This window comes from Bacillus sp. TH50 (assembly GCF_016650565.1).
GTDB classification, from domain to species: Bacteria; Bacillota; Bacilli; order Bacillales; family Bacillaceae_G; genus Bacillus_A; species Bacillus_A mycoides.
Genome location: NZ_JAEKFM010000007.1, coordinates 1,211,102 through 1,441,787, shown reverse-complemented (window position 1 = coordinate 1,441,787; position 230,686 = coordinate 1,211,102). Strand labels below are relative to the sequence as shown.

The 230,686-nt window shown below is 35.4% G+C and carries 235 protein-coding genes, 3 other RNA genes, 5 pseudogenes and 3 riboswitches (1 of these 246 only partly in view); of the genes and pseudogenes, 50 read left to right on the top strand and 193 right to left on the bottom strand.

What is annotated here, in order from left to right:
- Positions 1–53: 53 nt before the first annotated feature.
- The 6 genes from JFU23_RS24565 to JFU23_RS24540 form a co-directional block, all read right to left on the bottom strand.
- Entirely contained in the window at positions 54–524 is a 471-nt protein-coding gene (locus JFU23_RS24565; protein ID WP_137057905.1) for a MarR family transcriptional regulator, read from the bottom strand.
- A 161-nt stretch (positions 525–685) separates the two neighbouring features.
- Positions 686–1,618, bottom strand: a complete 933-nt coding sequence (locus JFU23_RS24560) for a response regulator (RefSeq protein ID WP_002135525.1) — start codon at positions 1,616–1,618, stop codon at positions 686–688.
- A 2-nt stretch (positions 1,619–1,620) separates the two neighbouring features.
- Positions 1,621–2,919: a sensor histidine kinase gene (locus JFU23_RS24555; RefSeq protein WP_087946990.1), complete on the bottom strand. Its 1,299-nt coding sequence runs from the start codon at positions 2,917–2,919 to the stop codon at positions 1,621–1,623.
- A gap of 64 nt (positions 2,920–2,983) precedes the next feature.
- Complete coding sequence (gene malS / locus JFU23_RS24550) at positions 2,984–4,696, bottom strand: oxaloacetate-decarboxylating malate dehydrogenase (protein WP_002012227.1); 1,713 nt, start codon at positions 4,694–4,696, stop codon at positions 2,984–2,986.
- Between the two features lie 74 nt (positions 4,697–4,770).
- Positions 4,771–6,210, bottom strand: coding sequence for an aspartate ammonia-lyase (gene aspA, locus JFU23_RS24545; RefSeq protein WP_137057018.1), 1,440 nt, complete (start codon positions 6,208–6,210; stop codon positions 4,771–4,773).
- Positions 6,211–6,234: 24 nt separating this feature from the next.
- Positions 6,235–7,506: a cation:dicarboxylate symporter family transporter gene (locus tag JFU23_RS24540; protein ID WP_002012230.1), complete on the bottom strand. Its 1,272-nt coding sequence runs from the start codon at positions 7,504–7,506 to the stop codon at positions 6,235–6,237.
- Positions 7,507–7,885: 379 nt separating this feature from the next.
- Here JFU23_RS24540 and pyrH point away from each other — a divergent pair, with 379 nt between their 5' ends.
- Complete coding sequence (gene pyrH, locus JFU23_RS24535; RefSeq protein ID WP_002168682.1) at positions 7,886–8,626, top strand: UMP kinase; 741 nt, start codon at positions 7,886–7,888, stop codon at positions 8,624–8,626.
- Positions 8,627–8,682: 56 nt separating this feature from the next.
- Here the strand turns inward: pyrH and cls are convergent, their stop codons facing one another.
- The 6 genes and pseudogenes from cls to JFU23_RS24505 form a co-directional block, all read right to left on the bottom strand.
- Positions 8,683–9,894, bottom strand: coding sequence for a cardiolipin synthase (gene cls / locus JFU23_RS24530; protein ID WP_201032919.1), 1,212 nt, complete (start codon positions 9,892–9,894; stop codon positions 8,683–8,685).
- Between the two features lie 131 nt (positions 9,895–10,025).
- On the bottom strand, positions 10,026–11,171 hold the full coding sequence (locus JFU23_RS24525) for an ABC transporter permease (protein ID WP_085310320.1): 1,146 nt from the start codon (positions 11,169–11,171) through the stop codon (positions 10,026–10,028).
- A 1-nt stretch (position 11,172) separates the two neighbouring features.
- A complete protein-coding gene (locus JFU23_RS24520; RefSeq protein ID WP_201032917.1) occupies positions 11,173–12,282 on the bottom strand; it encodes an ABC transporter permease in 1,110 nt (369 codons plus the stop codon).
- A 36-nt stretch (positions 12,283–12,318) separates the two neighbouring features.
- Entirely contained in the window at positions 12,319–13,257 is a 939-nt protein-coding gene (locus tag JFU23_RS24515; RefSeq protein WP_002086377.1) for an ABC transporter ATP-binding protein, read from the bottom strand.
- Positions 13,258–13,393: 136 nt separating this feature from the next.
- A pseudogene (locus JFU23_RS24510) lies at positions 13,394–14,493 on the bottom strand (sensor histidine kinase).
- Between the two features lie 4 nt (positions 14,494–14,497).
- Positions 14,498–15,136 (bottom strand): response regulator transcription factor, encoded by a 639-nt coding sequence (locus tag JFU23_RS24505; protein ID WP_002012250.1) that lies wholly within the window; start codon positions 15,134–15,136, stop codon positions 14,498–14,500.
- 219 nt (positions 15,137–15,355) lie between these two features.
- Here JFU23_RS24505 and JFU23_RS24500 point away from each other — a divergent pair, with 219 nt between their 5' ends.
- From JFU23_RS24500 to exsE, 4 genes are read left to right on the top strand one after another with little or no spacing between them, the layout of a single operon-like run.
- Positions 15,356–15,901: an RNA polymerase sigma factor gene (locus JFU23_RS24500; RefSeq protein ID WP_307838321.1), complete on the top strand. Its 546-nt coding sequence runs from the start codon at positions 15,356–15,358 to the stop codon at positions 15,899–15,901.
- Entirely contained in the window at positions 15,898–16,341 is a 444-nt protein-coding gene (locus JFU23_RS24495; RefSeq protein ID WP_002126705.1) for a hypothetical protein, read from the top strand. Before JFU23_RS24500 ends, JFU23_RS24495 begins: the two co-directional genes overlap by 4 nt.
- Positions 16,334–17,404: a hypothetical protein gene (locus JFU23_RS24490; RefSeq protein WP_085310316.1), complete on the top strand. Its 1,071-nt coding sequence runs from the start codon at positions 16,334–16,336 to the stop codon at positions 17,402–17,404. The genes JFU23_RS24495 and JFU23_RS24490 overlap by 8 nt, the downstream gene beginning before the upstream one ends.
- Positions 17,401–18,357 carry an exosporium protein ExsE gene (exsE, locus tag JFU23_RS24485; protein WP_085310314.1) on the top strand — a complete coding sequence of 319 codons (957 nt, stop codon included), beginning with the start codon at positions 17,401–17,403 and terminating at the stop codon, positions 18,355–18,357. Before JFU23_RS24490 ends, exsE begins: the two co-directional genes overlap by 4 nt.
- Before the next feature lie 30 nt (positions 18,358–18,387).
- On the opposite strand, the gene JFU23_RS24480 is transcribed toward exsE, so the two are convergent.
- Both JFU23_RS24480 and JFU23_RS24475 read right to left on the bottom strand, forming a co-directional pair.
- Positions 18,388–19,635: a DUF445 domain-containing protein gene (locus tag JFU23_RS24480; RefSeq protein ID WP_201032915.1), complete on the bottom strand. Its 1,248-nt coding sequence runs from the start codon at positions 19,633–19,635 to the stop codon at positions 18,388–18,390.
- A 154-nt stretch (positions 19,636–19,789) separates the two neighbouring features.
- Positions 19,790–21,127 (bottom strand): D-serine ammonia-lyase, encoded by a 1,338-nt coding sequence (locus JFU23_RS24475; protein ID WP_201032913.1) that lies wholly within the window; start codon positions 21,125–21,127, stop codon positions 19,790–19,792.
- A gap of 149 nt (positions 21,128–21,276) precedes the next feature.
- Here JFU23_RS24475 and JFU23_RS24470 point away from each other — a divergent pair, with 149 nt between their 5' ends.
- Positions 21,277–21,822, top strand: a complete 546-nt coding sequence (locus JFU23_RS24470; RefSeq protein WP_002012259.1) for a helix-turn-helix domain-containing protein — start codon at positions 21,277–21,279, stop codon at positions 21,820–21,822.
- Between the two features lie 48 nt (positions 21,823–21,870).
- Here JFU23_RS24470 and JFU23_RS24465 read toward each other — a convergent pair whose 3' ends face one another.
- From JFU23_RS24465 to JFU23_RS24440, 6 genes are all read right to left on the bottom strand, one after another.
- Entirely contained in the window at positions 21,871–22,554 is a 684-nt protein-coding gene (locus JFU23_RS24465) for a prolipoprotein diacylglyceryl transferase family protein (protein ID WP_201032911.1), read from the bottom strand.
- Positions 22,555–22,568: 14 nt separating this feature from the next.
- On the bottom strand, positions 22,569–23,123 hold the full coding sequence (locus JFU23_RS24460; RefSeq protein ID WP_002031090.1) for a TlpA family protein disulfide reductase: 555 nt from the start codon (positions 23,121–23,123) through the stop codon (positions 22,569–22,571).
- Between the two features lie 18 nt (positions 23,124–23,141).
- Positions 23,142–23,855 carry a cytochrome c-type biogenesis protein CcdA gene (ccdA, locus tag JFU23_RS24455; RefSeq protein ID WP_002031088.1) on the bottom strand — a complete coding sequence of 238 codons (714 nt, stop codon included), beginning with the start codon at positions 23,853–23,855 and terminating at the stop codon, positions 23,142–23,144.
- 54 nt (positions 23,856–23,909) lie between these two features.
- Positions 23,910–24,722, bottom strand: coding sequence for a M56 family metallopeptidase (locus JFU23_RS24450; protein WP_201032909.1), 813 nt, complete (start codon positions 24,720–24,722; stop codon positions 23,910–23,912).
- Between the two features lies 1 nt (position 24,723).
- Positions 24,724–25,140: a BlaI/MecI/CopY family transcriptional regulator gene (locus JFU23_RS24445; protein ID WP_201032908.1), complete on the bottom strand. Its 417-nt coding sequence runs from the start codon at positions 25,138–25,140 to the stop codon at positions 24,724–24,726.
- Between the two features lie 125 nt (positions 25,141–25,265).
- Complete coding sequence (locus JFU23_RS24440; protein WP_002031084.1) at positions 25,266–25,664, bottom strand: DUF3942 family protein; 399 nt, start codon at positions 25,662–25,664, stop codon at positions 25,266–25,268.
- 543 nt (positions 25,665–26,207) lie between these two features.
- Here JFU23_RS24440 and JFU23_RS24435 point away from each other — a divergent pair.
- Positions 26,208–26,906: a peptidase E gene (locus tag JFU23_RS24435; protein WP_002031081.1), complete on the top strand. Its 699-nt coding sequence runs from the start codon at positions 26,208–26,210 to the stop codon at positions 26,904–26,906.
- A gap of 53 nt (positions 26,907–26,959) precedes the next feature.
- Here the strand turns inward: JFU23_RS24435 and JFU23_RS24430 are convergent, their stop codons facing one another.
- The 3 genes from JFU23_RS24430 to JFU23_RS24420 form a co-directional block, all read right to left on the bottom strand.
- Positions 26,960–28,369, bottom strand: coding sequence for an MATE family efflux transporter (locus JFU23_RS24430; protein WP_201032906.1), 1,410 nt, complete (start codon positions 28,367–28,369; stop codon positions 26,960–26,962).
- A gap of 228 nt (positions 28,370–28,597) precedes the next feature.
- Complete coding sequence (locus JFU23_RS24425) at positions 28,598–29,362, bottom strand: DUF2087 domain-containing protein (RefSeq protein ID WP_002189118.1); 765 nt, start codon at positions 29,360–29,362, stop codon at positions 28,598–28,600.
- 343 nt (positions 29,363–29,705) lie between these two features.
- Entirely contained in the window at positions 29,706–29,897 is a 192-nt protein-coding gene (locus JFU23_RS24420) for a hypothetical protein (RefSeq protein ID WP_137058674.1), read from the bottom strand.
- 132 nt (positions 29,898–30,029) lie between these two features.
- Between JFU23_RS24420 and JFU23_RS24415 the strand changes: the two are divergent.
- Positions 30,030–30,451 (top strand): annotated as a pseudogene (locus tag JFU23_RS24415) (PH domain-containing protein).
- A 97-nt stretch (positions 30,452–30,548) separates the two neighbouring features.
- On the opposite strand, the gene fumC reads toward JFU23_RS24415, so the two are convergent.
- The 3 genes from fumC to JFU23_RS24400 form a co-directional block, all read right to left on the bottom strand.
- Positions 30,549–31,937: a class II fumarate hydratase gene (fumC, locus tag JFU23_RS24410; RefSeq protein WP_201032904.1), complete on the bottom strand. Its 1,389-nt coding sequence runs from the start codon at positions 31,935–31,937 to the stop codon at positions 30,549–30,551.
- Positions 31,938–32,063: 126 nt separating this feature from the next.
- The gene (nhaC, locus tag JFU23_RS24405; protein WP_085310304.1) at positions 32,064–33,467 is read right to left on the bottom strand and encodes a Na+/H+ antiporter NhaC; all 1,404 of its coding nucleotides are present in this window, start codon (positions 33,465–33,467) and stop codon (positions 32,064–32,066) included.
- 395 nt (positions 33,468–33,862) lie between these two features.
- Positions 33,863–34,522, bottom strand: a complete 660-nt coding sequence (locus tag JFU23_RS24400; RefSeq protein WP_002030981.1) for a class I SAM-dependent methyltransferase — start codon at positions 34,520–34,522, stop codon at positions 33,863–33,865.
- A 369-nt stretch (positions 34,523–34,891) separates the two neighbouring features.
- On the opposite strand from JFU23_RS24400, the gene JFU23_RS24395 reads away from it, so the two are divergent.
- Positions 34,892–35,857, top strand: a complete 966-nt coding sequence (locus tag JFU23_RS24395) for a DMT family transporter (protein WP_002189112.1) — start codon at positions 34,892–34,894, stop codon at positions 35,855–35,857.
- Positions 35,858–35,873: 16 nt separating this feature from the next.
- Positions 35,874–36,545, top strand: coding sequence for a GntR family transcriptional regulator (locus JFU23_RS24390; protein WP_201032903.1), 672 nt, complete (start codon positions 35,874–35,876; stop codon positions 36,543–36,545).
- A 49-nt stretch (positions 36,546–36,594) separates the two neighbouring features.
- Here the strand turns inward: JFU23_RS24390 and fbpA are convergent, their stop codons facing one another.
- Both fbpA and JFU23_RS24380 read right to left on the bottom strand, forming a co-directional pair.
- The gene (gene fbpA / locus JFU23_RS24385) at positions 36,595–36,765 is read right to left on the bottom strand and encodes a Fur-regulated basic protein FbpA (RefSeq protein WP_002012091.1); all 171 of its coding nucleotides are present in this window, start codon (positions 36,763–36,765) and stop codon (positions 36,595–36,597) included.
- 193 nt (positions 36,766–36,958) lie between these two features.
- Complete coding sequence (locus JFU23_RS24380) at positions 36,959–37,858, bottom strand: cation diffusion facilitator family transporter (protein WP_201032902.1); 900 nt, start codon at positions 37,856–37,858, stop codon at positions 36,959–36,961.
- A gap of 268 nt (positions 37,859–38,126) precedes the next feature.
- Here JFU23_RS24380 and JFU23_RS24375 point away from each other — a divergent pair, with 268 nt between their 5' ends.
- Positions 38,127–39,200 carry a beta propeller repeat protein gene (locus JFU23_RS24375; protein ID WP_201032900.1) on the top strand — a complete coding sequence of 358 codons (1,074 nt, stop codon included), beginning with the start codon at positions 38,127–38,129 and terminating at the stop codon, positions 39,198–39,200.
- A gap of 39 nt (positions 39,201–39,239) precedes the next feature.
- Here the strand turns inward: JFU23_RS24375 and JFU23_RS24370 are convergent, their stop codons facing one another.
- Together JFU23_RS24370 and JFU23_RS24365 are read right to left on the bottom strand one after the other, a co-directional pair.
- On the bottom strand, positions 39,240–40,385 hold the full coding sequence (locus tag JFU23_RS24370) for a DUF4179 domain-containing protein (RefSeq protein WP_201032899.1): 1,146 nt from the start codon (positions 40,383–40,385) through the stop codon (positions 39,240–39,242).
- A complete protein-coding gene (locus tag JFU23_RS24365) occupies positions 40,382–40,948 on the bottom strand; it encodes a sigma-70 family RNA polymerase sigma factor (protein ID WP_201032897.1) in 567 nt (188 codons plus the stop codon). The genes JFU23_RS24370 and JFU23_RS24365 overlap by 4 nt, the downstream gene beginning before the upstream one ends.
- 268 nt (positions 40,949–41,216) lie before the next feature.
- On the opposite strand from JFU23_RS24365, the gene asnB reads away from it, so the two are divergent.
- Positions 41,217–43,040 (top strand): asparagine synthase (glutamine-hydrolyzing), encoded by a 1,824-nt coding sequence (gene asnB / locus JFU23_RS24360; protein ID WP_201032895.1) that lies wholly within the window; start codon positions 41,217–41,219, stop codon positions 43,038–43,040.
- Positions 43,041–43,086: 46 nt separating this feature from the next.
- Here the strand turns inward: asnB and JFU23_RS24355 are convergent, their stop codons facing one another.
- Entirely contained in the window at positions 43,087–43,914 is an 828-nt protein-coding gene (locus JFU23_RS24355; RefSeq protein ID WP_002012083.1) for a PP2C family serine/threonine-protein phosphatase, read from the bottom strand.
- A gap of 124 nt (positions 43,915–44,038) precedes the next feature.
- On the opposite strand from JFU23_RS24355, the gene JFU23_RS24350 reads away from it, so the two are divergent.
- The 3 genes and pseudogenes from JFU23_RS24350 (at position 44,039) to JFU23_RS24340 (ending at position 45,634) form a co-directional block, all read left to right on the top strand.
- A complete protein-coding gene (locus JFU23_RS24350) occupies positions 44,039–44,449 on the top strand; it encodes a MarR family winged helix-turn-helix transcriptional regulator (RefSeq protein ID WP_002030991.1) in 411 nt (136 codons plus the stop codon).
- On the top strand, positions 44,433–44,762 hold the full coding sequence (locus tag JFU23_RS24345) for a DUF3147 family protein (RefSeq protein ID WP_002086410.1): 330 nt from the start codon (positions 44,433–44,435) through the stop codon (positions 44,760–44,762). Before JFU23_RS24350 ends, JFU23_RS24345 begins: the two co-directional genes overlap by 17 nt.
- Positions 44,714–45,634 (top strand): annotated as a pseudogene (locus JFU23_RS24340) (alpha/beta fold hydrolase). Before JFU23_RS24345 ends, JFU23_RS24340 begins: the two are co-directional and overlap by 49 nt.
- Before the next feature lie 39 nt (positions 45,635–45,673).
- On the opposite strand, the gene JFU23_RS24335 reads toward JFU23_RS24340, so the two are convergent.
- From JFU23_RS24335 to JFU23_RS24310, 6 genes are all read right to left on the bottom strand, one after another.
- The gene (locus tag JFU23_RS24335) at positions 45,674–46,045 is read right to left on the bottom strand and encodes a hypothetical protein (RefSeq protein ID WP_000461762.1); all 372 of its coding nucleotides are present in this window, start codon (positions 46,043–46,045) and stop codon (positions 45,674–45,676) included.
- An 89-nt stretch (positions 46,046–46,134) separates the two neighbouring features.
- Complete coding sequence (locus tag JFU23_RS24330) at positions 46,135–46,710, bottom strand: histidine phosphatase family protein (RefSeq protein ID WP_201032893.1); 576 nt, start codon at positions 46,708–46,710, stop codon at positions 46,135–46,137.
- A 123-nt stretch (positions 46,711–46,833) separates the two neighbouring features.
- A complete protein-coding gene (locus JFU23_RS24325) occupies positions 46,834–47,925 on the bottom strand; it encodes a serine hydrolase (protein WP_201032891.1) in 1,092 nt (363 codons plus the stop codon).
- 100 nt (positions 47,926–48,025) lie between these two features.
- A complete protein-coding gene (locus tag JFU23_RS24320; protein WP_002193122.1) occupies positions 48,026–48,661 on the bottom strand; it encodes a cupin domain-containing protein in 636 nt (211 codons plus the stop codon).
- A gap of 161 nt (positions 48,662–48,822) precedes the next feature.
- Positions 48,823–48,984, bottom strand: a complete 162-nt coding sequence (locus JFU23_RS24315) for a hypothetical protein (RefSeq protein WP_000109008.1) — start codon at positions 48,982–48,984, stop codon at positions 48,823–48,825.
- Positions 48,985–49,049: 65 nt separating this feature from the next.
- Positions 49,050–49,166 carry a hypothetical protein gene (locus JFU23_RS24310; RefSeq protein WP_002031004.1) on the bottom strand — a complete coding sequence of 39 codons (117 nt, stop codon included), beginning with the start codon at positions 49,164–49,166 and terminating at the stop codon, positions 49,050–49,052.
- 131 nt (positions 49,167–49,297) lie between these two features.
- Between JFU23_RS24310 and JFU23_RS24305 the strand changes: the two genes are divergently transcribed.
- Positions 49,298–49,720, top strand: coding sequence for a YfmQ family protein (locus JFU23_RS24305; protein ID WP_201032889.1), 423 nt, complete (start codon positions 49,298–49,300; stop codon positions 49,718–49,720).
- Positions 49,721–49,773: 53 nt separating this feature from the next.
- Here the strand turns inward: JFU23_RS24305 and JFU23_RS24300 are convergent, their stop codons facing one another.
- Genes JFU23_RS24300 through JFU23_RS24280 form a run of 5 tightly spaced genes read right to left on the bottom strand, consistent with a single transcriptional unit; the run spans position 49,774 to position 55,565 of the window.
- Complete coding sequence (locus tag JFU23_RS24300; protein ID WP_016103090.1) at positions 49,774–50,607, bottom strand: hypothetical protein; 834 nt, start codon at positions 50,605–50,607, stop codon at positions 49,774–49,776.
- 20 nt (positions 50,608–50,627) lie between these two features.
- Positions 50,628–51,890 (bottom strand): MBL fold metallo-hydrolase, encoded by a 1,263-nt coding sequence (locus JFU23_RS24295; protein ID WP_201032887.1) that lies wholly within the window; start codon positions 51,888–51,890, stop codon positions 50,628–50,630.
- Positions 51,887–53,557 (bottom strand): ABC transporter permease, encoded by a 1,671-nt coding sequence (locus JFU23_RS24290; protein WP_201032881.1) that lies wholly within the window; start codon positions 53,555–53,557, stop codon positions 51,887–51,889. Before JFU23_RS24290 ends, JFU23_RS24295 begins: the two co-directional genes overlap by 4 nt.
- A 12-nt stretch (positions 53,558–53,569) precedes the next feature.
- On the bottom strand, positions 53,570–54,595 hold the full coding sequence (locus JFU23_RS24285) for an ABC transporter substrate-binding protein (RefSeq protein WP_201032879.1): 1,026 nt from the start codon (positions 54,593–54,595) through the stop codon (positions 53,570–53,572).
- Positions 54,573–55,565 (bottom strand): ABC transporter ATP-binding protein, encoded by a 993-nt coding sequence (locus JFU23_RS24280; RefSeq protein WP_002126662.1) that lies wholly within the window; start codon positions 55,563–55,565, stop codon positions 54,573–54,575. The genes JFU23_RS24285 and JFU23_RS24280 overlap by 23 nt, the downstream gene beginning before the upstream one ends.
- Before the next feature lie 161 nt (positions 55,566–55,726).
- Here JFU23_RS24280 and JFU23_RS24275 point away from each other — a divergent pair, with 161 nt between their 5' ends.
- Positions 55,727–56,620, top strand: coding sequence for a LysR family transcriptional regulator (locus JFU23_RS24275; protein ID WP_201032877.1), 894 nt, complete (start codon positions 55,727–55,729; stop codon positions 56,618–56,620).
- A 40-nt stretch (positions 56,621–56,660) separates the two neighbouring features.
- Here JFU23_RS24275 and JFU23_RS24270 read toward each other — a convergent pair whose 3' ends face one another.
- Together JFU23_RS24270 and JFU23_RS24265 are read right to left on the bottom strand one after the other, a co-directional pair.
- Positions 56,661–57,185 carry an outer membrane protein assembly factor BamD gene (locus JFU23_RS24270; protein WP_002086429.1) on the bottom strand — a complete coding sequence of 175 codons (525 nt, stop codon included), beginning with the start codon at positions 57,183–57,185 and terminating at the stop codon, positions 56,661–56,663.
- A 109-nt stretch (positions 57,186–57,294) separates the two neighbouring features.
- Positions 57,295–58,563 carry an MFS transporter gene (locus JFU23_RS24265; RefSeq protein WP_002031019.1) on the bottom strand — a complete coding sequence of 423 codons (1,269 nt, stop codon included), beginning with the start codon at positions 58,561–58,563 and terminating at the stop codon, positions 57,295–57,297.
- 117 nt (positions 58,564–58,680) lie between these two features.
- Here JFU23_RS24265 and JFU23_RS24260 point away from each other — a divergent pair, with 117 nt between their 5' ends.
- From JFU23_RS24260 to JFU23_RS24235, 6 genes are all read left to right on the top strand, one after another.
- Positions 58,681–59,898: a helix-turn-helix domain-containing protein gene (locus JFU23_RS24260; RefSeq protein WP_201032875.1), complete on the top strand. Its 1,218-nt coding sequence runs from the start codon at positions 58,681–58,683 to the stop codon at positions 59,896–59,898.
- 66 nt (positions 59,899–59,964) lie between these two features.
- A complete protein-coding gene (locus JFU23_RS24255) occupies positions 59,965–60,144 on the top strand; it encodes an H-type small acid-soluble spore protein (protein ID WP_001025736.1) in 180 nt (59 codons plus the stop codon).
- A gap of 180 nt (positions 60,145–60,324) precedes the next feature.
- A complete protein-coding gene (locus JFU23_RS24250) occupies positions 60,325–60,660 on the top strand; it encodes an antibiotic biosynthesis monooxygenase family protein (RefSeq protein ID WP_201032873.1) in 336 nt (111 codons plus the stop codon).
- Between the two features lie 11 nt (positions 60,661–60,671).
- Entirely contained in the window at positions 60,672–61,031 is a 360-nt protein-coding gene (locus tag JFU23_RS24245) for a hypothetical protein (protein WP_201032871.1), read from the top strand.
- A 36-nt stretch (positions 61,032–61,067) separates the two neighbouring features.
- Entirely contained in the window at positions 61,068–61,334 is a 267-nt protein-coding gene (locus tag JFU23_RS24240) for a hypothetical protein (protein WP_201033311.1), read from the top strand.
- Positions 61,335–61,408: 74 nt separating this feature from the next.
- Positions 61,409–61,996 (top strand): VanZ family protein, encoded by a 588-nt coding sequence (locus tag JFU23_RS24235; protein WP_002011980.1) that lies wholly within the window; start codon positions 61,409–61,411, stop codon positions 61,994–61,996.
- 82 nt (positions 61,997–62,078) lie between these two features.
- On the opposite strand, the gene JFU23_RS24230 is transcribed toward JFU23_RS24235, so the two are convergent.
- The 17 genes from JFU23_RS24230 to JFU23_RS24150 form a co-directional block, all read right to left on the bottom strand.
- A complete protein-coding gene (locus tag JFU23_RS24230; protein ID WP_201032869.1) occupies positions 62,079–62,249 on the bottom strand; it encodes a DUF3951 domain-containing protein in 171 nt (56 codons plus the stop codon).
- 62 nt (positions 62,250–62,311) lie between these two features.
- Positions 62,312–62,623: an AzlD domain-containing protein gene (locus tag JFU23_RS24225; RefSeq protein ID WP_002086437.1), complete on the bottom strand. Its 312-nt coding sequence runs from the start codon at positions 62,621–62,623 to the stop codon at positions 62,312–62,314.
- Complete coding sequence (locus JFU23_RS24220; protein ID WP_201032867.1) at positions 62,614–63,342, bottom strand: AzlC family ABC transporter permease; 729 nt, start codon at positions 63,340–63,342, stop codon at positions 62,614–62,616. The genes JFU23_RS24225 and JFU23_RS24220 overlap by 10 nt, the downstream gene beginning before the upstream one ends.
- Complete coding sequence (locus JFU23_RS24215) at positions 63,332–64,168, bottom strand: TrmB family transcriptional regulator (protein ID WP_085310252.1); 837 nt, start codon at positions 64,166–64,168, stop codon at positions 63,332–63,334. The genes JFU23_RS24220 and JFU23_RS24215 overlap by 11 nt, the downstream gene beginning before the upstream one ends.
- 183 nt (positions 64,169–64,351) lie before the next feature.
- On the bottom strand, positions 64,352–65,650 hold the full coding sequence (locus JFU23_RS24210; protein WP_085310250.1) for an NtaA/DmoA family FMN-dependent monooxygenase: 1,299 nt from the start codon (positions 65,648–65,650) through the stop codon (positions 64,352–64,354).
- A gap of 306 nt (positions 65,651–65,956) precedes the next feature.
- The gene (locus tag JFU23_RS24205) at positions 65,957–66,760 is read right to left on the bottom strand and encodes a flagellar basal-body rod protein FlgG (protein WP_085310248.1); all 804 of its coding nucleotides are present in this window, start codon (positions 66,758–66,760) and stop codon (positions 65,957–65,959) included.
- A gap of 43 nt (positions 66,761–66,803) precedes the next feature.
- Positions 66,804–68,114, bottom strand: coding sequence for a flagellar biosynthesis GTPase FlhF (gene flhF, locus JFU23_RS24200; RefSeq protein WP_085310246.1), 1,311 nt, complete (start codon positions 68,112–68,114; stop codon positions 66,804–66,806).
- 14 nt (positions 68,115–68,128) lie between these two features.
- Entirely contained in the window at positions 68,129–70,195 is a 2,067-nt protein-coding gene (gene flhA / locus JFU23_RS24195) for a flagellar biosynthesis protein FlhA (RefSeq protein WP_085310244.1), read from the bottom strand.
- Positions 70,196–70,218: 23 nt separating this feature from the next.
- Complete coding sequence (flhB, locus tag JFU23_RS24190) at positions 70,219–71,265, bottom strand: flagellar type III secretion system protein FlhB (protein ID WP_085310243.1); 1,047 nt, start codon at positions 71,263–71,265, stop codon at positions 70,219–70,221.
- Positions 71,266–71,275: 10 nt separating this feature from the next.
- Positions 71,276–72,037, bottom strand: a complete 762-nt coding sequence (locus tag JFU23_RS24185) for a flagellar biosynthetic protein FliR (RefSeq protein WP_001055697.1) — start codon at positions 72,035–72,037, stop codon at positions 71,276–71,278.
- 15 nt (positions 72,038–72,052) lie between these two features.
- Positions 72,053–72,328 (bottom strand): flagellar biosynthetic protein FliQ, encoded by a 276-nt coding sequence (locus JFU23_RS24180; RefSeq protein ID WP_002011993.1) that lies wholly within the window; start codon positions 72,326–72,328, stop codon positions 72,053–72,055.
- A 33-nt stretch (positions 72,329–72,361) separates the two neighbouring features.
- A complete protein-coding gene (locus JFU23_RS24175) occupies positions 72,362–73,120 on the bottom strand; it encodes a flagellar type III secretion system pore protein FliP (protein ID WP_002126633.1) in 759 nt (252 codons plus the stop codon).
- Positions 73,117–73,437: a hypothetical protein gene (locus tag JFU23_RS24170; protein ID WP_000121176.1), complete on the bottom strand. Its 321-nt coding sequence runs from the start codon at positions 73,435–73,437 to the stop codon at positions 73,117–73,119. The genes JFU23_RS24175 and JFU23_RS24170 overlap by 4 nt, the downstream gene beginning before the upstream one ends.
- A 12-nt stretch (positions 73,438–73,449) precedes the next feature.
- Complete coding sequence (gene fliN, locus JFU23_RS24165) at positions 73,450–73,809, bottom strand: flagellar motor switch protein FliN (protein WP_002064660.1); 360 nt, start codon at positions 73,807–73,809, stop codon at positions 73,450–73,452.
- Between the two features lie 10 nt (positions 73,810–73,819).
- Positions 73,820–74,806, bottom strand: a complete 987-nt coding sequence (gene fliM, locus JFU23_RS24160) for a flagellar motor switch protein FliM (protein ID WP_002086450.1) — start codon at positions 74,804–74,806, stop codon at positions 73,820–73,822.
- Positions 74,807–74,820: 14 nt separating this feature from the next.
- The gene (locus tag JFU23_RS24155) at positions 74,821–75,045 is read right to left on the bottom strand and encodes a flagellar motor switch protein FliN (RefSeq protein ID WP_000775712.1); all 225 of its coding nucleotides are present in this window, start codon (positions 75,043–75,045) and stop codon (positions 74,821–74,823) included.
- A gap of 62 nt (positions 75,046–75,107) precedes the next feature.
- The gene (locus JFU23_RS24150; RefSeq protein ID WP_085310241.1) at positions 75,108–75,899 is read right to left on the bottom strand and encodes a lytic transglycosylase domain-containing protein; all 792 of its coding nucleotides are present in this window, start codon (positions 75,897–75,899) and stop codon (positions 75,108–75,110) included.
- A gap of 256 nt (positions 75,900–76,155) precedes the next feature.
- On the opposite strand from JFU23_RS24150, the gene JFU23_RS24145 reads away from it, so the two are divergent.
- Positions 76,156–77,523 (top strand): flagellin N-terminal helical domain-containing protein, encoded by a 1,368-nt coding sequence (locus JFU23_RS24145; protein WP_085310239.1) that lies wholly within the window; start codon positions 76,156–76,158, stop codon positions 77,521–77,523.
- Positions 77,524–77,700: 177 nt separating this feature from the next.
- Positions 77,701–78,501, top strand: coding sequence for a flagellin N-terminal helical domain-containing protein (locus tag JFU23_RS24140; protein ID WP_085310237.1), 801 nt, complete (start codon positions 77,701–77,703; stop codon positions 78,499–78,501).
- 85 nt (positions 78,502–78,586) lie between these two features.
- Here the strand turns inward: JFU23_RS24140 and JFU23_RS24135 are convergent, their stop codons facing one another.
- From JFU23_RS24135 to JFU23_RS23945, 39 genes and pseudogenes are all read right to left on the bottom strand, one after another.
- Positions 78,587–79,639: a P-loop NTPase gene (locus JFU23_RS24135; protein WP_085310235.1), complete on the bottom strand. Its 1,053-nt coding sequence runs from the start codon at positions 79,637–79,639 to the stop codon at positions 78,587–78,589.
- Between the two features lie 29 nt (positions 79,640–79,668).
- Positions 79,669–80,148 carry a cyclic pyranopterin monophosphate synthase MoaC gene (gene moaC, locus JFU23_RS24130; RefSeq protein ID WP_201032866.1) on the bottom strand — a complete coding sequence of 160 codons (480 nt, stop codon included), beginning with the start codon at positions 80,146–80,148 and terminating at the stop codon, positions 79,669–79,671.
- 48 nt (positions 80,149–80,196) lie between these two features.
- Complete coding sequence (gene moaD / locus JFU23_RS24125; protein ID WP_201032864.1) at positions 80,197–80,433, bottom strand: molybdopterin converting factor subunit 1; 237 nt, start codon at positions 80,431–80,433, stop codon at positions 80,197–80,199.
- Between the two features lie 4 nt (positions 80,434–80,437).
- A complete protein-coding gene (locus JFU23_RS24120; RefSeq protein ID WP_201032862.1) occupies positions 80,438–80,902 on the bottom strand; it encodes a molybdenum cofactor biosynthesis protein MoaE in 465 nt (154 codons plus the stop codon).
- The gene (locus JFU23_RS24115) at positions 80,883–82,196 is read right to left on the bottom strand and encodes a molybdopterin molybdotransferase MoeA (RefSeq protein ID WP_201033310.1); all 1,314 of its coding nucleotides are present in this window, start codon (positions 82,194–82,196) and stop codon (positions 80,883–80,885) included. The genes JFU23_RS24120 and JFU23_RS24115 overlap by 20 nt, the downstream gene beginning before the upstream one ends.
- A gap of 19 nt (positions 82,197–82,215) precedes the next feature.
- Positions 82,216–83,232, bottom strand: coding sequence for a molybdopterin-synthase adenylyltransferase MoeB (locus JFU23_RS24110; protein ID WP_201032860.1), 1,017 nt, complete (start codon positions 83,230–83,232; stop codon positions 82,216–82,218).
- 24 nt (positions 83,233–83,256) lie between these two features.
- Complete coding sequence (locus tag JFU23_RS24105; RefSeq protein WP_151304690.1) at positions 83,257–84,051, bottom strand: formate channel; 795 nt, start codon at positions 84,049–84,051, stop codon at positions 83,257–83,259.
- Between the two features lie 207 nt (positions 84,052–84,258).
- Entirely contained in the window at positions 84,259–85,275 is a 1,017-nt protein-coding gene (moaA, locus tag JFU23_RS24100; protein ID WP_201032858.1) for a GTP 3',8-cyclase MoaA, read from the bottom strand.
- Between the two features lie 20 nt (positions 85,276–85,295).
- On the bottom strand, positions 85,296–86,093 hold the full coding sequence (gene fdhD / locus JFU23_RS24095; protein ID WP_201032856.1) for a formate dehydrogenase accessory sulfurtransferase FdhD: 798 nt from the start codon (positions 86,091–86,093) through the stop codon (positions 85,296–85,298).
- Positions 86,094–86,109: 16 nt separating this feature from the next.
- Positions 86,110–86,454, bottom strand: a complete 345-nt coding sequence (locus tag JFU23_RS24090; protein WP_002012015.1) for a Na-translocating system protein MpsC family protein — start codon at positions 86,452–86,454, stop codon at positions 86,110–86,112.
- A gap of 150 nt (positions 86,455–86,604) precedes the next feature.
- Complete coding sequence (locus JFU23_RS24085; RefSeq protein ID WP_098776897.1) at positions 86,605–87,087, bottom strand: helical membrane plugin domain-containing protein; 483 nt, start codon at positions 87,085–87,087, stop codon at positions 86,605–86,607.
- A gap of 15 nt (positions 87,088–87,102) precedes the next feature.
- A complete protein-coding gene (gene fdhF / locus JFU23_RS24080) occupies positions 87,103–90,042 on the bottom strand; it encodes a formate dehydrogenase subunit alpha (RefSeq protein WP_201032848.1) in 2,940 nt (979 codons plus the stop codon).
- Complete coding sequence (locus JFU23_RS24075; RefSeq protein ID WP_002158491.1) at positions 90,011–90,202, bottom strand: hypothetical protein; 192 nt, start codon at positions 90,200–90,202, stop codon at positions 90,011–90,013. The genes fdhF and JFU23_RS24075 overlap by 32 nt, the downstream gene beginning before the upstream one ends.
- Positions 90,203–90,306: 104 nt before the next feature.
- The gene (locus tag JFU23_RS24070; RefSeq protein ID WP_002086470.1) at positions 90,307–91,083 is read right to left on the bottom strand and encodes a TerC family protein; all 777 of its coding nucleotides are present in this window, start codon (positions 91,081–91,083) and stop codon (positions 90,307–90,309) included.
- Positions 91,084–91,226: 143 nt separating this feature from the next.
- Complete coding sequence (locus JFU23_RS24065) at positions 91,227–92,363, bottom strand: Ger(x)C family spore germination protein (protein ID WP_201032846.1); 1,137 nt, start codon at positions 92,361–92,363, stop codon at positions 91,227–91,229.
- Positions 92,364–93,461, bottom strand: a complete 1,098-nt coding sequence (locus JFU23_RS24060; protein ID WP_085310209.1) for a GerAB/ArcD/ProY family transporter — start codon at positions 93,459–93,461, stop codon at positions 92,364–92,366.
- Positions 93,458–94,999 (bottom strand): spore germination protein, encoded by a 1,542-nt coding sequence (locus JFU23_RS24055; protein WP_201032844.1) that lies wholly within the window; start codon positions 94,997–94,999, stop codon positions 93,458–93,460. The genes JFU23_RS24060 and JFU23_RS24055 overlap by 4 nt, the downstream gene beginning before the upstream one ends.
- Before the next feature lie 211 nt (positions 95,000–95,210).
- Positions 95,211–96,143, bottom strand: a complete 933-nt coding sequence (locus JFU23_RS24050; RefSeq protein ID WP_137056906.1) for a DNA-binding domain-containing protein — start codon at positions 96,141–96,143, stop codon at positions 95,211–95,213.
- An 826-nt stretch (positions 96,144–96,969) separates the two neighbouring features.
- A complete protein-coding gene (locus tag JFU23_RS24045; RefSeq protein ID WP_201032843.1) occupies positions 96,970–97,878 on the bottom strand; it encodes a chemotaxis protein in 909 nt (302 codons plus the stop codon).
- Positions 97,879–98,019: 141 nt separating this feature from the next.
- Positions 98,020–98,504, bottom strand: a pseudogene (locus JFU23_RS24040) (LysR family transcriptional regulator).
- Between the two features lie 389 nt (positions 98,505–98,893).
- Positions 98,894–99,229: a DUF3964 family protein gene (locus tag JFU23_RS24035; protein WP_201032841.1), complete on the bottom strand. Its 336-nt coding sequence runs from the start codon at positions 99,227–99,229 to the stop codon at positions 98,894–98,896.
- A 49-nt stretch (positions 99,230–99,278) separates the two neighbouring features.
- Entirely contained in the window at positions 99,279–100,502 is a 1,224-nt protein-coding gene (locus JFU23_RS24030) for a flagellar hook protein FlgE (protein WP_201032839.1), read from the bottom strand.
- A gap of 16 nt (positions 100,503–100,518) precedes the next feature.
- Positions 100,519–101,097: a flagellar hook assembly protein FlgD gene (locus tag JFU23_RS24025; protein WP_002086480.1), complete on the bottom strand. Its 579-nt coding sequence runs from the start codon at positions 101,095–101,097 to the stop codon at positions 100,519–100,521.
- A 3-nt stretch (positions 101,098–101,100) separates the two neighbouring features.
- Positions 101,101–102,210, bottom strand: a complete 1,110-nt coding sequence (locus JFU23_RS24020) for a flagellar hook-length control protein FliK (RefSeq protein ID WP_201032837.1) — start codon at positions 102,208–102,210, stop codon at positions 101,101–101,103.
- Positions 102,211–102,220: 10 nt separating this feature from the next.
- Positions 102,221–102,631 carry a hypothetical protein gene (locus tag JFU23_RS24015; RefSeq protein WP_002086483.1) on the bottom strand — a complete coding sequence of 137 codons (411 nt, stop codon included), beginning with the start codon at positions 102,629–102,631 and terminating at the stop codon, positions 102,221–102,223.
- A 116-nt stretch (positions 102,632–102,747) separates the two neighbouring features.
- Entirely contained in the window at positions 102,748–104,052 is a 1,305-nt protein-coding gene (gene fliI / locus JFU23_RS24010) for a flagellar protein export ATPase FliI (RefSeq protein ID WP_085310195.1), read from the bottom strand.
- Entirely contained in the window at positions 104,049–104,735 is a 687-nt protein-coding gene (locus JFU23_RS24005; protein ID WP_033706611.1) for a FliH/SctL family protein, read from the bottom strand. Before JFU23_RS24005 ends, fliI begins: the two co-directional genes overlap by 4 nt.
- Positions 104,722–105,726: a flagellar motor switch protein FliG gene (locus JFU23_RS24000; protein ID WP_085310193.1), complete on the bottom strand. Its 1,005-nt coding sequence runs from the start codon at positions 105,724–105,726 to the stop codon at positions 104,722–104,724. Before JFU23_RS24000 ends, JFU23_RS24005 begins: the two co-directional genes overlap by 14 nt.
- Positions 105,727–105,739: 13 nt before the next feature.
- Positions 105,740–107,314 (bottom strand): flagellar basal-body MS-ring/collar protein FliF, encoded by a 1,575-nt coding sequence (gene fliF / locus JFU23_RS23995; RefSeq protein ID WP_201032835.1) that lies wholly within the window; start codon positions 107,312–107,314, stop codon positions 105,740–105,742.
- 22 nt (positions 107,315–107,336) lie between these two features.
- Positions 107,337–107,636: a flagellar hook-basal body complex protein FliE gene (gene fliE / locus JFU23_RS23990; protein WP_002064631.1), complete on the bottom strand. Its 300-nt coding sequence runs from the start codon at positions 107,634–107,636 to the stop codon at positions 107,337–107,339.
- Between the two features lie 17 nt (positions 107,637–107,653).
- Entirely contained in the window at positions 107,654–108,067 is a 414-nt protein-coding gene (flgC, locus tag JFU23_RS23985; RefSeq protein ID WP_002030933.1) for a flagellar basal body rod protein FlgC, read from the bottom strand.
- A gap of 20 nt (positions 108,068–108,087) precedes the next feature.
- On the bottom strand, positions 108,088–108,573 hold the full coding sequence (gene flgB / locus JFU23_RS23980) for a flagellar basal body rod protein FlgB (RefSeq protein ID WP_085310189.1): 486 nt from the start codon (positions 108,571–108,573) through the stop codon (positions 108,088–108,090).
- A 344-nt stretch (positions 108,574–108,917) separates the two neighbouring features.
- Positions 108,918–109,190, bottom strand: coding sequence for a flagellar biosynthesis protein FlgG (locus tag JFU23_RS23975; RefSeq protein WP_201032834.1), 273 nt, complete (start codon positions 109,188–109,190; stop codon positions 108,918–108,920).
- Complete coding sequence (locus JFU23_RS23970) at positions 109,180–109,548, bottom strand: flagellar export chaperone FliS (protein WP_002064624.1); 369 nt, start codon at positions 109,546–109,548, stop codon at positions 109,180–109,182. Before JFU23_RS23970 ends, JFU23_RS23975 begins: the two co-directional genes overlap by 11 nt.
- A 22-nt stretch (positions 109,549–109,570) precedes the next feature.
- A complete protein-coding gene (locus tag JFU23_RS23965; protein WP_201032833.1) occupies positions 109,571–110,950 on the bottom strand; it encodes a flagellar hook-associated protein 2 in 1,380 nt (459 codons plus the stop codon).
- A gap of 19 nt (positions 110,951–110,969) precedes the next feature.
- Complete coding sequence (locus JFU23_RS23960; RefSeq protein WP_085310185.1) at positions 110,970–111,833, bottom strand: flagellar hook-associated protein 3; 864 nt, start codon at positions 111,831–111,833, stop codon at positions 110,970–110,972.
- 281 nt (positions 111,834–112,114) lie between these two features.
- On the bottom strand, positions 112,115–113,413 hold the full coding sequence (gene flgK, locus JFU23_RS23955; RefSeq protein WP_002141110.1) for a flagellar hook-associated protein FlgK: 1,299 nt from the start codon (positions 113,411–113,413) through the stop codon (positions 112,115–112,117).
- Positions 113,414–113,430: 17 nt separating this feature from the next.
- A complete protein-coding gene (locus JFU23_RS23950; RefSeq protein ID WP_002064619.1) occupies positions 113,431–113,883 on the bottom strand; it encodes a flagellar export chaperone FlgN in 453 nt (150 codons plus the stop codon).
- A 15-nt stretch (positions 113,884–113,898) separates the two neighbouring features.
- On the bottom strand, positions 113,899–114,363 hold the full coding sequence (locus JFU23_RS23945) for a YaaR family protein (RefSeq protein ID WP_002086502.1): 465 nt from the start codon (positions 114,361–114,363) through the stop codon (positions 113,899–113,901).
- A 143-nt stretch (positions 114,364–114,506) separates the two neighbouring features.
- On the opposite strand from JFU23_RS23945, the gene JFU23_RS23940 reads away from it, so the two are divergent.
- On the top strand, positions 114,507–115,004 hold the full coding sequence (locus JFU23_RS23940) for a flagellar motor switch protein FliG (RefSeq protein WP_002141103.1): 498 nt from the start codon (positions 114,507–114,509) through the stop codon (positions 115,002–115,004).
- Positions 115,005–115,043: 39 nt separating this feature from the next.
- On the top strand, positions 115,044–115,826 hold the full coding sequence (locus JFU23_RS23935; protein WP_201032832.1) for a CheR family methyltransferase: 783 nt from the start codon (positions 115,044–115,046) through the stop codon (positions 115,824–115,826).
- A 38-nt stretch (positions 115,827–115,864) separates the two neighbouring features.
- On the opposite strand, the gene JFU23_RS23930 is transcribed toward JFU23_RS23935, so the two are convergent.
- The 7 genes from JFU23_RS23930 to JFU23_RS23900 all read right to left on the bottom strand — a co-directional run bounded on the left by JFU23_RS23930 (position 115,865) and on the right by JFU23_RS23900 (position 124,010).
- A complete protein-coding gene (locus JFU23_RS23930) occupies positions 115,865–116,581 on the bottom strand; it encodes a hypothetical protein (RefSeq protein ID WP_201032831.1) in 717 nt (238 codons plus the stop codon).
- 27 nt (positions 116,582–116,608) lie between these two features.
- Positions 116,609–117,973, bottom strand: a complete 1,365-nt coding sequence (locus JFU23_RS23925) for a transglycosylase (RefSeq protein ID WP_201032830.1) — start codon at positions 117,971–117,973, stop codon at positions 116,609–116,611.
- A gap of 29 nt (positions 117,974–118,002) precedes the next feature.
- Entirely contained in the window at positions 118,003–119,649 is a 1,647-nt protein-coding gene (locus JFU23_RS23920) for a flagellar motor switch protein (RefSeq protein ID WP_201032829.1), read from the bottom strand.
- 208 nt (positions 119,650–119,857) lie between these two features.
- Positions 119,858–121,828: a chemotaxis protein CheA gene (locus tag JFU23_RS23915; protein ID WP_201032828.1), complete on the bottom strand. Its 1,971-nt coding sequence runs from the start codon at positions 121,826–121,828 to the stop codon at positions 119,858–119,860.
- A 129-nt stretch (positions 121,829–121,957) separates the two neighbouring features.
- Positions 121,958–122,326: a response regulator gene (locus tag JFU23_RS23910; protein WP_000940577.1), complete on the bottom strand. Its 369-nt coding sequence runs from the start codon at positions 122,324–122,326 to the stop codon at positions 121,958–121,960.
- Between the two features lie 150 nt (positions 122,327–122,476).
- The gene (locus JFU23_RS23905) at positions 122,477–123,154 is read right to left on the bottom strand and encodes an OmpA family protein (RefSeq protein ID WP_002012067.1); all 678 of its coding nucleotides are present in this window, start codon (positions 123,152–123,154) and stop codon (positions 122,477–122,479) included.
- Between the two features lie 22 nt (positions 123,155–123,176).
- On the bottom strand, positions 123,177–124,010 hold the full coding sequence (locus JFU23_RS23900; RefSeq protein WP_002012069.1) for a flagellar motor protein MotP: 834 nt from the start codon (positions 124,008–124,010) through the stop codon (positions 123,177–123,179).
- A 172-nt stretch (positions 124,011–124,182) separates the two neighbouring features.
- Between JFU23_RS23900 and JFU23_RS23895 the strand changes: the two genes are divergently transcribed.
- Positions 124,183–124,785: an HD domain-containing protein gene (locus tag JFU23_RS23895; RefSeq protein ID WP_201032827.1), complete on the top strand. Its 603-nt coding sequence runs from the start codon at positions 124,183–124,185 to the stop codon at positions 124,783–124,785.
- A gap of 38 nt (positions 124,786–124,823) precedes the next feature.
- On the opposite strand, the gene hfq is transcribed toward JFU23_RS23895, so the two are convergent.
- Positions 124,824–125,012 carry an RNA chaperone Hfq gene (gene hfq / locus JFU23_RS23890; protein ID WP_002012071.1) on the bottom strand — a complete coding sequence of 63 codons (189 nt, stop codon included), beginning with the start codon at positions 125,010–125,012 and terminating at the stop codon, positions 124,824–124,826.
- 54 nt (positions 125,013–125,066) lie between these two features.
- Complete coding sequence (locus JFU23_RS23885) at positions 125,067–125,285, bottom strand: aspartyl-phosphate phosphatase Spo0E family protein (protein WP_201032826.1); 219 nt, start codon at positions 125,283–125,285, stop codon at positions 125,067–125,069.
- A gap of 304 nt (positions 125,286–125,589) precedes the next feature.
- Here JFU23_RS23885 and JFU23_RS23880 point away from each other — a divergent pair, with 304 nt between their 5' ends.
- From JFU23_RS23880 to JFU23_RS23865, 4 genes and pseudogenes are all read left to right on the top strand, one after another.
- On the top strand, positions 125,590–125,706 hold the full coding sequence (locus JFU23_RS23880; protein ID WP_000007805.1) for a YjcZ family sporulation protein: 117 nt from the start codon (positions 125,590–125,592) through the stop codon (positions 125,704–125,706).
- A 192-nt stretch (positions 125,707–125,898) separates the two neighbouring features.
- Positions 125,899–126,366: a VOC family protein gene (locus JFU23_RS23875; RefSeq protein ID WP_201032825.1), complete on the top strand. Its 468-nt coding sequence runs from the start codon at positions 125,899–125,901 to the stop codon at positions 126,364–126,366.
- Between the two features lie 6 nt (positions 126,367–126,372).
- Positions 126,373–127,586, top strand: a pseudogene (locus JFU23_RS23870) (MFS transporter).
- 217 nt (positions 127,587–127,803) lie between these two features.
- Entirely contained in the window at positions 127,804–128,529 is a 726-nt protein-coding gene (locus tag JFU23_RS23865; RefSeq protein ID WP_201032824.1) for a sulfite exporter TauE/SafE family protein, read from the top strand.
- 201 nt (positions 128,530–128,730) lie between these two features.
- Here the strand turns inward: JFU23_RS23865 and JFU23_RS23860 are convergent, their stop codons facing one another.
- The 5 genes from JFU23_RS23860 to JFU23_RS23840 form a co-directional block, all read right to left on the bottom strand.
- On the bottom strand, positions 128,731–129,342 hold the full coding sequence (locus tag JFU23_RS23860) for a PH domain-containing protein (protein WP_201032823.1): 612 nt from the start codon (positions 129,340–129,342) through the stop codon (positions 128,731–128,733).
- 1 nt (position 129,343) lies between these two features.
- Complete coding sequence (locus JFU23_RS23855) at positions 129,344–129,889, bottom strand: sigma-70 family RNA polymerase sigma factor (RefSeq protein ID WP_201033309.1); 546 nt, start codon at positions 129,887–129,889, stop codon at positions 129,344–129,346.
- Positions 129,890–130,064: 175 nt separating this feature from the next.
- Positions 130,065–130,799 (bottom strand): oxygen-insensitive NADPH nitroreductase, encoded by a 735-nt coding sequence (gene nfsA, locus JFU23_RS23850; RefSeq protein ID WP_085310163.1) that lies wholly within the window; start codon positions 130,797–130,799, stop codon positions 130,065–130,067.
- A gap of 189 nt (positions 130,800–130,988) precedes the next feature.
- Positions 130,989–131,306 carry a magnetosome magnetite crystal formation protein family gene (locus JFU23_RS23845; protein ID WP_002064599.1) on the bottom strand — a complete coding sequence of 106 codons (318 nt, stop codon included), beginning with the start codon at positions 131,304–131,306 and terminating at the stop codon, positions 130,989–130,991.
- Between the two features lie 147 nt (positions 131,307–131,453).
- Positions 131,454–131,990 (bottom strand): YdcF family protein, encoded by a 537-nt coding sequence (locus JFU23_RS23840; RefSeq protein WP_307838467.1) that lies wholly within the window; start codon positions 131,988–131,990, stop codon positions 131,454–131,456.
- Between the two features lie 202 nt (positions 131,991–132,192).
- Here JFU23_RS23840 and JFU23_RS23835 point away from each other — a divergent pair, with 202 nt between their 5' ends.
- Positions 132,193–132,858 carry a DUF421 domain-containing protein gene (locus JFU23_RS23835; RefSeq protein WP_002126540.1) on the top strand — a complete coding sequence of 222 codons (666 nt, stop codon included), beginning with the start codon at positions 132,193–132,195 and terminating at the stop codon, positions 132,856–132,858.
- Between the two features lie 39 nt (positions 132,859–132,897).
- On the opposite strand, the gene JFU23_RS23830 is transcribed toward JFU23_RS23835, so the two are convergent.
- A complete protein-coding gene (locus tag JFU23_RS23830) occupies positions 132,898–134,253 on the bottom strand; it encodes an MATE family efflux transporter (RefSeq protein WP_201033308.1) in 1,356 nt (451 codons plus the stop codon).
- Between the two features lie 89 nt (positions 134,254–134,342).
- Entirely contained in the window at positions 134,343–135,173 is an 831-nt protein-coding gene (locus JFU23_RS23825) for a MerR family transcriptional regulator (RefSeq protein ID WP_002086530.1), read from the bottom strand.
- A 268-nt stretch (positions 135,174–135,441) separates the two neighbouring features.
- Between JFU23_RS23825 and JFU23_RS23820 the strand changes: the two genes are divergently transcribed.
- Positions 135,442–136,605: a cation:proton antiporter gene (locus tag JFU23_RS23820; protein WP_201032822.1), complete on the top strand. Its 1,164-nt coding sequence runs from the start codon at positions 135,442–135,444 to the stop codon at positions 136,603–136,605.
- 63 nt (positions 136,606–136,668) lie between these two features.
- Here the strand turns inward: JFU23_RS23820 and JFU23_RS23815 are convergent, their stop codons facing one another.
- The 4 genes from JFU23_RS23815 to JFU23_RS23800 all read right to left on the bottom strand — a co-directional run bounded on the left by JFU23_RS23815 (position 136,669) and on the right by JFU23_RS23800 (position 140,644).
- Positions 136,669–136,947: a DUF3986 family protein gene (locus tag JFU23_RS23815; RefSeq protein ID WP_201032821.1), complete on the bottom strand. Its 279-nt coding sequence runs from the start codon at positions 136,945–136,947 to the stop codon at positions 136,669–136,671.
- A 112-nt stretch (positions 136,948–137,059) separates the two neighbouring features.
- Positions 137,060–138,409: an aspartate aminotransferase family protein gene (locus tag JFU23_RS23810; RefSeq protein ID WP_043313449.1), complete on the bottom strand. Its 1,350-nt coding sequence runs from the start codon at positions 138,407–138,409 to the stop codon at positions 137,060–137,062.
- Between the two features lie 340 nt (positions 138,410–138,749).
- Positions 138,750–140,300: a solute symporter family protein gene (locus JFU23_RS23805; RefSeq protein WP_207193010.1), complete on the bottom strand. Its 1,551-nt coding sequence runs from the start codon at positions 140,298–140,300 to the stop codon at positions 138,750–138,752.
- 2 nt (positions 140,301–140,302) lie between these two features.
- Entirely contained in the window at positions 140,303–140,644 is a 342-nt protein-coding gene (locus JFU23_RS23800; protein ID WP_002011894.1) for a DUF485 domain-containing protein, read from the bottom strand.
- Positions 140,645–140,998: 354 nt separating this feature from the next.
- On the opposite strand from JFU23_RS23800, the gene JFU23_RS23795 reads away from it, so the two are divergent.
- A protein-coding gene (locus tag JFU23_RS23795; RefSeq protein ID WP_374191747.1) for an IS1182 family transposase occupies positions 140,999–142,461 on the top strand; the annotation gives its coding sequence in 2 pieces (ribosomal slippage) (positions 140,999–141,560 and positions 141,560–142,461; 1,464 coding nt in all).
- Between the two features lie 14 nt (positions 142,462–142,475).
- Here the strand turns inward: JFU23_RS23795 and JFU23_RS23790 are convergent.
- From JFU23_RS23790 to JFU23_RS23775, 4 genes are all read right to left on the bottom strand, one after another.
- Positions 142,476–143,105 carry a sterol desaturase family protein gene (locus JFU23_RS23790; protein ID WP_002126527.1) on the bottom strand — a complete coding sequence of 210 codons (630 nt, stop codon included), beginning with the start codon at positions 143,103–143,105 and terminating at the stop codon, positions 142,476–142,478.
- Between the two features lie 82 nt (positions 143,106–143,187).
- The gene (locus JFU23_RS23785) at positions 143,188–143,481 is read right to left on the bottom strand and encodes a hypothetical protein (protein WP_002011898.1); all 294 of its coding nucleotides are present in this window, start codon (positions 143,479–143,481) and stop codon (positions 143,188–143,190) included.
- 19 nt (positions 143,482–143,500) lie between these two features.
- A complete protein-coding gene (locus JFU23_RS23780; protein WP_002030886.1) occupies positions 143,501–144,133 on the bottom strand; it encodes a LysE family transporter in 633 nt (210 codons plus the stop codon).
- A gap of 139 nt (positions 144,134–144,272) precedes the next feature.
- Entirely contained in the window at positions 144,273–145,001 is a 729-nt protein-coding gene (locus JFU23_RS23775; RefSeq protein WP_201032820.1) for a YqcI/YcgG family protein, read from the bottom strand.
- A gap of 260 nt (positions 145,002–145,261) precedes the next feature.
- Between JFU23_RS23775 and cspB the strand changes: the two genes are divergently transcribed.
- Positions 145,262–145,459 (top strand): cold shock-like protein CspB, encoded by a 198-nt coding sequence (cspB, locus tag JFU23_RS23770; protein WP_201032819.1) that lies wholly within the window; start codon positions 145,262–145,264, stop codon positions 145,457–145,459.
- A gap of 119 nt (positions 145,460–145,578) precedes the next feature.
- Complete coding sequence (locus JFU23_RS23765; RefSeq protein WP_002011905.1) at positions 145,579–145,827, top strand: DUF2564 family protein; 249 nt, start codon at positions 145,579–145,581, stop codon at positions 145,825–145,827.
- 33 nt (positions 145,828–145,860) lie between these two features.
- Here JFU23_RS23765 and JFU23_RS23760 read toward each other — a convergent pair whose 3' ends face one another.
- From JFU23_RS23760 to JFU23_RS23750, 3 genes are all read right to left on the bottom strand, one after another.
- Positions 145,861–146,037 (bottom strand): zinc-finger domain-containing protein, encoded by a 177-nt coding sequence (locus JFU23_RS23760; protein WP_002011906.1) that lies wholly within the window; start codon positions 146,035–146,037, stop codon positions 145,861–145,863.
- Positions 146,038–146,049: 12 nt separating this feature from the next.
- Positions 146,050–146,709 (bottom strand): ribonuclease H family protein, encoded by a 660-nt coding sequence (locus JFU23_RS23755; RefSeq protein WP_063217930.1) that lies wholly within the window; start codon positions 146,707–146,709, stop codon positions 146,050–146,052.
- A gap of 148 nt (positions 146,710–146,857) precedes the next feature.
- A complete protein-coding gene (locus JFU23_RS23750; protein WP_002011909.1) occupies positions 146,858–147,346 on the bottom strand; it encodes a QueT transporter family protein in 489 nt (162 codons plus the stop codon).
- Positions 147,347–147,352: 6 nt separating this feature from the next.
- Positions 147,353–147,397: riboswitch (PreQ1 riboswitch) on the bottom strand.
- 132 nt (positions 147,398–147,529) lie between these two features.
- Between JFU23_RS23750 and JFU23_RS23745 the strand changes: the two genes are divergently transcribed.
- From JFU23_RS23745 to JFU23_RS23735, 3 genes are all read left to right on the top strand, one after another.
- Positions 147,530–148,402, top strand: a complete 873-nt coding sequence (locus JFU23_RS23745) for an aldose 1-epimerase family protein (protein ID WP_002189045.1) — start codon at positions 147,530–147,532, stop codon at positions 148,400–148,402.
- 70 nt (positions 148,403–148,472) lie between these two features.
- A complete protein-coding gene (locus tag JFU23_RS23740) occupies positions 148,473–148,859 on the top strand; it encodes a reverse transcriptase-like protein (protein WP_000573873.1) in 387 nt (128 codons plus the stop codon).
- 13 nt (positions 148,860–148,872) lie between these two features.
- Positions 148,873–149,778 carry a DMT family transporter gene (locus tag JFU23_RS23735; RefSeq protein WP_201032818.1) on the top strand — a complete coding sequence of 302 codons (906 nt, stop codon included), beginning with the start codon at positions 148,873–148,875 and terminating at the stop codon, positions 149,776–149,778.
- A 2-nt stretch (positions 149,779–149,780) separates the two neighbouring features.
- On the opposite strand, the gene JFU23_RS23730 is transcribed toward JFU23_RS23735, so the two are convergent.
- Positions 149,781–150,041 (bottom strand): DUF6123 family protein, encoded by a 261-nt coding sequence (locus JFU23_RS23730; RefSeq protein WP_001195213.1) that lies wholly within the window; start codon positions 150,039–150,041, stop codon positions 149,781–149,783.
- Positions 150,042–150,223: 182 nt separating this feature from the next.
- Between JFU23_RS23730 and JFU23_RS23725 the strand changes: the two genes are divergently transcribed.
- On the top strand, positions 150,224–150,784 hold the full coding sequence (locus tag JFU23_RS23725; RefSeq protein WP_137056768.1) for a cysteine hydrolase family protein: 561 nt from the start codon (positions 150,224–150,226) through the stop codon (positions 150,782–150,784).
- A 42-nt stretch (positions 150,785–150,826) separates the two neighbouring features.
- On the opposite strand, the gene JFU23_RS23720 is transcribed toward JFU23_RS23725, so the two are convergent.
- A complete protein-coding gene (locus tag JFU23_RS23720) occupies positions 150,827–151,687 on the bottom strand; it encodes a GNAT family N-acetyltransferase (RefSeq protein WP_201032817.1) in 861 nt (286 codons plus the stop codon).
- Between the two features lie 122 nt (positions 151,688–151,809).
- Here JFU23_RS23720 and JFU23_RS23715 point away from each other — a divergent pair, with 122 nt between their 5' ends.
- Entirely contained in the window at positions 151,810–166,842 is a 15,033-nt protein-coding gene (locus JFU23_RS23715) for a DUF11 domain-containing protein (RefSeq protein ID WP_201032816.1), read from the top strand.
- Between the two features lie 67 nt (positions 166,843–166,909).
- On the opposite strand, the gene JFU23_RS23710 is transcribed toward JFU23_RS23715, so the two are convergent.
- The 6 genes from JFU23_RS23710 to JFU23_RS23685 all read right to left on the bottom strand — a co-directional run bounded on the left by JFU23_RS23710 (position 166,910) and on the right by JFU23_RS23685 (position 171,619).
- Positions 166,910–167,050, bottom strand: coding sequence for an FbpB family small basic protein (locus JFU23_RS23710; RefSeq protein ID WP_001228051.1), 141 nt, complete (start codon positions 167,048–167,050; stop codon positions 166,910–166,912).
- A gap of 187 nt (positions 167,051–167,237) precedes the next feature.
- On the bottom strand, positions 167,238–168,104 hold the full coding sequence (locus JFU23_RS23705) for a 5'-3' exonuclease (RefSeq protein WP_002135339.1): 867 nt from the start codon (positions 168,102–168,104) through the stop codon (positions 167,238–167,240).
- Positions 168,105–168,236: 132 nt separating this feature from the next.
- Positions 168,237–168,962, bottom strand: a complete 726-nt coding sequence (locus tag JFU23_RS23700) for a P-type ATPase actuator domain-containing protein (RefSeq protein ID WP_002011924.1) — start codon at positions 168,960–168,962, stop codon at positions 168,237–168,239.
- Between the two features lie 354 nt (positions 168,963–169,316).
- Positions 169,317–169,482, bottom strand: a riboswitch (M-box (ykoK) riboswitch).
- 203 nt (positions 169,483–169,685) lie between these two features.
- Positions 169,686–170,072 (bottom strand): DUF350 domain-containing protein, encoded by a 387-nt coding sequence (locus tag JFU23_RS23695; protein ID WP_002086561.1) that lies wholly within the window; start codon positions 170,070–170,072, stop codon positions 169,686–169,688.
- Positions 170,069–171,304 (bottom strand): glutathionylspermidine synthase family protein, encoded by a 1,236-nt coding sequence (locus tag JFU23_RS23690; protein ID WP_201032815.1) that lies wholly within the window; start codon positions 171,302–171,304, stop codon positions 170,069–170,071. The genes JFU23_RS23695 and JFU23_RS23690 overlap by 4 nt, the downstream gene beginning before the upstream one ends.
- A 3-nt stretch (positions 171,305–171,307) precedes the next feature.
- Complete coding sequence (locus JFU23_RS23685) at positions 171,308–171,619, bottom strand: hypothetical protein (protein ID WP_002126505.1); 312 nt, start codon at positions 171,617–171,619, stop codon at positions 171,308–171,310.
- 83 nt (positions 171,620–171,702) lie between these two features.
- Here JFU23_RS23685 and JFU23_RS23680 point away from each other — a divergent pair, with 83 nt between their 5' ends.
- On the top strand, positions 171,703–172,152 hold the full coding sequence (locus tag JFU23_RS23680) for a hypothetical protein (RefSeq protein WP_002030848.1): 450 nt from the start codon (positions 171,703–171,705) through the stop codon (positions 172,150–172,152).
- Between the two features lie 55 nt (positions 172,153–172,207).
- Here JFU23_RS23680 and ssrS (JFU23_RS23675) read toward each other — a convergent pair.
- From ssrS (JFU23_RS23675) to JFU23_RS23655, 5 genes are all read right to left on the bottom strand, one after another.
- Positions 172,208–172,391, bottom strand: a non-coding RNA gene (gene ssrS, locus JFU23_RS23675) — 6S RNA.
- 21 nt (positions 172,392–172,412) lie between these two features.
- A non-coding RNA gene (gene ssrS, locus JFU23_RS23670) (6S RNA) lies at positions 172,413–172,595 on the bottom strand.
- A 116-nt stretch (positions 172,596–172,711) separates the two neighbouring features.
- Positions 172,712–173,545: a sulfurtransferase gene (locus JFU23_RS23665; RefSeq protein WP_201032814.1), complete on the bottom strand. Its 834-nt coding sequence runs from the start codon at positions 173,543–173,545 to the stop codon at positions 172,712–172,714.
- Positions 173,546–173,547: 2 nt separating this feature from the next.
- On the bottom strand, positions 173,548–173,820 hold the full coding sequence (locus JFU23_RS23660; RefSeq protein WP_000451806.1) for a YpbS family protein: 273 nt from the start codon (positions 173,818–173,820) through the stop codon (positions 173,548–173,550).
- 21 nt (positions 173,821–173,841) lie between these two features.
- Positions 173,842–174,309, bottom strand: coding sequence for a GNAT family N-acetyltransferase (locus JFU23_RS23655; protein WP_002086567.1), 468 nt, complete (start codon positions 174,307–174,309; stop codon positions 173,842–173,844).
- A gap of 71 nt (positions 174,310–174,380) precedes the next feature.
- Here JFU23_RS23655 and JFU23_RS23650 point away from each other — a divergent pair, with 71 nt between their 5' ends.
- The gene (locus JFU23_RS23650; RefSeq protein ID WP_000369740.1) at positions 174,381–174,635 is read left to right on the top strand and encodes a DUF3931 domain-containing protein; all 255 of its coding nucleotides are present in this window, start codon (positions 174,381–174,383) and stop codon (positions 174,633–174,635) included.
- Positions 174,636–174,638: 3 nt separating this feature from the next.
- Here JFU23_RS23650 and JFU23_RS23645 read toward each other — a convergent pair whose 3' ends face one another.
- Positions 174,639–178,298: a dynamin family protein gene (locus JFU23_RS23645; protein ID WP_201032813.1), complete on the bottom strand. Its 3,660-nt coding sequence runs from the start codon at positions 178,296–178,298 to the stop codon at positions 174,639–174,641.
- Positions 178,299–178,516: 218 nt separating this feature from the next.
- On the bottom strand, positions 178,517–178,672 hold the full coding sequence (locus JFU23_RS23640) for a hypothetical protein (RefSeq protein WP_165689454.1): 156 nt from the start codon (positions 178,670–178,672) through the stop codon (positions 178,517–178,519).
- A 354-nt stretch (positions 178,673–179,026) separates the two neighbouring features.
- Here JFU23_RS23640 and JFU23_RS23635 point away from each other — a divergent pair, with 354 nt between their 5' ends.
- On the top strand, positions 179,027–180,190 hold the full coding sequence (locus tag JFU23_RS23635) for a DUF418 domain-containing protein (RefSeq protein ID WP_201032812.1): 1,164 nt from the start codon (positions 179,027–179,029) through the stop codon (positions 180,188–180,190).
- 16 nt (positions 180,191–180,206) lie between these two features.
- Here JFU23_RS23635 and pbuX read toward each other — a convergent pair whose 3' ends face one another.
- The 13 genes from pbuX to JFU23_RS23570 form a co-directional block, all read right to left on the bottom strand.
- A complete protein-coding gene (gene pbuX / locus JFU23_RS23630; protein WP_002168774.1) occupies positions 180,207–181,523 on the bottom strand; it encodes a xanthine permease PbuX in 1,317 nt (438 codons plus the stop codon).
- Positions 181,524–181,525: 2 nt separating this feature from the next.
- Positions 181,526–182,119, bottom strand: a complete 594-nt coding sequence (locus JFU23_RS23625; protein WP_002086571.1) for a xanthine phosphoribosyltransferase — start codon at positions 182,117–182,119, stop codon at positions 181,526–181,528.
- Between the two features lie 107 nt (positions 182,120–182,226).
- Positions 182,227–182,328, bottom strand: a riboswitch (purine riboswitch).
- A 104-nt stretch (positions 182,329–182,432) separates the two neighbouring features.
- Positions 182,433–183,191 carry a type I methionyl aminopeptidase gene (locus JFU23_RS23620; protein WP_201032811.1) on the bottom strand — a complete coding sequence of 253 codons (759 nt, stop codon included), beginning with the start codon at positions 183,189–183,191 and terminating at the stop codon, positions 182,433–182,435.
- A gap of 154 nt (positions 183,192–183,345) precedes the next feature.
- Entirely contained in the window at positions 183,346–183,819 is a 474-nt protein-coding gene (locus JFU23_RS23615) for a GNAT family N-acetyltransferase (RefSeq protein WP_088292813.1), read from the bottom strand.
- 48 nt (positions 183,820–183,867) lie between these two features.
- Positions 183,868–185,385: a carboxypeptidase gene (gene ypwA, locus JFU23_RS23610; RefSeq protein ID WP_201032810.1), complete on the bottom strand. Its 1,518-nt coding sequence runs from the start codon at positions 185,383–185,385 to the stop codon at positions 183,868–183,870.
- A gap of 118 nt (positions 185,386–185,503) precedes the next feature.
- On the bottom strand, positions 185,504–187,441 hold the full coding sequence (locus JFU23_RS23605) for an ATP-dependent DNA helicase (protein ID WP_002011942.1): 1,938 nt from the start codon (positions 187,439–187,441) through the stop codon (positions 185,504–185,506).
- Positions 187,442–187,579: 138 nt separating this feature from the next.
- Positions 187,580–187,762, bottom strand: a complete 183-nt coding sequence (locus tag JFU23_RS23600; protein WP_002126488.1) for a DUF3921 domain-containing protein — start codon at positions 187,760–187,762, stop codon at positions 187,580–187,582.
- Between the two features lie 61 nt (positions 187,763–187,823).
- Positions 187,824–188,963: a THUMP domain-containing class I SAM-dependent RNA methyltransferase gene (locus tag JFU23_RS23595; RefSeq protein WP_002011868.1), complete on the bottom strand. Its 1,140-nt coding sequence runs from the start codon at positions 188,961–188,963 to the stop codon at positions 187,824–187,826.
- Between the two features lie 180 nt (positions 188,964–189,143).
- Positions 189,144–189,535: RNase P RNA component class B (gene rnpB, locus JFU23_RS23590), an RNA gene on the bottom strand.
- Between the two features lie 87 nt (positions 189,536–189,622).
- The gene (gene gpsB, locus JFU23_RS23585) at positions 189,623–189,958 is read right to left on the bottom strand and encodes a cell division regulator GpsB (protein ID WP_000622426.1); all 336 of its coding nucleotides are present in this window, start codon (positions 189,956–189,958) and stop codon (positions 189,623–189,625) included.
- Between the two features lie 97 nt (positions 189,959–190,055).
- The gene (locus tag JFU23_RS23580; protein WP_002030808.1) at positions 190,056–190,610 is read right to left on the bottom strand and encodes an SLOG family protein; all 555 of its coding nucleotides are present in this window, start codon (positions 190,608–190,610) and stop codon (positions 190,056–190,058) included.
- 56 nt (positions 190,611–190,666) lie between these two features.
- Positions 190,667–191,104, bottom strand: coding sequence for a CotD family spore coat protein (locus JFU23_RS23575; RefSeq protein ID WP_201032809.1), 438 nt, complete (start codon positions 191,102–191,104; stop codon positions 190,667–190,669).
- Between the two features lie 155 nt (positions 191,105–191,259).
- Positions 191,260–191,898 carry a YppG family protein gene (locus tag JFU23_RS23570; protein WP_085310119.1) on the bottom strand — a complete coding sequence of 213 codons (639 nt, stop codon included), beginning with the start codon at positions 191,896–191,898 and terminating at the stop codon, positions 191,260–191,262.
- Between the two features lie 176 nt (positions 191,899–192,074).
- On the opposite strand from JFU23_RS23570, the gene JFU23_RS23565 reads away from it, so the two are divergent.
- Positions 192,075–192,266, top strand: a complete 192-nt coding sequence (locus JFU23_RS23565; protein ID WP_002030817.1) for a YppF family protein — start codon at positions 192,075–192,077, stop codon at positions 192,264–192,266.
- Between the two features lie 178 nt (positions 192,267–192,444).
- Here the strand turns inward: JFU23_RS23565 and JFU23_RS23560 are convergent, their stop codons facing one another.
- Positions 192,445–192,789, bottom strand: coding sequence for a YppE family protein (locus tag JFU23_RS23560; RefSeq protein ID WP_002011864.1), 345 nt, complete (start codon positions 192,787–192,789; stop codon positions 192,445–192,447).
- Between the two features lie 15 nt (positions 192,790–192,804).
- Positions 192,805–193,047, bottom strand: coding sequence for a hypothetical protein (locus JFU23_RS23555; protein WP_002030820.1), 243 nt, complete (start codon positions 193,045–193,047; stop codon positions 192,805–192,807).
- A gap of 118 nt (positions 193,048–193,165) precedes the next feature.
- On the opposite strand from JFU23_RS23555, the gene JFU23_RS31085 reads away from it, so the two are divergent.
- On the top strand, positions 193,166–193,312 hold the full coding sequence (locus JFU23_RS31085) for a phage portal protein (protein WP_306302660.1): 147 nt from the start codon (positions 193,166–193,168) through the stop codon (positions 193,310–193,312).
- Positions 193,313–193,655: 343 nt separating this feature from the next.
- Here JFU23_RS31085 and JFU23_RS23550 read toward each other — a convergent pair whose 3' ends face one another.
- The gene (locus JFU23_RS23550) at positions 193,656–194,681 is read right to left on the bottom strand and encodes a DUF2515 domain-containing protein (RefSeq protein WP_201032808.1); all 1,026 of its coding nucleotides are present in this window, start codon (positions 194,679–194,681) and stop codon (positions 193,656–193,658) included.
- Positions 194,682–194,784: 103 nt separating this feature from the next.
- On the opposite strand from JFU23_RS23550, the gene recU reads away from it, so the two are divergent.
- Positions 194,785–195,387: a Holliday junction resolvase RecU gene (recU, locus tag JFU23_RS23545; RefSeq protein ID WP_000155584.1), complete on the top strand. Its 603-nt coding sequence runs from the start codon at positions 194,785–194,787 to the stop codon at positions 195,385–195,387.
- Between the two features lie 66 nt (positions 195,388–195,453).
- Entirely contained in the window at positions 195,454–198,162 is a 2,709-nt protein-coding gene (locus JFU23_RS23540; RefSeq protein ID WP_201032807.1) for a penicillin-binding protein 1A, read from the top strand.
- A 26-nt stretch (positions 198,163–198,188) separates the two neighbouring features.
- Here the strand turns inward: JFU23_RS23540 and JFU23_RS23535 are convergent, their stop codons facing one another.
- From JFU23_RS23535 to JFU23_RS23455, 17 genes are all read right to left on the bottom strand, one after another.
- Positions 198,189–198,707, bottom strand: coding sequence for a YpoC family protein (locus JFU23_RS23535; RefSeq protein ID WP_002086586.1), 519 nt, complete (start codon positions 198,705–198,707; stop codon positions 198,189–198,191).
- Positions 198,708–198,710: 3 nt separating this feature from the next.
- Positions 198,711–199,358 (bottom strand): endonuclease III, encoded by a 648-nt coding sequence (nth, locus tag JFU23_RS23530; RefSeq protein WP_201032806.1) that lies wholly within the window; start codon positions 199,356–199,358, stop codon positions 198,711–198,713.
- 15 nt (positions 199,359–199,373) lie between these two features.
- Positions 199,374–200,081 carry a DNA replication protein DnaD gene (gene dnaD, locus JFU23_RS23525; protein ID WP_000728546.1) on the bottom strand — a complete coding sequence of 236 codons (708 nt, stop codon included), beginning with the start codon at positions 200,079–200,081 and terminating at the stop codon, positions 199,374–199,376.
- A 121-nt stretch (positions 200,082–200,202) separates the two neighbouring features.
- Entirely contained in the window at positions 200,203–201,390 is a 1,188-nt protein-coding gene (gene aspB, locus JFU23_RS23520; protein ID WP_002011860.1) for an aspartate transaminase AspB, read from the bottom strand.
- A 19-nt stretch (positions 201,391–201,409) separates the two neighbouring features.
- Positions 201,410–201,913 carry a cell wall elongation regulator TseB-like domain-containing protein gene (locus JFU23_RS23515; protein WP_002030789.1) on the bottom strand — a complete coding sequence of 168 codons (504 nt, stop codon included), beginning with the start codon at positions 201,911–201,913 and terminating at the stop codon, positions 201,410–201,412.
- Positions 201,914–201,920: 7 nt separating this feature from the next.
- Positions 201,921–202,091 (bottom strand): YpmA family protein, encoded by a 171-nt coding sequence (locus JFU23_RS23510; protein ID WP_002086589.1) that lies wholly within the window; start codon positions 202,089–202,091, stop codon positions 201,921–201,923.
- 250 nt (positions 202,092–202,341) lie between these two features.
- On the bottom strand, positions 202,342–205,146 hold the full coding sequence (gene dinG, locus JFU23_RS23505) for an ATP-dependent DNA helicase DinG (protein WP_201032805.1): 2,805 nt from the start codon (positions 205,144–205,146) through the stop codon (positions 202,342–202,344).
- A gap of 130 nt (positions 205,147–205,276) precedes the next feature.
- Positions 205,277–205,660 (bottom strand): aspartate 1-decarboxylase, encoded by a 384-nt coding sequence (panD, locus tag JFU23_RS23500; RefSeq protein WP_000490176.1) that lies wholly within the window; start codon positions 205,658–205,660, stop codon positions 205,277–205,279.
- 12 nt (positions 205,661–205,672) lie between these two features.
- A complete protein-coding gene (gene panC / locus JFU23_RS23495; protein WP_201032804.1) occupies positions 205,673–206,521 on the bottom strand; it encodes a pantoate--beta-alanine ligase in 849 nt (282 codons plus the stop codon).
- The gene (panB, locus tag JFU23_RS23490) at positions 206,521–207,357 is read right to left on the bottom strand and encodes a 3-methyl-2-oxobutanoate hydroxymethyltransferase (protein WP_002126469.1); all 837 of its coding nucleotides are present in this window, start codon (positions 207,355–207,357) and stop codon (positions 206,521–206,523) included. Before panB ends, panC begins: the two co-directional genes overlap by 1 nt.
- Before the next feature lie 343 nt (positions 207,358–207,700).
- Positions 207,701–208,681 (bottom strand): biotin--[acetyl-CoA-carboxylase] ligase, encoded by a 981-nt coding sequence (locus JFU23_RS23485; RefSeq protein WP_002086594.1) that lies wholly within the window; start codon positions 208,679–208,681, stop codon positions 207,701–207,703.
- Complete coding sequence (locus tag JFU23_RS23480; RefSeq protein ID WP_002086595.1) at positions 208,666–209,859, bottom strand: CCA tRNA nucleotidyltransferase; 1,194 nt, start codon at positions 209,857–209,859, stop codon at positions 208,666–208,668. Before JFU23_RS23480 ends, JFU23_RS23485 begins: the two co-directional genes overlap by 16 nt.
- Complete coding sequence (gene bshA / locus JFU23_RS23475; protein WP_002086596.1) at positions 209,846–210,991, bottom strand: N-acetyl-alpha-D-glucosaminyl L-malate synthase BshA; 1,146 nt, start codon at positions 210,989–210,991, stop codon at positions 209,846–209,848. Before bshA ends, JFU23_RS23480 begins: the two co-directional genes overlap by 14 nt.
- Complete coding sequence (bshB1, locus tag JFU23_RS23470) at positions 210,988–211,692, bottom strand: bacillithiol biosynthesis deacetylase BshB1 (RefSeq protein WP_085310101.1); 705 nt, start codon at positions 211,690–211,692, stop codon at positions 210,988–210,990. The genes bshA and bshB1 overlap by 4 nt, the downstream gene beginning before the upstream one ends.
- Before the next feature lie 11 nt (positions 211,693–211,703).
- Positions 211,704–212,099 (bottom strand): methylglyoxal synthase, encoded by a 396-nt coding sequence (gene mgsA, locus JFU23_RS23465; RefSeq protein WP_000684753.1) that lies wholly within the window; start codon positions 212,097–212,099, stop codon positions 211,704–211,706.
- A 15-nt stretch (positions 212,100–212,114) separates the two neighbouring features.
- Positions 212,115–212,915 carry a dihydrodipicolinate reductase gene (dapB, locus tag JFU23_RS23460; protein WP_002126457.1) on the bottom strand — a complete coding sequence of 267 codons (801 nt, stop codon included), beginning with the start codon at positions 212,913–212,915 and terminating at the stop codon, positions 212,115–212,117.
- Complete coding sequence (locus JFU23_RS23455; RefSeq protein WP_002011846.1) at positions 212,912–213,256, bottom strand: nucleotide pyrophosphohydrolase; 345 nt, start codon at positions 213,254–213,256, stop codon at positions 212,912–212,914. The genes dapB and JFU23_RS23455 overlap by 4 nt, the downstream gene beginning before the upstream one ends.
- A 391-nt stretch (positions 213,257–213,647) precedes the next feature.
- Here JFU23_RS23455 and JFU23_RS23450 point away from each other — a divergent pair, with 391 nt between their 5' ends.
- Positions 213,648–214,529 carry a YitT family protein gene (locus JFU23_RS23450; RefSeq protein WP_002011845.1) on the top strand — a complete coding sequence of 294 codons (882 nt, stop codon included), beginning with the start codon at positions 213,648–213,650 and terminating at the stop codon, positions 214,527–214,529.
- A gap of 28 nt (positions 214,530–214,557) precedes the next feature.
- Here the strand turns inward: JFU23_RS23450 and JFU23_RS23445 are convergent, their stop codons facing one another.
- The 18 genes from JFU23_RS23445 to menG all read right to left on the bottom strand — a co-directional run.
- The gene (locus tag JFU23_RS23445; RefSeq protein ID WP_002188995.1) at positions 214,558–215,208 is read right to left on the bottom strand and encodes a uracil-DNA glycosylase; all 651 of its coding nucleotides are present in this window, start codon (positions 215,206–215,208) and stop codon (positions 214,558–214,560) included.
- Positions 215,209–215,341: 133 nt separating this feature from the next.
- A complete protein-coding gene (locus JFU23_RS23440; RefSeq protein ID WP_002086606.1) occupies positions 215,342–216,022 on the bottom strand; it encodes a zinc metallopeptidase in 681 nt (226 codons plus the stop codon).
- Positions 216,023–216,127: 105 nt separating this feature from the next.
- Positions 216,128–216,913, bottom strand: coding sequence for a sporulation protein YpjB (gene ypjB / locus JFU23_RS23435; RefSeq protein WP_002141040.1), 786 nt, complete (start codon positions 216,911–216,913; stop codon positions 216,128–216,130).
- A 107-nt stretch (positions 216,914–217,020) separates the two neighbouring features.
- Positions 217,021–217,707, bottom strand: coding sequence for a lipoprotein intramolecular transacylase Lit (lit, locus tag JFU23_RS23430; protein ID WP_002030775.1), 687 nt, complete (start codon positions 217,705–217,707; stop codon positions 217,021–217,023).
- Positions 217,708–217,732: 25 nt separating this feature from the next.
- Positions 217,733–218,323, bottom strand: a complete 591-nt coding sequence (gene lhaT, locus JFU23_RS23425) for a lipoprotein heptaprenylglyceryl N-acetyltransferase LhaT (RefSeq protein ID WP_002086612.1) — start codon at positions 218,321–218,323, stop codon at positions 217,733–217,735.
- A 512-nt stretch (positions 218,324–218,835) separates the two neighbouring features.
- Complete coding sequence (qcrC, locus tag JFU23_RS23415) at positions 218,836–219,603, bottom strand: menaquinol-cytochrome c reductase cytochrome b/c subunit (protein WP_002011836.1); 768 nt, start codon at positions 219,601–219,603, stop codon at positions 218,836–218,838.
- Between the two features lie 43 nt (positions 219,604–219,646).
- Entirely contained in the window at positions 219,647–220,321 is a 675-nt protein-coding gene (gene qcrB, locus JFU23_RS23410; protein WP_000932700.1) for a menaquinol-cytochrome c reductase cytochrome b subunit, read from the bottom strand.
- The gene (qcrA, locus tag JFU23_RS23405; protein ID WP_002011835.1) at positions 220,322–220,834 is read right to left on the bottom strand and encodes a menaquinol-cytochrome c reductase iron-sulfur subunit; all 513 of its coding nucleotides are present in this window, start codon (positions 220,832–220,834) and stop codon (positions 220,322–220,324) included.
- A gap of 144 nt (positions 220,835–220,978) precedes the next feature.
- A complete protein-coding gene (locus tag JFU23_RS23400) occupies positions 220,979–221,434 on the bottom strand; it encodes a YpiF family protein (protein ID WP_002064531.1) in 456 nt (151 codons plus the stop codon).
- Between the two features lie 153 nt (positions 221,435–221,587).
- On the bottom strand, positions 221,588–222,124 hold the full coding sequence (locus JFU23_RS23395; RefSeq protein ID WP_002086615.1) for a ReoY family proteolytic degradation factor: 537 nt from the start codon (positions 222,122–222,124) through the stop codon (positions 221,588–221,590).
- Between the two features lie 73 nt (positions 222,125–222,197).
- On the bottom strand, positions 222,198–223,460 hold the full coding sequence (locus tag JFU23_RS23390) for a tetratricopeptide repeat protein (RefSeq protein WP_002086616.1): 1,263 nt from the start codon (positions 223,458–223,460) through the stop codon (positions 222,198–222,200).
- A gap of 107 nt (positions 223,461–223,567) precedes the next feature.
- The gene (gene aroA / locus JFU23_RS23385) at positions 223,568–224,842 is read right to left on the bottom strand and encodes a 3-phosphoshikimate 1-carboxyvinyltransferase (RefSeq protein ID WP_201032803.1); all 1,275 of its coding nucleotides are present in this window, start codon (positions 224,840–224,842) and stop codon (positions 223,568–223,570) included.
- 157 nt (positions 224,843–224,999) lie between these two features.
- Positions 225,000–226,112 carry a histidinol-phosphate transaminase gene (gene hisC / locus JFU23_RS23380; protein ID WP_201032802.1) on the bottom strand — a complete coding sequence of 371 codons (1,113 nt, stop codon included), beginning with the start codon at positions 226,110–226,112 and terminating at the stop codon, positions 225,000–225,002.
- A 117-nt stretch (positions 226,113–226,229) separates the two neighbouring features.
- Positions 226,230–227,315 carry a 3-dehydroquinate synthase gene (gene aroB / locus JFU23_RS23375; RefSeq protein WP_201032801.1) on the bottom strand — a complete coding sequence of 362 codons (1,086 nt, stop codon included), beginning with the start codon at positions 227,313–227,315 and terminating at the stop codon, positions 226,230–226,232.
- Positions 227,315–228,487 (bottom strand): chorismate synthase, encoded by a 1,173-nt coding sequence (gene aroC / locus JFU23_RS23370; RefSeq protein ID WP_085310089.1) that lies wholly within the window; start codon positions 228,485–228,487, stop codon positions 227,315–227,317. The genes aroB and aroC overlap by 1 nt, the downstream gene beginning before the upstream one ends.
- A 299-nt stretch (positions 228,488–228,786) precedes the next feature.
- The gene (ndk, locus tag JFU23_RS23365; protein ID WP_000415879.1) at positions 228,787–229,233 is read right to left on the bottom strand and encodes a nucleoside-diphosphate kinase; all 447 of its coding nucleotides are present in this window, start codon (positions 229,231–229,233) and stop codon (positions 228,787–228,789) included.
- Between the two features lie 124 nt (positions 229,234–229,357).
- Positions 229,358–230,320: a heptaprenyl diphosphate synthase component II gene (hepT, locus tag JFU23_RS23360; protein ID WP_085310087.1), complete on the bottom strand. Its 963-nt coding sequence runs from the start codon at positions 230,318–230,320 to the stop codon at positions 229,358–229,360.
- Positions 230,321–230,358: 38 nt separating this feature from the next.
- Positions 230,359–230,686: the end of a 2-heptaprenyl-1,4-naphthoquinone methyltransferase gene (gene menG, locus JFU23_RS23355; RefSeq protein ID WP_002086620.1), read on the bottom strand. 386 nt of this gene lie beyond the right edge of the window; 328 of the gene's 714 nt are visible here — the last part of the coding sequence; its start codon lies off the right edge, out of view; the stop codon is at positions 230,359–230,361.

The window sequence follows — 230,686 nt, the reverse complement described above, 5'->3', positions numbered from 1 at the left end:
AAGGCGGTCCATCCTTGGACTGCCTGCCGTTTCATTTTTATTTTTTGAATAGATTACGACTTAATATGTACACCTTGTTTCTTTATTTCTGTATCCAAATGTCTACTATACTTTTCCACGAAGCTAAGTATACTATCAAATTCTTCCTCGGTTACTTGATCAAACACAACTTTATCCCGTTCTTCAAACTCTTTGTGCAGATCCTCATGTATTTTATAAATTACTTTCCCTTGTTCAGTAAGCCTAAAATAGATTTCTTTCTTATTATCCGACTTCTGATAACTTTCGATAAGGCCTTTTTTTATAAGTTTTTTAGTTATTCTACTTATGGCACCGCGAGTCATATAAAAGGCCTCCGCAAGTTTTGTCACGTTAGAATCTACATTTTTTTCAATGTATTCGATACAATGTACTTCAGAAGAATTATAACCCTTAAGACTGTCTTCCATCTTATCCTTATTAAGCCAAACAATCTTATTGTATAAGTCCCTGAAACCCACTATGACCTTTTCTTCTTTATTCATGTCCTGTCCTCCTCCCCGTTGGTGCATTAACAATATTATATTTATTTTTTGTTTCTATTCCAACTCTAATTAAAAAAGAGAGTCAAAAGCATGTTAAGCACCAAGAAACTCAATGTCACTTGAACAAGACTTTGTCTACAATCTGAAACACTTATCTCTTTTCACTCTATCTCCATCAACCGTTTTGCCTCAAAATACAACACTTGAATAAACTTCTTCGTATTAATTCGTATATGGCCAGAAGTTGCTACTTCATCCTTTGTCATTTCTGTCATTCGTTTTCTAACTACAGTGAAATCAAAAAATTTCGGAGCATAGCTTTCAAATTTCGGATTTGAAAAGTCTGTTAATCCAAGGGAAGCTAAGTGATTTAACGATTGATAAATCGCTCTACGTACCCTTTGTTCAGATGCTTTTCTCTCCTTATCTATATCTGCATCTGAAGCTATATTCTCTAATTTCCTTATAGTTATATGGTGAAAGATATCTTTTAGCGCAGGAAATCCAAATTCAAATGTTTGCTCTTTTTCTTGTCCATATAAATATTCCAACATACTAAGTAAATCTTTACTTCCATTCTCTCCTGCAATACCGAGTTCTGATAATAAATAGCGCCCTGAATCTGCTATTCTTTTTCCTTCTTGCATTGGCTCATTTCGAACTTGCGGCTGTTCCCACTTAAAAACGTTATTCAATGATTTTTGAATATCATGTATAGAGCGCTCTAAACGAATACGTTCCATTACTTTACGTACAACAGATACAACCTCAATTTTATTTAATGGTTTCGTAATATAATATTCAACACCAAGTGTATACGCCTCACCAATAAGCTGTTTCGATTCAACTTGAGAAATCATAATGATTTTCCCTGTAAAGGAGGATGCAATATGGCGAACTGTTTCAATCCCATCTCGCATTGGCATTAATAAATCAATAAATAAAATATCTACTTTTTTAAAATTTAATTGATCCGCTTCAATAAAAGCTCCATCTTCCGACTCTCCAATTACTTCCCCAAGATCGCCATCTTCAATAATTTGTGAAAGCATGGAGCGGAAAACTTCATCATCATCTACGATATAATAAAACAACTTCATTCTCCTTCCCGCTTTAAACTGCACTCTGGTAAACAAACGATAAACTTACACCCTCCGCCAGTTTCTCGGTCTTCTAATCTCACTTCTCCACCTAGCTCTGTTACCATTTCGTTTATGTAAGAAAGTCCAATACCTGTTGAAGGTGTTCCCGTTTGATCATACTTTGAAGTAAATCCTGGCTTAAATACTAATTTCTTATACTTCTGTGCAATACCAGGACCATCGTCAATTACTTCAAAGAATATATGTTTATCTCGTTTATATAGCTTAATAATAATGAGACCTCTACCCTCAATTGCTTCAACTGCATTTGCAACTAAGTTATTAAAAATGGATAAGACCGTGTACACATGATATTCTGCATGCTCACCTTCTATATGTTCCGAAAAACGTATATCTTTTTCTAACATTTCAGCATACTTCTCATTAATTCTTACAATCATTTCCGCTAATTCATGTCCTTCTACATACTCAGCCACATTTTTATCTAATAACAGTTTAGATAGTCCTGCAAAAATTCTTTGATTATCCTTTTTGATTTCATGCACTTCTCCTGCTATTTTTAATGCTGTTTTGCTATTTAAATCATCGTTCGCTTGTAAGTTTCGATATAGTTGATATGCTTCTTGTGTAATTAACTCAGCATTTTGTAACGTTTTTTTCAAATGGACAGATTCCACATATAAATTAGAGAGGTACATTAACATATTTTCATTTTCTTTTCGAACTTGTGATTCTTTTAACTTCGTTTCATACAAGTTCATCATATTTAAAAAACCAAGCGCAAAGAAACTACGAAAAATAGCAATAATAATTAGTTTATTCACTTCAGAAACTGTTATCGTTGTCCCAAGCACTAACATATGATAAAACGCAAGTTCAGACATACTTGCGATAATTTCAATTGTAATTCCAAGACATCCTATCACAATTGGCTTCTGATGAAACTTATTCACCCTACAAAGCGAAAAAAGACTTCCATAAATAAAATAATAAAAGAACACAGGATAACGCAAATAAAATGATTCTGTCATATGGAATGAACCTTGCAATACCCAGTCAAGACATACACGAAATAAGACTACAGATATACCTACAAGAATACCTGCAGCTGCTGCTGGCACTCTTCTTAAAAATAGTAATAAAAAGAAGAAAAGCGGTGTCCCGAAACTAACACGAAACATATCATTAAAAGGATGAAAATTCAGCTCTCCAGCAATCGGAACAACAACCATTAATATAATTAAAAGATACATATCTTTCTTCCATAATTGATTCCAATTCAAAGGTGCCACTTCCTATGCTTTTTTTCAATTGTAAAAGTGAAAGCCCGCTTATAATTATAAACGGGCTTTATTTCTATATTCTAACCTTTTCTACCGCTTTTATTTGGCGATACTCCGGTTCCCATATTGCTTCTTTTACTGCAATCTTAATATCGTCATCACTTAAGTTCTCTCTAGCAACACCTTCTGCAACTGCGACTTTCGCTACTTCAATCGCAACCAGTTCAGAGATATTACGTAACTCTTCAACTTCTGGCAAAATAGGCGCTCCTGGCTGACTTGTATCTACCATACTTGCAACTGCTTCTGCTGCTGCTGCGAACATTCCATCCGTCATGACGCTTGCACGAACAACAATTGTACCAAGACCTAGTCCTGGGAAAATAAGTGCGTTATTTGACTGTCCAATCACATACGTTACACCGTTATATGTAACCGGTTCAAACGGACTTCCTGTTGCAACTAATGCTTTTCCTTCTGTCCACTCGATTAAATCTGCTGGTTTCGCTTCAGCAAGTGGCGTTGGATTCGACATTGGTAAAATGATTGGTCTTTCTACGTGAGAAGCCATTTCTTTAATAATTTCCTCTTTAAATGCGCCTGCAACAGTAGATGTACCAATTAAAATTGTCGGTTTTACATGTTTCACAACTTCAGCAAGTCCGATAGCATCATTTTGTTTCCAATCACTTACTTCAGCTTCTTTTCTTGCATATGGAATTTGGAAATCAAGAAGATCTTCCATATTATCTGTAACCAACCCATTACGGTCAATACACCAGAAACGATTATGTGATTCTTCGTCTGATAAGCCGACACGAACCATTGCATCTCTTACTTGATCTGCGATACCGATTCCAGCCGTACCAGCACCAAACACAACAACGCGGTGTTCACTTAACGGTACACCAGAAGCTTTTACTGCCGATAATACAGCAGCAAGTGAAACTGCCCCTGTACCTTGAATATCATCATTAAATGTACAAACGTCATGACGATATTTATCTAAAATTTTCCGTGCATTTCGAGAACTGAAGTCTTCCCAATGTAGAAGTGCTTTCGGGAATTGTTTATTTACCGCTTGAACAAACGTATCAATAAATTCATCATAAGCTTCACCTGTTATACGAGGGTGACGATTTCCAATATAAAATGGATTGTTTAATAATTCCTCACGATTTGTACCTACATCTAAAATTACCGGTAATACACGGCTAGGATCGATTCCAACTGCGGCCGTATATACAGCCAATTTCCCGATTGCGATGTTAATTCCACCAACACCCCAATCACCAATTCCTAATATACCTTCTCCATCCGTTACAACGACTAAATCAATGTTTTCAGCTGTTGCACCGATATTTGCAAATGCATCTTCAATGCCTGATGGATCGTTAATTGATAAATAAATGCCACGTGGTTTACGGTATTCATGACTATATCTTTGAATTGCTACACCTACAGTTGGTGTATATACAATCGGTAACATTTCACGTAAATGCTCTGTTAAAATACGATAAAATAACACTTCATTTCGATCATGTAACGCTGTTAAGTATACATTCTTTAATAAATCATCCGGCTGAGAACTAAATTGTTCATATGCTCGGCGTGCTTGTTCTTCTAACGTTAAAACCGCTGGCGGTAATAACCCTTTTAAACCTAACTCTTCTCTTTCCTCTTGTGTGAAAGCTACCCCTTTATTTAAAAGTGGTGTTGATAATACTTCTGCTCCTCTTAATGTTGTTTCTAATGCACCATTAGAAGCCACTGTAAACTTACTCATAACATCCCTACCTCTATTCATATATAGCATTTCTATATTGTAAACAAAAAAGAGGGGATTGTCCCCCTCTTCTTTTAATTTTTCTTTAAAAGAGTTGCTCCTGCAATCCCTGGGTGTGTCATTTCGAATGGATCTAGAATTAACTCTAATTCTTCTTGTGACAATACACCATTTTTCACACATAGTTCTCGAACGGATTGCCCTGTCGCAATTGCTTCTTTCGCAACGCGAGCTGCTGCTTCATAGCCGATATGAGGGTTCACGGCTGTAATAATTCCTACACTCTTCTCAACGTACTCTTTTAAGCGATCTTCATTCGCTTCAATTCCTTTTAAGCAATTATCTGTAAAGGCACGGAAACCGTTATTCATAATGCTAATAGATTGAAGTAAGTTGAAAACAAGTACTGGTTCCATAACATTTAATTCTAATTGTCCTGCTTCTGAAGCAAGGCAAATTGTATGGTCGTTACCAATTACTTGGAACGCAATTTGATTAATTACTTCTGGCATAACAGGGTTTACTTTCCCTGGCATAATAGATGAACCTGGTTGACGAGCTGGTAGCATAATTTCCGCTAATCCAACGCGTGGACCTGATGCCATTAGACGAAGGTCGTTCGCAATTTTAGACATGTTCATCATACATACTTTAAGTGCTGCAGATACTTCAGTGTACGCATCCGTATTTTGAGTTGCATCTACTAAATCTTCTGCACCAACAAGTGGTAGTTCACTAATTGTAGCTAAATGTTTTACAACTGCTTCAATATATTCTGGATCTGCATTTAAGCCTGTACCAACTGCAGTTGCTCCCATATTTACTTCATATAAATGTTGACGTGATTGCTTGATACGTTTCATGTCACGTTCAAGTACGCGGGAGTATGCTTTAAATTCTTGTCCAAGACGAATTGGCACAGCATCTTGTAAATGTGTACGACCCATTTTAATAACATGATCGAACTGTTCTGCTTTTAATTCAAATACATCATGCATATAACCCATTGTTTGTAATAAGCCTTCTAATGCATTTAATGTTGCAATATGAATCGCTGTTGGGAATGCATCGTTTGTTGATTGTGCCATATTTACATGACTGTTTGGACTAATATAATCATAGTCTCCCTTTTCCATTCCTAATAATTCAAGGGCACGATTGGCAATGACTTCATTTGCGTTCATATTCATTGAAGTTCCTGCACCGCCCTGAATTGGATCAACGATGAAATGATCATGCCATTTCCCCTCAAGGATTTCTTGTGATGCTTCTACGATAGCACCACCCTTTTTCAATTCCAATCTTCCTACATCTGCATTAGCAAGTGCTGCCGCTTTTTTTACAATTGCTAACGCTTTAATTAAACCTTCATGAACTTTGTATCCTGTAATCGGGAAATTCTCTACTGCACGCATTGTTTGTACACCGTAGTACGCATAATTTGGTACTTCTTTTTCACCTAAAAAATCTTTTTCAATTCGTACTCCATTTTTAACTTCAGTTAATGTTGCCATGATTACTCACTCCTTAACAATCTCTTACGCTGCTTTTGTTTGTTTGACCGTTTCTACATATTGTTTTGCTTTCTCATCATCGAATTCGCCTTCCCACTTCGACATAACAATGGCAGCTAATGCATTTCCTAATACATTGACAGCTGAGCGAATCATATCTAAAATGCGGTCAATTCCCGCAATTAATGCGATGCCTTCTAGCGGTAAGCCCATTGATCCTAACGTCGCTAATACAACAACGAATGATGCACCCGGAACTCCCGCCATACCTTTGGATGTTAACATGAGAACGAATAATAGCGTTATTTGCTCCGTCAGTGACATGTGTACACCGTACATTTGTGCAACAAACAATGCCGCTAACGCTTGATAAATAGCTGATCCAGTCAAGTTAAATGTATAACCTGTCGGAATTACGAAAGAGGCAACTGCCTTTGGACAACCGAACTCTTCCATTTTTCTCATTATATTAGGTAAAACAGCTTCTGAACTTGCTGTCGTAAATGAAAGAATAAGTTCTTCTTTTAAAATTTTCATTAATGTAAAAATATTTACTCCAACCATTCGCGCATTAATACCTAATACAATCACAACGAATAGTATAACAGTTACGTATACAGCTAGCACTAGTTTTCCTAAAGGAAGTAGTGTTGCTACACCAAATTTTGCAACCGTAACAGCAATTAATGCGAATACACCAAATGGTGCGAATTTCATCACTTGATTTGTAACCCAGAACATCGCTTCGAGCACACCTTCAAAAAAGTTAAAAACAGGCTTTCCTTTTTCTCCGATTGCTGCAACTCCTAAACCGAATAGTACTGAGAAGAATATAATCGGTAATAAGTCACCTTGTGTAATAGACTCAAATATATTTTTCGGTACAATATGAACAATCGTTTCTGCAAAGCCTTTCTTCTCTGTTGCATCTGCTGTTTGTTTATAAGAAGAAATATCACTTTGCTGTAAATTACTCATATCAACGCCAGTACCTGGTTGGAATATATTTGCTGCAAGTAATCCCATTAAAATAGCAATCGTCGTAATAATTTCGAAATAAAGAATTGTCTTACCGCCCAGTTTCCCAAGCTTTTTCATATCACCTACACCAGCTACCGCAACAATTAATGCTGAAATAACAATCGGTACTACAATCATCTTAATTAAATGAATAAATATATCCCCAACTGGTGTGATATAAGAAATCGCCGTTTTATTGCCATAAAAGATTGCCCCTACTACAATCCCTAAAACAAGTGCGACAAAAATTTGTGTTGCCAATCCGAATTTTTTCATTTATGTTCATCCCCTTTTATGCGAACGCTTTCATTTAGTATTTATAAAAGCTTACTCACACATCATATAGGCGAACCTACAAAATCATACAAAAACCTACAAGTTCGTCACAAAAAATTCAAATTTATTTCTTATAATATTCATTGACACTTTTTTATAAAAAGAAATAAAATAACCTTGATAAAACATCAGATTATTTCGTATAATCTAAAAGATATACGTATTCTAAATAAATGGGGATGAAAAGGAGTGGATGTTATGAAAAATCACGTGAAGAAGTTCATCATATCTATTTCTTTTCTATTTCATTTTCTTACGAAGGAACAAAGGCATTCGCCTTTGTTCCTTTTTTATTGCAATCTATATAGGGGGAATTGTTATGAAACCATATAAACGCGTCTTAATTAAACTAAGTGGCGGCGCACTTGCTGATCAATCTGGAAATAGCTTTAACTCCAAACGATTAGAACATATCGCAAACGAAATAATATCCATTATTGACCTAGATATCGAAGTATCCATTGTCATCGGTGGCGGTAACATTTTCAGAGGTCATCTAGCTGAAGAATGGGGAATTGATCGTGTAGAAGCTGATAATATCGGTACGCTAGGTACGATTATTAACAGCTTAATGCTTCGCGGCGTTTTAACAAGTAAAACAGATAGAGAAGTACGCGTTATGACTTCCATCCCTTTTAATGCAGTAGCTGAACCATATATTCGCCTACGTGCAGTACATCATTTAGATAACGGTTATGTTGTCATATTCGGTGGTGGTAACGGGCAACCATTCGTTACAACAGATTACCCAAGTGTACAAAGAGCCATTGAAATGAATAGCGACGCCATTTTAGTCGCAAAACAAGGAGTAGACGGTGTCTTTACAAGTGATCCGAAACATAACAAATCAGCGAAAATGTACAGTAAACTGAACTATAACGATATTGTTAGGCAAAACATACAAGTAATGGATCAAGCAGCTTTATTACTTGCTCGGGACTACAATTTACCAGCACACGTCTTTAACTTTGATGAGCCTGGGGTGATGAAAAGAATTTGTTTAGGTGAGCATGTTGGGACGTTGATTAATGATGATGTTTCGATGCTTGTGCATGAATAATAGTTATTCCCATCAAAAAAGGGTGTCCTTTATAGACACCCTTTCTTCCTTAATTATTATAAATAAAAATCAACTAATCCCGCCAACTTCTCCTTACAACGCTCCCAAAAAGATAAGTTATCAAAAAACTCTTTCTTCATTTCTTTCGAATCATTAAAATCCTCTATTAACGCCTTATTTACTTGCGCTACGATAGGACCACCATGAATATACAAATTCATCTCATCATTTATATAGAAGCTACGCGCAGTAAAGTTTGTTGTACCAATAACGGTTAATTCATTATCAATCAGCATTAACTTTCCATGAAACATACCTTTTTTATAACCGTATACAGTAATCCCATTATTAACAGCTTGACGTATGTATGGATATGCCGCCTCTTTAATGAGAGGAATGTCTGGTTTATATGACCAAAGTATTTTTACTGTAACACCACGTTTCTGCGCCGCGATTAAAGCGTTCATTAACCCTTTATTTTTCGCTATAAAATATGGCGTCGTAATGACAATCGAATGCTTCGCTTGTTTTATTAACTCTACATATTTTTCAGCGACGTGATGCCCATTGTAACTAGCCATTGTATGTAACGTATTCCCTTTACTAGCCTTATTCGTACTCCTCTTTATATCCTCTTTCGTGTCTCGTTTCCAATCTAAAGCAAACTGCTCTTCTAAATCTTTCGCTCCTTCTCCTCTGAGTCGTACATGATAATCACGCCAGTATCCAAATTTCTTATCTTTCCCTAAATATTCATCTCCTATATTAAAGCCACCCGTATAGCCAATCTCCCCATCAATCGTCGTAATACGACGATGATTACGATGGTGAATTGAATAAAATCCGAATGGCAATTCTTGTTTTCTACTGTATGTAAAATGAACACCACTTTCTTGTAATTCTTTTTTCATCTTTCTTTCAAATGATAAATCATTAATTAAATCAACCGATAAATATACGTTTACTCCTTCTTTCGCTTTCTCTTTTAATAAGTTTAAAAAAGTATGGCTACTTTTATCATCCGACAAAATGAAAAAATAAGTGTAAATGGAACTTTTCGCTTCCCTTATATCAGTAAATAACTGTTTATAAAACGACTTCCCTTCTACATATAATTGAAAATCACTATAATGAGACGCATACTCTGTCGGCATGTTTTTCCCAGCTTCCATCTTCCTTCCGAGAGTAACGTCAATATGCATCCAAATTAAAATAACAACGAAAATAGCAATAATAATAGAAGTAACTCGCAATATCTTTTTAATCATTTTGATTTCCTTCCGATCATATTACTTACTATTTCGTAGTGTTTCATTAAATTACTTTTTCATACGAAATGTATTCCTTACTTTTAATTACGAACAAAAAAGGCGTGGCATTTACGCCACACCCTTTTTCATTAAACAAAGTTCCTCGCATCATTATTTCTTCCAAACTTATAAATAGCAATTAAGAAGAATGCTATCGCGAAAGCGAATAAAATTAAAATATTTAAATACAACTCAGAAAATGGAATGCCTTGCTGTAGTTTTGAAATCGTATCTAGTAACCAACGCTGTGGAAGGAAATCCGCTACTTTTTGTACTGCTTTCGGCATAATGTCGTACGGGAAATAACATCCAGCAAGTAAACATGTTGGTACTATTACTATATTTTGCATTGCATTTGAAGCAGTTGAACTTTTTGAAAAAGACACAATGACTAATGATAAACCAATTGCAATTAAAGCGAATATCATAAGTACACCAATCATCACTAGGAAAGGCATATTGATATTTGTGTGAAAAACATTCGTCATAAATAAGACTGCAATGACAATTTGTATTGTTAATATCATCATATTTACTGCAACATTAGATAATATAAATTTCTTCCCATCTATCGGCGTTGATAATAATCTAAAGTACGTTCTATTCTCTTTTTCTTTTAAGATAAATCCTGATAAGTTCGCTGCTGAAAATAACATAAACATAATAAGATAACCCATCGTTTGATTTGTCATATCTTTATTTTTTGAAGTATCTTCAAGTGTCTCAGACTTTACTTTAAATGAACTTTTTTGATAACCAGCGTACATACTATTAAACGTACTTTGATCGGCCCCTGCCACTTTACTAATCGCAGCGATGTTATCAACATAGTTATATAAATACGATTTTATAAATCCTGTTACTTGATCGCCTTTAATCGATGAAATCTCAATATGACTCGGTTTCCCTTCTCGAACACTTTCAGAAAAACCCGACTGTAATGTAATAACACCATCAAGTTTTTTTGAAGTGAGTTTATCTTCCACTTCAGATTCCTTAATTTTACTAACATTTACATGATTGAGTCCTTCTAAAAATTTCACTGTATCATTTGCGATAGGTTGATTTTCTTTATTTATAACCCCAATATTTAACGTTCCTTGCCCTACATTCCCATATATCGAAAAGGAAATGAGCGTTCCTATTATCGGCAAGCTAATAATAATGAGTAGCCCCTTTTTATTTTTCAGAAGCACAGATAACGTTTTTTGTATGAGCCATAAAATATCTTTCATACTATAGCCCCTCCCGTCTACGTAATGCAATAATCGCAATTAATAAGAAGATTGCTGAAATCCCAAGATTTAAAGATATTACCGGTAGTGCCGCTCCTACATCATTTGCATAAATAATTTTCATAATAGCTGTGTTTGCCCACGTTAATGGTGATAAATTCGTAACGGAATTTTCTTCCACTACGAAATACGCACCACCAAAAATAGACGCTAATTGCACAACAACCATAATAATCGCTCTAGATGCCTCACCTGTTTTTGTAATATATCCGATTCCTAAACCGAAGCTAATTGCTAAAAAGACTTCTGTTAGTAAAATAATAAATATGATTCCAATATGGTCGCCCCAATTCGCTTGAAAAACAAATTTACTAAATAAAACGACAAGTAATAGACAAAGTGCATTCGCTACAAGACTACCGAGCACTTTCCCAACGAAAATCTCAGCTTTACTTATAGGTGCTGCAATTAAGCGATCTCCTGTTTTACGTATTCGTTCTCCTCGAATTAAAAAACTCGCCCCCATTGCAGCGTACAGTGCAATCATCGTCGTCATTACAACCGCATAGTAATCCATAGAACCTGGTTTTTTAGCAGCTTGTAAAGATGTTTCTTTAATATAATCATTATGATTTCCGTTTGAAATAACTGCGCTAACCTTACTCGGATCTACTTTTGCAACTTCGGCCACTACGTTGTACTTATCAACAAATGTTGTAAGCATGCCTTCCACAATACTTCCCTCAATACTACTTTTGTCACTTCCGTAAAATTTTGCACCATCTTTATTTAACTCTACATAAGCAGCATATTTATTTTGCTTCACTTCTTCTTTCCCATCTATACCTTCGGAAACTTTTTTAAAATGAATACCTGATTTATCGACTTCTTTCGTAAACGCTTCAAACGATTGAGAAAACGTGCTACTCGCTTCATCTTTATATAGCACTTGTATATCCTTAATCGCTTGACTATCGCTATTAAATGCGTTACTTAACGCTGTTCCTAATACAAGCATAAGTACAATCGGAAATGCTAACATAAAAACTAAAGTTCTTACGTCCCTGAAATCTCTTTTAATGTGCATCACTGCAATGTTAAAGATGTTCAATTGATGAACCTCCCTTTACCTTTTCTTCATTTACCTTTATTTATCTCGTAAGTTTCTTCCAGTTAACGTAAGAAATACTGTTTCTAAGTTTGGAGCCTGCTCCTCTAACGAACGAATTTCAATGTCATGATTAATGAAATGCTGAATAATTTTATTTAAATTATTTAATCCTGCATCCGAGTTTACCTTGATTACGTTCTCTTCAATTTGAACAGCTTTCACACCATTTATCTCTTTTAAATTTTCTACATCTAAATTTTCTACTGACTTTACTTCAATCCAAATATCTTTCGTATCTGTAATAATCGCTTTTAACTGTTCTTTCGTTCCTTCTGCAATTACTTTACCGTGATCGACAATTGCTATTTTCGTACAAATCTCTTCTACTTCTTCCATGTAGTGACTCGTATAAATAATCGTACTTCCCATTTCATTTAATTTTCGGACAGACTGAAGAATGTAGTTCCTTGACTGCGGATCAATTCCAACTGTCGGTTCATCCATAATAATTAACTTCGGTCTATGAGCGATTGCACAAGCGATATTCAGTCTTCGTTTCATCCCGCCAGAAAAGTTTTTCGGATAACTTTTATGTTTATCACTAAGGCCTACAAATTGAAGTGCTTCCTCTACTCTCGCTTTTAGCTCGGCTCCTCGTAATCCATACAATCCAGCAAAGAATTTCACATTTTCATAGGCAGTTAACTCTTCATAAATCGCAATATCTTGCGGAACGATACCGATATTCATTTTCGCAAATCGATTATGTTTCTTTATATTTTTTCCTAGTATGCTAATTTCACCTTCATTACTTCTTAACAAACCAGCAATCATATTAATCGTTGTACTTTTACCAGCACCATTTGATCCTAAAAAGCCAAATATCTCTCCTTCTTTAATAGATAAAGACATATTATCTACTGCGATGAAGTCACCAAATTTTTTCGTTAAATTTTTAATTTCCAATGTGTTCATCATTTCACCCCTATTTCGGTTTCTCTGCTTTTATTATAAACAAAAAGAATGAACCTGCTCAGTGCAGAAGTTCACCCTTTTCACATGAGATTATTCACTTTTTTCATATGAGATGATTCATCCTCGTCTCATCCTCTTATATCGGCAATAACATTGTTACTGAAAAACCACTTGTTCCATCTACAATAATTTTTCCGTTTACAGACGCTGTTCGCTCCTCCATCCCCATAATACCGAGACCTTTCTTAACAAGAGCTGCACCTTTACCATTATCCTTCACTTGTACTTTCACCATCTTGTTCAGTACATGAATATCGATTGAAATGACTGTCGCATCAGCGTATTTCATCGCATTTGTTAACGCCTCTGTAACGTTTTCACCGATAATTTTCCACTGAATGGGAGAAATCATATCTAAGTTACCTTTATAAACGAAAGGAATATTCATATCATGCTTACCGGCAAATTCCTCTATGAATAATTTCATACGATGAATGCCAATTTGCTCAGTTGGTGGCTTCATATTTTTTAATGTAATCCGAATGCTTTCAATGCCATCTTTTGAAATATGAATGGCATTTTGTAATAACTCAGCAGATTTCACTTTATCTATTTCCATTAATCTCTTCGCTGCTTCCATTTGAATTAGTGCACCTGTCATTGAGTGACCGATTTTATCATGAATTTCTTGAGATAGTCGATTTCTTTCCTCTAATTTAAATGTGTATTCAGATTGCCTTATGTAATCTTTATTTTCATTTAAGCTTTTCGTAAGTCTTTGTATGTCTTTTCTCATTTTATCATTTTGCATTTCTAGTTTTAATAATCGTGCTATATAGCGGTGAGCTATCGTTAAGGAAAAAAACAAAATGCACTAATAAGTCCATACGTCATCTGAATACCTTCACCTATAAAAATAATAGGAAGAATCATAATGAAAAAGATTAACCATTTCTTTTTTATGTAATAATTTGCAATTTCATATAAGTTCAAAGGTAAAAACAAAATAAAAAACGGATGAATCTTCCATGCAAATAACATAACTACGCCAATTGACACACAAGTTAATATGTTTTTGTACGTATCTTTTTTAAATATAGAGATCAACACGTTTACAGAAAGATATAAAAGCAAAGTAAGTATAATCCATGGTAAGTTCGTAACATTTAAATGAATGTAGCTAAACACTATATATAAAAAGACAATAAGTTTACTTACAGTTAACCAAAATTCCATAACATTAATCTACTTTCCCTGTTAAGTAATAAATCGCAATTTGCGTGCGATGTTCTAGTCCAGTTTTCCCTAAAACTGATGTAATATAATTTGCAATCGTTCCTTCAGATATGAAAAGTTGCTTCGAAATTTCTTTATTTGAGAAACCTTTCGCAATTAATGCGATAATACTAAGCTCTCTTTCTGTGAAAAGGCTCTTATCAATTTTAGATTCTTCCTCTTTACTTTCCATTAAATTAGACTTAATTTTATCAAGCACTACATCTTGCATAACAGTTTGACCGTTATAAACTCCTTTTATCGCATCACGAATACGCTCCGGATCATTATTTTTTAATAAATAACCTTTCGCTCCGTTTTTTACTGCGTCCAAAATATATTCATCATCATCAAATGTCGTTAAAATGAGAGGCTTCGTTTTTGTCTCTTCACAAATTAACTTCGTCGCCTCTACCCCGTTCATGTTTGGCATACGAACATCTAAAAGCGCAATATCAACTTCATACTTTTTACAATACGCTACAGCTTCTTTTCCATCATTTACGGTATCTAATACTTCAAACTCTTCATATGTATTTAAAATAATTTTCATACCTTCTCTAATAAAAGAATTATCATCGGCTATTAATATTTTAATTTTCATGTTTGTTAGTATGGACCTTATCCTACTAACATTCACATCCTTTCTCCATGTAGCATTTCCTCTTTGCTCATTATATACTTCTCTTTACCATTTTTTCACACCTTTTTCATATAGCCCTCCTGCTAAAAATATATTATTCTTTTTTTATAACATGTGTAGGGTGACTTATCATTTCTTACGTCTATATAATAGAATGCGTCAAAAAGGAGGGAGAGACCGATTGAGGAAAAACAATTAGTTGAAAAAGCACAACAAGGAAGCGAACATGCTTTTCGTATCCTTGTACAAACATATCGTCATTATATTTTTCAAGTTATCTTTTCTATTTTAAGACATGAAGAAGATGCTAAAGATGTTACACAAGAAGTATTCGTAAAAATTCACGCCTCTCTCCCAAATTATCAATTTCGCGGATTAAAAACGTGGATGGCACGTATTGCCACCAATCACGCTATTGATTATAAGAGAAAAAAAGCTAGAGAAAACGAAGAACTCTCCTTATGTAAAGAAACTGCGGAAAATATAAAATCCTCTCATAATATCGAGGCATTATTATTGACGAAAGAGCAAAAATTACTCATTGCTCAAAAACTGCGAGAACTTCCCGACAATTACCGTGACGTCGTTCTCGCACATTACTTAGAAGAAAAAAGTTATCAAGAAATTGCTTTGCAAGAAAATATTGAAGTGAAAACAGTCGAAATGAAACTGTATCGGGCAAGAAAATGGATTAAAAAACATTGGAAGGAGGAAGAGTTTCTATGATGCATTATTCAAAAGAAGATTGGCGCAATTATACATTAGATGTTATATCAAACAATGAACGTGAATCTATGGAAGAACATCTTTATGAATGTGATCATTGTTTAGCACTTTATATGGAAAGTATTGATGAACAACATGAAAACCTTCCAATGATAAATGATGATTCATTTACGAACGAAGTTATGACGCAAATTAATTTTGAAACGTTACAGCCTAATGAAAATATAAAAACAAACTCACTAAAGCGCACAATTATTCACTACATAATTGCGACTGCGGCTACAATTATTTTTATGGTAAGTGGTTTATTCCAGTATATTTTCACAGCGACATCAAATTTCGAGAAATCTTCAAAACATAACGAGTCTTCTATCTCACAACAAATTGTAAACAAATCGGTAGACACATCAAAAAAGGACGGAGGTTCAAAGCATGAATAAAAATCCCTTTTTAGCACTTGTGTTAGGGCTAATTCCTGGGCTTGGACATTTATATTTAAAAAAGATAGGACGGTTTATTTTATATAGCGGAGGGGCTTTATTTCTATTTATCTTTGCAGCATTTTGTACAATAGCATTAGGAGCGCGTGATATTGCTTTTCTTTCTCTATTTTTACTAGTCGTGTTATGGGCGATCAATTTATTAGATTTAGTTATCACTATTATTAACCAATCGAAAAAACAAGCAGCCGGAGAATTTACAGAGTCCTCTAAAGAAAGCGAACGATTTTATATCATTCTTCTATCAATCATTCCTGGGCTTGGTCATTTTCAATTAGGACTTATGCAACGCGGACTTACATTTTTAGTCGCTTGCACAGGAATCGGAAGTATGATTATATTCGTTGCACTCTTAACATCTCAAGGAAGTTTCCTTATCTTCCTTATTACGTTACCTGTTTTATGGATTTATAACTTCTTCGACGTTGTTCAACAACTACAGAAAAAAGAACGCGGAGAGCAATTAGTTGATCGGACTATTTTTGAAGAATTTGAAGAGCACCGAGAACAAGGAAAGAAAAATAAAACATTCGCTTCCATTTTAGCAATGTTTCCTGGAGCAGGACATATGTATTTAGGCTTACAGCGCCGTGGTCTCCAGCTTATGGCAGCCTTTTTACTATCTATTTATTTGCTCGACTTATTAAGACTTTCTGCGTTTTTATTTTTAGTACCAATTATTTGGTTCTATAGCTTTTTTGATGCGTTACAGCAAACTGCAAAATACGGAAAAGAACGTGTTAATGACGAACCTATCATAGATTATTTTATAAATCATCAAAGATGGATCGGTATCGGATTAATTACACTCGGTGGTTATTATTTATTAGATCAAACAGTCCTTCCTATTTTGAATGACTACTTTGCAACTATATTTAATATTCATCTTAGCGAACTATATTATCGCTATTTCCAAACATCTATCGTTGCTCTCTTTTTAATTGGTGGCGGCTTTAAATTGTTACTTGGAAATAAAGAAAACAAAGGTGGTACAAAAGAATGAGAACATGGCGCGTTGGAACATTCTCGATGGGGATTTCAATTATTTTATTAGGTTGCTTTTTACTATTTTCAGTCGTAAAAGGCGTTCAAGCATTAGATACATTAACAGCCTGGTGGCCTGTTTTACTTATCATACTTGGCGCTGAAGTTTTACTATACCTTCTATTTTCTAAGAAGGAACATTCATTTATTAAATATGATATTTTTAGTATTTTCTTTATCGGAGTTTTAGGAAGCGTTGGAATTGCTTTTTACTGTTTATTATCAACTGGATTACTAGAAGAAGTTCGTCATTCTATTAACACAACTAGGCAAACGAGTAATATTCCAGACGGACAACTTGATATACCTGAATCTATCAAAAAAATTGTAGTGGATGCGGGGCATCACCCTCTAACGATAGAGGGAAATAATACAAATCAAATTCATCTTCTTGGAACATATGAAATGACGACGAAAGCAAATGAAAAACTCAATTTAAAACAAGAGGATTTCCTTTCAGTTCAAACAGCTGGAGAAACGATGTATATAACTTTAAAATCATTACCGGTTCAGCATACGTTATTTAACTCAACACCACAGATGAAACAAACACTCGTTCTTCCGCAAAATAAAAATGTAGAGATCCGCGCTTCAAATAACGAACTATCTCTTTATCCAGGTCAATTACAAAATAATTGGTTTGTACAAGAAAGTTCAAATGTATCTGTTCATTTAGTAAAAGAAAGTGATGTATCTTTAATCGCCATAACAAACAAAAAAGAAACTCACGGGAACACACCTTGGGAACAAGTAGAAGATTTAACGAAAAAAGAAAATAATTCTTCAGAAGAAAATCCAGAATTAAACGGGCAAGAACATTGGTATAAAAACTCGATAAAAACAGGAAATGGGACGTACAAATTAAATATCGAGAAAGCTTATAATATAAATATGAGTGTTATCGAAAAATAAGAAACCTTCCACAATTGTGGAAGGTTTTTCTCATATAATCGCTTTTATTCCTTCTAAAACTAATCCAATCATAAAACCACAAACAGCCCCGTTCACACGAATCCACTGCAAATCTTTACCGACATTATTTTCAATCATTTCGATTAATGTTTTATCATCTAACTTATCAAGGTTTTCTTGCACAAGCTTTCCAATTTTCGAATGATTCTTTTCAACAATAGTAACAACTTGTTTTTGTAACCAATCTTCTATTTTTTGAACAGTCAGTTCGTCTTCTTTTATTTTATTCATTTGTGTTTGTAAGAATGGAACAACATATTTATCAGCAAATTCTTCATTCTTCACAAAAGTAACTGCCCTACTCTGTACTTGCTCTAGCATCTCTTTTATTTTGTCAGTAGCATCCCAATTTGCAATCCATTTTTCTTTCCACTTCTCTAATTCCTGTAATAAAGATTCATTTTCTTTTACATTTATAATCTCTTGACGAATTTTCGCTAATATAAGTTGCCTTGTGCTATTATCTGCATCTTGTAAGCTGTTAATATTGCTAATGATAAACTTCTGCAAAATGCCGCCGATTTTATCCTCATCAACAATATTCATAAACGATTTCAAAGTAAACTGTAGGAATCCATCTACTTTTATGTTTTCCATCGCCTTCATGCCTAAGCTTCCGAGCTGATAACGTGCTTCATCTTGAGCTGTCCAATCTTTCACTTTTACTAATATGTAATCAAGTGTTTTTTCATCATATTCTTGCACTACTAATTGATCCACGAGAACTTGTAATATGTTACTTGTATTAATTGTATGCAAATACGTTTTTAATTCTTTTTCAATAATAACTGCTAATTTTTCCGTATCTATTTGAAGAATCGCTTTCTCAGCAATTGTTACAATCCCTTTTTTCACAGCATCAGACTGTAACTCTTTCTCAGCAATTTGCAGTACCATTTGCGCTAGCTGTATTTCTTTTACTTTACTTGTAATACTTTCTTTCGTCAGCCATTCATTTTCTAACGTAGAAACGAGTCCCTTTGTTACCCGCTTACGATTTTTCGGTAATAATGCTGTATGTGGAATTGGGATTCCCAACGGATGACGGAATAAAGCTGTAACCGCAAACCAATCCGCAAGTCCACCAACTAACCCGGCTTCAAATCCACCTTGTATAATTTCTCCAGCTACCGTTCCTTGAAAAGGGATTGAAGCCGCAAAACCTACGCCCATAACCCCAAGCGAAATACCCGCTATATATTTAGTCTGTAATGACATCGTATACACATCCTCTTATTATGTAAAATAAAGCTTTTTTGTTATATTTATTCGATATTAGCAATCCTTTATATCTATACTATAATGAACTAATGCGAAAATAACAAAGAATTTTATGCACATGAAAAAAATGAGGCTGTAAATAGCCTCATTTTTATTTTAACGTTAATTCCAAACCTTTCTTATAATACCCATTCATCACGTCTTCCGGAACCATACTCCCACCAGTTCCCCACACAATATGAGTACCTTTCTTCACCTTCTCTGTTAACTGTTGTTTTTGTAAATACTCATTTTCAGCTTTACATACATTCAACGGCCCTATCATACCCGCTAATGCAGAAGGCTCTAAATAAATATTTTCAGTATCAGCCAGTTCTTTTAATAATCTATATAACTCCTCATCACTTACTGTGTAATTTCCACTCAAAAATGGTTCCATCGTTTTACCGACAAATCCAGATGGTCTTCCTACCGCAAGTCCATCCGCATCGGTTACATTATCAATTCCGATATCTTGAACGGCAATTTTATCGTGAAGCCCTGTCATTAAACCGAGTAACATACACGGAGAGTGCGTAGGCTCAGCAAAGAAACAATGCACATTGTCTTTGTACAATAACTTTAAGCCGAATGCTACTCCACCAGGCCCACCACCTACCCCGCACGGAAGATAAACGAATAAAGGGTATTCTTCATCTACTACAATCTCTAACTCTTCTAATTGTTTTTGTAAACGTGACGCTGCTACTGCGTATCCTAAAAATAAATCATGTGAGTTTTCATCATCAACAAAATAACAGCTAGGATCTGCATCTGCTTGCAGTCTTCCTTCTTCTACTGCTTTACTATAATCAGCTTCATATTCAATAACGTTTACACCTTTACTTCTTAATAAATCTTTTTTCCATTCTTTTGCGTCTGCCGACATATGAACAGTCACATTAAAACCTAATTTCGCACTCATAATACCGATGCTAAGCCCTAAATTCCCAGTAGAACCTACTGCAATTGAATACTTCGCAAAAAAACCTCTAAATCTATCACTATCTAAAATTGAATAATCATCTTCCCCTGTTAACATTCCATGCTGAAGTGCCAGTTGCTCTGCATGTTTCAGCACTTCGTATATTCCGCCTCTAGCTTTTATTGATCCTGATATCGGAAGCCCGCTATCACATTTTAATAGTAATTCCCCTAAAATAGGTTGCCCATAACTTTTCTCTAAAGATTGTTTCATAGAAGGTATTTTCACTAAAGGTGATTCTATAATACCGCCTGTTTCCTTCGTTTCAGGAAATACTTTCGCAATGTATGGTGCAAAACGCTTTAATCTCTCTTCCGCGTCTTTTACATGTTCTTCATTAAGTGGCGAATTTTTTATTGCTGTTTCATACTTTTCCATATTCGGGTTTATCCAAAATACTTCTTCTGTTGTGATTAAGTTATTTACTAGTGGATATTGCTCTTTTAATGCCTCTATCTCCTTCATTCCTCTTCCTCCTCATATCCTTGTAGCTAGCCATATAATAAATTATAATTAAATTAATTTTAATATAGTTTAACATAAATAATTCATTTTAGTTAATTTCAATTTAATTTATTTAAATATAATTTAATAATTATTAAGGAGCATTTATTATGGAAAATATAGATATTGGTAAAAAGATTGAAAAACAAAGAAAAGAAAAAGGATTAACTAGTAAAGAATTAGCAAAGATGGCCGAAATCACACCATCAATGCTTAGTCAAATTGAACGTGGTTCTGCTAACCCTTCTATTCAAACATTAAAGGTACTTGCAAAAGCTCTTGATGTTCCAACATTTAGTTTTTTACTTGAAGAAAATAATACAGACGATTTAATTGTACGTTCTCATAAAAGAAAAAAAATGATTATCGATAATTTATCATATGAATTGTTATCACCTGATTTCACAGGAAATTTAGCAACAGCAATTATGACTATCCCACCAAATACTGCTTCATCAGAAAATGTTCTAGAACATAAAGGTGAAGAATTAGCATTTGTATTAGACGGAAAAATCACATTGCACTTAAATGAAGAAGAATACACATTAGAAACTGGTGATAGCGTAAAAATACCAGCTTATTTAAAACATAAATGGGTAAATCAATTCGAGAAAAATGCGATTGTTTTATTTTCTGTTACTCCGCCGATTTTTTAATTCATATGATGATACAAAAATAGCCATGCTCTCCGTGCATGGCTACTTTTATTTTTTTGGTACTAACAAAATCCCTAAACTAATAACACAAAAACTGATTATTTGCTGTATTGAAAGACCAACTAGAACTGAATTTTGTTCACTAATAAGTGAAATAATGATATGAGCAATTCCCTCGCAAATTAGAAAAAAGCTTATATTCTTTCCATTTCCTAATCTTTCATTTTTAATCCATAACGAGCCAATTATACCGAGTGCGAGTATAATCTCATACATGAAAATAGGATGATACAAAAATTTTGATTCATATATTTTCATCCCCCACGGCAGTGTCGTTTGTGCACCTACTTCTTGATGGAATATAAAATAAAAGATTATACTCATGCAAAATCCAAAAGGTAATGTATCAAGTAAAATCCGAAGAGAAAATTGCTCTTTTTTACTTTTCCAAACAATATATATACTCGCAATTACGCACCCTACTATAATATGCTGAATACTTCCTACAGCTAATAATGCTGGCATTGGCGCCCCAATGGCCCATACCGGATTTAAAATTGCCGGTGCGAATTTCCATACTAATACAATGATAAGAAAGCCATTCGTTACTGCATCCATCATTTTTTCATATTGAATATTTTGCTTTTTCATCCTTAGTTTCATTAGAGTAAATCCAAATAAACTTCCTATTATAAGAGAAACGGGTTGTAACCTCACCATCCACTCCATCACTATGAAATCCCCTCTTAATTCTCAATTATTTTCTTAAACTTCTCTTCTAATTGATCTGGAGGTAATACACCTCGTGCATGATCTACAATAATTCCATCTTTATTAACAAAAAATGTCGTTGGTAAAGAAAATACTTTATAATCTATTCCAGCTACTCCGTCCATATCTAATAGAACAGGAAATTTAAATCCGTGACGATCTGCAAATGCGCTCGCTTCTTGTACTGGATCCCCGATTGTTGCATTTACCGCAAAGATTTCAACATCCTCCTTATATTTATCATACAAACGAACTAGATCAGGAGCCTCCATTTCACATGGACCACACCATGATGCCCAAAAATTAATAACATATGGTTTTCCCTTTGCATCATTTAACGAATAAAGCTTCCCATCTAATCCTTTTAATGTTATGTTCGGCGCTTTAAATCCCACTTGTGGTAATACTTCCTTCTCTTGTAACTCCGCTTGTTTCGCTTTTCTTTCTTTTTCTTCTTTCTTAGTATTATAAAAGTTAACTCCGGCCCAAATTAGTGCCCCAGCTAGTATAATAGCAATTAGTTTCTTCACTTTTCTTCCTCCTCATTTCTAAAATCCCGTAAATCCGCCGAATAGACGAATAAAGAACGCTGTAATTTTCGTCATTTGATTTGTATATAATAAAACCCCTGTTAAAATCATCATTCCACCGCCGATTTTCATCATGACATTGGCATAAGTAACAATCCATTTTACCTTTCCAATAAAAAATGCCATCACGAAAAACGGAACTGCAAAGCCAAGAGTATATGCCGTAATATAAAGAAGCGCACTTTCCGGATTGGTCGCCCCGAGCATAAGCACTGCAGAAAATATCGGACCAACACACGGTGTCCATCCTGCTGCATATGTCATGCCGACCAAAACTGAGCGAATATATCCTGTCGATTTACTTCTATACTGCACTTTTTTCTCTGCCATAAGCCACTTAGGCTGAAACAATCCAGTCATAAATAACCCCATCAAAACAATAAAAACCCCACCAATTTGCTGAATCAATCTTTGATTAGATGAAAAAGTAATCCCAATCCAACTCACCGATAAACCTAACGCATAAAATATAACCGAGAAACCGATCATAAAAAATACTGTATGTATAATCGCTGACTTTTGCATAATCCCACGATTTTCTTTTAAATCTTGAATAGACACACCTGTAATATATGATAAATAAGATGGATATAGCGGTAAAGAACATGGTGATATAAATGAAAGTATCCCAGCCCCTACTACTAGCCAAATTGTTAAATCCGCTGCATTCATTTTATCCCTCCTAAATACACTACAATGCGTAGTGTTAATTATTAAAAAAAGAGGCTATATGCACTCTCCGACAATAAGTACAATCGACATACAAAATAGCCCTAACGTTACATATACTGAATTTGTATGTAATGGTATATTCAGCTTAACAACTTTCTCATTCAACACTTGCTCAATTCGTAAATTAATTGCGGTTTTCGCAAACGACGCTGTAATACATTGATTTTCCATCGTCTTTATTTTAATTAACTTTAATAATGCACTACCTAGCTCAAATGAAGATTTCATTTTTTGCATCGCATATTTATCTGCTGATAGCTCTTGATATACATGATAACGCTGCAACATCCCTTTTAATATAGGAATATACATCATTCCCTCAGCTAACAATGTAAAGAAAAATAACTTTAATGGATCTCGATTTTTTTGATGATATTCCTCATGTAATACAATCGCATCAATTTCTTCCTCAGAAAATGCCCGAAACATTCCTTCTGAAATGACAATTTTCGGTCGAAATAATCCAATTGTAAATGCCGTAATCTGTAACGTTGATAATACGTACACTTGCTTTCCTTTTCTAGTAATAGACACGAGATTTCTTTTCAATCTTTTACTATAAAAAAATTGCTTCCAAATTCTTTTACTCATAATGATTACAGTAAATAACAGTAATCCGGCTATCATTATACGAAGTATTGATAGTTCCCTCATATGTTTTTGTAATTCAAATAAACAAAATTGAGAAAGGAAAAATGCTTTATTTTGAAAAAGAAATGGGTATGTAACGTAGTATACTAACATGCTTAAAAAAAGCACACTAATAGTCACTGCTAACAAAACGATTTTACGCATTTGCCACTTCATTTTATCGGTCCTCTTTTTTTAGCCGACTTAATTTCTCTTCTAATTTTTTTATTAAAGATGGATCAGCTTGTTCTAACTCATCTATCATATGGTTCACAACAAGATCTCCAAATTCACCCATTAATTCCTGTGTCATTTTCTTCGTTTGATTAGATAAAAATTCTTCCTTCGTTTGTGTAGTACGATACATACCACTTCTTTTCACAATATGCTTTTCTAAATGCGCTTTCTCTACTAATCTGTTCATAACTGTCATTACAGTATTAAAATTCACCGGGGATTCTTCACTTAATCTCTGTTGCACATTTTTAATGGTAATACCCTCAGTAGCCCAAACAATTTCCATTATTTTCGCTTCAAGCGGTCCGAAAAAGTGATTTAACCCTTGCTCATTTAACTTGTAGTTTTGAGTAAACATCGTATGGCCCCTTTCACACTACAGATTGTAGTATAAAATATATAGAAGGTCAAACATAAATGATATTAACTGATACTTAAATGAATCCTAATCTCCACTAATTAGTTATCTGTACCACGTTCGATTCATTGTAAACCTAACTTCTCTCCAAATGTATCATAGAGATAATATTCTAATATTTGCACACTAAATTTCTCATTACGCCCAAGTGCAAATAATTCCCGATCTTTAGCTACGATAGTATCTAATGGAATCACCACATTATCCACTATTTTTGTAATTTCAATTATATTACTTTCTACGTTTACTTCTGTTTTAAATTCAATATTTTCCAATACTATATGTGAACGTCTTCCTGATGCAAAAAAAGTAAAGTTAGGGTTTTTAAAAATTCCAATTTCACTCTCTAACGGATATAAATATTTATAAATTATATCTCTGTGTCCATCTTTTATTATTTTTTCATCTTTTTCATCATCTAAATATTCTTTCACCTTCGCTGCGAACTCAAATCGAAAATCCACTCTTTCACGCTCCCTCTCTTTAGTCTACGCTAATAAATATATTAATATAATTTAACTATATTATAAAATAAGTTCCTATAAAAAGTAAAAAACACTTTTGTAAAACTTTTGGTATTCCCTGTACTTTTTAAATATAAATACTCTTTCAACATTCATTAGTACGTCGTTATATTCATTTAAACATATTGTTCCCATATTTTGAAACAATATTTTCCAGTATTATATATCAATAAAGTGAAACTTTAATCAATGGGGATTTTGTTCATCCCCCATTGATTATTAGCCCACACCAATCGGGTGTTTACGGGCAGCAGGGCTCCCACCTAACTGCTTTGCTCCAATCGAATTTTGAGGCGGGAGTTTACTGCCCGCAAATAGCGGGATAAACTGCTTCTAATTCCTTTCTATCCACAGCTATCGACTCCTTATGCTATTTCAATATATTGTTCACTTTATTTCCCCTTATTCATTAAATCACAGAAGGAATGTAACTCCCCACTATCGAATTTTTACATAACAAATATTATTAGGTGGTGCTTTACTATGAAATTAGCTGTCATTGGTGGCGGTGATTTACAAGATCCAAATCACTTGCATATTAATGAACGACTTATAGAATTAACGAATAAACAATACCCAAAAGTATTATTCATTCCTACAGCTAGTCGTGATGATGAAGGATATATAAAGTTATTTTTAGCAACATTTGAAAAGCAATTACATTGTGAGGTTCAAATTTTACGCATTTCAACCGAAACACCTACTAAATATGAAATAGATGAGATGATTCATTCTGCCGATTTAATTTACCTTGGCGGTGGAAATTACGTTCACATGCTTGAACAATGGAAAGAACATAAACTAGATGAAAAGTTACTATTTGCTTTAAAACGTGGAACACTTATTGCAGGATATAGTGCCGGTGCTATGTGCTGGTTCACATCTAGCATTCGTTCAGATTATGAAGGTTCCGGTTATATAGAAAGTAGTGGCTGGGGTATTGTTAACAAAAGGTTTTGCCCCCATTACAATCAATTAAATAGAATGAATGCCTTCCATACGTTTTTACAAACTCACCAAGGTAATATAGAAGGTATTGCATTAGAAGATAATTGCGCTTTATATATTACAGAAGGTTCATTTGAAATTATCGGTGAGCCAGATACAGCTTGGGAGTTTTATATGAATAATGGAGAACTCATTAGACAACATTTTGACATAACTTTAAAAAGTTATTTATAAACATTCATAAAAAAATGTCCCTAAGTATAATGACTTAGGGACATTTTCATCTTTTAACTCACTAATCGTGTAATTCGTTTCTTCTGCCATGAAAGCTTATAATATGCATACTGTAATATTAAGCTGACGATGAATGCAGCTGGATACCCAATCCATATCCCTTCTATTCTAAGGCTCGTATGGTAAGAAAGATAATACGCCACAGGTACTTCAACAAGCCAAATTGATACAACACTGATTACAGTTGGCCATAGTACAGTACCACTTGCTCGCATTGTCGCACTAATAATTTGTGCATGACCGAAAATTAAGTAGCTCCATAATGTAATCATGATTAGACTATGAGCAATGTCAATTGTATTTTGACTTGTTAAAAATAGTGCTAAAATATCTCTTGAGAACAAGTAAATAAGAGATATTAATACACCACCAATGATATAATTCATAATAATTCCGGCCTTAACAACTTTCTGTAATCGATCAAATTGGTTCGCACCAATTGATTGCGCTGCAAAAATTGATACTGTAATACCGAGGCTAACCGCTGGCATTTGTACATAACTTGCAACTTGGTTCACAACGCCATACGCCGCTGTTGCATCTGAACCGTACCGATTTACAAATGCGATTACCGCGATCTCTGATAATGAAACTAATATCATATTAATACTCGCTGGAATACCGAGGCGTAACAATAATTTTAATAACTCCCAGTCCATACGAAGATATTTTCTTACTGTCCCGTCTAATTGTAGTGGATGATTTTTCTTCTTTAAATACACTAGCATGACAATAAACGTAATAACTGTAGATATAACTGAAGCATAGGCTGCTCCGTAAACATCTAATTTCGGAGCTCCTAACCAGCCAAAAATAAGAATTGGTAATAAAATCATATTTAGCGCTGTACTTACGATTAAAAAGTAAAATGGCGTTTTTGAATCTCCTGTACCTCTCATAAATGTTGTGTATGCAAAATATAAAAATAATACTGGCATAGATATAAATAAAATTCTTGCGTAATGCACACTTATTTCAATAATATTTTCTGGCGTTCCCATAAGACGCATAATATCCATCGCAAAAATACTACCTATTATCGCCAACACGACTCCTATAATAAAAGTAAACGTAAGCGTCGTACCAACGATAGCTTTTAAGCGCTCCTCATTTTTAGCACCAAATGCCTGACCAATTAAAATTGAACTACCAGAACCAATTCCAATTACAAATGAAACGAGTAGGAAAAATAACGGGAAAAATGCCGATATAGCTGCTAGATCATTTACGCCAAGCCATCTTCCTACTACTACCATTCCAAATAACTGTCCAACTGATTGTAATACATTACTTAAAAGTAACGGCACTAAAAACATGGACATCGATTTCCATATCGGCTTATGTTCTGTTTCTGACTTCTGTGACTCTACACCTTCTTTATCGTTATCTGTAGGTGGTTTCAAATTTCATTTCTCCTTTTATTTAAAATCTGCACGGTTAAATCCGTGCTCAAATAGTTGTAATTACTCCAACCATTTCTATACTGTTTGCTCGTCAAAGTAATTGCTTCTTCCACTCACTATTTTCAAATTCATCATAGAACTTTAACATATTTTTCGTATCTGTAATCCTCTATCTCTTTGTATAGTTGTTTTTATTATGTGCATCTATTCATTTTCTTCTCTTCATTCTTATAACTTCACCCAATATTGGCTTCCATCAGCTGTTCTATCTAAAAAACCATATTCGATTAAATATCTTCTCAAAGTTACAAAATCCGGATATATATTTTCTAAAACTATATTTACTTCTTTTTCAGTATACTTTTTATTACTATCGAATTTCTTCACTAAATGACGTAATATAATCAATTTCCGCTTTTGCTTTTTCGGAAATTTAGAAAGCGGTCCATCCAAACCTTCTGTAAAATGCGCTGTTAAAACTTCAGCATTTTCTTCCTCTGTAATATTGTATCTATCATCCACCATCGTAGCTGTTCTATGAATCGGTACAAATTTAGTTTGAACTTTTGATTTTTCTTCTGACAATTCCATTAACGCTAAAAATACTTTCGCTTGCTTCATTTTCTCGCGCAATGTAAATCGATGATTGCGAATCGTCGATGTGCTCCCGCCATCCATTTCTTTTACAATCTCTTTATCGTTAAGTCCCATATGGAAAAACTGAACCATTTTCTTTTGCAAATCAGTTAAGCCTGTAAACTTTTTATCAAGATTTAATAAATATTCAAACATAGATGTATGCTCATTTTGAATATGCAACTGTACAAACTTCTCTGCTTCATACAAAACTTGATTTTCTTGATAAATAACTCCTTTAATAAACGTTTCTCCACAAGCTAAACAAACATACTCCTCTGCTTCCTCGTCAAATACATACCCTTTCTTCAATTCCTCTATCGACGCATCCCAAAACTTCTCTGAAATATCACTCATACTAAACATTCCTCCAAAAAGTTTATTAAAACCATAAACAAATTACGATATCGTTTATTACCACTCCATCATCTTACCATATAAAAAGCAAACAATTCAATGTTTCGTTTGCCTATTTTACAAACTTTTATAAAAATATCTATTTATACGTTATAAAAAGGACTTATCCCAACAAACAGCGAATGTGTTTTTAGAAACGACTTATTATTAAAATGTGAAATATGCTGTTCAATATTTAAGTGATACAAACCTAATTCAACATGGAACCGGCATTCACACATTCCAAAACTTCAGCATTCAATTTTAACTACAAAAAAGGTGTTTCCATATACGAAAACACCTTTTACCTTTTATATATTTTATAAACAACCTCTACTAAAACTTTACTTGCTTTTACAAATACATGTTTTCGATTTCCATCCTCAACGAATCTATTTGAGCAGCCACTCATAATCAGCATACAACTAATTATGACTAGCACTACACTTCTATTCTTGTTAGTCACTTTATGCCACTCCACTACTAAAAACTTCATTTAAATTTATCCTATCAAAAAATTTTACACGAATAATAAACCGAAAGAATATGCAATTCTGCATATTCTTTCGGTTTATTACGATGTTATGATTTAATTTAGTTAATGAACACGTATAACGAGGTGACTAACTTGAAGTTTAAAGCGAAAAAAAATCCATTTCACGTCATTTTCATTACATTATTTATAATTTTTTTTTCATTTCGCTATTCTTCCAAAATGAAAATTCTATTTTTTTCACTCTTATGATGCTGTTAAATATCGTGAATCTCTCTTCATTCTATTTCTCTCACTACAACATAACGGAATCTTCTCTTATTGTAAAACACGGTTTCATATTACGTACTGAAATTCCATTTGAAAATATCCGTCACATTAAATACTCTGGCAAAACACTCCGTTCAGAAAAATGGACTAGGCAGCAATTAGAAATTGATTATAATTTATTTGACTCAGTGACAACTTTCGTACCACAAGAAGAAGAAAAATTCATTTTACTCTTAAAAGAGAACTGCCCACATATGAAAGTAATGAATACGTCTGCTAACAAATAATATCTTTTGAAGCTTGCAATAGTACAAGTGGAGGAAGCATAAAAATGAATATACAAAAAAAGCCAAGATTCTATACTAAGAACCTTGGCTTCTTCTATTATTCTTTCGGAGCAATCATTTTTTTCGGATCTACAATCTCATCAAATTGCTCTTCTGTTAGTAGTCCAGATTGCAATGCTGCTTCTTTTAAAGTTAACCCTTCTTTATGGGCATGCTTTGCAATTTTCGCGGCATTTTCATACCCGATATGTGGGTTTAGCGCTGTTACAAGCATTAATGAACGATTTACATTTTCATTAATTACTTCTTCATCTGCTTCAATACCAACTACACATTTATCATTAAACGAAACGGTTGCATCCGCTAATAAGTGAGCAGATTGCAGGAAGTTGTAAGCAATAACTGGTTTGAATACGTTTAGCTCAAAATTACCTTGGCTCGCAGCAAATCCGATTGTTGTGTCATTCCCCATAACTTGTGCTACAACCATTGTTAATGCTTCACTTTGCGTTGGATTTACTTTACCTGGCATAATAGAGCTTCCTGGTTCATTTGCAGGGATAATAATTTCCCCAAGACCACTTCGTGGACCACTTGCAAGCCAGCGCACATCGTTAGCTATCTTCATTAAATCAGCAGCTAATGCTTTTAATGCTCCATGTGCAAATACAACTTCATCATGGCTCGTTAACGCATGGAATTTATTTGGTGCAGAAACAAATTGTTTACCTGTAAACAGACTAATTTCTTCCGCTACCATCTCACCAAATTTAGGGTGCGCATTAATTCCAGTTCCAACCGCAGTACCACCAATTGCTAATTCTTTCATATATGTATTGCTATCTGCAATCATACGCTCTGTTTTTTCAAGCATACGGTGCCATCCGCTAATTTCTTGTCCTAACGTTAAAGGTGTTGCATCTTGTAAATGCGTACGACCGATTTTAATAATATGTTCAAATGCAGTTACTTTTTCTGCTAATGTTTCTTTTAATTTCGTAATAGCTGGCAATACATGATTTTCTACCGCAATTACACACGCTACATGAAGTGCTGTTGGGAACGTATCATTTGAACTTTGAGACATGTTCACGTCATCATTCGGATGAATATGTACGTCAGATCCCTTTTCTTTCAAAATTTGATTACCGCGGTTTGCAATTACTTCATTTACATTCATATTCGATTGTGTACCACTACCGGTTTGCCATACAACAAGTGGAAAATGTTCATTCCATTTTTCTGCGATAACTTCATCAGCAGCTTCCACAATTGCTTGTGTCTTCTCTTCTGATAGCTTTCCTAATTTTTGATTACTAAGCGCTGCACTCTTCTTTAAAATCGCAAATGCTTTTACAATTTCAAGCGGCATATGCTCTGTTCCAATCGGAAAATTTTCCTTACTACGCTGCGTTTGTGCTGCCCATAATTTATCAGCTGGAACTTTCATTTCTCCTAATGTATCTCTTTCAATTCTGTACTCCATTTTTTCATCCCCTTGAAAATAAAATACCTACATCTTTTATTTTAACAGACTTTCTATCAAATGATAAGAATTCTCATTGATTCATATAAAAAAAATCACCTTCTGCCACCACAGAAGGTAATTTTTTTATGATGCTTGCTTTCCTTTATCCGCATCATCTACATACCAAATGAACTTGCCTGTATATCCATAAATAACTGCTAAAATGAGTGATACGAAGCTTAGCCACATAAATGGAACGTATGATAATGTTGATACACCTAAAATACCAGCCATAAAAATACCATTATCAGACCATGGAACCATACCAGAAGTCAAAGTTCCACCTACTTCTGAGTTACGTGCTAATACGCGGCGATCTATTTTTAATTTATCATAGCTTTCTTCCATAATTTTTGGTGTTAAAATAAGTGATACGTACATCGCACAACCAAATATGTTAGCTAAAAACGCAACGATTAATGTAGACAATGTTACATTACCTGCAGAATTTAATTTCTTCTCAAATTTCGATACGATTACCTTTAGAACACCTAACTTTTCAAGTAATCCACCAAAACCTAATCCGAAAATAATAACAGCTACTGAACCAAGCATACCATTAATTCCACCACGGTTTAATAACTTATCGACAAACTCGACACCAGATTGAATTGAGAATCCGTTATATGCTGTTCCAATTGCCTCTCCAAAGTTCATTCCTTGGAAAAGTGTTGCCCAAATTGCACCAATTAAAGCTCCCATAGCAATTGTTGGCATAGATGGTTTCTTCATCGCCAATAGCATAATAACAATTACCGCTGGAACAAGCATCCATATTTTAATATCAAAGTGCTTTAATAAAGATTCTTTTAAAAACTCAACTCTATTTAAATCTACATTATCCCCGCCATACATCCATCCAGCAACAGTAAACATAATGCTGGTAATAATATAAGCTGGAACGTCTAATACGAGCATAGCTCGAACGTGAGCGATAACATCTACTTTCGCCATAGAAGCTGCAAGAACTGTGCTATCAGAAAGTGGTGATAATTTGTCTCCGAAATAAGCTCCTGAAAGGACTGCACCCGCAACAAGCGGAAGTGGTAATCCAAGCCCTTCACCTATCGCCATCATAGCAATACCTGCAGTTCCAACTGTTCCCCATGATGTTCCTGTCGCGATAGAAGTGATTGAACAAATAATTAAAGTTGCCAATAAGAATATGCTAGGGTGAATGAATTCTAATCCATAATAAATTAATGTAGGTACAACCCCACCAGCAATCCACGTTCCAATTAAAGCCCCAACTGCAACTAAAATAAGAATTGCTTCTAATCCATTAGAAATCCCTTTCGTAATTGCATCTTGCAATTCTTGATAACGAAATCCTAATCTTAATCCAAGCGCAATAACTAAAAACCATGAAATAAATAGCGCTAATTGAATTGGGAGATCAAAAATCGTTTGGAAGGAAAAGACGACAGCAAGAAATAGGCATAAAAGAATAATAATTTCTAGCATCGATGGTAATCTTACACTTTTCATTTTCTTCTCTCCTTACAAGTCGATAACATGATGTATGTAGTCTTACGTGTATGTAGTATACAATTAGCGAAGACAAAACAAAATTTTCATATTATTTCGATTTATTTTTTCAGTATAATATATTCACAACCCTTTCTATTGTAAAAGTAGATTGCGCTTTTCGCAATGAAAAATATAAAAAATGTTGTATTTTTATTTATTTAGATAAAAACACCTAATGAAATAAAACTTTAATCAATGAGGGTTTTATCCATCCCCACTAATTATTAACCCATAATAACCTTTTTAATATTTGCCTCAACAAAACTTTTTACTACCGCTTTCATCTCATATGTAATAATATATTTCCACATAAAAAAAGAGCACACATCATTTAATCGATGCATGCCCCTCTTTTATTTATACATATTTTGTATCTCTTCTTTATTTTTAAGTATTTCCGAAAACTTATCGCTACAACCTTTCGGAAATAAAACTCCGAGTCCATATGAATGCCCAAACTGAAAATGAGGGTATTTCACCTTGACCTCATCCCAAAACTTATACACACCGAAATCACCGTTTTTAACTTCAATATCATGAAATAATACAATACCGTTTTTCGCAACTTTAGGTAACCATGTTTTATAATCATGAGAAACAGCTTCATACGTATGATAGCCATCAATATGCAAAAGATTTATCGTTTCATCTTGAAACTCATCCAGAGCATCATCAAAAGTAGACCGAATTAAATTCCCTATATTCAGGTAGTTATCCCTCACCACTTTTTCTACTATTTGAAAAACCCCTTCTCCATATGGACCTGTATGCCCATCTCCAGCCCAAGTATCTACAGCAAAACATTTTGTGGCTAACCCACCATCTTTTACCCCCTGGCAAAAACTAAAAAAGGAAGCACCTAAATGCGTACCTAACTCAACTAAAGTTGCTGGTTCTTCAAATCTTACTAAATCATATGCGAAATCTAAATGCCCACTCCACGCAGATTGTGACCGAATAATAGGACTAAAATTTTCAAATTCAAACGATGGTTTATGAGTAACCCAGTTCATCACGTATCTCCTTATACACATATTTTTAACAAACCAAATTACTCTTATCTTTATTTTTTTGGCGTCGCGATTATGATTATATTTCATAAAAAGATGATCGTTCTTAATAAAATGAAACTTTAATCAGTGGGGGTTTTTCCATCCTCCACTGATTATTAGCCCTCACCACTTGGACTTTTACGAGCAGCACGACTCCCACCTAACTTCCTCGCATTCGCCGAATTTCAAGGTGGGAGTCTTACTGCCCGTTAATGCGGGATAAACAATTTTATTTTTAATTAGAAATTTCAGTTTATTGATATTCCATTCTGTGATATATTGCATATTGTATCCAATATATTTTTTTAAAAAAGAGGACTTATATATTTTATGGATTCAAATCGTTTAAAAGGAATTATTATGGTTGTAATCGGTGCTTGTTTATGGGGCTTATCCGGAACAGCTGCGCAACAACTTTTTCAATATGAAAACGTTTCTACTGAATGGTTAGTTACAATCCGTTTGCTTATATCCGGTGCTATTTTACTCATTATGTCATCATTCGGAGCGAACAAAAAAGAAATATTTGGGATTTGGAAACAAAAGTCTGATGCAAATAAGATAATTTTGTTCGGTCTTTTAGGCATGCTTGCTGTACAGTACACGTACTTCGCTTCTATTAAAGAAGGAAACGCTGCTGTTGCAACTTTGTTACAATATTTAGCCCCTATATTTATCACTGTATACTTACTTTTCAAATGGAGCGTTCGTCCATCAAAAATTGATTATATTTCAATTACCCTCTCATTAGTAGGGACTTTTCTCCTATTAACAAACGGTTCTGTTCATAACTTAGCTGTATCTACACCTGCTATCATTTGGGGCATTTTATCTGGACTATCTCTTGCATTTTATAGTTTGTATTCAAAAGAATTGTTAGAAAAGTGGTCTTCATCTGTTATCGTTGGATGGGGGATGATCATTGGGGGGATTGGCGTAACGATTTTACACTTTATTTCCACAAACGAATTCATTTTATTATCAACTATGAAATATGTAAAACTAAGTACCCTCCCGCTCATTACATTTGTCGTCATTTTCGGGACACTCATCGCATTTTATTTATACTTAGATAGCATAAGATACCTTACGCCTAAAGAAACAACATTATTTGGCTGTACAGAACCACTCGCAGCTATTATTTCTTCTGTGCTTATTTTGCACGTACCCTTTCAATCTTTTCAGTTATTAGGTGCTTTTTGTGTAATTGTAATGGTGCTCATATTAAGCCAAAAACCGGATAAAGGAAAACCAAAATTAAAGCTTGTTAATACGAAAAAGAAACATATACAATGAAAGGATTGAATTCACTATGCCTGTCCCTCAAAATTATAAAAAACCAGGAAGAGTTTCAGCAAAGTCACTCGTTTTAAATCAACTGCAAGATTGGATTATAGAAGGTGTTTTACGACCTGATGAAAAAATAAATGATGGGGAATTGGCAGAAGCACTAGGAGTAAGCAGAACACCTGTTAGAGAAGCTTTACAAATTTTAGAGATTTCTGGATTAGTTGAAATGGTACCTGGGCAAAAAACGAAAATCGCGCCTATTAAGCTAGACGACGTATCTATCATTTATGAGACGATAGCTGGTCTTCACTCAATTATAGGAAAGCAAGCACTTCAAAAAGTTACAGACGCTGATATTAAACTACTTTCCGAGATAAATGATGCTTTTCAACAATCTATACATGAAAAAGATTCAAAAAAAGCTTTAGAACTAGATATACGATTTCACAATACAATTACTTCTATTGCTAAAAACCGATATATTGAACCTTTTCTAGAAAATATGCAACTTCACATTTTACGCCTTGAATATTTATTTTTCCAAAACTTCGTGCCTGCAAGTCAATCTATTAAAGAACATCACTCTATAATTCAAGCACTACAAAAGCAGGACGAAAAACGAATGGAACAAATGATGTCTCAAAACTGGCTCCGTCCAATGAAAGAAATACAAAAAATAATTTCTGTGAAATAATAAAGCTGGTTACGCAATGTAACCAGCTCCTTCTTTAATAATCTATATGCTATGCCTGAATATTTGCGTAATCTTCAATATGCTCGTACTCTTTTTCCAATTCCTCTAAAGACAGCTCGTATAATTGTCGGTCGCGAATCTTAAACACCCCTGCTCCAATTAACTCATCAATTAAATGTCTCTTACGATTTTCAACAGCAAAACGGAGTTGACTACTCATCTTTTAAAAAACTCCTTTCTACGATCATTGAAAATGATAATCTTTATCAATTACCACTTTTGATTATAAAAGATGATTCTTAATAAGTAAAGTAATCTTATGAAATATTTACCTTACAAAGTATTTGTGGCCACATTATATATATGTATGCCACGCGAAAAATGTTATGACATTTTTTCATACCCTTTTTCTTTCATACTTTGCAAGTTGTCTCATTATGGTTAAATTCACCTTCTATTTCAACTTGAATGGTGACATGTTCTACATGAAATTTCCCCTTTAATACATCCGTTGCTTCTTTCAATACGCTTTGCGTTTCATTACCTTCGATAATAAGATGACAAGTTAATACTTGAAAATCTGATGTTACAGACCATATATGTAAATCATGAACTTCTTTTACAATAGTAATATTTAATAATGTATTTTTCACCTCTTCAGCATCTATGTGCTGCGGTGCACCTTCCATTAATATATGAACTGTATCACGTGTTACACGCCATCCACTTATAATGACTAAAATAGACACAAGAATACTAGCAACCGCATCTGCAGCAGTCCATCCAAAAAATTTGATAAGTAACGCAGCAATAATCGCTCCAACTGAACCTAATAAATCCCCTAGTACATGTAAGAATGCACTTCTTAAATTTAAATTACCTTTCACATCTCCGCCTCTCATTAATATCCAAGCTGATACAATATTAATAAGCAGACCAAGCACAGCAATAATGAGCATTCCATTACTAACGATTTCAACTGGTTCCTTAAAACGACGAATTGCTTCAATAAAAATATATACTGAAATGACAATAAGAACGACACCATTACATAATGCCGCTAACATTTCGACTCGCTTATACCCATATGTTTTCGCGGCCGTTGCCGTTTTTTCCCCAAGCTTGAACGCAAGTAAACTTAAAGCTAAGGATACTGCATCACTTAACATATGCCCTGCGTCAGACAATAGTGCTAAGCTATTCGTTACAAATCCGCCAATAACTTCAGCAATCATAAAGCTTGTTGTTAATAGGAAGGCAATTAATAACGCCTTTTTATTTTTTGAATGACCGTGATCATGTGAATGTCCCATACAAATACTCCTTTAAGTGCAATATCTGTATGTTAGTATGAAACACATTCCCTATCTTTATCCCCCATTAACGCCCGATAGTGAATGCTACTAATCCGTAGAAGATGAACAATACCCCACTGATTAAAGTTTCACTTTATCCCGCTTCCTCTGTATACAAACTTCGCTACTTTTCAAACAAGTCCTTTTTCTCAACTAAAAACAAGACTACTTCTTTTTTATTTTCATATTGTTTACTAATGAAAGAATTTTTAAGGGGGTTACAAAATTGAAACGACTATTTCTCTGCATGGAGCGTGAACTTGTTGTAGTAAAAGAACAATATGGTAACTATGAAACCACATATCATTTACAAAATATGCAACCTACCTGTATTGTGGTTGATCCATTCCAAACAAATCGTGTATATTGCGGGACATTTGGACGAGGTTTATGGCTAAGTGACGATGGCGGGGATTCGTGGAGACCAATTGGAGATTCATATCGTTACTTTGATTTCCCTAAAGAGGATGGTATTTTACATTCTTCGATTACTTCCATTACGATAAGCCCTAATGAACAAGTTAACGGATATGGTGTCGTTTATGTAGGTACAGAGCCTAGTGCTTTATTCCGTTCAGAAAATGGTGGTGAAACGTGGACTGAACTTAAAAATATGAAATCATTATTATCTTCTTATACGTGGGCTTTTCCGCCTAGACCTTTCACCCATCACGTTCGCTGGATTACAGTTGATCCAAACACTCCAAATACAATCCATGTTTCAATTGAAGCTGGTGCTGTTATTCAAAGTAATGATAAAGGGCATACATGGATTGATAAAAAATTCGGTGCTCCTATCGATGCTCATCAATTACTCATGCACCCTGAAGCCCCAAATCGCCTTTATGCATCATGTGGTGACGGATTTATGGGCGGACCTGATCGTGCATATCTTGAAAGTTATAACAGTGGAAACAGCTGGATCTCATGTAGTGAAGGACTTGAACATCATTATTTATACAGCATGGCTATCAATCCAGCTGATTGTGATACGATTCTCGTTTCTGCTGCACCGAGTGCTGATCTTGCTCATCACCGTATTCCTTATGAATCTTATATATATCGAAAAACGAAAGATACTCCTTTCCAGCAAGTACAGCAAGGACTACCATCTGCAATTGGTACAGTCATTTCAATGTTTGCAACAAACGAAGCAGAACCACATACATTTTACACTTTAAATAACAATGGCGTCTTTCAATCCACTGATAGCGGTGAAACGTGGGAACAACTAAATATTCCGTGGAAAGATGAGTATAAAACGCAGCATCCGCATGCGTTACTCGTTACTAGTTTTTAACGAAAAAGAGACTGCCTTCATTTAAGGCAGTCTCTTTATTTATTTCTTTAAATCAATGACAATATCATCTAACACAATACCCTTATTACCACCCAGTTTTCGAGACACGAAACTCTCCTTTACTTGTCCTCCAACTATTGTTACCGAACCATAATTTTCAGGAGTGTGAATTCTTAAATTAACGTGAGGCGTTATTATTAGCTTGGTTGCATTCTCATTGAGTTGTTGGAATGTTTTACTCCAATTAAAATTATAAGAATCCTCACCTGAGCCTCCATTTCCTTCCCCAGAATACTGATTACCTAAATCATCCCTCACTTCTAAATCGATATCCACTCCATCCCATACATCCCTTATTTCTTGAGATACTTCTTGGTTGTAGTATAAAATAAACGACATTGGTGTTATTTCCATTCTCTCCATATTTACTTTTACACCATCTTTTTCTGTACTACCTCTAATCAATTGCTCTTTATTTTCTATTCCTCTTAGATTAATCTTAAAATTCCAATCCCCCTTTATCGTTTCTTCTGTTTCTAAAATATCTATACTTTTTATACTCCATTCAATGTTCACTGTAGTTTCTTTACTACTAACTAGATCGCTACTTGTTTTTATTACACCTGTATATTTTCTATCAGCGACTTTAGTAATTTTATTGCTTCCTGATTGGGCACCTGCTCCTTTAATAGTTAAAAAATCTAATGTACTTGGATTTTTGCCTAAATCTCTGTTACTTTCTATAGAATAGTTTATTGCTACTGTCTTCCCATCGAAAGTCGCATCATTTATCGTTATCTTAATTCCATTGCTTTCTTTTATCATATTTAGTACTATTGCGTATTGTTTATAATTATAATGAAGCTCCGTTGTCTTCTCTACATCAGTTTTATAATTTTCATATAGCCCTGTTCTACCATTATCTAAAAACCGGAATATATCACCTACTATTGGTAATCCTCCAGCGTATGTAGGAAATCCGATGCCCAGCATGGCAACCGATAATCCTACTAAAATAGATGCAGCAGCAACACCTTTTTTCCAACTTTTCATCTTTTTCTTCGTACGTATCGATTGTTTTACATTGCGTTTTACTTTTTCTTTTTCAATTTCAGAAGCCTCAATTTCCTCAAGTTCTTTTTCATCTATATCAATGTCATTTAATAGTTCATAAATGTCTTTCATATTGCACTACCTCCAAAACTAATATTCGTAGCATTTTGTTGTAGTTTCTTTTTCCCCCGGTACACACGATTATCGATCGCCGCCCTGGTTAATCCTAACTTGTCACCGATTTCCTCTGTCTTCATACCGAGAAGATATTTCATAATGAACACCTTTTGATCTAACGGTTCTAATTGATTAATAAGCTTCAATAACTCTTCCCTATCTTCCATAAGAATTAATTCGTCTTCTGCCGATTTTTCCGTACTTATATGAAACTCATCTGAAATAATTTCTACTTTTTTAGTCGCTTTCCGGTAATAATCAATCGCCTTAAACTTTGCAATCGCCGCTATCCATTTTTTAAAGTCACTCGGCTCTCCATGAAATTTATTTGCGTTATTCCAAATGGAAAGAAATATATCGTTTACACATTCCTCTATGAGTCCATCATTTTGAACTGGAAGAAGAACTTTGTGCGTGATTCCTTTTATAAGTGGTAAATATGTACCGACAACGAATTCTAGCGCATCTTCTTTTTGCCGTTGTAATCTTTTTATAAAATTTTTCTCATTTGATTTCATGTAGCGATTCCCCTTATTTTTTTGTAAAAGCTTTTACACCCTATATAACGTCTAAAAAAATATTTTCTCTCATCTTTTTTATTTTTTGTATGTAATGGAATACTTTTCCTTAGTCATTGTCTCATATAAATATAGGCTTGAAGAAAATTTTCTCAAGTCTGTAATTCAATTAGTGTAGTACACTATTTATGCAGACACTCTTTAACCTGGTGTACATTTCATTTAATTAATCTACTTTTATAATTTTAAATTAGGAGATGAGATTTATATGTGTGGAATTACAGGTTGGGTAGATTGGAAGAAAGATCTTTCAAATGAACATGTTATTTTAGAAAAGATGGCGAATAGTATTCAGCATCGCGGTCCTGATGCTGAAGGATTTTGGTTTTCACCTCATGCGGCTTTTGCACACCGACGTTTAATTGTTATTGACCCAGAAGGCGGGACGCAGCCAAAAACATTCCGTGCCGGTGATTATACGTATGCTCTTACTTATAATGGAGAAATTTATAATTTTCGTGAGCTGAGAGAACAGCTTCAAAAATGTGGGCATGCATTTGAAACTCATTCAGATACAGAAGTGTTACTACATGCTTATTTAGAATGGAAAGAAGACTGCGTACAACATTTAAACGGAATTTTCGCTTTCGCCTTATGGGATGATCAGAAGCAACAACTGTTTTTAGCACGTGATCATTTAGGCGTAAAGCCACTCTTTTATACAGAAAGAAATGACAGTATTATTTTCGGATCTGAAATAAAAGCATTATTAGCTCATCCATCTGTTCCTGCTGAAATTGATGCGGACGGCATAAATGAAATATTTGGATTAGGCTTATTTCGAACTCCAGGATGTGGCGTCTTTAAACATATTCAAGAAGTTCGTGCTGGACATTCTATAACATTCACACGTGATAAAAAAGTAGTTAAGAAGTATTGGAATTTAGAAAGTAAGATTCATACAGATTCTACTGAAGATACATCATCACATATTTTATCTATTTTACAAGATACAGTAAAAAGACAATTAATTGCCGATGTTCCTCTCGTTTGTATGTTATCAGGCGGATTAGATTCTAGTGGTATTACTGCACTGGCAGGTAAAGAATTTAGAGAGGAACACAAAACACTTCACACATATTCAATCGACTTTTTAAATAGCGCGAAAGATTTCGAACTGACATTTGCTCGCACTGGTCTAGATGCTCCTTGGGTAAAACGTGTTTCTGAACATGTAGGAACATCGCATCATGACATTATTGTGAATGCTGAAGAGTTAGCAAATCACTTATTCGTTCCCCTTCACGCGAAAGATTTACCCAGTGCTGGCGAAATGGAAACTTCACTTTATTTACTATTTTGCGAAATGAAAAAAGATGCAACCGTAGCTTTATCTGGAGAATCTGCTGATGAAGTATTCGGGGGATATCCTTGGTTTCATCAAGAAGAACTATTATATGTAGATAAGTTTCCGTGGTTAACAAACTGGAAAAACACATCTTCTCTATTATTAAACGACGTAACAACTCAATGTAATCCTGAGCAGTATATTAATAAACGATTCCATGAAGCTGCTCTTGAAGTACCTACTCTTGAAGGTGAAAGTAAAAAATCCGCGAAACAACGTCAAATGTTTTATTTATTTTTAACACGATTCCTTCCGTTCTTACTCGACCGTAAAGACCGTATGAGTATGGCTGTAGGATTTGAAGTTCGTGTACCGTTTTGCGATTATAGACTAGTTGAATATTTATGGAATGTTCCTTTCAACATAAAAAGTATTGATAATATTGAAAAGGGAATTTTACGTAGAGCGCTGAAACCGGCTTTACCTGATGATGTGCGAAATAGAAGAAAAAGCGCTTACCCTACTTCACAGGATCCACACTATTTACAAACAATCCGCAATTTAACGCTTGATATGTGCAGCAATAAAAACAATCCTGTTTTCTCACTCATTAACCATTCCATATTACTTGCAATTGCTGATCAAAGTAACAAAAAGATTACCAATTTTGAAGCAAGAAGTGCTATGGAGTATATGCTACAAGTAAATGAATGGTTAAAAACGTATCATATTCATATTGCTTAACAAAAAGGAGTTCAAGGACAAAAACCCTTGAACTCCCTTTCATTTATTAATTGGCACATTGTCTATTTTCAGTATCGATGGACCATCCAATAATAGTGGCACAATCTCTACCTTTCCACTGAAGTACATTTGTTAATACAGGCTCAATCTGTAAACAAGATCCGTCGTGTAATATTTCTACTAAAGATTGATCATCATCAAACTTTAGTTTATCACACTCTAAAATACCATCCGTTGCCATTACAATGTGATTCTGACCTTTTTCTAATCCCCTTACCCCTGATGTAAAACAAGGTGTATTCGCTGCAAAAACATTTTTTCTTCCTATATACTCATAGTTCTTACGCTTATTTAGCCTACCTTTTCCATTTTTCGTTTGCTCTGAATGGAATAAATACGCGAAGCAATCACCAACTGATAGCCAATATAAGAACTCGCCTTTTCGTAAACAAATTAAACATGCAAGTTCCTCATCATCTTGGTCACATTTCTCGATAAAGAGCTCATCTGTAAATAACGCTAATAAATACATATGTGTATGATGAAAAGCTAAATGGATTGGGTATGAAAATAACTCTTTTAGTTTTTCTTCTCTTTCTGAAATCGCTTCTATTATATAATGTATATTTTTCGTTTTATGATGTGTATCAAAAATCATAACAAATTCAAATTCTAATTTCGGATCCCACCAAGCTAGCACTGCATCTCCTCTTTCATATGCATCACTCTCTTGATTTCCTCCATATACGCCGACTGAAAGAGGACCACATTTTTCAACATGTATTTGATCTACATACATCTTTTCATGACTAATCCATTTAAATGTATTCACAGCTATCATCCTCTCTCTTGCTAAATGTATACCTTTACACATAGATTACCTTATATTTCAATAAAAATAAACTTTTTCAACATTTTTAATGAAAATAAAAGGATTTTACTTCTGGATCAACGAATATATCTTACTATACGATATAAAAATAGGAGGATTTATCATTATGAAAGACATTAATCAACATTGGGAAAGTATTTATTATCACTTACGATATGAATATGAAGACAACCTTTCTCACCAAGCTATTCGTATTTTACAAATCGTTTCTCGTGAGAAAGATATAACAATTGGAAAAGTTGCTACTGAGCTTAGTCTCTCTCATAACACAGCATCTGAACACGTAAAGCGCCTTATTCAAAAAGGATTTATTATAAAAGAAAGAAACAAACACGATGAAAGGGTTGTAAACCTTACTTTAACGAAAGAAGGCATTGAAGTATTAGAAAAGCATACTTTACTAGATAAAGAAAAGATAAAAATATTAGAATCACAGTTATCAAAAGAAGAACAACAATTAATTGAAAAAGCCTTTTCGTTATTAGCGAAGGAGGCAAAATATGCATTTCCTCGTTAAAGTAATCGTTTCGGCACTTATTATCGGCGTTATTACTGAAGTCGCTAAACATTATAGTACGATAGGCGGCTTTATCGCTGCCCTTCCACTCGTTAGTTTACTAAGCCTATTTTGGATTTCTTTCGAAGGTGGGAGTAAACAAGAATTAAGTCAATTCGCTTTAGGCGTATTATATGGATTTCCTGCATCCGCACTACTATTATTTATTGTTTATATCGGTTTAAAGAACTCCTTTTCACTTAGTACATCTATACTCTTCGGCATATGTGCCTGGTGTATCGTCTTTACTTGCCAAAAAGTATTTCAAGCTTAGGGGGAATTACTATTAATAGATCAATAGAGATATTTGGACAAACTGTAGAAGTATATATAAGAGGTAACAGTAAACAAACTGTAGTCATTCAAACAGGAATGACTTGATCATTTTATGATTGGCTCCCTATTATAGAAGAGCTTTCACAACACTTTACAGTTGTTTCATACCATCGCCCAGGTTACGGAAAAAGTGAGCTAGGAAATACTCCACGTACAGCAAGGCAAGTTACAAAGGAACTACATATGTTACTAAACAAACTCCATATTCACAAGCCAATCATTCTAATCGGCCATTCCTATGGAGGGTTATGTGCACAACATTTTGCAATGTTACATGAAGATAGGCTGCAAGCACTTCTTTTAGTTGATTCTACTTCCATGAACTTACACCGATTAGATGAGCTTCATTTACCAGTTTCTGATCAAACTGATTCTGATGATATGTGGCTACAAAAATATCATACCTACTCCAACATGGATGCAGACGCGCTTTATACTGAACTAAAACCTATGCTCGTCAATACAACAAAACAGCATATCAAATTTTCTACATCTCCTTCCTTATATAAAGCGACAGCTTCTGAACTGTCCGAGTGGAAAAATTGTGCTCGCTCAATAAAAAAACAACATAAAACATTAGAAATACCATTAATCGTTATCGGTAGAGATCCTCAATATTCTATTGCTCAATTGATTGAGGGCGGTATGCCAAAAGAAGAAGCTACACAACTTGAAGATATGTGGCAAGAACTTATTCGTGAACAATTAAATCTCTCAATAAACAGCCAATACATTTTGGCTGAACATGCTAGTCACGGGATAGAAAACGATCGTCCAGATGCTATCATTGAAGCCATTCACTTATTGTAAATAAAAAAAGGAAGCAACTAAAGCTGCTTCCTTACTTATCTATTCATAGTCTTCTTCATCATCGACTTCTTCATAATACGAACTCCCATTGCTTACATATATAGGACCGTTCGCAACATCAATACGTAGTACCCATGCCCACGGCACAGCTAAACGTTTATGTATTGCTCTCCAAAAGTTCATTGATTTTCTTTCGTACTCCTGGAACTCCTGAAGTAACTCTTTATAGGAGGAACCGTCTAACTGAATATTTGCTTCTAATAAACGAGAATGGGCATAGTACTGTAACTCCAGTTCAGCAGCAATCTCCATTTCTTCTTCCGTTGCCATACCTATAATTGCTCCATCTGCTGGTGCGATTTCATATACGTTGTGAACTTCAATAAGCCCTTCTTTCTCTTTCTCAAACATGTAAACAGCCTCCTTTAACCAATATTTTTTATGTTACAAAGTCATACTTCTACAATACCTTCTCCCTTTCCTCTTTTTTTGATAAACTTTTACAAATTATTTATCTGATAATCTGTAGACTGTATTCTTTCAGCAGAACTGAAACAATTATTATCAAAAGTTAATTTATACACATCAGGCATATGAAGGGTTTTCCAAAACTGAAAACCATATTTCGAATCAAAATAATTCATTAGTAATACCATAATATTCCCATGAGTACCTATTACAATATTCTTACCTTTATATTTTTTTAATATACTTTGCATACATATTACAGCGCGTCTTTGCGCTACATCATTTGATTCTCCGCCTTCGTATGCAAAAGTCCAGTCTTCCCATACCTTCTGAATAGCATCGTTAAAATCTGTTACTGGCTCTTTACTTAATAACCTTTCCCGTAAATCTTCTTCCAGTTGTATTGATAAATTATATGTATTCGCAATTCCTTGCACGGTTTGAATCGCCCTTTTATACGGGCTAGAAATAACAACATCAATTTTTTTATCCTTTAACAAACTTGTTACATTACCTGCATCAATCTCTCCTTCTTCAGATAAGGGACGTTCCCTTTCTTCCTTTGTATATGTAGAGTGAGCGTGGCGAACGAAATATACTGTAGTCATTATTCAACTGCCTTTCTTAGTTTCAATCTATATTCCATGCAGTAAATAGGAAATCCTGTATCATGAATAGAAAAGAGCGCCTTTTAAAAAGCGCTCTTTTGTTTACATAATAAAATTATTCCATTATAACTTTTTTCTGAATTCTTCATCTGTTATAGCATCTTGAATAAAATAATCTATATTATTTCTCAGCTTTTGATATGCAACTTGATCTTCTATATCGTTAAACATAATTACAACTTCTACCTTATTCCCTTTCTTATCTGTAGTATACAAACTTTTTGTCAATACGAATGCGGTAGAACCACCTTTTTGACCAGCATATTCCAACTTACTATTTTCAACTGTTCCTTTAAAAACATTATCAATTTCATCTTGCATTGATTTTGGAAAATAATTTCTACTATTTATCTTTTCCATTAAACTCAAATAATCTTTAGCATTTGCACTCACTAATCGATCTGACCAAATACGCTGGAATTCCATATCTATTTTTAATGGTATATCACGTTTCTTCCATTCACCTTCATCTTTCATCCATTCATGTATTTGTAACACGTGTTTATTATATTCATCATTAGACATGTTACGTATCATTTCTAACGATTGATTTTCTGGCTCATTAAGCTCCTTTTCTACATACCCTCTCATATATAGTGAAGCAGTATACGAAGAGAACTTGTCATGACTAGTAAGTTCTAACTCTTTTAAGCTATCATTTACTCTTTCTATTCTAAGCTTATCTAACAAATACGTTGTATTCGCATTAGAACTATAATGAATCATCCCTTTAGCCACTTCTTCTAAAGTAATCTGTCCATTTTGCACTAACTCTCTTACTTTTGAATCTTCTAACCAGTCAGGATGCGCTCCACCATCAGTGTTTTTAACATAATATTTTTCTAAATCCTGCAATGAAATTTGTTCATCTCGACTTATTTTTCCTTCTGACACTTGCTTAGCAAATTCAACTGCTATGACGATTTTTGCCGTACTCGCTAATGGCAATTTTACATTTTCATTTATAGATGTTAATACTTCCCCATTTTTTCTAATTAGTAATGAACACGTTTCATCACCTTTATGTTCTTTTATGTAGTTTAATACGTAATCAGGATCCTCTTTTGACAAATAGTACTTCATAATAAAAAAGAAAGCTATAACGGCTACTATAATGACTCCTGCAACAATTCCTATAATCTTTAATATGTTCACAATATGCCCCCTCTATAAATTCCCTTCTATATAATAATTATAACGAATAAAAATACAAAATTATACAAAACAGAGTAACTCTTCCTAAAAAAAGAAAGAGTTACTCTATTTCACATGATGTTATTTGTCCATTTAACGTAACAACTATATTTGAGTCGTCACTTTCTTTAACGCTATTTAGTCGATTTGAGTTAGGAGGACCAATTACAACTGACTCCTTAATTGGCGAAAGGTCCTTTCCTAATTTTTCTGCACTTACACCGTATGCAGCTTGAAATACTTCTGGCGGTGTTAATCTAAGTATGTCTGACCCCTCTGCTGTTTCAAACTGATCGTTATTGAAGAACAAATGTAATTGTACTTCTTCTGTTACCGCTGTAATCCAATGCCACCATCCCATTGGAATAAAGACAGTTTGCCCCGCTTTCACATGATAATTTTGCAATTGATTCGTTTCGGGATTTAAAATGGATGTAACTGCTTCTCCTGATACAACAACATCTAATTCCCACGCATTCGGATGCCAATGTGGTTCCCGCATATGCCCTTTTGTCATAAACAAATCAACAAACGCCCCTCCTATCATCGCAGGTAACTGCGTTGAGGTAACTTCATATGCAACGTTTTTCTCATCTCTTTTAAAAAAGACATTTTTTCTCGAATCAAAGAAAAGGTTTGGAGTTCCTGAGCTTTTCTTTAAATTTTTATTATCTGGAACATAGCCTGAACTACTCATTTTATCCCTCTTTTCCACTCCGAACATTTCTACTTTCACACTGTATCGTATGGAAAAAATGTATGAATGTGCCTATCATTCACATAACAAAAAAACATGCCTTCATGATGAGAGCATGTTTTGTGATTTTTTTCACATTATTTAGTTAAAAAATAAACTTTTTACTTACCATGATGTAACATTAAATCACTAAGTTCTTCTTCAATGTGATTTAATTTCGCAACTCCTTCTTTCCACTTATGAATATAACGCGATACCCCGACAATAAATAAAACAATAATTGTAGAAAGAATAATACCATATACGATTGTTACAGTACTCATAGTTACACTTCCTTATAATTAGTAATGTTGTTATTAGTTATATTTTTATTATAAACCTTTTTCTTTTAAAATACTTCGATTTCAACTTTTTGTAACAAAATTGATTTTTCTAATATTTCGTTCATAAAAATGGAATATTTTTCACAAATTATACAAAACTTCACCATATGTACTATTGCCACATGAGTTATATTGTTAAATAGGATAAAGTGAAATTTTAGTCAGTACGGGGTATCTATCCCACACTGATTATTAGCCCGCACCAACCAGGATTTTACGGACCGTTACTGTGAGATAAAGGGGATGAAATACTATGACGACTTGGTTTATTGTAATGTTAGTTGTATTTGGAGCATTTAAAATTATTGTTTCTAGCCTTCCTAACTCTGCTATTGAATCCATTATTAGCAAGTACGAAACACATCCACAACTTGAAGAAGAGAATGTGACTGTTACAATCAATGGAAATAACTTAAAAGGCGAAAAGAAATCCAAAATTATTCATGATTTTAACGAAGGATTATTTTTAGATCGCTATTATGCACCACCACACAATGAAGGCACTCCTTTAATTATCAATGCAAAACGTGGCAAAAAAGATTTTACATTTTATATTTATAGTCATGAAGAGCATGTTGATGTAGTAAAACAACATAAAAAGAAGGTAGTTGCTTATAGTTTACGCTCTAAAAACCTTCAAAATAATGATATGTTCGTGTCAGCTGATTTAGCTTAATACTCATATATTAGAAGAAGGAATCCATGGCACATGGATTCCTTCTTTCCTATTTACTGAAAAATAAGCTCTGTCTTCAAACTATCTTTCGGTAACAACCATCCTTTTTTCTCTATACTCGCCATTAATAATTCTCTTTGTTTTGTCGCGATACTTTCCTCATTTGTTTTAAACGACACTTCTATTACGAAGTCATCTTCTATTTTCCCGGTATTACTTAATGGCCAAATTTCAATATTCGTTTTTATATTTTCAAATTCACCTGTATACCGTTTCATTAATACAGGACCATAAATACGAGAATTCTTGAGCATTTCTTCTCCCCAATTCGTATACAACCATTTGTTCATTTTCCCTGGCAACTTTTCTATTAACATGTTTTGAGCAACTCGTTCGTTTGGTAAATCAAGTACTCCATATCCTTTAGCACTGTAACTTTTCTTATTTGAAATACTTAACGTTTTCTTCTCAAATCCCCAATCTATTTCCGCCTCATAATTATCAGTTTTACTATCAAATCCATCCTTTTTAGCCACTTCTAGTGCTTCTTGAATTACACCATTTTGAATAGGATATCTTTTTTTATATGTTAGTTCAAAATCTTTACTAAATTCTTTCTTTCGAATTCTCGCAAACCAACCTTCATTACTTAAATTTTTATTTGCTGTATCTAAAAATTGCACCTGTATTCTTTCATAATTTGTACCAGCCTGGAAATGTTCTAGTACCTCTTGCTTCATCTCTTTGTTATAACCTAATACTTGTTCTGGCTTTAATAATAACTTCACTTCAAAACTAGGTTTCATTGGACTAGCAGCAAACCCTTCCTTAACATGATAAAGGAAACAACAAAAGAAAATACTTACGAATACAAATACCTTTTTCATATACCGATCTCCTTTACATTTTAAATTACTTCTATACGTTCCAGAGTAAGCGAATACACATTTTCATATCCTGCTGTGCTTAGCTTTTGTTGTAATCGATCCGTATCCTCTTTCAAAGCATGTACTAACACCGTATGTTCTGGTAATAGTGTATTTAACATTTCCTTAACGTCACTTATACTTTGATGAACTTTATATGGAACTCGCTTCACCCTACATTCTTTACCTACACGTTCCTTCAAAACTTTTTCTGCAAAACTTCCTTTAGCAATATGTCCAGTAAAGATAATCGAATTTCGTTCTTCATGCCGAAGTTGTTCATAATACAACTGTGCTCGTTTCGTTTGCATATTCGCATCACTCATTACAACTATTCCGTAACTATTTTGCATACAAATTTCCTTATCCATAACTATTATGTTTCTTTTTAAATCCTCCACAACCCGTTCAAGTTTTTCATTATTTTTTAGCCAATCTTTATATATGAACATTTCTTCAAAACCAACCAAAATTTCTTTATCTACTATAAGCGGAAACTCTTTATATCGTTCATATAAATACAATACTATATCTTGCGCCCTACCAAGTGAGGGCAGTGGTAGTAATGCCGTTCCTTTATTTTGAGCAACTCTTTCAATTTCTGCACATAATTCGTCTACTCGTTCCTTTTGTGAAACATCATCAGTGTGATAAGCGGCATCTACAATTGCAATTTTTATATCGCTTCGCAAATTTTCAGGTAAATTAGCTCGTAGTATATTAGATTCTGCTGAATAATCACCAGAATAAAATACGTATGTATTACACATATCCACTAAAAACCAAACAGCTCCTAATACATGCCCACTATACCCCCATTGAAACCGCAACGTTGGTGTAATCTGTATCCATTCATTTGGATTACTAATCTCATCAATACATACATAATTTAGATCTTTAATATTTTGATCGTTATAAGGTAAATTCCACCCTTTTGAAAGATTGTAGTTTCCCCATTTTTCAAAATAAGCTGGAAGTTGCTCCTTCGTATAACGAGTCGTCCAAATTTTTTTCTTATATCCATACTTCGTCAATAAAGGTAAACCCATCGTATGGTCTTCATGAATATGTGATAAAAATACTGCATCCAAACATGGAACAACTTCTCTTTCTATTTTAGGATAACTATCCTCATATGATCGATTAATACCACAATCAAATACTATTTTTGTCTCTTTATTTTTTACAAAATAGCAGGAACGACCGTATTCTCCCGCTCCTCCCCATACTTCCATCCTCATCATGCTACCCCTTTTCGTTTTTGCTCCATATGTTGCAGAAGTAATAAGCACATTGTTGTAAGCCCAACAGAAACAACAGCCATTGCCATTCCTATAGATACTTCTCCTTGTTCAAATTGAGCAAAAATAAACGTTGCTGACGTTTCTACTGATGGAGGTAGTACGAGAAGCGATGCTACTAACTCTCTTATCGAAATCGTAAATGTCATCGCCCATCCAGCAAGAATTCCTGGAATAATAAGCGGCAATATTATTTTTCTAAAAATATAAATATAATTCCTAGAAAAAATACTTCCTGCCTGTACAAGAGAATCATCAATTTGTCCGAGCGATGCTTTTACATACTGCACCGTATAAGGTAAAAAGAGAACAACATACGTTACGATAACCATGACTGGTGTATTGTAAATTGACATAGGCATATAGGGTGAATTCCAAAATAAAATAAGCCCTACAACCATCACTATTCCTGGTACCATATTCGGTAACATGCCGCACATATCAAGCCATTTTTCAGAGGACTTTTTCCCCTTTCGAATCATAAGCGCCAAAAATACGCCAATAATTACAGCAACAATCGCCGTTACGAGTGAAAAAAGAAAACTGTTCCATAAAGCTTCTAATCCCGGAGAACCAATTGTAAATAATGCTTCATAATGGCTTGTTGTAAAGTTATTAAAATGTAAGCCACCGCCTCTTAACTTCGACAAAGAAGCAATAAGTATAGAAAAGTATGGGATTCCAATTGCTACTATTAGTAAGCCAATTACATAAACCCATGCTATAACGCGCGCAAATATAGACAAAGTATACCTTTTAGATTTCACACCTTTTCCACTAACCATTGCATATGTATACTTTCGATTCAATACATTTTGCATATACCAAATGAGCATACACGCACTAAGTAATAAAGAAGATAGTGCTGTGGCACTGCCAAAATCAATCGGCCAACTAGAGATAAATTTATGAATCTCAGATGTTAACACATGGAATCCTATTCTACGTCCGAATGTAGCTGGTGTTCCAAATTCAGCAATCGTCTTTACGAAAATGAGTAAAGCACCCATTACATAACTTGATAACAATAACGGTAGTATTATTTTTCTTAAACGATAGAAAAAACTTCCACCATGAACTGCTGCCGCTTCTTCTTTACTACTCCCAATATGAAGTAACGTGTTTTTCAACATGAAGTAAAGGAATGGGAATAAATGCAGACTCATAATTAAAACCATACCGCCTAAACTAAAAAACGATGATGAAATCGGCTTTAAAGCCGGAAAAAATTGTTCAAAATAACCGTTAGGTTGCATGAACAAAATCCAGCCCATCGATCCGATATAGGGCGGGGTCATAAATGGGATCATAAAAACAATATCTAACTTACTATACTTTCCTACATCTGTTTTGCTCATAATGAACGCCAATGGAAACGCAAATATTGTAGCTCCTATTACAACGAGTACACCTAGAAGCATCGAATTTAGAAAAATCCCAGCTAATCCACCACTCTGCATGACTTCAAAAGGCTTTAAAAAATTCCAACTGCTATTTTCATATACACTAGAAAATAAAATGAGAAAAAGCGGAATGACGATTAACATCGCCACAAGTAACAACGCTACTGTCATTCCAACTTGTCTTACTGATACGAATCGATTTACCATGTAATCACCATCTTATTGAAATACTTTCTTAAATTGTTTTGCTATTTCATCTTGTTCTTTCTCAACTGTTTTCCAATCAATATTTAATACTGGAATCTCTTCTACATTCGGTCTATTTTCAACTTTTATATCTTTTCTACCTGGCAACAAATACGCTTTAGAAACTTGTTTTTGCACATCATCTGATAATAAATAATCAATAAACTCTTTTGCACCTTCTACATTTTTACTATCCTTCATAATGCCTGCTGCACGTGGACTAATGACTGTTCCGCTTTTTGGATATACGATATCAACCGGTTCACCCTTTGCTTTTGCACTGTACGTCATATAGTCAACACCCGCAATTACCATATCTTTCGCACCTGTTACAACTGGGTCTAACGCTTCTTGGTTTGCCCCAGCTACTGTAACTTCATTTTTCTTAAGCTGTTCAAATAAATTCCATCCATCTTGTCCATTCTTTTTCACATATCCTGTTACAAAGTCTAAAGCTGAACCTGAAAGTGCTGGATCTGGAAGATTCACTTTCCCTTTCCATTCTCCTTTCGTTATATCGCTCCAATCTTCAGGTGCTGTCTTCACATTTTTTGTGTTATACACAATTCCTAATGCTGAAGCACTATATCCAAAATAATGTCCTTTATCATCCGACCATTCAGAACGAAGCTTATCAGCTTGTTTTGCTTCTTTATAAGCTAACGTTTGCCCATCTTTTTTTAATCCTTCCATCGCTGGTAAAGAAGCAAGTACGACAACGTCAACGACTGGATTTTTCTTTTCAGCCTCCATTCTTGCTAAAATCTTACCTGTTGTTCCTTGAAACATTTCTACTTTTATCCCTGTTTTCTTTTCAAAGTCCTTTTGAATTTTTTCTGCTAATCCTTTTGGTCCTGCACTATATACAACGATTTTCTTTTCATTAGCGTTTTTATTTTTTGCATCTACACTGCCTGTCTTTGAGCTACAACCTGTTACTACAGCAGAAAATAGTAAAGTACATACAAATAAAGACTTAAGCGAACTGAATTTCTTCATACGATTCTCCCCCTATATGATGAATACATTTTTTTGGTACATATAACGATACCGGTTTACCAACGCTTAGCTTACTATTGTGATAAGCTGTCCATACACCGAGTGTCCCCATGTTTACTTTCACTTCATAACGTTCTCCTACATATGTAACGTGCTGAACTTCACCTGTATACATTTCGCACAAGTCATTTTTTGTCCAGCTCACATGCTCTGGACGAATCATTTTTTTCCCCTCTACAAGCCAATTTGCCTTACCAATAAATTTTGCAACAAATTCATGAGACGGTTTCACATAAATGTCTTCTGGTGTTCCTTTTTGTAATACTTCACCCTGCTTCATGACAATAATTTGGTCTGACATTGACATAGCTTCTGTTTGATCATGTGTTACATACAATGCCGTTAAACCAATTGAATGAACGATGTCCATAAGTTCTAATCGCATTTCTTCTCGCAAAATTGCATCGAGTGCACTTAACGGTTCATCGAACAAAATAAAATGAGGTTTCGTTACAATTGCTCTAGCAAATGCGACACGTTGCTGCTGTCCACCGGAGAGTTCATGCGGATATCTTTTCTCCATACCTTGCAAACGAACTCGCTTTATCGCATCTTCTACCTTTTCTCTTAAGTGATTCGTTTGCTTTGTAGCCCTTAAACCAAATGCAACATTTTCAAATACAGTCATATGCGGCCATAAAGCAAAATCTTGAAATACCATGCCGATATTCCGCTCATGAGGAGATGTTTTTATCTTTTTAGCAGAAGAATACATGCACTTATCTCCAAAATATATTTCACCTTTATCCGGTTCCTCAAGCCCTGCAATCATTCTAAGTAAAGTCGTTTTCCCGCATCCTGAAGGTCCTAAAAGTGTGGTGAATTCCCCTTTTTTCATTACAATCTGTAACGGCTTTAACGCCTGTGTTTTCCCAAATGCCTTTTCTAATCCATGAATTTTAATATCCATCGTTTCACATCTCTCCCCTCATTCTTAACCTGCTTTCATTCTATCTGGAAGTTTTATACTGAATGTTAATGTACTGTAAAGATTAAATTAAAAAATCTCTAATAAACTATTTATTTCTATAGATTTTTTCTATAGTTAGAAGAAAAAGGGGCCAACTTATCATGAATCTCTTAAAATTAGAAATTGTAGTGCTTATTAAGAAATATAAAAAGCTTACTATCGTTGCAGAAAAACTTGGCGTTAAACAACCTACTATTACGTTTCATATAAAAAGCTTAGAAGAGGAACTTGGTGTGCCTTTATTTGAATTACGTTCCGGAAGGTATTTCTTAACAGAAGCTGGTGAGGCATTGCATCATTATGCTTGTAAAATAGATGCACTTATGAAAGAAGCTAGGCGGGTCACACAAGAGTTTAAAGATTTTAATAAAGGCGCTATAACAATTGGTGCTAGTTATGTACCCGCGACTTATCTTTTACCAGAAGTTGTTCACCAATTTCAATGCGAATTTCCAAATATAAAAATAACACTCATAGTAAAAACAGCTCCTGAAATTCGAACGATGCTACAAAATCATGAAATTGATCTCGGGGTAATTTCTGCGGCACCGTTTGACGAACCACTTCTAAAACAAATGAATGTAATGCCTGATACACTTGTTCTTGCCTTTTCCAAAGAACATCATCTTTCTAAAAGAACAAATGTATCATTACAAGATATCGAAAAAGAACGTATATTATTGCATCGTAACCCATCTACAACGAGAGATTTACTTACACAATGGACGTTAGCACATAACATTACATTCCAATCAGAAATTGAACTAGATTCATTAGAAACGATGAAACAAATTTTAAAACATGGTAATGGGGTTGCCTTTATTTCAAAACTTGCTATTGAGCAAGAAGTACAACGAAATGAGCTATGCTATATACCGATCCCTGATTTTGAATTTCAGCGTAATATTTATACCATTCATCATGAGGACAGATGGAATTCTAAAATAATTTCTTTTTTACTACATAGCATTACTTCTTTTGCAGAAAAAAATTAAAAGGCTGTCGTTATACACGACAGCCTTTTAAACTATAACTCTATTTGTTTTTCTTATCCTCAATTTTTGCTTGTGCCTCTTCAGCCTTATCTAATGCTTCTGAAACTTTTTTCTCTTTTTCTTTTACATCATCTATACTATCAACAGCTTTAATTAATTTATCGATTCCTTCTTCATTTACCTTTTTTCGTTTCGCTACTCTTTCATTTACTTTCTCTTCCACATCTTTTGCTTTTTGAAGCATATTCTCTGCATTTGATGTCACAGCTTTTTCAAGTGCATCATCTTTTTTCTTTTGTAACACTTCATTTGCAATATCTTTCGTTTCTAAATACTTACCGTCTTTTAATGCTGTCGCACCGCGATCTAGTAACTGAGCGACTTCTTTATATGCCTTCGCTTCATTTCCTGATTTCTCTTTTTCCGCTTTTTCAAACCACATAATCGCATCACTATATTTTTCATTTTTCAATGATTGCATACCTGTTTCAATATACGTGTCATAATTACTACATCCAGTCATTACGACTAACAGAAAAAGCATTACAAAACTTAATTTTCTCATGATGTTTTCTCCTTTTCTTTGCCTGCTCACTTTACTGTAACATACATGAAAAGGAGTTTCAAAAACTAAAATACTAATATGGTCATTTTTATATTGTTAAAATTTTCTTTTAAACCGATACATCCACTTGTTTTTTCGCCATATGCTGCTTTACTCCAACTAATACAACTAACAATAATCCTCCACCTAATGTCATCATAACAATGCTAGTCGGTAACATATCTAATAATAATCCATATACAATCATTCCAAGCGGTGCGATTGCAGTAGAAATTGTTTCAAGTAGACCGAATACACGTCCTAAATAGTTTGGATCTGTCGTCTTTTGCATATGTACTTGCATCGGGATATTTACAACCATCATTGATATACCGGTTAAAATCATAAAAGTGATATAGTAAATAAAACTTGCTACTTTCGGAATGATAACTAACAACGGAAAGACTGTGCATAAACTCAAGCCCGCAAATAAAAACAGTCCAATATAAACAGAACGAAACGGATTATTCACTTCTTTACGTACTGATAAAACAATTGCACCAATTAGCATCCCGACTGCTAACATTCCCTCTACAACACCGAGTTGCTTCGAGGATAAATGCAAATTTTTAATAATAATATATGGAAGCGAAACGAAAAGTGCACTCGCAAAAAAGTTTACCCCTACTGCAATTTTCATTAAACCATATATTTCATGCTGTCGTTTCACATATGAAAAACCTTCTTTTATACTCGTCAAGAAATGCTCTTTACTTTCGGCCAATTCTTTTTTATATAAATCAAATACGATGAATAATTGTACAATAACTGCTAAAAAGAATGTAATACTATTTAACAGGAAAAATGTTTTGATTGAAAAGAAACCAAATACAACTCCTCCAATAATCGGCGCTAAAATATTCGATAAAGATGATGCCGTCTGATTTAAAGCACTCGCTTTTTGAATACGCTCCTCATCTACTAAATTAGGAATAGACGAAGTTAATGAAACAGAATAAAAACTTGCACAAATTGATAATAATGCCGCTGATACATAAATAAACAGAAGTGATGGTCCAAATATAGTAGCAAGAATAAACATAATAAGCATTGTTAAGCTACTTAATAAATCAGTGCCAATTACAAGCCATCTTCGGTTCACACGGTCAGCTACAGCACCTGCAATTGGGCCACAGATCATTCTTGGTATTGATCCGCAAATAAGAGTAGTTGCAAACCCCATTCCTGAACCAGTTGTCTTTAATACGTATAATCCCATTGCAAACGTATAAATACCCGCCCCTAACAAGGACGTCATTTTTCCAATCATCATTAAAATAATATTTCTCGTTGCAATCTTCATTTTCCAATCATTTTGACCTATACTTACATCCCCCATTATGACACTCTCCCTTTAAAAGTTAAATTGTGCTAAACTTATTATATATACAACTTTCCAATTTTTACAACGAAAAGTTTAATTACATTTAACTTTTTGATTATAAAGGAGCATATGATGGCTACTCTCGGCGAGAAAATTAAAACGTTACGAAAAGAAAAAAAGCTTACTCAAACTGAATTAGCAGGTTCAGAACTGACAAAAAGTATGTTAAGTCAAATTGAAAATGGAAAAGCTACACCTTCTATGAAAACATTACAATATATCGCTAATAAACTTGGATGTGAAATGAGTTTTTTACTAGAAGATGATGATGATGGAGAAATTGTAGAACTCATTCAAAAAATGGAGGAACTAATAAAGACAAATAAATGCGATGAAGTATATGATACTTTACTACCTATCGTTCAAAAAGAGCTACCTTCTACTTTAAATACGGCTCGTATATATAAACAGTTCATAACTGGAGCAGCTATTATGAACGATTATAATATTGAATATTACGTCGAAACCGCTATTTCTATATTTGAAAAATATACTTTATATCGAGAAAGCACTGAAACGAAACTACTGTTTTACTATATGCTCTTCAAACGTAAAAAATATAAAGAATGTTTACAGATGATTACCATTATTCGTGATGAATATAAAACGAAGAATTTAGAAATGGATCTTATTACGCATATACAATTATACTTAAAAGAAGCAATTATTTTACTCGCATATGGTGATTATGAAAAATGTGAAAAAGTCATTTTTGATGCACTTGCATTTTCAAAAAAACATCAAGTGTATTATAAAACAGATGATTTTTATCGTATTTTATCTTATCAAAAAATCATTACAGCTGATAAAGAACGATATTTATATTACATAAAAAAATCTGAGCAATTTGCTATATTTACAGAAGATACTTTATCCATTGCAAATATAGATATATTAAAAGCTTATTACTACAACACCGTTACGAATGAATATACAATCGCATTAGAGCATCTAGAGCACTTTCGAGAAAAACTAAAAAACGAGCCAATTTTTCAAGACAATGGACTGTATTATCTTGAAAAAGGAAAATCTTTATATGGTTTAAAACGTTACGAGGAAGCTTCGGAAACATTACAACGTGCTATCATACCAAATTATATGAGCCATCCACTTGATCAATCATGGTTATTAACAGCTGGATCTTATCGTGCCCTTTGCTATATAGAACTTCAAGATAAAAAATCTGCTCTGAAAGAAGCAAAAGAAGCAGTTCAAGCGATAGATGACTATCCTGATTCCATCTTCTCTTCATTTATTAAAGAAACATTACAAATAATACAAAAACTTTAAAAATGTCTCGAAATGGTATATTATTCCTCCTTTTTTGCAAAGATAATAATGATGGGAGGAATATAAATGAATATACAACGCGCAAAAGAGCTTTCCGAGTCATCTGAAGAAGCCAATGTCAGTTTTCAAGGCATGCCTGTTATGATTCAACACGTTGACGAAAGCAACGAAACCGCCCGCATATATGAAGTAACAAATCCAAAACGCGAATTAACTGTTCCAGTTAATAGCTTAGAGGAAATATAAAAAATGCCACTTCTTTTTTTTGAAGTGGCATTTTTCTTACTTTAGATTACTTAATATAAATCCCTTCTATCCTCTGTTTTACAACACCTAAAAAAATAAGAATCTTCTACTTCTTTTTTTAACCTGCTAAAATACAAACTATGAATTAATTATTCGAACTATACATTAAGGGGGAAAATAATGAAATATGATTTAGAAAAAACCAAGCCCTATTATGCAGTTATATTCACTTCTAACCTTTCAAATGATAAAACAGATTATAGTACCGTTGCCGAAAAAATGGAGGAACTTGCGAAACAGCAACCTGGATTTTTAGGTGTAGAAAGCGCACGTGATCATTCCGGACTCGGAATTACAATTTCTTATTGGGAGTCACTTGAAGCAATTGAAAATTGGAAAAGGAACGCCTTACATAAAGAAGCGAAAAAAAGAGGCCGTGAGCAATGGTATGAAAACTTCCACCTGCGTATCTGCCTTGTTGAGAAAGAATATAAGTTTCAGAGAGAAATCTTGTAAAGGAGTTTCATATGCCACTAACATTACTATTACTCATATTCATAATAATTCCCTTCATTTCAGCATTAGCTCTCATTTTTATGACGGTTAAAAAAGGAAATTTTCTAAACCGACCATACTTACAATCATTCATCGTATGTGCTCTATTTTTTACGAATTGGATATTATATTTAACAAATTTTTATTCATTTCTGCCTGAGAAAGTTAGTCGATTTATATTCCTACCCATTTGGTTTTTCCTTTGCGTTTTAGGATTTATCGTTTTCGCACGCGAATGGAAGAACAATCGTATTTTTTCCATATCTATCGGTTTTCTTTCTTTTATTAGTTTTCTATTTGGATTATTGTTGTTAGTTCTTTCGGGAATGTGACTGTGAAATGGTAGTAAAAACAAACAGTTCCACACACTGTCTAAAGGAAGTGTATATATCAACGGGAGCGCATATGTATATTCTACTGATGGAGGAGCTATGGGACCTTACGATGTAAAATATACTCTGTACAGATCTGCATGGGGTTCGGACCCTAGTTATGGAACAGTTAATGGCGGCATAAATAAATCTTTCTCTAGTGCATACAATGTTGATACAAATTCAAATGAATACTACTTATTTATTTGGAAAACAAATGACGATGGACAGAATGTAAAAGGGAACGGAAAAATATCTAATTAAAATATTGCTACTAAACTATGATGTCTAATAATAGACATCATAGTTTAAATATGAAAATATGAGGGATTTTAAACATGCTAATTGACTTTGATGGTTTTATTCTTATTGGAGCATTTATTATATGGTTATTTTTACTCCTCTTTTTTAAGTTACACCTAAAAAAGAGGAACATGTACTTACTATTTTTTTCAATATTTTATTTGTACCTTTGTGTAGTACTTAATTATACCCAATTCCCAATTATTATAGATGAAAATATGAAAAAAGAAATTGGACAAAATGTTTGGAGAGATGCTAATTTTATACCATTCAACACGGAGCATTTCGCTATAACAACATCATTACTTAATATACTACTAACAATTCCTTTTGGCTTTGGTTTTCCTTACATAAAAAAGACGAATTTCAAACAAGTTGTTTTATCAGGAATTGTCTTAGGGTTCTTGTTAGAAAATCTACAACTTTTATCCGCACTTTATGCCGGATTCACTTTTCGATATGTCGATATAAACGATGTAATTTTTAATTGTATGGGTGTCATTTTAGGGTATGGTATATCAAAAGGCTTTACCCTTGTGTATAGAACATTTATACACAAACTTGATATTAAATTGAATTCCTTTTTAAGATATATTTATGAAACGAACAATTCCTCAACATGACTTCCCTTTTACATTAGCATGTTCTATAACGTTTTATAGAACATTATAAAGCAAGAAAAATAGAAGAAAGAAAAGCCTTCGTTCAACTTTTCTTCCTTCTATTTTTACCTTTAGATTTTATTGTCATAGTTTCACAAGGTGTGTAATAAATTTGAGGTGTCGCCTTATCAACCACCATCAAAAACGTAATAAAACCGATAATAAAGAAAATGAATACCGTGAATAAAATAGCACCTATCGTTAAAAGTATCATAACACCACCCCTATATATTTCATGTTATTACACCTTTCGCTATTATATGAGCTGAATCCTTTTTAGAAAAATAAACGTAACAAAATAATTACAATGACTCCTGTTAATACTGTTCCTAATAAACTACGAGTATATATCGCTACGAAAAATGTAGGAATTGCCGCAATGATATAATCCCACTGCACTGTCTCATGCATAAATAATACTTGTGCTAAAAGTGCTGCTAATATCGCAATTGGTATGTAATTTAACCATTTTAAACCCCAGTCTGGAATTTGTAGTTTACTAAATACGAGAAGAGGTAAAATACGTGGTACGAGTGTGACAGCTCCTGCTGCTAGTAAAAGGAATAATACGTCCAATCTTACTTCCATTTTTCAATCACCACCCCGATTGTCGCAGCTAAAAGTGTTGCGATAATAACTGCTATACTATCTGGCATAAATAAGTGTGAAACGTATGCGATAATAATCGCTACAATTGCAACACTTAGATGAATGGCTAGTTTCGGTTTACTACTTATTAGCTGAAGTACAAATAATCCGATAAACATCGCTGGTAACGCATAATCCATTCCGTACGTATGAGGATCTGGTATCCACTCTCCAAAAAGCCCTCCGAGAACTGTAGCTAAAATCCAATTTAAATATGCTGTTACATTAAGTCCCATCATCCATTTCTCGCCTAAATGGCCTTTTTGTGCTGCTTGTTGCACTGCAACGCCGAAAGTTTCATCTGTAATTTGCGAACCAATTATTAAATTTTTAAAAAGAGGTATCTTGGTGAAGTAAGGTGCGAGTGCAGCACTCATTAATAAGTGACGTAAATTAACAAAGAACACAGTAAAAATAATTGCCGAGGCTGGGGCACCCGCTGCATACATACCCGCTAATATAAATTGAGCAGAACCTGCGTAAATTAAAGTGGACATAAAAGCAATTTCAATGATGGAGAAACCAGCTGTTTTCGCAATAACACCAGCCGCTATACCAATGCTCAAATATCCAAATACAGTTGGTAAACAATCCTTTACACCTTGTTGAAATGTATCATCACTCTGCAATGTCATATGTGCCTGAGCTTTATTCACCATTCTCTCCCTCCATTTCTTCCATACTACGTTTGCCTGTTACGACATGAACTAAATCTATGTTTTCACGCCATAATGTATCTAATTTATCAGCTCCAAACTCCTTCGTAATCTCTTCCACCATAATGTCGTGCCGCACATACTCCGTAGCAACGAGAACTAGAGCTGGATCATACGTTGTAACGGCCCATGAAGTGCTATCATTTGAGAAGTTAGCAATTAATACTTCTTCCCCATCACGCGCGATAACAGTTAAATGACCTCCCATTCTTTTTTCAACGACGTGAGGTGTCATATAATTATGATGAAATGTCGCTCCTATTTTTGTTTCTGGAGCACCAAATAAAATGGAAAATATATGTACGCCTTCCTCTTCCTTTTGATGAATGAACGGCTCAATCTCGTGCACTTGATCTTCCCATACAGAAATCCATAGCTCTTCTTTTGCTCTATTAATTATATTGCATATTTCTTTTAAAACACGATCATTTGAGCGAATATGCGAAATTACATCAATTTGCCGCTCTTGTTCTAAACAATTTAATTTCTGGTCTAAAAATGCAAAGGACTTTTCAAAATCTTTTCGCATTCGATCCATTAATTCCGTAGCTGGCACTGGTACATATTTCACTGGTTCAGAAGGAACGATATGCACCGCTCCTTTATCCATCAACTTGCCAAGTACTTCATAAATCATCGAACGAGGTACCCCTGTTTGTTTACTCACTTCATAACCTGTTACTGGATAATGTTTTAATAGTCCAATATACGCTTTACATTCATACTGGGAAAAACCTAACTTTTGTAACTCTTTTATTATTTCATCCATCGGTAACCCCTCATAATCTACATAGCTCTCATTTGAAAACGATGCATTCATTTTATATTAGTAGTTATTACTATACCTACTAATATAAAAAAAGAAGACCCCTAAAGTCAATTGATAATTCTGAAATTTTGACAAAAAAGAAAAAGCCTTCTTATGAAAGACCTTTTCTACATACTATTCCACTTATTTTAACAGCAAAGTATTTGATAAAGTCCCCTCTAAATGTTCACGCAAGGTTGAACCTGTATACTCTTCTCTAAATACACCTGCTCTCACGAATAAAGGAATCACTTCACTAAAGAATAGATCCAATGATTTAGGAGGTCCGCCTGGAATTGCAATGAATCCATCTAGTGCCCCTGCTTCAAATCTTTCTATAATTTGTTTGAAAACGTCTTGTGGTGTGCCAATAGCGACCCAATGAGCAGAACCAACAACTTCTGGTCGTTCTAGTATTTGCTCAACAGTTGGTTCATTTTTAATGATGAAATTCCGCAATAATTCGGCATGTGTTTTACTGCGTACAGTTTGATTCCTACTCGGCAGCATATGTTCAGTAACCTTACTTTCTAATGGTATCCCTCTAGCGTCTAATCCGAGAACCATTTCGAGTAAAGCACATCTCTTCTCCCTCGTAAGATGTTGATGAGCTTGCCTATGCATTTCAAGTGCTTCTTCATATGTATCACCAATAAAGAAATATAAACCAGGCAATACACGTATATCATCTTGCTTTCGGCCATGCTTTTCTGCTCTTCTTCTTAAATCTTGACGAAGTTCGATTCCTGACTCTACATCTGGCATCGCGGCGAAAATTGCATCCGCAACAGAAGCAGCAAAATTCCGGCCAGACTCTGAAGCACCCGCTTGAAATAAAGGCATTTCCCCAGAAATATGTTGCGGAACATTAAGTGGACCTTTCACCTCAAAATGTTCACCACGATGCTCAATTGGCTGTACCATTTCTCTAATTACATCTGCGTTGTCTTCTTTTAAAACTTCATAAGGATGGCTCCTCCAAAGTTTTCTAACTAAATCTGTACATTCTGCCGCTTTCGCGTATCGCTCTTCAGATGGTGGCATCCCTGTCTCACCAAAGTTTTCAGCACCATCAATTGATGTGACAATGTTCCATCCTACTCGGCCGTTACTAATCCAATTTAAAGATTGTAGTTGCCTCGCTAGTATATATGGTGGATAAAATGATGTTGAAGCGGTCGTAACGACTCCAATTTTCTCTGTCGCATAAGCAATAGCGGTAAAAAGTAATGTTGGATCTAAAATTACATTCCCCTTATTACGTGCAATTAAATCTGGATGTGTCACTAAATAATCCGCTTTAAAAACAAAATCTAACTTAGCCTTCTCTGCCAGTCTTGCTAACTCTACTTGTTCATCGATTCCTGAATCAAACTTATTCTCTTGTTCTTTCTTTCTAGAAATCAAACATAACCCAATGCAAAGCTGTTTTTTGGTAGACATATGTACACACCTTCCCCTTAGTTTTTAATTCACCTAGTTAAGCAAAGACTGATACAATCACAACCTCCATTCTTTTTAAAGAATAACAATAACGATATTGATAATCATTATCATTTTATGATGTTACTGAAATAAATGCAACAACAAAAAAGACTCCCGCTAATGGGAGTCCTTTATCCCGCATTAACGGGCAGTACGGCTCCTAGCTCAAAACCAGAAGTTAGGCGGGGAATAACTGCCCGTAAATGCCCGATTGGTTCAACTAATAATCAGTGGGGGATGCCCCCCACTGATTAAAGTTTCACTTTATCTCAATATTTCATTCGCTTCTTTTTCATAAATTTTATCAAACGAAGTCATGATGCGCTGCGATGCTTGAATCATTTTTTGATTCGTCATTAAATCTGCCATCTCTTTCGTCATATCTACATTTGAATTTTCTAGCATATGATTTTTCACAATCCCTGTTCCATTCGGTAAATCAGCGATGTTACCTTCTGCTAGTGTAAAACTTTTATTTTCTCGTTGCACAAGGCGAGCGTTCGTTTCTGCATCGACTGTTTTCGTTTGCAATTGTGCAATTACTATTCTCTTAATATCTGGTTTTTGCAGCGTTCCTTCGTTAATTTCTCTATAAATTTCTCCATTATTAGATACGAAGAAATCTACATTTTCTGGAATACGAATACGTTCATTATTTACATCCATAACATAAGCACCTGAAGATGTTTGTAAATAACGGTCACTATTTAATGTAAAACTACCGTCTCTCGTTAAAAATGTTTCATCATTTTTAGATGTAACGAAAAATGATGATGTGCCAGCCGCACCGTCGTCTAAAAAGAAATCTGTAGCACTATTTGTCATTTGTACATTTCCTTGTACTAAGTTCACATGCGTCGCAGCTGGTACGACAGCGTAATCGACCGAACCGATATTTGTCGCCGATCCGTCTCCGCGGCGATATGTGTCTTGCACATCAAATACTTTAGACGTCATGTTTTCTGCTTTAAATCCTGTCGTTTGGGCATTTGCGACGTTATTCGAATGAACATTAATATGCTGCATGTAATTCATCATACCCATAGAACCTATATAAAGACCGTTCATACTCATTTGAATAAGGCAAGCGCCTTATTCTTCACCTCTTTTCTTACGATGTTTGTAACATTTGTTTTGCTAAATGTTCAGCTGTAGCGATATGTATATGTTGCTTCACGTCTTGTCCGTCTGTCATTAATACAATTGGAGCTGATGATACTGCTGGAATTTTCAACAATTCACCACTACTTGCTGTTTCATCAAATTTCGTAAACACGATACCATCAATATGAATATCTTTAAAGTTCGTAATGATTTCAATCATGTCTTTACTTTTCATAGAAGCTGATAACGTTAAACAAATATAATCTGGCTCTACTTGCCCCATCGTCTCAATCATTTCTTCAACCGTTTCTGACGTACGATAATTTTTTCCGGCTGTATCTATTAAAATATAATCGACGCGCGCTTCTTCTTTAAAATAAGTAAGCGCCCGTGCCATTGCGGCTTCATCCCGCACAGCGATAACTTCTGATCCAATTGTTTTCACGTAATCTTGCAGTTGCTGTACCGTTCCGATGCGAGAGTGATCTGTTGTAATAAAACCAACCGTTTTTTTCTTACCGTGAAACTGCCATGCCATTTTCGCAAGTGTCGTCGTTTTTCCAACGCCAGTTGGACCGATTAATGCAATTGTTTGTACCTCTTTTTCAAATACGTTTTCAGTATTGAAATGAGATCTCATATCTTCCAATATGTATCCGATGACTTCTTCTTCTGTAATCATCGTTGCATTCTCAAACTTCACTTTTAATTTTTCAGCATATGCATGAATGAAATATTGTTCCACATCGTTTTGTTCTAACATCCGAATTACTTTTTGAATAATAAATGGTACAGATTCCTGTTTTTCTTTTTTTATAACTACTTCTTCTTTCTTTACAGGAATAGCTTGTTTCACAACAGGCTGTTTTTTAGCTACTTTCGTCTCTTCTGTATGTTTCACAACGACAATACCTTTTTCAAACAGTTGTAATAGTTTCTCTTTTTTTCTTGCCCATTCTTCACTATTTCCTGTTTGCATCGCTGCGTACGACATAGAAGTCGTTACGTTTTCTAAATTGTGCAAGACTGATTGAATTCCATTCACCTTCACGATTTCTTCTGAAGGTTCACCTACAACATCCATTAATTGCTCATGAAATTGAGTTGTTCCTTCGCTATTTTCAGCCTGTTTATCTTCAGGAAAAGCGACTAACATTTCATAATTCTTTTTCCAAAAAAACGGAATGTTTCGTTTTACACTTTCATCGACAACGTAGTAATAATCTGTACCATATTGGTCAAATAACTTTCGATACAATTCATTTTTCGAAGCTGCTTTTATTCGCATTAACGCTTCTTTTTTTTCTGTACTTTCCATTACTTCACCTCCTACTATTCAATATAAGCAATTTGATCTACAACAATTTCTGGTGCCAATTCACTAATACATAATACTTTAGCTTCTATTTGATAACGTTCAAGAAGTCTCACAATCGCAAACCTGAAATCTTTTCTACGCGTTAATAATACTGGCTCTCGTCCCATTAAACGAGCTTGTTTGAAAACGCGCTGTACTTGTTCTACTACACGCGTTTCTAAATCTAAATCCCAGTTTAATAAATAACCTTGGTATGAATTATTAACAACATCTGCATCTAACTCAAGCGAATCAGCGAAAAGTGCTGCATAAATTTTCCCATCAGGATTTTTCGCACTCTCACAAATAACTTTTGAAATACATTCACGTACAAATGCAGTGACACCATCAACATGGTTTTGATAAATTTCTTTCCCATCAATAATACCTTCAATAATCGTTGGTAAATCACGGATTGAAATTCCTTCTTTCAGCAGTTGTTTAATAACATTTTGAACGAGTGATAAATCAATTTCTTTCTTCTTAATCTCTTCTAATAAAACGCCATTATCATTTTCAAGCGAGTGAATCAAGTCTTTCACATGTTGACGCTGAATTAACTCATGAAGGTTACGTCTAACGACTACATCTAAATGCGTAATTAATATGCTAAGCGGCTCTAACACTTGATACCCTTTCATTTGTGCATCTTGTACCATATGCTCCAAAATCCAATATCCATCTTCACCAAAAATTGGATCTTTCGCTGGTTCTGCATCTAAATCAGCCATTACGTTCGGTGTTTTCAGTGCTAATAAATAACCTGATTTTAAAACACCTTCAGCAGCTTTCGCACCTTTAATACGAATAATGTAGCGTCCACGTGGTCTAAAACTCGTATTATCTTTAAAGTTAATTCCAGGAACGTTAATACCAAGATCAGTAATAATTGATTTCCTCATTAGAACAACTTTATCACGAGCTGTTTCCCCGTTAATTTTCTGCTTTACAAGTGCCGCTAAATCTAAACCGAGTTCTACAATAATCGGATATTTATCTGTAAAGACGCCGAATGAATCTTCCACTTGCTGTAATTGCTCATCCTCGCCTTGAATCATTTCTAATTCTTTTTGAAGCTCGTCTTCTTTTTCTTTCTTTATTCGCTTTTTATTACGAACTCCTAAGAAAACAATCGTGCCTCCAACGAGAGCAAAGGGTAGAAATGGTAACGGTGTAAAAACACCCATTGCGATAAATAAACCACCGAGTGCATATACAACAACTTCATGCGCTAATAACTCTTTAAAGATTCCTTCAGTTACTGTATCAGCTGAACCGTCAAATACACGCGTTACGATAATACCTGTTGAAATCGCAAGCATTAACGAACCGATTTGGTTTACAATTCCGTCACCGACAGTTAACTGTGTATAGTGAATAGCCGCATCTGCAAAGCTCATTCCTTGCTGCATCATACCAACAATTAAGCCGAAAATAATGTTTACGAATAAAATGACAATCCCGAAAATAACGTCCCCTTTAATGAACTTTCCGGCACCATCCATCGCTCCGTAAAACTCTGTTTCCATATTTAATTTTTTTCGTTTCGCCTGTGCATCTTTTTCTGTAATAAGACGCTGATTCAAGTCAGCATCGATAGACATTTGTTTCCCTGGTAAAGAATCAAGTGTAAAACGAGCTGCTACTTCAGCTGTACGAGACGCACCGTTTGCAACGATAAACTGGAATATGATTAATACTATAAAAATAACGATACCAATTAATAAGTTTCCGCCAATTACGAACTGGCCGAACTCTTCAATAACATGACCCGCATTTCCGTCTGTTAAAATCGCTCGCGTCGTCGAAACGTTAATCGATACGCGGAAAATCCCGATTAATAACAACATCGTCGGAAATGACTTTAATTCATCCCACTCGTTAATACTTGTAGCTCGCATATAAATAAGCACTGACATACTTAGTAGAAAAACGATAACGATATCAAGTATAAATGGTGGAAGTGGAATTAAGAGCGCCACAACGAATGACGCTGCTAAAAAGATAGAAAAATAGGTTCTTGCAGAATCCATCTTAAACAAAGAGATCCCCTCCAAACGCGCTATTATACTTCAAGTTCTTTCGTTTGAATTAAATAGCGCATAACTTCAATTACAGCTACATATAAATCTTCTGGAATCGTCTCATCTTCCTCGACTTGATAATATAAAGAACGAGCGAGCGGACGGTTCTCTACCATTGGTATTTCTTGTTCACGGGCAAGCGTTCGTATATATAATGCGAGCTCATCTTCCCCTTTTGCAACGACAATTGGCGCCGCATCAATTTGTTTATTGTAACGAAGCACAACTGAAATGTGCGTCGGGTTGTTCACAATAAACGTTGCGCCATCCATCTTCTTCGCGATTGTCCCTTGCAAGATGGCATGCATAAAGTTTTTTCGTTTCCCCTTTACTTGCGGGTCCCCTTCATTATCTTTATGCTCCCTTTTCACTTCTTCTTTTTTCATCTTAATATCTTGTTCGTACTCCCATTTTTGATAAATGAAATCAATAATTGAAAGAATGATTAAAATAATTAAAATGGCTAGAAAGATAAATTTAATTTGGCTAATAATTTCAGTAAGTGACGCTGTCCAGTTAAATCCAATCATACTAACAATCTTCTCTAAATTCTTTTTAAAGAGAACGTAAGAAACGTAACCGATTAATCCCATATAAAATAGTGATTTCAAAATATCTACTAAACTTTTACGACTAAACAATCTCGTAAAATAGTTTTTCGGATTAATACGTGATGCTTTCGGCTTAAGTACTTTAGAAGAAAATAAGAAACCAACTTGAATCATATAATTGAACAAATGAAAAGCATATACAAGTATTAATATAGGAGCCGATACTTTCAGAAGTAATATGCCCATTAAATAAAAATACTCGGTCGAATCTGTATTTTTTCCAATTTGATCAAACAGTACCGCTACGGAATGTGCGATCTCATAACCGAGCCAATCTCCGAAAAAGTAAACGACAACTGCTAATACAAGAATGGAAAATAAATTATTTAAATCTTTACTCCGGGCGATATTCCCTTCTTCACGCGATTTTTTACGCTTCTGCGGGGTGGCCTTTTCTGTTTTATTATCCTTTGCCATGCGCGTCCCCCTACTTCGTTAAGAAAAAGTTAAATAGTTTCGTATACTCTTCCAGTAATACGTCTGTCATATTTTTAAACACATAACCGAGCATCGGTACACTCATCGCAATAAACAAAATACCACACGTTATTTTAATTACGTACGCATTCATAAAAACGTTTAATTGCGGTGCATTTTTTGCGATTAAAATAAGGACGAAATTAATAATGAATAGACTGCCCATAAGTGGCAAAGCAATTTCAACCGCTGATGTAATTGCAAATAATAACGTTGCGAGTAGACTATCTAAAAAACTAGTCGTCAACAATTTTGAAATCGCCTCTGTATATTGAAACGACTTTAAAATCGTGGCAACGAAATAGTTAATGCCGCCAAGTGAAATAAAAATAATAAGAAAAAATATATCAAAAATTGTTGATAGCAAAGTGGACTGTGACCCTGCATTTACATCAAATAAACTCGCCTGTGATAAACCGATATCAAAGTCTAAAATATGCCCTGCCATTTTCGGAATGTTCCACAGCATCTCTACAATTTTTGAAAGTGATAACCCAATTACAATTTGCGTTCCTGCATAAGCTGCTACATCCCAAACTGTCTTTATGTGAGAGACATCCACTTGATCTGCCACTGTAATCGAAAGAGCGAGTCCAAATGTAACCTTTGCCATCGCCGGAATTGATCGGCCTGAGAAAAACGGTAGAAAATATAAAAATGAAGTAATGCGACAAAACGCAAAAAACGTCGCCGCCCATAATTCCATATTCATTTCAGTTCACCTATCTTAGTACGAACGCAATAGCGATGGGATTTTATCAAATAAATCTAAAATAAGCATCGTTAACTCTTGAAACATCCACGGACCTAAAATGATAATAACGAGCACAATACTCGCCATTTTCGGTAAAAACGTCAACGTTTGCTCTTGAATTTGCATCATCGCCATAATAACGGCGATAATAATAACGACAATCATACTTACAACGGCAATCGGCATTAAAATCATAACCCCTTTATAAAAAAAGGTTTGGAAAATATCTATAATTGGTGACGTATTCATTTATATGACTCCTATCACATAGCATCAAACGTTTCAGGCGACCGTTTTAAACATAATATCGACGATTTTTGTATATCCACCTAAATATACGAAAACAAGTATTTTAAATGGTAAACTTAAAATCATCGGCGGTACCATCATCATCCCAAGGTACATTAAAAGTGTACTAATAATTAAATCAATAAAGACAAACGCTAAATAAATGAACATCCCTGTAAGTAACCCTTTTTGAATTTGCGTTAACGTAAAGGATGGCACAAGCGTAAACAATGAAAGATCCTTTAAATCTTTCGGCAACTCTTCTCCACGCACTTTCAGCATCATTTTCAAATCATGCTTATACGTATGCTTCGACATATAATCTTTCATAATCGGAGCTGTCGTTTCCGCAGCTTGACTTACTGTTATTTTTTCTTTCGTCATCGGGTCCCACACATCACTCTTTAATTGACCAAGCACTGGCTGCATTGTAAACAGCGATAAAAATAATGCGAGTCCAACAAGCACTTGGTTCGGTGGTAAATTCATAACCCCAAGCCCTTGACGAGTAATCCCAAGAACAATCATAAAATAAGTAAAATGCGTAAATAAAAGAACGATAGAAGAAGATAATGATAGAAGGGTAACGAGCGCGAATAGTTGTACACTTGAATTACTCGTAAACTCTTTTCCATTTTCGAAATTAATAAAGCCGTTCGGGGCTGCATACGCTGGATTTACAAAAACAAATGAAAAAATAATAGAAAATGCGAAAATAACGGCAAATAACGATAACTGTTTCTTTATTCTCATGATGGATCCTCTACTTTTTTCGTTTCACTCTTCACCGCGTCTTCTAGCGCTTGTTGAAACTGATTTCCTGTTCCTGTTAATTGTACTGATTGTACACCGTTATTACTTATAACAGTAAAAACTTGCTTCCCATCCACTTCAAATAAAAAGGCGCTCGTTTGATGATTTAAATAAACACCATCTTTCACTTGAATATGGCCGTTTTCACCTTGCTTAAAAAACTGCTGTTTGCGCGTCTTTTTCGTCATATAATATGCACCATAGCCGAGCGCACCAAACAGTAAAACGACTTGAAATAAGGTCGTCATATACGACATATGACTCCTCCTCTACTCTTTATCTTGCATTTGATTTTGCGCCTTCATAAGCGCCGCGTGTTTCTTGTCAGCTTCAATTTCAGAAATAATAATGCCAAACTTCTCGTCCATTACTATAGCTTCACCAATACCGACCTTCATATCACTTAAATATACATCTACTTTATGTCCTAAATTTTTCTCTACTTCAAGAACATCGCCAACTTTTAATTGTTTCACATCGCCAAGCTGAATCGATGACTTCCCAAGCTTTACACCAAGTTCAATCGAAATATCCGAAACGGTATCAATATGCGCTTTACCTGCTTCATTTCGCTTCCCTGCAAATTCTTCTAATCCCATTAATGACACAGGAGATACTTCATGCTTCATATGGATCCTCCTACTCTATAAAACTTTTAAATAGGAGCGCCTTACGCGTTCCATCTTTCCCGATAAAACAATTAAATTTATGTTTTCCATCTACATAACCACGTAGTTGGTCTGAAACCTTTGTATGAAGCGGAATAATATCGCCTTCTTCAATTTTCTCAATCTCACCAATCGTCATCTTTTGCTCACCAATCGCAACGTGAACAGGTTTGTACACTTGATTTACTTTCACTTCTACTTCAGACGTATACTTTTTACGCTTATCCGAAGAATGTTCGACAATATTTTCAGACGTTAACTTATCCATAATTTCTTCAACAGATAAGAACGGAATACCGATACGAACTGTCGTATTCCAAAACTCTGTTTTCATATTTACATTCAGTAATGAAATAATATCGCTTGGCGTTGTAATCTTCAGCGCATTCGGATCTGTCTCCGTCGTTACAAACTTCGGTTCAATCGCAACAACGCTTTCAAATGATTGCTCTAAATTTTTACAAAGAAGCAAGAATATATTATCAAGCGTTAAAAATTCAAACGCCGTTAGCGGTCTACGCATCGTAAAGTTACGCTTACTATCTCCACCAAGCCAGCATTCATGAATATAAATGACGAACGCTAAATCAATCTCAATAACAATTTCTCCAAGCTCTGGTAAACCTAGATCTATCACGCAATATAAATAATAATCTTTCGGCATTTTCTCTACATACTCACTCGTAAATGGAACTTGCTCAACAGTAGAAGGCTCGAGTTCAATTGGAATACGCATACGCGCTGACAACGTCTGTGACGTCTGCTTTCCAAATGTAGACGCAATCGCCTGCAAACTACGTAAATGTTCAACACCAAACTTCTCTGGTCTATTAAAATCATACTCTTGAAATTTATCTTGCTTCCCTGCTTCTTGTGCGAAAGCTGGCATTTCCTCGCCTTCATTCACCGCCTTCAGCAGGGCATCAATTTGCTCTTGGCTTAATTTTTCGCCACTCATGACAATCCCCTTCCCTACCTTTTCAATTCAACGATTTCAACGTACATTTTCCCATTCTTCGTCAAAATCTTTCCGGTTCCAATCTCTTCATTCTCAAGCATAAGACGCACCGTATTTTTCGTTGAATTTTCAAGACGATACAATGTACCTTTCGTAATATGAAGCAGATCTTCAATTTTCTTTTTCGTATTTCCGATTTCAAAATAAATTGTTAACGGAATATCATCTTGTAATTTCAAATCTAGCCAACTCCCATATCATGTTCACGAAAATTTCATGTTCTCTCTATATATGAAATTTTCTATTTCGAAACGTCGATATTTAATATTTTTTTAATATATCCTTGCGTTTCTTTAAATGGTGGTACGCCTCCGTACTTTCTCACATTACCAGGACCAGCATTATAAGAAGCAAGCGCCAATACGAGATCACCGTTATTTTTCTTTAAATAACCGCTTAACTCTTTCACACCGCCCTCAATACTTTCAGCTGGTGAAAATGGATTTTTTATACCCATCTCTTTCACATTCGCTGGCATAAGCTGCATCAGCCCCATCGCCCCTGCATGTGACACCGTTTTTGGATTAAAATTAGACTCTACTTCAATCATTTTTTGAATTAACGTTTTCGGAATTCTATATGTATTACTTACGCGATCAATAATATCCTCATACTTACCTTCATTTGAAGAACGTATTTTCTGAATATTATATTTATTCGTTAATCCCCACGTATCAGCAGGCTCATTTTTCGTTTCTGAGAAACGTCGCTCAAACTCTTTTTGTGCAACTTGCACTTCATCTACTTTCTTCGTTTCAGCTTTCTCCGTCTCCTCAGGCTTACTCGCTTCCTCTACTTTATTAATAGATTGTTCCGGTTTATTAACAACCGTTTCTATTTTCGTAGATTGTACCGGCTGACTCATATCTTCTACTTTTGCCGGCTCTTTAGCAACTTTCGTCTCCTTCGCAGATTCACTCTGCAATTGATCTTGAAAACGGCTACTAACGAACGCTTGCGGACTACTTAACTTTTGCTGAATTTGTCCTTTTTTATATGCAAGAACTTCTTTTACTATATTTCCAACTACCATAATATCACCTTTTCGGTAAACAAAGATAATCTAATATTAGAGTTTTTTTAAAAAGTTTGCAATAATCCTTTTAATAATATTTTAATAAAAAAATGAATAGATTGTTAAACTGTTATTTTTTTATATTCATTAATTCGAATTTTTAGTTGACACCCGTTGTAGCAAGGCTTACAATAAATCTCGAAATCGATTTTTTCGCATATTACCGTTTTTCAATTTGCAGAAAAGTCAATATAAAAAAATGGGGGTTCTTAACATGAGAATTAATACAAACATTAATAGCATGCGTACTCAAGAGTACATGCGCCAAAACCAAGCAAAAATGAGCAACGCTATGGACCGTTTATCAAGCGGTAAACGTATCAACAACGCTTCTGACGATGCAGCAGGTCTTGCAATCGCAACTCGTATGCGTGCTCGTGAAAGCGGATTAGGTGTTGCAGCTAACAACACACAAGATGGTATGTCATTAATCCGTACAGCTGATTCAGCTTTAAACTCTGTATCTAACATCTTACTTCGTATGCGTGACATCGCTAACCAATCTGCAAACGGTACGAACACTGGTGACAACCAAAAAGCATTAGATAAAGAATTTTCTGCATTAAAAGAACAAATCGATTACATTTCTAAAAACACAGAGTTTAATGATAAGAAATTATTAAATGGCGAAAACACTTCAATCGCTATTCAAACTCTTGACAGTGCTGACACAGCTAAACAGATTAACATTAACTTAGCTGATTCTTCTACTTCTTCGCTATTAATTGATAAATTAAGTATCTCTGGTGCTGGTGCTGGTACAGCATTAGCTGGTGTTGCTACTGGTGACATTAGTGCTGCAGGTACTAAACAAGCAGCTCTATCTGGTCTTACTGGCACAAAAACTACAGATGAGTTAAACGATGCTGTGAATGAGTTTAAAACAGAATTTGATAAAGTTAAATCTGGTCTAAGCGCTGAAAATGCTGATAAAATTACTGCTGCCATGGATAAATACACAAACAACAAAACTCTAGACAACGCTAAAGCGATTGGTGACCTTTATAAAACTATGGCACCAGCAGATAGCACTGTTGTTGGTACTGCTGGTACTAAGGGTCAAGCATTAATTGATTTAAATGCTACTGCTACTGGTGATACAGCTACCAAAAGACAAGTTGCTGTAGATGCATTTAAGACTGATTTCGATAAAATCAAAGGTGGTCTAAACGCACAAGATGCAGCTAAAGTTACAGCAGCACTTGATAAATTCAATAAAGCTGACGGTTCTGGAAATACTTTGGAGAACGCACAAGAAATCGGTAAAGTATTTGCAGAAGTTGCAGCAGGTTCTACAAAATCTAATGCTTCAGATGCAATTAAATCGATTGATAAAGCCCTTGAAACAATTGCATCTAACCGTGCAACTTTAGGCGCTACATTAAACCGTCTTGACTTTAACGTAAACAACCTGAAGAGCCAATCTTCTTCTATGGCTTCAGCTGCTTCTCAAATCGAAGACGCTGACATGGCGAAAGAAATGTCTGAAATGACTAAGTTCAAAATCTTGAACGAAGCTGGTATCAGCATGCTTTCTCAAGCAAACCAAACTCCACAAATGGTTTCTAAATTATTACAATAAGCCATTTGATTTAGCTTCATGAATGAACCTCTCTACTTGCGGAGAGGTTCATTTTTTCTATATAGATGAATTATTTGTAAAACCTTTCTTTTTTTAGGTGGAGGAGAGCATAGGTCCCTTTTCTTTTCATAACCGTTTTTGGGCATTAAGACCATATATAAATAAGGAGTGTCTATTATGCGTATTGATACAAATGTTTTGAGTATGAATGCTAGGCAGTCGTTGTATGAGAATGCGAAGCGTATGAATGTTGCCATGGAGCATTTAGCGACTGGTAAAAAGTTGAATGATGCTTCTGATAATCCGGCGAACATTGCAATTGTAACTCGTATGCATGCGAGAGCAAGTGGTATGCATGTGGCGATTCGTAATAATGAGGATGCGATATCGATGCTTCGCATGGCAGAAGCTGCCCTTCAAACTGTGACGAATATTTTACAGCGTATGCGTGATTTAGCTGTTCAATCTGCGAACGGTACAAATTCAAATACAAACCGTAATTCGCTGAATAAAGAGTTTCACTCTTTAACAGAACAAATTGGCTATATCGGTGAGACAACTGAGTTTAATGATTTATCCGTATTTGACAATCAAAACCGTCCTATTACGTTAGATGATATCGGTCATACGGTACATATCACGAAACATATTCCCCCTTCCCCTACACAACATGACATCAAGATTTCAACAGAACAAGAAGCAAGAGCGGCGATTCGTAAAATTGAAGAGGCTTTACAAAATGTATCACTTCATCGTGCTGATCTCGGTGCGATGATGAATCGTTTACAGTTTAATATTGAAAATTTAAATAGTCAAAGTATGGCCTTAACAGATGCTTCTTCTCGAATTGAAGACGCGGATATGGCGCAGGAAATGAGCGATTTTTTAAAGTTTAAGTTATTAACTGAAGTTGCACTTACTATGGTTTCACAGGCTAATCAAATTCCGCAAATGGTTTCTAAGTTACTACAATCTTAAATATAACCTTTAAAACTATTGAAATAACTCTATAAAAAATAAAAAGCGGGATACATACGTGTATGTATCCCACTTTTATATCAACTTATCCGTTATAAATTAAATCCTCCGCTAAAGAAGTAAAAATCTCCCCAACAAGCGAGTCTTCATCATACACACATGAGCCCTTATTTTCTTCACGTTTTGCAAAAGGTATTTGGGCGATTACTTCTGTTTGCAGTTGTTCTGCTAACATTTCACCACCGCCTTTTCCGAAGAGATAGTTTCTTGAGCCATCTTGTTCTTCGTAATATGCCATATTTTCAACAATACCTAAAATATCGTGTTTCGTATGTTTTGCCATTACTCCTACTCTAGACGCGACAAATGAAGCTACACTATGAGGAGTTGTAACGATTATTTCCTTCGCTTGTGGAATCATTGCAGCCACATCTATCGCAACGTCTCCTGTTCCAGGTGGTAAATCAAGAAGTAGATAGTCTAATTCTCCCCAGTGCGTGTTCGCAAGGAAGTTTTGAATCCATTTGTTTAACATTGGTCCTCGCCACATTACTGGGTTATTACCATCTGTGAAGAATCCCATCGACATAATTTTAACACCGTGACTAACGACTGGAATTGCCGTTTGATCGATCATCGTTGGCTTTTCTTTCGTTTCCATCATCGCTGGGATACTAAATCCATATATATCTGCATCTAAAATCCCAACCTTTTTGCCCATACGAGCTAAAGCAGTAGCAAGGTTACTCGTCACAGTTGATTTTCCAACTCCGCCTTTTCCGCTTGTTATAGTAATAAAACGCACCCCTGAATCAGATCGAAGCATACTAGGCATACCTGTTTCTGTTCTAGCCTCTTTCTTTAAAGATGCTGTTAATGTTGCTCGTTCTTCTGGCGTCATTGAACCGAATGTTAAAGAAACTTTTGATGCCCCAATATTTCGAAGAGATTCTTCAATATCTTGTTGAATTTTTGCTTTCAACGGACAACCTTGTATCGTTAAAACTACTTCTAGCCCAACTTCTGTACCATCTATTTTTATATTTCTAACCATATTTAGTTCCACAATACTTTTGTGTAACTCTGGATCTTCGACATGGCTTAACGCGTTCATAATCTGTTCGTGAGTAATCATCATACACATTCCTTCCATTGTAATTATTTTACCTAGTGAAAAAAGTCTCCGCTTTTCCCACCCGTTTTTTGAACTAAATATGTTTCTTTCATGACCATCGTTTTATCAACAGCTTTACACATATCGTAAAAAGTAAGGGCGGCGATTGATACGGCCGTTAATGCTTCCATTTCTACACCTGTTTTACCGCTGCATGTTACTGTCGCTCGTATGATTAATTCATAGCCATCAGTTTTCTTTTCATAATGAAACGTAAAGTCTGTTCCTTGGATTAATATCGGGTGACACATCGGGATTATATCCGCTGTTTTTTTAGCACCAATTATGCCAGCAACTTGTGCTACTTGAAGCGGGTCTCCTTTTTTCAACCCACCACTTTGAATTGCTTCAAATAATTCATTTGATAAAGAAATTGTACTTTGCGCAACAGCTGTGCGTGTTGAAATGTCCTTTTGAGAAATATCAACCATTTTAGCTCTTCCCTCTTCATTCCAGTGCGAAAATTCACTCATAATGATCCTCCTTAACGTATGAAAATTTTGATACTCGAATAGAAAAAATTAACCTCCACTTACAGGCGGGATAAACGCGACAGTATCTCCAGCTTTTACAATATTTTCGTCCGTTACAAATTCTTCATTAATTGCCACCATAACTGTATCCAGCGTCTGTAATTGAAAGTAATCTTTTAGCCATTTTTTCAATTGCTGAACATTCATCTCTCGTTTTTCTATTATTACTAATCTCTCTAAACCAACTTCTTCTCGTAAATTTGCGAACAGTAAAATTGTAATCATCTTCTCATTCTTCTTTCTCTGGTTTTCCTTCTGGATATGGAGTATTTTCAAGTTGCTCTCCAATCCATTTCGTTCCATCTTCCCAAAATTCTTTTTTCCAAATTGGGACGATTCTCTTTATACGTTCAATTGCGTATTCATTCGCATCGTACGCTACTTTACGATGCGGCGACGATACTGCAATGACAACGGCAATATCCATTATTTCTAGTCTTCCTACTCGGTGCGTAATTGCTATTTTTGCATCTGGCCACTGTTTCTTAATTTCTTCTCCAATTTCAGTAAGCTTTTTTACTGCCATCGGTTTATATGCTTCATAATCAAGATGTAACGTTCGTTTTCCTTTCGTTAATTCTCTAACCGTTCCAATAAAAGTTGTAATTGCTCCCGCTTCGCGTCTTGCTACTTTATTCGTTACTTCTTCAACTACAATCGGATTATCGACAATTTCAAATCGTGCTTGTCCCATCAAAACCTCTCCCCACTTTACGGAATGTCCAAGGCCATTCACTACCTTCGTTATCTTCTAATAAAAGAATGTCTACAAACATCCCTTTCTTATATCCTCTCGTTCCGCCCTGTAGGACGATAAAAATGTTTGATTCTGCTAATGAAGAAACGGAACTAGATTTATCAAATCCTGATGGATAAGCGATTAGTTGTCCTTCGTTATACTGAAGCTTACCTCGTACAAACCTTGTAAATGGATTAGGTTTTAGAAAGTCTTCTCCGAGCATTGCTTTTTCTCGTTTTACATGTGGTTTTTCGCTAAACATATACGCACGAATGCTAGGTTTTACGAATAATTCAAAACCTACATAGCAAGCAGATGGATTACCTGATAATCCAAATAATAATTTTCCGTTTAATTGCGCTACAGTCGTGACGCTACCCGGCCGCATGGCTACTTTATTAAAAAGAACTGATGCGCCTAACCTTTCGTATATAGCTGGCAAATAGTCATAGTCGCCTACCGAAACACCACCAGTTGTAATTAACATGTCAACTTCGCTTAACGCTCTTTTCACTGCTTCGTAGCACGTATTAAAATCGTCACTAAACTTCCCGAAGTATTTTACTCTTCCACCTGCTCTTCGAATTTGAGACGATATCATATACGTATTACTATTTCGGATTTTCCCAGGTTGTAGTTCTTCATTTACATCGAGAAGTTCACTCCCAGTCGCTAATAGTCCAATTATGGGCTTTTTCGCTACTGGAACTTCGCTATAACCGAATGTAGCAAGAAGAGCTGAAATACCTGGATTAATGTAACTACCTCTTTTTGCGAGAACGGTTCCTTTACGTGCGTCTTCACCTTGAAAGGATATATTGTCCCCTTCTTTAAATGAGCGTCTCACTTCCATATAGCTTTTTCCGATATTGTTATATTGACGATGACGAGTCAGTTCTAGCATGACGACCGCGTTACATCCTTTCGGAATTTGTGCCCCTGTCATAATTCGAACTGCTTGAAGCGCTCCTACTTCTGTAGGAAATACGGAACCTGCTCCAATTTCACCAATTACTTCAAATACGATCGGATTCTCACGACTTGCTCGCGAAGTATCTTCTGCCCTAATAGCAAATCCATCATATGGCGAGCGATTGAAAGAAGGCACATCGTGATCCGCCACTAAATCTTCTGCTAACGTACGTCCGTATGCTAATTCCAGTGGTACTAGTTCTTTTACACCACAATTAGCAAATTCCATCACTTTACGAACAGCCTCTTCAACTGTAATCGGTACCCTTCTTTCCATCATTACCAATCCCTTTCTATTAGCCTAATAACCGATAGTATAGTTGTTTTGCTTTTTGAATTTCATTCATGCCATGAATGAATACACGACCATCATGAAAAATGACGATGCGATACTCTTCTAATTGGCAAGAGAGCAAATACGGATTCCGATCAACTTTCCCGTGATTCTTTAATACTTTTTCTAACTCATCAAAGTTGTAATGTCTATTATGCGCTGGTCTAATTTGAACTGTACTTCTTCCACATAACACAGCTGTCTTCGTTTGATTTTCGTATGATAAATAAGGATAAGTTCTATTTGTTCCGCACGAAGGACAGTCTTCCGTTTTGATTTTTCCTAGTTTGATAGAATGATATTGATTACTCCATATATCAAACATTAAAAAAGTTTTCCGAACTGCTTCATAGTCTTCTACTAAAATTTTGAATGCTTCTGCCACTTGGTACGCTGCAACGATTTGAACAGCTGGACTAATAATTCCAACTGTGTCACACGTCGCCCCTGTGACAGGAACACTTTTCAACACACAATGTAAGCACGGTGTTTTCTTCGGAATAATTGTATAGCTCATGCCATAACTTCCGACACAAGAACCGTAAATCCAAGGGATATTATGTTTTTGTGATATATCATTGATTACAAACCGAATATCGAAATTATCTGTGGCATCAATAATGACATCGACACCACCTAATAAAGCTTCCATATTATCTACTTTTGCATCCATTACTAGCGCTTGCATTTGCACGTCTGAATTAATTTGTTTGAGACGATTCTGCGCTGCGATTGCTTTTGGCAACTTTTCTATCGCATCTTGTTCAGCGTAAAGTTGTTGCCGCTGTAAATTGCTCCATTCTACGTAATCGCGATCAATAATCGTTAATTTCCCGATACCTGCACGTACAAACGCCTCTGCACTTGCACTTCCTAACGCACCTGCCCCTATTATTAATACATGCTTATTTCTAATCTTCTCTTGCCCTTCTTTTCCAATAGGAGTGAACAGCTGTTGTCGTGAATACCGCTCTATCATGAGGTGCCTTCCTTTCATATACTGTTATTTTTTCAATACATCTTCTTCGGTAGCACTTTGTTTCTGATAACAAGAAAAATAAGCGAATCCAACAAATCCAGCTCCGCCAATTACATTTCCGATAAAGACAGGCACAAAGTTTTTCGCAAGATCCATCCACGTAAGGTGACCCGCAAAAATCACGGCTGAAATGACAAACATATTTGCTACTACTTGCTGAAACCCAATTACGACAAACGCCATAATCGGAATCCAAATCCCAACAATCTTTCCGATTAAATCGTTCGTTCCGTATGCTAACCAAATTGCAAGGCAAACGAGCCAGTTACAGCCAATTGCCAAAATTAAAGTTCTCCCGAAAGATTCATGTAACTTATCTTGAGCTATCGCTATCGTTTTATTTAAATAGGCACCTTCAGTTAACCCGCCAAGATGACCGAAACAATACGCTACGAAAAGCGCACCTGCGAAGTTCGTTAAAGTGATCCACGTCCAATTGTTTAACACATGTTTCAATGAAATTTTCCGTGCATACAGTGCCATGGCCATCGACATCATGTTTCCCGTAATTAATTCTCCTCCTGCTAAAACAACGAGCATAAGTCCTATAGGAAAAACTGCTCCTCCTATAAAATTGACTAAACTTCCCCACTGCTCTGGTACATTACCTAGAACACGAATATTAAGTAAAAATCCTAACGAAATGAATGCTCCTCCTAAAAAACCAAGAATAAGCATCGCTGATAGCGGTTGCCTCACCTTTTGAACACCGGATTCAATCACAAGCGCAGCAATTTGTTCCGGTTTATGAAATGCCATAACCAATTCCTCCATTTTTCTCATCTAAAAAAAGCAGCACCAAAAACCCTTATCATCGTAAGGATTTTTGAATGCTGCTTAATCTCTCTGCATATCTCTTACAGAAATATCAATCATCATTTTTACTATACTCATAGAAAGTGTACAAAACTTGCACATTTCCCACTATTTACGTTAACAAAGAGAATCTACATTCTTAGTAGCTTCTCAGCCACCGATATGCGACATTTCAATTTTCGGCATTGCTTTTTTATTCGTATTGCTTAACCGTTCATCTGAATAACGGTCTGAACGATTATTCCAAATGTCACGAATAACATTAGTAATCTCCTCATCCGTATATCCAAAGCGAAGTAATTCTTTAAGATTGTTTCCTTTGGACGCAAACAAACATGTATACAATTTTCCTTCTGCTGAAATACGCGCTCTTGTACATGATGAACAGAACGAATCCGTTACAGATGAAATAATTCCTATTTCTTCATCACTACCGATATAGCGATAACGTGTCGCAACTTCACCAGGATAGTTCGCCTCAATACGTTCAAGCGGCATCACTTTATGAATCATCTCTACTATTTCTTGCTTAGAAACTACTTCGCCTAATTCCCAGCCGTTAAAATTTCCGACATCCATATATTCAATGAACCGAAGGATATGCTTATTCTCTTTAAAGTACTCTGCCATCTGAACGATGTCTTGTTCATTTTTCCCTTTTTGAACAACCATGTTCATTTTAATTTTCATTCCGGCTTCCGCTGCAGCCTGTATTCCCGCAAGAACCGTTTTTACTTTACTTCTATTCCCATTTAAATAAGAGAATCGTTCTTCATTTAACGAGTCTAAACTAACTGTCACACGAGATAAACCCGCCTTATATAAATCTGGAGCAAACTTTTTAAGTAATGATCCATTTGTCGTTAAACCAATATCCTCTACTCCTTCAATTTCGTTTAACCGCTGTATGAGTTCAGGTAAGTCTTTTCGAAGTAAAGGCTCTCCCCCGGTAATACGTAGCTTTCTTACACCTAAAGAAACGAAAATACGTGTAATCCTTTCAATTTCATCAAAAGATAAAATTTTATCATTAGACAAAAAAGAATAATCACGACCAAATATTTCTTCTGGCATACAATATCGACAGCGAAAATTACAGCGATCAGTAACAGAAATACGTAAATCCTTTAAAGGACGATCTAATTTGTCTAATGTAACAGATTTCATGATTATTGCCTCGTTTCTACTTATTTTATATTTATAATCCGCTCTGGATGCGTATATACATTTAAAGATTTATTACGAATGAAGCCTATTGTAGTAATCCCTAACTGCTCCGCTAGTTCTAACGCTAACTCAGTTGGAGCTGATTTTGACAATATTACTTCACAGCCAATTTTCGCAACTTTTAATAGAATTTCAGAAGAGATACGTCCACTAAAAACAATAATTTTATCACCAATCGAAATGTTATTTTTTAAACAATAGCCGTAAATTTTGTCTAAAGCGTTATGTCTTCCTATATCCATGCGGCTTAAAACAATTCCACTCACATTACATAAAGCTGCATTATGAACGCCGCCTGTATGTTGAAACGTAGACGCAGATTGCTGCATATCATTCATTAACCGAAAACAATCCTCGGCAGAGATCTGTACGCGAATATCATTCATTTCTTTCGCAGTCAGCGCATCGTTCGCAAAAACAAACCCTTGCCTACTCATTCCACAGCACGAAGTAATATAACGTTTGTTTTGTATGTCACGATAATAAGGATTGATTTTCGTCGTTTTTACATGTACATAGCCTTCTTTTTCTTGCATCCATATTTCATCAATATCTTCATACTTTCGGATAATGCCTTCAGAGGCTAAAAAGCCAATTACCATATCTTCAATATACTCTGGAGTACTAACCATTGTAACAAATTCCTGGCCGTTAATTTTAACCGTAACAGGAAACTCTGTTACAATGCTGTCCTCTATATGTTTAAATTCCCCTTGCTCATATTTAAAAATTTTCCGTTCCACCTGAATCGATTTCACGATGAGCATCCTTCTCTCACGTTATATTTTTATCAAAAACAAACACGGAAACTGCAATATCTTCATCTACTTTCATATCAGAAAACAGATGAACTAACTTCGCACCAACAAGTTCTTCTAAATGTTCATGAGGATTAGCCACATACACTTCTTGAATCATTTTCGTTCGAGCCATATGAACCATTTCCGCCCCATCCGTAGTTCCCGAAATAAATTTCTCAGTAGGTGTTAAATTCCCATAAAGTGTTGCAATCGCCATGTTCTCGGTAAATACAGTATGAATTCTTTCCGGCCCTTTCCCGAACAACTCTTTTCGAAGCTTTCGGATCATATCATTAAATTCATGTACCATTTTTGACATACTCTCATTCCTTCCTAGTTATTCCATCACAACTATTTTAACAAAATGATCATTTCGTCTAAACTATTTAATAATGAGACGAAATGGATCATCTTTTACAATTACCTCAAGTACGCAAACAACATATGAAATACTATTATTGTTGCTTATCTATTCTTCTTTTAACCCTTTACCCATACCTTTTAAGAAATGAAGACCAAATCCGATAGCACGATTAATATCTGGATCCTTCAGTACTTTCATAAGGTCTAATATTCCTACTTTTTTATTGCTTTGCAAATGCTGGTTTCCTTCATCCATACCTGTCAATACGCTACCTATAAGCTTTTTCGTAAGTTCCGGATCAAGTTCTGTTAAAGCTCCTGCAGCGCCCATCATATTATTAATTAAATTTGTAACTGGTTCACGAGTGACTTGGCCTAGAACGATTTTTGCGATTGGTTCTTTCGCTTTCAGCATAGAATTTGCTGCTTCCAGCACCCCAATGTCATTTAATTCACCTACTATATTAAACATTTGATTTAAGGCATCTTCATTATTAGCTAGCAGTTCTTTTAAGTCTTCGAGTTTTTGTTGTTTTATGTCTTCCTCAGTTAGCTCCTGCTTCTGGACCGCTTGAATAGGTGCTGCCATATTCTTTTCTCCCCCTTAGTTATCCGTTAAATGTACGTATCCTGGACGAGCCCACTTACGATTTACCTCAATTCCGTTTTGAGGATGACGCTTTTTATTACGTGGGTTCGTTTTTGGCATCGGATTTTCGCCATCAACTTCTAACACTTCCATACGTACTTTCGTTTGCTTATATGCCGGCGTGTTTGTACGCAAGTCAACGGCAGGACCTGTTAAGAAATTAATTGCCGATTCTTTATCCGTCGAGTTCATCGGTAAATACAGTTCATTCGCTTTTACACGATCCGTTACAAGTGCACGTAATTTAAGTGCCCCCAATGGAGAAACAAGGCGTACTAACGAACCAGTTTTCACTCCGCGTTCCCTTGCAAGTTCTGGAGAAACTTCGACGAAAACACCTGGTACTTTCGATTGAATACCAGTTGATTTATTTGTCATGTTCCCTTCATGGAAATGTTCAAGCATACGGCCGTTATTAATGTGAAGATCGTATTCTGCTGGGAATGCAGCAGGACGTACCCAATCAGCTATCGCAAAACGAGCCTTTTTGTCTGGGAAGTTAAATCCATCTTGGAAAAGAAGCGGTGTATTCGTTCCATCAAAACTTCCCCAGTGGAAACTGTTCCACCCTTCAAGCACTTCATAGTTTGCGTGTGCAAATAGTGGTGATAAGCTTGCCATTTCCGCAAAGATTTCACTTGGGTGATTATAGCTCCAGTCTGCACCTAATTTATTAGCAATTGCCTGCACAATCCACCAGTCTGGTTTCGCATCTCCTAGCGTTGGAAGCACTTGATATAATCTTTGTACACGACGCTCTGTATTTGTAAAAGTACCTTCTTTTTCAAGAGATGGCGCTGCTGGTAATACTACATCAGCGTATTGAGCTGTTTTAGAAAGGAACACATCTTGAACGACAAAAAATTCAAGGCTTGATAACACTTCATGTACGTGATTTGCGTTAGAGTCTACAAGAGCCATATCTTCTCCAACAAGGTACATAGCTTTCATTTTTCCTTCATCAATTGCGTGAAGCATTTCAATGTTATTAAGACCTGGTTTGTTATCAATTTTTACTCCGTAAGCTATTTCAAATTTCGCACGTTCTACATCGTCAGTAACGTGCTGATATCCTGGAAGCCAACCTGGAAGTGTTCCCATATCACAAGCACCTTGTACGTTATTATGACCTCGAAGCGGATATGCACCAGCACCTGGACGGCGATAGTTTCCTGTTGCAAGAAGTAAGTTTGAAATCGCAGCGGAAGTATCTGAACCACCTGTATTTTGCGTTACGCCCATTCCCCAAAGAATACACGTACCGTCTGCATCACGAATCATTTCTGCCATTTTAACGAGCGTTTCTTTTGAAATACCTGTAATCTCTTCTGCATATTCAAGCGTATATTCCGCGAGACTATCTTTGAAATCATCAAAGAAGTTTACATTCTCATCGATGAACTGCTGATCGTGCCAACCTTGATCAATCATATATTTCGTAACAGCCATTAACCATACTTGGTCCGTTCCTTGCTTTGGACTAATAAAGATATCCGAACGCTCTGCCATTTCAGTTTTACGAAGATCTGCAACAATTAGTTTTTGACCGTGAAGTTTATGCGCACGTTTCACACGAGTTGCTAGCACAGGATGACCTTCTGTTGGATTACAACCGACGATAATAACAAGACCTGATTGCGCAATATCTTTAATCGTTCCTGCATCCCCGCCCATTCCAATAGTGCGGAACAATCCATCTGTCGCTGGTGATTGACAATAACGTGAGCAGTTATCAACATTATTCGTTTCGAACACTTGACGCGCTAATTTTTGAATAACATAATTATCTTCATTCGTAATTTTAGAAGAAGAAATAAAGCCGATAGAGCCTTTACCGTACTCTTCTTTAATAGAGCCCAATTTATTCGCCACTACATGAAGCGCTTCTTCCCAAGTCGATTCAACGAACACTCCATTTTTACGAATTAAAGGTTTCGTAAGTCGTTTTTCAGAATTAACGAAATCCCAACCGAATTTTCCTTTTACACAAGTAGAAATTGCATTAACTGGTGCCTCAGAAGTTGGTTGCACCTTTAAAATTTTGCGCCCTTTCGTCCATACTTCAAATGAACAACCTACACCACAAAACGTACATACTGTTTTCGTCTTCTTCGTACGAGTGTCGCGCATCGCAGCTTCTACTTCTGACACAGCGAAAATACCGCTATATCCAGGTTCAACCTCTTTAATAAGATCGACCATAGGTTCAAGAATATCCGGCTTCAGCCCAGTCATAAATCCAGCTTCACCAAGCATCGATTTCTCCATTAAAGCATTACAAGGACAAATCGTTACACATTGACCGCAGCTTACACATGAAGAATCGTTAATATCTACTCCTTCATCCCAAATAACACGCGGGCGCTCTGCCTCCCAATCAATAGATAACGTTTCATTAACTTGTAAGTTTTGACACACCTCTACACATTGACCGCACGCGATACATTGATTCGGATCATAGCGATAAAATGGATGAGACATATCAACTTCGCTTGCATCAACTTTTGGCTCATAAGGATATTTTTGATGCTCAATTTCCATTAATTCTGCCGTATTATGCAGTTTACAATTCCCGTTATTGTTGTCACAAACCGTACAGTACAGTAAATGATTTTCTAGTAAACGGTCCATCGCCTCATGTTGTGCTGCCTTCGCACTAGTAGAGGACAACTCAATATTCATACCGCTCGTCACTACAGTAGAACAGGATCGCACAAGCTTTCCGTTCACTTCTACAATACAAGTATCACACGTTTGAATAGGATCCACTTCCGGCACGTAACAAATTTGTGGATGTTCAATTCCGTTCTCATTAATAATGCCCAGTATAGTTGAACCAGGCTCAGCAATATACTCTTTGCCGTTAATTGTAATATGAACCATGCTGTCGTTCATGGTTACTCCCCCTTTTTGAGAATAAAAAAACTCCACCACGAAAATATACGCACCACATTTTTGGCACGTTATCATCATGGTGGAGTAGTTTATTAGCACATCTTGCTAAAATACCAATCCATTTATTCATAAATAAAATGATAGATTCATAACAGGTCATATCACGATTCCATCTTTAACACTGTAATTATAGCGTTAAATCGAAAAATACACAATATAATTATCATTACAAAGGACAAAGCACATAATGCTCTGACCTTTGTATTACATTTTAGGATTATTCTGAGATGACTTACTTCCCGGTGCAAACCAACCAATGAGTGCGATGGCAACTAATACTCCGTAGAAGATTAAAGTCCAAGTTGTACTGTGTGGAAAATCATGATCTAAAATACCTATATCCTCATGGGCAAGTGTAATTACAGCAAGTTTGACGCCGACCCAGGCAACAATTGCATATGCTGTTGTTTCTAGTGCTGGACGTTTCTCCAGTAATTGTACAAACCAAGTTGCCGCAAATTTAATTAAAATAAGTCCAGCTATCCCTCCAAGAAGTACAACAATGAACTGTCCTCCATCCATACCTCCGAAATCATCAAGCGGAGAATCTGGAAGCCCCAGAGCAAGAGCAACTGCGGCTAATATTGAATCAATCGCAAAGGCAAGGTCCGCTAATGCAATCTTTCCTACTGTGAACCAGTAACTTTTTCCTGCTGCTTCCTTTTCATCTTCCTTGTGAATATTTTGATTATTTTTTCCGAATTGCGCCTGAATGACATGCTTTAATCCTAAGTAAAGAAGATAAGCTGCTCCTATCGCCTGTATTTGCCAAACATTTGCAATAAATGAAATCGCAAACAGGGCTGCAAATCGAAAAACAAAGGCCATAATAATTCCGTAATTTATAGCTCTTTTTTTCTCTTCTTCGGGTAAATGCTTGGCTATAACTGCTAGTACAAGGGCATTGTCAGCCGATAACAATCCTTCTAATCCGATTAAAATTAATAATGCCCAAGCATACTCTAGCCATATTGAATCCATCCGCTTCTCTCCTTTCTAAAAAAAAATGAGGTAAAGACTTTTCTAACAATAGAATTTCCCATTAAGTAAAATCAAATCCTAAAAATGATGGATACAATATTTTAACAGTTACTTTACTGTCCTTTATTTGTTATAAATTGAAATCATTTAATAATCCCATTTTCTAAAATTTTCACGACGGGTGTTACTGTGACACTTGCTTCTGAGAATGCATTTGGCCAATCATTTTCGACTTTTTTCCAATGCTTATATTGAAAAGCACGTGCATAGTCACCAAATCCAAATGGATCTAATTTCTCACTTTGTATTTTATGTATAAGATTATTGAAATCTTTATTCAATTGTTTCGTAATAAGTGCAGCTAGTTCTCCTTTATCTTTCCTCATATTTGCATCGAATGTTCGCTCAGCAATAGATATATTGAGATCCAGCTTTATATTGAAAACAAAATGATTTCTATCGTAACGAGTTGAAAGATCCCGCTTTATATCTTGAACGTTTATCGTTATAAAGTCCTTCCCTCTTGAATTTTTAAGAGAGCTGTCAGTTTCCACTCTTTTAGCATAAATAGGCATTGTAAGAGAGACTGGCGGATTCACTTTATTTTTCAGCATAAGAAGTAGTGCACTTTCATGACGATTTAAAGATATCTTATACAATCCACGGCTCGTTAAAAGCGCAGAACCAGTAACTATGATTTCATTTTCTCCTTCTTTTATTTCTGAAATTGCAGGTGTTATTCCCTTATTAAACGTTTGTTGATGGAATTCATGAAATGTAGCAACAGCTGTACGATTGTACAACTTATTCGTCTCAATTAAATCAGTCAAATATTCAGGAATAGTTGGCTTATCTTTGAAATCATTATGTATTATAGAAGAAACTGTGCCTTTTACGGCGACAATACGCATATTTCCTGTATTTTTCGGATCACGATACCATACATCAAAGTAAGGCATCGCCCCTTCTTGTTGTAAAAACTTTTGACTTAATAATATTAATTGTAATTTTTCAGTAGAAACTAACCCTTTACTGGAGCTATTAAACTTTTCTTTCGCTTCCCTTGGTGTATTCACTCGCGCTTCATGCACTTCATACTTTTTTTCAACATCTTCATTAAAGTTAGGCGTTAAGTCGTAAACAATCATTTTTCCTTGTTCATCCATATCAAAACCGTAAACTAACGATATGGACTGTTTTTCTAAGTCAAGCCGATCCCCACAACCTGTCATAAATATTAATAGAAAAGTGATCATCGTAAACTTAGTAAACCGCAGCATTTAATTCTTCCTCCTTTTCCACCGCTGATAGGCAGTTATGTACAAGAGAAATACGACTGGAAAAAGAACAGCAACGAAATAACTAGTTGTCCCCCACAATTCCCTTAACCTATCTATTTGATAAGACGACGGTGTATAGAAGACCCAAAACAAAACACATGCACAAAGTAGCATCAAAATAAACATTGATCCCTCTTTTTTATGAAACAGTTGCTTCACTCCATCCGTCGCGGTAAAAATGTATGGAATACAAGAATCGAAAACAATAAAAAGATAAAACGACAAAAATATTATTTCAACCCGTTCAAGAAATGAGAAATAAAGCGGTGTAATTAGCGAAAGGGTTGGCCATAAAAATTTCGTTATCCCGTCTGGACCAAAATAAACGAAACAAATGAGAGTAACTTGAAGATATATTAACAACGTAATAACATTAGCTATAACAATACCTTTCCCGGCCGATTGTTTATCATTTAAATAAGGATAAAGAACAAATGCAAATTCAAATCCGAGAAAAGCAAGAATCGTTGATTTAACAGTGTGAAAAACTGGCATCCACCCTTCCTTTAAAAATGGCAATAGATAAATCCCATGGCTATCTTTAAGGGGAATAAATAATAAAAGCGGCATCCAAAGCGTAAAGAAAAAATGAAAGACCGCGTAGCGGCTTATAATTCGTGCCCCTCCACGAGCCAACATATACATAGGAATGGTTAATAAAATCAAAATTAAATAACTAGGGGTTCTTGGCAAAATCCAAATACGAATAACATATAAAAGGGAAAATACTAAAGAAATAGCTGCAAGCAATGAATATAAAATCCAAATTATCATCCCTATTTTCCCTAGCCATTTCCCTAAATAGCGTGTCAGCACATTAAGTAAAGTATCTCCTGGATGTTTAGCCATAATTTTTACAATACAAAGACTCACCACTGTCGTTATCGCCCATCCGATAATAACTGAAATCCAACCATCCGTCCCTGCTCCTTGTGCTACTTCCCTTGGAAGTGTCAGCAAACCAAATCCGACTTGCACACCGCTAATCGTTAAAATGTATTGTAGTAAAGATATCTCCTGTTTTATACCTGTCTTCACTTCTTGTCCCCTCTTTCTCTCATATCTCCTTGCTGATTTACTTGTTTAGGCTGAAGGGATAACGGTCGGTTCTTTATCATCTTTAGCGGGAAGCGAATAAATGCGTCTTTCAAATCAGAAATACGTAGTGGGGACACAGGGCTACTATACGGAACACCGAGTGACTCTAAAGAAAGTAAATGAATTATAATTATAGTCATCCCTACCATAATCCCAATGATGCCGAATATAGAAGAGATAACCATCATTGGAAATCGAATTAGACGAACTCCTGCTGACATTTCTAAATTAGGGATGATGAAAGATGCGATTGCTGTAATTGCGACGACGATTACCATAACATTACTTACAATCCCTGCTTGTACTGCCGCTTGCCCAATTACAATCCCGCCGACAACACCTATCGTTTGCCCTATCGGACCAGGAAGCCGAATAGCCGCTTCGCGGAGCATTTCAAGAACTAATTCCATTAATAATGCTTCTAAAATAGGCGGAAACGGAATTTTGGCACGGGATTCTCCAATCGTTAATAGCAATTTGAGAGGAAGCACTTCATAATGAAAGGAAATCATAGCGATATATAGAGCCGGAGCAAAAATTGCAATAAATAATCCTGTGAGGCGAAGTAGCCGTGTAAATGAGGCTATAGCTGGCCTTAAACTATAATCATCTATCGTTTGAAAAAATGACGAAAAAGTCATCGGACCAATTAACACACCTGGCGAGCGATCTACAACAATTGCAATTCGCCCCTCCAAAATATGATGTGAAGTCGTATCTGGGCGTTCTGTTATAGAAAACTGCGGAAATAGTGTATAAGAATTATCTTCAACAAGCCCCTCTAATGTACCGGTACTAAGAATAGCATCTATGTTGATTGATTTTATACGACTCGTCATTTCTCGAATGACTGTTTCATTTGAAACATCCGCTAAATACAACATAAACACCTTGGAAGTTGCCCGCTCTCCAACAGTAAACTCTTTCACCTTCAATTCACGATTTGGAATATATCGTCGGATGAGGGCAATACTCTCGCTAGCTACTTCAGTAAATCCTTCGTGTGAACTTTTCAATGCAGTTTCTGTTGTTGGTTCCTGAATCCCCCTCTTAGGTGCCCCCTGCGTGTCTAGCTCTAACACTGTTAACTGGCCATCAATAAACAAAATGCTTTTACCATGTAAAATAGCCTGCTCAATTTCTAACCATTTTTCAACCTTCTTGATTTTTCCGATAGAAATGGACGACTCCCAAAACTCTTGTTCATTCCACTCTTGAAATAAGAGCGGTCGTAAAACATCCGTATTGATAACAGCCTTATCTACTAATCCCTCCATATACACTAGAGCGGCCTCTTGTCCATTTTTTAATGGAAAGTTTCTAATTACTAACTCTGGAATTCCGCTAAATAGTTTAGATAATTGCTCTAAGTTTGTAGATACAGAAGAAGAAGAAACCGTACTGTTTAATATATCGTCAGCTTGGCCCTGCGAAGAAAAAGATTTTTCACCTCGTAACCATTTATGAAAAGAGTCCATACATTCACCTTTTTCGTTGTTGTGTTTCATATGGGTTATTATGGATATCTACTGAAAGACATATACTCTTTTCTTTTTATGAAGCATTAATTAATCCAGCTTACAGGCCACGTTTTGAACACATGAATGATTATCTAAAGTTATCGTCTACAAAACAAAAGGGAAATACATATACACTATGTATCTCCCTTTTATTTTGTACCCAAATTTTTTATTGCGTTACGGTCATAACCTGTCCACTACGATCGACCATAATTTTCATTTTACCGTCTTGTGCGTTATATAACCCTAGCTTATGCAGATCTTGTTTGCACTCTTTTACGAAGTAAGGCAATGTGCGAATTTGATCGATATCCGAGCTCGTCATGAAATGAATTAAATGATGCGTCATTTCTTTAATATCATGAACGAGCTCTGCCTTCTCTCGTTTTAATCTTTCATTTTCAGCTCGTAATGAATGTAATTCGCCTTCAAGACCACGTGCGTTCTTCTCATCCTTCGAACGCTCTGCAGCCATGCTAGAAAGCTTATAGATTCCCTCCATGAACTGATGCAATTCGTGTTCTCTCTTTTCACTACATTGACTAATTGTTTCAAAGTTATCTACGATGCCAGATATAACTGTTACGAGGCTTTTTTCATCTTCTTCATTTACTTCCTGCTTGCTTTCTTGTTTTGTCTCAGCAATTGTCTCTTTTACAGGTGCATATTTACGTTTTCGCCCCGGTTTTTGTTTTTCAATATTTTCAAACGGGATTTCTTGTTTTTTTAATTTATAATACGTGTTTTGCAATTGGCTTTCCGTTTTCGGAAAAAGATTCAGTTCATTTTTACTAACATATTTTGAAATATTTGCGATGTTTAAGCCGTGACGTTGACAAAATTGATATACTTCATACAATAGTTCTAGTTCAGACTTCAACCAAGTAATCGCTGATTTTTCATATTCTCGCATACCGCCATTTTTTTCTATATCTATTTGAAATAATACCATTCTATTATATAAATCGATTAGCTCTTCATACCCGATTTGGAATTGTTTCTCTATTTTTTTAAATTCCGCCTCTAATTTCATATCGTTCGTTTTATTATTTGACATGTTTTGTAAAAGACTTAATACATTGATTGCTGTGTGGTGATACATAATATGTGTCACTCCCCCTCATCCTTTCACAATTCTCATCTGACTCCCATGTCTTTTAAGAAAATAGAAATTCCCACATATCCATATTATAACATTTCGAAATTATCTGTCAAATAATTAACATACAAAAAGGTATAAAAAGTATGTAAATAATAGAAAATATTAAAAAAATCTAACAAGATACTATATCAATAAAATGTATTTAATTATATTATATGGTATTTTCAATATAATTTCACCGAAAAATTTTGCGCTATCACGAAATATTACTAACACAATCCAAGAATACATTCTCTTATATTTTTAAATGAAAAAAGCCTACTACTTATTAAATAAACCAAACAATAACCCTTAAATAAAAACAGCTAAATTCACGAAAGAGACTATTAATACATACAGTCATAAACACTCCAGAAGCGTTTGATTTTTCTGCCTGTACAAAGCATAGAATACTAAAAAGGAACTAACCAGTACTATACATGGCTAGTTCCTCTATTCCAACTAAAAAAATGTGTTTTAAACCGGTTCTTCACACCCTCACTCGGAGGCTCACTTCTTTCACTTACCTAATAGTTCTCCATATCTCTGGTCTTACATCGCATGGAGAACTATTAGGCACTGACCGCTTCCTCACTTGGCTAGTTCCTCTATTCCAACTAAAAAGCGTGTTTTAAACCGGTTCTTCACACCCTCACTCGAAAGCCTACTTCTTCGACTTACCTAAAAACACTCCATATCTCTGGTCTTTCACATCGCATGGACCTCTATTAGGCACTGACCGCTCCCATACTTGGCTCGTTCCTCTCTTCCAGCTAAATAAAAGCTTTTAAAGCACTAACTTATCAACTAAACCAATTAACTCTTGAATATCAGGCTTACTCACCTGAGCATTCGCTCCAACTGCCTCACCTTTATGGAACAACTCATTTGTAATTAATGAAGAGAAAATAATGACTGGTAATTGATTCATTACTTCACTATCTTTAATTACTTTCGTTAAATGGTGTCCATCCATTTTCGGCATTTCAATATCTGTAATAAGCAGGTTAATATGTTCATACATTTTTTCACCTTGCTCTTTTGCTAATTTTTCAATTTGAGCTAATGCTTCTGCACCATTGCTGAAGAAGTTCATTTTCGTATATCCAGCTGATGATAATGTTTCTTCTAGTATTTGACGAAGCATCGCTGAATCTTCTGCAATATAAATAACTTTTTCAGCTCGATCTGTTTTTTGCTCTAATCCTGAAAGTGATTTATTGTCATAGCCAGTACCGCTAATTTCACATACAATTTTTTCATAATCTAATAATAAGATGATTTTCCCATCTAGCTTTACAATTCCAGATGTCGTTTCTTCTAGTCCCATAGATAATGAAGCTGGTTCATCAATTTGTTCCCATGAAATACGTTGAATACGATGCACTTCATCAACACGGAAAATAACTTTCATTTGGTTTAATTCTGAAATGATAAATTTCGTTTGATCAAGTGGTTTTATAGATTTTAAATTAAGAGCCGTTGCTAAGTTAATAACAGGTAAAATTTCACCACGTACTTGAACAACACCTTCAACTGCATGATGAGATTCTGGCACAGTTGTAACAGGGAATGGATTAATAATTTCACGCACTTTCATTACATTGATGCTAAATAAATTTTCACCAACAGTATAAGTTACGATTTCTAATTCGTTTGTTCCACTTTCTAATAAAATACTTTGTGCTTGTGACATAAAGGTGTCGCTCCCCTTTCATTAATTCCGTATATTTAATTATTAAGCTTTATTAAACCCAAAAAGTCAACTACCTATATGAAAAATATAGATAGTTGAGTGATCCTCACAGTTTTAAAGTAGAAATACTAACAGTAAAACTTAATCTTGTATAAACGAAGCAAGTGCCTCTAGTAACACTTCTTGTGCTCCTACAATTTCTGTCGGCATCGCTTCCCATTTTTTTGAAAGCTCTGTTTCCACTCTCATTCTTAGCTCTGGACCCATTTCTCCTAGCACATATTCTTTCGTCGCTATATCAACATCAAGGAGTGCAAGTGCATATAATTCCGGATCGTTTATTTTTTTAAATAATTGTTTCAATACCGCCGGTGCTATATGTTTTAACTTTTCAATGTGAATTTCCTTATCCGAAAATAGTAACTCATATTGAATAAACGTAACATTTTCTTTAATAACTTTAAAATAGCAATTATTTTTTTATCATTTACAAAATAACCGTTCGGATCTGCAATAATACTCTCTACTTGACGTATTAAATTAGGTAAACTACTCGCCGCCATTACAGTACGTTGCTCAACCTCACTTGGCGAAATGAATGTAACGCGATACTTATTCTGCGCCATCCTCCTCACCTCTCCTTTTATATAAACTTAGTCTAATTGTACAATATAGCACAACTATCTTAAATTAATCTAACTCTATTTCAAATCATTGCTCCTAGAATCAGAGAAATCCTCTCTCCAAAAAGTGAAGAGGCACCACCTAAACACTTGGATTACAGCCTCTCCAACTACCTTAGAACTACTCCATATCTCTACAACATGCGAGCCACTCATAAGCACTGTCGCTACTACAATCCGGTGAGCCTACCAATCTCATTCATGGCTCCCAGCCTCTTCAACTAACCTAGAACCACTCCATATCTCTGGTATTACAACATGCGAGACACTCCATATGCACTGACCGCTACTAAACATCGCTGGGCCCTCTCTCAAAACCTAAAAGAAAGCTTTTAAGCCCCTTTCAACAACTCAATGTTATTGAACCAAAAAGCAAGCTGCTGATCCGTAATATCCGGCAACATAACGAAAAACTCACGGCACTTCATCTCATCTTTAAACAGCTGATACTTCCAAATACTATCACTGCCCACACTCACAAAATAAAACTCATGAATGCGGCCAATAATTGCCTGTTTCTCACCAAATGCATATGGGGGCACTTGCTTAATTTCGAATTGATCCGGTAAATATACATGCTCTTCTCGTTCTATTTTTAACACTTGCTCAGCAAGCTCACGTTTATTTTCGAAAAAAGGCAATTGTAAAATTCGCTCTTGTCTTGTCATACGAATAAAAAACCCTCTCTACTACGTTACAATTTTTCTTTACGATTTATTATCGAATTAAGTTTACAACTTCATTTAATACTTCATCGGAAACTTTAATTACTTTCGCATTTCCTTGGAATCCGCGTTGGTATAGCATTAAGTCGACGAATTCTACGGATAAATCTACGTTTGCGCCTTCTTGTGCACCACCACGTACTTTTCCTGCACCGTTTTGACCAGATGCACCTAACGCTAAAATACCTGTTGTATTCGTCGCTGTATAGTTACCATTTCCCGTTTTCATTAGGCCACCTTCGTTTGGGAACATCGCAACAGCTAATTGACCCGCAGACTTCATACTACCATCAGAATATTTTACCATTACATATCCACCGTCAGCAATAAAGCAATCTTTAACAGTTGCTGCTGCTCTACCATCTACATCTGTTACTGACAATGTTTTATCTGTTGGATGATTCGTTAAATGACTTAAGTCTAACTTTATAGAGCCACCATCAAATGGAATATTGGCCCCTTGCTCTTTCGGATTTGGATTTCCAACAGCATCAAATGTCATATTACCACCTGCACCTGGAACATCCTCAAACTTTGTATCCTTTTTCGAGTCATTACGCATCTGTACTTTATATGTATAATTGTGTTCGCTTGTTTGTGTAAATTCTACACGCATTGTCCATGTATTACCGGCATTATCGTATACAGGTAAGTCTTGCGTAATTTGTTTTTCACCAGTTGGAATATTCCCTTTAATTGTCCCTTGCGATGTTCGAATACCACCAATTGCCGTCCCCATTGGAATTTGCAATGGGCCTGGAATACCAGATAAATCAACTTCACCAGTCGCCTCATTAGCAGGGTATGCGAATACGTATTGACCTTCTGTGTTCGTAATATAATAATCTGAAGATATTCCAAACGTACCTTTACGCGTAAATTCCATGTTTCCGCCTTTTGAATCACCTACAACGAAGAAACCATTACCTTCCATTGCAGCTTGTGTTTTGCCACCTGTTAACGTAATTGTACCATCGCTATAATCCGTAACCGTACCACTCATTTTCACACCGTTACCGATACTTTTCGGATTCGTTCCTGCGTATTTACCGTCACCTTTTGCACCAATCGAATTGTTATATAGTAAATCATCAAACATTGCTTTTTGTTTTTTATAACCAACCGTTTGTGCATTGGCAATATTATTTGAAGTTACACTTAATGCATTTTGTGTTGCGTTCATTCCTGTAATACTTGTATATAACGCTTTAATCATAATGTATGTACACTCCTTATGAATTTGTAGTTTTTACTTCTTCAGTTACTTTTTGATCGTCTTTCTTTGCATCTTCTGGATTCGTTTCTCCAATCGGTTTATCAGACACTCTTTCAACGAAACGAAGAGATACTACCTTATTATTAATAACGAGCTGTACATCGTTATTTTCTGCAAGGCGAACTGTCTCTACTTGACCAGTTACTTTGTTCCCTTCACCGTCAATACCTCTTACGTATTTCCCTAAAAATTTCATTCCACCATCAAGCGCTGTCGAATACATCGTCGTTCTTAAAGAGTCAACTGCTTTTGTCATATTCTGCACTTGTTCCATAAGAGATAACTGCGCTGTCTGATTCATCATTTGATTCATATCCATCGCATTGAACGGATCTTGGTGCTGGAAACTCGATAAAAATAATTTTAGAAAATCGTCTTTCCCCATTACACCAGGAGTTTTTTGAGCACTTTCTGATACTCCGTTTGTTTGTTGAACTGGCGATTGTACACCATTAACAGGTGCATTACTTTTTTGCGCTCCTGCCTGCAATGGAATATGATTTGTACTCGTTGTGTTTAATCCAACTGTTGGCACGCTTTATTCCTCCAATAATCCTGCAAATTCTTTCGATTCTTGTTTCTCTTGCTTCGTACTTACTAATTTTTGTTTTTGTCTTTGCTCTTGTTCTCGCTGTTCTTTACGTTGTTCATCTTTTTCTGAATAACTTATTTGAATATTAATTTCTTTTTCTTTTAATTTCAGCTTCAATTCGTCAAAAATTATTTCAACACGCTTTTTCGCATCGTGTTTTTCCATTTCTACATGCACTTCAATTTGATCTCCATGCTTTTTCATAAATACAGTTAATGAACCAAGTTTCTCTGGATTTAGCTGGAATAAGACACGTTCTTGTTTCACTACAAACTTTTGCAGAGCCTCTACTTGTGCTTCCATTTTCTTGCCTAAGTCAGGTAATGTAACCTTCTCAGCTCCACTATTTTGTTTTCCTATTTGATCAGTCCCCGTTGCCTTATTTAATAATTCAGCTCCGGCCGAACTTGAATCGTTTAATTGATCGACTTCTGGTAACTCTAACGTCACATCATCGCTTTCAGCTTTCTGGAGTTCTACTTCCTTGGACTCCTCTTGTTTCTTTGCGATATTACAAGTTTCTGTTTCTACGACTTTTAATACTTGCAACGTTTGCTCTGGCATCGTCACCTTGTCTAGCACCATTTGCATTGTATCTTCTAAACATATGGCATTTTTAATATTCATGTTTGAAAGGAGCTCTTGTAATTGCTGTAATTCAGCTGCGGGCAATTCGTTCAGTTTAATATTTCCGTATTCTTTATATAACGCCTGTATTTTTTGTATGTATTGATATAACAATTCTGGCTGCACACGCAATTGCTCAATTGCAACCATCTGCTCAGATACAGCTAACAATAACTGTTCTGTCTCTTTCTTTTCTTCTTTCTTTACAATCGGCTCTTCTTTCGTTACCGTTTTTTTTGCGAGAATATATTCTTTCTTCTCTTCTTCTGGTGCTTCTTCTCGTTTCGGTTTCTCCGTTTTCGGCTGTTTTTTATTTTCAATTCTCATTGTATTATTGAATGAAGAATTTTCATTTTCCGATTGTATTTCTAGCCCTTTTTCTTTTTGCGGAGGTAAACTTTGCTGCACCGGTAATACAAACTGTATCACTACATCCACCTCATCCGTTCATACACATTTTTAAATCAAGAAGCATTTTTTCTTCCAGCTTTTCTTTTACTTTCGCAAGCTTCTTACAATCTTCTTGATACATTTCATCAATGACACGTTCTTTTTCTTTTATTTGCTCTAAAAGGCTTTCATTTTTTTGAATAAAACCTTCTGTTTTTTTAATTTTTCGATTCCATTCTTCTATTCTTTCAGGTGAAAATGTATGTGAAGAAAGCATACCAGCCATAATACGTTGTCCCGTTTGTACAACCTTATTGCGTGATTTCACAACATATAGATCATATTCTTTTTTTTGTTCTATTTTTCTTTTTTCAGCTGTTAGTTCGTACACTTCTTTCAAGATATGTTCTTTCTCTTGATTAATCTGCAATTTAATCGTGTCGTACTGCTGTTTATTCACCTGTTTTCATATCCCCTTCCTATTATAACGTTACCTTTTTCTATTATATAGTTTTTTTACAAAAAAATCTGTGAAATATTAAAAAACAAAAAAATAAGACCCCAAGGCATGAGGTCTTATACAATATGGTGCATCGCTTGGACAATATCTTCAAAATGAAAACTATCCGTTCGACCTTGTTTTAAAAACGTATTTATACCTTCTACTTTATTTTTACATTCAAAAATATAGGCATTTTCTTCATTCTCTTGAATTGTTCCTAATTTGAAATACAATTCATTTTCTTTATAAATAGATAAAATTTTTCTCATTTCATTTGCAACCTGCCAATGGTTCGGCGATACGATTTCTTCCATAATCCTACTTACCGAATCTAGTACAGAGATTGCAGGGTAATGACTAAGCGTTGCAAGCTCACGCTTTAATACAATATGTCCATCTAAAATACCACGCGCCAAATCTGGTACAGGACCATTTAAATCGTCACCATCAACGAGTACTGTATAAATACCTGTTATGGATCCTTTTTGTGTTTTTCCTGACCTCTCTAATAACTTCTTCATATAACTTTCCATTAACAGTGTTTTACCACCGATTGGTAATTCCTTTACTGCAATATCAACACTTCGGCGTGCGTCAGCAAAGCGTGTAACAGAATCCATCATAAGTAGTACGTTATTACCTTGATCGCGGAAATATTCGGCAATTGATGTTGCAAGCTTTGCAGCGCGAAGTTGCATAAGATGACTTTCATCTGACGTCGCTACAACAACGACACTTTTTTTCATACCTTCTTCGCCTAATTCTTTTCGAATAAAGTCTTTTACTTCTCGGCCACGTTCTCCTACTAAACTAATAACGTTAATATCAGCTTTTGCGTTTTTCGCAATCATTCCAAGCAAGGTAGATTTACCAACACCCGATCCGGCGAAAATACCAATCTTTTGACCAATCCCAATCGTTAACATGGAATCAATCGATTTAATTCCCGTTTCAAATACATCTGTAATTTCTTCACGCTCAAATGCATGAATCGGCGGTGCATCTAATTTTATTTTTTGTAGTGGAATGTTTTCAGTGTTCTCATTTAACACTTCACCATTCGCACTTAACACTTTCCCAAGTAAATGATTACCACGAGGTACAACAACATCTTCTTCAATTAATGTAACTGCATCTCCGTAACATACTTTTTCTGTCTGTCCAAATGGAAGTAGCATATTATTTTCTTTTTCAATCGCAATAACTTCACATAAGACGCTATGCTCTCCAACGAGACAAACATCTCCAATCTTCGCTTTTGGGCCTTTCGCTACAAAAAACTGCTCTTGTACACTATGAACTTTGCCAACTTTCGTATAAAACGGTGTTTCAATAAATGTATTCCATTTATTATGCTCATTCATTAGCTCGTTGTTCATACGTTTTGCTCCTCAAACAACTTCTCTTCTTCCCATTTATGACGAAGCTTCGCAAATATCGGTGCAAATTTAAATTCAAAAAACTCTTTCTCTTCTTCCAGAACAAATTCGCCAAACTGTAAAGAAAAATCATACTTCCATTCTACTAATTGTAGTAGCCAATACTCTTTCGTATTTTCTTTCTCTTCTTGTATACGCTCAAATGTTTCTGGATGAACCGTTATAATTAATTTTTCAAATGAAGTAGGCAATGTTTGCACGATGCCTGTTAAAATCGGCAAAACGTCTAATAAGCGCGAATCTACCGCTTGATTCACTACTTTTTCTGCTAACTGAAAAGATTGATTCCATAATAACTCTGTCCATTCGTATGCTGTTTCTTGTTGTTCTTTTTGAAACTGTATACGCGCTGCTTCCATCTGTTCCATTTGTTCATGAATATGCATTTGAAACTGTTCTTTATCTTGCAACAACTGCTGACGCTCTCGTTCTAGCATTTGCTGCTGCTGCCTTAGCTGATTCATTTCAATATGTAATGCATCTTGCTGTGCAAGAAGTTCTGCATGATCCACTTGTATCTCTTCTTCAATGTGAACTGATACTGGTTTCGGAAATTGTAATTCATACGTTTCTTCAGAAAAAGAAACAGAATTCTTCGGAATTCTGTTTTTAAATAAGGACATCATCTTCACCTCTTTGAACGATAATTCTTCCTTCTTTTTCTAACTTTTTCACCGTACCTGTAATCGTTTGTTGTGCTTTTTCAGCATCCGTCATCTTAAGCGGTCCTAAGCCATCTAACTCTTCAAGAATCATCTCTCTACGGTTTGAAGACATACATGTAAATAGTTTCTCTTTAATTTCTTCTTTTGCAATTTTAAGTGCTTTCGCGATAACACCGTTATCTGTAATTTCCTCTAATACACGGCGAAGCGCAAGATCCTCAAGACCAAGTAAGTCTTCAAAGACAAACATATTTTCTTTAATTTTCTCAGATAACGCATAATCGACTTCATCGAGCTTTTGAAAGACTGTTTTTTCAACACCTCGTGAAACATTATTTAAAATGTTCACTATTGTTTTCAATCCATCTGTTTTATTAATAGCACTAAATGCCATATTATTTAATTTTGCTTTTAATAACTCACCAATTTGATTAATTAATTCACCATCTACTTGTTCAAGCTTTGCAATACCCATTACCGTCTCTACACGTTTATGATCTGGTAATCTCTCAATTAATTGAGAAGCAAGTTGCGGCTTAATATAAGAAGCAATAATCGCTATCGTTTGTGGCGATTCATCATTAAGCACTGTAAGAAGTGGCTCTAAATCTGTAAGTGAATTTAAGAATTCAAATGGATTATCTTTGTTGTACCAAAGGTCTTCTAATAATTTTTCCAAATCGTCTTCTGGCATATTTTTAAATATACGACGAATGTATTCTTTATCTGGAGTTACTAAATTCAACTCTTTTACATTTAGTTCGTACAAAAACTCCCCTAGTACATTTTCTAACGTTTCTGGTTTATATACACGAAACTTCGCGATTTCGCGAAGTAACACTTCTTTTTCCTCAGCCGTCATATATTCAATGACTTTTGCTGCCACCTCTTCGTTTAATGTACGAATGAGGATGGCAGCTTTCTCTTTGGAGGAGATTTCATCTAACATTGTTTTTCCTCCCTTACTGTCCGTTTAACCATTTTTTAATTACTTTTGCAGTACCTTCTACATGCTCTTTCGTAGCTTCCTGCACTTGATCATCTAATGTAGGTTCTGATGGTTCTACCGGTTCTGGCTTTGGCTCTGGTACTATTTTTTCTTCAGGAATTTCCAGGATACTTTCATTACTTGCAGCAATTTCTTCTTCTGCTAAGTATTCTTCATATTCCTCTTCCTCTCTCTTTTTCTTACGTCTTGCTAAGAAGAACCCTACTAGGCCAATTAGTGCTAGCAAGCCAGCTGTAATTCCACCGAATAACCACCAGTTCATACCACTTTTTTCTGGCTCTTTCTCTTTTTCAACTTTCGGCTGGTCGAACTGAACAGTTACAACGTTAACTTGACCGTTTGTAAAGTTTCCATTCGGATCAGCTTGCAGCCCAGCTGCTGTGCCAATCGCTTCTTTAAATGTTGTCATATCAATTTTTCGTTTTACTAACGTATCGTTATCTACCCATACAACAACATTTGTTTTTGTTAATTCCGGATGTTTCTTAATTGTTTCAACTGTTTTATCTATTTCATAGTTTTCAATTTTGTTACCATTTTTATTATCGTAGACAACTTTACCGTTTTGATTATTGTTCGTACCGTAGTTCGGCACTTCACCGTTCGCTGTAATACCCGCACCTTGCTTCGTATCTGCTCCTTCTTGCGCAGTAGAACTTTCCTCTTGCTCTTGTTTACTGCGAAGTACACCTTTATCGCCATATTTTTCTGACTGACGTGTAACTTCATCGTAGTTTACAGACACTTTCGTATTCACTTTATATTCATTTGATTTAAACATCGTCATTAACGTTGCGTCAATATCTTGCTTTAATTTACCTTCAATTTGATGCTGCATCTCTACTTCTTTTTCATAAGAAGAGGAACTGTTAGAATGTGCTTCATCTGTTCCTTTTGAGATGATACCTTTTTTGCTATCAATAACACTTACTTCTTCTGCTTTCACGCCAGGAACTGCCGCACTAATCATTTGCTGTATACCAGCAACTTGATCAGCTGTTAATAATTGTCCACGCTTCACACCAACAGTTATCGCCGCTGTTCCTTTTGCTTTTTCTTCATCAAAAATTGTTTCTTTTTCAGGTAATGTAATTTGCACATTTGCCGTTTCAACTGTCGCGAAGTTTCGTACAATATCTTGCTCCAATTGCTTTTTCGTGCCGACAATCTGCTTCATTTTCTTATCTTGTTCACTTGAACCGAGTGAGCTTTCTAATAGAATTTCCTCACCGCTTTTTGAATTAAACGGCAAGCCCATTCCATTCATTTCTTTTCGAACCCATGGAGCATCGTTCTTTTGCACTCGAATCGAACCATCGGCTGCTAATTGGTAATCAACACCTAGCTTCGATAATTCTGCTGTAATCTCTTGCTTATCTGTATCATTTAAATTTTGATATACAACAACATATTTATCTGGCAAGGTGAAGTATAAAAGTGCTCCTGTTGCAATCGCTAACAGCGCAGCACCAATCACTAACTTATGCCACGTTTTCAACGATTGGAAAACATTTTTTATCTTTTCCATTTAAATACACCCGTCCATTTTCCTAAATTTGCATATTAATTAGTGACTTATAATTTTCAATAAGATTATCGCGTACGAGAGCAGCTGTTTTCATTTGTGATTCAGCTTTCTTCTGCTGAATTAAAACGTCATGCGTTTCTCCTACCCCTTTTGTCAGTAAATCATATACTGCTGTTTGGGCATTATTTTGCGTTTGATTCATATCTTCCAATAAATCAATAAACTTTTTGCCTTCAACTACAGATGTTTCTGAAGTTTTCTGTGTGCCAATCGGCTGAATCGCTCCAAATGGCTGTGTATTTAACATTGGTTGAATTTTCATATTTCCCCTCTTCCCTCTTATCCTCGGCCGATTTCTAAATCTTTATCGAGCATTTTTTTGTTCGCATTTAATACGCTTGTATTTGCTTCATACATTTTTTGAGCAACCATTACATTCGTCATCTCAGCTGTCACATCAATGTTCGGATAACGTACATATCCTTCTTCATTTGCATGCGGATGCGTCGGATCATACACAAGATTTTCATTTCGATCCGTTTCAATACTTTTTATTTTCACTCCGTTAGTAGGAGCTCCATCTAGCATACTTGCAAAACTATTATTTGATTCCAACACCACACTTCGGCGGTGATACGGCTCTGCACCTGGTGCTCCCGTCGTATTTGCATTTACGATATTGTTAGAAGTAACTTCCATCCATTTCCTCGCTGTAGTTAGCCCTGAGCCACTTGCATTAATTGCCTGAAACATCTTTGTCTCTCCTTTTACTATTAACGTCCACGTGCTGCTTGGTTAATAGCGTATTGCGTATTAATTGCATTAATTGAAACACCGTATAATTGGTTTGTTTTCATTAAATCTAGCATTTCTGTCGTTACATCAACACTGTTTCCATCTTTATTCGTTTGCATTGATTTCGTTTGAATCTTTGCGTATGTATTTTTCGTATTTGCTGTCGGTAAGTGCATTACATTCGTTTGATATAAATCTGGATTACTCTTTAAATCCGCAGTATTTTTTTTATATAATGCACTGCTCATATTCATTTGCTCAGCAAATGTTACATCTTGTGCTTTATAGCCAGGTGTATTCGCATTTGCAATATTACTAGAAACGGTATTTCGCTTCGTTACTAAATAGTTCATATAATGACTTACATCACTAACTAAATCTGGCATATTCCACACCCTTCCTTTTCCATCATGCTCGTTTAGCGCATGATCATTCACTGATGGAAGTTTCACTTTATTATTCATTTTCCTATATGTATTTATTTATTAAAATATTATCTATTATGTACCCTTACATATTTTATTCCATTTTTCCATTGTTGTCTTTAGAAAAATACAAAAATATAAAAAAGAATATAAAAAACTGTATACGCGTAGTAATCCATGTAACATTTTGATATATAAACAATAAAAAAAGAGCTTCCATACACTTCTCTCTATAAAATAAAGACATCTTATTTTTCATTGTTTGGATTATTACCATTCTTTTTATTACAGTCATAAAGTGAAACCTCAATCAGCGGAACGCCTTATTCAAACAATGGAATGGATCCCCTTTTAAAAGGGGTATCCATTTCCATAATTCCCTATTAAAATTTACCGTAAAACGAATTCGCTTTCATTCGTCCATCATTTGTCATAATCATTTCTTCCAAAATCTTTTGCTTATCTCGAATATGCTGTGCTGCCTTAATTATGAATGGACTCACTTCCGCTGCAACATCTGCGCGCGTCTCTTCATCCAATGTCATCATCCAGCGATTTAACATTGCACTCTTCTCAGCAAATTCCCCATCTGATACTTGCAATTCTCCGATTTCATTAAAACAGCCGACAAACGCTCGATAAATATCATTGTTCATTTTCAAGTGCTCCGCGGTAACCGTCTATTAAATCTTGTAACACTTGCACAATCGCATCCATATCGTTCGCTTCACGAGTTACTTTCATCGTCTGAATTTGAATGCTAATCCAATCGTATAAACCAAATAGACTATCGTATAAATCTTTCGTAATCTCAGGGTTTAATTGAAGCTTTAACTCTTCAAAGATACGTTCTAATTTTTCAAGAAGCGCGTCCCCTTCTTGTAATTTAAAACTATTTAAAAGTTCTTCTAAATTACGAAACTCAACGATACATCTTTCATAAATAAAAATTGTATTTTTAATTGGATTACTCGTCATAATATCATTTTGCATATAACGTTGCCATGCTTGCATACAATCACTTCCTTAACTTTCATTAATCATCACTTTTTTGTTTTGTCATTGCTTTAATTGTTTTTAGTTGGCTATCTAGCGCCGCTAATGTACTTTCTAGTCTTTGATACTTCTTCACAATTTCATCTTGTTTTTGCAGATTTTGTGTTTCAATATCTTTAATCTTTTTATCTAAATCACTTACACGAGAATCGATGTTTTTTACTCGCTCTCCAACTACACCTTTATCACCAAATAGTTTATCAAGTGGCTCTTCCATCATCTTCCCTAAACCGTTAGAACCAAAGAAAAATTGCTTCGCTGCATCCGGCTTGTCTTTTAACGCTTTTGTTAATTGTTCATCATTAACTTCCATCGTCCCGTCTTGCTTTAATTGAATTCCAAATGAAAACAAATAATTACCGTCTTGAGAAAATGTTACGACATTATTCATCGCTTGACGTACACTTTGCATAATAGCTTGACCTTGGAAAGCTCCACCTTTTCCAGCAAAAATATCTATTGTAGAAACTGCTTTATTATAATCCGCTACCATCTTTTTAATAATATTTGATGCGTCTGTTACATTTGAATCACTTACTGTAAATTTTAATTCTACACCTTTTGCTTTTGGATCTGTTGTTGTACCCGCATCTGGTGTTCCTTCTACTTTCGGCTCAGTCACCTTTAACAATTCAATTTTCACGCCCGGAAGAGCCTCAATTGTATTTGTAAAACTTTCAGCTCCAATACCATTAATACTATATTTGGCATTTTGCGCTTCATTAATTGTATTGACTGCTGTCCCATCCGCCTTAGCTAAACCAATATCTTGAAACAGTGTAGATGTGTTCCCTGAAAAATCAATTTCCCCATCTGTTCCTTCTTTTTTCGAGGACATAAAAATTTTATCTCCAAGTGTATAAGCCGATACGCCATAATCTCCATCATTAATTTTATTTATTAAATCTTTATATGTCATATCAGTTGTTACTTTTAGAACTTTATCGCCTAGTTTTAATGTTTCATCTTTAGGAAGTTTTGCATTTATATCAGTAATAGGATTAGAAGCTATTTGATGACGCTGTGCAAGCTGTGTAATCGTCATATTAAAAGTTCCTGCAATCGCTCCACCATCAGCTTTTACATTAATATAACCGTCTTGTGATGTTGTAACTTTTTTCTCATTCCCTTTAAAAGCCGCCAAGTTTTTAAAAGTTTGTGTGAAAGAACTAAATTCTGATTTTAAGCTTGTATATAATAGTTTATCTTGTGAAAGTTGGTTCTTTTCATTAGTATATGGTGTTTTTCTCATATCTAACGCTTGCATTTCTAATTCTACAAAGTTAGAAGTATCGATCATATTATTTCCGAGGTTCCAAATCTGTTGTCTACCACCAATACCTGTTAACGTCCCTGCCATATTTCTCACTCCTTATTGTTTACATGTAATCTAAAATGCTCGTTTTACTCATCGTACTAACTGCTTTAAGCGTTGCTTCATAAGTTGCATTAATATACGCTAGGTCAGAAATTGCTACCGCTAAATCAACATCTTCAATTTCTTTACGATTTTCTTGAAGCGCTAAATTTTGCTCGCTTAAAATCGTTTTAAACGTCTCCATCGTGTTCATAGTTGAACCAACTTCAGTTGTACGGTTAATGACGCTATCTAAGTTTTTCTTATTTTCTCCTAATAACGGTTGCAAAGATTTTTGATCACCGTTATTCAGTGCTTCACTCATCTGTTTTAACGTTTTTATAACTGGGGATAATAATTCTTCTCCGTTACGAAATGCTTTTAATTGATAACCGTCATTTAGTTGCCAGTTCACATCATTTTTTCCACCTTGATACGTACCATCTTCTGTAAATGGAGCTTGTTCAGCACTATCCCCACCGAAAATATAACGGCCTTGCTCTTTCGTATTCGCTAAATATACAACTTGTTTTAAAATTTGATCAATCTCTGCACCGATTGCCTTCAATTCTTTTTCGCTATTCGTTCCATTTAACGCTTGCACTGTTAATTGATCCGCTCTTGTTAAAGATTTAAAAACACCTTGTAAAGTATTTTCAGTTTGTGTTAATACATTTTTCGAATCCGCTAAATCTTTTTGCATTTGTTCAATATTTGCTAACGAATGCTGAATCGCAAATGATTTACTTGCCGCAAGTGGGTCTTCGCTCATAAAAAGATTTTTTTTCCCAGAAGTTACTTGATTTCGATGATATTGCTGCTGCACATTCAAATCCATCATCTGATTCTTTGCCCAGTTTGCATTTTGAAATGTAGATACTCTCATCTTTACCTTCTCCTTTATCTATATTTGAATTGGCGCGAAGAAGAAACCTCACCTATATACAGCTATCCTCTTCCCTCATAAAAAAACTTTTTCGTTTTCATTTAATTTACATGGGGGAGGACGCTTGCTAAACATGGCTATTCTCCCCCTTAACTCCCCATTCAACCATCTCATATCTCTGGTCTAACATGGGTTGGTCCACTAAAAGGCTCTGTCCGCTTCTACCCTGCGCCGGATCCTCTCTTCCATCACAAAAAAAGCTTTTTCGATCCTTCTACATGTTATCTAATAATCGAAAACAAACTATCAAACACTTCATTCATCGTCGTAATAGCTTTAGAGTTTGCGACAAAATATTTTTGGAAAGCCATTAAATTAACCATTTCTTCTTCCATATTTACGCCTTCAATACTCATTTTTTCTTGTTGAATACCTTCTAATAAATCTTTATGAATATTTTGATAAGCATTCACTGCACTTTTATCAGAAGCTACACCAACTATAAATTGGTCTAATGCTTGTTTATAAGAAAGACCTTCTTTATAATCTCCATCCGTAATTCCTGCTAGTTTATTTGCTGTTTCAGCGGAGATTTTCATTTTCGAAACATCTTTTGCGAATTCAGGGTTTAACTGAATATCTTTCGCATGATCTCCAACGAAGAAATCTTTTCCCATCACTGTATTCACTTGACCTTTTACAGAACTCATTAATTCTTCAAGGTTTTTCTTATAACTAGCAATCTTCGCTTTCGTATCTATCGCTGATTGAATTGCTCCACCATTTAAAGGAATATCCGATCCATAAATCGCAACAGACATTGGTTCTTTTTCTTTATTTAATTGAAGTGGATATGTATCTTGTCCATTTACTGTTAAAACACCATTCATTCTAACACTCGCGATATTAGGATTCATAGATTCATAAGATACTTCGATATTGGCATACTTAGACATCTCTGTAACGATGCGATCACGTTCGTCTAATAGTTGATTAGGTACTTGTGTCCCCGCTTGTCCAATTTTTTTATTCGCCTCTGCTAAACTAGCACCAAGACGATTAAATTCATTCACATGTGCTTCAATATCTTCTGTCGTCTGTGCTTCTGCTGTATCTAAGTTTTTCGCAAGACGATTTATCTGACTTGTGAACTTCCCAGTTTCAGAAACTAATGTATCGTAGTAGTTTGGTTGTTCTGGATTTTTTGCAACTTCACGAAAAGCATTGAAGAATCCATCCATTAAACTAGATAATGAATTTTTCCCTGTCGTTCCTACCATAGACTCTACTCGTGATAAAGTAGAATTCATATATGCGTAGTAAGAGAACTGTGACAACTGATCATTAAATTGCTTCGTTTTCACTTCATCTGTAATACGGTCAACTCCTAATGTTTGTACACCATAACCGATTCTCTGTTCAGGCGTATGACCGTTACTTGCTCCAACAGATCCGTAATTTACCATTTGACGAACATAACCCGGCGTATGAATGTTAGATAAGTTTTGTTTTGTCGTTTGTAATCCCATTTGGGCCGCTAGCATACCAGATAGCGGCGTATTATAATCAGATAATCTCATAATGCTTCACTTCTCCTTTACAATAGTTCATTCATAAAGATTTGCGAATTATTGTTTTTCTCCAAATTGTATTCAGAAACGGAATCCACAATACTTTCTGTAGTTTTTAATAGTACGTTTAAGTAATATTGATTTTTCAAAAGAATCATTTTTACATTTTCTTCTAATTCATTTAAACTTTTTTGTAATTCTTCCATTTTTTCATTTTCTTCCTGTGAAAAATACGAAAATAGCGAACGCATACGCAACGGTTCAACTTGTTTTTCTTTACAAAGCTGAACAACCATTTCCTCAAAAGATCGCGATAATCCTTTAACACCTTCTATGTACTGCAATTGCTCTACTTGCAACTTTTGAACTGCATTTACATTTTTATTTTTTAAATTCTCATATATTTGTTCCCCAAGCGTTTGAATATTTTCATATGCCTTTTGAATAATAACGAGCTTTTCATATAATTGTATGTACATATAGCTTCCTTTCCTTTACAAGACTAAATTTACAATTAAACCATGAATTTCTCCAATTTGATTTAACATTTCTAAATGCCCTGTTTTCGTATTAATTAAATTCATAACATCTTCTAACTCAGTTAATCCCATTTCAGCTTGTTTTACGATCGTCATTTTCTGCGAATATCCGTAACGCGGATGACGAGACATAACATCTTTATACTGCAATACGTTATCAACGTAAAAATTCAAAAATGATTTTACAGTATTTTTGTATTCCATTACATTATCGAGCGTTAACTCTAATTCGATTTTCTCTTTAATTTCTCCAATGTTATCAACAAGTGCTTCCATTTGTTCTAACAATTTATCTTTTTTCGGATCTGCATGCAAATTATCCGAAAAAGCAAGTCCTGTCCTGACATTTGCTTCTTTCGGCATTTGAGTAGCAGGCGGTATATGCGATAAAATTGGATTATGCGAGATAGAACGCAGCATATATATCACCTATTTATTTTTTTATTTCCTTCTAAACTTAATCGTAAAATCTAGTTATTTATAATTATACTCTGTACAATGATATTTTGCAGTTATTTTTTATAGAAGATATGTTACAATTTAGCATGAGGTGGCACAAATCTATGAATATTTTTCTTTGTGGTTCAAATCAATTAACAGCATTAGATCAGGAAGAAATAAAAAAATTTTTAATTGACTATGCTCACAAACATAAAATTTACATATTATGTTATAAATCTATTGAAAATGAGGTTCTTCGTTTTTTCATTGAAAATGAAAGGCTCGCTCAAAATTTATGCCTTTACACACTGCAACCGTTACATGTATTAACAGACGAATTTCAAGAAGTCGTTGATTATTTAAAAAAACACGGAGCAGAGTATATTGCTTTTGATCATCCTTCCGACTCCATTTATCGATCAGATTATATGTTTTTTGTAAAGCAAATTATCGAAGATACCGATTTAGTTCTCTGTTTTTATAACGGCGATAAACATACGTCTGTTATTCCCGTTGACGTTGCAAAAGAAGCAGGAATTGATGCTGTTATTTATGATTTACCAGGCTTACATGAAAAGCAGATGAAAAAAAGCTTTGAACAAAAAATTCGTATGATGTAAAGGGGGAGGCACAATATCGTTATTGTGCCTATTGTAAATATGATAACTGAACAAGATTATAATCAATTTGTCGTAAGTTTTAAACAGCACTTTAATATGGATATCGCTTCCTATAAGCAAGATAGAATGCGCCGAAGAATCGACGCTTTCATTTCGAGAAAAGGTTTTGAAAATTACACAAATTTTTTAAATAATTTACGCACCGATCAAACGTTATTTTTAAGTTTTATTGACTACATTACAATTAACGTATCAGAGTTTTTCAGAAATAAAGAGCGCTGGCAAACGTTAGAGACGAAAGCTCTACCAAAGCTACTTGAACAAAATAACGGTAAATTAAAAATTTGGAGTGCTGCTTGCGCTGCCGGTGAAGAACCGTATACACTTTCTTTAATATTATCGAAGCATCTAGCTCCGTTTCGTTATGATATTCAAGCAACGGATCTTGATTTTCACGTTTTAGAAACTGCAAAACGCGGTCAATATACAGAACGCTCTTTAAAAGAATTACCTAATGATTTGAAACAGCGTCATTTCACAAAAGAAGATGATACATATATATTGCACCAAAACATTAAACAACAAGTCACATTCAAACAACACGATTTATTAATGCAGTCATTTGATACGAACTACGATTTAATCATTTGTCGTAATGTAATGATTTACTTTACAGAAGAAGCAAGAGTAAAGCTCTATGAAAAGTTTAGTCGTTCATTACGAAAGGGCGGCGTACTATTCGTTGGTAGCACTGAACAAATTTTAACACCTGAACGCTACAATCTTCAGCGCTTTGATACCTTCTTTTACGAAAAAGTATAAAAGAAGGTCGTCATAATTAAAATGACGACCTTTTTTTATTATATAATACGAATCAATATGATACCTATAACCCACATGAAGAGAAATAGAGCCGTAACAGACCATTTATGCTCTTGAATCGTATGTTTCAACGCATGAGATAATTGCGTCATATTCATTTCTGCAAGTGCTCTCCACACGCTCACATCACGTTCTTTAGAAATACGATCTGTACCGCTAATTAAGATTGTTTCATTAGACAATTTCGTCATGTAAGCTGTAATAACCGTTATCATTAAATTTATATTTCCTTCTGAAGAATCACTTTCCACTCTAGAAATGAGAGCACTTACGTCAAGTAAAGGAATATGTACTTTTCGCCCGAATGAAAGCTGTACTTCAGCGAAATCATACGTCCCATCGAGTAACGGAATATCTTTTATATACGCTTGCTTAATAATCCCTTGTAAACTTCTAACAATTTGTTCATATATTTTTTCAGATTCCTTTCCTTCCTCGGACAACATATGTAACTTTGAAAACAACTGCAACACCGTATCCATTTCCTTAGAAAGCATTTCTTTTACAATCTTTCCATCACCTAAACTTGCAAGCAACATCCCTATTTCATTGTTTTTCGAAATGATTTTGGGCTGCCCAGTAAACACAAGGTTACTCCGCTTTCGTTCTTTCTGAATTTCATGTTCTGAAATAGCTGCAGGCTGTTTTAATGGTTGTAGCGTCTTATTTTCAATTGTCGTACGTTTAATTTCCATTTAAGCGCCTCCACTACTATCAAATTATTAGCCCCATTCTTTATTACTCTTTAAAACTAAAAACAGTACAAATAATCCTGACATAACAGCAAACACATTAGAAGCTTGTACTCCCTGCTCACTTTTTTCCTCTTTCTTTTCTTGTTGTTCTTCTATTTTCTCTTTCTTTTTAGAAACGACTTGATTGTCATTTTCGCTTTTTTTCTCCTTATGAACTTTCACATTATTTACTTCCTTGTTGTCTGTTAACGACTCTTTTATAACGTAGTTGATTTCCTCTTTTTCTTTCAACGGCTCTTTTATATAAGAGTTCACTTTCTCTTCTTGCTTTGGAATTTGAACAACTGGAAGTTTTTCTTCTGGAAGAGAAATCTCTATTTTCGGATCTTCCTGCTTCTCAATTTCTTTCTTATCTTCTACTTCCTTTTGATTCTCTTGCTCTTCTATCTTCTCATCATCTTTCACTTTTTGTTCGATAATAGAAACGATATATTCACTCTCTGTCACAAGTTTGTTACCTGCCCCATCTGTTACTTCCACAATAAGTTGATGCGGCCCAACAGGTAAAGCTTCTGTTATTTCAAATATTTTGTGCCAATCCATGTCGTGTTTATTATAGTCTAATAAAAAAGTAATATCGTTACCGTCTTCTTTTCCTTTTAATATAACGCGCACTTCTTTAACAACCGATTCTATATCTACCGTTTGTACTCGTATATGAACGGATTCTCCCTTTTTCCGTTCAATTAAGTTCCCTTTTACCTCATCAATAGTAACCTTCTCTAACTTTGGCAATTCTTTATCTATAGTTGGTGCTTCATTGTTTATACGAATGAGCGGGACATTTAATTCGTTCTCTATTACTTCTTCCTTCTCATCTTCTTTATAGCTTTCAACGAGCCTAAGGTTCCAATCACCTTGTAAATCATATATTCCGGCCTTATAATTAGCGATCCATCGCTTCGTTTTTTCTTCATACTCAAAAGATATTATTCTCTCTTGTCTGTACTGCTCACCATTTTTTTGTAATTGTAATATACCTTTTACACTTTGAATGTTTTTTTCATTTGGTTCTACAGCAATCCACACTTCTTCGCCAACCTTTAGCTCCTGCTTATTAACTGTAATAACCCCTCGGTCTGTTTCTATCGTTCTTTCTTCTTTTTGTTCTTTCACTTGCTCATTTTCTACTACTTTTTTTTCATCTTCAACCGAGGGCATTTCCACTTGTTCCGGCTGTTCCTGAATCTCTTTATTTTTTCCCTCTTGGTCATTCATTTCGCTTATATTTTGATCTTGTACACTATTTTCTTCTGCCTGCCCTTGTGATGGTAAAAATATGCATATATGTAAGAATAGCCAACTAACTAGAAAAAACTTTACGTTTTTCATTTATTTGTTCAAACTCCTATTTTGACGCCTTATAGCGATTTCGTCACTTTTACTCCGAAAAATCCATCTACATTTACAAGTTCTCCATACGCCACTAATACATCGTTCACATAAATTTGAATCGGTTCATCAATATCTTCATCAAGTACGACCGCTTCATTTTCTTGTAGACTTAAAATATCTTGAATTGTTCTCACTGTACTTCCAAATACAAATTTAACATTCATTTCTACATTTTGTAGAATAGATGCATCCATATATACTGGCTCAACTTGCTTGACTTCTTTATATTCAATTGGCTGTACGACTGGTGCAGGAATTTCTTCCTCCTCAACAACTTCCTCAACTATTTCTTCTTGCTCTTCCACCATCGGATATAGAAGTCTTCTAACCATTTCTTTCGCTTCTAATATCGGTAGTATTTGATACATCTTTGATTGAAGGAGATCACCAATTTCAAGATTAAAAGTAATTTGAACGAGTTCGTCAACTGCCATCGACTCTCCCAAATATTCCATTTCTTCTTTTAAAGAAACAAATTTAACGTCTGGTGGTGTCATATCCATTTTTTCTTTAAACATTTCTGACATCGCTGTTGCAGCATGCCCCATCATTTGGTTCATAATTTCTTTAATGCCACTTAACTCTAATTCACTTAGTTCTTTCTCCGGATCAATTTCACCCGTTCCCATCATCATTAAATCTACCATTGTTAAAGCAACATCTTTCGTAAATACGAATACATTCTCATTTTTTAGTCCTTCAACAAAATCGACATTTAAAATAACAAACGGAACCGGTACTCCTTCATAATGACGAACATTAATCGCCTCTACATTTGGTGTACTAATAGTGACAGGCTGATTTAAAAGCGTCGATAGTACTGTTGAAGCCGAACCGATTGAAATATTCGCAATTTCACCAAGCACATCTTTCTCTTCTTGTGTTAATTGCTCTTTTTCTACATGCTCTTCTACAATCTCAGTTTCCTGCACTTCCGCCTGCTCATCTATTTCTTCTTCCACACCACCAGATAATTGTAACAATTTATTTATCATTCGCTTCGCATGTTCAACTGAAACAACCTGTACAAGCTGAGAATTTACAAGATTATCTATTTTTAATTCAAACGATACTTTAACAACCATATTATTCCCATTAATACCAGAAATCTTCTCCATCTCTTCTGTAAGTTGCACAACTTTAATTGTTGGCGGAGACATGTCTACCGTATCTTGGAAGAATTCTGACATAGCTGTTGCTGCGAATCCCATCATTTGATTCATAGCTTCTTGTACTGCACTTAGCTCTAATTCACCAAGCTCTTTTCCCTCTTCAACTTCACCTGTTCCCATCATCATTAAATCAGCAATAGATAAAGCAACATCTTGCTTTAAGACAAGAAGATTTTCCATATCTAATCCTTTTGTGAAATGGATATTTAATACAACATGTGGAATTTCAACATCACTTGTATCATATAAATCTACCAGTTCTACTTGAGGAGCAGTAATACTTACTTGCCTATTTAAAATTGTTGATAATACAGTCGAAGCTGAACCGAATGATATATTAGCGATTTCACCAAGAATATCGCATTCTTGAGGCGTTAAATGTTCATTTTCTTTTTCTAGCACAATTGTGCCAGTATCCCCTTTTGTGTGTTGCTCAGGCATTTTTCCTGCCTCCTCATTTTTGTTTTTCTATCAAATGATTTAAACTCTCTATTACACTCGTTATATTTTACCAAACTTATCATCCGAATTGTGAACATGTATTTATTTCCACAATATGTGTAAACGACGGTTTTCATATACTTATATTATTAGTTCTACCCAAAAAGCTCCCCAATTGTATACAAGTGGGGAGCTTCCTTCATTCCTATTATAAACCTTCTGGGTTTAAAATGAGGACCACTCGTCCATCACCGAGAATTGTCGCACCAGAGAAATAGTTAGAGCTCTCTGCAAAGAAATCACCTAATGACTTTAAAACTATTTCTCTTTGACCAATAATTGTGTTTACGATAAGTCCATAGCTACGATGTGTATTACGAACAATTAACACAGGAACCATTTGACTATCATATGATGCGAACGCCTCATCTACTGTTTTTTCACCAAATACAGTACTTAAATGTTTCACTTCAATAATTTGATTGCGATAGTTTAAAACGTCTTTCCCTTGTAACGATTGTATGTCTTCTTTCTTAATTCGAATGGCTTCAGCAATATTGCCAAGAGGCAAGGCATAACGCTTATCATTTGTTTGAACAAGCATTGATTGAATAATAGACAATGTTAAAGGAAGTTCAATTCTGAATGTACTTCCTTTTCCTTCTTCAGAATCAATAATTAAATGCCCACCTAAACTATGAATCGTATGTTTAACAACATCTAATCCAACCCCACGTCCAGAAAGGTCAGATACAACTTCCGCTGTACTAAATCCCGGTTGGAAGATAAGATCAAACACTTCACGATCCGTTAATTTATTTGCCTCTGATTCCGTTACAACACCATTTTTTATCGCTTTTTCTAATACTTTTCCTTTATGAATACCATTTCCATCATCAGTAATTTGAATTACGACATGATTTCCACTATGAAACGCCTCTAATTTAATAGTACCGGTCTCATTTTTCCCGGCATCACGTCGGTTTTCGACAGTTTCAATACCATGATCAATTGCATTACGAATTAAATGAACGAGTGGATCACCAATTTCGTCAATAACAATTTTATCAACTTCAGTATCTTCACCTTTAATTTGTAAATCGATTTTTTTACCTAAATCTTTCGCTAACATGCGTACCATACGCGGAAAACGATTGAAGACCGTTTCAATCGGTACCATACGCATATTTAACAATACATTTTGGATATCTTTTGAAATATCACCTAATCTATTTAAATGCTCGATTAACTCTTTATTTTGAATCGTTTCTGCTAATTCATCAATTCGTCCACGCTCAATTACACTTTCTTCAAACATATTCATTAATCTTTCGATTTTTTCTAACTGAACACGAATAGAACGATTCTCTACTTTAGCATTTTTCGTTTTTGTATTACTTTTAGCCGGTGTAGTACTAGCTGTTGGAGTTCGTGCCTCTAGAGATGGATCCAGCTGCGTTGCTGCAATAGATTGTACGATTCCTTCTTCAGCTATATTTCCTTGCTTCACTTCTACTTTCTCAATTTCAGAAACGTGAAGCACCACCTGTTTCAATTCTTCAACACTACGATCAGTATCCATATATACTGTAAACTCAAATCCAAAAGCATCCGCTTCGATTTCTTCAATGCTTGGAACCGTTTTTTGTATATCCCCTATATTTTGTAATGCTTCAATACACATAATGGCACGTACTGCTTTTAAAATGGCTTGTTGTTCGACGGTTATATATACTTCATGTGAAACTGTATCATCATTGTTTATACTACTTTGCTCTACTTGTTCCATAGAAACTTCTACATTCCCATTTAATAATGCTTCTAATTTATGCTTTGTAGATACAACATCAATATTACCCATTCCGCCCTGCTGCACATCTGTAACCATCTTTTCTAAATTATCAATGCACTCAAAAATAACATCAATAATATTAGCATTCACCATCATATTTCCATGACGGATTTCGTCTAAAACATTTTCCATCTTATGAGTTAAATCTGCCATTTCCGCAAATTCCATACTCGCAGACATACCTTTAAATGTATGAGCTGAACGGAATATTTCCCCTACAACACCCATATCGGCAGGATTCTGTTCTAAATTTAGCACATTTTCATTTAGCGACTGTAAATGTTCTTCTGCTTCTTCAAAAAATATATTTAATAGATCTGTTTGCATTTTAATCCCCTACCTGTCTAACAAACATTTCATTCATGTATAACAATTTAGTGTTTTATAACGAGAAAAAAGGGGGCCACACGTCTATCCGCTATCATTGATTTGATTCTTTGTGGCACCCCTTCTATATTAGCTATTTGCTACTTTTGTTAAAGCTTCGATAACACGATCGGCTTGGAATGGCTTTACAATAAAGTCTTTTGCCCCGCCTTTAATTGCATCTAATACCATACCTTGTTGTCCCATTGCAGAACAAATAACAACCTTTGCACTCGAATCAATTTTCATAATTTCTTTTAATGCTTCAAGTCCGTCCATTTCTGGCATAGTAATATCTAGTGTTACAATATCAGGTTGAAGTTCTTTATACTTTTGAATCGCTTCTACCCCATTCTCTGCTTCACCGATAACTTCAAATTCAGAATTACTTTTTAATAAGTTTTTAATCATTGTTCGCATAAACATCGCATCGTCTACAACTAAAATTTTATGTGCCATTCTTTTCGGTTCTCTCCTTTTATGTATAAATATATCTTAATATTTCACCTTATCATTCTCACTCATTATACAAAATAAAACGAGAAAATTTAATATTTTTTTAAAAGAATTTCTGTATTTTTATTATTTTATTAATAAAATAGAAATATATTATTCTTTAATATATATTACAACGCGCCGATTTTTCTCCCAATTTTGCGGTGAATCATTTGATGCTACTGGTTTTGTGTCCGCATATCCTACCGCTGCTAATCGTTTATCATCTACATTATACACTTCAATTAAGTGGTGAATCATATTAGCTGCTCGTGCTGAAGATAATTCCCAGTTGGAAGGAAATTTTTCATTATGAATCGGTCTACTATCTGTATGTCCTTCTACAACAATTGGGTTTGGTACCGATTGAAAGAACCCTACTAATTGACTAATTACTTCTTTTGCTTCCGGCTTAACATTCGCATCACCTGTATCGAATATTAAGTTATCTACTATAACGATGCTAACACCTGTATCTTCTCGATATACATTCACTTGACTAACACCATTATTATCTACATATGCTTTTAACTTTTTATACAATTCATCCATTCGTTTTTTTGAAACCGCTTTTTCATCATTTTTTTCATGTGAAATATCTGGTATTGTACCTTCCATTACTTTCGCATCCACTTGTTCTGCATCACTAAACTTTTCAAGCATCTTCGATAATTTTACTGTATCTTGTTTTGATGTAGCAACTAATAGTACAAAAAAAGTCAATAACAACATCGTTAAATCAGTAAAAGTCGTCATCCAACGAGGCGATCCTTTTTGCGGTCGTTTTATCATCACCATACCACTCCTTGAAATATTAGGCTGCTCGTTTTTCTTTTTTTATCTTCGTTTCATATACGTATGTATCAAGTTTTAACTTTAACTTAGAAGGAATTTGTCCTCGGTAAAGCTCTGTGATTGCTTCTATTACAAACTTCTTCTCTGTATACAAATCTTCAATGCCACGATACACTTTTTCAGATAACGGTATTGCAATCATGTTTGCAATAACAGATCCATACAATGTCGTCAACATAGCAACTGCCATTCCTGTACCAATTTGCGATGTATCTTGCAAGTTTTGAAGCATAATAATAAGACCAATTAAAGTTCCTATCATACCCCACGCTGGAGCGAAATCACCAATCTTATCTAATAATGTTGCTCCTTTTCTTAACTCATATACTTCTGTTTCAACATCTCTCATTAATACTTCTTTTAATTCTGCTTCATCATATCCACTTAACATTAAACGAATCCCCTTTTGAATAAAAGGATTGTCTACTTGCTCTCCATCAACTTCTAACGAGAGTAAACCATGTTTTTTAGACTTCTTTGAAAAATCAACGAACAAATCCGTTAACTGTTCTAGATTTTCCTCTCTTCTATGTAAAACAGTAAAAATACTTTTCGTATATTTTTTTATTTCTCCAAATCTATATGCCACAATAATTGTCGCTGTTGTTCCCCCTATAACGATCAAAATAGATGAAACATCTAAGAAATTTTTAAAAGCTTTTATTCCACCACCGCCAAGCATGATCGCTGCAATTAAAATAACGAAACCTACTACAATGCCAAAGGGGCTAGAAATATCAAACTTCCTTTTTTTCCTTTGCGGTCTAGCTAATCCTTGATTTTCGTCTCCCATATTCCTGCCCTTCCTTTTTCGTTTTCGTAAAACATTTTTTTATTTTAATAATGCGTTTTCACATATAACAATCATTATACGCGTATCATCTATTTATCGCAATATACTCATTAAATTGACACATTTCATTTCTATATTAAAATTATAGTATGGAAATATGAGGAGGATCACGATGGAACATAACATTTTACAAGTCATTGCATTAGCAGAAAAACTAAAATATGAAATGCGACATAGTTGGCTTTCTAACGGACGTCAAGAAAGTGTTGCTGAACATACGTGGCGTATGTCCCTAATGGCTATCTTAGTTGAGCCTTATTTGGATCAAAAAGTAAATATAGAAAAATCACTTAAAATGGTTATTATTCATGACCTTGTCGAAGCAGAAGCTGGTGACATCCCCGCCTTCGACACGATGAATAGCCGTGAATTACAATTACAAAAACAGAAAAATGAGCTAGAGGCCATTTTAAATATTAAACGTACATTAAAAGGTCCTCTCGGCGTGGAATTATACGATTTATGGATGGAGTTCGAAGCGAAAGAAACGTATGAAGCAAAAGTTGCTAACGCACTTGATAAACTTGAAGTGAAAATTCAGCATAACGAAGCTGATATTGATACTTGGCTACCAATTGAGCATAAAATGACTTTCCAAGTTGGTAAACATACAGATTTTGACTCTTTCTTATCTAAATTACAAAAAATCATTGAACAAGACGGAGAAAAAAAATTACTCGCTGCCGGCATTGACGTTGAAGCATGCAAACAGTAACCATTTAATTATGAAATAAGACACTCAAAATGAGTGTCTTATTTCATAATTGTTGATATTGCCTGCTTATAAATAAGTTGTTGTTTTCCATCTACTAATATTAATACTGTAAATCTATCTACTCCAACTACTTCCCCTACTATTCTTACTCCGCTCTTTAAAAATATAGTAACTGCACCTTTTTCTTCTTTTATTTGTTTATACAACTCTTCTTGTAAGTGTTCCATAACTGTTTTCCCCTTTACAAATAAATAATCCTAATATAAAAAAATAAAGATTAATCACTTACATACTTTGTCTTTTATATTCATAAACTTATTAATTAGTATATCTAAATCTCGACTAAATAACAAAACTTTATTATGATCTAATCCATGCCTAGCAACAAGTTGAATTAACTCTTTCTTTTTGTGTTCTATTTTATTGTGTAATTGTCCCATCTCCATCTCTATACTAAAACTCCCTTTTCCCATAATATTACTTGTAAAATTATAGTACATTTCCACTCATAAAAAAATAAAAAAATGGTTTTTTTTACAAATTTTATATTTATGAAAAGAAATTTTAATGTAATTGTAAGTTACATACCCCTTTCATTTACAATACATTCACCTAGTATACACTTCCATATTGTTTTACCATTTTAAAAAAAGCGCTATGAAACAAAGTAAATATCACATTTAAATCCGATCACAGGCTCTTGTCTAATTAGAAGTAAGACTTGCTCCTTTTCTAAATAAAAACATATCTTATAAAGTAATCCATTAGTTATATAGATTAATTTCCTAAAAAGGAGGAAAAAACATGAGCTTTGGTGGTAGTTGCGCTGGTTTCGGCGGTGGATTTGCTTTACTCATCGTGCTATTCATCCTTCTAATCATTATCGGATGTAGCTGTTGGGGTGGCGGCGGAGGGTTTTAAATATAATATGTATCCTTTTCGCTAAACTCTAAATGAATGAAATATGTTGACTAAAAACTATACGAAAACAGCTCATATTTGAGCTGTTTTTTCATACTTTCGTATGAATTTATGTCCATCTTTTTTGTGATTTCAACTAACAAGAAATCGTTTACTATGGAATAAGAAACATTTTTACTAAGGAGGATTATAATGATTAAAGGTCTTTATGAAGCACATTTACCTGTCTGTAATTTAGAAATTTCGATACCTTTTTATGAATCACTGGGGTTAAAATTATATAAAAGTGACAACGATATCGCCTTCTTTTGGATTGTAGAAAATGAAAGTTGGATTGGTCTTTGGGAAGGAAAAGAATACAAAGTCAATTATCATCCATCCTTACGACATATCGCTTTCCAAGTAAGCTTACACGATTTAGAAAACGCAATACACTGGCTCAAACAGAAAGGAATTCCAGCACGAAAAGACTTTGGAATGGAGCCAATTGAGCCAATCGTTTTTCCAGAATTAGCACACGCCTCCGTATATTTTAACGATCCTGATGGAAATAGTTTAGAATTCATTGCACAATTACCTGTTGGACTACCTAAAGCAGAGAAAATGTATTTAAGTGAATGGAAAAAACATGTACAGGCATCACTTATAGATAAGGTTTAATTTCTCATGTCAATTTCTTATTAAAGGCTTCTTAAAACAAATACAAACTTCAAAAGACTATTTTTTGGTCAAACATTAAGTGTACTTGGGGATTGGTTTCATACTGTCGCTTTATTAACACTCGTCTATAGCATAACAGAATCTTCATTTATGTTAGCACTCACCTTTATGAGCAAAGGGTTACCTCAACTTTTTCTGAGCCCATTCATAGGCGGAATTGTAGACCGTTTTTCAAAAAAGAAAATTATGATTTTTACCGATATTTTACGAGGAATTATCGTCCTCACTTATTTATTAGCATTCTACAAGATTGAAATTATTTTCGTTTCTAATATATGTTTAGCGGTACTCTCTTGCTTATTCGAGCCTGCTAAGCAATCAACCCTAAAAAATATCGTACATCAAAAGCATTTCGTAACCGCTAACTCTCTTTCTAGTACAATCAATGGTTTTATGTCTATTATGGGAGCCTCTTTAGGTGGGCTCATTGCACAATCTTTAAGTATCGAGATTGCCTTTTTTATTAATAGCCTATCATACTTTATTTCAGCCTATATTATTTATAAAATAAAGATCCCTTCTCGTGACACTTTTAGCAAGAAAAAAGCGTTTTTCACTGATATAAAAGATGGTTATACATATTACAAAGCAAAATTATTTTAACATTAATTCTTGTCGGCATTTCATGGGGCATTATTGGAGGTGCCTATCAGTTACTTCTAACAATCTATGCCGAAAGAATCTTCCACACTAACATTGGTATTTTATATGCGGTTCAAGGGGCTGGACTTATGATTGGCAGTCTCCTCGTTAATCTTTATATGTCTAAAAATGAAGACAAAATGAAAAGAGCATTTGGCTTGGCCTATTTACTACAAGGAATTTTCTTTCTCGGATTCATTCTATCCGATCAACTTATTATCGGTATCATTACATTACTCTGTATGCGTATAGCAGGAGGAATCATCGTTCCACTTGATACGACATTACTACAAACGTATACGCAAGAAAACATGATTGGTAAAGTTTTTTCATTTCATTATTCCATCTACGGATCGCTTATTCAGCTATCTATGTTTATTACAGGATGGTTTTTAGAAATCCTTTCTCCTCAAGTGATTGGTAGCTTGTTAGCTATATGCTGTATTTTTGTTAGTTTTATATGGCTTTTCTTGTTTTATCGCGGTGAGCTTGGTGAAGAATCTACTGATAATCAATAGATTCTTCACCAAATTTTATTTGATTTCATTTATTAGCGCTGCGTAACAATACAATTATTTGAAAATGGCAACCATATTCGTTAATGGGCCCTATACGTGAACGCTATTTGAGAAGAAACTAATTATTTATGTTAAAATATAAATAAGTTTGTGAAGGATTGCACTTAAATTTTAGACTTAAAATATTTATTGAATTTGATTAAATAGGAGGGCTATTTTGGGAATCACTTTAATTTTCATATGTATTATATTAGTAGCTTCTATTTTACAAACAAGTACAGGTTTTGGCTTTTCTATTATGGCAACACCTTTCTTACTCATGTTATTTCTACCACAAGAAGCTATACAAATAAATATCATTTTATCATTAATTATTTCCATATCACTCATTTGGAAAATAAGAATGGACATTGATTTTATTCTACTGAAAAGATTAATTTTCGGAAGTATAGTTGGTGTTCCTTTTGGTATTTTAATTTTCATTTCCATTAACATCAACACATTTAAATTAGCAATTAGCATCCTGCTCTTACTATTAACATTGATGCTAATATGCAACTTTAAGGTTAAATCAACACCATTTAGAGATTTTATAGTTGGTGGATTATCAGGGCTTTTAACGACAAGTATCGGTATGCCAGGACCACCCCTGTTACTTTACTTTACAGGAACTGATACGAAAAAAGAGAAGTTGAGAGCAACTACTTTAGCTTTTTATCTGTTTATATATTTCATTAGTCTCATAACTCAAATACTCTTTACTGGAACGAACAAAACAATTTGGGAATCAAGTTTTTATGCAATTCCAATTGTATTTTTAGGTTTGTTCATAGGTCAAATTATTTTCAAATGGCTTAATCAACGGATTTTCAAAATATTTACATATATCCTTTTGAGTTGCACGGGTATTTATCTCCTTATTGAAAGTTTGAACTTGTTATAGAGGGTGCTTTAGATAGTGCACAATAATAGATAGGTTCAAACGAAAGTATTGCTGTATTTTCAAGTGCGATGGGGCATTCTATATCAAAACTTAAATAACTTTATTGGCGGTTTACAATTAGCAATAATCGTTCTTTCATAAGACAAATATTTCAAATCGAATACTAAACAAAACGATAAAAAGCGGCTATTATGCCGCTTTTTACATTAAATATTTTATAAAGCAAAGACCTGCACTTACTATCACGAATATATTAAAAAATAAGAAAAACCCTTTTTCAAAATCTGTATACTTTTCTACTTTTACTCCGCGTTTTTTTAACTCCATAACTATCATTGCAACTTCACGTGCATACTTAATACTTCCAAATTGTATATGAGTGTTATTATATTTAATCTCAAAGAAATTTTTCATTTTTTTATGTTGCGAAATGGATTGTATATCCTCTATTGGCATCCTATGTTCATTTGTTTTTTTAAAATAGCAATCTAATCCTTTCATGATTACTCTTTTATTTGTTAAAACGATATAATAATAGAAAGTAGCTCCTACGTAATATATATTTGGTATTACTTTATTATTTGCCATATACCCTTCGTCTACTAACAGTGCCTTCTTAATTTCTTCATCAGCTTGTAATTCACTTCGAATTGACTCTTCTAACATTTGTAAAGTTAATTTTTTTAGCAGTTCACCATTTCTCACATAATACTTATCTATATTTATAGAATCATTCGCTTCTTTCTCTAAACGTGTAATTTCTTCTTCTGAATATTGGAGCTCATTTAACATCGATAATAATCTTTTATCCATATTACACACTCCCTTTCCACAGTTTTTGAAGTTTTTTCTTTCCACGAGAAATTCGATTGTATATATAGTCAGCCGTTACTTTTAATTCTTTCGCAATATCGTCAATGGAATACCCATCAATATACCTCTTTAAAAAGATATACCGATCCTTTGTATTTAAATCTTGTACGAGTTCCATAATCTCTTCTTCTTGTTCTATTTCATACCTATCATGGATACTTGTATCTATTTCTACGTCTTTATCGATTTTATTCTCTTTATATACTTTCTTTTTATATTCCAATGCCTTTAATTTAGTAATACCAATCATCCAAGATTTTAAGTTTCCCTTTTCTATATCAAATTGTTCGATATGAAACCAAATGACAGTAAATACATCATTATAACAATCATCTATATATTGTTTTTCAATAGGGGTACTTAATGATTTATGAATAATGTACAAAATTAATTTTCCATATTGATCAATTACTTCTTTCAAAGCATCTTGATCGCGTTTTTTCATAGCTATAATTAAATCCTCTTCAGAATCAAAAATCATAAAGATCTTCCTTCCTCAGTTCCCCTTTAGCAGCTGCTTTTACTTACTATTGGCATTTCATTCTCATTTTCTATCACTTTTGTAAAAATTTATTAATTTTTATTTCTATGTATATGATAGCAAAAAAAATACATTTCTCCTCCAAAAAAGACAAACCCGCATTACAGGTTTGCCTTTTTACTTATTTCTTATTTAATCCTTTTTCATTTAAAAACTCTTTCATATGCATTCTTTTCTCTTTGGACATAAATGAACTCATTGATTCTGTCCATGTTATGTTTTTTTGATTTGATGATCTTTCTTTGTAATACGCACTCATCGTTTCATCATATTCGTTTAATAATTCATCATATTTCTTTTCATCGTATCCATTTTCATGAAGAATTGCTGCTACCGGTAATCGTGGTTTTACTCCATGCTCTTCATCTGGTACGCCGACCGTCATTCCGAATACCGGATATACTTTATCCGGTAAATGAAGCAATTCACTCACTTCTTTCGGGTTATTACGAATTCCGCCAATATAACAAATACCGTATCCTAAAGATTCAGCTGCAAGTGCTAAGTTTTGTGCAAATAATGAGGCATCTACTGTTGCTACAATAAAGTCCTCTACTCCCTCATGTTTAATCTCTGTTCCATGTTTTTCACATGCCATTTCAAGTCGCTTTAAGTCTGCACAACAAACAAAGAATGCTGCGCAGTCTTTCACGTGACGATTCCCGGATAACTCAGCTAGTTTACCCTTGAGTTGTTGATCTGTTACATATATAAGAGAATACGCCTGTACAAAATGTGAGGAAGCCGCATGTTGTGCAGCTTGCACCATTCTTTCTACTATCTCTTTTGAAATTGGTTCTTCTTTATATTTACGAACTGAAACGTGTTGCTCCATTTTATGTATCATCTCATTCATGAAAATCACTCCTTTTTTCTCTTCATAATGAAAAATTACCATATCTTTTTCATTATTCACAACTTATAAGCACAAAAAGAGCAATTCTTTTCGAATTGCTCTTTTTTAATGTTTATTAATACGATATATGAAATTATATCGACGTTTTGGCAAATAACGACGAATTTATATGCTGTTATGCAATGCTTGTTAAGCTGCTTTCAACACTTTAATACCTTTTACGATATTCCAAATGAAGTAATAAATCCCTACAAGAATGAACACTGCATATGTGATCATCATTCCAATTCCAGCACCATCAGATTGATTGAAGCTTAAACCGTATACGCCCGACACTGCTAATCCTCCAAATAAAATTGCGTATGGGAAAACATGTGACCAAAATGCTTTTTTTGCGTGGTATTTCACTTCATCTTCCGCAACGAAGTACACGATAATTGGTAGTAAAAATGGTGCAAAAAAGATACTAAAGTAACATAGCGAAGATAAAATATTATTTCCTTTCAACCGAATCACCTCTAAAGTTTTTTGTTACCTTCATTATGTCAGGAAACCTTTCCAGAAACTATCGCTTTACCTTTCATGAACATGACATTTTTGTAAGATTTTCCTCGAAATAAATCCCGCCTCAAATTTCGGGCGGGATTACTTTAACTATATTCGATTCATAAACCAATATTGCGTAATCGCTAAATATTCTCGTACATTCGATGGAATGATAATTGGCTTCGGTGTTTTGGCCGGAAGCCCTTCTAATTGCAAACCTTGTTTTGCAGCTATTTTTTTCGCTCTAAACATATGGAAATCGTTTGTTACGATCATACCTTTTTTCATATTGGCCGGAATTAACGGTTTTGAGAATTTAATATTTTCATCTGTGCTCGTCGACTTATCTTCCATTATAATGCGGTCTTCTGCAATATTTTGTTTCATTAATCCTTGTTTCATCGCTAATGCTTCTGTAATATCTTCACCTTTTCCTTGGCCTCCAGATACAATAGCAATTGTTTTATCGTGTAATTTTAAATACTCAGCTGCTTTATCAATACGATATTGCAATGAATAAGAAGGTTTTGTTCCATTTACTTTCGATCCTAGTACAATTATATAATCCGCATCATCAATTGCTTTCATATGCCCATGCTTATAAATGTTATATTGTAAAAACCCCGCATATACGGCGCAAATCATTATAACAACTAAAATATACTTGATTATTTTCTTCTTTCTCATATCCATATACCCCTATTCCCTTTACTTCCTTCATCATAATATCCAATTATTCGTTTGTATACAGACAAATTCCAATTAAGCCTAATTTATCCTCCAAAAGGTAATATTTCTATTAATTTCGGGAATAGTAAGTACAACTTCGCACGAAGGAGTGTCCCTATTGCTTCTCTTTTTATGTAACGTATCATTCTTTTTTATCTTATTTTTACTATCACTTAAGCTACTTGGTAAATCTGCATTAGCACAACTAACTCCTCATGATTTTGGGGCTATTATCTTTTTATCTTATTTAGCTTTTCAAGCCATACCAGTCGCTGGTGCTTTACAAGCATTTCTCGGTATGGTCGTTATTACATGTTTGCATTTGCTTCTTACAAAATTAAGCCTACTCAACAAACTAAACCGTTTTATTCTCGGCCACCCCATTATTTTAATTAAACATGGTGATATTATTTTTGAGAACTTACAAAAAAGTAGATATCCGATCCCTGAATTGCTTTCTAACCTTCGCGTCGCAGGATATCCAAGTGTTCATGAAATTGAGTATGCGATATTAGAAGCGAATGGAGCTATTAGTATTTTACCAAAAAGAGAACTTGTGCCTCTGACTCCAAAAGATTTGAATATAAATGTTAAGTATGCAGGCTTACCAATTGCTCTTATCGTTGATTCACAAATTCAATACGATAACTTAAAATTAATCCATAAAAATGAAAAGTGGTTACATGCAGAGTTAATGGAGAAAGGCGTTACAAATATTAAAAATGTGGCTTTCGCTTCTGTGCAGGAGACAGATGGATCTTTTGCGATTAGTTTAAAAGAATGAAAAAAAAATCCCCTTACTTGTTCAAGGGGATTTTCTTCACTATATTGCTTTTTTCTCTCTCGCCATGTTTAACGGAACAGGATGTTTCATACGATTCATCGTAAATATGATAATTGCTGTCAATACTTCCGCTACTGGCATAACGAGCCAAATTCCGTTTATACCAAATACTTTTGGCATAATCCATAACAATGGGATAACAAATAGTAAACCTCGGCTCATTATTATAAGTACTGATTTTTTCGTTTGTCGCACTGATTGGAAATACTCTCCATACACAATGTTATAGCCTAAAAATACATATTGAATAAAGAATAAACTAATACCTGTTAACGTTAACTCCAGTAGTTCTGGCGATTGAACATTAAATAAACCTATAATATATTTCCCGAAGAATAAACCGACAACAATTGCAATACCTCCGAGTACAAGCGCAATTTTTACAGCAAACTGCAATCCTTCACGCAATCTTTCTGATAAATTTGCACCGTAATGGAAACTAGCGATTGGTTGTAACGCTGCTCCAACACCGAAGAATAATAGTAATGTCATTGCATGAATACTATTCACCATCGCATAAGAAGCTACACCTAGTTCTCCTGCATATTGAACGAACGCAATATTAAAACCGATCGTTACGATTGCAACTGTACTTTCTGCTGTAAAGCTTGGGAAACCGATCACCATAATTTGTTTAACCGTATCCCATTCAAAGTGGAATTTCGTCCATTTTAAAATACTACTTTTTCTAAAGAAGTGAGTTAATAATACAAGGAAACCAATTGCTGCCGAAAGAATAGTCGCTGAAGCAGCACCAGTTACACCCCATCCAAAGATGAAAATAAAAATATAGTCGAACACTATATTTAATACAGCCGTTACAACAAGACCTGCCATTGCTAAATTAGGATTTCCGTCATTTCGTATAAATGTACTTAAAATATTTTCTAAAACGTATATCATTCCAAATGTTAATAACACCTGTAAATAGTCTAATGCGTATGGTAAAATCACTTCATTCGCACCAAATAAATATGCTAAATCTTCTATTCTCCATAAGCAAATAGCCGCTAAAACGCCAACGATAACAACTGCTACTGTCATAGATTGAGTAAAGATAGACCTTGCTCTTTCCAGTTTATTTTCACCTAGTGCAATGGAATATAGCGTTGCTCCGCCCATTCCAATCCATAATGAAATAGAGAAGAAAATTGAAAATGCTGGAATAGCTACGTTTACTCCGGCTAAACCGTTCGCTCCAACTCCTCTACTAATCATGACTGCATCAATCACAATATTAACCGACATTAATACCATCCCAAGAACAGCTGGTATTAAATACGTAATAAATAAACTTTTAATTGGTTTTTCTCTTAATTTTTCTGTTGTTTCCATCATATAAATGCTCCTTTTTCAATCCTCTGTTCACAGTTTAAACCTTCAAGTTACTTGAAGGTCAATAGAGAATCGAAAAATATATAAGCCTATTTTTTAACAACAGGTATTTGAATTTCCGTTACTTGCTCCTTCGGATTTTCTGTTACGGACCAATCAATTAATGCAAGTTCCAGTGCATCTCCGCACACTTCATATCCTTCGTTATCAATGTGCTTTAATAATTCCGTATACGTTGCATCTGTTTCTTCATATGGTCCATGGTGATAAGAACAGGCAAATATCCCTTCTTTTATTTCATCTGAAGTATGCGCTTCAAAAGGCATGTAATCCAATAAAATAAACACACTGTTATATGCTTGAAACTCATTTTGCATTAATGCTTTTTTTGAAACTGTTACACCGATATCACCTGAAAATAAACTATTATCAATTTGCTTCATATTTTTTTGCAACGAATGGATATAATATTCAAACATATCATCCGTTGTATTTGGTGCAACTGCAATTGCTGTAATTTTTCGTTTCGGTATCTTTTTATAAATAATTTGATTTGCTTCAGATTTCGTCGCTTTCTTCATTAAATGGATTTTATGTTCCATTTTTGCCAAAGCATACTCGATTTCTCTTTGTTTTTTCAGCATCATTTCTTGTTGTTTTTCAAGTAAATTCAGCGCATAAGATGGATTTCGTTCATCAATATATTTCTTTATTTCCTTTAACGGGATGTTCAATTGGCGTAAAAATTTAATCGTATCTAATAGTGAAAACTGATCAATTGTGTAATAACGATAATTGGTTTGAGGGTCAACAATTGACGGATGAAAAATCCCTTTTTCATCATAATAACGTAATGTAGATTCCGCTATATTATGCATTTTCGCCATTTCCCCAATTGTAAAACGTTGATTTAATAACATTTTTCTTTCTCCATTCATTATATGTAAACTTTATTACTTCCTATTATATATCTATATCCCCCGTTTCTAAAACGAATCCTCTCATGAAAATCTGCTATTTTTTCATTGATTTTTAATAAATTTTATTATATATTAATTACAGGTTCAAATTACAAGTTCAAAAGAACTCGTAAATAGACCCTTTGTTTAATGGATCTTTACATATTATCATTAGGCAAATTCCGAGAAATCGTATGATAAAAATAAAAAATGATGAGGAGAGGATCAAATGGAATTCGAATTTTTCTTTCAGATTGCACTTATTTTATTAAGTACAAAGCTCGCTGGTGACCTTAGTGTTAGATTAGGTCAACCTTCTGTACTCGGTAAATTAATTGTTGGTATCGTTATCGGTCCAGCTATATTCGGATGGATTGAAAATTCAGAGCTTCTAACACAATTAAGTAATGTCGGAGTTATTCTTTTAATGTTTATGGCAGGACTTGAAACAGACTTAGAAGAATTAAACGCAAATCGTAATTCTTCTTTAGCTGTTGCACTTGGAGGTATCGTTCTTCCATTCGTAGGTGGTTACGTTGCCGGTCTTGTTGTCGGTATGGAACAAGGGAATGCTGTCTTTTTAGGATTACTTCTATGTGCAACAAGTGTTAGTATTTCCGTTCAAACACTTCGTGATTTAGGTAAAATGAAAACACGTGAAAGTACGACGATGCTTGGAGCCGCTGTATTTGATGACATTCTTGTTGTTATTTTATTAGCATTTGCAATGAGCTTCTTAGGCACAGATGACGTTAACTTAACAATGATTATCTTGAAGAAAGTAGTATTCTTTGCTTCTATCATTTTAATTGGTTGGAAAGGTGTTCCAACAATCATGCGTTGGTTATCACCGCTTCGCGTATCTGAGTCTATCGTAAGTGCTGCGCTTATCATCTGTTTCTCATTCGCATACTTCGGCGAACTATTAGGAATTGCTGGTATTATCGGTGCTTTCGCAGCTGGTATCGCTATTTCTCAAACGAACTACAAACATGAAGTAGAAAAGAAAGTAGAACCAATTGCTTACGCTATGTTCGTTCCAGTATTCTTTGTTAGTATCGGTATGAATATTACATTTGACGGTATTGGCGATCAAATTTGGTTCATCTTAGCATTAACAGTTATCGCTGTATTCACAAAACTAATCGGTTGTGGATTCGGTGCACGAATGACTGGATTTGATGCAAAGTCTTCTGCAATTATCGGTGCTGGTATGGTTTCTCGTGGTGAAGTTGCACTTATCATCGCAGGAACAGGACTTTCTTCTGGCCTATTAGCACAAGATTACTTTACAGCAATCGTTATCGTAGTTATTTTAACAACGATGATTACACCACCAATGTTAAAATACACTTTTGGTGCAAAAGATAAAGCAATGAAAGCAAGTAAATAAGCTTACTATAATAAAAGGAGATTGCTATCTTAAAAGATAGCAATCTCCTTTTTCATTTTCTCTTTAAACAATTCCATTCGTTTTTAACCATTTTTCAAAAATGGAGCGTGCTTCTTCATCATCGATATCATCATGAAATGAATAGACTTTAATGCCGTAATCATCTATATATTCACCTAGCTTCATTTTCTCCACCTTTTTATAGAAATTGTCTGCCTCATATCGTGGAATATAAGCATCCCAAACTGGTTCTTTTATTCTTTTGTAAGCTGTTATTTCTAAATCATACCCGTCTTCATAATATCCGATGTGATAATGTTTGTTAGGATCATATATCCTCATTTATATTCCCCTTTTATTAAAAATTACTGCTCTTCCAAATTCAGGTTAACATATTTAATCTCATAAACAAAAGCGAGCCTTATATTACAGCTCGCTCCTCTCGTTCTATTTATTAAATACGTTCCATCGCTGTCTTCAACGTTCCAACAATAAAAGCAATTTCTTCACCTGAAATAACGAGCGGTGGCGCTAATGTTAATACGTTATTATACCCTGCTGTTGTCATACCGTTACGCCCAATAATAAGTCCTTTTTCTTTACAAGCATTTACAACACTTGCAATTTTGTCGTTATCAATTGGTTCTTTCGTCACTTTATCATTTACTAGTTCGATTCCAACCAATAACCCTTTCCCTCTAATATTACCAACAAGCGGATGTTCCCCAATTTCTTCTTTTAATTGATTTAATAAAAGCGAACCCATTTGTGCAGAGCGCTCAATTAAATTTTCATTTTCCATAATCTCTAAGTTTTTAAGCGCTAATGCACAAGCCGCTGGATTTCCACCAAATGTATTAATATGGCGGAAGAATTCATATTCTCCTGTTCCTTTAAATGCCTCATAAATTTCTTTTTTTACAGCTGTTGCTGATAATGGTAAATATGCGCTCGTAATACCTTTTGCCATCGTAACGATATCAGGCTTAACGTCATAGTTCATAAACCCAAATGCTTTTCCTGTACGCCCGAAACCACAAATAACTTCATCACTTATAAGTAGTGCTCCATGTTTTTGACACGTTTCGTGAATTGCTTTCATATAGTCTTGTGGTGGCATTAAAATACCTCCGCCTGTAATAATTGGCTCCATAATAAATGCTGCTATCGTTTCACTTAATTCCCATGTCATAACACGATCTACTTCTTTCACACACTCTACATCATAAATATTTTGCGATTCCATTTCTGGCATGCGGTAACAATCTGGAGGCGTTACATGTAAAAAACCTGAAGCAAATGGCTCATATTGATATCTACGTTGTGCTTGGCCAGTTGCCGCCATCGTTGCCATTGTGTTTCCGTGATAACCACGATAACGCGACATAAATTTATAACGATGCGGTTCACCTTTTTGAGCATAATATTGTCTTGCTATTTTAAAAGCTGTTTCATTCGCTTCTGATCCACTATTAGAGAAGAAAATAACATACTCTCCACCAAGCCACTCGTTTAACTTTTCAGCGAGCTTAATTGCTGGTTCATGTGATTGTGACATCGGAAAGTACGATAATGTTTGCAATTGCTTATAAGCTGCCTCTGCGAGCTCTTTTCTTCCATACCCACTATTTACGCACCAAAGGCCACTCATACCGTCTAAGTATCTTTTCCCCTGTATATCTTCAACCCAGCACCCTTCTGCTTTCGCCCCTACCATTGTACTACTCGGGCTAAAGGGACGCATTCCGTGCCACACATATTGCTCATCTTTTGCTAATAATTCATCGGTTTGTTTTGTCTTCATCATTTCTTCCACCTTCCATAACAACTTATTTTTCACAAAGCTGCGCTGGTGCCATGATGAGTTAAATTTCTCCCTGCCTATTTTCATTCCACAAATACAAGACAAATCCTACCAAAATCAAAGTAATATTTATCCCGCTATTTGCGAGCAGTAAAACTCCCACCCAAAAATTCAGCTGGAGCAAAGAAGTTAGGTGGGAGATTAACTGCCCATAAACGCCCGATTGGTGAGGGCTAATAATCAGTGTGGGGGGATGAACAATCCCCCACACTGATTAAATTATAAGAAAATGTCAAAAAAAAGAGGAGCTTTTCTTATATTTCGAAAAGCTCCTCTTTTTTTAATGCGAAGATGCATCACTAATACCATGACCAGTATTAGATTTCACAAGAATTTCATCAAATTTCGCTGCATCTTCTTTCTTACTAGAGAAAACAGTTCCTAAATATGCTGCAAGAAACCCGAGCGGGATCGAAATAATTCCAGGTGTCGTATATGGGAATATCGCTTCTCCAACAAAAATAGCTTTTCCAACTACTGGGTTCCAAACATTTGGACTTAACGCTACAAGAACAATCGCTGATACAAGTCCAACAATCATACCAGAAATTGCTCCTGTTGTATTAAAACGCTTCCAATAGATTGTAAATAATATAACCGGTAAATTTGCACTCGCTGCAACTGCAAATGCTAGTGATACTAAAAATGCTACGTTTAATGTTTGAGCAAATAAAGCAAGTATAATAGATACTATCGCCACCCCAATAGACGCATAACGCGCCATTGACACTTGCTCTTTTTCCGTTGATTTTCCTTTACGGATAATCTCATTATAAAAATCATGCGCGAATGCTGATGCTGCTGTTAACACAAGTCCTGCTACTACAGCTAAAATAGTTGCAAAAGCAATTGCTGATACGAAAGCAAATAAGAAATCTCCGCCTAATGCTTTTGCTAATAAAGGTGCTGCCATATTACCAGCAGGGTTTGCTTTAATAATCGCCTCATTTCCTACAAATGCTGCTGCTCCAAACCCTAAGAAAATTGTCATAATATAAAACGCGCCAATTAACCACGTCGCATATACAACAGATTGACGTGCAGTTTTTGCATCACGTACTGTAAAAAAGCGGACAAGAATATGTGGTAATCCCGCTGTACCAAGGACTAGTCCTAAATTTAAAGAAAGTGTATCAAGACCATCCTTATACTTTACTCCTGGATTTAAAAACGAATCTTTTAATGGAGTAGCTGTTTTCATGTGAGCGAACATTTCAGTCACACTGAAATTAAATTTGGAGAAAACGATAACAGAAATAATAAATGTCCCTGCCATAAGTAGTACAGCCTTTACAATTTGAACCCAGCTCGTAGCTGTCATTCCTCCAAAAATAACATACACAGTCATAAGTGTACCTACGATTAATACAGATGTTGTATATTCAATACCTAATAATAGTTTAATAAGTGCACCCGCACCAACTAATTGTGCAATCATATAAAAAATTGAAATCGTCATCGTATTAAGCGCTGCTATACCACGAACTTTTTTCGCATCAAAACGTGCCGCAATCATATCCGCTAACGTGTACTTCCCTAAATTTCTAAGCGGTTCTGCGACAAGATATAGAACAACTAAATAAGCAACTAAAAAACCGATACTATAAAAGAACCCATCAAACCCAGTTAACGCTATCGCTCCGGCTATACCAAGAAATGACGCAGCAGACATGTAATCCCCAGCAATAGCCAGACCATTTTGCCAGCCAGTTAATCCCCCTCCAGCCGTATAAAATTCACTCGCATTTTTCGTTTTTTTTGATGCAAAATAGGTTATGACGAGCGTACCAAGGACAATAATTAAAAATAGTGCAAACGCAGTAGTATTCAAATTCAGCCCCTCCCTTTTTGCATATCTTGCAGAATTTTTTGCGAAATTTCATCAAAGGATTCGGCTTTCTTGCTGTAAATCATACATAATGACCATGTCATAATAAATTGCGCAAAAGCAAATACCCATGCCCATGTCACATCACCAAACGCCGGTGTATTAAGCACCTTTGAATACGATGTTAAAATAGGTAGTGCTATAAAAAAACTTAAAAAGAAAATACTCATCGGAATGATAAACTTCTTTTTCGTATTTAATAACAATTGAAACTCTTCAGACTGAACAACTTCTGTATAATTCACCTCATTTTTTAACTTACGTGCTGACGTATCATCTCGTTTCATTCTCTGATCCCCTCTCTTAACTTAAAATACAATTCACCTTGCATACACAAAGACTAAATTTTATAAATATTCAGAAACTTATTTTCATTTTAGACAATCCGTACATTCCTGCAAAGATTTTTCGATAGACATTTTTCGTCATTTTCTCCTAAATTTTCAATATACTTTTTTAACATAAAATTTGATTGATTCGATTAAACTTTTATTCCCATTAAAATAGAAGAAAGAAGTAGTGCTTATCGCACTACTTCTTTCTCAGGCTGTGGAGAAAGCCTTCTCCACAGCCTATTTTTGTGTCTGAACCTCTTTTTATGTGTCAACACTGATAAAAAAGAGGAAAAGGAGAGATTTCTTATGATGGGTGCTTTAAAAAATCATCGCGACGAGCGTGTATCTGTTTCTGTAGAAGAATTGGTTCCACAAGATCATTTCCTTCGTGCGATTGAAGCGACAATTAGTTTTGATTTTATTGAGGAGAAGTTACGCCCTTATTATTGTGAAAACAATGGCCGTCCGTCAATCCATCCTATCGTTTTATTTAAGATGATGTTTATTGGATATTTTTATGGTATTCGTTCTGAGCGTCAATTGGAAAAGGAGATTAAAACGAACATTGCCTACCGTTGGTTTTTAGGGTTCTCTCTATCAGATACAATTCCAGATCATTCTACAATCAGTTGGAATCGCCGTACTCGTTTCGTTCATACAAATATTTTCGAAGAAATTTTTGATGAGATTGTGAGACAAGCGACGGAGCGCCGTATGGTAGGAGGACGTGCGTTGATGACAGATTCCACACACATTAAGGCCAATGCCAATAAAAATAAATTTGTACATAAATATAAAAAAGAAAAGGCAAAGTTCTATATAGATGAACTAGAAGCTGCGGTAATCGAAGATCGTGAGGCGTACGGAAAAAAGAATTAAAACCTAGAAAGGAAAGTGATACCCCTACTAAAAAAACTCGGATAAGTACAACGGATCCAGATAGTGGATTTTTAATGAGAGATGGAAAACCGAACGGTTTTCATTTTTTAGATCATCGTACGACTGATGCGAAGTACAATATTATTACAGATACCTATATAACGGCTGGAAATATGGCAGATTCCGAGCCGTATTTAGCACGTCTACAAGCTCAAGTTGATAAATTCGGATTTGAAGTGGAAGCTGTAGCTCTTGATGCAGGCTATTTTACAGGATATATCTGTAAGAAGTTATCAGAAAGAAATATATTTATGGTGATGGGGTATCGCCGATTTGGAAAGAGAAATAAAGAAGTACCGAAAAGCCAATTTAAATATGTAGAAGAAATGAATGCATTTGCTTGTCCGATGGGATGTATTTTAGAATATGCGACAACGGATCGCGAAGGATATCGTCAATATAAATCGAATCCAGAAGACTGCGCTGTTTGTCCGCTACGTGAGGTATGCTTTTCAAAGAAACAAAAACAAAAAGTTATCACCCATCATATATGGGAGAAATATAAAGATATCGCTAGAAAAAACAAACTAACAGCTACAGGGAAAAAGTTGTATAAAGTACGATGTTCAACTATAGAGCGAAGCTTTGCGGATGCAAAAGAACTACATGGCTATCGATATGCTCGGTTTCGAGGGCTGAAATCTGTCCAAATGCAGGCTTACCTCACCGCCGCTTGTCAAAACATGAAAAAAATAGCCCTCCATCTAACCAAAAAGGGGTTGGTGGAGGGCTATTTTTCTAAATTCTACTATTTTTTGTTGTTTTCTTTCGCTAAAATCAAAAAAGATTCCAGAGTGTTGGGAACCCTAAAGGGTTTCCCAACACTCTGAGAAAGAAGTAGTGCTTATCGCACTACTTCTTTCTTTGTCTCCTTTTCTAAATTACGAGCTGTTTCACTTAATTCAACGTCTTTTCCATCTTTAAGTGTTCTAAATATAAAATCGAATACTGGATTTGAAACTCCGAACCAAAACTTTTCATTTTTATAATGGTGTAATATGTGCTGTTTTTTTAGCCATCTTCCAAACTTAGTGAAGGGACGAATCGGTTTATGTGCAATATAATGTTTCCATTCATAAACGAGGAGCATGATAATCATTCCGATTCCGAATGAAAGTGTAACAGTAACACTTTTTGTAATACCATACGTTATAAGTAAATATATAGTAAAGCTAGGTATACTAAACCATACAGGCAAAAATAAAAGTTTTAAATCATCTGGATATACGTGATGATCATAATGTAATCTTCTTAACATTTTTAATAAAAATGCGTTTTTAGGCGGCTTTAAATGGAATAAAAAACGGTGCGTCATATATTCGTTAAACGTATAAAAAACAATCCCAAACATACACGCTAACATACCAATCCATGTAAAAAATTGCATTTTTAAAATAATAATAAAAATTAATAGAACACTATACATAATAACAATATCATGTTGTAAAAAAAACTCTTTCACCACTCTCTTCATCTTACTTCCCCCTTTTCCACAAAAACAGCCGCAACATATCGTTACGACCATTTTTTTCTATTTCATTCTTATTCTATTCACTTTACAAATTTGCCTGCTGTTCTATTGTCGAGAAAAAAGTGTTCGGACCAAATATATTTTGCTTCGGAATAATGTGTTCTACTGCAAACACTGTTACTTCTCCTCTTTGTACTTCTCCAATAATGAGACCAAATACTTCATGATTTACCGCAAACGTTGGTTGTTTCGTTTGCAGTAACCTTGCTGCATTTTTAAATACCGCTTCATATAGTGGATTCCTATCAGTAATTTCTTTTCGGATTTTTGGTGCTAAAGTGATGATAATTTCTTTTCCGTCAATAGTGGTTCGATACATAAAAATCTCCCCTTCAATCTTATATGAACAACTGTAAAGCTTTGTATGCAAAATGGATAGAATATCCTACTAAAATAATACCTGCTCCGGCTGTAATATAGCCAAGTGCTTTTTTCTTTAATAAAGTTCTTCCAAAATGTACAGAAAAAGCAATATTTAAATTCCACAAAATAATACCAACAATAATACAAAGACTGTACAAAAAAGCTTCTTGTTTCGTTACCTTTGTAAGCAACGAGCTAAGTGTACTTCCATATATACCAAACCAAAAAACGAGATTTAATGGATTGGATATCGCAATTAGAAATCCTGCCATAAAAGATTGTTTAAGTCCACCTATCTCTTCTTGTTTATATTCCATATTAGAGTGAGAAATTCCTTGTTTTACACTTTGAAACCCTAAATAAAACAACAAGAAAAAACCAGCGCAATACATAAAAGCTTGTACATATGTATACATAAACACAGAAGATAAACCAAAATAAATAAGCAGCATAAACAAAATATCAGCAGTCATTCCTCCGATTCCAACAATCCACGCATGCCAAAATCCACGTTCAATTCCTCGTTTTAACATTTCAATATTAATCGGACCTACAGGTGCAGCTAATGAAATACCTAATACTATTTGTTGTATAATTGCTCCAAACATCACTCTATCCTTTCTACTTCTTTTACTATTAAGTAATGATGCAAATAAAGAAAATAGACTAGCTTTCATAAAAATTATTCACTAATACAATACCCTTTTTTATCCAAAATATGCAAAAGAGCCATCCAGTTGATGGCTCTTATTTCTCTACCCTATGATGAAAAGGACATTTACCTTTAATCGGCTCAATATCATCCCCTATGAAATATTGTTTCCATTCACGATGATTAGGATCGCCGTAGTGACTAATGTTAGGGTGCTTCGGCAACTGATCCCACTTTTCAACTCGTTCACGGACCATTTGTCTTGAATATGAGCCTTTAGGACGATCTCCTTCTAATCCCTCGAAAATAGTTCGTGGCTGGAATCCAATAACGAGAGAATTTCCTAAATGCCTAGTCTTTCGCTGTTTATAAGCTGGCGCATTCCCAAATGCAAATATTGGTTCACCACCAAATGAAAATTCCCATAAATGATGGTCTGGATTTTTCGGGATTTTCTTTGGCCATAATTGATTATCTTGTTCATGCAAATATTGTAGTACTTTCCAAAAATAATCTCGATAATATTCGATTGATTTTTCTTCACATTCCGGTTCCACAAAAAGAAAAAATCCTCTTCTTACAATTGGCCGTTCTTTCATTAACTCCAAAAAAGATAACATTGTATTGGGTAAATGCCCCCAATCATTATGAGAGAGAAATGAATAACGAAGTTCATTCTTCTTCAAAGCCGTTAAACCGAAATAACACGGAAAAGTTGGTTCTAGCACGACATTCGAAAAATCATGAAATTCCTTTGCAACCCAATTCGGTATGTCGACTCTATTTTTCATCCCTTCATTATCTAATAAATAAGACTCATCCATTCTTTCACCTCATTATGTACAGCATTCACTTAAGAATATTACATACTCGGCTTGTCCTATACCTTTTTAAAAATTCGAAAAAAAATTAATTCAAAATACAAAATTTTAAAAACGCTTACTTGACTAAATTCTACCAATTCATGTATATTTAAATTAATCATTTGGCAGAATATTCGAGAATATAGCATTTTTTATTTATATTATTTTTTGATGAATTTCACTAAATGAAAAAAGGAATCGTTTTTAGGAGGAATTGTGACATGCAAGGAAAAGTAAAATGGTTTAACAATGAAAAAGGTTTTGGATTTATCGAAATGGAAGGCTCTGAAGATGTATTCGTACATTTCTCTGCTATTCAAAGCGACGGCTACAAAGCTTTAGAGGAAGGTCAAGAAGTATCTTTCGACATTACTGAAGGAAACCATGGACCTCAAGCTGCTAACGTAGCAAAACTTTAATCCCACATATGACAGGAGGTTACCTTACTTGGTAACCTCCTTTGTTATTCCTGTGTATATTTCCGTTTTACAGAGCAAAAACTATGTGGAATGCGCAAAATACAAAGGAGGCAATAACAATGGGGTCACATGTAAATGATTTTGAAGAAGTAAAATTCCGTGTAGAAACTGCACAAAAAATGGTAGGTTCTGCAACAATTTCAATGGATCCAGACACATTAGAGCATGCCACTACTGCAGTAGAATCGGCTCGTTCTCAGCTTGAAATCATGAAATCCGTTGCAACGGATTTAGATGAGCCATTTCTAATGAATGAAGAAAAAAAATTAAGTAAATGCGAGCATCAATTACATGAAGCGAAGCACTAAAAAACATCCAGAGAAAATTCTCTGGATGTTTTTTTATGACAATTGCTCCCCATACTTTTTCAACTTCTCTCCAACCGTACATTGCCGTATACAAAAAGAATGGGCATAGTATTTACTATGATTTTTCCGATTATGTTCCTGCAGGAAACACCCTCCGCAATACGTTTCTAATAAGTCATTTACCTCTGTAATGAGTTGCTTCTTCTTCACGTGTGCACCTCTCTATTCGGTTATTTCTTTATGACTATCAATTGTCGTCCCTTCCAATGCTTGCGCTGCTAATTGATGTGCCTCTTTATTTTGTTTTCTAGATATCGGTTCACAAATAAGCTTTAATTTCATTTGCTTCGCTTTTTGTTCAATTTGATCTAAGTAATGATTTAAATGTTCATCATAGCAAGGCCATTCACCAGCTAATTGCTGCAGTACAACTTGAGAATCTCCACGAAGTGTAACTGCTTCATATTTAATTCCTAATTCCTCGAGTGTATTCATCCCGTATAATAATGCTGCATACTCCGCTTCGTTATTATCATATATGCCTTCTATGTATGCATTGCGACGAATTCGGTAATTTGTATTTCCTTTTTTATAGTATACACATATACCAACCCCAGCTTCTTTCGTCTGTACATCATAACCACCATCAAAATAAACTTGAATTTCTTGCGGATCTTCCTCCACTTGCTTACTCAGCTTTTTCATTTCCTTTAATGACCATTCTGCATCCATTTCATCATAAAATGATAGTTCTTTCACTCTTCCTGTTTTCTCAAAATCCTCTGCAAATTGCAGTACATCTTCTATGTTCATATAATCTGTCGTTAATTCCGTCTGCAAACCGCGCTTCGTTTTATACAACCAATGAATTTTATATTTCATACTAGATTCCCCTTTTATAAGACTTCTTATATGTAGCCAGCTAATGAAAGCCTCACTTTATTTTATTATATTGTATCAAGAGTCACAGCATTATATTCAATGTGATTACATACAAAAAGAGCTATCCCTATAGGAATAGCTCTTTCATCTATTGCATAAATCTTTCAAATTGCACTCGCTTATTAATCCAGTACATTACAGGCATACCAATTGCCATTACAACAAATTCACCAACTGCACAAGTTAGCCATGTCAATAAAAATGGCAGATCAAACGCAAGATGAAGTTCAATTGCAATCATAAACATTGTGACTGTAAAAATAACTGTATTAAAAATCATACGAGCCCAAACACCTTTAATGAAGCGCATAGAAATAATAGTTGCAAGTAATGCAAGAATGGATTGCCCTACTCCAAATACTAAATCATAAGCGATCATAGGTGAGAAAAAGAGATTCGTTAAAAATACACCTAATACAATCCCGTAAATTGCTTTCTTATTGAATACAACGAGATGATTAAACATCTCTGAAATACGAAACTGTACACTGGTAAAGCCAAATGGCTGAATAAGCATAGAAACAGCAATATATAATGCCGCTAAAATACCATTACCGACTAATGTCCTTATATTCATGACAAAATCTCCTTAGTTTTTTTACGTGGGATGGTTTCGAACCACGTTATTCGTTTTTTAAGCAACAAGAATATATTCTACGCAATAGACACTCTCTCGTCAATAGATTCCTATCATTAACTACCTTTTTTCTTTTGGACAACGTATAATAAAACATATGAAAGTTTTAGGAGGTTTCACTTCATGACAGCAACAATTCAAAATGAAAAAGTGATCGTTTCCATTTCTGACAAAGGTGCAGAATTACAAAGCGTTCGCTTAAAAGAAGATAACACTGAATACTTATGGCAAGGCGATTCTACTTATTGGGGGCGCCGCGCACCAATTTTATTCCCAATTGTCGGCCGATTAGTAGATAATACATACTACGTAGATGGTAAACCGTATTCTTTAACACAACACGGCTTTGCTCGTGATCTTACATTCTCTGTAAAAGAACAAAGTGAAACGAATATTACTTATATTGTTACTAGTAATGAAGAAACATTAAAAAAATACCCATACGAATTCGAATTACTCGTTTCTTATGAGCTAGATGGACAAATCGTTCATGTAACATATGAAGTAAATAACCCTACTTCAAAAGAGATGTTCTTCTCAATCGGAGCACATCCTGGTTTCAACTTCCCCTTATTAGAGGGCGAATCATTTACAGATTATCATTTATCATTTAATGGTTCTGAACGCTTAGAAACAAGCGTATTAGAAGGACCTTATCTTTCAAGTAAAAAGCAATTAATCGCTGAAAATACGAATGAATTACCACTTACATACGATTTATTCAAAAATGATGCACTTATTTTTGAAAATATGAATACGGATGAAATCTCTATTCGTTCTCATAAACATAATAAATTTGTAAAAATAGAATTTGACGGATTCCCATTTGTCGGTGTATGGACACCAGGCGAGAACGCACCTTTCTTATGTATTGAACCTTGGTACGGGATTGCTGATGAAGTAAATCCGGCAAAAGATTTCAAGGAAAAAAAAGGAATTCAATCTTTACAAACGAATGAAACATTTACATGTCGTTATAGTATTACAATCGGCTAAGTTACTCTATCCCCTACTTCAAAGAAACATATAAGTAGGGGATCATCTTATAATTTGGAGGTTTCTCATTTTGATTGAAGTATATATTGATGGTGCATCAAAAGGAAATCCTGGTCCTTCTGGTGCAGGAGTGTTTATTAAAGGGGTGCAACCAGCTGTACAATTATCATTGCCCCTTGGGACAATGTCCAATCATGAAGCAGAATACCACGCCTTACTTGCGGCATTAAAATATTGCACGGAGCATAATTATAACATTGTCTCTTTTCGTACAGATTCACAACTTGTCGAGCGAGCTGTTGAAAAAGAATACGCAAAAAATAAAATGTTTGCACCACTATTAGAGGAAGCATTGCAGTACATAAAAAGTTTCGATCTCTTTTTTATTAAGTGGATTCCAAGTAGTCAAAATAAAGTTGCTGATGAATTGGCTAGGAAAGCTATCTTACAAAATTAACGGGGGTATGAGTGTGAAAAAGGATTGGATTGCTCCTCTTGCTTTATTATTTGTCTCTTTTATTTGGGGAGCTACGTTTGTTGTCGTCCAAAATGCTATGTCTTTCGTTGGTCCATTTACTTTTAATGGGATTCGCTTTTTATTCGCTGGAATTATTTTATTATTCGTTCAAATGATTTTCTCAAAAAAAGCTTCAAAACAAGATATAAAACAGAGTAGTCTCGCTGGATTGATTGTTGGATTCTTTTTATGTGTTGGCTATTTATTACAAACATTCGGCTTACTTTATACAACTTCTTCAAAAGCTGGTTTCTTAACTGGACTTAGCATCGTGATGGTTCCAATCCTATCTTTTATCTTTTTAAAACAGCGGGCTACCATTTTCATCGTACTTGGCATTGCTGTAGCAACAGCAGGTTTATACTTATTAACGGCTGGTGATTCTTTTCAATTAAACATTGGAGATATACTCGTTCTCGGTTGTGCAGTTGCTTTTGCTGCCCATATTCTTGTTAACGGTTTCTTTTCTAAGAAAATATCACCTTTATTACTAAGCACCTCTCAAGTATTAGCTGTCGGTATATTTTCTTCTATTTGCGCTTTTTTGTTTGAAGATTGGGAAAAATTATTTTCAGTTTCACTATGGACGAATCAATCCTTTTTATTCGCTCTATTTCTAACTTCCCTATTTGCGACATCCATTGCTTTTTTCATTCAAACATCGGCACAAAAACATACTTCTCCAACAAGAGTAGCAATTATTTTCGCAATGGAGCCCGTTTTTGCTGCATTAACAGGCGTTCTAGTTGCAAATGAACAGCTTTCTATTTCTGCTATTATTGGATGTCTATGTATTTTCCTAGGTATGGTTTTTGTTGAATTACCTTCCAAAACAAAAAAAGAAGCGCAGGCTGCGTGAAGTTACGCTTGTAACTTCCGCATAAAAGCCTTAGCGCTTTTTTTATCTGTAATTTCTTCTTCTTTCAAGCGTTCTAATAACGCAACAAAATAACTGCCATCAAACTGTAATTGATGTTTAATCGTCGCTTCTATTGCTACGTTCACAATCCCATCAGATGCACCAGTATATCCTTGTCCGAACATAATAAATCCTTGTGCTTCCTCTGATAATTTAAATCCTTTCGTATGTAAGAATGAAAGATAATCTTCTACTGTTTGCATGATATTCCCACCTACTCAAAAATTCTCCACTTCTTATCATACATGTTTTTATACTCTATGAGAATGAAATTTATTTGACAACTTTGTAAATCTATCGTCTACTTCTTAGAAAAAAGAGGAGTTCCTTACAATATAAAAGAATATGTAAAGTGGAATTTATTTTATATTAAAGGGGATATCGAATGAAACAAGCACTATTAATTATCGATGCTCAGCAAGAATTAATGGATGGAAATGAACAAGAAAATGAAGTTTTTCGTAAAAACGAGCTATTATCTACACTAAATACAGCCGTACAGAAAGCAATAGATGCAAATGCCCTTACTGTTTTCGTAAGAGATATCGATGTTGCTTCTGGTAGCGGAGAAGGATTTGAAGTACATAATCAAATTAAAGTACCTCAGTCTGCAATCCTTATTAATAAAGCAGCAACAAACTCATTCTATGGCACTTCTTTACTTGAACTTTTAAAAGAAGAAAAAATTAATCATATTGTTATAGGTGGATGTAAAACAGAACATTGCATTGACACCGCAGTTAGAACAGCTACTGTACAAGGATTTGACGTTACATTAATTAAAAATGGTCATTCCACAACTGATTCTGACGTATTGTCTGCAGAGCAAATTATTGGTCATCATAATAAAACTCTACACGGTCATTATAATGTTGATCATTTTTCTATGGTGAGAGATGTCGAGGAAGACCTTTTTCAACCTATTCATGATCAATATCGCGATTAATTTGGCTATAAAAAAGAATCCTTTTCACAAAAGGATTCTTTTTTATCCAAAAATTTGCGCTGCAATACTGTATAGTTCTCCATTTCTTTTCAAAAATTGATCACTATTTTTTATCATAATTGGTGGGGTATTAACCTTTTGAAAACCAGTAATCTCTAATTCTTTCATGAAACCTTTCTTTCCTTCTGGTACATCAATTCTTAATTTACCATGATGCTCTCTTGCTAAATAATGTACCATTCTCATTGCCATCGCATCATTTTTAGCAACGACTGGTCCTATTATTTTATTTTCTGGCGTTTGTATACTTAAACCGTAACCTAATACATTTTGTTGTGCATCCTTTGTAACAATACATTGTTCACTTTGTATCATTCGATACTTTAAAAACTCTTCTCTATTTGTTCCAAATGCATCTTTATCTATTTGTATTATTTCTTCTAAATCACGTTCTTCATAATTCACAATATACTCTTCATTTCCTACACAATGGTAATTCGCATTGTACGAGTTACATATGTATTTAGAAACATAACTAACAGCCCTGAATCCTAGCTTTTCATATAAGACTTTTCCCTCGTCCGTAGCAATAAGCATAATGGGAGTTTGAGTTAATACGCTTTTAACGCATGAATCCGTTATTATCTTTCCAATCCCTCTCCCCTTATAATCCGGATGTACAATTACCATTCCAACAGACGCTAGCGCCTCTCCGTATAATATAATTGCCGCACTAGCAATAAGCTCCTTTCTCTCATTCCACACACCGTATACAATACCTGAGTTGAAAATCGTCTCAATTTCTTCTGTATTATAATCCCACCCAATATAAGAAGATAATGCAACAATATCCCCTATTTTTTCTTTTCTAAGACGCTCCACTCTAATTTCCAATTCAATCATTCCCCATCTCCTTATATAGACATTTAAATCATTCTTACTAAATCAACTTGTACATGTTTCCCTTTATTTGCCACACACATATCCTATTTTGACCAAGACTATAATATAAATGAGGTGACAACATGCCCATTACGAATCGATTTTCTACCACCACTAACGGTGCACTCGCTATTACAGGAAACACTTTAGGCTTAAGTAAAATTAGTAATCAAAACCGTGCTGGTACAATCGGGGCAATTGGTGCATTCGTAACTACGAATACCGCTTTACAAGTAACTACTTTTCCTGCTGGTACAACGTTAAACTATACACAAAATAGTTCTACCGCTATTTTGAATATCCCTGCTGGCAGTACTATTCTTTACGCAGAACTCGTTTGGGGCGGAAACTACTTATCTCGTGATCAAAACATTACGAGTGTATTAGGAAACCCCGTTTCTTTTACAACACCTGTGTCAACATACTCAATTACCCCTTCAGCTGTTACAGCTTCAAATCAAACATTCGTTTCTGGATCTGTCACATTTGGATTTTATACACGATCAGCAGACGTAACAACTCTTATTCAAGCTGGAGGTTCTGGTTCTTATACTACGGGAGCTGTCCCTGGACTTGTAGATCCCATAGATGCTTCTAATGGAACAATTAATTCGGCTGGATGGACGCTTATCGTCGCTTACCAAAACGGGACATTACCTGCAAGAAACTTAACAATTTATGTAGCTGGTAACCGTGTTTCTGCAGAAACTGGTAGTGCCGATGTATCTGTTTCAGGATTTTTAACACCTTCAGGAGGACCTGTAAGCGGGAGATTATTTTTAAGTTCTACAGAAGGAGATGCTGATTTAACCGGGGATCAAGCTTTATTTGGACCAAATTTCAGTTCATTAAATGCTTTATCTGGACCAAACAATGCTATAAATAATTTCTTCGGTTCTCAAATTAATAATGCCGCAGGAAACTTAGATACAACAGGGACATTTGGAACGCGAAATCAGAGTGCCTCTACAAGTACAAATATCTCCGCTGGAAGACAAGGATGGGACATTACTTCCATTGATATTTCTCCTTATTTAACAAATTCCCAAGTATCTGCCTCAATTCGTTTAACTACTAACGGGGATGCATATATGTTAAATACAGTCGGTTTACAAATCAATATAAACTCACCTAATATACAAGCAACTAAAAGCGTGAATAAAAGTGTCGCTACAATTGGAGATATTCTAACCTATACAGTTACTGTTCCTAACACCGGGCTTCTTCCTGCAAATAACGTTACTTTTACAGATGTTCTCCCTAACGGTACTTCCTTTATACCTGGAAGCGTAACGATAGATAACGTACCACAAACAAACGCAAATCCGGTCGCCGGTATATCTCTGGGGACAATTAATAATGGCTCTTCTCGTACAGTAGCTTTCCAAGCGACTGTCGTTTCTCTTCCAAGTCAAAATCCTATCTCTAACACTGCGAATATTACATTTCAATATACACCGATTGCCGGAGGAACGACTTTTAACGGTCTTGCAACAAGTAACTCTGCAGGAACACAAATTAACCTCGCAGATATTAATGGCACAAAATCAGTTAACAAACTTTTTACCGATATTGGTGAAACATTAACTTACAGTATTGCCTTAGCTAATATAGGAAATATCGCTGCAACTAATGTTATATATACAGATCCGATTCCTAGCGGGACTACTTTCATTCCAGGGAGTGTAACTGTTAACGGAGTTACTCAAGCTGGAGCAAATCCCGCTAATGGTATATCAATTGGATCTATTGCTGCAAATTCTACTACTACTATTTCCTTTCAAGTATTCGTTCCTTCTATCCCCCAAACAAATCCAATATTAAATAGTGGTACAACAACATATCAATACATTCCTGTACCAAATCAGCCGGCAGTAAGTGGAACTGATACGACAAATATTGTCTCCACTCAAGTGAATAATGCTACTGTAACAATGACAAAAGCAGTAGATAAAAACTATGCAGATATTGGCGATACACTGACTTACACTGTTGCCTTTACAGGAACAGGTAATACGAATGCGAACAATGTTATTTTTACAGATGTCATTCCTACAGGAACAACTTTTGTCCTAAACAGTTTAACAATAGATGGTATGACACAAGTTGGAGCAAATCCGGCTAACGGTGTGAACATAGGATCCATCCCAACTGGTACGACTAAAAACGTTTCATTTCAAGTAGTAGTAAGCACAATACCCGCGTCAAATGTCGTATCTAATGGATCAAGCGCTTCTTATCAGTACACCGTCAATCCTAGCCAATCACCCGTTACGAAAAACATTTCTTCTAATCTCGCTTCCACTCAAATTAACAATGCGAATTTAACATTAACAAAATCTACAAATAAACAATTTGCCACAATTGGCGAAACTATAAGTTATACAATCCTTATTACAAACAGTGGAAATACGGCCGCTAATAATGTTCAACTAACAGATCCACTTCCAAATGGAACAATCTTAACATTAGGTTCTGTAACGCTCAACGGCGTTTTGCAAAATGTAGATTCTCTCGTTGCCTTACCTATCGGCACAATTCCTAGCGGAGCTACTTTCACCTTATCCTTCCAAGTTACAGTCATTAACATTACTGCACAAAACCCTATCATTAATAACGCTTTTTCCTCTTATATTTACACTGTAAATCCAAGCCTGCCACCAACTTCAAAAACAGCAAATTCTAATTCTGTTACATCAACAATTAGACTAGCAAATCTTCATGCTAGTAAATCTGTAAGTCAAACGTTTGCGGAAGTTGGAGATGTATTAACTTACACCTTTGCTCTTACAAACGATGGAAATGTTGCGGCGAACAATGTATTACTATCCGATTCCATTGCGAATGGCACTTCCTTTGTACCGAACAGTGTTATAGTTAACGGTGTTACTCAACCGGGCGCAACACCAGCTAGCATCAATATTGGTAGCATCAATGCTAATACTACAATTACAGCTTCATTCCAAATATTAATAACTAGTATTCCAAATCCTAATCCTATTTTGAATAGCGCTTCCATCTCCTATAACTTTATCGTTGATCCAAACGCTTCTCCTGTAAGTACAAACACAACTACAAACACTACATTTATCCAAGTTAATGATGCAAATGTAATTTCGGCAAAAACAGTGGATCGAGTGTTCGCTACTGTTGGAGATATATTAACTTATACCGTTTCTTTAACTAATACAGGAAGCGTTTCTGCTGATAATCCTACTTTCATAGATATAAATCCAGATGGTACTACCTTTATTCCAAATACTTTTCTTATTAATGGCGTTTTGCAAAACAATGCAGATCCAAATATCGGTGTCCTGTTACCTTCTATTCCTGCTAGCGGATTAATTACCGTTTCTTATCAAGTAACTGTCACTGCTTTACCAGCCCAAAATCCAACAACTAATTCATCGAGTACACAGTATAGTTTCGTTTTAAATCCAGGTGATCCACCAATTATAGAAACATCTTTAAGTAATACTGTAAGTACACAAATTAATTTAGCAAATGTAGTTATTGTCAAAGAGGTAGATTTAACTATTGCCGATGTCGGGCAACCAATCACATATACAATTTCCTTAGCTAACCTTGGCAATACTACAGCAAACAATGTTGTTGTTACCGATATAATCCCTTCCGGCACCACTATCGTACCAAATAGTATTTTTATAGGTGGCGCTTTACAGCTAGGTGCAGACCCAAGTAACGGCCTTCAAGTCGGCTCCATTCCTACTGGTGGTTTTACAACGATTGTTTTTCAAATAAGTGCAAATGGGCTACCTTTACCAAATCCAATTCAAAATAGCGCTGCACTTCAATATAGCTTTATCGCCGATCCGAGTTTACCTGCTGTTATTAGAAACGCTGCTAGCAATATAGTAACTACACAAATTAATACTGCTAATATTGTTGCTACAAAACTAACAAGCACAAATTTCGCTGATGTTGGTGATGTCATATTATATGCGACTATTTTAACAAATAACGGGAATATCCCTGCTTCTAATGTAACGTTTACAGATATCATTCCAGCGGGTACCCTCTTCATTCCTAATACTGTAACGATTAACAATGTCCCTATAGCAAATGCAAATCCTGCTAACGGTATTTTGATCGGTACGATCGGGGCGAATTCATCACGTACCGTTTCATTCCAGGTTTTTGTACCAAATATCCCTGCGGTAAATCCGATTACAAATCAATCAAGCACTACATTCCAATACACGTACGATCCATCCAAACCAACCGTAATGCAGATGGTGGCCTCTAACACTGTACAGACAACTATTAATAACGCCTCAATTGCCGCTACAAAATCTGCAGATAAACAGTTTGCTAACGTAAATGATATTATTACGTACACGACTACTTTAACGAATAGTGGGAACATCCTTGCATCAAATGTAATATTTACAGATGTAATTCCAAATGGGACATCGTTTATTCCTAATAGTGTAACAGTAAATGGCAATACACTCCCTAATGTAAATCCAGCAAACGGAATTGCAATTGATCCAATCAATCCGAATGCAAATACGATAATTTCGTTCCAAGTTCAAGTAAATTCTATCCCGAATCCGAATCCAATCCCGAATCAAAGTAATACAGCGTACCAATATGTCGTAAATCCTAACTTACCTCCAGCATCCGCCAGTGCGCTAAGTAATCTAATAACAACTCAAATTAATAACGCTACAATTGTTGCTACTAAGTCAGTGAATACACCAACAGCTGCAATTGGAGACATCGTTACCTATACGATTGCAGTAACAAATACAGGAAACATCCCTGCTAGTGCAACTGTTTTAACGGATGGACTTGGACCAGGTGCATCCTTCGTCCCAAATTCCGTTACGATAAATAACGTTTCACAACCTGGATTAGACCCTTCATTAGGTATTCATTTAGACGATATTTCACCAGGAGGAACTACTTTTATTACATTCCAAGTAAAAATTCTTGAGATTCCTCCTAGCGGTACTTTAACGAATAACGCCCTTGTAAATTATGAATATACAGTGAATCCAAACCAAACACCTGCTGTTGGAAGCACTGTAACAAACACGACTGCTACCCCTATTATTGACGCTACTCTAGTTTTAAATAAAAATGCGAGTACAACTTTCGCTACGATTGGTGATACGATTACATTCACTTCATCTGTTACAAACACAGGAAACACTACTGCGAACAACATTGTTTTTACAGATACAATTCCAAACGGTACTGCCTTTGTCCCAAATAGCTTTAAAATAAACGGTGTAACCGTCCCGAATGCAAATCCACAAAACGGTATCAATATTGGTAACTTGAATTCAAATGCATCGATTACACTCAGTTTTCAAGTAAACATTACAACGCTTCCAAACCCTAATCCAATTCCGAACAAATCATCGCTTCAATATAGTTTTATTGTTGATATAAATGAACCACCTGTTTCACGAACAGTTCAATCTAATAAAACCTTTACACAAGTAAATACGGCTTCCGTTATCGCAACAAAAACTGCAAGCAGTGCATTTGCTGCTGTCGGAGATACACTTACGTATACAACTACTCTCACTAATAGCGGAAATACTACCGCAAACACACCTATTTTTATCGATATATTACCACCTGAACTTTCATTCGTGCCTGATAGCGTACAAATTAATACCATCCCACAACTTGGATTTAGGCCAGATAGCGGGATTCCTTTAGACCCAATTCCAGTTGGAGGAACGACAACAATTAGCTTTCAAGCTATCGTTGGCTCAATTCCAGCTATAAATCCAACATTGAACCAATCTAGCACAACATACTCTATCATTGTTGATCCTACCCAGCCGCCAGTGACAGAAACAGCTACAAGTAATCCAACTTTAGTTCAAATTAACGAAGCGATTATTCAAGCAACGAAAAGTGTGGATCGAATATTTTCTGACGTAGCACCTGGAAATTCATTTTTAACGTATACTGTTTTATTAGAAAATATAGGGAACACGACTGCTACTAATATCATTTTTACAGATCCAATTCCGAATAATACAGTCTTTATAGAAGATAGCGTTCGAGTAGGTGGCGTTTTATTACCTGGAGTAAATCCAGCGAATGGGATACCAATTGGAGATATTATTGCAGGAGATTTTATAAACGTCACCTTCCGCGTGCAAGTAGTTAGTATTCCAAATCCAATTTTCACAATTGGGCCTGGGGGACCAAACTCACCGGTTGTAAACGGTGCTTCCATCGATTACCAATTTATGACAGGACCTAATTTACCACTCGTTTCACGAAGTACAACATCCAATTCTGTTTCGACACAAATAAATTCCGGGGAAATTGCACTTGTTAAATCTGTAGATAAAACTTTCGCAACAATCGGGGATACAATCTCTTATACAATTACATTAAATAACCCTGGAAATGTCACTTCACAAAATATAATTTTCACGGATATTTTGCCTGATGGAACGACATTTATTTCCGGGACTCTTACAAGCGATTCTGGTACACAGCAAATTGGAAATCCAGCTAGCGGGATACAGATTGAAAATATAAATCCAGGTGGAACGGCCGTTATTACTCTCAACGTACTTGTTACAAACATTCCAAGTATAAATCCAATTTCTAATTTTAGTTCTGTACAATTTGCACATGTGGTCGATCCTAGTCAACCTGCCGTATCACAAACGAATGTATCTAATGCGGTTTCGACAACTATTAACAGTGCGATATTAACAACCCAAAAAAGTGTTGATAAATCTATTATTTCCGTCGGTGATACACTTACGTATACAACGACTATTACGAATACAGGAAATACACCCGCTACAAATATAACTTTTACAAGCGCGATTCCTCCTAGTACTACTTTTGTACCAGATTCGGTCACAATAAATGGCATCCAGCAGCCCGGTGCGCAACCAGCACTTGGAGTAAATATACCAAATATCGCCCCTGGCGAAACAGTAACTGTTACTTTCCAAGTAAATGTTATTTCTGTTCCCCCTTCAAGTTCAATTATGGGTAATGACACAATTTTATACTCTTATACTATTGATCCAAACGGAACTCCTGCGACAACTTCTACTTCAACGAATATTGTTACAAACCCTGTACTAGATGCTATGATAACGATGGTAAAATCGGTCGATCAAACGCTCGTAACGCTAGGTGATACCATAACCTATACGACAATTTTAACGAATAACGGTAATACAAATGCGACAAATATCACCTTTACTGATCTCATACCAGATGGTACAACGTTTATTACTGATAGCGTTACAATAAATGGCACCACACAAATTGGTCTTAATCCTAATACAGGTATAACGATTGGATCAATTGCTCCTAACAGCTCAATATCTATAGCATTTCAAGTGACCGCTACTTCTACACCAGTTCAAAATCCTATTGCAAATTCCGCTACTGCTTCGTACACATTCATCGCTGATCCAAATGCACCGATTGTTTCAAGAAATGTTACTTCAAATACAACGTTTACTACAATTAATACAGCTACCATTCTTTCATTAAAACAAGTCGATAAGTCCTTTAGTCGTATTGGAGACACCCTCACCTATACTGTCGCTTTAACAAACAACGGAAACTCATCCGCACAAAATGTTATTTTCACAGATACAATGCCGAGCGGAACTACATTTATTGCAAACACATTTTCTATTAATGGAATTCCTCAAAGTGGTGCGGATCCAACGAACGGTGTAAATATTGGACCTATAACAGCTGGGACTACAGTAAATGTTTCATTCCAAGTGACCGTGACGTCATTACCAACCGAAAACCCAATTGTAAATTTCTCATCGACATCGTATCAATTGGTCTCACCACCTGAGGCAGAAACTTCGATTAGTAACCCTGTTTCAACGCTAATTAGAGAAGCCATATTATCTATGACGAAAAACGAAAGTGTATCCTATGCAGATATCGGGCAAACTGCTTTTTACACTACTTCTATTGCGAATGTAGGCAATACGGATGCAGCTAACATTGTATTCACAGATGTATTACCAAGTGGAATCACGTTTGTTCCTAACACATTAACTGTCGATGGCATTTTACAAACTGACGCGAATCCGAATACAGGTGTGTTACTTGCAGCACTTCCGCCAAATGAAATATATAGTATCGTCTTTCAAGTTACGGTTAACAGCATCCCACCTTTTAATCCCACACCGAATACAGCATCAACGACGTATGAGTTTACTGTTGATCCAAATAATCCTCCTGTTTCAAATACAGCTAATTCTAACACTACGCTTCTTCAAATAAACAACGCGACTATTATTAGTACAAAAACAGCGAATCTTACTTTTGCGGATATTGGTAATATAATAACATTTACACTTAACCTTCCTAATACAGGGAATGTGGCTGCAACTGATGTAACGATTATCGATATTCTTGATAGCAATTTAAGTTTCGTTCCAAACAGTTTCACAGTTAATGGGCAAACCATTCCAAACGCTGATTTATCTACTGGTGTAAATATTGGTTCAATTAGTGGTGGTAATACGGCAATCGTTACATTCCAAGCAACTGTTACTACACTTCCAACACTTAATCCAATTTCTAATTTTGCTTCTACCACATATCATTATGTCGTTGATCCTAGCCAGTCACCTATTACAACTTCCAATCAATCGAATACAACGACAACTCAAATTAATAGTGCTATCCTTACTGCACAAAAAAATTCAAATGCGGAAACGGTAGATATCGGGCAAGATATCGTCTACTCCGTTACAATTACAAATAGCGGCAATGTTAGTGCAACGAATGTTATTTTTACCGACCTTATTCCAGCTGGAACTTCCTTTGAACCGAATAGTTTTACACTTAACGGAATTAGCATCCCAAATGCAAATATAATTACAGGTGTTCCAATTGGTGATATCGCGCCAAACGAATCTGTCATCGTAGCATTTCATATTAATGCCAATGAAATTCCGCCTATAAATCCAATTACCAATCAAGCTAGCGTTAGTTTTCAACATATCGTTAATCCAGCTAATCCTCCAGTTTCAAAAAACATTACTTCTAATAGCGTTTCAACACAAATTGAAAGTGCTATTTTAAACACTATTAAAATAGGAGATAAAGCATTTGCAACTATTGGTGATACAATTACGTATACAACGACTATTACGAATACAGGAAATATCCCCGCTAACAATGTTGTTTTCTCAGACCCTATACCATCGTGGACACAATTTGTTGCAGGATCAGTTATTGTTGATGGAACTCCATTACCATCCGCTTCTATCATTGATGGTGTTGGCATAAATACAATAACTCCAAATCAAATCGTAACAATTGTATTCCAAGTTCAAATTGTAAGCAACCCAACAACGTTCACACCTGAACTCCAAAACTTAGGATTTGTTAACTTCCAATATAACGTAGGCAATTCATTACAGGCTCAGCCTGGCAATGTGGAAACGAACGTCTTCGTTACTTCTATTAATTCAGCAATACTTTCGGCCGTAAAAACTGCTAATACAGCCTTTGCAAATATCGGAGACACGATCACTTATACAGTTTTGATTCAAAATAGCGGCAATACAAACGCTACAAATTTAAATTTCTCAGACATTATTCCAGCTGGAACGACTTTTGTTGAAAATAGTTTTACTGTAAATGGAAGTACCATTCCAGGGGCAAATCCAAATAATGGAGTTAATATCGGAACCGTTAACGCAGACAGTTCATTAGCTGTTACGTTCCAAGTCATAGTTACAACTACTCCACCTTCAAACCCAATTACAAACGTTGCATCTATTCAATACTCATTCATTGTTGATCCGGCAGCTCCTCCTGTTACAAGCACAATAAATTCTAATAGCGCTTCAACACAAATTAATAACGCTACTGTTACAACTGTTTTAGAAGCAAATCGTTCAATTGTATCTATCGTAGATGTAATTACGTATACAGCAACATTAACGAATACTGGAAACTTCCCTGCAAATTCTGTATTACTCATTAACGGTGTTCCTGAAGGAGCATTATTCGTTCCAAATAGTGTTACGCTAAACGGGATTTCACTTCCAGATGCCAGTCCAACTCTCGGTATTCCAGTTGGTATTATCGCACCAGGTGATTCTGCTACTATTACGTTCCAATTTCTTGCAAGTTCTATTCCACCGCAAGGGGCGATTATAAATCAAGCCATTACAAGTTACACGTATATTGTCGATCCAAGTCAACCTCCAGTTACAGCAACATCCTCATCTAATACGGTTAATACAGCTGTCGTTGATGCATCGTTATCCGTAATTAAAAATACAGATTCTCTCGTACAATCTACCGAAGGTACAATCACTTACACAGTAGGCGTTCAAAATAACGGCAATACAACTGCAAATACAGTTACTTTAACAGATTTGGTCCCAGAAGGAACTGCATTTATTCCGAATAGCGTGACCATTAATGGAGTTTCAGTTCCAGGTGCCGATCCAAACGTAGGAATACCATTAAACTCCGTTGCGCCGTCAGAAATTGTCACCGTCACATTCCAAGTTATCGTTCAATCCATTCCAAGCGTGAATCCAATTTCTAATATAGCCCGTATTGACTATACTTTTATCGCCGATCCAACTGCTCCTATCATCTCTCGAACAATTACGTCTAATCCAGCTTTCACACAAATTTCGGATGCGAATGTTCTTTCTTTAAAAGCAGTCAATGCACAACAAGCAACAACAGGTGATATTTTGACTTATACGATAACACTAGAAAATACCGGAAATATTCCAGCTACTAATCTCATATTTTCAGATACTATTCCAGAAGGGACTACATTCGTAGAAAATAGTTTTACACTTAACGGAACAGCTATACTTGGTGCCAATCCAAACATAGGTGTTACTTTGCCTAACCTAGTAGCAAACGCTACTCACCTTATTTCGTTCCAAATTCTTATTAACGATTCATTCTCGCAAGATTCTATTACAAATCAATCCAATACAACATATACAATTCAACCAGATCCAAGCCAGCCGCCTATTACTGAAACATCTACAAGTAATATTGTCATTACAAATTTTGTGCAAGCACAATTGACAATTACAAAAACGTCCAATCCAATAACTGTAGATATTGGCGGAACTATACTTTATATTTCTGAAGTGAAAAATATCGGCAATGTTGACGCAATAAATATTATTTTTACAGATTCCATTCCAGCTGGGACTACATTCGTTCCCGATAGTGTCACAATTAACGGTGTCCTGCAACCAGGTGAAAATCCAGAAAATGGAATACCAATTGGAACGATTCCAGCAAACAGTTCCAAAACAATACTATTTCAAGTGCAAACAAACAATCCACCTACTGAAACCGAAATTGTAAATCAATCTTCTGTAAATTACCAATATGTAAGTATTCCTACAGCTCCACCGGTGAATCGCTCTGCAAATTCTAACATTGTTACAACATCACTTCAAAATGCAAATATTATTTCTGTTAAAAGCGCGGATGTAACTTTCGTATCAATTGGGCAAATTATTACCTACACAAATACACTACAAAATATAGGAACCATTCCAGCTAACAATACCGTGTTTATTGATAACATTCCAGAAGGTACTATATTCATTGAAGATAGCTTATCAATAAATAATGTGATTCAGCCTGGCGCGAATCCTGAAAACGGAGTAACTCTCAGCACGATACAACCAAATGAAACAGTCACTATTTCATTCCAAGTACAACTTACAAATATACCGTCCGGCAATAAAGTCATTAATATTTCAGACACTTCGTACGAATACCAAATTGACCCTAGCTCTCCGATTATTCAGCGTAGATCGTTATCAAATGCAGTAAACACGGAAGTGCGGACGGCAAATGTTAGTACAATTAAATCCGCCAATAGATCCATTACACGCATCGGTCAAATCATCACATATACAGTCGCCGTTACAAACGCTGGTACAGTACCTATTACAAATACTCTCCTAATTGACGCAATTGCAGCTGGCACCACATTCGTTCCAAATAGCATCCTTGTAGATGGCATACCAAGACCTAACGAAAATCCAATTACCGGAATCACCCTTGATATTATCCTTCCAAATAATACGATTATTGTTACGTTCCAAGTAAATGTAGTCTCTATACCTTCTCAAAATAATATTAATAATATCGCTGTTATTCACTATGAATATCAACCGGATCCAAGCTCACCACCAATTTCAGAAACGACCTCTTCCAATACTACAAATATACAATTTATTGATGCTATTCTTATCGCTACAAAATCCGCTAATAAAGTATTAGCTAACATTGATGAAACCATTGAATATACAGTATTAATCCAAAATAACGGATCGACTACAACTAACTCCATCTTTTTTACAGATACTATCGAGGATGGAACAGTATTTATTCCTGGAAGTGTAATAGTTAACAATACTATAATTCCTGCAGCAGATCCGAATATCGGCTTTTCCATTCCTAATATCGCGTCAGGTCAATCGACAACAATAACATTCCAAGTTTCCGTTACGAATTTATCTGCTGTAAATCCAACACCTAATACTGCAAACATCGTCTATGACTTTATTTTCAACCCTGACTTTGCACCAATTCAAAAATCTACTACTTCCAATACTACTTTCGTTCAAATTAATGACGCTGATATCATTTCACTGAAAACTGTTGATTTAACTTCTGTAACGATTGGTGACATTTTAACTTATACAACAACTTTAACGAATACAGGGAATACGGATGCTACTGCTGTTGTATTTACAGACAATATTCCTGATGGAACAACCTTTATAGACGGTAGCGTTTTAGTAAATAACATTCCGCAGCTTAACGCCAATCCAAGTACCGGTATACTTGTAGGAACGATTGCTCCTGATATTTCTATCCCAGTCACATTTTCTGCTACCGTCGTAGCTCTTCCAGCTAGCGGCCATGTTCAAAATCAATCAACTTCTCGTTATACAATAAATGGGGAAGAACAAATATCGACTAGTAATATTACCTTCACTGAAGTTATTTCTGCTAATGTAATTGCGACAAAAACAACACCAATCCAATACGCTGACCTACAAACTATTATCCCTTATACAATTTCCATCATAAATAACGGAAATATACAAGTGGAAAACATTATTGTTACAGATATCATTCCAGCAAATACGAGCTTTATAGAGAATAGTGTTATTGTGAATGGCAACGCTCGGCCAAATGACAATCCACTTAGCGGTATACCAATTGATAACATTCCACCTAATACGACAGCAACTATTCTATTCCAAGTCCGGGTTACTTCCATTCCGCAAACAAATCCAATCTCTAACACGAGTACAATTGAATATGAATACACGGTACCAGATAGGCCACCTATTACCGAAACTATTATTTCATCAGCTGCCGTAACAGAAATTCATCACGCGAATTTAAATAGCAATAAAGCTGTTGACCTTGCATTTGCAACGGTCGGTGATACGTTAACGTATACGATTACACTAAATCAAACTGGTAATGTTTCAGCAGATGATGTAATCATTCAAGATATTATTCCTCAAGGTACTACGTTTATAGAAAATAGTGTCATTGTAAACGGAGAAACTGTTCCGGGAGTTAATCCAGTAAGCGGCATACCAATTGGTACTATAATTGTAGGTGGAGATGCCATCGCTTCCTTCCAAGTAACTGTGACTTCTATTCCAACACCAAATGAACTCAGCAACAAAGCAATTACTACTTTTAACTATATAGTCAACCCAAATAACTTACCTGTTACAAATACGACTACAACAAATACTGTCACAACAACTGTCCAAAATGATAATGTCGTTGCCATAAAATCTGTTAATGCCACGAATGCATTACCTAGTCAAACTTTAACGTATACAATTACAATTACTAATAGCGGTAATGTAACGATTGAAGACCTTCTTGCCATAGACACCGTACCAGTAGATACAATTTTCATTACTGGCAGTGTTACGATTAACGGGATCAATCAGCCTAATGCGAATCCTGAAAATGGTATTCCATTAGGAAACCTTGCTCCTAATGAATCTGTTGTCATTACGTTCCAAGTAACAATATCTTCTTCGACTCTTCAAACTGCTATCAATAACGACGCTTCTGTTTCCTATACTGTTACCATTGATCCGAATGAACCACCTATTACAATTACAAAGCAAACAAATACCGTTACAACAACGATCGTTGATCCAATGGTGCGCATTGAGAAAAACGCTGACAAATCTTCTGTCGTTATAGGAGATATTATTACATTCACATTAGAGGTATTTAATCATTCCCCAATTCCTACAGTAAGTACTTCCGTTTTAGATATGATTCCAGCTGGTACAACATTTATAGAAAACAGTGTAACAATTAACGGTACTCCGGTTCCAAATATTCGACCAGACACTGGTATTAATATCGGTGCTTTACCTGCAGATGGAGTAGCAACTATAACATTTAAAGTTCTCGTAACTTCTATTCCTTCAAACAGTGCTATTATCAATTCTGCAACCGTTACAGCTGCTTTCCAATTGACACCACAGGATCCAATTATTATTTTCATTGTCAATTCGAATATTGTTCGTATACCAGTTCAATTTATAACGGCAGCAGTGATAAAAAATGCTTCCGTCAGCTCTGCTTATTTAAACCAATATTTTGATTATACAGTGCGTATTACGAATACTTCCGAGATTTCACTTTCAAATATTTCATTACAAGACACCATTCCAGCAGGTTTACAATTTATGAACGGTACGGTCTTCATTAATGGGGAACGCTCTCCACTAGCGAATCCGAATATCGGTTTCCTAGTCGCTACTAATTTGGAACCGAACGAAACAATTATCGTGTTATTCACAGTACAAGTGATAAGTCCACCTATTAATAATGAATTTAAAAACACGGCAAACGTTTCTTTACAACTTCAAGTCTCTCCTACCGATCCACCAATCACAGTAACTATTACAAGTAACGAAAACATCGTCACCTTCATTCCAGAAAATCCAGATGAAACACTTCCAAATTTAAATTGTTTCTTTGACGGTGAACGTTTCATACGCATTACTCCTCGAAATATACGAAATTACTTTTGGACTTGGATTTGGTGGCGTTAATCAAAAAAGAAAAAGCTTGTAGTTCGGATAATATCCAAACTACAAGCTTTTTTCATAAACAAAATTATCAATTGCTAGCAGCACTATATGCTACATGTCGTTTCTCAATCCGTTCTTCAATTTCTTTCATATTCTCTTTATTAGTTAGTAGGGATTGTTTATTTTCTATTAATAATTGTTTAAAGGATTTTCTCACTTTTTTTCGCATGTTTATTTTCCTCCTTGGGGGATGGTTTATATAAAAGATAAAGAATTATCTGTGTGTCCTTATAATAATTGATTGTTGTGAATTCCATTTGAACTTCAGATGAAAATTCCATTTATTTTCTGACAACTTTGTGAACAAAAAAAGAAAGGTTAATCAAAAATATATTTGATCAACCTTTCCATGCTCTTTAAAGCATATTAATTAATATTTCAGGTCTTCCCCAATTCATTTCGTTACAAACAAAGCGTAGTTTTTCTTCGTCCATTGTGTGTAACCCTTCTTCTAATAAGCATGAAATTGGAACTTCACAATGAATTTGCGCTAATTGTAAAGAGATATTTAAATTCTCTAAATCACTTTCAATTTTTGTGCGCTGCGCTTTCGTTAATGATGCTATATTTTCTAGCACTGCCGATACTGTCCCGTATTCTTGAATCAGCTTATACGCTGTTTTTTCACCAATACCTTTTACACCCGGATAATTATCACTTGTATCTCCCATGAAAGCTTTCGCATGAACAATTTGCCAAGGTTCTACACCTTTCTCTTCCATGATTTTTTCCGGTGTGTAATACTCGTAATTTCCAATTCCTTTACGAAGAAGCATAACTGTAACATTCGTATCAACAAGTTGAAGTAAATCTGTATCACCTGTCAAAATATAAACTTCCGCTTCATTGCAATATTGTTTTGCAAGCGTACCGATACAATCATCCGCTTCATAACCTTTCATACCGATTACAGGCATAGATAATTTCGCAGTCATTTCTTGCACTAAATCAAATTGCGGAATTAATTCTTCCGGCGGTGCTGCACGATTTGCTTTATAATTCGAGAAAGATTCCGTTCTAAATGTCGTACTTCCCATATCCCAGCACGTTACAATGTGCGTTGGTTCGATTGCTTGTGTTGCTGTTAATAAATGCTTCATATAACCATGAATCCCATTCGTCGGGGTACCATCTTGTCGTTTCATAAATTGTCCATATACACTTGTTGCGTAAAAAGCACGAAATAATAGTGCCATACCATCAACTAATAATACTTTTTTCATAATTCCTCTCCTACTAACAAAAAATAATAACCTCACGTTATCACGTAAGGTTATATATAGATTACCATTCTACGTTTTTGTTCAACTTTGTCTATTATACATTGTTTTTGTATATTTAGCATCATTAACACATTAAGACATTCTACCGCAGCAAGTATGAAGTATTCCTGAATACGTATTTTTACCTGTCGAAACAACTACAGCCTTTGCATTTCCGTCAACAATATACGTACCTTTGAAACATACATTTTCAAGTTCAAGTGGATTATAGTCTTTCATCCGTTTTAATGGAATAAATCGTTTACGTTCAAGATGATAGCAACTTTCAAATTTCTCAATACTAGCATCGTTTCCTGTCAGCATAGATTCATTTACTAATAAATCATTTGCATAAATAATACGTACATCTGCTGGCACTGTATCGCCCTCTGCAAGAAAAATCATATCTCCAGGTACAAGCTCTTGTACTGGTAATTTCATCATTTTTAGTTCACTGTTTAGCCCTGTTACGCTACAGCCAGCTACTCTAGAAACAGTAACTGTTTCACATTGTAATTCATCACCCATATTTTGTTTTGAAAGACCTGGGATCATTCCACTTAGCTTCATCATTACTTCCGCAATACGCGCTCTTTTTGAAGTTAATTCATTTCGTCCGTATACTTGAATACGCTTTTGTGCCTCTTTCATAGATAGTCCGTCTCTTGTTGTTTTAAAATACGCAAATACAGATTTTACATCTCTTGTTGCGATTTCAATTAATAAATCTTTATTTTTTTGAAGCATTGTTTGTTCTTTCATTGCTTTTTTACTTAATTTATACGAAGTGTTACCCACACTTTTATTTACATATAACATATTATCGTCTCCTCCTTTACAACATAGGAAGAAACGCTTTGTTTCTCAATTTATCCACTTTACTGTGAAAGTGTCTAGCGCTTAAATACTCGAATAAACGCTACATTATGATAAATATAGAGGGAGGAACAAGTCGTTTCCTGCCTACATCATATATTTTTGATTTGAAGTATATGGGTAACGGAACCGAGTCAGAATTTGACATGCTCCTCACCTCCTCTTTAATTTTTTAGTTATAATCTATACTATGAAATTACTCATAGTTTGCTAACAAAAAAGACCCTTACTCATAAGAGAGCAAAGGTCATTGCATACACAAATAAGCGATTCCTAATATAATACAATTAGAAATCTATGGACCTCTCCCTCGCCGAGTTTTAGCACTGTATAGCATAGGTTCATTACCAGCTACGTTAAGAAAAACCTTAATTCGATCATTCCTGTTGACCCATTGGCGTCTCTCGACATTTTTGGGCAGTAGCATTTCTCTATACAGGAGCCTCACCTAACAGAGACTTATTATAATTACATAGAAAATGTTACTCTTATTTAAAATAGATGTCAACACTTTGTATGGAAACTTTTCCTTATTACAATAACTATCTCAAGTTTAGTACACTAATACGCATCCTGCTCAGCGTTCGGCTACATAAATTAATTGAACACATATTGCAAAAAATTAGCAAATGAAAAATAAAACCCTTACGTTAAAATGTAAGGGTTTTAATACGTTACACAACCAGCAATTACAATTCCGATGGAAAGTGATAAAAACATAAGGAAAAGACCAACTGCTTGATTATCTTCTTCAAGACTTTTATTAATATTAAAACGTGGTGTAAGCCATTCCGCTAAATAAAAGACAATAATTTGAGCTAAGATCCCAACAGCTCCCCATGAAACCATATCAAGAATTGAAATAGAATTAGCAGCCGTTGAATATAAAACGATAGCAAGACCAAGTAGTCTTCCTCCAAGTACATAGCTTACCGCTTTATTCCCTTGAGCCATTAACTTAAATTCCTTAACTTTCGTTGTCACTTCCATAAGAAAAAGACCGATACACAAAAGTACAAGTGATACTGCTAAATATAGTAAAAAATTAATCATTTATTTTCCTCCTTCTTAATACCTACCGGTAAATAATACGATTCATTTCCCGTAATTTTTTCTCCGGCACGTATACCGATGCTGCTCGCTTTTCCAGCAATTAAAAAAGCCCCAAACACGTACGACAGCTTCTCAATTCCTTTTTCAGTTTCCAAAAATACAACTGGAAGCTCTGTATATTTCTGAAATATAGGCAGTGACGATTTATACGTTTCATGTGCATTTCGAATCATAATATTTGTATCCTTATCACGAATCATAATCGTGTCACCTTCCCTACCGAACGAAGGTTTTTGAACGAACGGACTTTTCCCAAAAAATAAATCTGGCTCTAAATATGTAGGAAGCATATATTCTTTAATCCACTTTTGTTCCTCACTTGTGTAAAAAGCACCTTCTTCTGCTAATCCCCAAATAAGACATTGAATTGATTTCGGCTGAAGTAAAAAAGCCGACAAAGGATTTATAATAAAAAGCTTTCCTTCTTTTACAAGTTGCAAAAGTTCTACTCCCACCAAATCCCCCGTTTCGGGATCTTGATCTTCAATTAAGTCTTCAATTGGATATGTTTGGCGATACAAAACATCAATTGGTACACCATCTCTATCTACTAAAGCATCATCTGTAATTCTAAGTTCTGTCATTGGCATTACTTTATTTTCAACATGACATAGCCTACTCAAATACATAGTCGTATTCCAATCTTCTATATGTTCAGGATGAGCTGTGAAAACAACATTTGGATCTTCCATTCCTTTTGTAAACTCCATTACGGCTTTTGTAATACCAGAAGAAAGTAAGCGCTCTTGATTTGCATTTGGATCATCATAGTCAAGTTCTTCACAAACTTTTCCATTCATTTGAAAGCATTCCACAATAAAAGTTGGAGTATCACTATTAAACTCAAGCATTTTAATACGATTATCCTCTGTTAAAGCAAAATCAAATCGTGAAATAACAGATTCAGGATACATCCCTTTCAGTCTAATAAAAGGCAAGCTTGCAGTTGGAAAACCGAGTTCAAGAAACTGTTCATTAGATAAATTCCGAAGAATTCTAGCAGTCTTAAAAAATATTTTCCCCATTCGTTCAGTTGCTACTTGTAATTGTTTCATCGTTTGCTCTGTTATCGGGAAAACATGAAACAAACTATACTCACATTCATATAAATCCGGCCAGAAATGAGGATAATTCGAATAAAATTCTTTTCTTTTCTTTATGTATTGCGACATATTTTAACCTCCAAATCCACCTTTTGAACCGCTTCCAATTCCACCTTTAAATTCGGCCGAAGATTGATAAGTTTTAAACTCTGATGAATTTTTGAAGGTGGATTTATTTTGATAGTATGTACCACCATAAAAGTAATGTCCACGATAACCTGAACTACTATCATCACACTGCCAAACACCAAGCTCATCATCCCAATCCCAATCAGAACAACTATTATCATTCGGTTCGGGGGGAATATCTTGCGCGCAGCCAAATAAAGTGCCCGTCATTAAAGATGTTAGGACACCACCTACTAGCCATTTCGTTTTTGTCACCTTTGCACTCCCCTTTTTAAATTATATTTCTATTATATAAGATGTCATGATAAAGTAGAAGAAAAAGGAAGAAGAGGGATAAAATGCGATTGGAATATCGGCTCAATGATGAAACAAACGGGTATCCAGCTTTATGGAACTACGCAAATATTTCTAATTCTGAAATTGTCGCGCGCATGACTTGTGAATATTTTATAAAAGATGGAAATACATATATCGTTACTGCAACTTCAGTAGATCCAGACGGAACAGCAGTGTTATATATACAAAAAGAAGTTTTTTCTAACGACCCTTCAGATCCTACATACTCGCACATAGGTTTTGAAATTAGAGAACTAAAGGAAACCTGCTCAATTATGATAGAAAGTAAAGATATTTGGAATTACGAGGATATCTTACCCTCTCTCCATTCAGATATTATATATATTCAACGGGATGGAATACATTTGGAATTCACCCTCGATTCAAGAGAAATTGATGAAGACCGTAAGTGCTATATTTATTATGGGAACTTTACAGGTAAATCGAGATAACATGAGTATATTTATTCAACAAAAAAACCTTACGTATAAAACGTAAGGTTTTTTATATAGTCCCACATATGCCGTTATCTATAGATGTCCATAAACCTGCTCTCACAGGTGGATGTTCTCACAAATGTTTGTAACTTCTTTCTTAAAAAGATGGCCTGCTATCTACATTTAAATATTGAACTTCCGCATTATACTTATTGGTTTAAGACATACACAAGCTACGTACACCGTAGGAATTTTATATACTATTAGTTGAAATAAGACCCCCGCAAGTGCCGTCTCTCGTAAATGTCCAAAAACCCGCTACTCGCAGGTGGATGCCCTCACAGTTACCGTATATCTTCCTCCACAAGGAAGGCTTGATAATGGTCACTAAATATTGAGCTTCCGTAAAACTAACATCGGTTTTAGACATAAATAAGTTACGCACACCGCAGGATGTATTATTTACTTGTCGTTATATTATCACATTGTTTCCAATGTGTAAAATATAATTTTTTTGAAGCAATCTCTTGCTTGTGACCTTATTTTAATACAAATTATTTTTGCATGCAAGTGATTAATCTTCTTCTTTTGCAATTTGATTTTCTGGATAAGAAATCCAATCACTCCAGCTACCTGTATACAATTTAACATTTTGAAAACCAGCTAATTTTAATGCAACTATGTTCGGACACGCTGTAACACCAGAACCACAATATACGATTGTTTCCTTCTCTTTATCAAGATTTTGGAAACGCCCTTGCTGTTCCTCTTCGTTTTTAAAGTGTCCCGATTCTAAAATCCCATCTTTCCAAAAATAGTTTACTGCCGTCGGAATATGCCCTGCCTTCGAATCAACGAGCTCTTCCGCACCAGCATAACGTTTTGGTTCCCTAGAATCAATTAATGTCATATTTGCACCTGCACGAATATTCTCTCTCACCGTTTCCATCGTTACAAGCATATGATCTTGTACATTTACTTTGAATGTTTTTCGTATAGCAACAGGAGCTTCCGTTGTTATCGGTAGTCCATTCTCTTTCCAAGCTGGAAATCCGCCATCTAATATATATACTTTCTCATGTCCTACATAGTTTAATAACCACCAGAGACGAGAAGCATTTGCACCCGCTTGACTGTCATATGCAATTACTGTCGTATGTTCACCAATACCAGCTTGTGAAAGCTTGTCTGCAAACTCCTCAATATTCGGCAATGGATGGCGGCCACCATGTTCTGTTACAGGACTTGATAAATCTAAATTCAAATCAAAATATAACGCATGAAGAATATGTTCTTCCTCATACTTTTCTCTACCCCAATTAGGATTCGCTAAATCAAAACGACAATCGATTATACGGACATTCTCATCTTCTATATGCTCACGTAACCATTCGACTGTAACTATCATCTTTAACGACCTTCTTTCTCTTGCAAACGACTTACATACTCCATAACCATTTCTTCTGTAACAAATTTACGCTGCAGTGTAACACCATTTTTTGCAAGATCATTAATTTGCTTTGTTACAACATTAATGATATCAACCGAAAATTCTTTCCCCTTTGACGCAAGAGATACGGCTGCTTCAATAGCTGCTTCACGCTGCGCATCTAATTGTAAACATGCTTTTACACTTTCATTTTGTTTACGAGAATGTGCTGTAATTGCTTTATGTACTTCCATCTTCTCTTCCCCCTAAATAAGTTATACGTTCTTATTCAATTCCATTGCAAGCCGAATCATATCGCGACATACAATCCCATTTTCAATAATCTCTTCTTCATAATGCTTTGAAAAGTAATCAAAATCAATAGAAAAAATACGAAATCCACATTTTTGATATAAAGCAAGTTGTGAAACACTAGAATTGCCTGTACCAACTTCAAGTTTTGACATACCATATCCTTTAGCAGTTTCTACGGCATGACTTAATAGCTGCTTTCCAATCCCTTTTCCTTGCAAATGCTCTACAACCGCAATATTCATAATTTCCATTGTCCTTGGTCTTGTTTCCAAAAGCACATATACACCAATGATTCTTTCTTCTTGTTTAGCTATATACGTAAACCCTCTCTGTACATATGCATCAATTTGGCTTTCACTTGGATCAGCAAGAAGTAATAAAGATTTCGGTATAGCTTCTTTCGAAATACGCTCTATGACAACAGACATAAAAATTCCCCCTCCTCTATTGTTCTAAACCCCCCTTGTCTACCATAGATAATAGAAAGGAGGGATTCACCATGGACAACAATGAGAAAAAATGCAACGTCATCTCTATTGATGGAAAGAAAAAGAAGAGCGACACATATTCCTATCCAAAATTAGTAGTAGAAAACAAAACGTATGAGTTTTCTTCATTCGTCTTATGCGGTGAAACACCAGACGGCAGACGCTTAGTTCTTACCCATATGATTTCTACTGATGAGTTTGCAGGGTTTGTAAAATCTTTAGATACTGTACTACAAAAGAAAATTGAACGAATCTTTTTTTCATAACAGCTATTTAATATAAATTTCTTTTTCAATTTCTACTAACTGCTTTTGTAGCTCTTCTTTACTTTGTTCGTATAGCGATACATCAATTGTTTCAGCTAAAGCGAATAATATACTTTCATAATAATTCTCAACGTCTTGCTGCATCACTTTTTGGAATAGGTTCCATTTTGCATCCCACTCTTGCTTATAATGATGAACGAATAAATCTTCTTCATCAACTACATAGTTTGATACGAAAGGTTCTAATACTCCTTTAGCGTCTTCTTGCATAAAAGCTTTATCATTTTTTTCAAAAAAGCTTTTCTCATTTTTAAAATGTGCTAGTGCCTTTTTAAAATCTTTTATTTCTATTGAAGGAAACGGCTCTTTATGTGTAATAATTTTATATTCATAATCCACTGTTCCACCCATAGAAATCGATTCATTTTCCACTTTGCAATTCACAACAATTTCATCCTTTGCACGCTTCATCGCTTCATCTATCCATTTTTCAAGACGTAATGATGTCGCACGCATTTCTTGTAATAAATCATGTTGAATAAATGAAACTAATTCCATTACACATTGCTGCAACTGCATTTTCACATTCCCATCTGTTCGTAACGACGCCGGATTAATAAATTCAGTAAACACATCGTTATAGCGTAAAAATAGACGTTGGTGTACATAATAAAGCAATTCTTTCACTTCATTTTGCATTGCTTGCTCTTCAGCAAGTACACTATATGATGAAATAATATGAAGTAGCTGATTACGCTCTGCTTCATATTTTTTTGTTTGCTTCTCTTTCTCATCATTTCCCTGCTTTGCGCCATTTATCATATTTACAAGAAGCTGATTCGCTCCTTGCAATGCACCATATAAAGCATGCACAGATACAAGCATTAAATCCCTCATCATAAAGGACGTAAATGATTCTTCAAACTTAGTAATCCCGGAGTTTTGTAAAATACCATACTTTTCTTTATCAATACTTTTCCCTTGCTTTTCTTCAAGCGCACATAAACTTGAAATTGCAAATAAACGTGGACTTCTAATACCGTATTGCAGGAGCTGATCGGCAATATAACCTTTTACCATTTCAAGTTCTTCTTCAGATTGTGCTAAATCGGCAGCATTTATTAAGAAGAACATTTTATCAAGTGCAAATGTATCCTTTACACGACCGAGCTGAATTAAAAATTCACGATCCGCACGAGAGAAAACATGATTATAGTATGTTACGAATAAAATAGCATCTGCGTTTTTAATATACTGGAATGCAACATCCGTATGGCGCGCGTTAATAGAATCCGCCCCTGGTGTATCTACAAGAGCTACTCCTTGCCTTGTTAAAGCACAATCATAATAAAGCTCCATATACTCAACAAAGCATGATTTTTCTTCATTAGCTACATAATCAGAGAACTCCTCTAACGTAACTCGTAATTGTTCCCCTAAATGATTAGCAACTGCCTCATATCCTTTTTGTACCGCTCGCAAAAAGCTAAATGTTGTTTTTTGCTTCCCGCTTGGTGAAGGGTATTTCATAATTTGATCAATTTTCGTTAACGCTTCTTCCAATGTAGCAATTTCATAGTGAAACATTTTATAAACAGCTTTCATATCTTCTAACAGCGCTTGCTCTGACTTAAACTGAACAATTACCGTTCCATGTGTTTTATCTTCTGTAACTGGCAAAATTTGATTTATTGTTGCTGTCGTTGGGTTTGGCGATACAGGAAGTACCTTTTCACCGAGCAATGCGTTAGCAAATGATGATTTCCCAGCACTAAAAGCTCCAAATAACGCTACTGTAAATTGCTTCGTTTCTACACGCTGTCTTTTTCCAACTACTTCTTGCTGTAGATGTTTCAGTGTAGGCAATGGATCTAATATCGTTTCAGCTTTCTTCACTTTTTCTAATATACGCTGAATATTTAAAGCTTTCGTTCCTTTAATCTCTTCTTCACTAGCCGCTACGTTATCATTTACAATTTCTTGCTCTTGTAGTGTAAACTTCTCACCAACAACTTGTTTTTTACTTTGTAATATTTCGTCTATTTGCAATCCATCTGGTATAGAAACATTTTCATTCCAAATATCTCCTAAATAGCTCTCATATTCCTCATACGTCTTAATGTACTGTAATTTTGTTTCTTTTGCTGTTTGTAACATCGTGTATTTTTCAATTTCTTCTTCAATACGAGCAATCTCTATCTTCACTTTCTTCTGCAATATACCCGTACTTTTCCCAAAGATTTGCTGAGATTTCATAAAGTATCTTTTCTTTAACTCATTTGCAACGTCAGCAGTATAAAGAAGTAAGTAATCACCGGTAAATCCAGCCCCCTGTTTAATTGTTTCAGCCAACACTTCCGGTCCGAAAGCAATTTCTAACGCATATATGTCTTTCCCTATTTCCTCTGTAAATAACCCTTCTTCTTTTAAGAAGGCTACAATAAATTCTTTCACATGAAAATCAAGTTGCGTTTCAACAGTCTTTTGAAGAGCAGAATAAAAAGCATCTACACGTCTCTGTTTTTCTTGCTCCGTCTTTCCTTTCGCAAATAACAAGCCAACTTTAAACTTCGTTAATTTCGTTTCTAAATATTTATTTGCCAATTCTCTCATTTCAAATGGCATTAAATACGCGTTATCTAATATGGCTTGTAAACCTTTTATAAATTCATTTCTCACATCAGATTCTTTACTAGCCACCCGATTTTTATTTTCAGTTAACTCTTCCTTTTTTTCAACTATCTCTGAAAGTGACAGTGGTGATGTTAATTCTTCTTCATATTTCATGAGATGTTTTTCATTTTCAGAAAGAATAAACGAACAATGTTCTTGCAGTAAATACTCTGCTTCTCGCTCCATTCCCTTTCTTACATACTGCTCTTTTTCTTTCATGATAGAAAAGATTAATGCTTCTAAACTTTGAATTTCATTGTATGGATGATTCATCATTCGCAATGATGTATAGAAAATACCATCTACTTCAATATCCCAGTTAGAAAAAGACTGTTTTACACTATCTCTATACTCTTCAAACGATAACTCATTTGCTTTATGTTTATCTATTTGGTTTACAACGAGATAAACCGTTTTATTACGTTGTTTCAATTCTTTAACAAACTGTAAGTTAACCTCTGATTGGACATGGTTATAATCCATCATATAGAAAATAACATCTGCTAGATGCAGTGTTGATTCCGTCGCTAATTGGTGGGCATCATCCGTAGAATCAATTCCGGGCGTATCAACTAACATAACCCCATCAGGAATTGGCGCATCATTTCGATAAATATGAACACCAATTACTTCATCACCGTCTTTACATATTTGTTTTAATTCTTCTGCTGAATATGCGCCGTCATATTCATACTGTTCTCCAGACTTAATCGTTACAACAACACGATCAGATCCTCTTTCAATTTTAACAACGTTAGCACTCGTTGGAATCGGACTTGTCGGTAATAATTGCGCTTTATATAGGTGATTCATCATTGTCGATTTCCCAGCAGAAAAATGACCACAAAAAGCTAGCATAAGCTGCTCTTGTTTATATTTTTGAATCACTTCAAACAACTTCAAACTATTCTCTACATCGCCGTTTTTTTGCCACTCTTCATAAAAACAAACAAGTTTTTTCATACCGTTTGTCTGTACTATGTTTGTCATCCCCTTGTTCCCCTTTATCCAAGATGTATATACTTTATCCCGCTATTTGTGGGCAGTAAAAACCCGTTTCGTGCGGGCTAGTAATCAGTGAGGGATAGACATCCCCGCTGATTAAAGTTTCACTTTATTATCATACTAAATTTTCAGCATATTCACATCAAAAATAAAAAATCCCTTTCATTCTTTTTACAAATGAAAGGGATTTTATGTAATATTATTCATTTTGTTGTTCCTACTCCATTTAATACATACTTTGTAACACCAACATATATAGCAATCGTTCCTACAACAAGTGCATACACCATATTAACACACCAACCTTTTTTGATAATGATTATCACTTTTGAATACATTTTATCATTAAAGAGAATCATTATCAACAAATTTCTAAAAAAAGAAAGCTCCTTCGGGAAAAGGAGCTTTACTGCCTGTTTTAAAGAAGTTTAAAACTTGCTGTGCACTCTTATTATATCTCATAATACACATCTTAGCAGTTTTAAAAATTGGAAATAACCTATATACCCTCCTCTTTACATTTTGTATAATAGAGTGAAACTGTAATTAGTGGGGATATTTCCCATCCCCACTAATTATTAGTTGAACCAATCGGGCTTTTACAAGCAGCCCGACTCCCACCTAACTTCCTCGTATTCACTGAATTTTGAGGTGGGAGTCTTACTGCTTGTTAATGCGGGATAAAAGGGAATTACTTAATAAGGAGGAAAATAATGACACAAAATATTTCACAAGGCGAGAGGATACATTCCATCGATATTATTAGAGGAATAGCTGTACTAGGTATTTTTCTTGTTAACTGGCCAGTTATCGCTGGTGTTGATTCTCGAGATATTTCCGGCGTTTATGATGGATTAGACAGCTATATTCGCTTATTTTATGACATGTTTATTCAAACGAAGTTTTATACTATTTTTTCATTTTTATTCGGATTAGGTTTTTATATCTTTATGAATCGTGCTGAGGCGAAAACAGATCGTCCGAAAACTTTATTTGTTCGCCGCTTGCTTATTTTATTATTATTTGGGTTCTTGCATTACGTTCTTTTATGGGACGGAGACATCTTACATAGTTATGCCATCGCTGGATTTTTCTTATTGTTATTTTATAAGAGAGAGCCTCGTACTATTTTAATATGGGCATTAGTTTTACTAAGTATTTTTCAATTTTTCATACTAATCGCTAGTATAGTGGTTGCCTTAGTACCAAAGGCAGAGTTAGGGTTTTCCTTACCGATCATGCCACTTGAAGACTGGGTGTCACAAATACAAAATCGTTTCCATGCATTTTATTCTGAAGGAATTGGACTAAATATATTCATGCTCCCAGAAACAGTTGGACTATTTTTACTTGGTTTATACGCCGGCAAAAAAGATATTTTCCGCCGCACGAAAGAGTTAGATCCAAAGCTTAAAAAATGGCAAATCATTATGTTCATTTTGACATTACCAATGTGGTTCTTCATGGTCCGTTACTTCTTATCAAAACCATCTTATGAACCATTTTATATGCAGGCCTTTACAATGTTTAGTGGAAAAACATTATTCATATTCTACATTTTCACGCTCATGCGTTTATTACAAAAAGAAAGATGGCAAACATTATTACGTCCGTTCCAATATGTCGGACGAATGGCGTTAACAAATTACATCACACATACGATTGTTACGTTACTTGTATTCGGCCTATTTTTCAAAAATTATTATCCCGCTCCATTATGGGTGGGACCACTATTTTGCATCGGCTTTTATACGTTACAAATCTTTATTAGCCACTGGTGGCTTTCACGTTACCAATATGGGCCACTTGAGTACATTTGGCGTCTTGGTACGTACGGGAAAATGATGCCACTTAAAAAGAAAAGCAAGGTCTCATAATGAGACCTTGCTTTTTTTACGCTTCTCTTACTGCACTTTGCATAGACACTGGCTCTTCTTTTACTTTACGCTGCGGCACCATATTAAATACAATATTTAAAAGTACTGCTGATGCACTTCCAAGTACAATTCCGTTATCTGTCAAAATACGAATGTTTTCCGGAAGCTGTGAAAATAACGTTGGAACAACTGTAACTCCAAGTCCGATTCCGACAGAACATGCAACAATTAATAAATTTTCTTGTTTTCCAAAATCAACACTGCTTAACATTTTAATACCATATGCCATAACCATGCCGAACATTGCTAGCATTGCACCGCCAAGTACTGATTTCGGAATAATTGTTGTAATGGCTGCGATTTTAGGAATAAACCCAAGAGCAATTAACATACCACCACAAGTATAGATAATGACGCGATTTCTTACTCCAGTTAATTGAACAAGTCCTACGTTTTGAGAATATGTTGTGTATGGAAATGCGTTAAAAATACCACCTAGAACCATTGCTAATCCTTCTGCGCGATAACCTTTTGTTAATTCTTTTTCACCGATCTTTTTATTACAAATATCAGATAATGCAAAATATACCCCTGTTGCTTCCACAATTCCTACGCAAGCAACGAGAATCATCGTAATAATTGGCGTTAATTCAAATGTTGGTGTACCGAAGTAAAATGGCTGAATACCGTGGAACCAATCCGCTTCTCCAACCGCTTGCAAACTTACTTTCCCCATAAATGCTGCAACGATTGTACCGAACAATAGACCTAGTAAAATAGAGATTGAACGAATAAATCCGTCAAAGAAACGATACATAATAATGATAAATAATAAAACACCAAATGCTAACGCTAAATTTTCTAGACTTCCGAAATCTTTACTTCCAACTCCTCCAGCCATATCATTAATAGCTGCTGGAACAAGTGTAACCCCAATAACTGTAACGACAGATCCTGTTACAACAGGAGGAAACAGTTTTACAAGCTTCCCAAATAATTTCGCGAAAATAACAACAAATAATCCCGCAGCAATAATTGCTCCATATATAGAGGACACGCCGTATTGTTTACCAATTGCAATCATCGGTCCAACCGCTGTAAATGTACAACCAAGTACAACCGGAAGCCCAATACCGAAAAAACGATTTGATAATGCTTGTAAAATCGTTGCTACGCCGCACATTAATAAGTCAATCGATACTAAATACGTTAATTCTTGTTGATTTAAACCAAGTCCCCCGCCGACAATAAGAGGAACAATAATTGCGCCAGCGTACATGGCAAGCATGTGCTGAATACCAAGCGATGCGATTTTAAATGGGTGCTGCTTCATCGTTAGTTCACCTCCGCAGTTTCTTGCTGTACAAATGTAACTGTGCCGTTATCAAGTGATGCAATTTCTGCTAGTGATTCAACACGAACACCCTGTTCACGCAGCTTCTTTCCTCCATCTTGAAATGCTTTTTCAATAACAATGCCAATTCCCGCAATACTTGCCCCGGCTTGCTCTACTAAACTCATTAAACCTAAAGCAGCCTGACCATTTGCTAAAAAGTCATCAATAATTAATACATGATCATTTTCATCAATATGATTTCGAGATAATGAAATCTCGTTCGTTTCTTGTTTTGTAAATGAATATACGTTTGCAACATACATATTATCTTGTAACGTTAACGATTTACGCTTTCTTGCAAAAACTACTTTTACACCAAGCTCTAAAGCAGCCATAACCGCTGGTGCAATGCCTGAAGATTCAATCGTCACGATTTTTGTAATGTTCTCTTCTTTAAAACGCTTAGCGAATTCTTTTCCGATTTCTTGCATAAGTACTGGATCAATTTGATGATTTAAAAATGCATCTACCTTTAATACATCACCAGATAAAACCTTTCCTTCGTTCAAAATCTTTTCTTGTAATACTTTCATGTTAGTTCCTCCTCTTATGCAAATAAAAAACTCCAAAAGCCGCCACCACTCGTTACAAGTGAGAGACGTGCTTTTGGAGTTTCGCAAAAAAGAATGCTAAACAAGCAAATATATTCGTCCTCACTCATAGTCAAAGTATTTACGGTACTTCGGTAGAAACTTGCAGGCCATATCCCCGCGATTATATGAGTGTAGCTAACTTATTTATTTATAGAAGGATTATAACGCACTTTTTTCACTTTGAAAAGCATTTATCGAAAAAACACGTACGAATTTTATGAAAATACTATTTTCGTTCGAGTTTTGCAAACTCTTACATTTCATATTTAAGCGTCGTTAAAATGATAGGACCATCCTTCGTAATCGCAATTGTATGCTCATATTGAGCTGATAATTTACCGTCCATCGTTCTTGCAGTCCACCCATTTAAATCTACTTTAGAATATCGCATACCTACATTTACTATGGGCTCAATTGTAATTACCATTCCTTTTTGTAACTTAGGCCCTTGTCCTTGTTTACCAAAATGAAAAATCGCTGGTTCTTCATGAATCTCTTTACCGATCCCGTGTCCCGTAAAGTCTCTTGCAACAGAAAACCCTTCAGAGGCTACATAACTTTCAATTGCGTATCCAATATCTCCAACATGGTTACCACTTATTGCTTGCTCAATCCCTTTATATAAAGCACTCTCTGCTACTAACAATAACCTTTTTGCTTCATCAGAAATATCTCCAACTATATACGTCCATGCAGAATCCGAGAGCGCACCATTTAAGTTTACTACCATATCAATTGTCACAATATCTCCTTCCTGTAAAGGTACATCACTAGGGAAACCGTGACACATTTCATCGTTTACAGATGCACATATCGCATATGGATACCCATTGTAACCTTTCTGTTCAGATATTGCACCATGCTTTTCTAAATACGCTTCAACAAACGTATCAATTTCTTGTGTCGTTATTCCTGGTTTCATCATTTTTGCAATTTCTCTATGACAAGAAGCTAGTAACTTCCCAGATTCATGCATCAAATCTATTTCATTTTTCGTTTTAATTGTAATCATACTACCTCTCCTTACTAAACTTGCTATTTGCTACTAAACTTCAATCATACACATCCTCTTCCAAAATTTCAAAACTTCTAATTACAACAAGTACAAAAACAAACATCATTTATTTCTACATCAAAATAAAAAAACAGAAGCTCTCCTCTGTTTTTTAAACATTTTTACATATATAATTCATTTTCAAAAACTCAAAACAACTACCATTTGTTTTCTGTATAAACGTTCCAACAGCTTCGAATCCTGCTCTTTTATACACGTTAATCGCTCTTTCATTAAATGTCGCTACTGATAGCGTTATATAATTGCATCCGTATTTTTCTTTACTAAAAGCTAGTCCAGCTTTTACGAACTGTAGACCAAATCCATTCCCAGTTATATCAGGTCTCATTCCGAGACCTATATCAACCGTTTGATTATTTATGTTACTAAAACTAAAGAAACCAATGAGAGTACCATTTTCCTCCACAGAAAATGTATGATTCCCTCTACTCTCATCCTCTAAAAACTCAGCTAAATCTTCTTCATCTGCCTCTATATCATAAAAGGAATACTCCCCTTCATAATGCCAGTTATATGCAATTTCTTCTGCTTCCGCTTGCGACATTACTGTAAACATATAACCCATTTCTCTCACTCCCTCATAAAAAAAAGCTGCAATTAAGCAGCTCCTGTTTTATAACTCATAAATCTCTTTATATTTAGCTTCTAAATAATCAGCTAAGTAGTTTGCATTTAAACCTTCACCTGTCACATCTTTTAAAATTTCAAGTGGTTTTTTCGTTTTGCCATATTGGTGAATATTTTCTGTTAACCATTCACGAATTGGTGTCACGTTTCCTTCTTCTAATAATACATCAAAGTTTGGAATATCCTTTAGCATCCTATGTTTAAATTGCGCTGCATACATATAACCAAGCGCATAAGATGGGAAGTATCCAAATGAACCACCAGCCCAGTGAACATCTTGCAATACACCTTGTGCATCGTTTTCCGGACGAATTCCTAAATATGCTTCCATCTTATCATTCCAAGCCGCTGGCAAATCCTTCACTTGTAATGTACCATCAAATAATTCTTTCTCAAGTTCATAACGAACCATGACGTGAAGCGGATATGTAAGCTCATCTGCTTCTATACGAATAAACGATGGCTTCGATTCGTTAATCGCATCATAAAACTCATCTACTGATATATCATTGAATTGACCATCGCTATACTCTTTTAATAAATCATAATTTTTCTTCCAGAATGATTTATTACGACCGATAAAGTTCTCAAAGAATAATGATTGTGACTCATGAATACCCATAGAAGTTCCACTACATAGCGGTGTACCTTCAAATTCCTCCGCAATATTTTGTTCATATACAGCATGGCCACATTCATGAATTGTTCCAAACACTGCCATACGGAAATCTTTTTCATCGTAACGAGTCGTAATACGAACATCCCCTCTATTTAATGTAATTTCAAAAGGATGTACCGTTTCATCAAGACGACCCGCTTCAAAGTTATAGTTCAATTGTTTTAATAACTCTAAAGTAAAATTCTTTTGTTTTTCTTTTGAAAAATGTTCAGCTAAGGCATTTGTTTTTAATTCTTTTTTAGACTCAGAAATTTCTTTCACAAGCGGAACGATACGTTCACGTAGTTGACCAAATACATGATCTAACACTTCTACTGTGATTCCCGGCTCATACATGTCTAATAGCGTGTTATATTTGTACGTTTCGTAACCCCAATATGTAATAAACTTCTTTTTGAATTCAACAATTTTTTCTAAATACGGACGGAACATTTCGAAGTCAGATTTTTCGCGAGCTTCTTCCCATACACTTTCCGCTTTCGCTTCTAATTTCACATACGCTTCATATTCCGCTTGTGGAATTTTCTTATTTCTATCATATTCTTTACGACACTCTTCAACCATTTTCTTTGTCGTTTCAGAAAGTTTATTTTCAACAATTAAAGATTCTAGTTCAGTTAAATAGTTCCCCATCTCATCTGAAGTCGACATCGCAAACACTTCGGATGAAAGCATTCCAATTACTTCTGAACGCTGGTCTACTCCTTGCTTTGGTGCACCTGTTCTTAAATCCCAAAACATTAAGCTTAATGCCTCTCCGTAATTCTCTATCTTCTTGACATATGTTAAAAATTGTTTTTCCACTTCATATGTAGCAACTGTCATAGTATAAAAAACCTCCTTTTTCTACCTCAAACTTATTTCGACACTGAAACATAAATTCCTTTTCTAATAGAAAAAAAGCTTGGCAAATGCCAAACTTTTCCCTACAACATTTTTTCGCTTAAAGTACTTTTCCTTCTACCGGAAGTACTTTCTTCACTGCTTCTATCACTTTTTCATCTTCATTATCTGATAAGAATAATGATATAGCACCTTTATCTTCACTTGTACGAATTAAACGTCCAATTCCTTGGCGAAGACGTAAAATCATATAAGGCACATCTACGTCCCAGAATGGATCATTCACATGTTTACGCTTCGCCTCAAACACAGGATCGTTTGGAGGGAATGGTAATGACCAAATAATAACATGTGATAATGATGAACCTGGAATGTCTAAACCTTCCCATAAATGAACGGCACAAAGTACAGTCTCTTCTTCATTTTGGAAACGAGAAACGAGCTGACTAATTTCTTGATCTCCTTCATATAGGAACGGAACTGACATTTGCTCTTTACTTACATATTCTTTAAACGCTGCAAGTTCTTGCGTTGTACGGAATAATACGAGTGTACGTCCATTTGTTTTTTGTATATTTTCAAGTGTATATTGACACTTTCTTTCCCATTCATTTTCTTTCGTATACGGAAGTAAGTTTACTGTCATTTGCTCTTCATAATCAAACGGCGAAGCAACTGAGAATGATAAGTAATCTTTTACCCCTAGACTATTTGCAGTAAATGCGAACGAATCATTGTCAGATAATGTCGCAGAAGAGAAAATATATGGAATCTTCTTCGAGAATACTTTTTCTTGTAACACTTCTTCAACTGCACGCGGCATAATAACTAACGTGAAAGCACCATCGCCTTCTTCACCCCACGTAATTACATTTTTCTCGTGCATGAAAAGACGAAGTGAATGCTCTAACACATCTAAATGCTCATCAACAATATTTAAATCGTATGTGTTTACTGTATGCATTTCACTTTCAAATACTAATGCATCACCGACTTCACCGATTTTCGCATAAAGTCTTTTCGCTTCTGCAGTTACCTTTTCTGTCACAGTAATTTCTAAACGATCAGAACCTTCAATTTCCTTTTTATTCTCTTGTAGTACCCCAAAGAATTGTTCAGTTTGCCAAATTGTTTCTTCTACTAAATGTGCGAACTCTTCACGAATATCATTTTGTAATAATCTCGTTAAAAGTTGCTCCATCATCGTTTGTTTTAAACGGTACGTTAAAGCTTTTTGAGCTGCATATTCTACAAGATGCCCTTCATCGAATACAACGCAGCTACTTTCTGGTAATAACGGAATTTGTCCTTCACGTTTGCGAGCTTCGTACGTCCAAATATGATCCATATAGAAATCTTGAGAACAAATGATTAAATCTGCCGCTTTACGATAATGCTCGCGCGAAAGAGTTTGACCACAACGATGACGAGAATCACAAGTGAAGCAATCTTGGAAGTAATCCCAGTTTACCTTTGACCATTCCTCGTCATTTAACAGTGGAAATTCTTTTCGATCACCATAGTGAGTAAAGTTCTGCATCGTACCATGATCGAATACGAACTGAGGTAATTCGTAATATACATCTTCAATTACTTCTGGAGCTCGTCCACTCATAACATCTTCTAGTTTACGTAAACATAAATAATTATCCATTGACTTCGCAAGTCTAACATCAACAGATAGCCCTAATGCTTCAGATAACTTAGCAATGTCTCCTTCTTCTTTCACAAGCTGCTCAATTAACGTTTCATCTGCACAAGCGATAATAGCCGGCTTCCCTGTATAACGTGCATAACAAATTGCATATAAAAGATATACAATTGTTTTCCCTGTTCCTACACCTGCTTCTGCAAACATAACTTTCTTCTCTTGGAAAGCGCGCTCTAACTGAAACGCCATAAAAATCTGTTCATCACGCTCTTCAAAGCCTTTTTCCGGAAGAATGTCGTAAAACACATCTCCAATCCACTCATTCAACTTATCATAAAAATTATCTTGTTTTCCTACTTCAAATGGTAACCTATTCTCAGTAAACATCCTTAGCCTCCAACCAAACAGTTTTTCTATAAAAAGATATAGCAACTGCTACTCACATATGTGCAGCCACTTTCCCCTGTTACAATACATAGAAATACACGAAAAAAAATTTCCCTTTCGAAAAAGGAAAATTTTTTTCTATATTAATGACCTTAAATAACGTTTATCAATCGCTGTTTCATGTGAAAGAGCTGACAAATATTCTTCCTGCGCTTTTTGTATTCCATCTACAATTGCACCTTGACTATCCACTTCTTTTCCGAGCTCATCATACGTACGGTGAATAGCTTTTTGAATCATCGATAATTGGAAACTATCCATATCACTTCCTCCTTTACGCATTACATAATAGCCAGTATATGCGTGCTGGAGGAGTTTTATACTATGAATTACGCGGTGGACGCTTTCCGAAGTATTGATAGTAATCTGTACGGATAAATCCGTTAAACAGTTTACGCTTTTTCGATGCATCTTTCCCATAACATTTCTCAAATGCTTCATAACTTGTTAATAAATACATTGACCACGTATCTAATGGGCGGAATACCTCTCCCATTTCTTTATATAATTTTTCAACAAGCGCTCTTTCACTTAAACGTTCTCCGTATGGAGGATTCGTTACAACATAGCCATATTCCTCTTTTGTCGTGAAATCTTTTACTTGCATTTGTTTAAATGATATAAGATCCCCTAATCCAACTTCTTCTGCGTTATCTTGGGCAACTCTTATCATACGGTGATCGATATCTGATCCAATGATTTGCAATGGTTGATTATAATTAGCTAAATCTTCAGCTTCTTGACGAGCTTCGCGCCAATTTTGTTTACCAACCCAGCCCCATTCATCCGATGCAAAGCCTCGGTTAAATCCTGGTGCGATATTTTGTCCAATTAATGCAGCTTCAATTGGAATTGTACCAGATCCACAGAAAGGATCAACGAAAGGACGATCCGCCTTCCAGTTTGTTAACTTAATTAAAGACGCAGCTAATGTTTCTTTTAAAGGCGCTTCACCTTGCTCAAGACGGTATCCACGTTTATGAAGACCTACACCACTCGCATCGATTGTTAACGTCGCAATATCCTTGAGCATTGCAATTTCAATACGGAATAACGGTCCATCTTCTTCAAACCAAGTTGTGCGTCTATACGTTGTTTTTAATTTCTCAACAACAGCCTTTTTAACGATACGTTGGCAGTCTGAAACGCTAAATAATGTTGATTTCAAAGATTTCCCAATAACAGGGAATTCTCCGTTCTCTGGAATATAATCTCCCCAGTTTAACGCTTTTGTTTTTTCAAATAACTCATCGAATGTCGTTGCTTTAAATTCGCCGACTTTAATTTTCACACGGTCTGCAGTACGTAACCATAAATTCGTACGACAAATCGCTTTTTCATCCGCTTCAAACGTTACCTTTCCGTTTTCCACTTCACATTCATAACCAAGATCGCGAACTTCTCGGGCAACTAACGCTTCAATACCCATTGCCGCTGTTGCAATTAAAGTAACTTTTCCCATTTGCATTCACCTCTTATGTATAATCAAACAATAATTAATAACATGTTGTCCTATTAATTATCACATATTACGAAGAATATTCTCACTTACCATTTTAACTCACAACTTATAACTTCATACAAATAAAAAGCCCTCCTCTAACAAAGGAGAGCTGAGTTATTTCATAGTTGGTTCATAACGTTCTGTAAGCCATGTTCTGTTCCTTTGTACTGCAAACGGCCCACGCCTCGTACTCCGGTGGTAATCATCTATCTACAGGTTACGAAAACCTGTCCTTTTCCGTCGTTCATTTCCTTGGAAAAGATTCCCCTACCATTATTTGGGTTTCTCGCTCGTGGGGTTTACCTCGTTCCACTCCTATCATTTCTTCAAGGACTTCGTCACTGTGGCACTTTAAAGGTAGTCAAACCATATCCGAAAGGACTTAGGTTTTTTCCCTGCCGTTAAACCAGCCTTGCAGCCAGAATACCCTAGCTTATGACTTGGCTAGGCACGAACACTACAGCCATCTCAGGCCGTGCGAGCATGGACTTTCCTCTACAACGTTGGCGTTGCAGCGATTACCCAAACGTTATGACAAACATTAGTATAGTGGAAACAAAAAGATTTTGCAATGTTTTTTTCTATGTAAAATGCTTTAACCTTTTTGTTACCTTAATTTATTCGTATAACTTACTTCCAAATACAGCTTTTTCTAAATTAGATAGACGTTTTAAAATATCCGTATTCGTATTGTTATACACTGGTTGTGCAACTGGTGTTTGTACCGGTTGTTGCGGAACTTGTGTTGCCGCTACTTTTTGTTCTTCTAATTCACGTTTCAAACGAGCATTTTGTTGTTTTAATTGATCAAATTCCTTATGAAAAGCTTCATAATCTTTAATAATCATATCAAGAAACTTATCTACTTCTTCTTGTTGATAACCTCTCATACCTGTTTTAAATTCTTTTTCTAAAATATCTTTCGCTGTTAATTTAATTTTATCCGAAATCATTTTCTTCACCTCAAATTTTTGCCAAAGCTTTCATTAACTAAATTTTTTCAGAAACAACGCCTTTTGTCAATCAAATATACGAGTACTATATTACATATTACTCTGCATTATTCCACTGTTCCTCTTCCATTATATCTTGTAAATCAGAAAAAAGAATGAAATAACTGTGATAATTTTCTATTTCTCCTTTTTTCTTAGCTGCTTCTACAATATATTTAGGGCTCCCAGACTTTTCTTCATCATATACAGCTAAAAGTGCATCGCTTTTTTCAATAAAAAATTGATTCTTTAATTTAAATTGCTCTGGGCTTTCGTACTTCCGTTTCGTAATACTATCAATATGATCTGCTTGTGAAAGAATAAATTCGTAATATTCACGGTTATCTTCCTTCCAATTTTCCTCTTGTTCTAAAAAAGGAGTAAATACAGCTAATTTTAAATTTGGATATTCTACTTGAATTTCAAAAACAACTTCAGCAGCCCATAGCTCTACTCCTAACTGACCACTTATAATAACCCACTCCAAACCTTCTTCTACAAAAACAGTTAATTTACGACGCAGCGCCTTTTTTATACACTCTACTCCTGGGTGATCATTTTTAAATATTCCAAGTTCAAACGGCTTATATCCTGTTACAGCAACAACCTTCATATCAACACTCCAATTACAAAAAAAGAACTAGCATTTCGCTAGTTCTAACATATCATTTACTTTTTAAACATTCCACCAACGTTTGGTCCGATATTTGGTCCAAATGGTGATACATTCGGTCCTGGTCCAAATGGTGACACGTTCGGTCCTGGTCCAAATGGTGACACATTCGGTCCTGGTCCAAATGGTGATACTTGATGCCCATGGTGATGATGACCATGACCACATGGTCCACATCCGCCGCCAAATCCACCAACAGATCCTGGATCACCAGGGTCTACAACATTTACGTTCGAGTTTGTTTGTGGGAAGAAGTTTTGATTTTTAATTTGTTGATGATGTACATGTGTTGTATGCGTTGGGAAAATGTGTGGCACCACCGTTGTTGAAAAAGAATGTGTTACGCATTGTTTCGTTGGATGAATGACAGGAGCTGTCGTACAAATAGGTCCTACAGGCTTATGCCCTCCAAAGCAAGGATGACAATGATGCATAGTTTTTCTCTCCTCTCTCATTAAAAAAATCTGACTACACTTTACAATATGAGTGAGGGGCTAAAGCCGCTTGTTATATATACCCATTTATTTCATGGAAATTTGTCTAGTATCCAATTTCATACGTAATACCTATTATAGACAACCCCCTACTATTATTTACCAAAAAAGCCCCCGACTTGCTTAACAATCCCTGTTACTTGATTCATCGCGTTCATCATTTGTCCAGCCGTGTTCATCATTTTATTTACATCGTAGTTACCATCTGATGATTTAAATTGTGAAACAAAACTAGAAAACTGACTTGGTTGCTGTTGCTGTTGCTTTTGTTTATTCATCGTTGGATATGGTTGTTTTGGTGGATAAAACATAGCTTGTTGATTTACATATTGAGCTGGCGACATGTAGTTTTGTGAATTCATATACGCTTGCTGTGGTTGATTCGTATACATTTGCTGCGGCTGATTCATATGCGGTTGTTGTGACTGATCCATGTGCGGTTGTTGCGGTTGATTCATATACGCTTGTTGCGACTGATTCATGTGCGGTTGTTGCGGTTGATTCATATGCGCTTGCTGTGGTTGATTCGTATATGCTTGTTGCGGCTGATTCATATGCGCTTGCTGCGGTTGATTCCCAAACGACACTTCAAATGGTTGATAATAATTTTGGTTTCCATAATGAGGCTCGAAAGGATACATATTATATCGTAAATATGTATCCTCATTATATTGATACATATTTTGCTGTGCATATGGATTTGTTTGCTGATATACATTAGGTTGTTGAAACATGCATTCTCTCCTCCTTGACATAAGTTTCTACATATAGAATATGTACCTATAAAATAAAATGTGTGACGGAGTACCTGTCTGTTTTTGTCGGAAGTTTAAATTTTTAAAAAAATTAGAAAGTAAACCCTTCCATGCTATGATAATAAGGAAGAAGATTCTCATGGGGAGGAATCAACATGGTATTAGGGGATTTAAAACAAGCGTTTTCTCAAAAAAAGGGGTATTACACAGAAAATTCGAATGAACTGTTAGACTTTGCAAGACATTGTTATCTTGAAGGAAAAGTATGCATATCAGATTACCGAACATTAATACGAGAGTTAGAAATAAACGGTGCAACAAAACCTACAACAGTGACAGAGGCATAAAGTGAAACTTTAATCAGTGGGGGTTTTGTTCATCCCCCACTGATTATTAGCCTTCACCAATCGGGCTTTTACGGGCAGTTGATCTCCCACCTAACTTCATTGTTTCAGCCGAGTTTTGAGGTGGGAGTCTTACTGCCCGTTAACGCGGGATAAAAAAACAAGAGGGTTTTCCCTCTTGTTATTTACATTGATCTACGATATTTTGCAAAGTATACGAAATAGCTTGATGAGTTTCAAAGAAACGTTTGCCTTTTCCCTTATTAACAAAACATTGTAGCACATTAGTTTGTAAATTATCATACACTTGATCAATTTGTTGTACATGTATATACTTAGGTCGTTCTTCCTTTATCCACCTATAAGCTAATTCTTTCCACATCTCTAACTCCGCATCTACAATATCAACAAATGGCTTCATATCCTTATAAAAATCATATTCAGCCATCTCTCTTTTTTTCACATTCGCTTCATCATTATACTGCATTAACTTCTCCGAAGACTGGATTAATGCTTCATGTCCCATTTTGTTCCCACCTTATTATGCACTCACTACGACGTTTTGAAATGTCTTTACCCAGCTCCCTTTTTCTTCGTGATGCACTAATTTATTTTCCATATGTTCTATATGCATTTCTGTTATTTCTATCTTATTGCGTATTTTTTCACCTTTATCCTTCAATGCATGATTCATTCTAATCCCAATCTTCATTTCCAGCAAATCGAGAGAACTTAACATTTGATCCATTTTTTTCATAACATCTTCCTTCTGAACCATCGCCATATTTAAAACGCCCCCTTCTTTGCCTTTCCTTTGTCATGTAATTTCGCCGATTGATTAATTACTCCTTCTCACATGACAAAACTAGTTGATATTCGTCAAAGAAATCATTTAGTATGCCATTATTAGAAATGGTAACAATACAAAAAGGAGGTGTATTACGATGGCAAAAAATAAAAACGAAAAAAAGAAAAAGCAAAACAAACAACAAAACAAACCTGAGACTGGTAATCCAAAGCTTGATGGTCCAAATTTCCCCGCTACATAAAGTGAAACTTTAATCAGTCGGGTTTTGTTCATCCCCCACTGATTATTAGCCCGCACCAATCGGGTGTTTACGGACAGCAGGGCTTCCACCTACCTTCTTTGCTCCAGCCAAATTTTGAGGTGGGAGTTTTACTGTCCGCAAATAGCGGGATAAAATGACACTTTAACCAAAGTGGCTTTTACAAACAACTATTTTCTAGTCTACCTTACCTCTTCGCTTTCGATAAGTGTTGAAGTTAAAGTCGTACTGCCGGCAAATAGCCGATTAGAAAGTAACTTGTTGTAGAGCATATTACTTTTAATAAAGAAGTCCCGCCCTCATTTAAGAAGGCGGGACTTCTTTATTATATCATGAACTCATCTATTCTTTTAACAAAACTACTTAATATAGAAAGAGTATGTATTTGCTCCCTCTTCTTTCTATACCATTCTGTTATATTAATTTCCCCCTTAGGTTTTTCAAGTAAAAATAATGAATCTATTTCCAACCCTTCACTAAACCAATCTTTTTCAATTAATTTTTCATGAGTGACAATAGAATACACATCCCGAAGAGCCGGCGTACGTGATTTTCTAATGCCCCTTATATTACATTCATAATCCATTCTTGACCCTGTATGCCTAGTTTGCACTGCAAATTTATAAAAAGAAGACTTATACTTTGAATGAAATAATAACCAAGCTAATTGCTTCCCCAGTTCTATACGTTTTTGCAACGTTTCAAATTGATAAACTGAAAATCCATACATTCCCCCTTCCACCGTTGGAAAAATAACTGCACTAACATGAAATATTTCTTGAAATTTGAACAGTGCAGTATCAAATACATATTTTTGAAAGTATGCATTCTCAATTACTGGTTTTTGAATTTTATTTTGTTCATTAATAATAAGTGCCGTCATAAGCCTATTTATATCTTTTTTCTCCCAAAACGCGCCCCATTCTTTTTCCATAAAAATTGATATGTTGAAAAATTGTAACAAATGGAAGAGCGGCGCACATCTCTTTTTACTTTCCTCATACAATAATAGTTGAGGAAATGCATCTAAGAAAATGAGCCAATTAGCTTTCTCATACAAAAGAAATAATCGTCTCTTAACTGTTTGAGATAAAAGATTAGAATAATATTCTCCTTCTAAATCTGTCATGTTCCATCCCCCATTCCTTGAAACCATACTCGCTAAAAAAGACCATCTAATTTCTCTATTTCTCAAATAATATTCTTGGTAAGTTTGTGTACGTGAAATATTATCTACGTTAGCTACATCCGTTCTCTTCTTAATATTAAGAACTATAACTTTTTCCTCTTCTGTACAAAAAATATCATTACGGTTCTGTTTAATTTTTTCATAATCATTCCATCGAAACATGAGTAAGTCACCATACCTTTCTTGAAAAAGGTCACATCTTTTTTCATTTTTTGATATAATCACCTTTGTAAGTAATTCTTATCAAGTTGGGAGTGGACAAAACATGACCATTCGTTACCCAAATGGAAAAAGGTACGATCAAGCTTCACAACCTCATAAAACACCAATAAAAAAACATACTTACAGTAATAGAGGTATGTCCCTTGAAGAGGAATTGAATGAAACCAATCAATATTACTTAACCCATAATATTGCATGCGTACATAAAAAACCTACACCTCTTCAAATTGTAAAAGTAGATTACCCCGCTCGAAGTGCTGCAGTGGTAAAAGAAGCGTATTTCAAACAACCTTCTACAACAGATTACAACGGTGTATACAAAGGGAAATACATCGATTTTGAAGCGAAAGAAACTAAAAATAAAACCAGTTTTCCACTTCAAAACTTCCACCTTCATCAAATTGAACATATGAAGCAAGTAGTCGCTCATAATGGAATTGCATTTGTTATTATTAAATTTACACTTTTTGATGAATTTTATTTATTAGATGCAAAACATATTATTGCATTTTGGAATCGTCAAAATACTGGTGGACGTAAATCGATTACAAAACAAGAAATAGAAGAGCATGGGTCTTTATTATCATGCGGTTATCACCCTCGAATTGATTATATCCGCGTACTAGACACGGTTTATTTTTCGTGATAGAGTCATCACTAAGGCTCTTTTTTCGACTTTTGGGGGAGAGAATGAAAGGTAGGAGAAAGTATAATGTCAGATAATTATCGTTCTCGTACAGAACGAAATCATGTGAAAAATCAAACGAAAGAAACAAATAATAAAGAAGAAAAACCAAAGAAAAAAGGTTCCTTTTTCAAGAGATTTCTTATAGGTTGTCTACTTCTTGGTATCGTCGGTCTCGTAGCTGGCGTTTCGGCCTTCTTTGTTATGGTAAAGGACGCTCCAAAACTAGACAAATCAAAGCTAGTCAATCCTTTATCAACAAAATTCCTTGATAAAAACGGGAATTTCTTCTATGAATACGGTGCTGAAAAACGAACCCATGTTACATACGATCAAATTCCAAAAGTAATTGAAAGTGCATTCCTTGCGACTGAGGATGCTCGTTTCTACGATCATAATGGAATTGATTTTAGACGTACTGGAATGGCAGTCATGGAAAATGTCACTGGTGGTTTTGGATCACAAGGCGGTAGTACGATTACACAGCAAGTAGTTAAAAACTATTTTCTAACGATGGACAAAACTGCAAAAAGAAAAGTGCAGGAATGGTACCTATCTTATAAGTTAGAGCAACAGTACTCAAAACATGAAATTTTAGAAATGTACTTAAATAAGATTAACTTAGGTAATCGCTCTTATGGTATTTCCACAGCTGCCAAAAAATATTACGGCAAAGATTTAAAAGACATACAACTACACGAAGCTGCAATGCTCGCTGGTTTACCCCAAGGTCCTAACATTTATGATCCAACAAAACCAGATAACGTCGATAGAGCAACGAAACGTCGTAATATCGTATTAACATTAATGAATCGACACGGGTATATAACGAAACAAGAAATGAATGATGCGATGCAAATCCCTGTAATACAAGGACTTCTTCCATCTTCAGAAGTGACTGAAATGAAGTATCAAGCATTTATAGATGCTGTTGTAAAGGAAGTTGAAAAAGAATACCCTGATGTAAATATCGGTTCAGATGGTTTAACGATTCATACAACACTTGATCAAGATGCTCAAGATTACGCTGAGAAAATTATGGATGGCAATCTCATTAAGTATCCAAACGATCAGTTCCAAGGATCATTTGTATTTATGGATACACAGTCTGGAGAAGTTCGAGCAATTGGTGCTGGGCGTAAAGAAAGTAAGTCTACTTTCAAAGGTCATAATATGGCAGTTGATTTAAAACGCCAAGTTGGTTCAACAATGAAACCAATTTTCGACTATGGTCCAGCAATTGAGAATCTTCAATGGTCTACTTATCATCAATTAAATGACTCTGAATATACTTACTCTAATGGCACAAAGATTAAAAATGCTACAGGTAATTTTAAAGGTGACGTTTCACTTCGTGAAGCATTGAAGAAGTCATTAAACATCCCGGCTTTAAAAACAGCTCAAGCAGTCGGTATTCCTAAGTCACAAGAGTTTGCTGAAGGTTTAGGAATGACGTTTAAAGATGGGAAAGCATATGAATCTACTGCAATCGGTAGTAATGAAGGCTCTCCGTTAGATGTCGCTGGAGCTTATGCAGCATTTGGAAATGACGGTGTATACAATAAACCTCATTTCGTTAAAGAAGTTATTTTCCCAGATGGAAAAAAGAAAAGCTTTAAACCGAAAGAACAGCGTGCAATGCACGACTATACAGCTTACATGGTTACTGACGTTCTTCGTGACGTAGTAAAACCTGGTTCTGGCGGTACAGGGCCAACAGCATATGTTTCTGGATTCGACGTTGCTGGTAAAACAGGAACACAAAACTTTGATAAATCTGTTATTAAAAAATACGGTATTCCAGCAGATGCCAACAGAGATAGTTGGTTCGCAGGATATACACCACAATATACAATGGCTGTATGGACTGGTTATGAAAAAGATAGCCCAGAAAATTACATTAGCGATCGTTATACTAAAATTGCACAACAAATGTTCCAAGTAATGATGAGCAAATTCGCTACGGATAAATCTCGTTTCGAGCGCCCTTCTTCTGTACAAGAATTAAATGGAGAACTGTACATTAAAGGTGCGAAAAAAGATGCAGTTAAAGAAATTAAAGTAGATCCACCTAGTGGCCTTAATGTCGCTTTCGATGGCGCTAGCACAGTGACACTGAACTGGTCTGGACCATCATCAAATGTTGATGCATACGCAGCAAGCTATAAAGCTACTGACGGTTCTAGTGGTAGCTTATCAGTAAGCGGTACGACAGCTACTCTTGGTGGTATTAAACCAGGTGTTACTTACAGTTTCTCTGTAGTAGCGAAAAAGGGTACTGGAACAAGCCCTGCAGTTGGTGCATCCTTCACTGCCCCTGGCGGAACTCCAGATGCGAAAAAAGCTGACGAAGAAGCTAAGAAAAAAGCTGACGAAGAAGCCCTGAAAAAGACCAATGAAGATAAACTAAAACAAGAAGAAGCTAAGAAAAAAGCTGATGAAGATCAGCGTAAACAGCAAGAACAACAGCAACAACAAGAACAACAACGTAAACAACAAGAACAACAGCAGCAACAAGAACAACAACGTAAACAGCAAGAAGAAGCTCAAAAGAAAGCCGCTGACGAAGAGGCTAAGAAGAAAGCTGACGAAGAAGCTAAGAGAAAAGCCGACGAAGAAGCTAAAAGAAAAGCTGACGAAGAAGCTAGAAAAAAAGCTGAAGAGCAACAACAGCAACAAAATACCGGAGGAGATATACCTCACGCGGACGGAAATGTTGTTACAACAGAGTCTTAATAAACAAAAAAAGAAGTCGGTTTCTCTTAATGAGAAATCGACTTCTTTTTTGTTATCATTTTCTTTACATATAGCTTTTCTATTTCGATATACAACTGTACTAATTGAATATACGAATGGTAATTACTCGGTTTCTTTATAATAAATGAATATCGCTCCATAAAATTAACAGGTTGTACTTCCAATTTATTCGTATTTACTTGCATCTCATTCAAACTATGAACAGGCTGCTCATTTAACCAATATATAACCGATAGAAAGTGCGCTGCAAAAAGAATCATCGGACCCTCAGCTTCTTGTTTTTTTCTGTTCCGAAATAGTATAGCAATTTCTTCATGCTTGCTTTTCCATATATTTAACACCGCTGGAATACTTGTTTCAATTTCATTCCATGGCTCATATTTTCTTTCAATATCAAATATAAAGTAAGTATTTTGTATTATCTCTTCAAAAGATTGGTCTGTGTGATACGTAATCGAATTTGCACTCTCTTTAAAAAATGGTACGCACCGAAACTCTTTCGGTATTTCTATAACTCGCTCCATCCTTTATTTCCCCTTCATTCGTTTCTTTCCTTCGCGACATATTTCTAGTAATCGACACTCTTCACATTGTGGTCGCTGCGCCTTACAGTAATAACGTCCGAAGAAAATCATACGGTGGTGTGTAACTCCCCACTCATCCATTGGAATCTTCTTCATCAATGTCTTTTCCACTTCTAACACAGAATCTTTCCATCTACAAATTGCTAACCGCTTACTCACTCTCTCTACATGCGTATCAACAGCAATCGCTGGAATCCCAAATGCTACCGAAACAACTACATTCGCTGTCTTTCTCCCTACTCCTGGTAATTTCGTCAACTCATCACGGTCTTCTGGAATTTTCCCATTATAATCTTCTAGTAACATCCGGCACAATTTTTGAATATTTTTCGCCTTATTTCTAAACAATCCAATGGAACGTATATCTTGTTGTAATTCTTCTAAAGACACACTTAAATAATCTTCTGGTGTTTTATATTTTTGAAATAAGTTTTTCGTCACTTTATTCACAAGTACATCTGTGCATTGTGCAGATAATGCCACTGCGATTACAAGTTCAAATGGATTATCATGAATTAATTCACAATGCGCTTCTGGATACATATCCGCCATTGTATCTAAACAATAACGAATTTGCGTTTTGTTCAACATATCTTTCCTCCTACACTACTGCTCCAACCAATTATAAAAAGGCACTTTTCCAGTAAATTTCGTCTCTTGTTTTGTCGTTTGTTGTGTGCGTTGTTGATTCGCTCTAAATTTCTGGCCTTGATTTTGCGCTTGATCTACCGTTTTAATTCCGTTCTTTTTCCACTCAAACAAAATACGATCAATATACCGGAAATTAAGTTTACCACTCATAACAGCTTCACGAAGAGCCGCTTGAATTAAATTCGGATGGTGTTGATCTTGATCTTCCCACATCCCTAATGTTTCACATTCAAATGGCGAAAGCGGTCTTCCGAATTCTTTTTCAAATACTGTATATAAATTTACTTGAATTTGTTTTTGTTCTTTTTGCTCTTCCTCTATAGATTCATTCATTAAAAAGTGCAATATTTTTTCCCACAGTGGTTGTAAAGAATAACTTTCACACATCATCGCTTCAGATCTTCGTCCACCTTCTAGTGCTAAAAAACCTTTTTGGATTAAAGTCTGAATCACTTCCATGCATTTCATTTCTGTTATCGTCATCCGTTCTGAAATCTCTGAAGGAGTCGGGAACGAATTACCTGATTCTAAAAATGTGTGTACATGAAGTACTACCATAAATTCCGTCTCATTTAAACCTAGCTTTTTATAATGCATCATAAGCAATTTAGGAATCGCTATGCTTCCCTGTTCAAACCATTGTAACATCATTTTCTTTTTCATCACCAAACACCTCGTTCTCTAGTATAACACACCTTTAGCCATTTCTTTTTGCCACAATTCGTCAAAAAAACCTCCCTATATATAGGGAGGTTTTTTGCCATTTACTACAAGAAACAGACGATTAAGCCTGTACTTTACTTTTCATGAACGTATGAATTCGTTCTAATGCTTTCTCAACTTGCTCAAGAGATGTCGCATACGATAATCGAACGTTATTTGGTGCACCAAATCCTGTACCTGGAACAAGAGCCACCTTTTCTTCTTCTAATAATGCTTTTGCCCACTCATCAACTGTATCATACCCAGCTAACGCTACGGCTTCTTTTACATTTGGGAATAAGTAAAAAGCACCTTGTGGCTTAATGCAAGTGAAACCAGGAATTTGAATTAATTTATCATAAATAATGTTCAATCTTTCTTCAAACGCTTGACGCATTGTTTCTACAGGTTCTTGTGAGCCTGCATACGCAGCAATTGCACCATATTGAGCAATTGAAGTAGGGTTTGACGTACTATGACTCGCTAAGTTCGTCATCGCTTTAATAAGCTGCTTATTTCCTGCTGCATATCCAATACGCCAACCTGTCATAGAATGCGATTTAGATACACCATTAATAATAAGTGTTTGTTCTTTTAATACATTAGAAAGCTGGGCAATTGAAGTATATTCCGCGTCACCATAAATCAATTTTTCATAAATCTCATCTGAAACGATTAAGATATCATGCTCTAAACATACTTCTCCAAGCTGTTGTAATTCTTCTTTGCTGTAAATCATCCCTGTTGGATTGCTCGGTGAATTAATAATAACAGCTTTCGTTTTCTCTGTAATTGCCTCACGCAGCTGCTTTGCTGTAATTTTGTACTCATTGCCTTCTAGACCTTCTACATAAACTGGCTTACCACCAGCAAGCTTTACTTGCTCAGGATAACTTACCCAATAAGGAGTTGGGATGATAACTTCATCTCCTTCATCAAGTAACACTTGGAATAATGTATATAATGCATGCTTGGCACCATTACATACAATAATTTCAGATGGATCATACGCAATTCCTTGATCACGAGTAAACTTCTTCACAATTTCTTGTTTTAACGCTTGTAATCCACCTGTTGGTGTATATTTCGTATGTCCTTCTAACATCGCTTTATGCGCAGCATCCATAATATGTTTTGGCGTATTAAAGTCAGGTTCTCCTGCTCCTAATCCAATTACATCATGACCTTCTGCTTTTAATGCTTGTGCCTTTGCTGTAATTTCTAAAGTTGCAGATGGTGTTAAAGCAGCTACTCGCTTTGCTAATTTCATTTGTAAGTTCCCCCTACATCTATTTTTCAATGCTGTATCGTCTTAAAAAGTTCCCATCTTTAAATTCAAGATAGTAGTAACTATAACGATTGTCATCATCAATATATGTAACTTCCCATAATGGTATATTATTTTCAAAGCCTAATTTTGCTTTTAAAATTTCTTTCGGCTTACTTTTGGGTTCTTTACTTTCATCTCCGACTTGTTCAATCGTTCTTTGTAAAGCATCTTTTTCAGAAATACCTTCGCTCTTTTTCCTTACTATAGTTTCCCCTTTTTTCTCAGGCACCCAAACGATAAGTTGTTCTCCTTTTTCATCTGTACCTTGTACGACTGTATATGAAGATTTTCCATTATAATAATCAACAGTATTTACCTTTGTAAGCTTTGCCTTTTCTTTCGCAATTTCTACAGACTTTGACTCTTTTGGAATTTTCTTTTCCATCGCTTTATTATAAACATATGCCCCATATATTCCGCTAGCAACGATAACGATAATGATTGTAAAGATCCACTTTTTCATTGTATCACTACGTTCTGTAAATCGTAAATACAGCTGTTTCTTTATCTTTTTCGTCTAATGCTAATCCGAACATGAGGTCCTGCTCTTTTAACGTACGATTCAAACCATCAACAATTTTATACAAGTCAGACGAATATTTAATACGCGTCGTTGATAGGACTTCGATTTTCTTATCCATGAAAAAACTCCTCCGTTACACAAAAATTTCTAATTATAGAAGAACGCAATGCGGTTACAATAAGAGTACATTCTTTACAACCCCTGCTTCATCACCCATCTATTATAGCAGGACATGTACAGCAAAAAAAGGTTTCAAATCGAAAAGCAATATATTTTGTATACAAGAAGTAAGAAAAATAAAATTCCTCCTACCCACATTTTTTACGCCTGAAGTTTAAATGTACTTCAGGCGTATTTTTCTTCCAATTTTATTCATTTGACGATTCTTCTAACTGTACTAACAATTCTTCTAACGGTCCTTCATAGAGCGGTACAGTTGGGATTGATTGTAAAAATCGTTTTCCATAGGAAGAACTTGTCAAACGACGATCTAATACAAATACAGTTCCCGTATCTGTATTTGTTCTAATAAGACGACCAAACCCTTGTTTGAAACGCAAGATTGCTTGCGGGAGCGCCAACTTATCGAATACGTCTTCTCCTTGATTTTTTAACCACTCTCCTTTTGCTTCCATCATCGGCTGATGAGGAGGGGTAAAAGGCAGACGGACAATGACAAGACAGCTTAGGGCATCTCCAGGTATATCTATCCCTTCCCAAAAACTACTTGTTCCTAACAAAATCGATTTGTCGAACTCCTGGAATTTGCGGATTAGACGACTTCGGCTCTTATTATTCACACTTTGCGTTAATAATAAATATCCTTCTAATGTCTCATCATTTTTCAAATTCGTATACGCTTCTTTCAACATTTCATACGAAGTGAATAAAACGAGCATTCTACCTTTTGTAGATTTCGCTATTTTCGCAATATGTGCCGATATAGACTCAATATATTCTTCATTACTTGCTTTCTTAATAAAAGGTACATCCGTTGAAACCATTAATTTCATTTGCTCTTCAAAACGGAATGGTGATGGAACCTTTAATGTATTGGGAGCAAAATCATGTAAACCTAGCTCCTCTTTTATATAGTCGAATGAATCATTAACTGTTAACGTTGCTGATGTGAAAATAACACTCTTTTTCTGGGTTAAAAATTCATCAGCAAATCTTTCACCAATATGAACAGGCTGCGCATATAGAACTGTTGAATGAATCGTTCCCTTCGTTTCAGTCTCCATCCATGTCACGTATGAATTTTTTTCTAAAATGAGTAATTGTAAAGATTGTGCCATCTTTCTCAACAACTCAATTAAATGCATAAATTCACCTGTAACGACATGCATCTCCCATTCTAATTTACTTTGCAATATTTCAGCTTGCTTCTCAAGTGTAGTCAATAACTTTCTTACATCATACACAAATCGATTTGTTAACTCGGTAATGCTATCCCATAACTTACCTTTCTCTACTTCCGTGTTATATCGATAAATGAGTGGCATATTGCTCATCCCTTGTTCCTGCTTTGTTTGTTTAAATACGAAAGTCCGTAACATTTGAAATAGTTCATCCGCATCAAATTTCAATTCCTTCAAACTATGACTCACCATACGGAAAGTCGAACGCGATGCTTGCTCTGATTTTTTCATCATTTTATATACTTTAGAAAGTACATCATCTGTTTCTAGCGTACCAAGACGAGATAAAGCTAATTGAAAATACATGCATGAGAACTGTTCACCTAATGTTCTACTCGCCGCTTCCTCGATATGATGAGCTTCATCAAAAATAATATGTTCACATGAAGCAAACAGTGGTTCTTCACTTGAAAAATCTTGAAATAATAACGCATGATTTGTAATAACGATATCTGCAAATAATGCTTTATTCTTTGCTCTTTGATAAAAACAACGACTATACCAGTTGCTTTGCATCCCGCCTGGACTATGTACATCACTACAAATACGGTTCCAAAGTAACTTGCCGCCCTCAGGAATATTCAATTCATCACGATCGCCAGTTTCCGTTTGCAATAACCACACTAAAATTTTTGCCTTTGTGAGCGCCATATCATAATTTTTCTCTTCCTCTTGCAAAGCATATTCAAATTTGTGTAGACAAAGGTAATGCTTTCTTCCTTTCAGAAGAGCTACTTCAAATGAAAATGGCATTATTTTCTTTAATAAAGGAATTTCTTTTTCTAGTATTTGTTGTTGCAATTGTACAGTTTGTGTACTTATAATGACAGGTTCTTCTTTTTTCTTTGCGAAATAAATACTTGGAAGTAAATATGCAAGCGTCTTCCCCGTACCTGTTCCTGCTTCAATCAGTGAAAACCTAGAATCTCTTAGCGCTGTATATATTTCCTTCATCATAATCTGTTGGCTTTCTCTTTTTTCAAACTTTGGCATATTCAATTCAAGTTTATCGATTGTCTTATGTAAGAAAGCATCAAATTTAGATGAGTATGTTTCACTGAGGCTTAAAGAATAATTCCGCTTTCGAAGCGCAATATTTCGATACACCTCACACTCCTCTGCCTCTTCTTTACCATGCATCATTTTCTTTAAAATATTTTCAGAAAGTACATCAGCTATATCACTTTGGAAAACATCACTTAATTCATAAAGCGATTGTAATGTGACAAGTGGTAACTTTTCAATTTCACTTAAAAATTGTAAAAACAACTCCGCTGTTGCAAGAGCATCACTATCCGCACGATGTGGTTGATCGTGCTCTAGTTCATGCTGCTTAGCTAAATCACGTAATTTATAACTATCAGCTGTCGGCAAAAGAATTTGCGCCAATTCAACTGTATCAATTTTAGGACAATGTACTTCTGTATATCCAGCCTGCCTTAATTCTTCATTTAAAAAATTCCAATCAAAGTGAACGTTATGTGCAACAAAAGCCGCACCTTGTAATAGCTCAACAATCATCGGGGCTACATCTCGAAATAACGGGGCTTGTTTTACAAGATTTTCATCAATCCCAGTTAATTCTGTAATAAATAGGGGAATCTCTCTCTTCGGATTAATAAAAGATGAAAAAATCTCTAATATCTCTCCATCTTCCACTACAACAGCTGCAATTTGGGTGATTTTATCCTTCCCATCCTTCCAGGAGTTCCCTGTCGTCTCTAAATCAACAACGACATAACGCTTACTCATATATGTAACACCTCAATTTCTTACCTATCAAACACAAAAATTATATAATGTTACTATACCACGTTTTACCTCATCTTAATGAAAAGATGCACAAAAAAGCTATCTCCTTAATTAGAGATAGCCTTCCTACTTATAATATCGTGCCAGCTTTTTCAGCACCTAACATTTCAATAATTTGATTATCATCGTCTAATACTGCAATTTTCGGCTCTTGTTTATGAATATTTTCTTCTGCCACTAAACCATAGCAAATAATAATAACTTTATCCCCCGGTTGTACAAGCCTTGCAGCTGCACCATTTAAACACACAACACCGCTACCGCGCTCTCCTTTAATAACATATGTCTCTAAGCGAGCTCCATTGTTGTTATTTACAATTTGTACTTTTTCATTTTCTACAATATTTACCGCATCCATTAAATCTTCATCAATTGTAATACTACCTACATAATTTAAATTTGCTTCTGTTACAGTTGCACGATGTAACTTCGCTCTCATCATTGTGCGAAACATAGATGCTCCCCCTTATTTCCCCATTAATGTTATATTGTCAATTAATCGTACATTTTCAAACTTAACTGCAATCGCTAAAATGATTCTTCCTTCAATTTTATTTATTGCTTTTAATGAAGGATATGCATATAAATCAGCATAATCTACAGTGCCTTTCGTATACTTCTCAATATGCTCTTTCACAAGATTCATAATGATTTCCGGATTACGTTCGCCTGCCTCAATTCGTTCTTTCGCTATACATAGACTGCCGTATAAATGAGGAGCCTCTTCACGTTCTTCTAGTGATAAATACACATTACGAGAACTTTTCGCTAATCCATCTTCTTCCCTTACAATATCAACTGGTACGATCGTAACGGGAATATTAAAATCAGTTACGAATCCTTCAATTACAGCTACTTGCTGTGCATCTTTCATACCGAAATAAGCACGCGTTGGCAATGTAATATTAAATAGTTTCATTAGTACAGTCGCAACACCAGCGAAATGACCAGGTCTTTGTTTGCCACATAATACGTCGGTACGCTTCACAACTGCTACTGTTGTCGTTTGTTCTGCTGGATACATCTCTTCTACACTCGGATAAAATAAATAATCAACACCATTTTCTTTTGCTACATTTTCATCTCTATCAATATCACGTGGGTATCGATCTAAATCTTCATTTGGTCCAAATTGTAGTGGATTTACAAATACACTTAAAACTACAATTTCATTTTCTTCCCTTGCCTTACGTAGTAACGTAGCATGCCCTTCGTGTAAATACCCCATCGTTGGAACAAAACCGATACTTTTTCCACTTGCATGCAGTTCGTTTGTAATTTGCTGCATCTCTTGCACTGTAGTTATGATTTTCATTATTGTTTTCCTCCGTATAACGCTAAGCACTCTTCCTCTTTCATTGTGAATGAATGTTTTTCTTCAGGAAATTGCCCTGTCTTTACTTCAGTAACGTATTGCGAAATCCCTCGCACAATCTCCTCTTGAACAGACGTATATTGCTTAACAAATTTCGGAACACGATTTACGCCGTACGAGATAAGATCGTGGTATACAAGAACTTGCCCATCTACTTTTTGTCCTGCTCCAATTCCGATTGTAGGAATTGTTAACTGCTCTGAAATAATTTCTGCTAATTGCATTGGCACACATTCTAGCACAAGTGCTATCGCACCAGCTTCCTCACATTTCTTTGCATCTTCTATTAATTTTTTTGCACTTTCAGCATCTTTCCCTTGTACTTTATACCCACCTAGCACTCCTACAGATTGAGGAGTTAAACCTAAATGCGCCACAACGGGAATTCCCGCATTCGTTAAGTAGTGAATAGTTGATATAACTTCTCCAGCACCTTCTACCTTTAATGCATGTGCCCCGCTCTCTTGAACAATGCGACGTGCATTAATCATCGTATCTTGCGATGAGACATGATAAGACATAAATGGCATATCAGTTACAATAAACGTCTCTTTCGCTCCGCGGCGTACAGCTTTCGTATGATGAATCATATCCTCTACTGTTACTGGAACTGTTGAATCATACCCAAGTACAACCATTCCTAGAGAATCACCCACTAAAATCATATCGACTTTAGCTTCTTCTGCTAATTTAGCAGATGGATAATCATACGCCGTTAGCATTGTAATCGGCTCACCTTGCTCTTTCATTTTCAAAAAATCTGTTTTTGTTTTCAAAAACTACTCCTCCTTTATGCAGGAGAGAGGAGATGGCCGAAATCATATAAAAAAACCCCTCTGGCCATAAAAGGGCAGAAGGGTTGTGTGTTAGTCGGCATTATTCATCCCTCTGTCCCAGTCCGTTATTGGATCAAGGCAGAATCCAAATTATTATTTTTTCATACTGCGTAAAATAATGGTGCAGTTCGCTTTGATACTGCCCATATTCGAAATAATTATAGCAAACTCTGAAAAGGAATTGCTACATTTTTTCGAAAAAATAATTTTTTATCCCTATTACGGTATGTGAAATTTATTAGTATCTAAATGACAAAAAGAAGCTCCAAAATAGGAACTTCTTTTACTTAATTTCTATATCAGCAGAATGAATGTGGTGCACTTGTCCTTGATGATCCTCAAGTAACAATACACCATCCTCCGTAATTCCTTTTGCTAGCCCATTAATAGTTTCCTTCATCGTTCGAGCTGTAATTTCTTTTCCGATACTTACTGCGTAACTTTCCCAAAGAATTTTAATAACAGAGAAGCCATTTTTTAAATACTCTTCATACAATTTCTCTAGTTGCAAGAAAATTTGTTGCATAAGTTCCGCACGAACAATCGGCTTACCAGATTCAATTGCTAATGAAGTTGCAATTTGCTGAATTTCCTCATCAAAATGTTCTTGTTTCTGATTTGCATTAATGCCAATTCCCATAATAACAGCATTAATTTTATCTGGATCAGCTTGCATCTCCGTTAGTATACCGACAGCTTTTTTACCTTGAATTAAAATATCATTCGGCCATTTAATCCCTACGTTTACACCGGTACATTTTTCAATTGCTTGCGCTACGCTAACAGCTGCTAATAAAGTGAGCTGTGGTGCATGATGAACTGGAATCGAGGGACGCAAAATAATACTCATCCAAATTCCTGTTCCTTTTGGGGAATACCATTTTCTACTTAAACGTCCTCTACCTGCTGTTTGTTCTTCAGCAACGACAATTGTTCCCTCTTCTGCGCCTTCATAAGCAAGTCTCGCTGCAATATGCTGAGTAGACTCAACCGATTCTTCAAAATAAACCGTTCTACCGATACGCTCTGTTTGTAATCCTAATTGAATCTCATTCGCAGTTACTTTATCTGGTTTACTAGCAATTCGGTACCCTAAGCGGCGTACAGCTTCTAGTTCATACCCTTCATTACGAAGGTCCTCCATATGCTTCCATACAGCGGTTCTCGAACAACCAAGTTTGTCACTAAGTATTTGACCAGATACAAATGCACCATCTGCTTCAGAAAAAACTTGTAATAACTGCTTTCTTATAGTAGATTGCATCTTTGTAGCCACTCCCTTATATCCTCTTTCTTATTAACTAAATCTCCTTGTACGATTGCTTCTTCAATATTTTGAAGCATTTCGGCAACCCACGGACCTGGCTTTTTATCTGTCCAGCTTAATAAATCATTACCAGTCACATTCATTTCTTGACGATTTTTTATCGGCAATGCATGAAATAATGATTGTACTTGCTTAACAGACGCACTATTATAACTTTCTATTATCGCTTCATATACTCTTTCCGCCATCTCAGCGATGCGAATCCCAGTTTTATAAAGAAGGATTGTATCCCACTCCTTCTCCTTTCTAGAACGAATTGCTAATAAAACCGCTACGATATCTTTAATCTTTTTATTCGAGAACTTCCATTGACGCAAAAAGACAGATGGATGCTCTTCTCCGATACAATATAAGAAAAATGCCCACGCCTCAACGTCTGTTTCGAAAGAATCCCATTTATACTGCGTAGCTTTCAAGAGTCTTTCTTCTGACATTTGCAAATATGGCAGATGAGAAAATAGCTTAGTTTCTACTAACTCTTGAAGACCATTCACACAATATGTACCGGTCAACAATTTTTCAAATTCAACTGTAATTCTTTCAATCGCTATATGTTCGAGCAAATGCCCATACGTTTCAATTGCTTGTTTCGTCTTTATTTCCAAAGAGAAACCTAACGTACTTACGAACCGAATACCACGCATCATTCGCAGTGCATCTTCTTGAAAACGGTCTGCAGCATCTCCAACCGTTGTAATTTCCTTCAGACGAATCGCTTCTTTCCCAGCAAATAAATCAACCATTTCGCCTTCCTCTGTCATTGCAATTGCATTCATCGTGAAATCACGTCGTTTTAAATCCTCTTCTAATGAACGGACAAATTGAACACTACTAGGTCTTCGAAAATCTTCATATTCGCTTTCTGTTCGAAAAGTAGTTACCTCATACGGTTCACCATTTTCTACAACAATTACAGTTCCATGCTCAAGACCAACCGGAACATGTCTTGGGAAAATAGCCATTACTTCTTCTGGTAAAGCAGATGTTGCGATATCGATATCTCCAATCGGTCTATCGATAATAAGATCGCGTACACTTCCACCAACGAAGTAAGCCTCATGTCCGTGCTGTTTTAACATCTCAATAATTGAACTAGCTTTTTTAAATCTTTCCATTCTTGTCATCCCTTAGTATGTCATAATAAATCGCCTCATACTGTGAAACGATTTTTTCCGAACGAAACTGCTCATATACAGATTTCATCGCTCGCTCTCCCATATTACGGTGAAGTTCTTCATTTTCTAGTAGCTGAATTGCTTGCTTAGCTATTCCGTCTGTATCTCCAACTTCACATATATATCCTGTTTCACCATGTTGAATGACCTCTGGAATGCCCCCAACCCTCGTTCCGATACTAGGCACACCACACGCCATCGCTTCTAATATAACAAGACCAAAACTTTCCTTTTCTGATAAAAGTAGCATTAAATCACTCATCGCAAGAAGCTCTGCAACATTATCTTGCTTTCCTAGGAATAAGACACGTTCCTCAATATGTAAACTTTTCACCAATTGTAAAATAGTACAGAACTCTGGTCCATCACCAACAAGAAGCAATTTTGCATCTACTTCCTTTACAATTTTGGCAAATGACTGCACAACATCCTGTACACGCTTAACCTTTCGGAAATTTGAAATATGAATCAACACTTTTTCATTTTCTCGTATACCATATTCTTTTTTTAATTGAGACATATCACGTTTGAAATAAACACGTTCATCTACAAAATTGTATACCGTCTCAATTTCTTTATCTGGTTTTACAAGTTCATTTGTTTCTTCAATTAACGAATGTGACACAGCTGTAACAACATCAGATTGTTCAATACCAAAGCGAATTAAATTATTTAACGAAGGGTCGGAACCTAACACAGTAATATCCGTTCCATGTAAGGTCGTAACAATTTTAATACGCTCCCCAATCATTTGTTTTGCTAAATATGCACAAATAGCATGAGGGATTGCATAATGCACATGTAAAATATCAAGGTTTTCTCTTTGAGCAACCTCTGCCATTTTACTCGCTAATGCTAAATCGTAAGGTGGATATTGAAAAACAGAATATTGATTTACTGTTACTTCGTGAAAATAAATGTTCGGGTACACTTTATTCAACCGAAATGGTACACCCGATGTAATAAAATGAATTTCATGCCCGCGTTCCGCCAATTGCTTTCCTAACTCTGTCCCAACAACCCCAGAACCACCTACAGAAGGATAACATGTAATACCTATTTTCAATTTCATTTACATCCCCCTATTAAATCAGCATGTAATAAAACCGGTTTCTTACTCATAAATCCTTCGGCATACAGCACTCCAACTTCTTTCCCAAACATCTTCTCCCGAGCGATTACAGTTTCAACGTATCCTTCGGTTAATGGCGTCTTAACACCATCACTCCCTGTTGAAAACTGACTTTCATACGCTTCTAACGCTTCCACCTTTTTAGAAAGGTATTCACTAATATCTATACAAAAATTCGGTTTATGAAAACCATTAATCATATAATTATAAAAAGACTCTACACGGTGCGGCGGAAGTTCAGGCATATATTTAAGAATTCCCGCTGAAAAGATAGCTTCTTCCACAAGTTTCGCGCAATTAGCATGGTCTGGATGACGATCTTCGTAATATGGTGCGAAAATTAGTGTTGGTTTATATGTACGAATAATCTTTACAATTTCACGTATATATTCTTCTTTCATATACAAGCCACGGTCTGGCATTGCTAAATTAATTCTCGTTTTTACTCCCATAATACGAGCTGCAGCCTTTGCTTCTTCTTTTCTTAGTTCTACCGTTCCATTTGAAGAAAGATCAGCTTCTGTTAAATCGCAAATGCCTACTTCATATCCTTGCTTCGTATACTTTGCAATGGTACCTGCCATGCCGATTTCAACATCATCGGCATGAGCACCAAACGCTAATATATGTAATCCACTCATAATTGTTCCCCTCATTTTCTTAACTTTCGGTAATCTAAATCTCCCCGCTCTAATGCATGCATTAGCATTTCAGCACTTGCCATATTTGTTGCTAATGGGATGGCGTATACATCACATAAACGAAGTAACGCATTAACATCTGGTTCATGCGGCTGGGCTGTTAGTGGATCCCGGAAAAAAATCACCATATCCATCTCATTTTTTGCAATCATTGCACCAATTTCTTGATCGCCACCTAGAGGACCGGATTGATATCTTGTTACAACTAAACCAGTTGCCTCCATAATACGAAGTCCTGTCGTTCCAGTTGCAAAAAGTTCATGTTTTTCAAAAATTGGTTTATATGCGTATGCGAACGAAACCATATCATCTTTCTTTTTGTCATGTGCGATTAAGGCAATTTTCATCCGTTGTCTCTCCCTTTAGTCGATAATATTTTCTAAACCGTACACAAGATGATCAAGGTTCATTACTGTTTCAATTGATAGTTTTACACCTGACATAAATGATGCACGGTTGAATGAATCATGACGAACTGTTAACATTTGTCCATCTCCGCCGAACATTACTTCTTGGTGTGCAATAAGCCCTGGTAGACGTACGCTATGAATGTGAATACCGTCTACATTTGCACCACGTGCCCCTTCTAATTGTTCCGTTTCATTAGGGTGCCCTTGCTCTTTTGGTACACGATTTTGACGGATTAATTCTACTGTTTTTACAGCTGTACCAGATGGTGCGTCTAATTTTTGATCATGGTGTAATTCAATTACTTCAACATCTTGGAAGTACTTCGCTGCCATTTGTGAAAATTTCATCATAAGAACTGCACCAATCGCAAAATTTGGAGCGATAATTGTTCCTACTTCTTTTTCTTTTGCATTTTCTGTTAATTGCTTTAGTTCTTCTTCAGTAAATCCAGTTGTACCAATAACTGATCGAAGTCCACGTTCAACTGCAAGTGTCACATGTTTCTTTCCAATTTCTGGTGTTGTTAAATCTAACAATACATCTGCTTCTACTTCATCTAAACAAGTATGTAAATCCGCGTAAATAGGTGCATCTAGCGCTGGCATTCCCGGTAAATCAGAAATTTTTTCTCCGCCATGCTTATAATCAATTGCTGCTACTAAATTGAAATGCGCTGTTCTTTCCATAAGAAGGACTGCTTCATATCCCATGCGTCCTCGTGGTCCAGCGATAATTACTTTAATTTCTTTCATGCGTCTTTCTCTCCCTCATCAATACGTGTCCAACGATCTTTATCACGTGTATTAAATTTATTCATTACAATGTTATGCGCTGTTTCTAAATCAATATTTAAACTATTTGCCATACAAATCATAACAAATAAAACATCTCCAAGCTCTTCCTCAACACTTCGTTCTTTCTCAGTCGTTTTCTTTGGTTTCTCACCATAATAATGATTAACCTCTCTTGCAAGCTCTCCCATTTCTTCAGTTAAACGAGCCATCATTGCAAGCGGACTAAAATAACCTTCTTTAAATTGACCGATATATGCATCTACTTCTTTCTGCATATCTTTCATCGTTTTTGCTTCCATACTAGTCACCTCTTATTCCTTCCTCTTTCATGTTAGCCAATTCATCGCGATTTGACAAATATTATTCCCTCATATCACTATTTACGACTCTTTTTAGGATAGACTATAATAAAGTGAAACTTTCTTTTGCGGTTTTTTGCAAAAGATCAGCCTGAACCAATCGGGTCCCTGCGGCTGGTTCGACCTTTTCTTCTTCGCTTTTCCCTCTACCAGCCGTTGGGACGGGATAAAGTGAAACTTTCTTTTGCAGTTTTTCCGCACAATATCAGGCTGAACTAATTAAGCTCTTATACCATTCTCTATTTTTACTATCAACTAGAAATAACTTATTATTATGTTCTATCGTTTAAGAGGAGTAATGCAATCATTACATAATTAGGGGGATTTCTAAATGACATCAAATTTGAAGATTCGGAATATCATTTTTATTTTAATCGGTTCCGCTATTTTTTCTTTCGGTATTGTGAATATCAATATTGAAAACCATCTTGCAGAGGGTGGATTTACCGGCATTACGCTATTATTATATTTTAAATTTTCACTTGATCCTTCCTATACAAACTTAATTTTAAACGTCCCTCTATTTTTCATTGGCTGGAAATTACTCGGCCGAACAACATTTTTATACACATTAATCGGTACATTTAGCGTCTCTTTATTCCTTTGGGTGTTTCAGCGCTACGAGGTTCTCAACTTACATTTAAACTTGCAAAATGATATGACACTGGCTGCTTTATTCGCTGGGGCATTTATCGGCATAGGACTTGGAATTATATTCAAATACGGCGGGACTACTGGCGGTGTTGATATTATCGCAAGGCTAGCTCACAAATATGTTGGCTGGAGTATGGGAAAAACGATGTTTATGTTTGATGCGGTCGTTATCATTATCTCTATTCTTACATATTTATCATATCGCGAGGGCATGTATACGTTAGTTGCTGTTTTTATCGGGGCCAAGGTTATTGATTTCATGCAAGAAGGTGCTTATGCAGCAAAAGGAGCAACTATTATTTCTGATAAAAACGATGAAATTGCTTCAAAAATTTTATCAGAAATGGAGCGCGGAGCAACCTTTTTAAAAGCAGTTGGATCCTATACAAAAATAGAACGTAATGTACTATATTGTGTTGTTGCTAAAAATGAAATCGTAAAATTAAAAAATATCATTATTTCAGTAGATCCACATGCCTTTGTCGCTGTAAGTGATGTACACGATGTTGTTGGTGAAGGATTTACATTAGATGAAAATAAAAAACCGTTACATAATTAAAGTCAGCTAGAAAAGCTCTGTAGCTTTTCTAGTTTTTTATTATAAATCTTTTAAGTTTCTCCAAATCCTCATAAATAAGCTCCAACAAACTCCGATTATAGAAAATAGAAGCTGGATGAAAGGTCGGAAAAATATGATATTCTTTTTCTGACCAAATAAATTCTGTACTGCTGCTATCTTTCAATCGCTGCACAGGTTGCTTTAACAATTCTCCATGAACATCCGTAATTTTATTATTTTTACCAACTAAACGCTGTAATGCAATATTACCAAGTGTGACAATAACCGGCTGCTGTATAAATTCCAGTTCATAATCTAGCAAAGGTGCATGGGCAAGTATCTCACCTTGATTCGGTGTTCTATTGTACTTCTTCTGTATTATTTCGCCATTTCGTTCCCTTTTCTCTCTCCATTTATAAGGTCTACTCCGGACCGCACTCGTAATATATACTTCTTCCCTTGTAACGTGAATACGTTCTAAAAATTCCATTAAATGTTTTCCCGCTCTCCCACTAAATGGAATCCCATTATGAATTTCTGTTTCACCAGGTGCTTCTCCAACAAGCATTAATTTCGGGTTTTTAGGGCCCTGTCCACTTAAAAAACCTTCTAATTGGTATATAGCACTACGCTCCTTCACTTGTTTAACTAAATGATATGGATATTCTATGTCCGTCACCTTCTTTCATCATTCCATACTTATCTTTATTTTAACTAGTTCTATACCCCATATTCTCTCTATTATTTCCATTTGTAACATATTATAAGATTCAATCCACAAAACAAAAAAAGACTATCAAAATTGATAGTCTTTAATCGTCGCTACGCTGCATACCAGTATAAATTAATACGAGACGTAATAATTCAAATACTGCTACAGCAGCTGCTGCTACATATGTTAATGCTGCCGCATTTAATACTTTACGAGCTTGACCGTACTCATCTGTTGATACGATACCAAGTGCTTCAATTTGTTGCATTGCGCGTTTTGATGCATCAAACTCAACTGGTAATGTAACAAGTTGGAAAATAACACCTGCTGCCATTAAAATAATTCCTAGTAACAACAAACCAGACATTTGTGCAAATACACCAATTAGGACAAAAACCCATGACATGTTTGAACCAAAATTAGCAACTGGCACTAACGAATGGCGTACACGCATAAAGTTATAATCTTTCGCATCTTGAATTGCGTGTCCTACTTCATGTGCTGCTACAGCTGTACCAGCAACTGAATGACCATAATAGTTATCTGTCGATAATCTAACCGTCTTTACACGCGGGTCATAATGATCTGACAAATGACCTGGCGTTTCTTCTACGGCTACATTGTACAATCCATTTTCATCTAAAATTTTTCGAGCCACTTCCGCTCCTGTCATACCTGATGTTGAATAAACTTGTGAATACTTGCTATAGGCACTACGTACTTTTGACTGTGCATACAACGGTATGATCAAAATGATCGCGAAGTAAATTAAATAAAACATCATAAACCTCCATTGAAGTTTTAATTATAGTACTTCTCATTCTATTTTTTTCTTCCACCGTTGTCAATAAATAAACCTTACAATCCGTATCTTTATTTATGCGTATTATCTATCTTTAGAATGCAAGTTGCTTCTCCGCTTCTCTCTCTCCCCTTTATACTTTCTCCATCCAACATACGTTAAAGTGAACAAAATAAGTCCTCCAGTAATTGTCATAAACCAAATGAGAGAGGGAGCAATCTCATCTTTTTTTACTGTATGAAATATTTTTTGCAAATCACCTTTAATAATCCCTAGTTGCATTTGTCCACCTTTCGTTTTTAACATAACGTTACGAAATTCATCCAAATAAGATAAATGTGCATTTACACGCTGCGCTTCGTTTTCTGGCAGAGCAATCATTAAACTAGGATAAATAATATTAAATTCATTTAAAAATGTATTTAGCGTCTGTTGGAACTGTCCATCATCTTCTTTTTCCATCGCCTTTTCTACTTGAGAAAAAGCATTCATTATCTTTCTTTCTCTTTCCATCCAAAGTGGCTGATATTTAGATACTTGTGCATCAACAGCAAGTTGTAACGCTAACATATTATCCACTTTAACTTGCCTATCTGAATCTTCCGCGAGAGATTGTTTCGCCTTATCGTATGCTAAAGAAACGACTCTAATTTGTCCCGGAGTTACTTTTGAATTATTTTCATTCTCCTTTGATAGAAATTGCTCTGAGAAATGGTACAGTACTTGTATTGCCTTTTCATCTTCTTTTTTCTTCACTAACTGCAAAGAGTCATCTAGCAATCCAGTTAGTTCACTCCACTCTTCAGCATATATACGTACTGGAAACATTATAATTAGAAATGCTATCAGTCCAATTAATGTTCTCTTCATCCCGGTCCCCCCTATAACTACTAGTACAAAATATGTGGAATTGGACAAGAATAGAACAGAACAAAACCAAAAAATATATTATCTCTATGAAAACAAAAAAATTCTCTTTAAACAGAGAATTTTTTCTTTGAAACCCTTTTCTTTTTCACTAAATATTTATACACACCGTAACAAAGCATGCTACCACCTAAAATCAATAATAAAATAATACATGCAGCATGCATAAAGAATTCTTCCGGTAACATTAAAATAACCGGATCTGTTTCAATATCAAACATCCAATAATCATTGCTAAATAAAAGCTTATGAAATAATACGAAACTCTTTTCAAAATTAATAGCAATTGGTAACGTAAGAGCTATTGGAAAAATAATTGTAAGAATCGCTCCGTGAAGTAAAAACTTTTCCTTTTTCTTTTTTAATAAATACGCTCCTCCTAATACAGCAATTACAATCGTTCCATACATTATATATTGAATCTTGACTACAATATTTTTAACATCTACAAAATGAATGCGTCCATTTGTGGACATATCTAATGTCGGCAATTGTAATGCACCTTCATAAAACGGCGATAAATATGTAATAAGCACATCATAGTTTCTCTTAATTTCATCTTTCGTCATATCCGCTAAATCTGGAATATTTAAAAAATCAATTTCAAAATAATACAACCATTTTCCATATATAACTACCGTTGTCGCGAGAGCGAAAACAGAAAATGCTATGCTATAGGAAACTACTAAAGTGATCAATCGATCCAATATGTTTATACCGCTCTTATTTTTCTTCATTTTCTCCCCCTAAATGTTCTCACCATCATAAAGAAAACTGTTTTCGGTTCTCACGTAAGCAATAATAATATGTAATACACAGTACAGCAATACTTAACCAAAACGTAAAATAACCAATTTTCTCTACAAATAAATGCATAATCCCATATCTCGGCATTTGCCAAAATAAATAATCAATTGCATCATTATGTAATGTCCATATGCCAGCTACAGTGAAGTGCCATTTTTTTATCCGATAAAACGGAGCATATAACATTCCCTGCACTGCCATCGCAAAATGAGATAACATTAACATATATCCCATAAGGCCAATAGGGCCTTTTACATAAATCATAATTGCATTTACAACAACAGCCCAAACACCATATTTTATTAAAGTAACTATCGCTAGCGCTTCTATTAACCCCCAGTTCTTCTTCATCAAGAAAGCAATTAAAACAAAGACAAAAAAGAGAGTCGCCATAGGGCTATCTGGTACAAACGGCCAAAATATAGGTGAGGTTTCTTTTAATTGATTTCCATACCATATGAATCCGTAAATTGTACCTAATATGTTAACAACCAATAAAAATAATAGTACCGAACGTTGCCTTAACATTGCATACAAGTAAGCCAATCTGTATGTCCAACACCTTTCAAACAAAGTAATTCTTTCATCGAACTCTACTCTATTATATAGCAAACTTTCCGTCATCGTAGAGTAGAAAACTGAAACAGATTAAATTTTCTTTAGGGATGGCTTTGCTATCCCTTTTCTGTTTCAGCTTCCCCTCATCAAACCGTACGTGAGGTTTTCCCTCATACGGCTTTCCGATGCTCTTCCTTCTTTAGCTTTCAGTTTGTTCTAGCTTCCTACTTTCACGAGTGTGTATGTTATTTTCTTCATCAAGTCCTTGATACGACCATGTTTCTTTCGAACATTTCTTTTCTTATTCCAAAAAAGGTTAAGCCGTTCTAAGACGTACCAATCTATTTTACCGAGCCACTTCTGTCCAATTGAAGATAGGCTATAATAATTTTTGAATCCTTGTAGAATTCTATTTAAACCTTTCACCATCAAACAGTGCCCAACTTAGCTGGGCACGCAAAATAAAAAGCTGACTACAGATTTTGTAGTCAGCTTTTCTATTATTTTTTATTATACTTTGCAACGAATTCCGAAAGCTTTTTCAGTTCCTCATCTGTACCTTTAAATACACCTTTAGGCATTGAACCTTTTCCATCTTTCGCAATTTTAGCGATTTCTTCTGGTTTTAAAGTTAAGTTTTGTAAAGCCGGTGCTGCCGCTCCGCCCTGTAAATTGTCACCATGACATGTTAAACAAGTATTTTTTTGCATCAACTTGTAGCCGTCATCATTTTTATCAACTGGTGCTGTTTTTACAATTGCTCCTTGTTTTTTTGCAGCTTCCCAATCGTGGTGTGCTACAGATTCCCAAGTTAAAAAAATAATCGATGCAATTGCTAAAAGCATAAACCCCGTTGCTACAGGACGCTTCAATGGTGCTCTTTCTGGGCCTCGATCTAGAAACGGAGCTAATAGTAACGCTCCAAACGCAATCCCCGGCATAATAAACGCACCAATTACAGTAAATGAGCCTGAAGCATACGAATACTTTAATAACTGATACAAGAATAAGAAATACCAATCTGGAAGTGGTATATATCCTGCATCTGTAGGATCCGCCATTCTCTCAAGCGGTGACGGATGCGCCACTGTTAAACATAAATAACCGACTAAAAAAACTGCACCAACCATCCATTCTTTTAACAAGAAATTCGGCCAAAACGCTTCTGTTTTCCCTGGATATTCAGAATAATCTTTTGGAATATTTGGTTTCCGGGCTACTGGTACCCGAGAATCTCCTACAAACTTCATCCCTTTGCCGCGATGCATAATCTCCCTCCTTTTGTTCTTTCCCCTTTAATTTAGCAATCTCTTATAGCGGACCGGAAATACCTTGTTTGCGAATCATGATGAAGTGGAAGGCCATTAAACCTAGAAGTGCTGCTGGTAAGAAGAAGACGTGAATAGCAAAGAAGCGAGTTAATGTTTGAGCGCCAACGATTTCGGAATGACCAGCGAGTAATGTTTTAATATAAGGACCAATGAGCGGCGTTTGCTCTGCAATTTGAATCCCTACTTTCGTAGCAAATAACGCTTTCATATCCCACGGTAATAAATATCCGGTAAAACCAAGACCTAACATAACAAAGAAAATAAGAACACCAACAATCCAGTTTAACTCACGAGGCTTTTTATACGCACCTTGGAAGAAAACTCTGAGTGTATGTAAAAACATCATTACAATTACGAGACTAGCACCCCAGTGATGCATACCACGAACAATTTGCCCGTAAGCTACTTCATTTTGTAAATAATAAACCGACTCCCAAGCATTTTTAATATCCGGCACATAATACATCGTCAAAAACATTCCGGACAAAATTTGAATTACTGTAACGAAAAAGGTAAGTCCTCCAAAGCAATAGACGAATGCAGAAAAGTGATGTGCCGGGTTAACATGCTCAGGTACTTCATGATCAGCGATATCACGCCATATCGGTGTAATATCTAAACGTTCGTCCACCCAATCATAAATTTTATTTAGCATCTACTTTGCACCCCCTCTTGGCTTCGCTTTTCCTAAATACAGCGTTCCATCTTTCACTTTAGACTCGTACACATCAAGCGGAGCAAGAGGCGGTGTGCCTTTAATGTTCATCCCATCTTTTGTGTAACGTCCCCCGTGACACGGGCAAAAGAATTGATTAGGATGTGCTTTGTCCGAATTCCAGTTCACTGTGCAACCTAAATGTTTACATACTGGAGAAAACGCAACAATTTCTCCACTTTCATCTTTATGCACCCAAGCAGATTTTGGCTCTTCAGACTTGTACCACCCGTCAACCTGCTTCACCTTAAAATCGAAGCGCTTCGGCTCTGTTGTAATATCCTTTACTTGTCCAACAGCAACCATATCTGTTCCCGCTTCTTTTCTTAACACCGGATCAAGCGCAAACCTCGTCATCGGCATTAAAATACCCGCCGCCATAAAGCCTCCTACCCCTGTAAGTGTGTAATTTAAAAACTGTCTTCTTGACACACGATGTTCTTTCTCGCTCACGAAAATTTCCCCCCTCTATCAGAAATTGTCCCCTCGTGAAAAAATTATATAAAAAATAAAAACTAGGACACTATCATGATATAATACCCTCTTGTATAGGTCAATATCATACTACTCATAATAATAAGAACTTTCTGTTTATTATTATTTTATCCATCTTTCTTCCAACATTTCCATAATATTTTTTATGTGTGCACGAATAACTTCCCTTTTCGCTTGGTCACTAAATTGCTCTAATGATAACGATGGAAACCAAAATAAATCACCCTGCACATCTCTCATATCTTCTTTCCATGAAAAGTCACTTGTCACATAGGCAATATGCTTAAAACCTTGCCTTTGCAAATGATCTGTCCATTCTTGCAAACGGTCTTTTTCATTCTTTTGGCTCTCTACCAAATACGTAAATGCGGGCAGTAAAAGCACTCTTCCTTTATACTCCCTTTCCAACTCCATACTCAAAGCCTCAATAAATTCACCTTGCTCTACAACCATTTTCATCCCTTTTGCTGCCGAAATAGACAAAAGGGGTATAATCCCTGTATCTACATACTCCCTCGCTTGCTCAAACTGTTCTACATCTTTTACAATCCATTTCACCTTTTCTCCCCTCCTCCATTTTAAATAACAGAACTTTCACTTTATATATATTAAACCATACTAAAAGAGGTAAAAAAAGAAAAACTACCTATTATTAAGTAGTTTTTCTTAAAAAGTCTGAATTTCGTAAAGATTACATAATCAAAATGAATTCTATAAAATTTTCAACTCTGCTGTTAACCTATGAAATGCTTCCTTATCTTGCTTATCCAAAGCTTCATCAATTTGTTTCAAAAGACGTTCTCTTCTAAATGAGAATACACTTTCTTCTAAAAATCGTTCTGCAAGCAATCGATCTTTTTCATTCACTTCAATATGCTTTGGCAAATATGGGTTTTCTTCTAATACAGCTACATAGTTTGCATTTTGGAACGATGATTTAAAATTAAGCTGAATATAAATATCCTCATCTCGATTCAAACGAATATCATGAAACGATTTTTCTGCATCTGTTGTCATTACATTTTGTTTAAAAAAGTGAAACGGTGTGTCTTTCACACAATTTGCTGACATTACTAAGCCACGCGGACAATATTTTGCATGTTCTACGAAGTGGACTTTATGCATTAATTGATCGTGACTCATTAAATAATTCAAAATCCATACACATTCACGCTGTTTCAGTTGGTAATTATTCAAAAACCATTTTACAAAATCCTTCTTCTCGTTTACAGAAACAGGGGTATTCATAGCGATTAAGTCCCTCCTCTGTCTTTCTCTTTTCTTTTTAGATTCAAGAAGCGGCATTCAGTTTCCTTCCAACTTATGAAAAATCCTCTAAATTATATAACAATTCTTCAATATGAATTTGTGTCGGGTCTAGTTGTATTAACTGCGTAAATACTTCTTTCGCCTCTTTTCGCATTCCTTCTTCTAATAAGAAATAACCGTACTCTTCCAAGAAATCTGGATGATTCTTAAAAGAAGTATATGCACTTTCATAGTGTTTTAATGCATCCGAATACATTTCTAATTGTTTTTTTGCAAATGCAAGATCCCAAAGTAGTTGTGTATCTGGTTCTCCACTGTCAATTGCACGCTCTACAACTGCAATTAGCTCTTCGTATTTCTCTTGTTCTTTTAAAATATACGCATATTTTAATATCGCACCTAAATGTCCCGGATCTAGCTCCAGCGCTTTTTGAAGCACTTCTTCTGCCTCCGCTATTTTACCTAATTTCGCCGCAATATTCGCTAATTCTACATAGAAAGGAACAGACAGCTCATCTACTTTAATTCCTTCTTGAAGTGTTTCATAGCTTTCTTGAAGCATACCTTCTTTTTCATAGCTTTTCGCTAAATACATGTATAACGATGCGTATTCAGGATCTAATTCTTTTAATTCTTGCCAAGCACCAATTGCTCTTTGATATTCTTCTCCTTGGTATAATGTGAAGGCATATCCAAATAATGAGTGAATATCTTTTTGCTCTTCTAACCCGGCTTCATAGTAAGAGATTGCCTCTTCCCAGTTTCCAATAGCACTTAAAGTTTCTGCTAGACGAAGCGCAATGACAACACCACCCATAACTTTATGTTCTGCTAGTAACGATTCATAATAAGTGATCGCCTTTTGCTCTTCACCTTTACTACTATATAATTCTGCTAACCCAAACGTAATAACAGGTTCGTCTGGCATCATTTCTTTCGCCTTTAATAGTTTTTGTTCTGCTACATCATCAAAACCTTGCATTTGGAATAAATCCGCTACAAGTAATAACGATTGAACATATAAATCATCGTTTTCTGGAATATCATGAAGCACTTCAATCGCTTCATCTTCTTTATCTAAATCAATATATAATTCTGCTAAAAATACCGTAAATTCACTTTCTTCCGGATATAGCAAGCGTAAGTCTTCAGTAATTGCTAACGCCTCATCCATAAACCCAAGTGTATGATAGTAACGAGCGATATCATACTTCTCTTCATCATTAGCAACTCGTAGTTGTTCTTTTAATAATTGTAATCCTTTTTCTGCTTCACCGTTTTCAATATAAGAAACAGCCTGTTCAAACTTTTGCATAAACGTCTCCTTTAATTCAAAAAATATTCTCTTCTGTTCATTTATCATAAGCAACTAGGTGTAAGAACGCAACCTTTTGAGTGAACTACCTCTTCCTATACTTTCTCTCATAGCGCAGCTAATTGTTCGAAAAATTCCGGATACGATACAGCGACCGCATCACTATTCTCTATTTTCACTTCTCCATCTATAATACACGATGCGATTGCAAGCATCATCCCAATACGATGATCGCCGTGACTATTAACAGTATTTCCTTTTAAACTTTGTTTACCATATATAATCATACCATCTGGTGTAGCTTCAATCTTCGCACCTAATTTGCCTAATTCATCTACAACCGTATCGATACGATTTGTTTCTTTTACTTTTAACTCCTCAGCGTTTTTAATAACAGTAATTCCTTCTGCCTGCGTTGCCAATAAAGCAATTACAGGAATTTCATCAATTAATCTTGGAATAAGGGGTCCACCAATTTCTATTCCTTTTAGTTTAGATGTTTCAATCGTAATATCCCCGCACGGTTCAAACTCTTCATTTCTAATATGATCGATAGAAATAAGTGCACCCATCTTTGTTAATACATCTAAAACCCCTGTTCTCGTCGGATTTAAACCAACGTTTTCCAATACAAGCTTACTATTTTGGACAATTGCACCAGCTACTAAGAAAAATGCCGCCGAAGAAATATCTCCTGGAACTTCTATGTCTGCACCTTTAAGTTGTTGTCCACCTTGTAATGAAACAGTCCGTCCATTAACATCTACGGTACAACCGAATGCACGCAACATTCTTTCCGTATGATCACGAGATTGCATGGGCTCTGTTACCGTAGTAATCCCTTCCCCTTGCAAACCCGCAAGTAAAACTGCTGACTTCACTTGTGCGCTTGCTACTGGTGAATGGTAATGCATACCTTTTACCTTACCACCGCGAATAGATAAAGGTGTATATTGTCCGTTTTCTCTACCATCAATTTGAGCATTCATCTTACTAAGCGGGTCTGTAACACGTTTCATAGGACGTTTTCCAATTGATGCATCACCAATTATCGTACTATGGAACGGCGTATTTGCTAAAATCCCAAGCATAAGACGAATAGTCGTCCCTGAATTCCCCACATCTAATACTTCTTTCGGTTCTTGTAAATTATGTAATCCTTTACCGTAAATCGTGACATCGTTACCAAACTGTTCAATCTGGACACCTAGTTTTTGAAAACATGCAATTGTACTTAAACAATCTTCTCCTAATAAAAAATTTGATACTTTCGTCGTCCCTTCCGCTATCGCTCCAAACATAACAGAGCGATGCGAAATAGATTTATCTCCTGGAACAACAATTTTCCCATTCAAACTATTTTTTCGTCCTACTAGTTTCAAACTGTATCCTCCTCACATTTTAAATAAGTTATATGTACAATAGTTCTTCTTATACGTCTACTTCTATTGTAACGTTTTCTTTCTTGAACGTGCAAACAACTCCCCTTATTGCAGTTCAAATGAAAAAGGCTCCTGTAACAGGAGCCTCCACCATTTCTTAAGAATACGTTTCTTCTTTCTTCACTTGTTCTTTTACAAATTCCGTAAGTAATTCAATAATCTCATCATTTTCTTCTTTTAATCCAACAGTAATACGAATACCATCATGCATACCAAATGCTGCACCAGAACGAACGATATATCCTTTTTTCATTAATCGTTCGAAAGCTTCATTACCAGGTATACCAAGTTTCAAGAAAATGAAATTCGTTTGAGATGGATAGTAGAATACGTTATATTTCTTACAAAATGCATAATATTGATTTAATCCTCCGGCATTTTTCTTCACACACTCTTGTAAAAACTGTTGATCCTCTATTGCCGCTAATGCTACCGCTTGGGCGATAGTTGATGTGTTAAATGGTAGTCTTGCTACCTCTAGCTGCCCAATAAGCTTTGCATCACCAATCGCATATCCAATACGAAAAGCAGCTAATCCATATGCTTTTGAGAATGTGCGTAGCACCATAAGATTTTCGTACTTTTCAAGAAGAGGTAATGTTTGCGGATAATCTTCTGCCCCAGCATATTCATAATATGCTTCGTCCATAATAACGAGCGCTGACTTTGGAACTGATTCTAAAAATGAAAGTAATTTTTGTTTTTCTACATATGTACCTGTCGGATTATTCGGATTACAAATCCATACAATCTTCGTTTTCTCATCTACTTGTTGTAACATTGCATCTAAATCGTGAATGCCATCTTTAAGTGGTACTTCACGAACTTCTGCTCCTTCAATAACAGCATGGTGATGGTATTGCGAGAACGTAGGATTCGCCATTACAACATTTGTTCCATTATGTAGCAAAGCACGACTAATCATTTGAATGACTTCATCTAGCCCACTACCAAATAAAAGTTGTTCCGCTTTTACACCTAAATGCTCTGCTACTTTCTCACGAAGCTCAAATGCCGCCCCGTCCGGATAAAGTGCATATTGATTAGCTAACGAAGTTAATGCTTCTGTCACACGCGCAGAGCAGCCAAACGGATTTTCATTCGATGCTAATTTTACAATTTTCGACAATCCGTATTCTCTTTTTACTTCCTCAATATTTTTCCCAGGTACATATGCTCTCAAAGTTAACAATTGCTCTTTTACTCTCACTTTTCTTCCCCCAGTCATTGATATGATTTATAATGTCTTACTGTCATCTTTAATCATAACCGTCACCATTACGAGAATACCTTTAAATATGCATTTCATACCTATTCTACAACTTTTTCACACCATATCCTTTTGAAATGCTTCTAACGCAATATGAACAGTCTCATCTGAAATAGATACGACATTCACTACCCCATATTCCTGCATAAGCACCATATGAATTGTTCCAGCATTTGCTTTTTTATCTTGTTTCATCAACTGAACGAGACGTTCTATATTCAAGTCACTTGGCATTTTTGGATAACCGTATTTCAAGAACCACTGCTTCATTTCTTCATAAGAAAGATCAACTTTGTACACTTTCTCACTTAAAAACATGGCAAATAGCATGCCAACCGCTACTCCATCACCGTGAGTAATATTCCCATATCCTAACTCTTTTTCAAGAGCATGTCCTAACGTATGCCCAAAATTCAAATGGGCACGTACACCTTTTTCTGTTTCGTCTTGCGACACAATATTCGCTTTCACAGGAATCGCCTTCGTTAATATATGAATTAACTTTTCATCACGAAGATCCGTTAACGTTTGCACTTCTTCTTTTAACCAATGATATAGCTCTACATCACCAATAAGAGCATGCTTTATCACTTCTGCATAACCTGATCGCCACTCTTTTTCAGGAAGTGAATGTAAAAATGGCGTATGATATACAACAGCTTCTGGCTGATGAAACGCTCCAATCATATTTTTTCCTAGTGGATGGTTAATTGCTACTTTCCCGCCTACTGCGCTATCGTGAGCTAATAAAGTCGTTGGAACTTGGACAAAGCGAATACCACGCATAAACGACGCGGCAACAAATCCAGCCAAATCTCCAATCATTCCGCCTCCAAGTGCGATGATTAAAGAATTTCTATCTAATTTATTTTCAAGAGCCGAAGTGTGAGCCTCATAGAAATTTTCAAAAGACTTCTCTTTTTCGCCACTCGGTACAACAAACGAAAATACTTTTTGCTCTACTTGCAATGCATCAACAACTGTCTGTAAATGCAGTGATGCAACAGCTTCATCAGAAATGATCATTATGTTAGATACTGCAGGATTCATTTTTTGAATAAGCGTTGTTAAGTGTGACAACGCCTCCCTTCCAACATGTACATCATATTCTTTTGATTTCGTTTGAATATGTATGTTCTCCATTAAAATCCCCTCGCATATTCATTATGTTTCTCAATATTTTCACGTATAAGATCGATACGATCTAATCCAAATTGTTCAATTAAAGCTGTTGCGAGCTCCCAAGCCACAACTGCTTCAGCCACAACGCTAGCTGCTGGCACTGCACAACTATCTGAACGTTCAATACTCGCTGTAAAAGGTTCTTTCGTATCAATATCAACACTTTGAAGCGGTTTATATAATGTCGGTATCGGTTTCATAACACCGCGCACAACAACCGGCATACCAGTTGTCATGCCACCTTCTAATCCACCTGCATTGTTCGTTTTTCTTCTGTACCCTTGCACTTCATCCCATAGGATTTCATCATGCACTTCACTTCCAGGTCTATGCGCTGCTTCAAAACCAATTCCAATTTCAACACCTTTAAAAGCGTTAATACTCATAATTGCCGCTGCTAATTTTGCATCTAATTTTCTATCATAATGTACATAGCTACCTACTCCAATTGGCATTCCTTCTACAACTACTTCAACAATACCACCGATAGAATCACCATTTGCCTTCGCATCATCAATTGCTTGCATCATCTTTTTACCGGCCTCTTCATCTAAACAACGTACAGGAGATGCTTCTGTAGTACTTTGTAATTCCACAATAGAGTTATATTTAATATTTGCTGCCTGTACACCACCAATCTCGATAACATGTCCCGCTACTTGTATACCTAATTCCGCTAATATTTTTTTTGCAACTGCACCAGCTGCAACACGAACTGTCGTTTCACGTGCTGAAGAACGCTCTAATACATTCCTCATATCTCTATGACCATATTTAATCGCACCATTTAAATCTGCGTGTCCAGGTCTAGGTTTCGTAACTTGCCTTTTCATTTCTTTCTCTTCCTGCTCAGTTAACGGCTCTGCACCCATAACCTTTGTCCAATGTGTAAAATCACGATTTTCAACAACAAGTGCAATCGGTGACCCCATCGTCTCCCCATGCCTAACACCACTTACAATTTGCACTTGGTCTTTCTCAATTTGCATGCGTCTACCGCGTCCATATCCTTTTTGTCTTCTAGCTAATTCTTCATTTATATCATTCGCTACTAAAGATAACCCTGCCGGAACACCTTCTAAAATTGTCGTAAGTTGCGGACCGTGGGATTCACCAGCTGTAATATATCGCATACGTTATTCCTCTTTTCGCATATGTATTTATCCCGCTACATAAAGCAGCTATATTATCTTCCATCACTCTTTAAAATACAAAGAAATTATATAGTAAATCGAATGTTTGCTTTCCCTACTTGTAATTGTTCGATTATTTTCATAATAGTAGACCTTTTACTTTACATACCAATATATCATAACAGCCCTAACTTCGTAACTGATCGAAATAAAAAAGTGCAAGAAGAATACCCCTATTCTTCTCACACTTTTTACTATTATCACAGTTATTAAAGCGTTTACAAATTATTTCAAAATAATTAGTAAATCCATTGATTCATTAATTTTGAGTAGTCTACTAATTCTTCTTCCTTAAAGAAAATAGCAATCTCGCGTTCTGCACTTTCTAAAGAATCCGAACCGTGGATAATGTTTTTCGCAACAGTTACACCGAAATCTCCACGAATTGTTCCAGGAGCAGCTTCATGTGGTCGTGTTTTACCCATCATATTGCGTGCTGTATCTACTACACCTTCACCTTGCCATACCATTGCGAATACAGGACCAGATGTAATAAAGTCTACTAATTCACCAAAGAAAGGTCTTTCTTTATGCTCACCGTAGTGTTGTTCAGCAATTTCCGGAGTAACTTGCATTAATTTTGCACCAACTAATTGAAAGCCCTTTTTCTCAAAACGAGCTACAATTTCCCCAATGAAGGCACGTTGTACACCGTCTGGTTTTACCATTAGAAATGTTTTTTCCATAAAAAATCTCTCCACTTCTTAATTATGTATGTAATTGTATATCCCCACACACATATTAACACCCTTATCACAATTGCGCAATAGTTTTGAAATAGAGAGATTATTTTATTTTTTAGACAAAACACTAAAATTTTCGTTTTCCAATATACTTTGCGACATTTTGCAACGCATACTTCGCCTGTCCACGAGGGAGTGGTTTTATTATTTCTAATGCTTTATGTAAATAACGTTCACTAAACGAAAATGCTTTATCAATAGCTTCGCTCGCTTTAATATCATCAATAATTTCTTTCATTTCACTTGCTGTTGTATTTTCATGCACAGATGTAATTTTTTGACGAAGAACTGGATCTTCCATGGCATACAAAACAGGTAATGTAATGTTACCTTGTAATAAATCACCACCAGCAGGCTTTCCAAGCTTCTCTTCTGTCGATACGAAATCTAAAATATCATCAATAATTTGATAAGACATACCAACAAAATATCCGTACCAAAATAGACGATTTACAGTATCACGATTAGCACCAGCAGCAATCGCTCCCAACTGACAACTTGCGGCGATTAACAATGCTGTTTTTCGTTTTATCCTTCTTAAATACGTTCTTAAATTTTGATCATAGTTATACTTATCTTTAATTTGTTCGATTTCACCTTTACAAACTTCTAAAATTGTATGAGACAACGCTTGATGTGCATCTGGAAGTTCTATATTTGTTATACATTCAAGAGACTTCGCAAACAAGTAGTCTCCTGTATACATTGCAATACGATCTCCCCATTTCGCATTCACTGTTGCGCTACCGCGTCGTAAAAACGCAGCATCAATGACATCATCGTGAACAAGCGAAGCCATATGAATTAGTTCTAATGCAACCGCAACATGCTTAATTGCATCTAACTTATAATCCCCAAATTTCCCTGCAAGCAAAACAAAAACAGGGCGAATCCGCTTCCCACCTGCTTCAATAAGCTGTAATGCCGCTTCTTCTACTAACGGCTGCTCAGAAGCAACTGTCTTCTTCAATTCTTTTTCTATAACATTAATATCCGATCGTAAAAAAGAGTACATAAGTTGTAACTTCATATTGTTCACCTTAACCTAAAACGTCTTTTTTCTATTTTCTATTTTGATTCTGGTTTAATACCTAAATGCATAGCTGCTACACCAAAAGTAAATGGTTTCACTTGCACATTCTTAAGCCCAGCTTCTTCAAACATACGTGCTAACTCTTTCATCCCTGGGAATGTACTAGCAGATTCCTGAAGCCATGAATATTCTTTATAACTTTTCGCAAACATCTTTCCAAATAACGGCATGATATATTTAAAGTATAAGACATATCCTTGACGAAAACCTATCATCGTTGGTTGAGATGTTTCTAGGCAAATTACTTTTCCACCAGGCTTTACTACACGCGTCATTTCTTTTAATACTTGCATGTAATCCGGA

Excerpts from the sequence above, each read along its gene's own strand:
- JFU23_RS23920 (WP_201032829.1), bottom strand. The coding sequence starts at position 119,649 with ATGCCTGAGCAACACACAAAAGGGGATACTGGCACAATTGTGCTAGAA.
- nhaC (WP_085310304.1), bottom strand. The coding sequence starts at position 33,467 with ATGAAAAGTGTAAGATTACCATCGATGCTAGAAATTATTATTCTTTTA.
- JFU23_RS24150 (WP_085310241.1), bottom strand. The coding sequence starts at position 75,899 with ATGGTAGTTGGAAATATAGTAAAAGAAGTTCTTGCATATAAAAAAGGA.
- JFU23_RS24030 (WP_201032839.1), bottom strand. The coding sequence starts at position 100,502 with ATGATTAAAGCGTTATATACAAGTATTACAGGAATGAACGCAACACAA.
- JFU23_RS23600 (WP_002126488.1), bottom strand. The coding sequence starts at position 187,762 with ATGGATAGTTTCCAATTATCGATGATTCAAAAAGCTATTCACCGTACG.
- JFU23_RS23915 (WP_201032828.1), bottom strand. The coding sequence starts at position 121,828 with ATGCAAACAGATCTATTAAATATATTTTTTGAAGAAGCAGAAGAACAT.
- JFU23_RS24515 (WP_002086377.1), bottom strand. The coding sequence starts at position 13,257 with ATGAACACATTGGAAATTAAAAATTTAACGAAAAAATTTGGTGACTTC.
- JFU23_RS23645 (WP_201032813.1), bottom strand. The coding sequence starts at position 178,298 with ATGACAAACATAGTACAGACAAACGGTATGAAAAAACTTGTTTGTTTT.
- JFU23_RS23720 (WP_201032817.1), bottom strand. The coding sequence starts at position 151,687 with ATGATTGAATTGGAAATTAGAGTGGAGCGTCTTAGAAAAGAAAAAATA.
- nfsA (WP_085310163.1), bottom strand. The coding sequence starts at position 130,799 with ATGAATGAGATGATACATAAAATGGAGCAACACGTTTCAGTTCGTAAA.
- JFU23_RS23885 (WP_201032826.1), bottom strand. The coding sequence starts at position 125,285 with ATGTACTATAATTTTACAAGTAATATTATGGGAAAAGGGAGTTTTAGT.
- JFU23_RS24495 (WP_002126705.1), top strand. The coding sequence starts at position 15,898 with ATGATGCATTATTCAAAAGAAGATTGGCGCAATTATACATTAGATGTT.
- JFU23_RS23485 (WP_002086594.1), bottom strand. The coding sequence starts at position 208,681 with ATGCAATCTACTATAAGAAAGCAGTTATTACAAGTTTTTTCTGAAGCA.
- JFU23_RS23450 (WP_002011845.1), top strand. The coding sequence starts at position 213,648 with ATGACATCAAATTTGAAGATTCGGAATATCATTTTTATTTTAATCGGT.
- JFU23_RS23650 (WP_000369740.1), top strand. The coding sequence starts at position 174,381 with ATGGACAACAATGAGAAAAAATGCAACGTCATCTCTATTGATGGAAAG.
- JFU23_RS24285 (WP_201032879.1), bottom strand. The coding sequence starts at position 54,595 with ATGAAGAAATTCAGTTCGCTTAAGTCTTTATTTGTATGTACTTTACTA.
- asnB (WP_201032895.1), top strand. The coding sequence starts at position 41,217 with ATGTGTGGAATTACAGGTTGGGTAGATTGGAAGAAAGATCTTTCAAAT.
- JFU23_RS24435 (WP_002031081.1), top strand. The coding sequence starts at position 26,208 with ATGAAATTAGCTGTCATTGGTGGCGGTGATTTACAAGATCCAAATCAC.
- JFU23_RS24280 (WP_002126662.1), bottom strand. The coding sequence starts at position 55,565 with ATGGATATTAAAATTCATGGATTAGAAAAGGCATTTGGGAAAACACAG.
- JFU23_RS23540 (WP_201032807.1), top strand. The coding sequence starts at position 195,454 with ATGTCAGATAATTATCGTTCTCGTACAGAACGAAATCATGTGAAAAAT.
- JFU23_RS24225 (WP_002086437.1), bottom strand. The coding sequence starts at position 62,623 with ATGGAAGTAAGATTGGACGTATTATTCCTTTTACTAGCAGCAGGAGCT.
- flgC (WP_002030933.1), bottom strand. The coding sequence starts at position 108,067 with ATGTTTCAGGCAATTAATGCAAGTGGCTCAGGGCTAACTACAGCGAGG.
- panC (WP_201032804.1), bottom strand. The coding sequence starts at position 206,521 with ATGAAAATCATAACTACAGTGCAAGAGATGCAGCAAATTACAAACGAA.
- moaA (WP_201032858.1), bottom strand. The coding sequence starts at position 85,275 with ATGAAATCTGTTACATTAGACAAATTAGATCGTCCTTTAAAGGATTTA.
- JFU23_RS23935 (WP_201032832.1), top strand. The coding sequence starts at position 115,044 with ATGATAACTGAACAAGATTATAATCAATTTGTCGTAAGTTTTAAACAG.
- JFU23_RS23745 (WP_002189045.1), top strand. The coding sequence starts at position 147,530 with ATGACAGCAACAATTCAAAATGAAAAAGTGATCGTTTCCATTTCTGAC.
- JFU23_RS24170 (WP_000121176.1), bottom strand. The coding sequence starts at position 73,437 with ATGTCGTATATGACGACCTTATTTCAAGTCGTTTTACTGTTTGGTGCG.
- JFU23_RS24525 (WP_085310320.1), bottom strand. The coding sequence starts at position 11,171 with ATGAAAGATATTTTATGGCTCATACAAAAAACGTTATCTGTGCTTCTG.
- flgB (WP_085310189.1), bottom strand. The coding sequence starts at position 108,573 with ATGAATAATAAAGTGAAACTTCCATCAGTGAATGATCATGCGCTAAAC.
- JFU23_RS23800 (WP_002011894.1), bottom strand. The coding sequence starts at position 140,644 with ATGAAACGAGATGATACGTCAGCACGTAAGTTAAAAAATGAGGTGAAT.
- JFU23_RS24000 (WP_085310193.1), bottom strand. The coding sequence starts at position 105,726 with ATGTTAGATGAAATCTCCTCCAAAGAGAAAGCTGCCATCCTCATTCGT.
- JFU23_RS23860 (WP_201032823.1), bottom strand. The coding sequence starts at position 129,342 with ATGGATAAAAGATTATTATCGATGTTAAATGAGCTCCAATATTCAGAA.
- JFU23_RS24425 (WP_002189118.1), bottom strand. The coding sequence starts at position 29,362 with ATGAGTGATATTTCAGAGAAGTTTTGGGATGCGTCGATAGAGGAATTG.
- JFU23_RS24245 (WP_201032871.1), top strand. The coding sequence starts at position 60,672 with ATGCCACTAACATTACTATTACTCATATTCATAATAATTCCCTTCATT.
- JFU23_RS23440 (WP_002086606.1), bottom strand. The coding sequence starts at position 216,022 with ATGTTTTATTTAATTTACTTCGCGATCATTTTGATCATACCGTTGTAT.
- JFU23_RS24480 (WP_201032915.1), bottom strand. The coding sequence starts at position 19,635 with ATGTCATTACAGACTAAATATATAGCGGGTATTTCGCTTGGGGTTATG.
- JFU23_RS24230 (WP_201032869.1), bottom strand. The coding sequence starts at position 62,249 with ATGATACTTTTAACGATAGGTGCTATTTTATTCACGGTATTCATTTTC.
- JFU23_RS23570 (WP_085310119.1), bottom strand. The coding sequence starts at position 191,898 with ATGTTTCAACAACCTAATGTATATCAGCAAACAAATCCATATGCACAG.
- JFU23_RS24250 (WP_201032873.1), top strand. The coding sequence starts at position 60,325 with ATGAAATATGATTTAGAAAAAACCAAGCCCTATTATGCAGTTATATTC.
- fbpA (WP_002012091.1), bottom strand. The coding sequence starts at position 36,765 with ATGAGTAGTCAACTCCGTTTTGCTGTTGAAAATCGTAAGAGACATTTA.
- JFU23_RS24145 (WP_085310239.1), top strand. The coding sequence starts at position 76,156 with ATGAGAATTAATACAAACATTAATAGCATGCGTACTCAAGAGTACATG.
- JFU23_RS23840 (WP_307838467.1), bottom strand. The coding sequence starts at position 131,990 with ATGATTTGCGCCGTATATGCGGGGTTTTTACAATATAACATTTATAAG.
- JFU23_RS23680 (WP_002030848.1), top strand. The coding sequence starts at position 171,703 with ATGCGATTGGAATATCGGCTCAATGATGAAACAAACGGGTATCCAGCT.
- hfq (WP_002012071.1), bottom strand. The coding sequence starts at position 125,012 with ATGGAACACTTACAAGAAGAGTTGTATAAACAAATAAAAGAAGAAAAA.
- JFU23_RS24075 (WP_002158491.1), bottom strand. The coding sequence starts at position 90,202 with ATGACCTGTTATGAATCTATCATTTTATTTATGAATAAATGGATTGGT.
- moaD (WP_201032864.1), bottom strand. The coding sequence starts at position 80,433 with ATGATTACAATTTTACTGTTCGCAAATTTACGAGAAGAAGTTGGTTTA.
- JFU23_RS23395 (WP_002086615.1), bottom strand. The coding sequence starts at position 222,124 with ATGAATACCCCTGTTTCTGTAAACGAGAAGAAGGATTTTGTAAAATGG.
- JFU23_RS24055 (WP_201032844.1), bottom strand. The coding sequence starts at position 94,999 with ATGGACTCTTTTCATAAATGGTTACGAGGTGAAAAATCTTTTTCTTCG.
- JFU23_RS24365 (WP_201032897.1), bottom strand. The coding sequence starts at position 40,948 with ATGAAATCAAATGAGAAAAATTTTATAAAAAGATTACAACGGCAAAAA.
- JFU23_RS23825 (WP_002086530.1), bottom strand. The coding sequence starts at position 135,173 with ATGTTATTAAATCAACGTTTTACAATTGGGGAAATGGCGAAAATGCAT.
- JFU23_RS24260 (WP_201032875.1), top strand. The coding sequence starts at position 58,681 with ATGGCTACTCTCGGCGAGAAAATTAAAACGTTACGAAAAGAAAAAAAG.
- recU (WP_000155584.1), top strand. The coding sequence starts at position 194,785 with ATGACCATTCGTTACCCAAATGGAAAAAGGTACGATCAAGCTTCACAA.
- JFU23_RS23480 (WP_002086595.1), bottom strand. The coding sequence starts at position 209,859 with ATGGAAAGATTTAAAAAAGCTAGTTCAATTATTGAGATGTTAAAACAG.
- JFU23_RS24140 (WP_085310237.1), top strand. The coding sequence starts at position 77,701 with ATGCGTATTGATACAAATGTTTTGAGTATGAATGCTAGGCAGTCGTTG.
- cls (WP_201032919.1), bottom strand. The coding sequence starts at position 9,894 with ATGATTAAAAAGATATTGCGAGTTACTTCTATTATTATTGCTATTTTC.
- JFU23_RS24275 (WP_201032877.1), top strand. The coding sequence starts at position 55,727 with ATGAATCTCTTAAAATTAGAAATTGTAGTGCTTATTAAGAAATATAAA.
- JFU23_RS23775 (WP_201032820.1), bottom strand. The coding sequence starts at position 145,001 with ATGGATGAGTCTTATTTATTAGATAATGAAGGGATGAAAAATAGAGTC.
- JFU23_RS23665 (WP_201032814.1), bottom strand. The coding sequence starts at position 173,545 with ATGATAGTTACAGTCGAATGGTTACGTGAGCATATAGAAGATGAGAAT.
- JFU23_RS24315 (WP_000109008.1), bottom strand. The coding sequence starts at position 48,984 with ATGAGTACTGTAACAATCGTATATGGTATTATTCTTTCTACAATTATT.
- JFU23_RS23925 (WP_201032830.1), bottom strand. The coding sequence starts at position 117,973 with ATGAAAAACGTAAAGTTTTTTCTAGTTAGTTGGCTATTCTTACATATA.
- JFU23_RS24345 (WP_002086410.1), top strand. The coding sequence starts at position 44,433 with ATGCATTTCCTCGTTAAAGTAATCGTTTCGGCACTTATTATCGGCGTT.
- flhF (WP_085310246.1), bottom strand. The coding sequence starts at position 68,114 with ATGGAAAGTACAGAAAAAAAAGAAGCGTTAATGCGAATAAAAGCAGCT.
- JFU23_RS24380 (WP_201032902.1), bottom strand. The coding sequence starts at position 37,858 with ATGGGACATTCACATGATCACGGTCATTCAAAAAATAAAAAGGCGTTA.
- JFU23_RS24110 (WP_201032860.1), bottom strand. The coding sequence starts at position 83,232 with ATGATAGAGCGGTATTCACGACAACAGCTGTTCACTCCTATTGGAAAA.
- JFU23_RS23830 (WP_201033308.1), bottom strand. The coding sequence starts at position 134,253 with ATGGAAACAACAGAAAAATTAAGAGAAAAACCAATTAAAAGTTTATTT.
- JFU23_RS23615 (WP_088292813.1), bottom strand. The coding sequence starts at position 183,819 with ATGGGTTATATGTTTACAGTAATGTCGCAAGCGGAAGCAGAAGAAATT.
- JFU23_RS24490 (WP_085310316.1), top strand. The coding sequence starts at position 16,334 with ATGAATAAAAATCCCTTTTTAGCACTTGTGTTAGGGCTAATTCCTGGG.
- JFU23_RS23620 (WP_201032811.1), bottom strand. The coding sequence starts at position 183,191 with ATGATTACAATTAAAACGAAAAATGAAATAGATTTGATGCATGAATCT.
- JFU23_RS24180 (WP_002011993.1), bottom strand. The coding sequence starts at position 72,328 with ATGAATACGTCACCAATTATAGATATTTTCCAAACCTTTTTTTATAAA.
- JFU23_RS23780 (WP_002030886.1), bottom strand. The coding sequence starts at position 144,133 with ATGTTTGGAGCAATTATACAACAAATAGTATTAGGTATTTCATTAGCT.
- JFU23_RS23655 (WP_002086567.1), bottom strand. The coding sequence starts at position 174,309 with ATGTCTGTTGTCATAGAGCGTATTTCGAAAGAAGCTATACCGAAATCT.
- JFU23_RS23785 (WP_002011898.1), bottom strand. The coding sequence starts at position 143,481 with ATGTATCGAACCACTATTGACGGAAAAGAAATTATCATCACTTTAGCA.
- JFU23_RS24135 (WP_085310235.1), bottom strand. The coding sequence starts at position 79,639 with ATGATGATTACTCACGAACAGATTATGAACGCGTTAAGCCATGTCGAA.
- JFU23_RS24370 (WP_201032899.1), bottom strand. The coding sequence starts at position 40,385 with ATGAAAGACATTTATGAACTATTAAATGACATTGATATAGATGAAAAA.
- JFU23_RS24205 (WP_085310248.1), bottom strand. The coding sequence starts at position 66,760 with ATGAACGGTCTTTATATAGGTTCTATGGGTATGATGAATTACATGCAG.
- JFU23_RS23625 (WP_002086571.1), bottom strand. The coding sequence starts at position 182,119 with ATGAAAGTATTACAAGAAAAGATTTTGAACGAAGGAAAGGTTTTATCT.
- JFU23_RS23755 (WP_063217930.1), bottom strand. The coding sequence starts at position 146,709 with ATGAAATATAAAATTCATTGGTTGTATAAAACGAAGCGCGGTTTGCAG.
- JFU23_RS24115 (WP_201033310.1), bottom strand. The coding sequence starts at position 82,196 with ATGGAAAGAAGGGTACCGATTACAGTTGAAGAGGCTGTTCGTAAAGTG.
- ypjB (WP_002141040.1), bottom strand. The coding sequence starts at position 216,913 with ATGAAGAGAACATTAATTGGACTGATAGCATTTCTAATTATAATGTTT.
- fliM (WP_002086450.1), bottom strand. The coding sequence starts at position 74,806 with ATGAGTGGCGAAAAATTAAGCCAAGAGCAAATTGATGCCCTGCTGAAG.
- JFU23_RS24565 (WP_137057905.1), bottom strand. The coding sequence starts at position 524 with ATGAATAAAGAAGAAAAGGTCATAGTGGGTTTCAGGGACTTATACAAT.
- JFU23_RS23940 (WP_002141103.1), top strand. The coding sequence starts at position 114,507 with ATGAATATTTTTCTTTGTGGTTCAAATCAATTAACAGCATTAGATCAG.
- JFU23_RS23515 (WP_002030789.1), bottom strand. The coding sequence starts at position 201,913 with ATGAAAAAGTGGATCTTTACAATCATTATCGTTATCGTTGCTAGCGGA.
- JFU23_RS23710 (WP_001228051.1), bottom strand. The coding sequence starts at position 167,050 with ATGCGAAAAAAAGTGAGAAAATCCTTTAAACAATTATTAATAGAAAAT.
- JFU23_RS23730 (WP_001195213.1), bottom strand. The coding sequence starts at position 150,041 with ATGCAAACAGTAGAAGATTATCTTTCATTCTTACATACGAAAGGATTT.
- JFU23_RS23910 (WP_000940577.1), bottom strand. The coding sequence starts at position 122,326 with ATGGCACATAAAATTTTAGTTGTAGACGATGCGATGTTTATGCGAACA.
- JFU23_RS23565 (WP_002030817.1), top strand. The coding sequence starts at position 192,075 with ATGGTATTAGGGGATTTAAAACAAGCGTTTTCTCAAAAAAAGGGGTAT.
- JFU23_RS24185 (WP_001055697.1), bottom strand. The coding sequence starts at position 72,037 with ATGAATATGGAATTATGGGCGGCGACGTTTTTTGCGTTTTGTCGCATT.
- JFU23_RS24070 (WP_002086470.1), bottom strand. The coding sequence starts at position 91,083 with ATGGATTCAATATGGCTAGAGTATGCTTGGGCATTATTAATTTTAATC.
- pbuX (WP_002168774.1), bottom strand. The coding sequence starts at position 181,523 with ATGAAGCAGCACCCATTTAAAATCGCATCGCTTGGTATTCAGCACATG.
- JFU23_RS23555 (WP_002030820.1), bottom strand. The coding sequence starts at position 193,047 with ATGGCGATGGTTCAGAAGGAAGATGTTATGAAAAAAATGGATCAAATG.
- JFU23_RS24045 (WP_201032843.1), bottom strand. The coding sequence starts at position 97,878 with ATGTCACAAGCACAAAGTATTTTATTAGAAAGTGGAACAAACGAATTA.
- JFU23_RS24005 (WP_033706611.1), bottom strand. The coding sequence starts at position 104,735 with ATGTCCTTATTTAAAAACAGAATTCCGAAGAATTCTGTTTCTTTTTCT.
- dapB (WP_002126457.1), bottom strand. The coding sequence starts at position 212,915 with ATGAAAGAAATTAAAGTAATTATCGCTGGACCACGAGGACGCATGGGA.
- aspA (WP_137057018.1), bottom strand. The coding sequence starts at position 6,210 with ATGGCAACATTAACTGAAGTTAAAAATGGAGTACGAATTGAAAAAGAT.
- JFU23_RS24330 (WP_201032893.1), bottom strand. The coding sequence starts at position 46,710 with ATGACTACAGTATATTTCGTTCGCCACGCTCACTCTACATATACAAAG.
- ndk (WP_000415879.1), bottom strand. The coding sequence starts at position 229,233 with ATGGAAAAAACATTTCTAATGGTAAAACCAGACGGTGTACAACGTGCC.
- JFU23_RS24400 (WP_002030981.1), bottom strand. The coding sequence starts at position 34,522 with ATGAACTGGGTTACTCATAAACCATCGTTTGAATTTGAAAATTTTAGT.
- panD (WP_000490176.1), bottom strand. The coding sequence starts at position 205,660 with ATGTTTCGCACAATGATGAGAGCGAAGTTACATCGTGCAACTGTAACA.
- JFU23_RS23635 (WP_201032812.1), top strand. The coding sequence starts at position 179,027 with ATGACACAAAATATTTCACAAGGCGAGAGGATACATTCCATCGATATT.
- JFU23_RS24270 (WP_002086429.1), bottom strand. The coding sequence starts at position 57,185 with ATGAGAAAATTAAGTTTTGTAATGCTTTTTCTGTTAGTCGTAATGACT.
- JFU23_RS23455 (WP_002011846.1), bottom strand. The coding sequence starts at position 213,256 with ATGGAAGCAAAAACGATGAAAGATATGCAGAAAGAAGTAGATGCATAT.
- JFU23_RS23950 (WP_002064619.1), bottom strand. The coding sequence starts at position 113,883 with ATGTACATACAATTATATGAAAAGCTCGTTATTATTCAAAAGGCATAT.
- JFU23_RS23945 (WP_002086502.1), bottom strand. The coding sequence starts at position 114,363 with ATGCTGCGTTCTATCTCGCATAATCCAATTTTATCGCATATACCGCCT.
- bshA (WP_002086596.1), bottom strand. The coding sequence starts at position 210,991 with ATGAAATTGAAAATAGGTATTACATGTTATCCTTCTGTAGGTGGTTCT.
- JFU23_RS24065 (WP_201032846.1), bottom strand. The coding sequence starts at position 92,363 with ATGCTGCGGTTTACTAAGTTTACGATGATCACTTTTCTATTAATATTT.
- JFU23_RS24210 (WP_085310250.1), bottom strand. The coding sequence starts at position 65,650 with ATGTCTACCAAAAAACAGCTTTGCATTGGGTTATGTTTGATTTCTAGA.
- JFU23_RS23875 (WP_201032825.1), top strand. The coding sequence starts at position 125,899 with ATGATTAAAGGTCTTTATGAAGCACATTTACCTGTCTGTAATTTAGAA.
- JFU23_RS24295 (WP_201032887.1), bottom strand. The coding sequence starts at position 51,890 with ATGATGAGGATGGAAGTATGGGGAGGAGCGGGAGAATACGGTCGTTCC.
- fliE (WP_002064631.1), bottom strand. The coding sequence starts at position 107,636 with ATGAAAATTCAACCAATGTTAAATACACAGCCATTTGGAGCGATTCAG.
- fliF (WP_201032835.1), bottom strand. The coding sequence starts at position 107,314 with ATGGAAAAGATAAAAAATGTTTTCCAATCGTTGAAAACGTGGCATAAG.
- JFU23_RS23900 (WP_002012069.1), bottom strand. The coding sequence starts at position 124,010 with ATGGGAGACGAAAATCAAGGATTAGCTAGACCGCAAAGGAAAAAAAGG.
- JFU23_RS23975 (WP_201032834.1), bottom strand. The coding sequence starts at position 109,190 with ATGAACAATGATATTTATCGAGCGTTTGTCGGCTGTTTTAATGAAATC.
- fliI (WP_085310195.1), bottom strand. The coding sequence starts at position 104,052 with ATGAACAACGAGCTAATGAATGAGCATAATAAATGGAATACATTTATT.
- JFU23_RS24265 (WP_002031019.1), bottom strand. The coding sequence starts at position 58,563 with ATGGGGGATGTAAGTATAGGTCAAAATGATTGGAAAATGAAGATTGCA.
- JFU23_RS24420 (WP_137058674.1), bottom strand. The coding sequence starts at position 29,897 with ATGAAGTTTTTAGTAGTGGAGTGGCATAAAGTGACTAACAAGAATAGA.
- JFU23_RS24505 (WP_002012250.1), bottom strand. The coding sequence starts at position 15,136 with ATGAAAATTAAAATATTAATAGCCGATGATAATTCTTTTATTAGAGAA.
- JFU23_RS24220 (WP_201032867.1), bottom strand. The coding sequence starts at position 63,342 with ATGGTGAATAAAGCTCAGGCACATATGACATTGCAGAGTGATGATACA.
- malS (WP_002012227.1), bottom strand. The coding sequence starts at position 4,696 with ATGAGTAAGTTTACAGTGGCTTCTAATGGTGCATTAGAAACAACATTA.
- JFU23_RS24175 (WP_002126633.1), bottom strand. The coding sequence starts at position 73,120 with ATGAGAATAAAGAAACAGTTATCGTTATTTGCCGTTATTTTCGCATTT.
- JFU23_RS24290 (WP_201032881.1), bottom strand. The coding sequence starts at position 53,557 with ATGGTAAATCGATTCGTATCAGTAAGACAAGTTGGAATGACAGTAGCG.
- JFU23_RS24475 (WP_201032913.1), bottom strand. The coding sequence starts at position 21,127 with ATGAAGGAGATAGAGGCATTAAAAGAGCAATATCCACTAGTAAATAAC.
- JFU23_RS24470 (WP_002012259.1), top strand. The coding sequence starts at position 21,277 with ATGGAAAATATAGATATTGGTAAAAAGATTGAAAAACAAAGAAAAGAA.
- JFU23_RS24355 (WP_002012083.1), bottom strand. The coding sequence starts at position 43,914 with ATGTGTAAAGGTATACATTTAGCAAGAGAGAGGATGATAGCTGTGAAT.
- JFU23_RS23695 (WP_002086561.1), bottom strand. The coding sequence starts at position 170,072 with ATGATTAATTTTTTACTATATTTAGCAGTATCACTTGTACTTTTGTGT.
- exsE (WP_085310314.1), top strand. The coding sequence starts at position 17,401 with ATGAGAACATGGCGCGTTGGAACATTCTCGATGGGGATTTCAATTATT.
- JFU23_RS24445 (WP_201032908.1), bottom strand. The coding sequence starts at position 25,140 with ATGTTTACTCAAAACTACAAGTTAAATGAGCAAGGGTTAAATCACTTT.
- JFU23_RS24235 (WP_002011980.1), top strand. The coding sequence starts at position 61,409 with ATGCTAATTGACTTTGATGGTTTTATTCTTATTGGAGCATTTATTATA.
- JFU23_RS23705 (WP_002135339.1), bottom strand. The coding sequence starts at position 168,104 with ATGAAAAAAGTATTATTAGTTGATGGTATGGCACTATTATTTCGTGCT.
- bshB1 (WP_085310101.1), bottom strand. The coding sequence starts at position 211,692 with ATGAGTGGATTACATATATTAGCGTTTGGTGCTCATGCCGATGATGTT.
- fdhF (WP_201032848.1), bottom strand. The coding sequence starts at position 90,042 with ATGAACGACAGCATGGTTCATATTACAATTAACGGCAAAGAGTATATT.
- JFU23_RS24105 (WP_151304690.1), bottom strand. The coding sequence starts at position 84,051 with ATGGCATTTCATAAACCGGAACAAATTGCTGCGCTTGTGATTGAATCC.
- JFU23_RS23560 (WP_002011864.1), bottom strand. The coding sequence starts at position 192,789 with ATGGGACATGAAGCATTAATCCAGTCTTCGGAGAAGTTAATGCAGTAT.
- aspB (WP_002011860.1), bottom strand. The coding sequence starts at position 201,390 with ATGAAATTAGCAAAGCGAGTAGCTGCTTTAACACCATCTGCAACTTTA.
- JFU23_RS23810 (WP_043313449.1), bottom strand. The coding sequence starts at position 138,409 with ATGAAGACAAAACAAACCGATGAATTATTAGCAAAAGATGAGCAATAT.
- cspB (WP_201032819.1), top strand. The coding sequence starts at position 145,262 with ATGCAAGGAAAAGTAAAATGGTTTAACAATGAAAAAGGTTTTGGATTT.
- fliN (WP_002064660.1), bottom strand. The coding sequence starts at position 73,809 with ATGAAGCATGAAGTATCTCCTGTGTCATTAATGGGATTAGAAGAATTT.
- JFU23_RS24450 (WP_201032909.1), bottom strand. The coding sequence starts at position 24,722 with ATGAAGTGGCAAATGCGTAAAATCGTTTTGTTAGCAGTGACTATTAGT.
- aroB (WP_201032801.1), bottom strand. The coding sequence starts at position 227,315 with ATGGAGAACATACATATTCAAACGAAATCAAAAGAATATGATGTACAT.
- JFU23_RS23765 (WP_002011905.1), top strand. The coding sequence starts at position 145,579 with ATGGGGTCACATGTAAATGATTTTGAAGAAGTAAAATTCCGTGTAGAA.
- JFU23_RS24335 (WP_000461762.1), bottom strand. The coding sequence starts at position 46,045 with ATGTTTGAGAAAGAGAAAGAAGGGCTTATTGAAGTTCACAACGTATAT.
- JFU23_RS23970 (WP_002064624.1), bottom strand. The coding sequence starts at position 109,548 with ATGCAAGCATGGCAACGTTATATGCAAAATGATATTATGACGAGTAAT.
- moaC (WP_201032866.1), bottom strand. The coding sequence starts at position 80,148 with ATGAGTGAATTTTCGCACTGGAATGAAGAGGGAAGAGCTAAAATGGTT.
- JFU23_RS23820 (WP_201032822.1), top strand. The coding sequence starts at position 135,442 with ATGGAATTCGAATTTTTCTTTCAGATTGCACTTATTTTATTAAGTACA.
- JFU23_RS23965 (WP_201032833.1), bottom strand. The coding sequence starts at position 110,950 with ATGGCAGGGACGTTAACAGGTATTGGTGGTAGACAACAGATTTGGAAC.
- JFU23_RS24320 (WP_002193122.1), bottom strand. The coding sequence starts at position 48,661 with ATGAGTAGTTCAGGCTATGTTCCAGATAATAAAAATTTAAAGAAAAGC.
- JFU23_RS23895 (WP_201032827.1), top strand. The coding sequence starts at position 124,183 with ATGGAACATAACATTTTACAAGTCATTGCATTAGCAGAAAAACTAAAA.
- JFU23_RS23550 (WP_201032808.1), bottom strand. The coding sequence starts at position 194,681 with ATGTTTCGATGGAATGATTATGAAAAAATTAAACAGAACCGTAATGAT.
- JFU23_RS24390 (WP_201032903.1), top strand. The coding sequence starts at position 35,874 with ATGCCTGTCCCTCAAAATTATAAAAAACCAGGAAGAGTTTCAGCAAAG.
- flgK (WP_002141110.1), bottom strand. The coding sequence starts at position 113,413 with ATGAGATTATCTGATTATAATACGCCGCTATCTGGTATGCTAGCGGCC.
- JFU23_RS23595 (WP_002011868.1), bottom strand. The coding sequence starts at position 188,963 with ATGGGAAAAGTTACTTTAATTGCAACAGCGGCAATGGGTATTGAAGCG.
- JFU23_RS24255 (WP_001025736.1), top strand. The coding sequence starts at position 59,965 with ATGAATATACAACGCGCAAAAGAGCTTTCCGAGTCATCTGAAGAAGCC.
- JFU23_RS23905 (WP_002012067.1), bottom strand. The coding sequence starts at position 123,154 with ATGATAAAACGACCGCAAAAAGGATCGCCTCGTTGGATGACGACTTTT.
- JFU23_RS23880 (WP_000007805.1), top strand. The coding sequence starts at position 125,590 with ATGAGCTTTGGTGGTAGTTGCGCTGGTTTCGGCGGTGGATTTGCTTTA.
- JFU23_RS24120 (WP_201032862.1), bottom strand. The coding sequence starts at position 80,902 with ATGGGACAAGCACGATTTGAAATTGTCGATAATCCGATTGTAGTTGAA.
- JFU23_RS24090 (WP_002012015.1), bottom strand. The coding sequence starts at position 86,454 with ATGTCAAAAATGGTACATGAATTTAATGATATGATCCGAAAGCTTCGA.
- mgsA (WP_000684753.1), bottom strand. The coding sequence starts at position 212,099 with ATGAAAATTGCCTTAATCGCACATGACAAAAAGAAAGATGATATGGTT.
- aroC (WP_085310089.1), bottom strand. The coding sequence starts at position 228,487 with ATGCGATATATTACAGCTGGTGAATCCCACGGTCCGCAACTTACGACA.
- JFU23_RS23930 (WP_201032831.1), bottom strand. The coding sequence starts at position 116,581 with ATGGAAATTAAACGTACGACAATTGAAAATAAGACGCTACAACCATTA.
- nth (WP_201032806.1), bottom strand. The coding sequence starts at position 199,358 with ATGTTGAACAAAACGCAAATTCGTTATTGTTTAGATACAATGGCGGAT.
- JFU23_RS24035 (WP_201032841.1), bottom strand. The coding sequence starts at position 99,229 with ATGACAAGACAAGAGCGAATTTTACAATTGCCTTTTTTCGAAAATAAA.
- JFU23_RS23535 (WP_002086586.1), bottom strand. The coding sequence starts at position 198,707 with ATGGAGCGAGTTATAGAAATACCGAAAGAGTTTCGGTGCGTACCATTT.
- JFU23_RS24305 (WP_201032889.1), top strand. The coding sequence starts at position 49,298 with ATGACGACTTGGTTTATTGTAATGTTAGTTGTATTTGGAGCATTTAAA.
- dinG (WP_201032805.1), bottom strand. The coding sequence starts at position 205,146 with ATGAGTAAGCGTTATGTCGTTGTTGATTTAGAGACGACAGGGAACTCC.
- JFU23_RS23580 (WP_002030808.1), bottom strand. The coding sequence starts at position 190,610 with ATGAAGGTTGTTGCTGTAACAGGATATAAGCCGTTTGAACTTGGAATA.
- JFU23_RS23725 (WP_137056768.1), top strand. The coding sequence starts at position 150,224 with ATGAAACAAGCACTATTAATTATCGATGCTCAGCAAGAATTAATGGAT.
- flhB (WP_085310243.1), bottom strand. The coding sequence starts at position 71,265 with ATGGCAAAGGATAATAAAACAGAAAAGGCCACCCCGCAGAAGCGTAAA.
- gpsB (WP_000622426.1), bottom strand. The coding sequence starts at position 189,958 with ATGATTTCGGATAAAATTAAATTAACAGCGAAAGATATTTTAGAAAAA.
- JFU23_RS23640 (WP_165689454.1), bottom strand. The coding sequence starts at position 178,672 with ATGATTCTCTTTAATGATAAAATGTATTCAAAAGTGATAATCATTATC.
- JFU23_RS24215 (WP_085310252.1), bottom strand. The coding sequence starts at position 64,168 with ATGGATGAAATAATAAAAGAGTTACAAAAGTTAGGTTTTTCCCAGTAT.
- JFU23_RS24540 (WP_002012230.1), bottom strand. The coding sequence starts at position 7,506 with ATGAAAAAATTCGGATTGGCAACACAAATTTTTGTCGCACTTGTTTTA.
- ypwA (WP_201032810.1), bottom strand. The coding sequence starts at position 185,385 with ATGACAGTTGCTACATATGAAGTGGAAAAACAATTTTTAACATATGTC.
- JFU23_RS23690 (WP_201032815.1), bottom strand. The coding sequence starts at position 171,304 with ATGTCGCAATACATAAAGAAAAGAAAAGAATTTTATTCGAATTATCCT.
- dnaD (WP_000728546.1), bottom strand. The coding sequence starts at position 200,081 with ATGAAAAAGAAAATGATGTTACAATGGTTTGAACAGGGAAGCATAGCG.
- JFU23_RS23790 (WP_002126527.1), bottom strand. The coding sequence starts at position 143,105 with ATGAAGAGAGTGGTGAAAGAGTTTTTTTTACAACATGATATTGTTATT.
- hepT (WP_085310087.1), bottom strand. The coding sequence starts at position 230,320 with ATGAAGTTACAACTTATGTACTCTTTTTTACGATCGGATATTAATGTT.
- JFU23_RS23815 (WP_201032821.1), bottom strand. The coding sequence starts at position 136,947 with ATGAGGATATATGATCCTAACAAACATTATCACATCGGATATTATGAA.
- fumC (WP_201032904.1), bottom strand. The coding sequence starts at position 31,937 with ATGGAGTACAGAATTGAAAGAGATACATTAGGAGAAATGAAAGTTCCA.
- qcrB (WP_000932700.1), bottom strand. The coding sequence starts at position 220,321 with ATGCTAAATAAAATTTATGATTGGGTGGACGAACGTTTAGATATTACA.
- qcrC (WP_002011836.1), bottom strand. The coding sequence starts at position 219,603 with ATGCATCGCGGCAAAGGGATGAAGTTTGTAGGAGATTCTCGGGTACCA.
- JFU23_RS24395 (WP_002189112.1), top strand. The coding sequence starts at position 34,892 with ATGGATTCAAATCGTTTAAAAGGAATTATTATGGTTGTAATCGGTGCT.
- JFU23_RS23960 (WP_085310185.1), bottom strand. The coding sequence starts at position 111,833 with ATGAGAGTATCTACATTTCAAAATGCAAACTGGGCAAAGAATCAGATG.
- JFU23_RS23750 (WP_002011909.1), bottom strand. The coding sequence starts at position 147,346 with ATGAATATAAGGACATTAGTCGGTAATGGTATTTTAGCGGCATTATAT.
- JFU23_RS23575 (WP_201032809.1), bottom strand. The coding sequence starts at position 191,104 with ATGCATCATTGTCATCCTTGCTTTGGAGGGCATAAGCCTGTAGGACCT.
- lit (WP_002030775.1), bottom strand. The coding sequence starts at position 217,707 with ATGAAGAAAAATAAGAGCGGTATAAACATATTGGATCGATTGATCACT.
- pyrH (WP_002168682.1), top strand. The coding sequence starts at position 7,886 with ATGAAACCATATAAACGCGTCTTAATTAAACTAAGTGGCGGCGCACTT.
- JFU23_RS23605 (WP_002011942.1), bottom strand. The coding sequence starts at position 187,441 with ATGTTTACTGAGAATAGGTTACCATTTGAAGTAGGAAAACAAGATAAT.
- JFU23_RS24350 (WP_002030991.1), top strand. The coding sequence starts at position 44,039 with ATGAAAGACATTAATCAACATTGGGAAAGTATTTATTATCACTTACGA.
- JFU23_RS23660 (WP_000451806.1), bottom strand. The coding sequence starts at position 173,820 with ATGGAAGTACATAAAGCAATTACAGCACATTCTCGTAAACAAAATGAA.
- JFU23_RS24300 (WP_016103090.1), bottom strand. The coding sequence starts at position 50,607 with ATGAAAAAGGTATTTGTATTCGTAAGTATTTTCTTTTGTTGTTTCCTT.
- JFU23_RS23700 (WP_002011924.1), bottom strand. The coding sequence starts at position 168,962 with ATGTTATATGTAAATAAAAGTGTGGGTAACACTTCGTATAAATTAAGT.
- JFU23_RS23390 (WP_002086616.1), bottom strand. The coding sequence starts at position 223,460 with ATGCAAAAGTTTGAACAGGCTGTTTCTTATATTGAAAACGGTGAAGCA.
- JFU23_RS24085 (WP_098776897.1), bottom strand. The coding sequence starts at position 87,087 with ATGGCAGCACCTATTCAAGCGGTCCAGAAGCAGGAGCTAACTGAGGAA.
- JFU23_RS24050 (WP_137056906.1), bottom strand. The coding sequence starts at position 96,143 with ATGTATCACCACACAGCAATCAATGTATTAAGTCTTTTACAAAACATG.
- JFU23_RS23715 (WP_201032816.1), top strand. The coding sequence starts at position 151,810 with ATGCCCATTACGAATCGATTTTCTACCACCACTAACGGTGCACTCGCT.
- JFU23_RS23510 (WP_002086589.1), bottom strand. The coding sequence starts at position 202,091 with ATGGATAAGAAAATCGAAGTCCTATCAACGACGCGTATTAAATATTCG.
- ccdA (WP_002031088.1), bottom strand. The coding sequence starts at position 23,855 with ATGAATGCAGCGGATTTAACAATTTGGCTAGTAGTAGGGGCTGGGATA.